This window comes from Microbispora corallina (assembly GCF_016863035.1).
Taxonomy (GTDB): Bacteria; Actinomycetota; Actinomycetes; order Streptosporangiales; family Streptosporangiaceae; genus Microbispora; species Microbispora corallina.
The window spans coordinates 109588-335903 of sequence record NZ_BOOC01000005.1 but is presented as its reverse complement, the minus strand read 5'-3'; the positions used below and the strand labels follow the sequence as shown (position 1 = coordinate 335903).

223 protein-coding genes, 3 tRNA genes, 3 pseudogenes and 1 riboswitch (1 of these 230 running past the window's edge) are annotated in these 226316 nt (G+C 71.8%); of the genes and pseudogenes, 131 read left to right on the top strand and 98 right to left on the bottom strand.

Going from position 1 to position 226316, the window contains the following annotated elements:
- The 10 genes from Mco01_RS09495 to Mco01_RS09450 form a co-directional block, all read left to right on the top strand.
- A protein-coding gene (locus tag Mco01_RS09495; RefSeq protein ID WP_204056508.1) for an NADH-quinone oxidoreductase subunit G crosses the window boundary here: on the top strand, nt 1-1313 show its 3' portion. It extends 1084 nt beyond the left edge of the window; the window shows 1313 of its 2397 coding nt (coding positions 1085-2397); its start codon lies off the left edge, out of view; its stop codon occupies nt 1311-1313.
- Nucleotides 1310-2668 (top strand): NADH-quinone oxidoreductase subunit NuoH, encoded by a 1359-nt coding sequence (gene nuoH / locus Mco01_RS09490; protein WP_204056507.1) that lies wholly within the window; start codon nt 1310-1312, stop codon nt 2666-2668. The genes Mco01_RS09495 and nuoH (Mco01_RS09490) overlap by 4 nt, the downstream gene beginning before the upstream one ends.
- Nucleotides 2655-3170 (top strand): NADH-quinone oxidoreductase subunit NuoI, encoded by a 516-nt coding sequence (gene nuoI / locus Mco01_RS09485; RefSeq protein ID WP_204056506.1) that lies wholly within the window; start codon nt 2655-2657, stop codon nt 3168-3170. The genes nuoH (Mco01_RS09490) and nuoI overlap by 14 nt, the downstream gene beginning before the upstream one ends.
- On the top strand, nt 3163-4092 hold the full coding sequence (locus Mco01_RS09480) for an NADH-quinone oxidoreductase subunit J (RefSeq protein ID WP_239103458.1): 930 nt from the start codon (nt 3163-3165) through the stop codon (nt 4090-4092). Before nuoI ends, Mco01_RS09480 begins: the two co-directional genes overlap by 8 nt.
- Nucleotides 4089-4385, top strand: coding sequence for an NADH-quinone oxidoreductase subunit NuoK (nuoK, locus tag Mco01_RS09475; RefSeq protein ID WP_036325326.1), 297 nt, complete (start codon nt 4089-4091; stop codon nt 4383-4385). Before Mco01_RS09480 ends, nuoK (Mco01_RS09475) begins: the two co-directional genes overlap by 4 nt.
- A 66-nt stretch (nt 4386-4451) precedes the next feature.
- Nucleotides 4452-6293, top strand: a complete 1842-nt coding sequence (gene nuoL, locus Mco01_RS09470; RefSeq protein WP_204056618.1) for an NADH-quinone oxidoreductase subunit L — start codon at nt 4452-4454, stop codon at nt 6291-6293.
- Nucleotides 6293-7798, top strand: a complete 1506-nt coding sequence (locus Mco01_RS09465; RefSeq protein ID WP_204056505.1) for an NADH-quinone oxidoreductase subunit M — start codon at nt 6293-6295, stop codon at nt 7796-7798. Before nuoL ends, Mco01_RS09465 begins: the two co-directional genes overlap by 1 nt.
- Nucleotides 7795-9348: an NADH-quinone oxidoreductase subunit NuoN gene (gene nuoN / locus Mco01_RS09460; RefSeq protein ID WP_204056504.1), complete on the top strand. Its 1554-nt coding sequence runs from the start codon at nt 7795-7797 to the stop codon at nt 9346-9348. Before Mco01_RS09465 ends, nuoN begins: the two co-directional genes overlap by 4 nt.
- A gap of 11 nt (nt 9349-9359) precedes the next feature.
- Nucleotides 9360-10355: a polyprenyl synthetase family protein gene (locus Mco01_RS09455; protein ID WP_204056503.1), complete on the top strand. Its 996-nt coding sequence runs from the start codon at nt 9360-9362 to the stop codon at nt 10353-10355.
- 130 nt (nt 10356-10485) lie between these two features.
- Nucleotides 10486-11913 (top strand): NAD-dependent succinate-semialdehyde dehydrogenase, encoded by a 1428-nt coding sequence (locus Mco01_RS09450; protein ID WP_204056502.1) that lies wholly within the window; start codon nt 10486-10488, stop codon nt 11911-11913.
- A gap of 4 nt (nt 11914-11917) precedes the next feature.
- Here Mco01_RS09450 and Mco01_RS09445 read toward each other — a convergent pair whose 3' ends face one another.
- The 3 genes from Mco01_RS09445 to rarD form a co-directional block, all read right to left on the bottom strand.
- Nucleotides 11918-12421, bottom strand: a complete 504-nt coding sequence (locus tag Mco01_RS09445; RefSeq protein ID WP_204056501.1) for an LLM class flavin-dependent oxidoreductase — start codon at nt 12419-12421, stop codon at nt 11918-11920.
- On the bottom strand, nt 12373-12753 hold the full coding sequence (locus Mco01_RS09440; protein ID WP_204056500.1) for an LLM class flavin-dependent oxidoreductase: 381 nt from the start codon (nt 12751-12753) through the stop codon (nt 12373-12375). Before Mco01_RS09440 ends, Mco01_RS09445 begins: the two co-directional genes overlap by 49 nt.
- A gap of 93 nt (nt 12754-12846) precedes the next feature.
- Entirely contained in the window at nt 12847-13761 is a 915-nt protein-coding gene (rarD, locus tag Mco01_RS09435; RefSeq protein WP_204056499.1) for an EamA family transporter RarD, read from the bottom strand.
- 133 nt (nt 13762-13894) lie between these two features.
- Here rarD and msrA point away from each other — a divergent pair, with 133 nt between their 5' ends.
- On the top strand, nt 13895-14557 hold the full coding sequence (msrA, locus tag Mco01_RS09430; RefSeq protein ID WP_204056498.1) for a peptide-methionine (S)-S-oxide reductase MsrA: 663 nt from the start codon (nt 13895-13897) through the stop codon (nt 14555-14557).
- 198 nt (nt 14558-14755) lie between these two features.
- Here the strand turns inward: msrA and Mco01_RS09425 are convergent, their stop codons facing one another.
- A complete protein-coding gene (locus Mco01_RS09425) occupies nt 14756-15421 on the bottom strand; it encodes a response regulator (RefSeq protein WP_204056497.1) in 666 nt (221 codons plus the stop codon).
- A complete protein-coding gene (locus tag Mco01_RS09420; RefSeq protein ID WP_204056496.1) occupies nt 15418-16692 on the bottom strand; it encodes a sensor histidine kinase in 1275 nt (424 codons plus the stop codon). The genes Mco01_RS09425 and Mco01_RS09420 overlap by 4 nt, the downstream gene beginning before the upstream one ends.
- 237 nt (nt 16693-16929) lie before the next feature.
- Here Mco01_RS09420 and Mco01_RS09415 point away from each other — a divergent pair, with 237 nt between their 5' ends.
- Nucleotides 16930-18003 (top strand): hypothetical protein, encoded by a 1074-nt coding sequence (locus Mco01_RS09415; protein ID WP_204056495.1) that lies wholly within the window; start codon nt 16930-16932, stop codon nt 18001-18003.
- Between the two features lie 177 nt (nt 18004-18180).
- On the opposite strand, the gene Mco01_RS09410 is transcribed toward Mco01_RS09415, so the two are convergent.
- Nucleotides 18181-18846 carry a TetR/AcrR family transcriptional regulator gene (locus Mco01_RS09410; protein WP_204056494.1) on the bottom strand — a complete coding sequence of 222 codons (666 nt, stop codon included), beginning with the start codon at nt 18844-18846 and terminating at the stop codon, nt 18181-18183.
- A gap of 105 nt (nt 18847-18951) precedes the next feature.
- Here Mco01_RS09410 and Mco01_RS09405 point away from each other — a divergent pair, with 105 nt between their 5' ends.
- Complete coding sequence (locus tag Mco01_RS09405) at nt 18952-19899, top strand: SDR family NAD(P)-dependent oxidoreductase (RefSeq protein WP_204056493.1); 948 nt, start codon at nt 18952-18954, stop codon at nt 19897-19899.
- A gap of 46 nt (nt 19900-19945) precedes the next feature.
- Nucleotides 19946-20019, top strand: a pseudogene (locus Mco01_RS40505) (peptide-methionine (S)-S-oxide reductase MsrA); the annotation flags it as partial.
- Between the two features lie 122 nt (nt 20020-20141).
- On the opposite strand, the gene Mco01_RS09400 reads toward Mco01_RS40505, so the two are convergent.
- The 4 genes from Mco01_RS09400 to Mco01_RS09385 all read right to left on the bottom strand — a co-directional run bounded on the left by Mco01_RS09400 (nt 20142) and on the right by Mco01_RS09385 (nt 23647).
- Complete coding sequence (locus tag Mco01_RS09400; protein WP_204056492.1) at nt 20142-20351, bottom strand: hypothetical protein; 210 nt, start codon at nt 20349-20351, stop codon at nt 20142-20144.
- Nucleotides 20352-20504: 153 nt separating this feature from the next.
- Nucleotides 20505-21512, bottom strand: coding sequence for an alcohol dehydrogenase catalytic domain-containing protein (locus Mco01_RS09395; RefSeq protein WP_204056491.1), 1008 nt, complete (start codon nt 21510-21512; stop codon nt 20505-20507).
- A 24-nt stretch (nt 21513-21536) separates the two neighbouring features.
- A complete protein-coding gene (locus Mco01_RS09390) occupies nt 21537-22427 on the bottom strand; it encodes an SDR family oxidoreductase (protein ID WP_204056490.1) in 891 nt (296 codons plus the stop codon).
- Nucleotides 22428-22768: 341 nt separating this feature from the next.
- The gene (locus tag Mco01_RS09385) at nt 22769-23647 is read right to left on the bottom strand and encodes a helix-turn-helix domain-containing protein (protein ID WP_204056489.1); all 879 of its coding nucleotides are present in this window, start codon (nt 23645-23647) and stop codon (nt 22769-22771) included.
- Between the two features lie 409 nt (nt 23648-24056).
- Here Mco01_RS09385 and Mco01_RS09380 point away from each other — a divergent pair, with 409 nt between their 5' ends.
- From Mco01_RS09380 to Mco01_RS09355, 6 genes are all read left to right on the top strand, one after another.
- Nucleotides 24057-25226: a sensor histidine kinase gene (locus Mco01_RS09380; RefSeq protein ID WP_204056488.1), complete on the top strand. Its 1170-nt coding sequence runs from the start codon at nt 24057-24059 to the stop codon at nt 25224-25226.
- Between the two features lie 5 nt (nt 25227-25231).
- On the top strand, nt 25232-25918 hold the full coding sequence (locus Mco01_RS09375) for a response regulator (protein WP_204056487.1): 687 nt from the start codon (nt 25232-25234) through the stop codon (nt 25916-25918).
- Between the two features lie 35 nt (nt 25919-25953).
- A complete protein-coding gene (locus Mco01_RS09370) occupies nt 25954-27354 on the top strand; it encodes a nitrilase-related carbon-nitrogen hydrolase (RefSeq protein ID WP_204056486.1) in 1401 nt (466 codons plus the stop codon).
- Between the two features lie 168 nt (nt 27355-27522).
- On the top strand, nt 27523-28596 hold the full coding sequence (locus tag Mco01_RS09365; protein WP_204056485.1) for a sensor histidine kinase: 1074 nt from the start codon (nt 27523-27525) through the stop codon (nt 28594-28596).
- 40 nt (nt 28597-28636) lie between these two features.
- A complete protein-coding gene (locus tag Mco01_RS09360) occupies nt 28637-29299 on the top strand; it encodes a response regulator (protein ID WP_239103476.1) in 663 nt (220 codons plus the stop codon).
- Nucleotides 29300-29432: 133 nt separating this feature from the next.
- On the top strand, nt 29433-30101 hold the full coding sequence (locus tag Mco01_RS09355) for a hypothetical protein (protein WP_204056483.1): 669 nt from the start codon (nt 29433-29435) through the stop codon (nt 30099-30101).
- A gap of 22 nt (nt 30102-30123) precedes the next feature.
- On the opposite strand, the gene Mco01_RS09350 is transcribed toward Mco01_RS09355, so the two are convergent.
- Both Mco01_RS09350 and Mco01_RS39010 read right to left on the bottom strand, forming a co-directional pair.
- Nucleotides 30124-30933, bottom strand: coding sequence for a helix-turn-helix transcriptional regulator (locus Mco01_RS09350; RefSeq protein ID WP_239103457.1), 810 nt, complete (start codon nt 30931-30933; stop codon nt 30124-30126).
- Nucleotides 30934-31060: 127 nt separating this feature from the next.
- The gene (locus Mco01_RS39010) at nt 31061-31921 is read right to left on the bottom strand and encodes an SDR family oxidoreductase (protein ID WP_239103456.1); all 861 of its coding nucleotides are present in this window, start codon (nt 31919-31921) and stop codon (nt 31061-31063) included.
- 92 nt (nt 31922-32013) lie between these two features.
- Here Mco01_RS39010 and Mco01_RS09345 point away from each other — a divergent pair, with 92 nt between their 5' ends.
- On the top strand, nt 32014-32433 hold the full coding sequence (locus Mco01_RS09345) for a MarR family winged helix-turn-helix transcriptional regulator (RefSeq protein WP_204056481.1): 420 nt from the start codon (nt 32014-32016) through the stop codon (nt 32431-32433).
- Nucleotides 32434-32456: 23 nt separating this feature from the next.
- Here Mco01_RS09345 and lgt read toward each other — a convergent pair whose 3' ends face one another.
- Nucleotides 32457-33353 (bottom strand): prolipoprotein diacylglyceryl transferase, encoded by an 897-nt coding sequence (gene lgt, locus Mco01_RS09340; protein ID WP_204056480.1) that lies wholly within the window; start codon nt 33351-33353, stop codon nt 32457-32459.
- A gap of 251 nt (nt 33354-33604) precedes the next feature.
- A complete protein-coding gene (locus Mco01_RS09335) occupies nt 33605-33955 on the bottom strand; it encodes a hypothetical protein (RefSeq protein ID WP_204056479.1) in 351 nt (116 codons plus the stop codon).
- Nucleotides 33956-33974: 19 nt separating this feature from the next.
- Between Mco01_RS09335 and Mco01_RS09330 the strand changes: the two genes are divergently transcribed.
- Complete coding sequence (locus Mco01_RS09330) at nt 33975-34205, top strand: hypothetical protein (RefSeq protein ID WP_204056478.1); 231 nt, start codon at nt 33975-33977, stop codon at nt 34203-34205.
- Nucleotides 34206-34911: 706 nt separating this feature from the next.
- Nucleotides 34912-35877 (top strand): Fic family protein, encoded by a 966-nt coding sequence (locus Mco01_RS09325; protein WP_204056477.1) that lies wholly within the window; start codon nt 34912-34914, stop codon nt 35875-35877.
- Nucleotides 35878-35980: 103 nt separating this feature from the next.
- On the opposite strand, the gene Mco01_RS09320 is transcribed toward Mco01_RS09325, so the two are convergent.
- On the bottom strand, nt 35981-36376 hold the full coding sequence (locus tag Mco01_RS09320) for a MerR family transcriptional regulator (protein WP_239103455.1): 396 nt from the start codon (nt 36374-36376) through the stop codon (nt 35981-35983).
- A 56-nt stretch (nt 36377-36432) separates the two neighbouring features.
- On the opposite strand from Mco01_RS09320, the gene Mco01_RS09315 reads away from it, so the two are divergent.
- Nucleotides 36433-37362: an oxidoreductase gene (locus Mco01_RS09315; protein ID WP_204056475.1), complete on the top strand. Its 930-nt coding sequence runs from the start codon at nt 36433-36435 to the stop codon at nt 37360-37362.
- A gap of 9 nt (nt 37363-37371) precedes the next feature.
- Here the strand turns inward: Mco01_RS09315 and Mco01_RS09310 are convergent, their stop codons facing one another.
- Entirely contained in the window at nt 37372-38103 is a 732-nt protein-coding gene (locus Mco01_RS09310) for an SDR family NAD(P)-dependent oxidoreductase (RefSeq protein WP_204056474.1), read from the bottom strand.
- A gap of 90 nt (nt 38104-38193) precedes the next feature.
- On the opposite strand from Mco01_RS09310, the gene Mco01_RS09305 reads away from it, so the two are divergent.
- Nucleotides 38194-38619, top strand: coding sequence for a MarR family winged helix-turn-helix transcriptional regulator (locus tag Mco01_RS09305; RefSeq protein ID WP_204056473.1), 426 nt, complete (start codon nt 38194-38196; stop codon nt 38617-38619).
- 22 nt (nt 38620-38641) lie between these two features.
- On the opposite strand, the gene Mco01_RS09300 is transcribed toward Mco01_RS09305, so the two are convergent.
- Nucleotides 38642-39040: a VOC family protein gene (locus Mco01_RS09300; RefSeq protein ID WP_204056472.1), complete on the bottom strand. Its 399-nt coding sequence runs from the start codon at nt 39038-39040 to the stop codon at nt 38642-38644.
- A 113-nt stretch (nt 39041-39153) separates the two neighbouring features.
- Here Mco01_RS09300 and Mco01_RS09295 point away from each other — a divergent pair, with 113 nt between their 5' ends.
- Nucleotides 39154-40134, top strand: coding sequence for a helix-turn-helix transcriptional regulator (locus Mco01_RS09295; RefSeq protein WP_239103454.1), 981 nt, complete (start codon nt 39154-39156; stop codon nt 40132-40134).
- A 96-nt stretch (nt 40135-40230) separates the two neighbouring features.
- Here Mco01_RS09295 and Mco01_RS09290 read toward each other — a convergent pair whose 3' ends face one another.
- Nucleotides 40231-40770: a C40 family peptidase gene (locus Mco01_RS09290; RefSeq protein ID WP_204056470.1), complete on the bottom strand. Its 540-nt coding sequence runs from the start codon at nt 40768-40770 to the stop codon at nt 40231-40233.
- Nucleotides 40771-40862: 92 nt separating this feature from the next.
- Nucleotides 40863-41022, bottom strand: a riboswitch (cyclic di-AMP (ydaO/yuaA leader).
- Nucleotides 41023-41388: 366 nt separating this feature from the next.
- Here Mco01_RS09290 and Mco01_RS09285 point away from each other — a divergent pair.
- The gene (locus tag Mco01_RS09285; RefSeq protein ID WP_204056469.1) at nt 41389-41967 is read left to right on the top strand and encodes a helix-turn-helix domain-containing protein; all 579 of its coding nucleotides are present in this window, start codon (nt 41389-41391) and stop codon (nt 41965-41967) included.
- A 128-nt stretch (nt 41968-42095) separates the two neighbouring features.
- Here Mco01_RS09285 and Mco01_RS09280 read toward each other — a convergent pair whose 3' ends face one another.
- Nucleotides 42096-43175, bottom strand: coding sequence for a hypothetical protein (locus Mco01_RS09280; RefSeq protein WP_204056468.1), 1080 nt, complete (start codon nt 43173-43175; stop codon nt 42096-42098).
- 82 nt (nt 43176-43257) lie between these two features.
- Nucleotides 43258-44091, bottom strand: a complete 834-nt coding sequence (locus tag Mco01_RS09275; protein WP_204056467.1) for an NAD-dependent epimerase/dehydratase family protein — start codon at nt 44089-44091, stop codon at nt 43258-43260.
- Between the two features lie 175 nt (nt 44092-44266).
- Here Mco01_RS09275 and Mco01_RS09270 point away from each other — a divergent pair, with 175 nt between their 5' ends.
- On the top strand, nt 44267-45355 hold the full coding sequence (locus Mco01_RS09270; protein WP_204056466.1) for an MsnO8 family LLM class oxidoreductase: 1089 nt from the start codon (nt 44267-44269) through the stop codon (nt 45353-45355).
- 132 nt (nt 45356-45487) lie between these two features.
- Here Mco01_RS09270 and Mco01_RS09265 read toward each other — a convergent pair whose 3' ends face one another.
- Entirely contained in the window at nt 45488-47857 is a 2370-nt protein-coding gene (locus tag Mco01_RS09265) for an RICIN domain-containing protein (protein ID WP_204056465.1), read from the bottom strand.
- Nucleotides 47858-48401: 544 nt separating this feature from the next.
- Here Mco01_RS09265 and Mco01_RS09260 point away from each other — a divergent pair.
- Nucleotides 48402-48713, top strand: coding sequence for a hypothetical protein (locus Mco01_RS09260; protein ID WP_204056464.1), 312 nt, complete (start codon nt 48402-48404; stop codon nt 48711-48713).
- A complete protein-coding gene (locus Mco01_RS09255) occupies nt 48689-49105 on the top strand; it encodes a PIN domain-containing protein (protein WP_204056463.1) in 417 nt (138 codons plus the stop codon). The genes Mco01_RS09260 and Mco01_RS09255 overlap by 25 nt, the downstream gene beginning before the upstream one ends.
- A 30-nt stretch (nt 49106-49135) precedes the next feature.
- Here the strand turns inward: Mco01_RS09255 and Mco01_RS09250 are convergent, their stop codons facing one another.
- Both Mco01_RS09250 and Mco01_RS09245 read right to left on the bottom strand, forming a co-directional pair.
- Complete coding sequence (locus tag Mco01_RS09250; protein WP_204056462.1) at nt 49136-49741, bottom strand: TetR/AcrR family transcriptional regulator; 606 nt, start codon at nt 49739-49741, stop codon at nt 49136-49138.
- A 103-nt stretch (nt 49742-49844) separates the two neighbouring features.
- Nucleotides 49845-50744 carry a dihydrodipicolinate synthase family protein gene (locus tag Mco01_RS09245; RefSeq protein WP_204056461.1) on the bottom strand — a complete coding sequence of 300 codons (900 nt, stop codon included), beginning with the start codon at nt 50742-50744 and terminating at the stop codon, nt 49845-49847.
- 71 nt (nt 50745-50815) lie between these two features.
- Between Mco01_RS09245 and Mco01_RS09240 the strand changes: the two genes are divergently transcribed.
- The 7 genes from Mco01_RS09240 to Mco01_RS09210 all read left to right on the top strand — a co-directional run bounded on the left by Mco01_RS09240 (nt 50816) and on the right by Mco01_RS09210 (nt 55845).
- Complete coding sequence (locus tag Mco01_RS09240; protein ID WP_204056460.1) at nt 50816-51832, top strand: LysR family transcriptional regulator; 1017 nt, start codon at nt 50816-50818, stop codon at nt 51830-51832.
- 23 nt (nt 51833-51855) lie between these two features.
- Nucleotides 51856-52347 carry a hypothetical protein gene (locus Mco01_RS09235; protein ID WP_204056459.1) on the top strand — a complete coding sequence of 164 codons (492 nt, stop codon included), beginning with the start codon at nt 51856-51858 and terminating at the stop codon, nt 52345-52347.
- A gap of 41 nt (nt 52348-52388) precedes the next feature.
- Nucleotides 52389-53324: a lytic transglycosylase domain-containing protein gene (locus Mco01_RS09230; protein WP_204056458.1), complete on the top strand. Its 936-nt coding sequence runs from the start codon at nt 52389-52391 to the stop codon at nt 53322-53324.
- A gap of 98 nt (nt 53325-53422) precedes the next feature.
- The gene (locus Mco01_RS09225) at nt 53423-53908 is read left to right on the top strand and encodes a hypothetical protein (protein WP_204056457.1); all 486 of its coding nucleotides are present in this window, start codon (nt 53423-53425) and stop codon (nt 53906-53908) included.
- Complete coding sequence (locus Mco01_RS09220; protein ID WP_204056456.1) at nt 53905-54819, top strand: aldo/keto reductase; 915 nt, start codon at nt 53905-53907, stop codon at nt 54817-54819. Before Mco01_RS09225 ends, Mco01_RS09220 begins: the two co-directional genes overlap by 4 nt.
- An 88-nt stretch (nt 54820-54907) precedes the next feature.
- Nucleotides 54908-55339, top strand: a complete 432-nt coding sequence (locus Mco01_RS09215; RefSeq protein WP_239103453.1) for a GNAT family N-acetyltransferase — start codon at nt 54908-54910, stop codon at nt 55337-55339.
- 32 nt (nt 55340-55371) lie between these two features.
- Nucleotides 55372-55845 (top strand): MarR family winged helix-turn-helix transcriptional regulator, encoded by a 474-nt coding sequence (locus Mco01_RS09210; protein WP_204056455.1) that lies wholly within the window; start codon nt 55372-55374, stop codon nt 55843-55845.
- Between the two features lie 21 nt (nt 55846-55866).
- On the opposite strand, the gene Mco01_RS09205 is transcribed toward Mco01_RS09210, so the two are convergent.
- Together Mco01_RS09205 and Mco01_RS09200 are read right to left on the bottom strand one after the other, a co-directional pair.
- Nucleotides 55867-56427 (bottom strand): NADPH-dependent FMN reductase, encoded by a 561-nt coding sequence (locus tag Mco01_RS09205; RefSeq protein WP_204056454.1) that lies wholly within the window; start codon nt 56425-56427, stop codon nt 55867-55869.
- Nucleotides 56428-56515: 88 nt separating this feature from the next.
- On the bottom strand, nt 56516-57340 hold the full coding sequence (locus Mco01_RS09200; protein ID WP_204056453.1) for an aminoglycoside adenylyltransferase domain-containing protein: 825 nt from the start codon (nt 57338-57340) through the stop codon (nt 56516-56518).
- A 294-nt stretch (nt 57341-57634) separates the two neighbouring features.
- Between Mco01_RS09200 and Mco01_RS09195 the strand changes: the two genes are divergently transcribed.
- Nucleotides 57635-58402, top strand: coding sequence for a VOC family protein (locus tag Mco01_RS09195; RefSeq protein ID WP_204056452.1), 768 nt, complete (start codon nt 57635-57637; stop codon nt 58400-58402).
- 67 nt (nt 58403-58469) lie between these two features.
- Here Mco01_RS09195 and Mco01_RS09190 read toward each other — a convergent pair whose 3' ends face one another.
- Nucleotides 58470-59297 carry an alpha/beta hydrolase family protein gene (locus tag Mco01_RS09190; protein WP_204056451.1) on the bottom strand — a complete coding sequence of 276 codons (828 nt, stop codon included), beginning with the start codon at nt 59295-59297 and terminating at the stop codon, nt 58470-58472.
- Nucleotides 59298-59459: 162 nt separating this feature from the next.
- Here Mco01_RS09190 and nhaA point away from each other — a divergent pair, with 162 nt between their 5' ends.
- Nucleotides 59460-61334 (top strand): Na+/H+ antiporter NhaA, encoded by a 1875-nt coding sequence (gene nhaA, locus Mco01_RS09185; RefSeq protein WP_204056450.1) that lies wholly within the window; start codon nt 59460-59462, stop codon nt 61332-61334.
- Between the two features lie 41 nt (nt 61335-61375).
- On the opposite strand, the gene Mco01_RS09180 is transcribed toward nhaA, so the two are convergent.
- Together Mco01_RS09180 and Mco01_RS09175 are read right to left on the bottom strand one after the other, a co-directional pair.
- Entirely contained in the window at nt 61376-62356 is a 981-nt protein-coding gene (locus tag Mco01_RS09180; RefSeq protein WP_204056449.1) for a Swt1 family HEPN domain-containing protein, read from the bottom strand.
- An 87-nt stretch (nt 62357-62443) separates the two neighbouring features.
- On the bottom strand, nt 62444-65254 hold the full coding sequence (locus Mco01_RS09175) for a YfhO family protein (RefSeq protein WP_204056448.1): 2811 nt from the start codon (nt 65252-65254) through the stop codon (nt 62444-62446).
- Nucleotides 65255-65522: 268 nt separating this feature from the next.
- Between Mco01_RS09175 and Mco01_RS09170 the strand changes: the two genes are divergently transcribed.
- A complete protein-coding gene (locus Mco01_RS09170; protein WP_239103452.1) occupies nt 65523-66851 on the top strand; it encodes an aminoglycoside phosphotransferase family protein in 1329 nt (442 codons plus the stop codon).
- A 329-nt stretch (nt 66852-67180) separates the two neighbouring features.
- Nucleotides 67181-68014: a cellulose binding domain-containing protein gene (locus Mco01_RS09165; protein WP_204056447.1), complete on the top strand. Its 834-nt coding sequence runs from the start codon at nt 67181-67183 to the stop codon at nt 68012-68014.
- A 71-nt stretch (nt 68015-68085) separates the two neighbouring features.
- Here Mco01_RS09165 and Mco01_RS09160 read toward each other — a convergent pair whose 3' ends face one another.
- From Mco01_RS09160 to Mco01_RS09150, 3 genes are all read right to left on the bottom strand, one after another.
- Complete coding sequence (locus Mco01_RS09160) at nt 68086-69351, bottom strand: RNA polymerase sigma factor (protein WP_239103451.1); 1266 nt, start codon at nt 69349-69351, stop codon at nt 68086-68088.
- A 114-nt stretch (nt 69352-69465) separates the two neighbouring features.
- Nucleotides 69466-69849: a YciI family protein gene (locus Mco01_RS09155; RefSeq protein ID WP_204056445.1), complete on the bottom strand. Its 384-nt coding sequence runs from the start codon at nt 69847-69849 to the stop codon at nt 69466-69468.
- 258 nt (nt 69850-70107) lie between these two features.
- Entirely contained in the window at nt 70108-70566 is a 459-nt protein-coding gene (locus Mco01_RS09150; RefSeq protein WP_204056444.1) for a nuclear transport factor 2 family protein, read from the bottom strand.
- Nucleotides 70567-70651: 85 nt separating this feature from the next.
- Between Mco01_RS09150 and Mco01_RS09145 the strand changes: the two genes are divergently transcribed.
- The gene (locus Mco01_RS09145; RefSeq protein ID WP_204056443.1) at nt 70652-71230 is read left to right on the top strand and encodes a TetR/AcrR family transcriptional regulator; all 579 of its coding nucleotides are present in this window, start codon (nt 70652-70654) and stop codon (nt 71228-71230) included.
- Between the two features lie 72 nt (nt 71231-71302).
- Here Mco01_RS09145 and Mco01_RS09140 read toward each other — a convergent pair whose 3' ends face one another.
- Nucleotides 71303-71776 (bottom strand): MarR family winged helix-turn-helix transcriptional regulator, encoded by a 474-nt coding sequence (locus Mco01_RS09140; protein WP_239103450.1) that lies wholly within the window; start codon nt 71774-71776, stop codon nt 71303-71305.
- A gap of 87 nt (nt 71777-71863) precedes the next feature.
- Here Mco01_RS09140 and Mco01_RS09135 point away from each other — a divergent pair, with 87 nt between their 5' ends.
- Nucleotides 71864-73459 carry an FAD-dependent monooxygenase gene (locus Mco01_RS09135; RefSeq protein ID WP_204056442.1) on the top strand — a complete coding sequence of 532 codons (1596 nt, stop codon included), beginning with the start codon at nt 71864-71866 and terminating at the stop codon, nt 73457-73459.
- Nucleotides 73460-73507: 48 nt separating this feature from the next.
- On the opposite strand, the gene Mco01_RS09130 is transcribed toward Mco01_RS09135, so the two are convergent.
- Nucleotides 73508-73876 carry a winged helix-turn-helix transcriptional regulator gene (locus Mco01_RS09130; RefSeq protein ID WP_239103449.1) on the bottom strand — a complete coding sequence of 123 codons (369 nt, stop codon included), beginning with the start codon at nt 73874-73876 and terminating at the stop codon, nt 73508-73510.
- Nucleotides 73877-73975: 99 nt separating this feature from the next.
- On the opposite strand from Mco01_RS09130, the gene Mco01_RS09125 reads away from it, so the two are divergent.
- From Mco01_RS09125 to Mco01_RS09105, 5 genes are all read left to right on the top strand, one after another.
- Nucleotides 73976-74656, top strand: coding sequence for an NAD(P)-dependent oxidoreductase (locus Mco01_RS09125; RefSeq protein WP_204056441.1), 681 nt, complete (start codon nt 73976-73978; stop codon nt 74654-74656).
- 75 nt (nt 74657-74731) lie between these two features.
- Nucleotides 74732-75598, top strand: a complete 867-nt coding sequence (locus tag Mco01_RS09120; protein WP_204056440.1) for a Sua5/YciO/YrdC/YwlC family protein — start codon at nt 74732-74734, stop codon at nt 75596-75598.
- A gap of 146 nt (nt 75599-75744) precedes the next feature.
- Entirely contained in the window at nt 75745-77277 is a 1533-nt protein-coding gene (locus tag Mco01_RS09115) for a hypothetical protein (protein WP_204056439.1), read from the top strand.
- Nucleotides 77278-77352: 75 nt separating this feature from the next.
- On the top strand, nt 77353-77865 hold the full coding sequence (locus tag Mco01_RS39005; protein ID WP_239103448.1) for a hypothetical protein: 513 nt from the start codon (nt 77353-77355) through the stop codon (nt 77863-77865).
- 82 nt (nt 77866-77947) lie between these two features.
- Complete coding sequence (locus Mco01_RS09105) at nt 77948-78352, top strand: hypothetical protein (protein ID WP_204056438.1); 405 nt, start codon at nt 77948-77950, stop codon at nt 78350-78352.
- A 6-nt stretch (nt 78353-78358) separates the two neighbouring features.
- On the opposite strand, the gene Mco01_RS09100 is transcribed toward Mco01_RS09105, so the two are convergent.
- Nucleotides 78359-78712, bottom strand: a complete 354-nt coding sequence (locus tag Mco01_RS09100; protein WP_204056437.1) for a DUF742 domain-containing protein — start codon at nt 78710-78712, stop codon at nt 78359-78361.
- Entirely contained in the window at nt 78709-80901 is a 2193-nt protein-coding gene (locus Mco01_RS09095) for a sensor histidine kinase (RefSeq protein ID WP_204056436.1), read from the bottom strand. The genes Mco01_RS09100 and Mco01_RS09095 overlap by 4 nt, the downstream gene beginning before the upstream one ends.
- Nucleotides 80902-81094: 193 nt before the next feature.
- Between Mco01_RS09095 and Mco01_RS09090 the strand changes: the two genes are divergently transcribed.
- The 3 genes from Mco01_RS09090 (at nt 81095) to Mco01_RS09080 (ending at nt 83109) form a co-directional block, all read left to right on the top strand.
- Entirely contained in the window at nt 81095-82024 is a 930-nt protein-coding gene (locus Mco01_RS09090) for a DMT family transporter (RefSeq protein ID WP_204056435.1), read from the top strand.
- A 40-nt stretch (nt 82025-82064) separates the two neighbouring features.
- Nucleotides 82065-82679, top strand: coding sequence for a GntR family transcriptional regulator (locus Mco01_RS09085; RefSeq protein WP_204056434.1), 615 nt, complete (start codon nt 82065-82067; stop codon nt 82677-82679).
- 64 nt (nt 82680-82743) lie between these two features.
- Nucleotides 82744-83109, top strand: a complete 366-nt coding sequence (locus Mco01_RS09080; RefSeq protein WP_036325401.1) for a hypothetical protein — start codon at nt 82744-82746, stop codon at nt 83107-83109.
- A gap of 13 nt (nt 83110-83122) precedes the next feature.
- Here Mco01_RS09080 and Mco01_RS09075 read toward each other — a convergent pair whose 3' ends face one another.
- Nucleotides 83123-83878 (bottom strand): crotonase/enoyl-CoA hydratase family protein, encoded by a 756-nt coding sequence (locus Mco01_RS09075; protein ID WP_204056433.1) that lies wholly within the window; start codon nt 83876-83878, stop codon nt 83123-83125.
- Nucleotides 83879-84448: 570 nt separating this feature from the next.
- Here Mco01_RS09075 and Mco01_RS09070 point away from each other — a divergent pair.
- Nucleotides 84449-85918 carry a sugar transferase gene (locus Mco01_RS09070; RefSeq protein ID WP_204056432.1) on the top strand — a complete coding sequence of 490 codons (1470 nt, stop codon included), beginning with the start codon at nt 84449-84451 and terminating at the stop codon, nt 85916-85918.
- Nucleotide 85919: 1 nt separating this feature from the next.
- Nucleotides 85920-86984, top strand: coding sequence for a glucose-1-phosphate thymidylyltransferase (locus Mco01_RS09065; RefSeq protein ID WP_204056431.1), 1065 nt, complete (start codon nt 85920-85922; stop codon nt 86982-86984).
- On the opposite strand, the gene Mco01_RS09060 is transcribed toward Mco01_RS09065, so the two are convergent.
- Nucleotides 86974-87894 carry a phytanoyl-CoA dioxygenase family protein gene (locus Mco01_RS09060; RefSeq protein ID WP_204056430.1) on the bottom strand — a complete coding sequence of 307 codons (921 nt, stop codon included), beginning with the start codon at nt 87892-87894 and terminating at the stop codon, nt 86974-86976. The two genes, Mco01_RS09065 and Mco01_RS09060, sit on opposite strands and share 11 nt — an antisense overlap.
- 222 nt (nt 87895-88116) lie before the next feature.
- Between Mco01_RS09060 and rfbB the strand changes: the two genes are divergently transcribed.
- From rfbB to Mco01_RS09035, 5 genes are all read left to right on the top strand, one after another.
- Nucleotides 88117-89088, top strand: coding sequence for a dTDP-glucose 4,6-dehydratase (gene rfbB, locus Mco01_RS09055; RefSeq protein ID WP_204056429.1), 972 nt, complete (start codon nt 88117-88119; stop codon nt 89086-89088).
- 4 nt (nt 89089-89092) lie between these two features.
- Nucleotides 89093-90115, top strand: a complete 1023-nt coding sequence (locus tag Mco01_RS09050) for an endonuclease/exonuclease/phosphatase family protein (protein WP_204056428.1) — start codon at nt 89093-89095, stop codon at nt 90113-90115.
- Nucleotides 90112-90966 carry a dTDP-4-dehydrorhamnose reductase gene (gene rfbD / locus Mco01_RS09045; RefSeq protein WP_239103447.1) on the top strand — a complete coding sequence of 285 codons (855 nt, stop codon included), beginning with the start codon at nt 90112-90114 and terminating at the stop codon, nt 90964-90966. Before Mco01_RS09050 ends, rfbD begins: the two co-directional genes overlap by 4 nt.
- A 70-nt stretch (nt 90967-91036) precedes the next feature.
- A complete protein-coding gene (locus tag Mco01_RS09040) occupies nt 91037-91798 on the top strand; it encodes a WecB/TagA/CpsF family glycosyltransferase (RefSeq protein WP_204056427.1) in 762 nt (253 codons plus the stop codon).
- Between the two features lie 49 nt (nt 91799-91847).
- Nucleotides 91848-93020: a hypothetical protein gene (locus Mco01_RS09035; protein WP_204056426.1), complete on the top strand. Its 1173-nt coding sequence runs from the start codon at nt 91848-91850 to the stop codon at nt 93018-93020.
- Here Mco01_RS09035 and Mco01_RS09030 read toward each other — a convergent pair.
- The gene (locus tag Mco01_RS09030) at nt 93015-93860 is read right to left on the bottom strand and encodes a glycosyltransferase (protein WP_204056425.1); all 846 of its coding nucleotides are present in this window, start codon (nt 93858-93860) and stop codon (nt 93015-93017) included. The two genes, Mco01_RS09035 and Mco01_RS09030, sit on opposite strands and share 6 nt — an antisense overlap.
- 29 nt (nt 93861-93889) lie before the next feature.
- The gene (gene rfbC, locus Mco01_RS09025) at nt 93890-94456 is read right to left on the bottom strand and encodes a dTDP-4-dehydrorhamnose 3,5-epimerase (RefSeq protein ID WP_204056424.1); all 567 of its coding nucleotides are present in this window, start codon (nt 94454-94456) and stop codon (nt 93890-93892) included.
- A 176-nt stretch (nt 94457-94632) separates the two neighbouring features.
- Here rfbC and Mco01_RS09020 point away from each other — a divergent pair, with 176 nt between their 5' ends.
- The 10 genes from Mco01_RS09020 to Mco01_RS08975 are packed head-to-tail and all read left to right on the top strand — an operon-like array spanning nt 94633 to nt 104897.
- Nucleotides 94633-95847, top strand: a complete 1215-nt coding sequence (locus Mco01_RS09020; RefSeq protein WP_204056423.1) for a class I SAM-dependent methyltransferase — start codon at nt 94633-94635, stop codon at nt 95845-95847.
- On the top strand, nt 95844-96623 hold the full coding sequence (locus Mco01_RS09015) for a glycosyltransferase family protein (RefSeq protein WP_036325421.1): 780 nt from the start codon (nt 95844-95846) through the stop codon (nt 96621-96623). The genes Mco01_RS09020 and Mco01_RS09015 overlap by 4 nt, the downstream gene beginning before the upstream one ends.
- The gene (locus Mco01_RS09010; protein WP_239103446.1) at nt 96620-97276 is read left to right on the top strand and encodes a PIG-L deacetylase family protein; all 657 of its coding nucleotides are present in this window, start codon (nt 96620-96622) and stop codon (nt 97274-97276) included. The genes Mco01_RS09015 and Mco01_RS09010 overlap by 4 nt, the downstream gene beginning before the upstream one ends.
- Nucleotides 97267-98286 carry an NAD-dependent epimerase/dehydratase family protein gene (locus Mco01_RS09005; protein ID WP_204056422.1) on the top strand — a complete coding sequence of 340 codons (1020 nt, stop codon included), beginning with the start codon at nt 97267-97269 and terminating at the stop codon, nt 98284-98286. Before Mco01_RS09010 ends, Mco01_RS09005 begins: the two co-directional genes overlap by 10 nt.
- Nucleotides 98283-99548, top strand: coding sequence for a DUF4910 domain-containing protein (locus Mco01_RS09000; RefSeq protein WP_204056421.1), 1266 nt, complete (start codon nt 98283-98285; stop codon nt 99546-99548). The genes Mco01_RS09005 and Mco01_RS09000 overlap by 4 nt, the downstream gene beginning before the upstream one ends.
- Nucleotides 99545-100570: a hypothetical protein gene (locus Mco01_RS08995; RefSeq protein WP_204056420.1), complete on the top strand. Its 1026-nt coding sequence runs from the start codon at nt 99545-99547 to the stop codon at nt 100568-100570. Before Mco01_RS09000 ends, Mco01_RS08995 begins: the two co-directional genes overlap by 4 nt.
- A gap of 18 nt (nt 100571-100588) precedes the next feature.
- Nucleotides 100589-102145: an oligosaccharide flippase family protein gene (locus tag Mco01_RS08990; protein WP_204056419.1), complete on the top strand. Its 1557-nt coding sequence runs from the start codon at nt 100589-100591 to the stop codon at nt 102143-102145.
- Nucleotides 102146-103033 (top strand): glycosyltransferase family 2 protein, encoded by an 888-nt coding sequence (locus Mco01_RS39745; RefSeq protein WP_204056418.1) that lies wholly within the window; start codon nt 102146-102148, stop codon nt 103031-103033. It abuts the gene before it with no gap.
- A gap of 49 nt (nt 103034-103082) precedes the next feature.
- Nucleotides 103083-103940, top strand: a complete 858-nt coding sequence (locus tag Mco01_RS08980) for a hypothetical protein (protein ID WP_204056417.1) — start codon at nt 103083-103085, stop codon at nt 103938-103940.
- 60 nt (nt 103941-104000) lie between these two features.
- Nucleotides 104001-104897 (top strand): 2OG-Fe(II) oxygenase family protein, encoded by an 897-nt coding sequence (locus Mco01_RS08975; RefSeq protein WP_204056416.1) that lies wholly within the window; start codon nt 104001-104003, stop codon nt 104895-104897.
- A gap of 39 nt (nt 104898-104936) precedes the next feature.
- Here Mco01_RS08975 and Mco01_RS08970 read toward each other — a convergent pair whose 3' ends face one another.
- Complete coding sequence (locus tag Mco01_RS08970; protein ID WP_204056415.1) at nt 104937-106091, bottom strand: acyltransferase family protein; 1155 nt, start codon at nt 106089-106091, stop codon at nt 104937-104939.
- Between the two features lie 203 nt (nt 106092-106294).
- Between Mco01_RS08970 and Mco01_RS08965 the strand changes: the two genes are divergently transcribed.
- Genes Mco01_RS08965 through Mco01_RS08955 form a run of 3 tightly spaced genes read left to right on the top strand, consistent with a single transcriptional unit; the run spans nt 106295 to nt 109358 of the window.
- A complete protein-coding gene (locus Mco01_RS08965) occupies nt 106295-107218 on the top strand; it encodes a hypothetical protein (protein WP_204056414.1) in 924 nt (307 codons plus the stop codon).
- 3 nt (nt 107219-107221) lie between these two features.
- Nucleotides 107222-107956: a hypothetical protein gene (locus tag Mco01_RS08960; protein WP_204056413.1), complete on the top strand. Its 735-nt coding sequence runs from the start codon at nt 107222-107224 to the stop codon at nt 107954-107956.
- A 10-nt stretch (nt 107957-107966) separates the two neighbouring features.
- A complete protein-coding gene (locus tag Mco01_RS08955; RefSeq protein WP_204056412.1) occupies nt 107967-109358 on the top strand; it encodes an O-antigen ligase family protein in 1392 nt (463 codons plus the stop codon).
- Here the strand turns inward: Mco01_RS08955 and Mco01_RS08950 are convergent.
- Together Mco01_RS08950 and Mco01_RS08945 are read right to left on the bottom strand one after the other, a co-directional pair.
- The gene (locus tag Mco01_RS08950) at nt 109314-109853 is read right to left on the bottom strand and encodes a dTDP-4-dehydrorhamnose 3,5-epimerase family protein (protein ID WP_239103445.1); all 540 of its coding nucleotides are present in this window, start codon (nt 109851-109853) and stop codon (nt 109314-109316) included. The two genes, Mco01_RS08955 and Mco01_RS08950, sit on opposite strands and share 45 nt — an antisense overlap.
- A 69-nt stretch (nt 109854-109922) precedes the next feature.
- Nucleotides 109923-110843: a glycosyltransferase family 2 protein gene (locus tag Mco01_RS08945; protein ID WP_204056410.1), complete on the bottom strand. Its 921-nt coding sequence runs from the start codon at nt 110841-110843 to the stop codon at nt 109923-109925.
- A gap of 178 nt (nt 110844-111021) precedes the next feature.
- Here Mco01_RS08945 and Mco01_RS08940 point away from each other — a divergent pair, with 178 nt between their 5' ends.
- The 4 genes from Mco01_RS08940 (at nt 111022) to Mco01_RS08925 (ending at nt 115222) form a co-directional block, all read left to right on the top strand.
- Nucleotides 111022-111822 carry a 2OG-Fe(II) oxygenase gene (locus tag Mco01_RS08940; RefSeq protein ID WP_204056409.1) on the top strand — a complete coding sequence of 267 codons (801 nt, stop codon included), beginning with the start codon at nt 111022-111024 and terminating at the stop codon, nt 111820-111822.
- Nucleotides 111819-112721 carry a Gfo/Idh/MocA family protein gene (locus Mco01_RS08935; RefSeq protein ID WP_204056408.1) on the top strand — a complete coding sequence of 301 codons (903 nt, stop codon included), beginning with the start codon at nt 111819-111821 and terminating at the stop codon, nt 112719-112721. The genes Mco01_RS08940 and Mco01_RS08935 overlap by 4 nt, the downstream gene beginning before the upstream one ends.
- Complete coding sequence (locus Mco01_RS08930; RefSeq protein ID WP_204056407.1) at nt 112718-113635, top strand: right-handed parallel beta-helix repeat-containing protein; 918 nt, start codon at nt 112718-112720, stop codon at nt 113633-113635. Before Mco01_RS08935 ends, Mco01_RS08930 begins: the two co-directional genes overlap by 4 nt.
- 180 nt (nt 113636-113815) lie before the next feature.
- On the top strand, nt 113816-115222 hold the full coding sequence (locus tag Mco01_RS08925) for a right-handed parallel beta-helix repeat-containing protein (protein ID WP_204056406.1): 1407 nt from the start codon (nt 113816-113818) through the stop codon (nt 115220-115222).
- Nucleotides 115223-115231: 9 nt separating this feature from the next.
- Here the strand turns inward: Mco01_RS08925 and Mco01_RS08920 are convergent, their stop codons facing one another.
- The 4 genes from Mco01_RS08920 to Mco01_RS08905 form a co-directional block, all read right to left on the bottom strand.
- The gene (locus tag Mco01_RS08920) at nt 115232-115894 is read right to left on the bottom strand and encodes a class I SAM-dependent methyltransferase (protein WP_204056405.1); all 663 of its coding nucleotides are present in this window, start codon (nt 115892-115894) and stop codon (nt 115232-115234) included.
- Between the two features lie 92 nt (nt 115895-115986).
- Nucleotides 115987-116943 (bottom strand): NAD-dependent epimerase/dehydratase family protein, encoded by a 957-nt coding sequence (locus Mco01_RS08915; RefSeq protein ID WP_204056404.1) that lies wholly within the window; start codon nt 116941-116943, stop codon nt 115987-115989.
- A 187-nt stretch (nt 116944-117130) separates the two neighbouring features.
- Nucleotides 117131-118201 carry a 2-oxoacid:ferredoxin oxidoreductase subunit beta gene (locus tag Mco01_RS08910; protein WP_204056403.1) on the bottom strand — a complete coding sequence of 357 codons (1071 nt, stop codon included), beginning with the start codon at nt 118199-118201 and terminating at the stop codon, nt 117131-117133.
- Entirely contained in the window at nt 118194-120038 is a 1845-nt protein-coding gene (locus tag Mco01_RS08905) for a 2-oxoacid:acceptor oxidoreductase subunit alpha (RefSeq protein ID WP_204056402.1), read from the bottom strand. Before Mco01_RS08905 ends, Mco01_RS08910 begins: the two co-directional genes overlap by 8 nt.
- A gap of 431 nt (nt 120039-120469) precedes the next feature.
- Here Mco01_RS08905 and Mco01_RS08900 point away from each other — a divergent pair, with 431 nt between their 5' ends.
- From Mco01_RS08900 to nuoH (Mco01_RS08885), 4 genes are read left to right on the top strand one after another with little or no spacing between them, the layout of a single operon-like run.
- Nucleotides 120470-120841, top strand: coding sequence for an NADH-quinone oxidoreductase subunit A (locus Mco01_RS08900; RefSeq protein ID WP_204056401.1), 372 nt, complete (start codon nt 120470-120472; stop codon nt 120839-120841).
- Between the two features lie 21 nt (nt 120842-120862).
- A complete protein-coding gene (locus Mco01_RS08895) occupies nt 120863-121453 on the top strand; it encodes an NADH-quinone oxidoreductase subunit B (RefSeq protein ID WP_307825565.1) in 591 nt (196 codons plus the stop codon).
- Entirely contained in the window at nt 121450-121998 is a 549-nt protein-coding gene (locus tag Mco01_RS08890; RefSeq protein ID WP_204056400.1) for an NADH-quinone oxidoreductase subunit C, read from the top strand. Before Mco01_RS08895 ends, Mco01_RS08890 begins: the two co-directional genes overlap by 4 nt.
- Complete coding sequence (nuoH, locus tag Mco01_RS08885; RefSeq protein ID WP_204056399.1) at nt 121991-122944, top strand: NADH-quinone oxidoreductase subunit NuoH; 954 nt, start codon at nt 121991-121993, stop codon at nt 122942-122944. Before Mco01_RS08890 ends, nuoH (Mco01_RS08885) begins: the two co-directional genes overlap by 8 nt.
- A gap of 660 nt (nt 122945-123604) precedes the next feature.
- Here nuoH (Mco01_RS08885) and Mco01_RS08880 read toward each other — a convergent pair.
- The 4 genes from Mco01_RS08880 to Mco01_RS08865 all read right to left on the bottom strand — a co-directional run bounded on the left by Mco01_RS08880 (nt 123605) and on the right by Mco01_RS08865 (nt 127037).
- Nucleotides 123605-123931, bottom strand: coding sequence for a hypothetical protein (locus tag Mco01_RS08880; protein WP_204056398.1), 327 nt, complete (start codon nt 123929-123931; stop codon nt 123605-123607).
- Nucleotides 123928-125916 carry a hypothetical protein gene (locus Mco01_RS08875; protein ID WP_204056397.1) on the bottom strand — a complete coding sequence of 663 codons (1989 nt, stop codon included), beginning with the start codon at nt 125914-125916 and terminating at the stop codon, nt 123928-123930. Before Mco01_RS08875 ends, Mco01_RS08880 begins: the two co-directional genes overlap by 4 nt.
- Before the next feature lie 24 nt (nt 125917-125940).
- Nucleotides 125941-126201, bottom strand: coding sequence for a hypothetical protein (locus tag Mco01_RS08870; protein WP_204056396.1), 261 nt, complete (start codon nt 126199-126201; stop codon nt 125941-125943).
- A gap of 101 nt (nt 126202-126302) precedes the next feature.
- Nucleotides 126303-127037 carry a ComEA family DNA-binding protein gene (locus Mco01_RS08865; protein ID WP_204056395.1) on the bottom strand — a complete coding sequence of 245 codons (735 nt, stop codon included), beginning with the start codon at nt 127035-127037 and terminating at the stop codon, nt 126303-126305.
- 163 nt (nt 127038-127200) lie between these two features.
- Here Mco01_RS08865 and Mco01_RS08860 point away from each other — a divergent pair, with 163 nt between their 5' ends.
- The 7 genes from Mco01_RS08860 (at nt 127201) to htpX (ending at nt 135347) form a co-directional block, all read left to right on the top strand.
- Nucleotides 127201-128157 (top strand): NuoI/complex I 23 kDa subunit family protein, encoded by a 957-nt coding sequence (locus Mco01_RS08860; RefSeq protein ID WP_239103444.1) that lies wholly within the window; start codon nt 127201-127203, stop codon nt 128155-128157.
- Nucleotides 128154-128693 carry an NADH-quinone oxidoreductase subunit J family protein gene (locus Mco01_RS08855; RefSeq protein ID WP_204056394.1) on the top strand — a complete coding sequence of 180 codons (540 nt, stop codon included), beginning with the start codon at nt 128154-128156 and terminating at the stop codon, nt 128691-128693. Before Mco01_RS08860 ends, Mco01_RS08855 begins: the two co-directional genes overlap by 4 nt.
- A 39-nt stretch (nt 128694-128732) precedes the next feature.
- Nucleotides 128733-129074 (top strand): NADH-quinone oxidoreductase subunit NuoK, encoded by a 342-nt coding sequence (gene nuoK / locus Mco01_RS08850; RefSeq protein WP_036325478.1) that lies wholly within the window; start codon nt 128733-128735, stop codon nt 129072-129074.
- Nucleotides 129071-130966, top strand: coding sequence for an NADH-quinone oxidoreductase subunit 5 family protein (locus tag Mco01_RS08845; protein ID WP_204056393.1), 1896 nt, complete (start codon nt 129071-129073; stop codon nt 130964-130966). The genes nuoK (Mco01_RS08850) and Mco01_RS08845 overlap by 4 nt, the downstream gene beginning before the upstream one ends.
- 55 nt (nt 130967-131021) lie before the next feature.
- A complete protein-coding gene (locus Mco01_RS08840; RefSeq protein WP_204056392.1) occupies nt 131022-132638 on the top strand; it encodes a complex I subunit 4 family protein in 1617 nt (538 codons plus the stop codon).
- Between the two features lie 225 nt (nt 132639-132863).
- Nucleotides 132864-134390 (top strand): NADH-quinone oxidoreductase subunit N, encoded by a 1527-nt coding sequence (locus Mco01_RS08835; RefSeq protein ID WP_239103443.1) that lies wholly within the window; start codon nt 132864-132866, stop codon nt 134388-134390.
- A 108-nt stretch (nt 134391-134498) separates the two neighbouring features.
- Complete coding sequence (htpX, locus tag Mco01_RS08830; RefSeq protein WP_036325484.1) at nt 134499-135347, top strand: zinc metalloprotease HtpX; 849 nt, start codon at nt 134499-134501, stop codon at nt 135345-135347.
- Between the two features lie 40 nt (nt 135348-135387).
- Here htpX and Mco01_RS08825 read toward each other — a convergent pair whose 3' ends face one another.
- The 11 genes from Mco01_RS08825 to Mco01_RS08775 all read right to left on the bottom strand — a co-directional run bounded on the left by Mco01_RS08825 (nt 135388) and on the right by Mco01_RS08775 (nt 146953).
- On the bottom strand, nt 135388-135963 hold the full coding sequence (locus Mco01_RS08825) for a pyridoxamine 5'-phosphate oxidase family protein (protein ID WP_204056391.1): 576 nt from the start codon (nt 135961-135963) through the stop codon (nt 135388-135390).
- Between the two features lie 19 nt (nt 135964-135982).
- Entirely contained in the window at nt 135983-137047 is a 1065-nt protein-coding gene (locus tag Mco01_RS08820) for a hypothetical protein (RefSeq protein ID WP_204056390.1), read from the bottom strand.
- A 292-nt stretch (nt 137048-137339) separates the two neighbouring features.
- On the bottom strand, nt 137340-138080 hold the full coding sequence (locus Mco01_RS08815) for an amino acid ABC transporter ATP-binding protein (RefSeq protein WP_036325490.1): 741 nt from the start codon (nt 138078-138080) through the stop codon (nt 137340-137342).
- Nucleotides 138077-138901: an amino acid ABC transporter permease gene (locus tag Mco01_RS08810; RefSeq protein ID WP_204056389.1), complete on the bottom strand. Its 825-nt coding sequence runs from the start codon at nt 138899-138901 to the stop codon at nt 138077-138079. Before Mco01_RS08810 ends, Mco01_RS08815 begins: the two co-directional genes overlap by 4 nt.
- A gap of 5 nt (nt 138902-138906) precedes the next feature.
- The gene (locus Mco01_RS08805; RefSeq protein WP_204056388.1) at nt 138907-139746 is read right to left on the bottom strand and encodes an ABC transporter substrate-binding protein; all 840 of its coding nucleotides are present in this window, start codon (nt 139744-139746) and stop codon (nt 138907-138909) included.
- 114 nt (nt 139747-139860) lie between these two features.
- Nucleotides 139861-140364: a MarR family winged helix-turn-helix transcriptional regulator gene (locus Mco01_RS08800; RefSeq protein WP_204056387.1), complete on the bottom strand. Its 504-nt coding sequence runs from the start codon at nt 140362-140364 to the stop codon at nt 139861-139863.
- A 29-nt stretch (nt 140365-140393) separates the two neighbouring features.
- A complete protein-coding gene (locus Mco01_RS08795; protein WP_204056386.1) occupies nt 140394-141248 on the bottom strand; it encodes a YceI family protein in 855 nt (284 codons plus the stop codon).
- Nucleotides 141249-141389: 141 nt separating this feature from the next.
- On the bottom strand, nt 141390-143930 hold the full coding sequence (locus Mco01_RS08790) for an MFS transporter (RefSeq protein ID WP_204056385.1): 2541 nt from the start codon (nt 143928-143930) through the stop codon (nt 141390-141392).
- Nucleotides 143930-144454, bottom strand: coding sequence for a MarR family winged helix-turn-helix transcriptional regulator (locus Mco01_RS08785; protein ID WP_204056384.1), 525 nt, complete (start codon nt 144452-144454; stop codon nt 143930-143932). The genes Mco01_RS08790 and Mco01_RS08785 overlap by 1 nt, the downstream gene beginning before the upstream one ends.
- Before the next feature lie 104 nt (nt 144455-144558).
- Nucleotides 144559-146715, bottom strand: coding sequence for a sialidase family protein (locus tag Mco01_RS08780; protein ID WP_204056383.1), 2157 nt, complete (start codon nt 146713-146715; stop codon nt 144559-144561).
- A gap of 82 nt (nt 146716-146797) precedes the next feature.
- Nucleotides 146798-146953 (bottom strand): hypothetical protein, encoded by a 156-nt coding sequence (locus Mco01_RS08775; protein ID WP_204056382.1) that lies wholly within the window; start codon nt 146951-146953, stop codon nt 146798-146800.
- Between the two features lie 208 nt (nt 146954-147161).
- On the opposite strand from Mco01_RS08775, the gene Mco01_RS08770 reads away from it, so the two are divergent.
- Nucleotides 147162-148013 (top strand): glycerophosphodiester phosphodiesterase, encoded by an 852-nt coding sequence (locus tag Mco01_RS08770; RefSeq protein ID WP_204056381.1) that lies wholly within the window; start codon nt 147162-147164, stop codon nt 148011-148013.
- A gap of 30 nt (nt 148014-148043) precedes the next feature.
- On the opposite strand, the gene Mco01_RS08765 is transcribed toward Mco01_RS08770, so the two are convergent.
- Nucleotides 148044-148589 carry a DinB family protein gene (locus Mco01_RS08765; RefSeq protein WP_204056380.1) on the bottom strand — a complete coding sequence of 182 codons (546 nt, stop codon included), beginning with the start codon at nt 148587-148589 and terminating at the stop codon, nt 148044-148046.
- Nucleotides 148590-148685: 96 nt separating this feature from the next.
- Between Mco01_RS08765 and Mco01_RS08760 the strand changes: the two genes are divergently transcribed.
- Nucleotides 148686-149639, top strand: coding sequence for a helix-turn-helix transcriptional regulator (locus Mco01_RS08760; protein ID WP_204056379.1), 954 nt, complete (start codon nt 148686-148688; stop codon nt 149637-149639).
- Nucleotides 149640-149665: 26 nt separating this feature from the next.
- On the opposite strand, the gene Mco01_RS08755 is transcribed toward Mco01_RS08760, so the two are convergent.
- The gene (locus Mco01_RS08755; RefSeq protein WP_204056378.1) at nt 149666-150157 is read right to left on the bottom strand and encodes a YajQ family cyclic di-GMP-binding protein; all 492 of its coding nucleotides are present in this window, start codon (nt 150155-150157) and stop codon (nt 149666-149668) included.
- A gap of 53 nt (nt 150158-150210) precedes the next feature.
- Nucleotides 150211-150726 (bottom strand): GNAT family N-acetyltransferase, encoded by a 516-nt coding sequence (locus Mco01_RS08750; protein ID WP_239103442.1) that lies wholly within the window; start codon nt 150724-150726, stop codon nt 150211-150213.
- A gap of 120 nt (nt 150727-150846) precedes the next feature.
- On the opposite strand from Mco01_RS08750, the gene Mco01_RS08745 reads away from it, so the two are divergent.
- Nucleotides 150847-150931: transfer RNA gene (locus Mco01_RS08745), tRNA-Tyr, on the top strand.
- Between the two features lie 1098 nt (nt 150932-152029).
- Here Mco01_RS08745 and Mco01_RS08740 read toward each other — a convergent pair.
- Nucleotides 152030-152470: pseudogene (locus Mco01_RS08740) on the bottom strand (helix-turn-helix domain-containing protein); the annotation flags it as partial.
- Between the two features lie 580 nt (nt 152471-153050).
- On the opposite strand from Mco01_RS08740, the gene Mco01_RS08735 reads away from it, so the two are divergent.
- Nucleotides 153051-155189 carry a prolyl oligopeptidase family serine peptidase gene (locus Mco01_RS08735; protein WP_204056375.1) on the top strand — a complete coding sequence of 713 codons (2139 nt, stop codon included), beginning with the start codon at nt 153051-153053 and terminating at the stop codon, nt 155187-155189.
- Between the two features lie 18 nt (nt 155190-155207).
- Here the strand turns inward: Mco01_RS08735 and Mco01_RS08730 are convergent, their stop codons facing one another.
- Nucleotides 155208-156113, bottom strand: a complete 906-nt coding sequence (locus tag Mco01_RS08730; protein WP_204056374.1) for a TIGR03619 family F420-dependent LLM class oxidoreductase — start codon at nt 156111-156113, stop codon at nt 155208-155210.
- A gap of 54 nt (nt 156114-156167) precedes the next feature.
- Here Mco01_RS08730 and Mco01_RS08725 point away from each other — a divergent pair, with 54 nt between their 5' ends.
- The 3 genes from Mco01_RS08725 to Mco01_RS08715 all read left to right on the top strand — a co-directional run bounded on the left by Mco01_RS08725 (nt 156168) and on the right by Mco01_RS08715 (nt 159154).
- Nucleotides 156168-156872 carry a TetR/AcrR family transcriptional regulator gene (locus Mco01_RS08725; protein WP_204056373.1) on the top strand — a complete coding sequence of 235 codons (705 nt, stop codon included), beginning with the start codon at nt 156168-156170 and terminating at the stop codon, nt 156870-156872.
- A gap of 22 nt (nt 156873-156894) precedes the next feature.
- Entirely contained in the window at nt 156895-157419 is a 525-nt protein-coding gene (locus Mco01_RS08720) for a hypothetical protein (RefSeq protein ID WP_204056372.1), read from the top strand.
- A gap of 559 nt (nt 157420-157978) precedes the next feature.
- A complete protein-coding gene (locus Mco01_RS08715) occupies nt 157979-159154 on the top strand; it encodes a serine hydrolase domain-containing protein (RefSeq protein ID WP_204056371.1) in 1176 nt (391 codons plus the stop codon).
- Nucleotides 159155-159158: 4 nt separating this feature from the next.
- Here Mco01_RS08715 and Mco01_RS08710 read toward each other — a convergent pair whose 3' ends face one another.
- Nucleotides 159159-160373 (bottom strand): erythromycin esterase family protein, encoded by a 1215-nt coding sequence (locus Mco01_RS08710; protein ID WP_204056370.1) that lies wholly within the window; start codon nt 160371-160373, stop codon nt 159159-159161.
- A gap of 1 nt (nt 160374) precedes the next feature.
- Nucleotides 160375-160764: an ArsR/SmtB family transcription factor gene (locus Mco01_RS08705; protein WP_239103441.1), complete on the bottom strand. Its 390-nt coding sequence runs from the start codon at nt 160762-160764 to the stop codon at nt 160375-160377.
- 92 nt (nt 160765-160856) lie between these two features.
- Here Mco01_RS08705 and Mco01_RS08700 point away from each other — a divergent pair, with 92 nt between their 5' ends.
- Both Mco01_RS08700 and Mco01_RS08695 read left to right on the top strand, forming a co-directional pair.
- Nucleotides 160857-161315 carry an ArsI/CadI family heavy metal resistance metalloenzyme gene (locus tag Mco01_RS08700; RefSeq protein WP_204056369.1) on the top strand — a complete coding sequence of 153 codons (459 nt, stop codon included), beginning with the start codon at nt 160857-160859 and terminating at the stop codon, nt 161313-161315.
- Between the two features lie 318 nt (nt 161316-161633).
- On the top strand, nt 161634-161861 hold the full coding sequence (locus Mco01_RS08695; protein WP_204056368.1) for a hypothetical protein: 228 nt from the start codon (nt 161634-161636) through the stop codon (nt 161859-161861).
- 94 nt (nt 161862-161955) lie between these two features.
- Here the strand turns inward: Mco01_RS08695 and Mco01_RS08690 are convergent, their stop codons facing one another.
- From Mco01_RS08690 to Mco01_RS08660, 7 genes are all read right to left on the bottom strand, one after another.
- A complete protein-coding gene (locus Mco01_RS08690) occupies nt 161956-162741 on the bottom strand; it encodes an ABC transporter permease (RefSeq protein WP_036325571.1) in 786 nt (261 codons plus the stop codon).
- A gap of 15 nt (nt 162742-162756) precedes the next feature.
- Nucleotides 162757-163551 (bottom strand): ABC transporter permease, encoded by a 795-nt coding sequence (locus tag Mco01_RS08685; protein WP_036325575.1) that lies wholly within the window; start codon nt 163549-163551, stop codon nt 162757-162759.
- Between the two features lie 60 nt (nt 163552-163611).
- Nucleotides 163612-164565 (bottom strand): ABC transporter ATP-binding protein, encoded by a 954-nt coding sequence (locus tag Mco01_RS08680; protein WP_204056367.1) that lies wholly within the window; start codon nt 164563-164565, stop codon nt 163612-163614.
- 131 nt (nt 164566-164696) lie between these two features.
- Nucleotides 164697-164969: a hypothetical protein gene (locus Mco01_RS08675; RefSeq protein ID WP_204056366.1), complete on the bottom strand. Its 273-nt coding sequence runs from the start codon at nt 164967-164969 to the stop codon at nt 164697-164699.
- A gap of 156 nt (nt 164970-165125) precedes the next feature.
- The gene (locus Mco01_RS08670) at nt 165126-166622 is read right to left on the bottom strand and encodes a class II fumarate hydratase (protein WP_204056365.1); all 1497 of its coding nucleotides are present in this window, start codon (nt 166620-166622) and stop codon (nt 165126-165128) included.
- Nucleotides 166619-168280: an NAD-dependent malic enzyme gene (locus tag Mco01_RS08665; protein ID WP_204056364.1), complete on the bottom strand. Its 1662-nt coding sequence runs from the start codon at nt 168278-168280 to the stop codon at nt 166619-166621. The genes Mco01_RS08670 and Mco01_RS08665 overlap by 4 nt, the downstream gene beginning before the upstream one ends.
- Before the next feature lie 165 nt (nt 168281-168445).
- Nucleotides 168446-168796: an STAS domain-containing protein gene (locus tag Mco01_RS08660; RefSeq protein ID WP_204056363.1), complete on the bottom strand. Its 351-nt coding sequence runs from the start codon at nt 168794-168796 to the stop codon at nt 168446-168448.
- Nucleotides 168797-169047: 251 nt separating this feature from the next.
- Between Mco01_RS08660 and Mco01_RS08655 the strand changes: the two genes are divergently transcribed.
- Both Mco01_RS08655 and Mco01_RS08650 read left to right on the top strand, forming a co-directional pair.
- The gene (locus Mco01_RS08655; RefSeq protein ID WP_204056362.1) at nt 169048-169563 is read left to right on the top strand and encodes a C40 family peptidase; all 516 of its coding nucleotides are present in this window, start codon (nt 169048-169050) and stop codon (nt 169561-169563) included.
- A 52-nt stretch (nt 169564-169615) separates the two neighbouring features.
- Nucleotides 169616-172906 carry an ATP-binding protein gene (locus Mco01_RS08650; RefSeq protein WP_239103440.1) on the top strand — a complete coding sequence of 1097 codons (3291 nt, stop codon included), beginning with the start codon at nt 169616-169618 and terminating at the stop codon, nt 172904-172906.
- A gap of 121 nt (nt 172907-173027) precedes the next feature.
- On the opposite strand, the gene Mco01_RS08645 is transcribed toward Mco01_RS08650, so the two are convergent.
- Entirely contained in the window at nt 173028-173651 is a 624-nt protein-coding gene (locus Mco01_RS08645) for a hemerythrin domain-containing protein (protein ID WP_204056361.1), read from the bottom strand.
- A 147-nt stretch (nt 173652-173798) separates the two neighbouring features.
- Here Mco01_RS08645 and Mco01_RS08640 point away from each other — a divergent pair, with 147 nt between their 5' ends.
- The 10 genes from Mco01_RS08640 to Mco01_RS08595 all read left to right on the top strand — a co-directional run bounded on the left by Mco01_RS08640 (nt 173799) and on the right by Mco01_RS08595 (nt 179064).
- Nucleotides 173799-174008 (top strand): transposase, encoded by a 210-nt coding sequence (locus Mco01_RS08640; protein WP_204056360.1) that lies wholly within the window; start codon nt 173799-173801, stop codon nt 174006-174008.
- Nucleotides 174009-174096: 88 nt separating this feature from the next.
- Nucleotides 174097-174543, top strand: coding sequence for a hypothetical protein (locus Mco01_RS08635; RefSeq protein ID WP_204056359.1), 447 nt, complete (start codon nt 174097-174099; stop codon nt 174541-174543).
- 114 nt (nt 174544-174657) lie between these two features.
- A tRNA-Thr gene (locus Mco01_RS08630) sits at nt 174658-174730 on the top strand.
- 158 nt (nt 174731-174888) lie between these two features.
- A tRNA-Met gene (locus Mco01_RS08625) sits at nt 174889-174962 on the top strand.
- A 79-nt stretch (nt 174963-175041) separates the two neighbouring features.
- The gene (gene rpmG, locus Mco01_RS08620) at nt 175042-175206 is read left to right on the top strand and encodes a 50S ribosomal protein L33 (protein WP_036325591.1); all 165 of its coding nucleotides are present in this window, start codon (nt 175042-175044) and stop codon (nt 175204-175206) included.
- Between the two features lie 366 nt (nt 175207-175572).
- Nucleotides 175573-176022, top strand: coding sequence for a MaoC family dehydratase N-terminal domain-containing protein (locus Mco01_RS08615; RefSeq protein ID WP_204056358.1), 450 nt, complete (start codon nt 175573-175575; stop codon nt 176020-176022).
- Between the two features lie 2 nt (nt 176023-176024).
- Nucleotides 176025-176453, top strand: a complete 429-nt coding sequence (locus Mco01_RS08610; RefSeq protein ID WP_036325594.1) for a MaoC family dehydratase — start codon at nt 176025-176027, stop codon at nt 176451-176453.
- Nucleotides 176454-176514: 61 nt separating this feature from the next.
- Nucleotides 176515-176952 carry a hypothetical protein gene (locus Mco01_RS08605; protein WP_204056357.1) on the top strand — a complete coding sequence of 146 codons (438 nt, stop codon included), beginning with the start codon at nt 176515-176517 and terminating at the stop codon, nt 176950-176952.
- A gap of 218 nt (nt 176953-177170) precedes the next feature.
- Nucleotides 177171-178220, top strand: a complete 1050-nt coding sequence (locus Mco01_RS08600; protein ID WP_204056356.1) for a UDP-N-acetylmuramate dehydrogenase — start codon at nt 177171-177173, stop codon at nt 178218-178220.
- Between the two features lie 274 nt (nt 178221-178494).
- Nucleotides 178495-179064: a TMEM165/GDT1 family protein gene (locus Mco01_RS08595; protein ID WP_204056355.1), complete on the top strand. Its 570-nt coding sequence runs from the start codon at nt 178495-178497 to the stop codon at nt 179062-179064.
- A gap of 10 nt (nt 179065-179074) precedes the next feature.
- Here the strand turns inward: Mco01_RS08595 and Mco01_RS39740 are convergent, their stop codons facing one another.
- Nucleotides 179075-181939, bottom strand: a complete 2865-nt coding sequence (locus Mco01_RS39740) for a helix-turn-helix transcriptional regulator (RefSeq protein WP_275410477.1) — start codon at nt 181937-181939, stop codon at nt 179075-179077.
- A gap of 178 nt (nt 181940-182117) precedes the next feature.
- Nucleotides 182118-182285 (bottom strand): hypothetical protein, encoded by a 168-nt coding sequence (locus Mco01_RS08585; protein WP_157099568.1) that lies wholly within the window; start codon nt 182283-182285, stop codon nt 182118-182120.
- Between the two features lie 272 nt (nt 182286-182557).
- Between Mco01_RS08585 and deoC the strand changes: the two genes are divergently transcribed.
- The 4 genes from deoC (at nt 182558) to Mco01_RS08565 (ending at nt 186753) form a co-directional block, all read left to right on the top strand.
- Nucleotides 182558-183523 carry a deoxyribose-phosphate aldolase gene (gene deoC, locus Mco01_RS08580; RefSeq protein ID WP_204056606.1) on the top strand — a complete coding sequence of 322 codons (966 nt, stop codon included), beginning with the start codon at nt 182558-182560 and terminating at the stop codon, nt 183521-183523.
- Between the two features lie 4 nt (nt 183524-183527).
- Nucleotides 183528-184955 carry an aldehyde dehydrogenase family protein gene (locus tag Mco01_RS08575; RefSeq protein WP_204056353.1) on the top strand — a complete coding sequence of 476 codons (1428 nt, stop codon included), beginning with the start codon at nt 183528-183530 and terminating at the stop codon, nt 184953-184955.
- Nucleotides 184956-185170: 215 nt separating this feature from the next.
- On the top strand, nt 185171-186037 hold the full coding sequence (locus Mco01_RS08570) for an aldehyde dehydrogenase family protein (RefSeq protein ID WP_204056352.1): 867 nt from the start codon (nt 185171-185173) through the stop codon (nt 186035-186037).
- A gap of 200 nt (nt 186038-186237) precedes the next feature.
- On the top strand, nt 186238-186753 hold the full coding sequence (locus Mco01_RS08565; RefSeq protein ID WP_204056351.1) for a type II toxin-antitoxin system VapC family toxin: 516 nt from the start codon (nt 186238-186240) through the stop codon (nt 186751-186753).
- Here the strand turns inward: Mco01_RS08565 and Mco01_RS08560 are convergent.
- The 4 genes and pseudogenes from Mco01_RS08560 to Mco01_RS08545 all read right to left on the bottom strand — a co-directional run bounded on the left by Mco01_RS08560 (nt 186722) and on the right by Mco01_RS08545 (nt 189686).
- Complete coding sequence (locus Mco01_RS08560) at nt 186722-186997, bottom strand: hypothetical protein (protein ID WP_204056350.1); 276 nt, start codon at nt 186995-186997, stop codon at nt 186722-186724. The two genes, Mco01_RS08565 and Mco01_RS08560, sit on opposite strands and share 32 nt — an antisense overlap.
- Before the next feature lie 29 nt (nt 186998-187026).
- Nucleotides 187027-188082 (bottom strand): annotated as a pseudogene (gene rho, locus Mco01_RS08555) (transcription termination factor Rho); the annotation flags it as partial.
- A 389-nt stretch (nt 188083-188471) separates the two neighbouring features.
- Entirely contained in the window at nt 188472-189050 is a 579-nt protein-coding gene (locus Mco01_RS08550; protein ID WP_204056348.1) for an LURP-one-related family protein, read from the bottom strand.
- Nucleotides 189051-189080: 30 nt separating this feature from the next.
- The gene (locus Mco01_RS08545) at nt 189081-189686 is read right to left on the bottom strand and encodes a TetR/AcrR family transcriptional regulator (protein WP_204056347.1); all 606 of its coding nucleotides are present in this window, start codon (nt 189684-189686) and stop codon (nt 189081-189083) included.
- 74 nt (nt 189687-189760) lie between these two features.
- Here Mco01_RS08545 and Mco01_RS08540 point away from each other — a divergent pair, with 74 nt between their 5' ends.
- The 4 genes from Mco01_RS08540 (at nt 189761) to lipB (ending at nt 192932) form a co-directional block, all read left to right on the top strand.
- Nucleotides 189761-190720 carry a hypothetical protein gene (locus tag Mco01_RS08540; RefSeq protein ID WP_204056346.1) on the top strand — a complete coding sequence of 320 codons (960 nt, stop codon included), beginning with the start codon at nt 189761-189763 and terminating at the stop codon, nt 190718-190720.
- Nucleotides 190721-190881: 161 nt separating this feature from the next.
- Nucleotides 190882-191907, top strand: a complete 1026-nt coding sequence (locus Mco01_RS08535; RefSeq protein ID WP_204056345.1) for a lysylphosphatidylglycerol synthase transmembrane domain-containing protein — start codon at nt 190882-190884, stop codon at nt 191905-191907.
- Between the two features lie 105 nt (nt 191908-192012).
- A complete protein-coding gene (locus Mco01_RS08530) occupies nt 192013-192210 on the top strand; it encodes a PspC domain-containing protein (protein ID WP_036325623.1) in 198 nt (65 codons plus the stop codon).
- An 86-nt stretch (nt 192211-192296) separates the two neighbouring features.
- The gene (gene lipB / locus Mco01_RS08525) at nt 192297-192932 is read left to right on the top strand and encodes a lipoyl(octanoyl) transferase LipB (protein WP_204056344.1); all 636 of its coding nucleotides are present in this window, start codon (nt 192297-192299) and stop codon (nt 192930-192932) included.
- A 172-nt stretch (nt 192933-193104) separates the two neighbouring features.
- On the opposite strand, the gene Mco01_RS08520 is transcribed toward lipB, so the two are convergent.
- Both Mco01_RS08520 and Mco01_RS08515 read right to left on the bottom strand, forming a co-directional pair.
- Complete coding sequence (locus tag Mco01_RS08520; RefSeq protein WP_204056343.1) at nt 193105-194652, bottom strand: amino acid permease; 1548 nt, start codon at nt 194650-194652, stop codon at nt 193105-193107.
- 10 nt (nt 194653-194662) lie between these two features.
- Nucleotides 194663-195586 (bottom strand): phosphotransferase, encoded by a 924-nt coding sequence (locus Mco01_RS08515; protein ID WP_204056342.1) that lies wholly within the window; start codon nt 195584-195586, stop codon nt 194663-194665.
- Nucleotides 195587-195658: 72 nt separating this feature from the next.
- On the opposite strand from Mco01_RS08515, the gene Mco01_RS08510 reads away from it, so the two are divergent.
- Nucleotides 195659-198097 (top strand): GcvT family protein, encoded by a 2439-nt coding sequence (locus tag Mco01_RS08510; protein ID WP_204056341.1) that lies wholly within the window; start codon nt 195659-195661, stop codon nt 198095-198097.
- 146 nt (nt 198098-198243) lie between these two features.
- Here Mco01_RS08510 and Mco01_RS08505 read toward each other — a convergent pair whose 3' ends face one another.
- Both Mco01_RS08505 and Mco01_RS08500 read right to left on the bottom strand, forming a co-directional pair.
- Complete coding sequence (locus Mco01_RS08505) at nt 198244-199122, bottom strand: sugar kinase (protein WP_204056340.1); 879 nt, start codon at nt 199120-199122, stop codon at nt 198244-198246.
- Nucleotides 199123-199221: 99 nt separating this feature from the next.
- Nucleotides 199222-199767: a type 1 glutamine amidotransferase domain-containing protein gene (locus Mco01_RS08500; RefSeq protein ID WP_204056339.1), complete on the bottom strand. Its 546-nt coding sequence runs from the start codon at nt 199765-199767 to the stop codon at nt 199222-199224.
- Nucleotides 199768-199904: 137 nt separating this feature from the next.
- Between Mco01_RS08500 and Mco01_RS08495 the strand changes: the two genes are divergently transcribed.
- The 3 genes from Mco01_RS08495 (at nt 199905) to Mco01_RS08485 (ending at nt 202863) form a co-directional block, all read left to right on the top strand.
- On the top strand, nt 199905-200699 hold the full coding sequence (locus Mco01_RS08495; protein WP_204056338.1) for a DUF72 domain-containing protein: 795 nt from the start codon (nt 199905-199907) through the stop codon (nt 200697-200699).
- Between the two features lie 199 nt (nt 200700-200898).
- The gene (locus Mco01_RS08490) at nt 200899-201369 is read left to right on the top strand and encodes a hypothetical protein (protein WP_204056337.1); all 471 of its coding nucleotides are present in this window, start codon (nt 200899-200901) and stop codon (nt 201367-201369) included.
- A 12-nt stretch (nt 201370-201381) separates the two neighbouring features.
- Nucleotides 201382-202863: a multicopper oxidase family protein gene (locus Mco01_RS08485; protein ID WP_204056336.1), complete on the top strand. Its 1482-nt coding sequence runs from the start codon at nt 201382-201384 to the stop codon at nt 202861-202863.
- A 109-nt stretch (nt 202864-202972) separates the two neighbouring features.
- Here the strand turns inward: Mco01_RS08485 and Mco01_RS08480 are convergent, their stop codons facing one another.
- On the bottom strand, nt 202973-203566 hold the full coding sequence (locus tag Mco01_RS08480) for a hypothetical protein (protein ID WP_204056335.1): 594 nt from the start codon (nt 203564-203566) through the stop codon (nt 202973-202975).
- 230 nt (nt 203567-203796) lie between these two features.
- Here Mco01_RS08480 and glnII point away from each other — a divergent pair, with 230 nt between their 5' ends.
- From glnII to Mco01_RS08450, 6 genes are all read left to right on the top strand, one after another.
- Entirely contained in the window at nt 203797-204810 is a 1014-nt protein-coding gene (gene glnII / locus Mco01_RS08475; RefSeq protein WP_204056334.1) for a glutamine synthetase, read from the top strand.
- Between the two features lie 107 nt (nt 204811-204917).
- Nucleotides 204918-205961 (top strand): glycerophosphodiester phosphodiesterase, encoded by a 1044-nt coding sequence (locus tag Mco01_RS08470; RefSeq protein ID WP_239103439.1) that lies wholly within the window; start codon nt 204918-204920, stop codon nt 205959-205961.
- 173 nt (nt 205962-206134) lie between these two features.
- Nucleotides 206135-207082, top strand: coding sequence for a metal ABC transporter substrate-binding protein (locus Mco01_RS08465; RefSeq protein WP_204056333.1), 948 nt, complete (start codon nt 206135-206137; stop codon nt 207080-207082).
- On the top strand, nt 207079-207912 hold the full coding sequence (locus Mco01_RS08460) for a metal ABC transporter ATP-binding protein (RefSeq protein WP_204056332.1): 834 nt from the start codon (nt 207079-207081) through the stop codon (nt 207910-207912). The genes Mco01_RS08465 and Mco01_RS08460 overlap by 4 nt, the downstream gene beginning before the upstream one ends.
- On the top strand, nt 207909-208787 hold the full coding sequence (locus Mco01_RS08455) for a metal ABC transporter permease (protein ID WP_204056331.1): 879 nt from the start codon (nt 207909-207911) through the stop codon (nt 208785-208787). Before Mco01_RS08460 ends, Mco01_RS08455 begins: the two co-directional genes overlap by 4 nt.
- Nucleotides 208784-209638: a metal ABC transporter permease gene (locus tag Mco01_RS08450; protein ID WP_204056330.1), complete on the top strand. Its 855-nt coding sequence runs from the start codon at nt 208784-208786 to the stop codon at nt 209636-209638. The genes Mco01_RS08455 and Mco01_RS08450 overlap by 4 nt, the downstream gene beginning before the upstream one ends.
- 15 nt (nt 209639-209653) lie before the next feature.
- Here the strand turns inward: Mco01_RS08450 and Mco01_RS08445 are convergent, their stop codons facing one another.
- The 3 genes from Mco01_RS08445 to Mco01_RS08435 form a co-directional block, all read right to left on the bottom strand.
- The gene (locus Mco01_RS08445; RefSeq protein WP_204056329.1) at nt 209654-210835 is read right to left on the bottom strand and encodes a zinc-dependent alcohol dehydrogenase; all 1182 of its coding nucleotides are present in this window, start codon (nt 210833-210835) and stop codon (nt 209654-209656) included.
- Nucleotides 210836-211027: 192 nt separating this feature from the next.
- Nucleotides 211028-211303, bottom strand: coding sequence for an isoamylase early set domain-containing protein (locus tag Mco01_RS08440; protein ID WP_204056328.1), 276 nt, complete (start codon nt 211301-211303; stop codon nt 211028-211030).
- 118 nt (nt 211304-211421) lie between these two features.
- Nucleotides 211422-212114: an SDR family NAD(P)-dependent oxidoreductase gene (locus Mco01_RS08435; protein WP_204056327.1), complete on the bottom strand. Its 693-nt coding sequence runs from the start codon at nt 212112-212114 to the stop codon at nt 211422-211424.
- Nucleotides 212115-212209: 95 nt separating this feature from the next.
- Here Mco01_RS08435 and Mco01_RS08430 point away from each other — a divergent pair, with 95 nt between their 5' ends.
- Nucleotides 212210-212845: a TetR/AcrR family transcriptional regulator gene (locus Mco01_RS08430; RefSeq protein WP_204056326.1), complete on the top strand. Its 636-nt coding sequence runs from the start codon at nt 212210-212212 to the stop codon at nt 212843-212845.
- Nucleotides 212846-212852: 7 nt separating this feature from the next.
- Here the strand turns inward: Mco01_RS08430 and Mco01_RS08425 are convergent, their stop codons facing one another.
- The 3 genes from Mco01_RS08425 to Mco01_RS08415 all read right to left on the bottom strand — a co-directional run bounded on the left by Mco01_RS08425 (nt 212853) and on the right by Mco01_RS08415 (nt 215239).
- Complete coding sequence (locus tag Mco01_RS08425; protein ID WP_239103438.1) at nt 212853-213671, bottom strand: SAM-dependent methyltransferase; 819 nt, start codon at nt 213669-213671, stop codon at nt 212853-212855.
- Nucleotides 213672-213821: 150 nt separating this feature from the next.
- A complete protein-coding gene (locus Mco01_RS08420) occupies nt 213822-214895 on the bottom strand; it encodes a sulfite oxidase (protein ID WP_204056324.1) in 1074 nt (357 codons plus the stop codon).
- 182 nt (nt 214896-215077) lie between these two features.
- Nucleotides 215078-215239 (bottom strand): hypothetical protein, encoded by a 162-nt coding sequence (locus Mco01_RS08415; RefSeq protein ID WP_204056323.1) that lies wholly within the window; start codon nt 215237-215239, stop codon nt 215078-215080.
- Nucleotides 215240-215413: 174 nt separating this feature from the next.
- Between Mco01_RS08415 and Mco01_RS08410 the strand changes: the two genes are divergently transcribed.
- Complete coding sequence (locus Mco01_RS08410) at nt 215414-217372, top strand: ABC1 kinase family protein (protein WP_204056322.1); 1959 nt, start codon at nt 215414-215416, stop codon at nt 217370-217372.
- Between the two features lie 36 nt (nt 217373-217408).
- Here Mco01_RS08410 and Mco01_RS08405 read toward each other — a convergent pair whose 3' ends face one another.
- Nucleotides 217409-218188: an SDR family NAD(P)-dependent oxidoreductase gene (locus Mco01_RS08405; RefSeq protein WP_239103437.1), complete on the bottom strand. Its 780-nt coding sequence runs from the start codon at nt 218186-218188 to the stop codon at nt 217409-217411.
- A gap of 114 nt (nt 218189-218302) precedes the next feature.
- On the opposite strand from Mco01_RS08405, the gene Mco01_RS08400 reads away from it, so the two are divergent.
- The 3 genes from Mco01_RS08400 (at nt 218303) to Mco01_RS08390 (ending at nt 220792) form a co-directional block, all read left to right on the top strand.
- Nucleotides 218303-219172 (top strand): sigma-70 family RNA polymerase sigma factor, encoded by an 870-nt coding sequence (locus Mco01_RS08400; RefSeq protein ID WP_204056321.1) that lies wholly within the window; start codon nt 218303-218305, stop codon nt 219170-219172.
- A gap of 26 nt (nt 219173-219198) precedes the next feature.
- On the top strand, nt 219199-219660 hold the full coding sequence (locus Mco01_RS08395; protein ID WP_239103436.1) for a carboxymuconolactone decarboxylase family protein: 462 nt from the start codon (nt 219199-219201) through the stop codon (nt 219658-219660).
- A gap of 166 nt (nt 219661-219826) precedes the next feature.
- Nucleotides 219827-220792, top strand: coding sequence for an LLM class F420-dependent oxidoreductase (locus tag Mco01_RS08390; protein WP_204056319.1), 966 nt, complete (start codon nt 219827-219829; stop codon nt 220790-220792).
- A gap of 4 nt (nt 220793-220796) precedes the next feature.
- Here the strand turns inward: Mco01_RS08390 and Mco01_RS08385 are convergent, their stop codons facing one another.
- Genes Mco01_RS08385 through Mco01_RS08375 form a run of 3 tightly spaced genes read right to left on the bottom strand, consistent with a single transcriptional unit; the run spans nt 220797 to nt 222835 of the window.
- The gene (locus tag Mco01_RS08385) at nt 220797-221573 is read right to left on the bottom strand and encodes an aminotransferase class IV family protein (protein ID WP_204056318.1); all 777 of its coding nucleotides are present in this window, start codon (nt 221571-221573) and stop codon (nt 220797-220799) included.
- Between the two features lie 51 nt (nt 221574-221624).
- Nucleotides 221625-221786, bottom strand: a complete 162-nt coding sequence (locus tag Mco01_RS08380; RefSeq protein WP_204056317.1) for a hypothetical protein — start codon at nt 221784-221786, stop codon at nt 221625-221627.
- A gap of 29 nt (nt 221787-221815) precedes the next feature.
- Nucleotides 221816-222835 (bottom strand): sulfite exporter TauE/SafE family protein, encoded by a 1020-nt coding sequence (locus tag Mco01_RS08375; protein WP_204056316.1) that lies wholly within the window; start codon nt 222833-222835, stop codon nt 221816-221818.
- A gap of 204 nt (nt 222836-223039) precedes the next feature.
- Between Mco01_RS08375 and Mco01_RS08370 the strand changes: the two genes are divergently transcribed.
- Nucleotides 223040-223948: an ROK family protein gene (locus Mco01_RS08370; RefSeq protein WP_204056315.1), complete on the top strand. Its 909-nt coding sequence runs from the start codon at nt 223040-223042 to the stop codon at nt 223946-223948.
- A gap of 117 nt (nt 223949-224065) precedes the next feature.
- Here Mco01_RS08370 and metE read toward each other — a convergent pair whose 3' ends face one another.
- Complete coding sequence (metE, locus tag Mco01_RS08365) at nt 224066-226297, bottom strand: 5-methyltetrahydropteroyltriglutamate--homocysteine S-methyltransferase (RefSeq protein ID WP_204056314.1); 2232 nt, start codon at nt 226295-226297, stop codon at nt 224066-224068.
- Between the last annotated feature and the right edge of the window lie 19 nt (nt 226298-226316).

Genomic DNA, 226316 nt, shown 5'->3' with positions numbered 1-226316 from the left:
TCCGGGCCCGCGCCCACTCCGAGGAGGAGGCCCGCTTCCTCGCCCATGCGATCGCGGGCAAGGGCATCGAGGTCTCCTACACCGACCTGGAGACGGCCCCGGCCGTCCTGCTCGCCGGCTTCGAGCCCGAGGAGGAGTCGCCGATCGTCTTCCTGCGGCTGCGCAAGGCCGCGCGGAAGAGGGGCCTGAAGGTCTACTCGATCGCGCCGTTCGCGACGCCGGGCCTGGTCAAGATGAACGGCACGCTCATCCGCACCCTCCCCGGCGCCGAGGCCGAGGCGCTCGGCGACCTGGTCACCGGCGACCTGCTGCCCGCCGGGGCGGTCATCCTCGCCGGTGAGCGGCTCGCCACCGCCCCCGGCGCCCTGTCGGCGCTGGTACGGCTCTCGCAGGCCACCGGGGCGCGGCTCGCCTGGGTGCCGCGGCGTGCGGGCGAGCGCGGCGCGTTGGAGGCCGGCGCCCTGCCAGGCCTGCTGCCGATCGGCCGCCCGGTCGAGGACGAGACCGCGCGGGCCGAGGTGGCCAGGGTGTGGGGCGTCGCCTCGCTGCCCGCCGCCCCCGGCCGCGACACCGCGGGCATCATCGAGGCCGCGCTGAACGAGGAGCTCGACGCGCTGGTCGTCGCGGGCGTCGACCCGTACGACCTGCCGGATCCGGCCCGCGCGCTGGCGGCGCTGGAGAACACCCCGTTCATCGTCAGCCTGGAGACGCGGGCGAGCGCGGTGACCGACCGTGCCGACGTGGTTCTGCCGGTCGCCGTCGTGGCCGAGAAGTCCGGGACGTTCGTCGACTGGGAGGGCCGGGGCCGCTCGTTCGACGCGGCCACCCCGGTCTCCGGCGTCATGAGCGACCTGCGGGCCGTCGACTCGATCGCCGACCACATGGACGTCCACCTGGGCCTGCCGGACTCCGCCGCCGCCCGCCGCGAGCTGGCCGCCATCGGCGCCTGGCGGGGCGGGCGGACACTGGCCCCGGTCGCCGCGGCCCCGGTCACCCGGGAGCCGCGCGCGGGCGAGGCCGTGCTGGCCACCTGGCACCTGCTCATCGACGACGGCCGGATGCTGGACGGCGAGCCGTACCTGGCGGGCACGGCCCGGCCGGCCGAGGCGCTGATCTCCCCGGCCACGGCCGCCGAGATCGGCGCGGCCGACGGCGGGAAGATCACCATCGGTGACGGCACGGTCGTGCCGGTGCGTGTCGCCGACCTGCCCGACCGCGTCGTGTGGCTGCCGTCGAACTCCGCCGGCCTGTCCGTCACCCGCGACCTTCGCGCCGCGGCGGGCGACGTCGTAACCATCGGGAGCGTCTCGTGAACAACCCCGGACCCACGCTGAGCGACTTCGGCCACGATCCCCTGTGGATCTCCATCATCAAGGCCGTCGCGATCTTCGTGTTCCTCATGCTGGGCGTGCTGTTCGGCGTGTGGACCGAGCGCAAGCTCATCTCGCGCATGCAGCACCGGTACGGCCCCAACCGGGCCGGCAAGTTCGGCCTGCTGCAGTCGGTGGCCGACGGCCTGAAGATGGGCCTCAAGGAAGACCTCATGCCCCGCACGGTGGACAAGGTCATCTACTTCCTGGCCCCGGTGATCATCGCCGTCCCGGCCTTCCTGGCCTTCTCGGTCGTGCCGTTCGGGCCGATGGTCTGGATGTTCGGCCACCGGACGCCGCTGCAGCTCACCGACCTGCCGGTCGCGGTCCTGCTGGTGCTCGCCACCGCCTCGATCGGCGTGTACGGCGTCGTGCTCGCCGGGTGGGGCTCCCGCTCGCCGTACGCGATCCTGGGCGGTCTGCGGTCCAGCGCCCAGGTCGTGTCGTACGAGATCGCGATGGGCCTGTCGTTCGTGGCGGTCTTCCTGCAGGCGGGCACGCTGTCCACCTCGGAGATCGTGGCCAAGCAGGCGGGCGGCGGCACCTGGGACGTGCTCGGGCTGCACATCCCGACCCCGTCCTGGTACGTGTTCTCGCTGATCCCGTCGTTCCTGATCTACGCGATCACGATGCTGGGCGAGACGAACCGCGTGCCGTTCGACCTCCCCGAGGGTGAGGGCGAGCTGGTCGGCGGCTTCCACACCGAGTACTCCTCCTCGCTCAAGTTCGCGATGTTCATGCTCGCCGAGTACGTGAACGTGTTCACGGTCTCGGCGATGGCGATCACGCTGTTCTTCGGCGGGTGGCGGGCGCCGTGGCCGATCTCCCTGTGGGCCGGGGCGAACTCCGGCTGGTGGCCGCTGCTGTGGTTCTTCGCCAAGATGGTGATCGCATTCGGGTTCTTCGTCTGGGTGCGGGCCTCGCTGCCGCGCGTCCGGTACGACCAGCTGATGGCCTTCGGCTGGAAGGTGCTGATCCCGCTCAACCTGGGCTGGATCCTCCTGGCGGCCACCTTCAAGGCCATGCGCATGCCGGAGGTCGACCGGGCCGTCATCCTGACGATCGGCGCGGTGGTCATCATCGGCGGTTTCGCGATCTGGCTGCGGTTCGACACGGTCAACCAGCGTCGCAGGGAGGCCAAGGCCGCCCAGATCGAGGAAGAGTTCGAGCAGCTGCGCGAGGAGCCGGCGGCGGGCGGGTTCCCTGTCCCGCCGCTCGACCTCCCGCACTACCACGGGGTCGTGCCGGCGGCGCGCCTTCACCCCGACGCCAAGGAGGTGACCAGTGGGAGCAACTGATTGGCTGAACCCGATCAAGGGATTCGGCGTCACCTTCCACCACATGTTCAAGAAGCCGGTGACGGTGAACTACCCGGAGGAGAAGCGGCCCACGGCGCCGCGGTTCCACGGGCGGCACCAGCTGAACCGGTGGCCCGACGGGCTGGAGAAGTGCGTCGGGTGCGAGCTGTGCGCCTGGGCCTGCCCGGCGGACGCGATCTACGTCGAGGGCGGGGACAACAGCGAGACCGAGCGGTACTCCCCGGGCGAGCGGTACGGCAGGGTCTACCAGATCAACTACCTGCGCTGCATCATGTGCGGGCTGTGCATCGAGGCGTGCCCCACCCGGGCGCTCACGATGACCAACGAGTACGAACTGGCGGACTCCAGTCGCGAGGCGCTGATCTACACCAAGGAGATGCTCCTCGCGCCGCTCGGCCCCGGCATGGAGCAGCCGCCCCACCCGATGCGTCTCGGCGAGACCGAAGAGGACTACTACCGGTTGGGTCGAAGCAATGGGTGAGTCCATCACGTTCTGGGTGCTCGCGGTCGTCTCCGTGGTCGCGGCACTCGGACTCGTCTTCAGCCGGAGGGCCGTCTACTCGGCCCTCATGCTCGGCGTGGTCATGCTCTCGCTGGCGGTGCTGTACGCGGTGCAGGACGCGCCGTTCCTCGCCGCCGTGCAGATCATCGTCTACACCGGCGCCGTGATGATGCTGTTCCTGTTCGTGCTCATGCTCGTGGGCGTCGACTCCTCCGACTCCCTCGTGGAGACGATCAAGGGTCAGCGCTTCTGGGCCATCGTGGCCGGGCTCGCCTTCGCCGCGCTGCTCGCGTTCGGGATCGGCAACGCCTTCGTCGCCGCGCCCAAGGGCCTGACGGCCGCCACCCAGGGCGGCAACGTGCCGTCGCTGGCGCAGCTGATCTTCACGCGGCACGTGTTCGCCTTCGAGGTGACCTCGGCGCTGCTGATCACGGCGGCGCTGGGCGCGATGGTGCTGGCGCACCGGGAGCGCACGGCTCCCAAGGCCACCCAACGGGACCTGTCCCGCCAGCGCTTCGTCACCTTCGGCCGTACCGGCAAGAACCCGGCGCCGCTGCCCGGCCCCGGCACCTACGCCCGGCACAACGCCATCGACATGCCGGCGCTGCTGCCCGACGGCGGCGTCTCGCCGCTGTCGGTCAACCGGTACATCGCCCGGCACGAGGCCGAGGAGGGCACGCTGCCCCCGGAGATCGCCCGCGTCCTGGAGCAGGACGACCTCGAACGGCGGTCCAACGGGCACTCCACGCCCACCCTGGCCGAGGACGCCAGGAGCGGCCCGGACACCGAGCCCCTGATCGAGGACGAGGACGACGAGGCCGCCCCGCACGACCAGCCCGACGAGGCGGTCACGGCCGGCCGGATCGCCCCCCGCCCGCGCAGCGAGGAGGACGGCAAGTGACCACTCACTATCTGGTGCTCTCCGCGCTGCTCTTCGCGATAGGCGGCGTCGGCGTGCTCGTACGGCGCAACGCCATCGTGGTGTTCATGTGCGTGGAGCTCATGCTCAACGCCTGCAACCTGGCGTTCGTCACCTTCGCCCGGCAGAACGGCAACCTCGACGGCCAGGTCATCGCGTTCTTCGTGATGATCGTGGCCGCCGCCGAGGTGGTCATCGGCCTGGCCATCATCGTGACGATCTTCCGAACCCGCAGGTCCGCGTCGGTCGACGACGCCAGCCTGCTGAAGTACTAAGAGGTGGCCGTGGAACCCGCTGAGTTCATCCAGCACTCCGGTGGCGCGATCGGGGTCGCCTGGCTGATGATCGCCTTCCCCCTGGTGGGGGCGGCGATCCTCCTGCTGGGCGGGAGGAGGACCGACAGGTTCGGCCACCTGGTGGGCGTCGTCATGGCGGTCGCGTCCTTCGTCGTGGCCGCCCTCGCCTTCGTCCAGCTCCTGGGCTTCCAGCCGGGCGAGCGGCGCCGGCTCATCCCGCTGTACGACTTCATCCCGGGCATGGCCAAGGTGGGGCTGCTGGTCGACCCGCTGTCGATCTCGTTCTGCCTGCTGATCACCTTCGTCGGGTCGCTGATCCACGTCTACTCGATCGGCTACATGGCGCACGACCCGAACAGGCGGCGGTTCTTCGCCTACCTGAACCTGTTCGTCGCGGCGATGCTCCTGCTGGTGCTCGCCGACAACTACGTCGCCCTGTTCGTCGGCTGGGAGGGCGTGGGCCTCGCCTCCTACCTCCTGATCGGGTTCTGGCAGCACAAGCCCTCGGCGGCGACCGCGGCCAAGAAGGCGTTCATCGTCAACCGCGTCGGCGACTTCGGTCTGCTGATCGGCATCTTCACGATCTTCGCGACGTTCCACTCGCTGGCCTTCGCCCAGGTGTTCCCCGCGGCGCACGGCGCCTCGCAGGGCACGCTGACCGCGATCGGCCTGCTGCTGCTCGTCGGCGCCTGCGGCAAGTCCGCCCAGCTGCCGCTTCAGTCCTGGCTCCTGGACGCGATGGAGGGCCCGACCCCGGTCTCGGCCCTCATCCACGCCGCGACCATGGTCACCGCGGGCGTCTACCTCATCGTCCGGTCCGGCGCCGTCTTCCAGGGCGCCGAGACCGCGCAGCTGGTCGTGACGATCGTCGGCGTCGCCACGCTGCTCGCCGGTGCGATCATCGGTACCGCGAAGGACGACATCAAGAAGGCCCTCGCCGGCTCGACGATGTCGCAGATCGGCTACATGGTGCTGGCGGCCGGCATCGGCCCGGCCGGGTACGCCTTCGCGATCGCGCACCTGATCACGCACGGCTTCTTCAAGGCCGACCTCTTCCTCGGCGCCGGATCGGTCATGCACGGCATGAACGACGAGGTGGACATGCGGAAGTACGGAGGCCTGCGGAAGGTCATGCCGATCACCTTCGTGACCTTCCTGATCGGCTACCTGGCGATCATCGGGTTCCCGCTGCTGTCCGGCTACTTCACCAAGGACGGCATCATCGAGACCGCGATGGAGCACAACGCCGTCCTCGGCTGGCTGGCCGTGATCGGCGCGGGCGTCACCGGCTTCTACATGTCCCGCCTGGTGTTCATGACGTTCTTCGGCGCCAAGCGCTGGGAGGCCACGGCCCACCCGCACGAGTCGCCGGCCGTCATGACGTGGCCGCTGATCATCCTGTCGCTCGGCGCGATCGGCCTCGGCGCGTTCCTGATCGTGGGCAACAGGTTCATGACCTTCCTCGCCCCCGCCGTCGGGGCGCCGGAGGAACTGCCCACCTTCAACCCGTTCTCGCTCACCGGTCTCGTCACGCTCGCCCTGGTGGCGGCCGGCGCGGCCTTCGCCTGGTTCCGGTACGGCGCGGCCGAGGTGCCCGCGGTCGCCCCGCGCGGCTCGTTCCTCACCACGTTCGCCCGGCGCGACCTGTACGGCGACGCCCTGAACGAGGCACTGTTCATGCGGCCCGGCCAGTGGCTGACCCGGCTGGCGGTGTTCTTCGACAACCGCGGCGTCGACGGCCTCGTCAACGGCCTGGCCGCCGGCATCGGCGGCTCGTCCGGACGCCTGCGCAGGATCCAGACCGGGTTCGTCCGCTCGTACGCGCTGTCGATATTCGTCGGTGCCGCCCTCCTGGCCGGCGCCTGGCTCGTCGTAGGGAACCTGTGATGCCCTGGCTTTCGACCCTGATGGGCGTGTCCGTGCTCGGCGCGCTGGGCGTGACCCTCGTCCGCAACGACAAGCTCGCCAAGCAGTTCACGCTCGTGGTGTCGCTCATCGTGCTGGCCCTGACCGTCGCCATGGCGGTCCAGTTCAGCCCGAACGGCGACAAGTTCCAGTTCGCCGAGACCTACGACTGGATTCCCGCGTTCGGCGTGCACTACGGGGTGGCCGTGGACGGCATCGCGCTGGTGCTGATCCTGCTGTCGGTGATCCTCGTGCCGATCGTGGTGCTGGCCTCCTGGCACGACGCCGAGAAGGGCAAGCGGTCGGTCCGCACGTACTTCTCGCTGCTGCTCGTGCTCGAGGCCATGATGATCGGCGTCTTCGCGGCGACCGACGTCTTCCTCTTCTACGTCTTCTTCGAAGCCATGCTGATCCCGATGTACTTCATGATCGGGTCGTACGGCGGGGCCCAGCGGTCGTACGCGGCCGTGAAGTTCCTGCTGTACTCGCTGTTCGGCGGGCTCCTGATGCTGGTCGCGGTGATCGCGCTGTACTCGATCGCCGGCAAGGGCACGTTCATGTTCTCCGACCTCGTCGGGACCGTGCAGGACGTGACGACGCAGAAGTGGCTGTTCCTCGGCTTCTTCATCGCCTTCGCGATCAAGGCGCCGCTCTGGCCGTTCCACACCTGGCTGCCCGACGCCGCCGCCCAGGCCCCGGCCGGCGCGGCCGTGCTGCTGGTCGGCGTGCTCGACAAGGTCGGCACGTACGGCATGCTGCGGTTCTGCCTGGAGCTGTTCCCCGACGCGGCGAAGTTCTTCACGCCTCTCGTGATCACGCTGTCGGTGATCGGGATCGTGTACGGGGCGATCGTGGCCATCGGGCAGACCGACATGAAGCGGCTCATCGCCTACACCTCGGTGTCGCACTTCGGCTTCATCGCGATGGGTGTGTTCGCGATGACGACGGACGCCGGCGCCGGCGCGACGCTCTACATGGTCAACCACGGCTTCTCGACCGGCGCGCTGTTCCTCATCGCGGGCTTCCTGATCCACCGCCGCGGCTCGCAGTTCATCTCGGACTACGGCGGCGTGCAGAAGGTCGCCCCGATCCTCGCCGGGACGTTCCTGGTCGCGGGCCTGTCGAGCCTCTCGCTGCCCGGCCTCAGCACGTTCGTCAGCGAGTTCATGGTGCTGACCGGGACCTACCAGCGGTACGTGGTGCCGTCGGTGATCGCGGCCACCGGTGTCATCCTCGCCGCGATCTACATCCTGTGGATGTACCAGCGGACGATGAACGGGCCCACCGCCGAGTCGGTCAAGAGCCTGCCCGACCTCAACGCGCGGGAGAAGTGGGTGGTCGCCCCCCTCATCGCGCTGCTGCTCGTCTTCGGCTTCTATCCCAAGCCGCTCCTCGACGTCATCCATCCCGCCGTGAAGGACACTCTGTCCAGCGTGTCCGTGACGGACCCGGGGGCTGCCGTACCCGTTGCCAAGGAGGGCCAGTGAACGGCACCATCCAAGCGCCCACCATCGAGTACGCCCTGCTCGCGCCGATGCTCGTGGTCTTCGGCGCGGCCATCGCCGGCGTGCTCGTGGAGGCGTTCGCCCCGCGCTACCTGCGCTCGGCGATCCACCTGCCGCTCACGCTGCTCTCGCTGGCCGGCGCGTTCGCGCTGACCGTGTGGCAGGCGGTCAAGGGCGTGCCCACCAAGCCGGCCGCCATGGGCGCCGTCGCGGTGGACGGTCCGGCGCTGTTCATCTGGGGCGCGATCCTCGTGCTCGCGTTCGTCAGCGTCATGCTGATCAACGATGAGGACCACTTCGTCGCCGCCGCGGCGGCCGTCCCCGGCTCCGCCGAGGAGGAGCAGGCCCTCTACGAGGGCGCCGCGCACACCGAGATCTACCCGCTCGTGCTGTTCGCGGTCGGCGGCATGCTGCTGTTCCCGGCGTCCAACGACCTGCTGGTGGCGTTCGTGGCCCTGGAGGTCATGTCGCTGCCGCTGTACCTGCTGTGCGGTCTCGCCCGGCGCCGCCGCCTCCTGTCGCAGGAGGCCGCGGTCAAGTACTTCCTGCTCGGCGCGTTCTCGTCCGCCTTCTTCCTGTACGGCACGGCCCTGCTGTACGGCTACGCCGGGTCGATCGACCTCGCCCAGATCAACAAGGCCCTGGGCGCCGTCGGCGGCCAGGACACGCTGCTGTACATCGGCGCGGCCATGCTCGGCGTCGGCCTGCTGTTCAAGATCGGCGCCGCGCCGTTCCAGGCCTGGAAGCCGGACGTCTACCAGGGCTCGCCCACCCCGATCACCGCGCTCATGGCGTCCGGCACGCTGGTCGCCGCCTTCGGCGCGCTGCTGCGGGTGTTCTGGGTCGGCCTCGGCGGCCTCGACTGGAACTGGCGGCCGGTCCTGTACGCCGTGGCCATCCTCACGATGGTCGTCGGCGCGGTCCTCGCGATCACCCAGACCGACATCAAGCGCATGCTCGCGTACTCGTCGATCGCGCACGGCGGCTTCCTGCTCGTCGGCGTGATCGCCACCGGCACCTCCGCGGCACAGAACACGTCCGCCCTGTCGGGCATCCTGTTCTACCTCGTGGCGTACGGCGTCACGACGGTCGGCGCGTTCGCGGTGGTGACGATGGTCCGCGACGCGGGCGGCGAGGCGTGGCACCTGTCCCGCTGGGCCGGGCTCGGCAAGCGGTCGCCGCTGCTGGCCGGCGTGTTCGCCTTCTTCCTGCTGGCGTTCGCCGGGATCCCGCTCACGAGCGGCTTCTTCGGGAAGTACGCGGTGTTCCAGGCCGCGGTCACCGGCGGCGCGCTGCCGCTGGTCATCGTCGGTGTGGTGGCCTCGGCCGTCGCCGCGTTCTTCTACGTCCGGGTCATCGTGCTGATGTTCTTCAGCGACCCGGCCGCGGACGGGCCCACCGTGGTGCTTCCCTCCCGGGGCACCGCGGCTGTCGTCGCTTTTGCGGCATTGGCTACGGTAGTCCTCGGGGTCTACCCGCAGCCCATGCTCGACCTGGCCCACTCGGCTGCCCACTCGTTGTTCGTCCGATAGGAGTCTTCCGTATGGCCGCGCCGCCCGTTGTGGACATTCCCCTCGTCGACGAGCGGCTGGCCGAGGACCTGGCGAACGGCCTGGCGTCGGTCGAGAAGCTGCTCCGCTCGTCGGTGGAGAGCGAGGACGCCTTCGTCACCCAGACGTCCCGGCACCTCATCGAGGCGGGCGGCAAGCGCTTCCGCGCGATGCTGGTCCTGCTGGCCGCGCAGTTCGGCAACCCCGACGCCCCGGGCATCGTGCCCGGGGCCGTCGTGATCGAGCTCACCCACCTGGCGACGCTCTACCACGACGACGTGATGGACGAGGCCCCGGTCCGCCGGGGCTCCCAGTCCGCCAACGCCCGGTGGGACAACACCGTGGCCATCCTCACGGGCGACTACCTGTTCGCGCAGGCGTCGGAGATCCTGGCGGACCTCGGCAGCGAGATGATCCGCGTGCAGGCCCGGACGTTCTCCCGCCTGGTGCGCGGCCAGATCCGCGAGACCGTCGGCCCCGAGGCGGGCGCCGACGCCATCGCCCACTACATCGACGTGCTGGCCGACAAGACGGGCTCCCTGATCGCCACGTCCGGCCGGTTCGGCGCCATGCTGGCGGGCGCCCCTCCCACCGTCACCGAGCGGCTGACCGACGCGTACGAGGCCATCGGCGTCGCGTGGCAGCTCGGCGACGACCTCATCGACGTGGCCGCCCAGCCGGTGGAGTCCGGCAAGACCCCCGGGACCGACCTGCGGGAGGGCGTGCGGACCCTGCCCGTCCTGTACGCCCTGGCCTCCGACGACCCCGCGGACGCCCGGCTGCGCGAGCTGCTCGCCGGCCCGGTGGCCGAGGAGGACGTGGAGGAGACGCTGACCCTGCTGCGGGCCAACCCCGCCATGGTCCTCGCCCGCCAGGAGCTCACCCGCTGGACCGACCGGGCCAAGGCCGCCCTCGCCGGCCTTCCCGACATCCCCGCCCGCACCGCCCTCATCGCCCTCTGCGACTACGTGGTCGAGCGCTCCGGCTGACCCTCCCGTCGCGTAGATCACGGGCCGGGGGCGGTGCCGGTGGGGCGCTGACGCGGGCGGAGTAGCGTGATAGGTGGTCCGGTGCCGCTCCGCGGTCCGATGCCGTGCGGCGCCTGACGCAGGAGGCGTCATGACAACCGCTACTCCTTCGGTCACGCGCACGTCGATCACCAGCGTGAATCCGTACGACAACGAGGTCCTCGCCGAATTTCCCGCCATGAGCGACGAGGAGGTCGACCGCGCCGTGGCGGCGGCGCACGACGCGTTCCAGGGCTGGAGGTGGTTCAGTCCGGCCGAGAGGGCGTCCGTCGTCGGCCGGGCCGGCGAGCTGATGCGCGAACGCCGCGAGGAGCTCGCCCGGACGGTGACGCTGGAGATGGGCAAGCTCATCGGCGAGAGCCGGGGGGAGGTGGACCTGGCCGCCGACATCCTCGGCTACTACGCCGAGCAGGGCCCGGCCCTCCTCGCCGACCGTCCGCTGCTCGTCGAAGAGGGGAAGGCCGTGGTGGCCAGCCGGCCGCTCGGCGTGCTCCTCGGGATCATGCCGTGGAACTACCCGCTCTACCAGGTGGCCCGCTTCGCCGCGCCGAATCTGGTCGCGGGCAACACGATCCTGCTCAAGCACGCGAGCAACTGCCCCCAGTCGGCGCTGGCGTTCGAGCGGCTGTTCCGCGACGCCGGCGCCCCGCCTGGCGTCTACACCAACCTTTTACTGCCGTCCTCGAGAGTCGGCAGAGTCCTCGACAATCGCCGGGTGCGGGGCGTCTCCCTGACCGGTAGCGACCGCGCGGGAGCGAGCACGGCCGAACGGGCCGGTCGCAACATCGACAAGAGCGTGCTCGAACTCGGCGGCAGCGATCCGTTCATCGTGCTCGACGCCGAGGACTTCGACCGGACGGTGGAGGCCGCGGCCGTCGGCCGGCTGTCCAACATGGGGCAGAGCTGCGTGAGCGCCAAGCGGATGATCCTCCTGCCCGACGTCTACGACCGTTTCGTCGAGGAGTTGCGCCGCAGGTTCGCGTCGCTCGTGCCCGGAGACCCGCTGGACCCGCGGACCACGCTGGCCCCGCTGTCCTCCGAGCAGGCCGCCAAGACGCTCGTGAGCCAGGTGCGCGACACGGTGGACCAGGGAGCCACGCTCGTCACCGGAGGCGGCCGGATCGACCGGCCCGGCGCCTTCGTCCAGGCGACGATCCTGACGGACGTCAGGCCGGGCATGCGCGCGTATGAGGAGGAGCTGTTCGGGCCGGTGGCCGTGCTGTACCGGGTCGCCGGTGAGGACGAGGCCGTGGCCCTTGCGAACGACAACCCGTACGGCCTCGGCGGCGCCATATTCTCGCGGGATCTGAGGCGGGCGGAACGGCTGGCCGAGCGGCTGGACGTCGGGATGGTCTGGATCAACCATCCCACCTCCTCCCACCCCGCCCTGCCGTTCGGCGGCGTCAAGTGTTCGGGGTACGGCAGGGAGCTGTCCGATCTCGGCATCAACGAGTTCGTCAACAAGAAGCTGATCAGGACCTTCCCGACGACCGTCCCGATCGGCTTCGCCACGGGGTGAGCTGTCAGCCTCCGGTCAGCAGCTCGACCACGGGTGCGAGGGCCTCGGCGTAGAAACCGTTGACGGTGATGTAGGAGACGCCGAGCTCGTCGCGGCGGCGCAGCAGGACGTCGGCCATCTCTCGCGGCGAGCCGTCGAGCACGGCCGCCGCCTCCGGGCCGGGGGCCTCGAACCCCGTCGGAACCCAGGGCGGGGGCTGGGAGCCGACCCGCAGGAGGTTCATCGACAGCTCGATGTCGTCGAACCGCGCGCCCGCCCTGTCGCGCAGGGTGGAGACGGGCCGCCGCAGGTCGTCGTCCGTGCTCGCCGGCAGGACCGCCAGGGCCACGATGTCGGCCTCCTTCGCGGCCAGCGCCATCATCCGCTCGCCGGCGCCCGCCAGCATGATCTTCGGGCCCGACCGCTGGACGGCCCCGCCGAACCCGCTCGATCCGGCGAACGCCGCCCTGGTCTCGGCGATCACGGCCTCGACCTGCGCGACGCGCTCGCCCGCCGTGCCGTACGGCACGCCCAGCGCGGCGGCGTCCTCCGGGCGGCCGGACGGCCCGCGCCGACGCCCACCTCGAGTCGCCCGCCGGACAGGAAGTCGAGCCCGGCGAGCTCCCAGGCGAGCTGGCGGGGGTTGCGGTACGGCGCGGCCAGCACGAACGTGCCGACCCCGAGCGTGGTCGTCGCCGTGGCGGCGGCCGTGAGCGCGAGCAGCGGCGGAAGCGTGCCGAGCGTGTCGGGGGTCAGCAGGGTGGAGTAGCCGAGGTCCTCGGCGCGGCGGGCCGTCCCGGCCCAGGCGCGGGCATCCGGGGCGAAGCCGGCCACGATCCCGAAGCGGAAGTCCTTCGTCATACCGGCATCGTCGCGCGGCGGGCCACGCGGAGTCGTCCGTCCGGCGGCGGCCGAAGCCGTACACCTGTGGGAGTAGACGTCCCCGGAGCTGCCTCAGACGGTCTCGAGCGCCTCACTCGGGGCGGTGACGGCGCGGCGGGAGGCGTGGGCGGCGCGGAGGCTGTCCCAGGTGAAGAGGCTGAGGGCCGCCCAGACGACCACGAACCCGGCCCACCTGCTCGCGGGCATCGTCTCGTGGACGACCAGGATGCCGCAGAGGAACTGCAGGGTCGGCGCGATGTACTGGAGCAGGCCGATGATCGTCAGCGGGACGCGCAGGGCCGACGCCGTGAAGAACAGCAGCGGCACGGCCGTGATCAGGCCCGACGCCACCAGCAGCAGCGAATGGCCGACTCCGTGATGGGCGAACGTGCCGGTGCCGTTCGCCTCGATCACCAGGAGGTACGCGAGCGCCGGCACCAGCAGGACCAGCGTCTCGATCGTGAGGCTCTCCGCGCTGCCGACCTGCGCCGTCTTCTTCAGCAGGCCGTACGTGCCGAAGCTGACCGCGAGGACCAGGGCGATCCACGGCAGCCGGCCGTAGTCGAGGGTGAGGATGAGCACGGCCACGGCGCCGAGGCCGACGGCCGCCCACTGCCACGGCCGCAGCCGCTCCCGGAAGATCACCACGCCGAACAGAACGCTGACCAGGGGGTTGATGAAGTAGCCGAGCGCGCTCTCCACCACGTGGCCGGTGTTCACGGCGTAGATGTAGGTGCCCCAGTTGACCGAGACCGTCACGGCCGCGAGCGTGAGGAGCAGCACCTGCCGGCGGGTCAGCGTCCGGAACCAGGACCAGTGCCGCCGTACGGCCAGGACGGCGACGACCACCGCGAGCGACCAGACCATGCGGTGGGCGAGGATCTCGACGGCGCCGGAGGGCTTCAGCAGTGGCCAGTAGAGAGGGAACAGGCCCCACATGGTGTAGGCGGCGATCCCGTACAGGACACCTCGACGCGTTTCCGGCATGCTCCCCATCCTGGCCGCTTGGCGGTTTTAATACAAATAAGCTTTGCTAGTCCTGTTATTAAGGACCGCTTACGTGAGGAACAAGGCGGGCGGCCGGATGGTTGCTGATGGCAGACGAAGCGGGAGGTTCGAGATGGGCTGGCTGTTCGGCAGGGACAAGACGACGATGGTGGACCCCTCGGAGGCGCTGCCGGGCCGGTCGGAGGTCATGCCGGTCGCCACGCGGCACCTCGTCCTCGGCGGGCCGCTCGCCCCGCCGTACCCGGAGGGCACCGAGATCGCCGACTTCGGGCTCGGCTGCTTCTGGGGCGCGGAGCGCAAGTTCTGGCAGACGCCGGGCGTCGTGACCACGGCCGTCGGTTATGCCGGCGGGTACACCGCCAACCCGACGTACGAGGAGGTGTGCAGCGGCATGACCGGGCACGCCGAGGTCGTCCGGGTGGTGTTCGACCCGGCGCAGGTGTCGTACGAGGAGCTCCTCAAGGTCTTCTGGGAGGCCCACGACCCCACGCAGGGCATGCGCCAGGGCAACGACGTCGGCACCCAGTACCGTTCGTCGATCTACACCCACGGTCCCCAGCAGGAGAAGGCCGCCATCGCCTCCAAGGAGGCGTACCAGGACGTCCTGGCCAAGGCCGGGTACGGCGAGATCACGACCGAGATCGCCCCGGCCGGCGAGTTCTACTTCGCCGAGGACTACCACCAGCAGTATCTGTTCCGTAACCCCAACGGCTACTGCGGTATCGGCGGCACCGGCGTCTCCTGCCCGGTCGGCCTGACCGCCGGCGAAGCCTGATTCACGTAGGGCTATGCCGCGCCGCGGCATGGCCCTCGGTCAGGCCGAAACGGGCCTCGCTGCGCTCCGGCCGACGCGGTGCCGGCACCACCCCGCCACACTCCACCGGTCTCATTGACGACCGCCGCCAGCAGTTGAGGCGCTTCGGCTATCACCGATAACCGTCCGACTTGCGCGTCCGGTAGCGGGCGAGCTCGATCACGGGGTGGCGTTGCCGGTGTCCCAGGCCCAGGCGGCGATGCCGACGCGGTTCCGAGCCCCGAGCTTGCGTTGGATGCCGGCGATGTGGTTCTTGACCGTGCCGGGCGAGATGAACAGGGCGGCCGCGATCTCGGCGTTGGTATGGCCCTGGGCGACCAGGCGGGCGATCTGAAGTTCGCGATCGGTGAGTCGCGCGGAGTCGACGCGGCCGGACCTGGGCGGCGACGGCGCGGTGAGATTGCGCAGGAGCCGTACGGTGATCTGCGGGCTGATAAGGGTGTCGCCGGACATGGCGGCGCGGACGGCTTCGACCAGGATGGTGGGGCTGGAGCGTTTCAGCAGGAAGCCGCAGGCGCCGTTGCGCAGTGCGGTGTAAACGTAGTCGTCGAGGTCGAAGGTGGTGACGACCACGACACGGATGGGGTCGGTCACCTGTGGCCCGGCGAGCAGGCGCGCGACCTCTAGCCCGTCGATGCGGGGCATTCGGATGTCGGCGAGCACCACGTCCGGGCGCAGATGGCGGGCCTGTTCGACAGCGGTGGCCCCGCAGGCGGCCTCGGCGACGACGGTCATGTCCGGCTGGGCGTCAAGGATGATGCGGAACGCGTTGCGGATGTTCTCCTGATCGTCGGCCACCAAGACGCGGGCCGGCCTGCCGGTCATGCTGTCACCGGCCGGATGTCCCCGCCGTGAGGCGCGGCAGCCAGCGGCATGGTGGCGGCGACACGCCATCCGTGCGGAGCATACGGGCCGGCGGCCAGCGTGCCGCCGAGCGCTTCGACGCGTTCGGTCAGACCGGCCAAGCCGAAACCGCCGCCGCGGCTCGCACCGCCGAGCACGTGACCGGCGGGTGCGGGTCCGGTTCGAGCGTCGTCTGTCACGGTGACCTCCAGGCCGTGCCCGGTGAGATCACCCACGCTACGGGTGCGGCGGACCGTCACCTCCACTCGGCTCGCCGTCACCGCGTGGCGGCGCACGTTGGTCAGTGCCTCCACGACGACCCGGTACGCCGTGGCGGCCACTTCCCGAGGCACGACGTCATTCGGGTCTTCGAGTCGCGCGTCGACGTCAAGATGGACCACTGCCGTGCCAGAGCAGGAGAACCGATCGGCCAGCTCCGGAAGGTCCGTCAGTGCTGGGAGCGGTGTCCGGCCCGCCCAATCCCCGGCCGCGAGATCGTCAGCGTCATGCAGCATCCGCACCGTCCGGTCCATCGATGCCAGCGCCTGGAGCGCGGCCTGCTCGATGCGCTGGAAGGCGGCCACCGCCTGCTGCGGGTCCTGTTCGGCGAGGATCCGGCCGACCTGGGCTTGGGCGAGCATCCCGCTGACGTCGTGGGCGACGAAGTCGTGCAGGTCGCGGGCCAGTTGCGTGCGTTGCGCCTGCCGCGCCGCGCGTACGGAGCGGGCGCGATGGTCGTCCAGGGAGCGCAGGTAGAGCCCGACTGCGGCCGCGAGTGCCGCCGACAACCCCCAGACGGCGAATCCGGCCAGGGCTGCGAGGGTCGGAGGCCCCAGCCCGAACCGCAGCAGCAAGACCGGCGTGGCCACCCCCGCCAGTCCGGCGGCGATCAGCGCGTGGCGGACAGGCGCGGCACGTACCACCAGGACGACCAGGATGAGTAGGCTCGCGGACTCGCCGATCATCCAGGTCGCAGAGGTGTGCGCCCTCTGTTCCTCGCCGAGCAGCAGGACGCCGGTGGTCGCGGCCAGCGACACGATGCCCGCCCCGCCGGTGACCGCCGCGATCCTGCGGCCGTCGTACGGCCAGGCGGCGAGCACCCCGAGCGCGGCCGCCATCGTCGAAGACATCGGCAGCGTGGCCAGCGGGCCGTACGCGGGCGCGGCGGCGATCCCGGTCAGCGCCACGAGGACGGCGGCGGCGGCGCCGGCCCGCTCGCGCCACCGCAGGGCTCCGCTGAGTCGTGCTCGCATACCCCGAGCCTAGATATCCGGCCGTTCCACCGCCCTGTGCCGAACGGCACATTCACCCGCCCGAATCCGCCTTCGGCCATGCCGTTCGGCACATGGGCCGTCGGCCCGGCCTCCTCGACGCTGGGTCCAGACCCTTTACAGCGCCGGACACGGGCTCGCCGCGCCGCCCGGAAGGCCTGCGGCCGCGTGCGCGTCCGGACGTGATTCCCGAACGAGATCGTTGGGATGTGATGACAGATGCTCCGCTGGTGGAGGTACTGGCCGGCCTGGTCCGGATACGCCGCGGCCGTGTGGTCGCTGTTATACGGGGCGCTCGGGCTCTTCTGGGCGCTGGGCGGCGGTGGTTTTCCGTTCGCGTCCGTCGACGATGACCATGCGTCGGGTTCGATCCTGGAGGGCGGCCAGGTCGGGATCGTCGCGCCGGCCATGGCCGTCGTCGGGCTGGCCGGCGCGATCGCCGCACTGGCGATGGCCAGGGAATGGGGACGGGACGGCACCCGTACGGCACTGCTCGTCTTCGGCTGGGCCCTGGCCGGAACGCTCGCCCTGGTGATCCCCGACTACACCCTGCTCGCGCTGCTGGCTTTCGCCCCGCTACTGCTGGTGTTCGCCTTCACCGGGGTGCCCGGACCGCAGGACGGCCTCGGGGACATCCTGTACTGGCATCGGGTGAACCTGATCGTGGTCTTCGCCGGTGGCCTGCTGTGGGCCCTGGCGACCCTCTCCTATCAGCGGCGTACCAGGCAGGCGTGCGCGCATTGCGGCCGGCGCGGCGCGGTGGCCGGCCGGTGGACCACGCCGGACGCGGTGCGACGCTGGGGCCGGTGGGCCGTCTACGTCGCGTGCGCCGCACCCGTGCCGTACGAGGTCACCAGAATCGCCTGGTATCTCGGAATCCCGCTCGGCGTCCCCGAGGCCTTCGTGCGAATGATGCGGGAGACGCCCGGCATGCTGGAAGTGGGACTCGGCGGCGCCATCGCGTCGATCTGCGGATGCGTCCTCACCCACGGCCTCGTCCACCGGTGGGGCGAGGTCTACCCACGCTGGGTCTGGTTCAAGGCGGGCGAACGAGTCCCGCCGGCGCTCGCCGTGATCCCTGCGTCCCTCGTGGCGGTCGTCCTGATACCCGCCGGGCTGATGAATGTCCGGATGGGCGTCGATCTCGCCGTATGGGGCACCAACGTGCCGAGCATGCTGTGGATCGTGTGGGGAGCCGCCCTTTGCGCCGCCGCCTGCGCCTACGGCCTGCGTCGGCGCGGAACCTGTCCCCACTGCCAGATGGCCGAGGACACGACCGGCCTGCCCACTTAATGCATGAGCTGTACCTCTACCACCAGCAATGCCTTTTCAAGGTGCCCAACGGCTACTGCGGCATCGGCGGTACCAACGTCAAGCTAGGTGACCCATCTAGGTGGGGCGCCTGCCTGCCCGACGGGCCTGGTTCCGACCGAGGACCGAGGCTCGAGGACCTGTCCAGTGCAAGGCAGGTCAGCGGCGGGGCAGCACGCCCAGGAGGGTTCCGGTCAGGGCCAGCTTCAAGGAGTCCTTCAGCTCCAAGTGGAAGCGGGCGAGGTCGGGCTCGGCCTGGTAGGCCGCCCGCAGGCTGGGTGGGGGTGTGCTGTACGCCGACAGCGCGCCGGCCATGACCATGGTTTGCAGGCTGAACAGTGTCGCGTTCTCGCCCAGCTCCGGCAGGTAGTTCTGGATCAGGGCGGACATGGTTGTCAGGCGGTCCAGGGAGGCGCGCTTGTAGCGTGCTACGACCTCGACGGAGACGTTGTGTTCCAGCACGCTGCCCTGGGCGCCGAAGAGGTCGCACAGCACCGCTCGGCTGGAGAGTGAGCGGCTGAGGATCTCGGCCACCGCTGCCGCTCGCTCGGCCATGGGCAGTTTTTCGTCGACGCCGGCCGCCAGCTCGTCCGCCAGTTCCGTCAGCCACTCCTGCAGGAATCGGTCCAGCAGTTCCAGCAGCACCGCCTCGCGAGACTCGAAGTAGCGGAGCACGTTCGGCTTCGCCAGGCCGACCCGGCGGCTGAGCTCGTTGAGGGTGACCGCGGCCACGGGCATCTCGTCGAGCATCGCCGACGCCATGTCGAGGATCGCCCGTCGGCGGATCTCCCGCTGTTCTTCGGTTCGCGCCCGCTGGAAAGCCACGGCCGCCAGTCTAATTTAAGTACCTCCGGTACGTTGACAACGTACCTCGAGTACCTTAGCGTCGTCGGCACAAGATACCTTCGGTACGTTACCTAGGAGCCTCGCATGAGCGAGAAGTGGACGACGGCGAACATTCCGGACCAGCGCGGGCGGGTGGCCGTGGTGACCGGGGCCAACACCGGACTGGGGTACGAGACCGCCAAGGCGCTCGCCGAGCGCGGGGCGTCCGTGGTGCTCGCCGTACGCAACGTCGAGAAGGGCCAGCAGGCCGCGGCCCGCATGACCGGCGACGTGACCGTGCAGGCGCTGGACCTGACCTCGCTCGACTCCGTCCGGGCCGCCGCGGCGGCGCTGCGGTCCCGGCTCGACCGGATCGACCTGCTGATCAACAACGCCGGCGTGATGTACACCCCGAAGCAGACCACCCGGGACGGCTTCGAGATGCAGTTCGGCACCAACCACCTCGGCCACTTCGCGCTCACCGGGCTGCTGCTCGACCGGATGCTGCCGGTGCCCGGCTCGCGTGTGGTCACGGTCAGCAGCATCGGCCACCGCGTCCGGGCCGCGATCCACTTCGACGACCTGCAGTGGGAGCGGTCGTACAGCCGGGTCGCCGCCTACGGCCAGTCCAAGCTGGCCAACCTGATGTTCACGTACGAGCTGCAGCGCCGGCTCGCTGCGCACGGCACCACCGTCGCCTTGGCCGCCCACCCCGGCGTGTCCAACACCGAGCTCGCCCGCAACAGCCCCGCGGCCCTCCGGCTTCCGCTCACCTGGCTCGCGCCGCTGATCGCCCAGACGTCGGCGATGGGCGCGTTGGCGACCCTACGCGCCGCCACCGACCTCTCGGTGCTCGGCGGCCAGTACTACGGTCCCGGCGGACGCTACGAGATCATGGGCCACCCCCGGCTGGTCACCTCCAGCCCGGAGTCGTACGAGGTAGCCGTCCAGCAGCGGCTGTGGGCCGTCTCCGAAGACCTCACCGGAGTGAGGTTCCCCGTCGTTCAGTCCAAGCAGAACTCGTATCCCTCCGGATCGGCCATCACGATGTAGCCCGCGCCGGGAGGAGGCGCCAGCTTCTCCTCGGGAGAACCGCTAGCACCAGCAATACCTTTTAAGGTGCCGAATGGCTACTGCGGTATCTGCGGCACCGGTGTGAGCTGCTCCGTCGGCCAGAGCCGTTTTCGGCGAGAACCTTCATTACAGGGTCAAGCCGGGAGGCGGCCCGCTGTTGACAGGAATCGCAGCGTTTCTCCCCTGCGCGGGAAACATCACAGAGGATGCCGCTGCTCGGCCTAGGCGCGCGTGATCAGATGGTGCACGATCAACGGGTCACGGATGTCGCTCAACTCCACCACCCTGCCAGGCTCGCGGAGCCATTCCATCCGGATGTTCCCGTGGACGACCTGAGGCGGCCCCAGCTGCTGGTACTCGTAGCTCACCGACCGCGGCCCGCCGTTACGGAAGGTCACAAGTACCCTGCGGTCGGTTGCCGTGTACCGCACTGTCCAGTTCGTACGCCACTCTCGCAGCCACCGTACCGGGCCCATGTTGAGCGCGAGGCCCTCGGAGTTGCGATGTCGTGTTCCGGCTGCGCTGAGAAGGCTCCAGACGCTGAGCGGCCTGTCCGGTGGGCCTTCTCGCCGGTCACCTGCGCCTTAGAAGACGATCACCCGGCGGCCGTGGACACCACCTGCGGCCATCGCCTCCAGCGTCTTCGGCGTCTCGTCCAGCGAGATCTGGGTGATCTCGGGCAGGATGTTGTGGAATGCGGAAAAGCGCAGCGTGTCGCGCAGGTCGTGCGGGGAGCCCGACGGGTTGGCCATGACGTGCAGCCGGTTGAGGACCATCGGCATGGTCGGCAACGAGAGGTTGTCCGCGTCGTACCCGCACAGCACGAGCGTGCCGTCGGGGGCCAGCCCGCCAAGCGTCGACGCGGCGGCCGCGGTGGTGGGGGCCGCGTTCAGTACGACGTTCGCGCCACCTTCCCAGGCCTTCAGCGCGACCGCCGGATCCTCCTCCCCGCCGGCGATGAACCGCTCGGCGCCCAGTCCCAGCGCCTCCTGCTCCGACCGGCGCGAATGCCCGATGACCGCGACGCGAGCGCCCATGGCGACGGCGTACCGGATGGCAAGTGCCCCGATGCCGCCGGCACCGATGACCGCCACCCTGGACTCAGGCGTGATCCCGGCCCGGCGCAAGCCGTTGTAGGCGGTGATGCCCGCGCACATCAGCGGCGCGGCCGCGATCGGGTCCAGCCCGTCCGGAAGCGGGGTGACGAACCCGGCCTTGAAGATGCCGTACTCGGCGTATCCGCCATCGGTCATGATGCCGGTGATCCGCTTGGACGGGCACAGAATCTGCTCGCCCCGTACGCAGTAGTCGCAGTGCCCGCACGAGTCGTACAGGAACTGCGCCCCGACATGGGTGCCCACCGCCGGGAAGGTGACGCCCTCCCCGACAGACTCCACCACTCCGGTGACCTCATGCCCAGGGACCACCGGGAACCGGGCGAACGGGTAGTGCCCGCGGACCAGGTTCAGGTCGGTGAAACACACCCCACACGCGATGAGCCGGACCAGCACCTCACCCGGCCCTGGCGTGGGCACATCCCGTTCCACGATCGACAGAGGCTCATTCACCCCGGTCGCGACAGCTGCACGCATCGCTACTCCTCTTCTCTGTCAGTTCTACTTGTGAACGGTGAGCAGGTCATCGAGGCCGATGCGGGCGTAGAACTCGCGCCGGACGCGGTCGGCGACATTCGAGACCTCTTCGGATCCGTCGTTCGCCGGGTCGATGTGAACCCGGTACGGCCGCTGCCCGGGCGGCAGGGCGACGATCCGGGCGATCTCATCGGAGACCAGCGAGACGTCGGCTTCCGCGGGGAACAAGGCGGCGAGCTTCTGCGAGACCTGATCCATCAAACCCGTATACCTGGCCTCGTACTCCGTCTCGACGTCGGTGTCGGCCGGGCGGCCCGAATGGGCGAAGTGGTTGGTTCCGCTGGTGAACGATCCCGGGACCACGATCGAGGTCTCCACGCCCCACCGGGCCAGCTCGGCGGAGTAGCTCACGGCGAGCGAGTCCATGCCGGCCTTCGCGGCGAAGTACGGCGCCAGGTACGGCGGGGTGCCGCCCTTGACGCTGGAGCTGGACACCCAGATCACCAGGCCCTGCCCACGGTGCCGCATGCCCGGCAGCACCGCACGGTTCACGCGTTGGGTCGACAGGACGTTCACGTCGTACAGCTCGGCGAGTTGCTCAGGGGTGAACGCCTCGACCGGGCCGACCACCATGTGGCCGGCGTTGTGGATCAGAACGTCGATCCGGCCGCAGTCGGCCTCGATCTGCGCGATCGCCGCGTCGACGGACTCCTGTGAGCTCACGTCCAGTTCGATCGAGCGCAGGTCCACGCCGTACTCCTTGGCATAGTCGGCGGCAGCCCGGACCTGCGGTGCGTTGCGGCCGGTGGTGGCACGCATCCCGGCGTAGACGATGTTGCCGGCATCGGCCAGAGCGCGCGCGGACAGCGCGCCGAAACCGCTGGACGCCCCAGTGATGACGATGACGTTGGTCATATGGATTCCTCTCCTGTCGGTCGTGCGACGTGCGCAGGACGAACATCCCGGCTCGGCTTGCCCGGCGAACGCCGAAGCCGGCGACGATGGTGGAAAGAGGTCCCGACACTGATCGGGATCTCGGTGACGTCCTCGCCGCGCCCTGTCGGGAGACCGCGCCGGGACGGCGCTGCGACCCCACGTGACCTGCGCTATCGCAGTCGATGTCGCAATAGGACCGCGGCACTCCATCAACGCCCGCCCAGATTGCCAGATGCGGCCCGCCCGATATGTCGGTAAATTGCGCAATGTTCGCCCGGGGTTGCGCAGACCGTGCGCCGGCCCTGGTGCCGGCTCAACGATCACCCCGCTCGGAACTGGCGGCGGAACTCTGTGGGGGACAGGCCGAAGCGCCGGCGGAAGGCGGCGGTGAACTGCGCGGGGCTGCGGTACCCACAGGCCACAGCGATGTGCAGCACCGGCTGAACGGTGTCGCGGAGCAGATCGGCGGCCCGGCTCATGCGCAGGTCCACCAGGTAGCGGTGCGGGGTGGTACCGGTCACCTTGGAAAACGTGCGCAGGAAGTGGTACTTACTGATGTTCGCCTGGGCGGCGAGATCGTCGAGACTCACGTCCTCGTGCAGATGCTCGTGCATGTACGCCGTGACGCGCCGCAGCGCGGACTCGCCGAGCGCGGCAGGCCGCACCTTGGTCGCGATCTCCGACTCCAGGCCGTACAGCAGGTGCGTGGCGAGCATCTGCGCGATCGAGTCGGCGTACAGGGCCGGCGCGCGACTCTGCAGCGCCCGCCCGACCGCCCGTCCCGCCGACACGACGAAGGGATCGTCGAGCAGCAGAGCGTCCGGCAGCCTCCGCTGCCATGGACCCTTCTCGCCGAGTGCCTCAGAGATCTGCTTGAGCAGGTCCGCGCTCAGGTGCAGGTGCAGCGACTCCAGCCGCTGCGCCGACGTGCTCTGCCAGCGCAACACGCTCACGTTGTCCGGCGACGTCACTCCCACTGAGCCGGGATAGTAGTTCGCCTGCCGCCAGCGGCGGCCCTTGCGGCTCTCGATGGCGTATGTGCCGCTGGTCACCAGCACGATCAGTAGGTCACTCGACTGCGCGGTGGAGAACTGCTCCACCCGCGGCGGATCGACGTACGTGCGGGCGAGCATCGTCTGCCAGCCCAGCTCTCCGCTGCACAGAACCCGCTCCCCCGGAAGCGAGAACTCAGCCAGCATGCTGCGCGCGAAGACCTCCTCCGGCTGCCGGCCCCCCCTTGATTCACGATCAGTTCCCCTGAGCATCATCGCTGACCAAATTACGGCATAGGACGAAACGCCAGGTCATCCGGGCTAGACGTCTCGTCAAGGCGGGTGCGAGGCGACCGGGAGGACCGAGCGTTTCCTCTTCCGTGACCCCAACGGCTACTGCGGCATCGGCGGCACCGGTGCCAACGAAGGTGACCCTTCGGCCTGGTGCCCGACCGGGCTGACGACCTCCGGAGGAACGCGCCTTCGACGCCGCCGACCTCCACCTCGGGCGCCGAAGGACACGGCCCACCCCTGACTTTCGTCAGGCCATGCTCCGGTGCTCCTGGTCTGTAGCGGTCAGCCCTGTCGAGCACCCCGTTCGCGACGGAGGCCGGGGATGATCACTTCAGAGAGTGAAGGCAGCGGGCGGATAAATCCTGATAATGGGCGGATGTTCGCAGCGGGCCGGATCGGTAGGGCGGTTGACGGGGCGCTTGCGTTGGGCGTGGTCCTGGCTACGGTTGGGCCGCTTCTACTGCCCGATCCCAAACCGTGGTGGATCATCGGGCTGGGGCTGTTGGCGTCGGTGCCGGTGTGGTGGCGTAGGCAGGCACCGATGGTGGTCGCGGCGGTGGTCGGGGCGGCGATGTCGGTGATGGTTACGTGGGAGAAGCCCTTTTTGCCCTTTGGGCCGCTGCTGGCCGTCTACACGATCGCCGACGTGAGCCACACGTGGAAGAGGCTGGCGGCGATTCCGTTGATCGTCGCGACTGTGGGTGTCTCGCTGGTGCTGCCGGGAGAGAACGACGAGACCTTCCGGCTGATGGGGACTGCCTTCGTGGCCGCCTACGCGCTGGGCACCAGTGCCAGGGCGAGTCGTTCGCGAACTGCCGAACTGGCCGAGCGGGCGCGGCGGCGGGAGCAGGAGCACATCGCGGCGGCGGCCGAGGAGCGCACCCGGATCGCGCGCGACATGCACGACATCGTCACCCATTCCGTTGGGCTGATGGTGGTTCAGGCCGAGGCCGGGCCGGTGGTGGTGCGCAGCGACCCAGACAGGGCCGAGGCGGTTTTCGACGCGATCGCCGACACGGGAAGGGGTGCGCTGGCCGAGCTTCGGGGGGTGCTCGCCGCGCTGCGGTCCCCGGGCGAAGGTGGCGGACCGTCGTGGGGTCGTGCCGGCGAGCGCCTGGGCGAGTCGCTGTTTCAGCCCCGTCTGGCCAACCTCCCTGCGCTGGTCGAGCACAGTGGCCTCGATGTGGTGAGCACGACCGTCGGTATCCCGCGCCCGGTCCCCGAAAGCGTTGAGGCCGCCGTCTACCGCATCGTTCAGGAGGCGCTGACCAACGTGCGCAAGCACGCCGGTACGCGTGCCGTACGCCTCACTCTGACCTGGCTGGAGAGCCTGACGGTGGAGATCGCCGACGACGGGCGGGGGCCGGGCCAGGGCGGCGGTTACGGGCTGGCTGGGATGCGGGAACGGGCGGCGGCATGTGGCGGAACGCTCAGGGCCGAGTCGGGGCAAAACGGGGGATTCTTGGTGAAAGCTGAATTTCCGCTTGAATAGCCCGCATGTTGCGGGTGCTCATCGCCGACGACCAGGACCTGTTCCGCGCGGGGTTCGGGCTGATCCTGGACGCGCAGCCGGACATGGAGGTGGTCGGCGAGGCCGCCGACGGCGAGGAGGCGATAGCTGAGGCCAGACGGCTCGAGCCGGACGTGGTCCTGATGGACGTGCGCATGCCGGGCACGAACGGCATCGAGGCGACCAGGGAGATCTGCGCCACCACCGCCGCCAAGGTGCTGGTGCTGACCATGTTCGACCTCGACGAGTACGTCTACGACGCGGTCCGGGCGGGAGCGAGCGGTTTCCTGCTGAAAGACATCCGGCGCGACGAGCTCGCCCACGCCGTACGCACCGTCGCCTCGGGCGATGCCCTGCTTGCCCCGGCGGCGACCAGGAGACTGCTCGAGGACCTGGTGCGCAGGCCCGCCCACGGCGTCGCCCCCCGGCTGGCGGCCAGGCTGGACGCACTGACCGAACGCGAGCGCGAGACGCTGAAGCTGGTCGCGCGCGGCCTGTCGAACGCGGAGATCGCCGCCTCGCTCACGGTCACCGAGCACACGGTCAAGACGCACGTCAGCCGCATGCTCACCAAGCTGGACCTGCGGGACCGGGTCCAGGCCGTGGTGCTGGCCTATGAGTCCGGGCTGGTGGTCGCCGGTGAGAGTGACAGCGGAGATCGCACTCGAGACTGACGCGCCGGCAGGGTGAGGAAAGCACGATCGTCGGCATGGAACGCATCCTCCTCACCCTCGCCTCCGCCGTCCTGATGCACTTCGGCACCGGTCTCCACCCCGTCTGGTGGCTCACCTGGCTCGCGCCGCTGCCCGTCCTCTTCCTGGCTCGCCGGGCGGGCAGGGGTACGGCTTTCACCGCCGGGACGCTCATCTGGATCGCCGGCCAGGTGCAGATGTGGCCGTACTTCACCAGGACCCTCGAGATGCCGCCCGCGCTGGTCGCCGCCCTCATCGCCGGCCCCGCGCTCTGCTACGGCCTGGGCGTGCTGCTCTTCCGCACCCTGCTCATGCGCGGCAGGCCGCTCCTGGCGGCGGCAGCCGTCCCGGCCGTCTGGGTCACCACCGAGTACGTCATGAACCTCGCCGGACCGCACGGGGCCTGGTGGAGTCTGGCGTACACGCAGGCCGACTTCCTGCCCGTGCTGCAGACCGCCTCTGTCACCGGGGTCTGGGGCATCACCTTCCTCCTGCTGTTCGTGCCTGCCTCGATCGCGGTCCTGCGGCCACGGGCGGCGGTGGTCTCGGGCGTGCTGGTGGCGCTCACGCTCGGCCACGGGTTCGTACGGCTCTCGACGCCCGCCGACACCGGAGGACGGAAGGTCGCGCTGGTCGCGACGGACAACTCCGAGGATCTTGTCCGCCGGTACGGCGAGGCCATTGACGCCGCGATGGCCCGCGGTGCGCAGATCGTGGTGCTGCCCGAGAAGGTTTTCACGACCGCCGACCTGCCGTTCGCCCGCCCGGGTGTGGAGGTGGTCGCGGGGATCGCCACGGAGACCAACAGCGCGGTGAGCTACCCCTCCGGCGTGCGCTACGACAAGCACCACATGATCCCCGGGGTGGAGCGCGGGTTCCGGCCCGGCACCGGCTTGGCCTTCCTCGACGGCAATCGGCTCGGCCTCATCATCTGCAAGGACCTCGACTTCCCCGGCCTGGTCAGGGAGTACGGCAAGGCCGGCGTCGCCGCCCTGCTCGCGCCCTCCTGGGACTTCGACGAGGACGCGTGGCTGCACAGCCGCATGGCGGTGGTGCGCGGCGTGGAGAACGGCCTGGCAGTGGCCCGTGCCGCACGCCAGGGATGGCTGACGGTCAGCGACAACCGCGGCCGGATCGTGACCGAGCGCTACAGCGACAGAACGGGCCTGACCACGGTCACGGCCACCCTGCCTCGGGAGGGCTCGGCCACCCTCTACACCGCCCTGGGCGACTGGGCCGCGTGGGCCTCGGCCGGGTTGCTGCTGCTCGCGCTCGGCGTGCTGGCCCGTACGAAATCTTCCAGCTCGGTGAGCGAGGGCCCGACCGACGGGACCCAGCACGGCTCCTCGGGCGGGGGTGTGGGCAAGCAGGTACCGTTCGGGGACGACGTGGTCGACTCATACCGACCAGGGGCTTGACTCGTTTGAGGTCTCTCACGCATGACCGACGCGGGCACGAAGCGAAGCATGCGTTCGTCTTTCTCGGCAAACGCAGTGCCCTCCTACGCGGTACCGAAGCCGGCCTAACCGCACCAGGCAGCACTTCGAGTAGCCCGGAATCTCTGCTTTCATATCATCGTGCGTACCGTGCCTGCATGGGACGCGGTCGCGGCGCTGCTGCTGGGCGCGTTCATGGCCGCGGGGTCGCTCGTGGTGCGGGTCACCCAGCCGGACGCCCGCCCGGTGACCACGCTGGGGGTGGCGCTGCTGGTGGGGTGCGGGCTGCCGCTGGCCGTACGGCGGGCGCTGCCCGTCTTGGCCTTCGCGCTCGCCGTGGGCGCCGCGACGGCCTACCTGGCGCTGCGGTTCGGGGGCTGGCCGGTCTACATCGGCGCCTTCGCCGGGCTTGTGGCGCTGGTCTCCGGGGTCGTCAGGACTCGGCGGTGGGTGCCGCCGGCCGCAGTCGGCGGCGTGGCGGTGGCGGTCGCCACCGGCCCGACGGAGGGCTGGGACCCGATCAAGATGGTCGCAGTTGCGGTGATCTGGGCGGCGGTGGCCGTGGTGACCGCGCTGTCTGCGCAGGTCCGGCGGCGGCTCGCCGAGCAGGAGGCCGCCGCCCAGGTGGCGCAGGAACGGCTACGGATCGCCCGGGAGCTGCACGACGTCCTGTCCCACAGCCTGGCCTCGATCAGCCTGCAGGCCGGTGTCGCGCTGCACCTGGTGGACCGCCGGCCCGAGCAGGCCGGGCAGGCGCTGCACGCGATCCGGGAAATCAGCAACGAGGCCCTCGCGCAGGCCAGGGTGGCGCTTTCGGCGGTCCGCGGGGCGGGCGAAGCCGGGCCCGGGCTGGCCGACCTGGACGCGCTGGTGACGTCGGTACGGGCGAGCGGCCTGCGGGTGGACCTGGACACCCGGCTCGGCGGTCGGCCGGTTCCCGAGGTGATCGGCGCCACCGCCTACCGGGTGGTGCAGGAGGCCCTGACCAACGTGATGCGCCACGCCGGGCCCGGGGTCCACGCGCGGACCCGCGTCGCGCGGGCCGGAGACTGGCTGGAGATCGACGTGACGGACGACGGCGCCGGTGCCGAGGCACCGGCTCTGGGCCATGGACTGCGCGGGATGGCCGAACGGGTGGACGCCGCCGGGGGCGAGCTGCGGGCCGGACCGGCGCCCGGCGGCGGATTCGCTCTGCACGCCCGGCTGCCGCTCGGGGCGGCGTGATGGGCGTGCCGCGGGCCGTACCGGGAGTGGTGCGGTGAGCGTGCTGCGGGTCGTGCTCGCCGACGATCAGGTCATGATCCGCTCCGGGCTGCGGGCGCTGCTGGCAGCCGAGCCCGGCCTGGAGGTGGTCGCCGAGGCCGGTGACGGGCGGCAGGCGCTCGCCGCCGTACGCGCTCACCACCCCGACGTGATCGTGATGGACATCCGGATGCCGGTGCTGGACGGGCTGGCCGCCACCAGGGTGATCGCGGCTGATCCGGAGCTGTCCGGCGTGCGGGTGCTGGTGCTGACCACCTTCGACGAGGACGAGCTGGTCTTCGAGGCCATCCGAGCCGGCGCGGCCGGGTTCCTGCTCAAGGACGCCGACCCGGCCGAGCTGCTGCGCGGCATCCGGGTGGCTGCCGCCGGCGATTCGCTCCTCGCCCCGCAGGCCGCGCGCCGGCTGGTGGCGGCCTTCGCCGTCGGGCCTGCCCCAGCCGGCCCCTCCGCGCGGGCGCTGGACCGGCTCACCGATCGGGAGCGGGAGATCGTCGCGCTCGTCGGCAGAGGGCTGTCCAACGACGAGATCGCCAGGCATCTCGTGATCAGCCCCGCCACCGCCCGCACCCACGTCTCCCGGGCCATGGTCAAGCTCGCCGTCCGCGACCGCGCCCAGCTGGTCGTCTTCGCCTATGAATCGGGCCTGGTCCGCCCCGGGCGCTGACATACGTCCCGCTACGTACGCCCGCGCTCCGGGTACGCGGGAACGCGCAGTCCAAGTGCCGTATGCCGCCCGACGACCCGGCCGACCTCAAGCGGGAAGCTGCTCGCAGTGACTCGACCCCCCGGAGGCGACCATGACGACCTTGACCACCACTCTCCCTGGGTACCAACGCCTGACCCGGATGGTCCTGGCGGCATCCATCGTCGGCGGGCCGCTGGCCTTCCTCGTCGGCGGCGTGTTCAGCCCAGCCGTCCACCAGGGCGGCCAGGCCACCTTGGACGCCGACGACGCCATGGGCCAGACCGGCAACGCCGTACGGCTGGCCGCGTTCTTCGCCGCCTCGCTCCTGCTCCCCCTCAGCGCCATGGGACTGGCCCGCCTGGCCTACGACCGGGCGCCCTGGCTGGCCACGATCGGCGGCCTGATCGCCGTACTGGGCTGGCTGCCGTTCTCCGCCCTGACCGCCCTGGACGACCTGGGTGTGGCCATGCTTCACCCGTCCGCCCCGTCCAACGCCGAACTGCTGGACCGGTTCAGCACCGACCTGATGATGAACAGCTATCTCATCATCTACGTCATCGGCCATCTGGTGGCCTACATCCTGCTCGGCATCGCGCTCCACCGGGCCGGGGCGGTCCCCGCGTGGGCCGCCTGGGCGATGGCGCTCAGCAGCCCGTTGACGGTCGCCGCGTTCGTCCTGCCCGGGCGCCCCATCGTCCTCGGCACGGTCGCCCTGGGCATGCTCGTCCTGGCCAGCCTGCCCGCGGCCGCCTCGACCCTCCGGCGGTCACCGCGGCAGTGACCTGTCTCCGAAGGCTGGAGCCTCAGGCGGGTCTGGGTGATGCGGCCCGGACGAAGCGCTCGCCCCATTCGCGGATGTAGGTGACGAACTCCGGCGGGCCCAGCACCTCGAACTCCGAGCCCACGTTGCCCAGCGCCTGGGCCGGCCAGTCCAGTGAGGTCGAGGTCATCCTGAGCAGGCAACTGCGTTCGCCGGCTTCTTCGACCATCCCCCACTGACCGACCGTCGTGCGCACCCGTGCGGCAGGTGCGTGCACGAGTGCCTCGAGCGTGTACGGCTCGGGCACGCCGCCGACCGCTCTGACGAACGCTGCCGCATCCTGCGTGGGCAGGTCGCGCGGGCGGAAACGTGCTCCCGTCGCCTGCGCCTCCGTCAGACGGTCGAGCCGGAAGCTACGCCAGTCCTGCCGGGTCAGGTCGTAGGCGACCAGATACCAGCGGCGGCCGAGGGTCATCAGCCGGTACGGCTCGACCTCGCGCGATAAGGGCTCGCGGCCTCGCGGGGCGTAGGAGAAGCGCAGCCGCTCCTCGTCCCGGCACGCCTGGGCGACGGTGGTCAACACGTCCACCGTGACGACCGGTTCCGCCGAGGTCGCGGAGACCGTCGCCCCGCGCAGGAGGTCCACGCGGCGGCGCAGCCGAGGCAGCATGACCTGGACGACCTTGGTGAGGGCCCGGATCGCAGACGCCTCCATGCCCATGATCGCGCTCCGTGCGGCCTCACCCATGCCGACGGCGAGCGCGACCGCCTCCTCCTCGTCGAGCAGCAGCGGCGGCAGCACGGCACCGGGCGCGAGCTGATACCCGCCGTCGGTCCCGCGCGCGGCGTGCACCGGATACCCCAGCTCCCGCAGCCGGTCGACGTCACGACGCTGGCCACTGCTTCCGTCTGTTCCTCGCTCTACGCGATGGTGGGACGGCCTGCTCCAGCGAGGGACTTCTGCGTCCCGTGTCGTTGCTCTATTCAAGTTCGAGTCGCAGGGCGTCGGCGTTTCGGGTGCACCAGTCGGCGAAGGTGCGAGGGCGGCGGCCGAGCAGGCGTTGCACGGTGTCGGTGCGTACTCCGGTCGTGTCCGCCCGCATGATCGCGGCGGCTTCGAGGATCGCGTCGGCAAGGGGCTTGGGCGCGCCGTTGGGATAGCGGGAGCGGACGATCTCTTCGGGGGAGGCCGCCGCACGGACCTCGATGTCGCGGCCGATGGTGTCAGCGATGATCGCGACCTGTTCGGCGATGGTGAGCGCCTCATCGCCGGTGAGGGTATAGGTCTGGCCGTCATGGCCGTCCTGGGTCAGTACGAGGCCGGCGACGGCGGCGATGTCGGCCGGATCGATCGGCGCAGAGCGGCCCGGACCGGTCGCGTCGAGGACGAATCCCTCATTCTTAATGGACGGTACCCATTCCAGGGCGTTGGTCGTGAAGCCGCCGGGACGCAAAATCGTGGCCGGTATGCCAGACATGCGCAGGAGATGCTCGCGTTGGTGGTGCCAGCGGCCCATGGCGGGTACCGGATCGCCGGAAACCCAGATGGACGACAGCAGCACGATGCGGCGCACTCGCACGGCGCGGGCGGCGGTGATGGCGTTGCCGGCCTGGTCGGTGCCGATGCCCGGGGTGAGCAGGAACAGCCGGTCGATACCGTCGAAGGCGGGGGCGAGCGTCGCGGGATCGTCGAGGTCGCCGACCACGCGCTCGGCGCTTGCGGGGAGGCCGGCCGCGCGGGCCGGGTCGCGGACGAGGATGCGGAACGTCGCGTTTCTCGCATCGAGCTCGCTGGTCAGCTCGCGGCCGATTCTCCCAGTGGCTCCGGTCACCAGTATCATCGAGACTCCTAGTCGTTTGCCGTCTAACGATCGCTCGAAACGTTAGCCGGTTAGTGATTAGCCGTCAATCGACCTGCTGTCCGGAGGTGGCGGTGCCCGAGTTCCTCGACCTGCACAGCAAGACGACGAAGGTGCTGCGTGCGCTGGTCGAGACCGCCATGCGCCGCCATGGACTGCACCAGGGGCAGGATCATCTGCTGGCGGCATTGTGGGAGCGCGACGGCAGCACGCCCGGCGAAATCGCCGCCGCCCTGCATGTCACCACGCCCACGGTCGTCAAAATGGCCACCCGGATGAGCGCCGTCGGCCTGCTCACCCGAAGCCGAGACGAACGCGACAGCAGGCTGGTCAGACTCTGGCTGACCGATGCGGGCCGGGCGCTCCGGGAGCCGGTCGAGGCGGAACGCCGCAGCCTGGAAGAGAAGATCACCGCAGATCTGACCGAGGACGAGCGTCACCAACTGATGATCGCGCTTACCAAGGTCTACAAGTCGGGCAGCGGCCTGCTGTGACCATGGCCGCCGCCTTTGTCACGTCAGGTGGTCTCGATCGGATCGGCGGCCCGCCCGCCGTTCTCCTCGTGCGAGGCCTTGTGTTGTGAGGCCGGCTCCACGATCTCTTCGACGTCCTTGTTGCGAGTCACCCACATATAGACCAGCGCGCCGATGAACAGCACGATCGAGGTCCACTGGTTGATCCGCAGCCCCAGGAGCGTCACCGCGTGGTCCACTCCGCCCACCGGGTCGACCCGCAGCCCCTCGATCCAGAACCGCCCGAACGTGTAGCCGGCGACATACAGGGCGAACAGTCGGCCGTGGCGCAGCGTGAACCGCCTGCCGGCCAGAATCAGCGCGAAACCGAGCGCCGCGTCCCACAGCGACTCGTAGAGGAACGTCGGGTGGTAGAGCACGCCTGGCGTGCCGCCGTGCGCCTGGTCGATCTCCAGGCCCCACGGCAAGGTGGTCGGACCGCCGTACAGCTCCTGGTTGAACCAGTTGCCCCAGCGGGCGATCGCCTGCCCGAACGCGATGGTGGGCGCGACCGTGTCGGCCGCGGCGCCCAGAGACAGTCCCCGGCGGCGGCAGGCCAGCCAGACGCCCACGCCTCCCAGGGCGACCGCGCCCCAGATGCTGAGCCCGCCCTCCCATATGAACAGCGCCTGGTAAGGCTCCTTGATCGCGCGCGGGCCGAAGTAGGTCTGCCAGTCGGTGATGACGTGGTAGAGGCGAGCGCCGATCAGGCCGAAGATCACGCCGGGGACCGCGATGTCGCTGATCGTGCCCTTCTTCCCGCCACGGGCGCGCCAGCGGCGCTCGCTCAGCCAGGTGGCGAAGACGATCGCGACGAGGAAGCACAGTGCGTAGGCCCGGATCGGGATGAATCCGAGATGCCAGACCCCTTGGGAGGGGCTGGGAATCGAGGCGAAGGGCATGCCGGTGAGGCTAGTCAACGGGAGGCCGCTTGGCCGCCCATGCGACCTGATCGCAAACATTTGCGGGCGTAGACGAACCCGTACGGCATTCGACGACGGCCGGTACCCGTGATGCGGTGAAGGGCTTCGGCTGCTCGGGGGCCTGTTTCAGGTCCGATGATCGTTCGCCACGCGCGGCGAGGGGTCGTCGGCCGCGACGAACGCCGCCGCGACACCTCCGGCACGCCGACCAATCCGGACGGCTCGGTCGATCAGTAGGCGCACTGCACCACGACGTCGTCGAGGTCGACCTCCGCGGCGTGCCAGTACGGGTTCCGCTGCACGACGGCGAACCGCAGCACGACGTCGGAGCGTTGCGCGGTCCAGCTCACCGTCTGGAGCTCCCAGCCGTGGACCCAGTCCTGGGTGATCGACTTCAGTGCGATGTACGTCCACGTGTCGGGGTCGATCACCTCAAGGTTGAACTGGGCCATCTCGCCCCACAGGTCCGTCCAGACGCCGGCGGTGCATCGTGCCCCCGGGTGAATGCTCACCGGCGTGAGGGTGATGGTCCGCCCGAGCGCACACCAGTCGCCCTTCGTGTAGGCCGACATGCTGGCCATGCCGCTCCCCGTGCGTGGCGTGTTCGACGCGCTGCCGAACACCGGCCCGCCGCACCCCCCGTTCGCGGTGAACGTCCATCTGGACGCCGGATTCGTCGACGGCTCGAACCCGTCGGTGAGCTGCCAGATCCCCGCGGACGCGGGCCCCGCCGGCACGAGAACCGCTGCGACGGCGATGACCGCCGCCATCAACGCACGCGACAATGCTGAGCGCATGTGTGAACTCCCACGTCTCGACCGAAACCAATGAATATGGTCCACGTCGAGAGGGCGCCCACTCGCGACGACACCGTCATTGTGGTGGCTGCCACGGAAGTGTCAAGAAATATGGTTTCAGATTCGCCCGGCGGACAGCCATCCGTCTGTGACGCTTGCCCGGAGCGGGACTCCAGCGTGTCCGACGAGTCCTCGCAACTCGGAGGAACATTCTTTTGGACGCCTCAAAAAGATTCTCTTACTGTTGAAGAATCCAGAAGGCCGGCTACCCACTGGACGGGAGCTGACCGGCTTTAGCAAGCTCCTGGTCGGATGTACACCTGGGGGGTCGTCTGTCGAATCACGACGACAAGTCGATCGAGATCTGCGAAGTACGAACTGTCGGCGAAAGGGCCGACGCTGAGATCTACGCCGACGCCGGAGCCAGGGTACGTGCCGCCGGTAAGGGGCGTCCCGAGGAAGCGGAGTAGCCGGGATCGGCTGAGACCTCCGGGCGCTGGTCAGGCCTGCACGGAGGGCTCATTGCGGCCGAGGAACATGGCGGGAGGGCGACTTCAATCAGGCGCATGGCCGCTCCGACGTTTGACTCCTTGGGCCTGGCGCGGAGAGTTGTTCGGTTCGATTAATTGAGCCGAGGCGAACAATCGGAGAGATTTTGTTCGGTACAGTTACATGGGCTTAGCCGAACAGAATCACGGGAGGCACTGGTGTCGGGACCGGGGAGGCCGTCCAGGGCGACCGTGTATCAGCGCCTCGACGAGGCCGTTCGAGAGCTTCGTGACCGCTTGGGCGGCCTGCCTTCGCCCGCCGAGGCGGAGGACATCTGGTCCGACATCTGGCACCAGGAGGCCCACAACAGTACTGCGATCGAGGGCAACACGCTTGTCTTGCAGGAGGTGGAGAAGCTCCTTGAGGAGGGTCGGGCGGTAGGTGCGAAGCCGCTCAGGGACTACATGGAGGTGAGGGGGTACGGCGACGCCGCGAAGTGGGTCTATGGGCAGGCATTGGAGCCGGGAGACTGGCAGAACGGAGATCTCATCGCGCTCCAGGAGGTTCGTCAGATTCACCACACCGCCATGTCCCTCGTGTGGGCCGTAGAACCCCACCCGCATGCCACCCCCGCCGAGGGGCCTGGGAACTTCCGACAGCACGAGATCGCCAGGTTCCCTGGGGGTATGAAGCCGCCTTCATGGCCGGAAGTCGATCCACAGATGCGGGACTGGGTGAAGACGGTCGATGGCCTTCGAGACGAGTCCGACGAGGCCCTCTCCGAACGCTTGGCCCGGATTCATAACCGATTCGAGCAGATACACCCGTTTCTGGACGGCAACGGGCGGACGGGCCGCCTGGTGCTGAACTTGATACTTTGCAGAATCGGATATCCGCCCGCGATCATCTACAAGCGCGACCGCGACAAGTACCTTCAGGCGATGCGCCGAGCCGACAATGACGAGTTCGGACCGTTGGGCGAACTCATCGCACGCAGCGTGACGACAAATCTGTACCGCTTCGTCATGCCGGCGGTGGCCGGTCCGGTCAAGCTTGTCCCACTACCCGCCCTCGCCACGCGAGACGTCACAGAAAACGCGCTTCGCATGGCCGCCGCACGGGGACGACTCCGTGCCGTCAAGGGTGACGACGGCATGTGGCGTAGCAGCAAGAAGTGGGTGAACGACTACCTCAAGTCGAGGCATCGCAGGTCGTGACGCGTCTGCCGATCAGCCGAGGCGAACGATAGTGCCTCCATCAAGGGCCCTGTCGGCCTTACTGCCGCGTCTGGTACGTCCATTTCAGCGCGGCGCGTTTCTGCTACCAGGGATCTCCGGACGCGCCGATGGCGAGGTGTCGCTGGTAGGCGGCCACCTTGGTGTTGATGAGGTCGAGACAGGCGTGCAGCTGCGCGAGCTGGTCCGCGATGCGGCGCTGGTGTTCACGCAGCAGTTCGAGCCGTTCCGCCTCGTTCCCGGTGCCCTCGCGGACCAGCTGGGCCAGTCGGCTGATCGTCGCCAACGGCATGCCGGAGGAGCGGAACTTCACGCAGTTGGCCAGCCACTCGACATCCCACTCGCTGTACAGTCGCCGGCCTTTCTCGTCACGCCGCACTTCACCGGCCAGAAGCCCCTCACGCTCGTACAGCCGTAGGGCGTGCACGCTCAACCCGGTACGGCGTGCCACCTCGCCGATGCTCAGATCCGCGGTCTCCACCTTCCGGATCATAGGTCGTTGACCTAGACCTCGGTCTAGCATCTAGCCTTCCCGGCATGGAAGATCACGCGACCACGGGCGCGAACGACGACGGGTTCGGTGCCACGAGCACCGCCGACGATGTCCTGGCCGGCATCGATCTCAGCGGCAGGACCGTGGTCGTCACGGGTGGGTACTCCGGTCTGGGGCTGGCGGCGACCCGTTCGCTCGCCCGGGCGGGGGCTCTGGTGATCGTGCCGGCTCGGCGGCCCGACGCGGCGCGGCGGAAACTCGCCGGCGTGAAAGGGGCCGAGGTCGACGAGCTCGACCTCGCCGACCTCGACTCCGTCCGGATGTTCGCCGAGCGGTTCCGCCGCGGCCACGACACCCTCGACATCCTGATCGCCAACGCCGGCGTCATGGCCTGCCCGGAGACGCGGATGGGGCCGGGCTGGGAGGCCCAGTTCGCCACCAACCACCTGGGCCACTACGCGCTGACGAACCTGCTGTGGCCCGCTCTCACGGCCGCCGGCAGGGCCCGGGTGGTCGCGGTCGCCTCCGGGTACAACCCCGACTGGAGCATTCGCTGGGACGACGTCCGGTTCGAGCGTGGCTATGACAAGTGGGCCGCTTATGCCCAGTCCAAGCTCGCGAACATCTTGTTCGCCCGCCACCTCGACAGGGTCGGACGAGCGCACGGGGTACATGCCTTCTCGGTCAACCCCGGCTGGATCCTTACATCTCTGCAGCGACACCTCACGATCGGCGAGATGGTCGCCGCCGGCTGGGTCGACTCCGACGGAAACCCGGCGCCGGGTCTGTTCAGAACACCTGAGCAGGGGGCGGCCTCCGTGGTTTGGGCCGCGACCTCACCCCTGCTCGACGACCATGGCGGTGACTACTGCGCCGACTGCCGCATCTCGCGGGACGGCCCGGAAGACGGCGACGAGGCGGCCCGCCTGTGGGCGCTCTCGGCCCGTCTCACCGGTTTGGATGTCGCCGCCTGACGTGGATCCTCAGATCATGCCTCCTGCGGCGTGAATGGTTTGGCCCGTGATCCAGCGGCCGGCGTCGGAGGCGAGGAAGGCGACGACGTCGGCGATGTCGGACGGTTCGCCCAAACGGCCCAACGGCGTACGTGCCTGGGCGTCGTCGATGACGTGCTGAGGGACGGTGTCGATGACGCCGGTACGGGTGAGGCCGGGCAGGACGCTGTTGACCGTGACGGATCTGGAGCCCACTTCCCAGGCGAGAGTACGGGCGAGCTGATCTCCCGCGGCCTTGACCGCCGCGAGCAGCGCCATGCCGGGCAACGGTGAGACGGTCAGGGCGGAGGAGATCACGATGATCCGGCCGTGGTCGCGGATGCGCTTCGCGGCCTCACGGAGGGCCACGAACGTGGCCCGGACGTTCGCGTGCACGTACTGGTCGAAGTCGTCGTCGGTCGCGTGAGACAGCGGCCCCGCGGTCGCCGTGGCCGCGTTGTTCACCCACACATCCACGCGGCCGTAGTGCTTCTCGGCCGTGTCGAACAGCTCCTTGACCGCTGCCGGCTCAGTGATGTCGGTGCGGACCGCGCTGGCCCGCCCGCCCGCGTCCTTGATCCGGGTGACGACTCCCGCCGCGGTCTCCTGATCGCGAGAGCCGATGACGACGCGCATTCCCGCTACGGCGAGCCGCTCGCTGATCGCGCGTCCGATGCCGCGCGATCCCCCCGTGACGACCGCGACCCGTTCTTCGGCACGCATGGCCCCTCCATTTAGACGACCCTATGGACAGTCGAGATCATCAACTATTTAGGTTGATGGTGTCAATGGTCGAGGGAGTAGACTTTCTCCATGGCCGACGCACCCGAGGGCGAACTCGTCGAGACGCTGATCGGCCTCTTCCAGGAGATCGACGGCCTGTTCGGCGCGGCCAGCCGCCGGCTGGGGCTCACTCCTCAGCAGGCGCAGCTGTTGTGCTTCGCCCGGCATCGGCAGCCGTCATCCGGCGAGCTGGCGGCTCTGCTGCACTGTGACAAGACCAACGTCACGGGCCTGGTCGACCGGCTTGAGCGGCGCGGCCTGCTCACCCGCCGGCCCGACCCCGACGACCGCCGCGTGACGCGCGTCCACCTCACCGCTGAAGGCGAAGCGCTCAGCGGTGAGTTCCAGCAGGTCATCGAGACGACCCTGACCACGGGCTTCAGCTCCTGGCCCGGCGCCGAACGCGACGATCTCATCCGTCTGCTGCGATCCGCCACGTCAGTGCTCCGTCCCTGACCGCAGCACGCGCCCTACGGTTTCAGCGAGCGAACTTCGCGATCGCGGCCGGGGTGACAGGGGTGAAGAAGTTGACGAGGTTGCCGTCGGGGTCACGGAGCAGCAGCGACCGGTTGCCCCAGGGCATCGTGGTGGGCTCGTTGACGAACTCCTCGACGAAGCCGGTCAGGTTCTTGTGCACGCCGTCCACGTCGTCCACGAGGAACTCGATGATCACGGAGCGGTTGTCCGCCGGGCGGGCGGCGCCGGGCGCGAACAGCGCGACGGTGCGGGTGCTGCCGATCGCGAGGGTCGCCGAGGTGGTCCTGAGCTCCGCGAAGTCCTCGCCGAACCAACTGGCGCGCACTCCTGTGGCTCGTTCGTAGAAGCCGACGAGGCGCGCGACGTCGGCCGTGATGATGCGGATCGAGATGAATTCCATGGTGATCTCCCTGGCTTGCGGGTCGTTCCCACCGCAGGCTAGGAGCAATACTGGACAGAAACGGCCCAGTATGTGCAGCGAGATGGCGAGACATGGCTCGACCTACTCAGCGTGTGCTCACGCTGTTGGAACTCCTCCAGTCGGGCGGCATCCGGACGATCGCCGAACTCTCCGACCGGCTCGGCGTCGACGGGCGCACGGTGCGGCGATACGTGGACCACCTGATCGACCTCGACGTGCCCGTCGAGTCGGTGCGCGGTCGTCATGGCGGCTACCGGCTCGCTCCCGGATACCGTCTGCCCCCGCTCATGCTGAGCGACGATGAGGCGCTGGCCGTGCTGCTCGGCCTGGTCGCCGGTCGCCGGGCAGGGTTGATGACGGCCGCCGGCGCGGCGAGCGAGACGGCGGCGGCCAAGATCCGGCGGGTACTGCCCCAGCGGCTCGCCCGCAGGCTCGACGTCGTGCTCGAGTCCGTCGCCTTCACGGCTCCGCCCGGCGACTTCGCCGTCCCGGAGACCGCGGTCCTGCTCACGATCGCGGACGCGGTGCGCCATCGCCGGCCGATCTCGATCAGGTACGTCGCCGCCGACGGCCGGCGCAGCGAACGCACGCTGCATGCGTACGGGCTCGTCGCTCATTCGGGCCGGTGGTACGTCACGGGGGCGGATCCTGGCATCGGCGAAGATCGGACCTTCCGGCTGGATCGCATCGCGGACGCGAGGACACTGCCCGGCTCGTTCGAGACGCCCGCCGGACTCGACCCGGCGCAGCGCGTCCTGTCGGGACTCGCCACGGCTCCGTACCGGCATGAGGTGGTTCTGCGGATCCAGGGGACGGTCGACCAGATCCGCACCCGGCTCCCCGCCGGTGTCGCGACTGTGGAGGAACGCCCGCCCGCGGACGGCGCGGGTCACGAGACCGACGGCTGGCTCCGCGTCGAGGTGCGGGCAGAGCGTCTCGACTGGCTGCCCTCGGTGCTCGCGTCGCTCGACCGGCCGTTCGTCATCGAGCGACCAGAGGAACTGCGCGGCCTCGTCATGGCGCTCGCCGAGCGGCTCGCGGCCTCCGCCCGCAGGGGTGCGCCGCGCGGGTGACCACGGCCCCCGGGGACGTACGTCGTGCCCCCCGGCGGAGACGCCCTGACCGCGGCAGGCGTCAGGACGTCTCCGCCGGGGGATGTGACCTCAGGGTCAGACCCCGGGGCGTACGGCGGTGAGGAAGTTGCTCCTCCAGTAGCCCTTGAGGCGGTCGATGCTGACCACCGCGCCGCTGTGGGGGGCGTTGATCACCTTCTTGTGGCCGATGTACATGCCCACGTGGCCGCCGCCGCTGGTGAAGATGAGGTCGCCGGGCTTGAGATGCGCCAGGGACACCTTCTTCTTGACGGCGCTGAGCATCTCCCAGGTCGTACGCGGGAGCTTGACGCCGGCCTTGCGCCAGGCGAACTGGACCAGGCCCGAGCAGTCGAACGCCCGGGGGCCCGTGGCGCCCCATACATAGGGGTCGCCGAGCTGCTTTCTGGCCACCTCGATGGCGCGTTCGGCCTTCTGCTGCTGAAGAGCCGACTTGCTGAGGGTGGTGTTCGCGGACGCCTCCTTCGCGGACGCCTCACCGGCGTACGGGGTGACCCCGGTGAGGATCGGGGCGGCGGGCTCGGGCGGGATGGGCGACAGGACCGGGGGCGGGGCTGTCACCGTCGCCGTGGCGGCCGACGCGGGCAGTGCGCTCAATGCTCCTGCGGAGGCGGTGAGCGCGGCGCTACTCACCGTGACGATGGCGATGCGGAGCAGAGTGGTGGGGTTGGTAGACAGGGATCTCTCCTTGCGTCTTCCGCTTGCGCCTACCGGGTTAGCTGACGGATTCGGGCAGGGAAGACGCCCTACGGCGCATGGCGCGCCGATTCACCCCAGACCTTCGGGCGAAGGTCGACTGGTTCCCCGGTTCCGTGCCTCCTTGCGGCACGGATTCGGCGATCACCGACGCCCAGGGGGGCGGAGAGGACGTGGCGGCGGTGACGGTGGATGGTCGGTTTCCAACCCGGCAGGGCCGGGTTCCGCGATGGCCGCGCCACGGGGACGCCGCCGTCGTAGGGCAAGGAAACTACCAAGTAGCGCCATATTGCCGCAAAGGGCCGCAAACCGGTAAGGACACCGTAAAAAGGATCAAAAGGATGAATCAGCAGGTCAGAGCACATGGCGTGATGGAAAAAGTGATGCTCGTCACATCGATATCCCCAACTGTGCGGCACGGGCGAGCCTGAGTCTTCAAACGGGAGATGGCGAGCGGTGGCCTCGGCCGACGCGCACGACGCGTCCCGATCTGCCGATTCGACAAGTAGCATTGCCGATATGGCAAACGACGACGCCGTGGTCCTGGCCTCCGTGGGTCCGCGGCTGCGTGCGCTGCGCAAGAAGCGCGGCAGCACCCTGAGCCAGCTCGCGGAGTCCACCAGCATCTCGGTCAGCACGCTGTCGCGTCTCGAGTCCGGTGAGCGCAAACCCACCCTGGAGCTGCTGCTGCCGCTCGCGCGGGCCTACCAGGTGCCGCTCGACGAGCTCGTCGGCGCGCCGCCGGTCGGTGACCCGCGGGTGCGGATGAAGCCGATCCACCGCGACAACTCGACGATCCTGCCGCTGACCCAGCATCCCGGTGGGCTGCAGGCGTTCAAGATGATCATCGCGGTCGACCGCTGCGATCCCGAGCCGCGTACGCACGAGGGCTACGAGTGGTTGTACGTGCTCAGCGGGAGGCTGCGGCTGGTGCTCGCCGAGCACGACGTCGTGCTCAAGGTGGGAGAGGCGGCGGAGTTCGACACGCGGCTGCCGCACTGGTTCGGCAGCACGGGAGAGGGGCCGGTGGAGGTGCTCAGCCTGTTCGGGGCGCAGGGGGAGCGGATGCACGTCCGGGCGAAGCCCCGCGGCGCGTAGTCCGGCGGGCCGTCACAGCATGGCCGGCGCCCGCGACGGCGACCGGGGGCGCACCCGTGCCACGGGCGCGAGGGCGAGCAGGCCGGCGTCTCCGACGCCCCAAGCCCGGGCAGGCGGTGACCGGACCGTCAGCGGGTGCGCCAGAACGTCCCGTTGGCCGTCGGGTCGTCGGGGTCGCCCTGTGGCACCGTGAAGCCCGCGCCCCAGACCGTGGCCGTACCCGGCCTGCGCGCGATGGAGAACAGGACGGCGTCGGTGCCCGCCTTGCGGGGAACCGGGGTGCGCGTCCAGGCCGACCCCGTGACGTGCCACAAGGTGGGGTTCCAGTTGCCCTGCACGACCCACACGCCGCCGCTGCCGTCCGGTTCCACCTCCGTGTACGGCTGCGCCTGGGTCGCGCCGACCGAGGCGGCCCATGCCCTGCCGTTCCAGCGCATCACCAGGGTGCGGCTGTAGTCCACGTCGTCACCCTCGTCGTTCGCCCCCTCCCAGGAGACGCCGCCGACGGCCCACACGTTCCCCGGGCCCAGCACCGCGATGTCCTGGATGGCCGCGACCGCGTCGGATTGGGGGAGCGTGAGCGCGGGTGTGGGCATCAGCGCCCAGGACCTCCCGTTCCACCGCATGATCGCGGGCTGCGCGCCCCTGCCGCCCGCCGCCCAGACGTCGCCGGCCCGGTACGCGTCGACGGCGGCGGCCTGGCCCGGGAGCTTCACGCTCCTCCAGGAGGACCCGTTCCAGTGCCTCGCCGAGGCGGTGCCCCCGACCGCCCAGATGTCCTTCGCACTCGTCCCGTCGGCGTCGGCGGACGCGAACGCGCCGCCCAGCGAGAAGGAGGCCCATGTGCGCCCGTTCCAGCGGGCGGCCTTGCCCGGGCCGAAGACCCACACGTTCCTGCTCGACGTGGCCGTCACGGCCCGCAGCTCGTACGGCGGGCTGTTCGGGACCGTCCGCCACGTCCTGCCGTCGTACCACTGGACCAGGCCCCGCTGCTGTCCGTTCACGATCCGGTGACCGGCCGCCCACACCGACCCGTTGCCCAGGACGGTCACGTCGTTGAGGACGTCGTCGCCGGGCAGGGTGTTCACCCTGGCCAGCTTCCACCCCGGCGCGGCCCTCTCGGCGCGGTGTGCGGTTCCGGACGCCGCCGCGGCCGGCACGAACGCCAGCCCGAGCGCCGTCACTCCTGCGATGAAAACGGTACGCATGACGCCTTCCCTCCGTTCACATGTAGGACGCCCGGAGGAGAGCCGTAGTTCACGGAAAAGCCGGGAGCGGCAGGACGCCTCGTCAGACGTGGTCGCGCCAGGAGTGCCGGGGGACGAAGCCGAGGACCTCCCGGGCGCGGTCGACGGCGAGCAGGGTCTCGAACTCCCCCAGCTCACGCGTGATCTCGACCTCGGGGAAGACCTCCTTCATGAGGTCGGCCGACGGCCGGTTCATCACGGTGTCGGCGGCCGCGATGACGAAGCTCTGCGCCCCCTGTACCGGCGCGTCGAGGGCGAGGCGGCAGGCCGCGGCCGCGTCCCGGATGTCGATGTAGCCCCAGAGGTTCCACCGGCGAAGCCGCGGATCGTCCCAGTAGCCGGGGAACGACCGGTAGTCGTCGGGCCCGAGGACGTTGGAGAAGCGCAACGCCACGAACGGGATGCCCGACCACTGCGCGACGTGCTCGGCGAGGGTCTCCGTCACGACCTTGGACAGCGCGTACGTCGAGGTCGGGTGCGGGTAGTGGGCCTCGTCCACCGGGGCGTACCGCGGCGGGACGTCGAAGGGCAGCCCGAGCGTCGTCTCGCTGGACGCCCACACCACCCGCCCCACCTTCCGCTGGGCGGCGGCCAGGAAGACGTTGGAGTTCATCGTCGTGTTGGCGTTGAAGGTCTCGGACGGCGTGCGGATCCCCGGCGCCGGGATGTTGGCCAGGTGCACCACGACGTCGACGTCGTCGAGCACCTCGGTCGCCTGGCCGTAGTGGGTGAGGTCGGCGACCAGCACCTGCGCACCGAGGTCGGAGGGGCCGGGCCTGACGTCCGTCGCGACGACCTCGTGGCCGTGTTCGAGCAGGTCGCGTACGACGGCGCGGCCGAGCTTGCCGCTCGCCCCGGTCACACAGATCTTCGACATCGTTCCTCCTACGTGCTCCGCCGCTTCCGAGACCGTTATACGGCCACGCGTAGAACGGCACGGACACGGGTGCACGTCGCCGGATCGGCGGCCTTGCCCGACTAGTAGGTGCTTCGGAATGTTTGCGTAGAGTCGCGGCATTCGTCACGTACATAACCTGAAGGGGCGGCACACCATGGGGCACGACCAGCGTGGACGGCGGGACGACACCGGCACCTCGGTGCCGGAGAGTCCGCGGTCTCCGGCCCGGGTGCCGCTGCCGCCTCTGTCCGTGCTCGAGCTGGCGATGGTGGAGGACGGGACCAGCGCAGCGGATGGCATGGCGGCGGTGGCCGCGACGGTGCGGCGGGCCGGTGAGCTCGGGTTCCGCCGGGCGTGGGTCGCCGAGCACCACGGGTACCAGCCCGTCGGCAGCGTCGCGCCGCCCGTCCTGGCGGCCCATCTCGCGGCGACGACGCCCGGGATCCGGATCGGCTCCGGCGGAGTGCTGCTGCCGAACCACGCCCCGCTCGTCGTCGCCGAGCAGTTCGCCACGCTGGCCGCGCTGCATCCCGGGCGGATCGACCTGGGCGTCGGCCGCGGGCCGGGGACGACGGACCCCGCCACGATCCGCGCGCTGCGCCGCGGCGGCGAGCAGGCGACGGACGCCGAATACCGCGCCGACCTCGTCGCGCTCCTGGACTACCTGGCCGGCGCGTACGGCGCGCCCGTGCTGCCGGGCGGCGACGGGACGCCCGAGCCCTGGCTGCTCTCGTCGAGCGTGGCGGGCGCCGAGCTCGCCGCCGAGCTGGGCCTGCCGCTCGCCTTCGGGCGTCACATCCGCCCGGGCAACACGGTCGAGGCCCTTACCCGCTACCGGGAGCTGTTCCGGCCCTCGCGCTGGCGGGAGGAGCCGTACGTGATCGTCAGTGTGGAGACCGTCTGCGCGCCGACCGACGCCGAGGCCGCCTACCTGGGCCGTCCGGCGAAGCTGGCCATGGCGGCGGCCGTGCAGGGGCGCGGCGCCGAGGCGGTGCTCCTGCCGCCGGAGAAGGCGGCGGCCGAGACGCTCCCCGCGGCGCTGGAGGAGCGGCTCGACCAGATGTGGGCCACCCAGGCGCACGGGTCGCCGCGGACGGCGTGCGGCAGGCTGGCCGCCGTGGCCGCCGAGACGGGTGCGGACGAGCTCATGCTGTCGACACCCGTCTACGAGCCGGCCTGCCGGGTGCGCTCGCTGGAGTCGGTGGCCGAGGCGAGCGTCTTTCCGCCGGCCGAGCACGGGTAGCCCCGCCCTCGCGCTGCGCGGATCGCCGGAAGCCGCTCCGGCGGAAGACGGGAGCGGCCGGAGGCGGGAGCGGCCGGCCGGGTCGCGCCGCGGGCTGCGGTGCGGACCCGGCCGGCCGGTGTCACCGCCGGCTCAGCTGCGCGACCACTTCTGGTTCGCGCCGCCGTTGCACGTCCAGATCACCAGCTGCGTGCCGTTGGCGGTGCCGCCGCCGTAGGCGTCCAGGCACTTGTTCGAGCCGACCCCGACGATCGTGCCGTCGGAGTTGAGCGTCCACTGCTGGTTGGTGCCGCCGTTGCAGTCGTAGATGTCGACCCGGGTCCCGTCAGCCGTGCCCTGTCCGTAGGCGTCGAGGCACTTGGTGCCGTAGACCATCAGCTGCTTGGACGACGTGGCGGTCCAGGTCTGGTTGGCGCCGCTGTTGCAGTCCCAGAGCGCGACCTGGGTGCCGTTGGTCTGGGACGAGTTGGGGACGTCGACGCAGCGGCCGGAGGCCTGGCCCCTGATGGGGCCGACGCTGGTGCCGCCGTTTCCGCCGCTGGTCGCGGTGACGGAGAGGTTGTCGAACATGTCGGTCTGGTAGCCGACCACCCCGAGCCCGACCTGCCCGGTGAAGTAGGAGCCGTCCGTCACCGAGCCGAGCGCGGTGCCGTCGAGGGTGGCGCTGATCTGGTTGCCCGAGAAGCTGAGCGAGATCGTGTGCCACGTGTTGGTCCCGAGCGAGCTCCGGGTGCCCGACGTGAGGGTGCTCACCGTGCCGGACGTGGTGCTCTTGGCGATCGACCAGGCTCCGGAGCTGTTCAGCCGCAACTGGTAGGCGGCCTGGTGACTCTGCGGGCGCTGCTGCGTGTTCGCCCGCCCGAGCAGCGTGATGGTGCCGGACTGCTGGAAGTCGACGTCCACGCTGACCTTGTAGTTGCTCCACGACGGGTCGCCGACCAGCCCGAAGGCGTCGCTGTCGTCCTGCCATTCGATCGGACGCGCGGGAGTCACCTGCTGCAGGCACTGACCGGCCCGGCCGGCGGCGCAGGGCCGGACCTCGAAGGATCCCTGCATGTCGGAGAAGTACTTGGCCTCGGTACGGGAGGCGTAGGCGTCGAAGTCGTCGGTGTACGGCAGAGCCAGCGGCGCGCTCGCCGGGCCGGCCTCCGTGCCCTTGCCCTGGCCGGTGGTCGTGGTCACCGAGTAGATCCGGTTCGGCTGCATGGTGAGCGAGTAGGAGCCGTTGCTGGGGGTGATGTCCGGCTGCCTGACGAACCAGTCGGCGGGGTTGTTCGAGCCGAGGTTGGTGGACCACACGTGCACGGTCCCGGTGCTCAGCCCGCCTGTCACGCTGACGTTCACGGTCTGCGTGGTCGTCGACGTGGTGGTCTCGTAGATGGTCGAGTAGTCGGTGTTGTTCGTGGACTTCAGGGAGATGTAGCTGCCGTTGCTCCGGTTACCGCCGAGGTATCCGCTCGCGGAGCCGGTGAGGAATCGCCAGCCCGGCTGGGTGAACTGGGCGACCTGGGCGTTCGCCCACAGGCTGCGGCCCAGCTGGTAGGCGCCCGACCACGGCGAGTTGGCGACCGCCAGGGCGGTGGTGTTGAAGGGCAGGTTCGGGTAGAGCGCGGCCACCAGCGGCCAGTTGACGAAGCCCGTCAGCTGGCCGTCGAGGTATCCGCGGGTGATGCTGCGGATGTAGGGGGCCGAGCCGCTGATGTAGTCCTGCGACCCGAACTCGCTGTTCCAGATCGGCTTGCCGGTGGCCACCGCGTTCGCACTGGACGGACACGAGGTGGCGTCGCCCAGGTAGCCGCACAGGTAGTGCGCCCCGACCACGCCGACCGCGGCCTTGAACGCCGGGTCGCTCTGCATGTCGTCCGCGGTGGACAGGCCGAAGCTGTCGTCACTGATGATCTGGACGCTGCCGTAGCCGTTGGAGTTGAGGGCCGACCGGAGGCTCTCGTACCAGCTCTTGTTGTGCCCGCGCTCGTTCCAGCCGCCGATGTAGCTGATCGTCAGGCCGTGCTGCTTGGCGCAGTTGAGCCAGGAGATGTCGTAGTTGATCATGTCCTGGGACCAGAAGTTCCCACCGCCGATCCAGCCCGGCGCGGTCCACGGCAGCGCGATCAGCTTGATGTTCGGGTTGCGCGCCACCGCCTGCTCGCCCAGCCAGAACTCGTAGCCCACGTTGCAGTTGATGTCGCCGCGGGCGTGCTCGATGCTGGGCTCGGAGCCGTCGGTGGAGTTGGCGTCACCGCCGATCTCCAGTTTCAGCAACTGCACCGCCGCGCCGTACCCGGGCTTGAACAGGTAGTCCAGGATCTGTGAGCGCTGCGTCTCCGGGTAGTCGATGAGCAGCCGGGAGTTGCCGCCGCCGCCGCTGATCGCCCCCACCCCGTCGAACGTGCGTCCCGTTGAGCCACCGTTCACCGAGATGGTCGTCGTGGCCGCCTGGGCCGCCGGCGCGGTCATCACCACGGCGCCGGCGCCGGTCACGGCCGCCGCGACCGTCGCCATTATGATGCGGACCCATTTTCTGTCGCCGACTGGTCGACGTTTGCGCATGCCGGACCTCCGGGGGTGTCCGTGTGGGGGGATGAGTGACGGGCGGTTCACCGGCCCTGCTGGATTCGGGGCAGTTGGCCCCGGCATGCTCGGCTCGATACCGTTCGTCACGCTTTCTGTTGGAAGCCGTTTGAAAATGTCAGAGCACTTGGGGACTGTCAAGACATGGTCAGGCGGGAAAGGTGATGTGTGAACATTCCTGAACTGGCGTGCAGCGGAAACGCGCATGTCGGCCGTCGTCGGCCATGAATGTTTCAGACCTGCGCGTACGTTCGGTTGCGCTTGGTTATGGCAGAGATTGTTGGAACGCGGGCCGTCGAGGTTTCGCCTACGAGCGTCGGACGGCTCCGCGGGACGGCCTGTACGCGTGCGGCGGCGCGGTGTGAACCGCACCCACAGGCGGTCGGCGGAGGCGAAGACCGGACCCGCCTGGCGTTAGGCACACCGAGACGAGGATTCGACGGCGGTTTGCCACTAGGAGTAGTAAACTGGCTGCATGAGTGTCCCTGAAGGACCCTTCCCCCCGGGGGAGGGCCCTGCGGCCAAGGTCAGTGTCTCCTTGCGGGCCGGCAACATCCGCGCCATCAAGGAGCGCGTCGGCGCGCGCGGGTTCTCCGCCTACGTCGACGCCGCTGTGGAGCGCCAGATCGAGCGGGACCTGCTGGAGGAGGCCCTGCAGGCGAACGAGAACGAGAGCGGCCCCATCCCGCAGTCTCTCAAGGAAGAGGCCCAGGAACTGTTCCGTAGCGTGAAGTCCGCCCCGGAACTGCAGGAGGACCGAGGATGGCGCGCGCACGAAGCAAGCTGAGCGCGGGGACGGTGATCCTGGACTCCCAGGGACTGTCGAAGTGGTGTGCGGCCGACCAGCGGGTGACGGCGATCCTCAGAGAGGCGCAGAACAACGACTTCCGGGTCGCCATCAGCGCATTGACCCCCATAGAGGCGTTCGACGGCCGGATCGCGAACGATCGGCTGCGTTGGCACCTCTCCCGCCTGCGTGTCGAGCCCGTGACCGAGGAGCTCTCCATCCACGCGCTGGACCTGCTCCGGGCCAGCGGTCTTCATGGCCATAAATACGCGATCGACGCCGTCGTGGCCGCCACTGCTCTCCGCTCCACCCACCCTGTCGTCGTCCTCACCTCCGACGAGGACGACATGAACCGGCTGTGCGGCAAGGCGGTCCGCCTCGTATCCGTGTAACCGGTCGCCGTCGGTCCGGCTCGGGGGCGCCTATGGGCGGGCGCGGCCGCGGATGAGGGGGAGGTACACCTCGTCGACGATCTCGACGATGACGCCGTCGGGCGCGGTCGGGACCCCGCGGGTGAGGTACTCGTTGCGCAGCAGCGCGATGGCCGCGGTGGCGACGCGCGGATGCAGGGCGTCCGGCGACGCCTCGCCCCGGGCCACGGCCCGCCCCAGCAGCTTCAGCCACATGCCGCTGCCGCCGTCCCGGGAGCTCTCCTGCACCTGGGCCAGCAGTTCGGGGTCGTCGGCGGCCCCGGCCAGCAGGGCGCGCAGGATCTCGCCGTACGGCGAGGACCAGGTGCGGTTGGCGCGGCGCAGCAGCTCCAGCACGTCGCCACGCAGGTCGCCGGTGTCGGGCGGCTCCGACTCCGCCTCGACCAGCTGCCGGTAGGCGGCGACGCCGAGGGCCGCGCGGTTGGGCCAGCGCCGGTAGATGGCGTTCTTGTTGGTCCCTGCCCGCCTGGCCACCCGGTCCATCGTCAGCCCCGCGTAGCCGGACTCGGCGAGCTCGTCGGCCGCCGCGCGGAGGATCGCCTGTTCCAGCGCGGCCCCCCGGCGCCTGGCCGGCCCGGGCCTCGCCGCGTCGGCCATGTCGCCCTCCCCAGGTACGTACCAGCCGTACCCTATCGCCCGGGAACGCCCATGTCGGGGCCGGCCGCGCAGGGCACCGTCAGTACCCTGATGAGGCGTGGCCTCACGCCCTCCCTCGCCCGGCCGCCACCGGCGGCTCGACGTCGTGGCCGGCATGCCGCAGCGCCGACCGCACCGCGCCGGGACCGGCGGGCAGGAGCGGCAGCCGTACGGCGGGGGTCGGGATGCGCCCCTGCGCGTGCAGGACGGCCTTGACGACGGCGGGGTTGGGCTCGGCGAACAGCGCCGCCGACAGGGCGGCGAGGCGGTGGCCGAGCGGCCGGGCGCGTACGGCGTCGCCCGCGCGCCACGCGTCGATCAGTTCGGCGAACTCCGCGGTGCGCAGGTGTGCCGAGGCGAGGACGCCGCCGTGCGCGCCGAGTGCCAGCAAGGGTGAGACGACCACGTCGTCGCCGCCCAGCAGCGCGAAGCCGGGCGGCAGGTCGGCGAGGAGCCCGACGGTGTCCGCGTCGATGCCCCCGACGGCGTACTTCATCCCCGCGACGCCGGGGACGGCGGCCAGCCGCAGGACGGCGCCGGGCGACAGGCGCTGCCCGGTCCGGTACGGGACGTGGTAGACCACGAGGGGCACCGGGCTGACCGCGGCGAGCGACGTGAGATACGCCACCACGCCGTCCTCGCCGGGCCGCACGAACGGCGGCACGAGCGTGAGGGCGGCGGTCACCTCGGGATGGCCGCGCAGGGCGGTCAGCGCCTCCGCCGTCCCGGCGCCGACCAGCAGCCGGGCCGAGCGCGCACGGCAGACTCCGGCGACCACGTCGACGACGGCCCGCCGTTCCCCGGAGCTGAGCGACGAGGGTTCCGCCGTGGTGCCGAGGGCGACGACGCCCGCCGCGCCGCCGTCGAGCGCGTCGTGCGCCAGCGCCTCCAGCGCGGTGAGGGCGACCTCTCCCTCGTCGTCGAACGGGGTGACCAGGGGCACGTACAGACCGGTGAGCATCATGGGGCCAGCGTCGGGCAGCGCGACCGGTTAGGTCCATTTCACGTTCCTGAACAGAACCGTAAGCTGTTCTGATGCTCGACGTGCGCCGTCTCCGGCTGCTGTGCGACCTGTCGCATCTCGGCACGATCGCCGCGGTCGCGAAGGCGCACACCTACACGCCGTCGGCGGTCTCCCAGCAGCTGTCCCTGCTCGAACGGGAGGCGGGCGTCGCGCTGCTCGAACGCACCGGGCGGCGGGTGGCCTTCACCCCGGCAGGCCGGCTCCTCGTCGAGCACGCCGAGACGGTGCTCGCCGCCCTGGAACGGACGTCGGCCGCGCTCGCCGCGATGGCCACAGGGCTGACCGGGCCGCTGCGCATCGGCGCCTTCCCGACCGCGGTGCGCACGCTCCTGCCCGCGGCGCTGGTTGAGCTGGGACGGCGGCATCCCGGGCTGGAACTGATGGTGACCGAGCTTGACCCGGTGGCGGTGCCGGCCGCCCTGCGTGAGCGGCGGCTCGACGTCGGGCTGCTCCACGACTACGACGTGGTGCCCGTCGACCCGGACCCGGCGCTCGACACTGCACCGCTGCTGGACGAGACCGTCTTCCTCGCCCTGCCGGCGGCCATGCCGCCCGCCGAACCGCGGCCGCCTGCCGAGCCACAGCCGGCCGCCGCCGGGTCCGCGGCCCCGGGCGCTTCGGCGGCTGCGTCGGCGGGTGCGTCGGCGGCTGCTTCCGCCGGTGCCGCGACGGGCTGGGACGGCGACCCGCTGGTTCGCGTGCGGGACGCCGGCTGGATCATGGCCAGCCCCGGCACCCTGTGTCACGACGTCATGCTCCAGGTCTGCCGGGCCGCCGGTTACACGCCCAGGGCGCGTCACCACGCCGACGACTTCGCCACCGTGCTCGCCCTGGTCGCCGCCGGTCAGGGCGTGTCGCTCGTCCCCCAGTTGGCCGCCGCGGAGCCGCCGGCCGGCGTCCGCCTCGTCCCGCTGCCCACCCGCCGGCGGACCCGCGTCGCCTACCGGCGGGGCGCCGCCGCCCATCCCGCCGTCGCCGCGTTCGTGTCCGCGCTCCGCGCCTCCACCGTCGAGTTCCTGGCCCGGTAGATCGCCCGGTACGGTGTCGGCTCGTGTCGTGGAGATCACGTTGGTGGTGGGCCGCCGCCCTGATCGTGTCGTCGGCCGGGGCCGCGCGCCTGCTCTTCCTGGACCACTCCTTCTTCGGTCCCATGGACATCCCGGCCGTCTGCCCCGGCTGGGACGCCTACATGACGGCGGGACCGGTGCTGGGAGAGGTCCTCGTCCGGGTGCCGCCGCTCTGGTTCGCCGGCCTGCCCGGGCTGGTCCTCGCGTTCCTCACCCATCTGGTCTCCCTCCGGCTCGGACGTCCGCGGATCGGCGTGGTCGTGCCGCGGGCGGTGGCCGCGCTGCTGCTGGCCGCGTACGGCACGGGGCCCGTCGCCTTCGCGGTCGACATGGCCGTCGACCGGACCTGTCTCGACACCTGGGGCGGGTCCCTCGGCGTGGCCTTCTTCCTGACGGCGAACGTCGCCGCCACGCTCGCCGCCCTGTGCGTCCTGGCCGCCGTACGCCGCTCCTCCCGGCGCGCGGTCCTTGGGTGAACGGGGCGTGGGCGTACGGCGGGGGGCATACGTTGGGGTCGATGAAGGATCTCCACGCCGGGCCGACCGCCCGGGCGACTCCCGGGAGGCGGGGCGCCGCGCTGGTGGCCGCGCTCGCCCTGTCGGTCACCGGCTGCGCGGGCCCGCCGGACACCGCCGCGGCCCGTTCGCCGGCGGCAGTGCCGAGCACGCAGCCGCCGTCCCCCGGTCAGAAGGCGCCGGCGCCGGACGCGGCGATCCCCGCGGACCCGGCACGGCTCGCGGACGACCTCGAGGACACCGACGCCCGGCTCCGGCGGGCGATCGACGACTGGAGGAATGACGGGAACCCCGCCAAGGGAGAGGCCCCCGAGCCGGTGGTCCTGCTGGCCCTGCACGAGCAGCGCGCCTACCGCTACCTCGCCCGCAACCCCACGATCGCGTCGCGGACGTACGCCAGGCTGCCGAAGGACCTGGCCGGGAAGGCGCGGGACGACGTCACGGCGATCCGCGGGCTGATCTCCCTCGCCCGGCCCGTCAGCGGGCCGGTCACGATGCGGGTCGAGGCGCCGGAATCGGCCGACGTCCTGCTCGCCGACTTCCGGCGCGCCGAGCGCCGGTTCGGCGTCGAGTGGGAGGTGCTGGCGGCGGTGATGTTCGTCGAGACGAAGTTCGGCCGGGTCCGGTCGCCGAGCTACACGGGGGCCAAGGGGCCGATGCAGTTCATGCCGGGCACCTGGCGCGCCTACGGCATGGGCGGCGACATCGAGGACACCCGCGACGCCCTGCTCGCCGCGGCCAACTACCTCCACGCGTCGGGCGCGCCGCGCGACTACCGGCGCGCGCTGTACGCCTACAACCACTCCCAGGCGTACGTCGACGCGGTGCTGCGGCACGCCGGCCAGATGAAGCGGGACATCAGGAACTACTACGCCTACTACAACTGGCAGGTCTACGTCATTACGACGAAGGGGGAGCGCCGCCTGACGGGCCCCTGAGACCCGGCCGGTACACCCGCGAGCACCCGTCGCCGCCGAGGATGCTTGACGCACAGCGACAAGTACTTGATAGTGGACGTCAAGTAGAGGAGATTCGTGTGACGGACGACCGGCGTGCTCTGGCCGAGGACCTGCGGCGGCTCGTCGGCGGCAGGGTCCTCGACCCCCTGGACATCCTCTTCGAGGGGAACGAGGGCGAGCGGCTGCGCGAACGCCTGGCGGACAAGAGTCATGAGTGGGCGGACGTGCTGCTCGGCGAGGACGACCGGGCGGCCGCGTACCTGGCGATCCGCCTGGTGAGCGTGCTCTACCCCGGCGACGGGCCGTTCGACCCGCCCGCCGAGTGGTGGGGGACGCCCCTGGGCAGGGCCGTCGCCCGGCGCGCCGGTCACCCGGCCGGACCGGCGGTGCCGGTGTCGGTCGCCGCGGCGATGCTCGGCATCACGCGTCAGGGCGTCCACGACCTGCTCCGGCGGCGCAAGCTCGACCGGGACGCGGAGGGCCGTGTGCTCACCGCGTCCATCCAGGCGCGTCTCTCCTCACGCCCGGACCAGCCGTCACCGGCACGAGGAGGCCATGAATGACCCATCCCATCGGCGAGAGCCTGCGACTCGCGGACGACCTGGTGGTCCGGCGGCTCGGGTACGGTGCGATGCACCTGCCCGGTCCCGGTGTCTGGGGGCCGCCGCCGGACCGTGACGCGGCGCTCGCCGTCCTGCGCGGAGCGGTCGAGCTGGGCGTGACGCACATCGACACCGCGGACTTCTACGGTCCCCATGTGGCCAACGATCTGATCCGCGAAGCCCTGCATCCGTACCCGGACGATCTTGTCGTCGCCACGAAGGTGGGGGTCGTCCGCGACGGGAGCAGGGCCTGGACGCCCGCCGCCGACCCGGCGAGCCTGCGCGCGCAGGTCGAGGAGAACCTCGCGCGGCTCGGCGCCGACGCCCTCGACCTCGTGTACCTGCGCGTCGGCGGGGACGGTCTGCTCCCACCCGACACGACTCCGTTCGCGGAGTCGTTCGGCGCGCTCGCCGAGCTGAGGGAGCGCGGGCTGGTGCGGCATCTCGGGCTCAGCGGAGTCACGACCGGCCAACTGGCCGAGGCACGCCGGATCGCGCCCGTGGTGGCCGTGCAGAACCGGTTCCACGTCGCCGACCGGTCCGGCGCGGACGTCCTGTCGGCGTGCGAGGCGGCGGGCATCGCGTTCGTCCCCTACTTCCCGCTCGCCGCCGGGATGCTCCGCCCCGGCCTGGACCTCTCCCAGGCCCCGCCCGGCATGGCTCCCGACGCCGGGCACCTGGGGACGCTCGACGAGATCGCCGGACGGTACGGCGCGACCCGCATCCAGGTGGCGCTCGCCTGGGTGCTCGCCCACTCGCCGGTGACGCTCGCGATCCCCGGCACCTCCTCCCTCGCCCACCTCCGGGAGAACGTGGCCGCGGCCGCCATGGCCCTCGGCCCGGACGACGTGGCTGTGCTCGACAAGCTGTGAGCGGCACGCCGTCGCACAGGGCGGTCCACCACCGCGCACCGGCAAACCGGTCGCGGATCATCGGGGGCCGTTGGTAGCGTCGCCGGCTGTGAGCGACACCGGGGTGCGGATCCGGGCGGGGCGCCTGGACGAGATCGAGGCGGTGCTGGAGTTCTGGCTCCTGGCGGCCGAGAACACGGACCGGCACGATTCGGCCGAGGGCGTGCGCAGGCTGATGGAGCGCGACCCCGAGGCGCTGATGGTGGCGGAGATCGACGGGCGGCTGGTCGGCACCCTCATCGCGGGCTGGGACGGCTGGCGGGCCCACCTGTATCGTCTCGCCGTGCATCCCGGCCACCGGCGCAGGGGTGTGGCCCGGGCTCTGATCGACGCCGCCGAGGCCCGCTTCGCGCGGTTCGGCGCCGTCCGCTCCGACGCGATGGTCCTCGACGCGAACGTGCTCGCCCATCAGGCGTGGACGGCGGCAGGGTACGGCCGGCAGACCGACTGCAGCCGCTGGGTCAGGTCGCTGCGGTCCTAGCTGTTGCTTGCCGCAACAACTAGAATGTCGTCATGGCCGACGAGACGGAACGCCCCCTGCGCCCGTTGAACGCGGACGAGGAGGCGCTCGTCCGCTCCCTGGCCCGGGTGATCTTCGTGCTGCCCCGCAACCTGGACGCCGACCTGGTGCGCGAGCAGCGCATCACGCTGTCCGAGTACCTCACGCTGATGCACCTGTCGGAGGCGCCCGGGCGTCACATGCGGATGAGCGAGCTCGCGGCCGCCTGCGAGCTGTCGCTGAGCGGGATGACCCGTGTCGTCACCCGCCTGGAGGCGTCCGGACTGGTCGAGCGGGTCCGATGCGGTGAGGACGCCCGCGGGTGGAACGCCGTCCTGACCGACGCCGGCCTCGACCGCCTGAAGGGGGCGTGGCCGACGCATCTGGACGGGATGCGGCGATACCTGCTGGACCACCTGGAGGGGATGGACCTGGCCCGCCTCGCGCAGGCGCTTCAGCAGGTGGGAGGCGGCGGCTGCCGCCACTGAAGCGCCTGCGCGCGAGACGGATCAGACCGCGCGCAGCGGGGCCAGCGCCTTGCTCCAGGCGACGACCTGGTCGAACACGGCCGTGAGCGCGTCGCGCTGGAAGTCGCCGGGCTTGAAGACGCTGAAGTTCTCGAAGTCGTAGAACATCGACAGCGCCACCTGGGCCCGCACGTCGGCCAGCTGCAGCTCGCCCGCGATGAGGCGCAGGTGCTCGACGGCCCGGGCGCCGCCGACCGCGCCGTAGCTGACGAATCCGACGGCCTTGTTGTTCCACTCGGCGTACAGGAAGTCGATGGCGTTCTTCAGGGCGCCGGACGTGGAGTGGTTGTACTCGGGGGTCACCATGATGAAGCCGTCGAACGACGCGATCTTCTGCGCCCACTGGTGGGTGTGCGGCTGGGAGTACTGGCCGAGGGACGGCGGGATCGCCTCGTCGAGGTGGGGGAGCTTGTAGTCGAGCAGGTCGACCAGCTCGAACTCGGCGTCGGTGCGCCGTGAGGCGTGCTCGTAGACCCAGCGTGCGACGGCCTCGCCGTTGCGGCCGGGACGGGTGCTGCCGAGGATGATGCCGATTCTGGTCATGGGTCACCGCTTTCCGTAGAAGTAGTTGCTGCGTCAAGCAACATAGCGGGCGGTGTTCCGCGCTGCAACTATCTGGTCAACATCACGATCAGAGACGGGTGGCGTCGGCGACGACAGCGAGGGCGAATTCGGCGGTGCGCCTTCGCCGCAGGTCAGGGTCGGAGAAGGCGGGATCGGCCGACTCGCCGCGCCGGTAGGCCAGGGCCTCGCGGATGAGTGGATGCCACTCGGGCCCGAACACGTCGAGGGCGTACGCGCCGGCCTCCTCCTTGGACACGACGCCGCCCGTGGCGATGGTGTGGTGGAGCCGCGGCGGGCCGAGGACGCCCCAGGCCGTCGACGCCCGGGCCCGGAGACCGCACCGGTCCGGCCTCCGCAGGGTCCGTTCTGCCCAGGGAAGCCAGTAGCGGCGCAGGTTGTCCCGGTTCCAGTCGCGCAGACGTCCCGGCTCGGGGTCGAGGGCCAGGTCGCCGGGGGAGGGCCCGCGGACGGGGATCCCGCGCTCGCGCAGGACCTTCCAGTTCACCGGGTTGACGTCGAAGCCCGCACCCCGCTGGAACGACGGGCCGACGTGGGAGGCCAGCGGGCGAATCATTGTCACCGGCGTCGCGAGGTCGGCGTCCGAGACGAACACGCCGTTGAGCGTCCCCGGAAGCGTCAGCCGCAGACGCGCGACGGAGGAGACGGCCGAGGGAAGGTTGGCGGCCGCCTGCACCAGGCGCAGGCGGCGCAGCTCCCGGCCGTCGAGCCGGCCGTCCACGACGGCCACGAAGTCGATGTCGCTGCGGCCGGGCCGGTAGGCGCCGAGCGCCGTGGACCCCACGACGTAGTAGCAGCGGATCCGCCCGGGGAGCAGCCGATCGGCCACGGCCAGGTACCGCCGGGCGGCTCCGGCGACATCGGGATGCAGCATGGCCGCACACCGTAGCAGCGACATCGCGCCCGACAGGTGGGATCGGCCCCGGCGCCGCGGCGGGAAATCCCGCTGGAAGGCCGGATCGCACCGAGCCCGGGAAGTCGGGATCGGTGGCGCGTCGCGGGCGCACGTCCCACCGGAAGGCCGGGCTCGGCCCGGGCGCCGCGGATAGGCTGGACATGTCCCCCCGTCGCCGTCGGGCACTCCGCGGCGTGCCGACACCGCCCTCGCCGATGCCCACGCGACCGGTCATCCCGCCGGCCGCGCTGCTCGGCTGCCGAAGGAGGCGCGATGCCCGACCGGACGTCCTACCACCCGGGCACGCCCAACTGGGTGGACCTGCGGACCCCCGACCCCGAGCAGGCGCGGTCGTTCTACGGCCCGCTGTTCGGCTGGACCTTCGACGACCGCCCCGGCCCCGACGGTGGTCTGTACTCCCTGTGCCGCATGAACGGCGGGATCGTCGCGGCGATCGGGTCCGCGCCGCCGGACAGCGCCCCGAGATGGACCACCTACCTCGCGGTGGACGACGTCGACGCCGCGGTCACCGAGGTGGAGGCCGCGGGCGGCCGCCTGCTCACGCCGCCGTACGGGGTCGGCGCGATGGGCCGCGCGGCCCTCGTCGCCGATCCGGGCGGGGTCGCGTTCGGGCTGTGGGAGGCCGGGGAGCACGTCGGCGCGACGGTCGTGAACGAGCCGGGCGCGTTCGTCTGGAGCGAGCTCATGACGGAGGGCCGCGAGGCCGCGCCGCCCTTCTACGAGCGCGTCGCCGGCCTCACCACGACCACGGTCGACCTGGGCGGGGCGCCCTTCACCGGGTTCGTGGCGGGCGGGACCATGGTGGGCGGCGTCATCGCGCCTCCGCGCGAGGGTGTCGAGCAGCGCTGGATCGTCTACTTCTCGGCCGCCGACGTCGAGGATCTCGCACGGCGGGCCGAGGGGCTCGGCGGCACGGTCGTCCACGGCCCGATCGACAGCCCGGTCGGCCCGCTGGCGGCGCTGCGCGACCCTCAGGGCGCTCCGTTCAGCGTCTGGGCCGTCCGCCTGCCCGCCGGCTGAGACCGCCCGCAGGTTCAAGCGGTCCGCCTGCCGGTTGAGTCCGGCCGCTTGTCGCGGCTTGGCCCGGTCAGCGGAGGTGGGCGAGGAACCACGCGCCGATCGCCCGGTCCACCGCGGCGGCCGTCGGCAGCTGGGGTGCGGGCTCGACGCCGGGCCGCTCGGCGAGCGGGTGGTCGAGGCCGGGGATCTCCTCCCGCCGGACGTGGTCCGGGTCGCCGTATCGTCCCCGCAGTGCCTCAACCAGGTCGGCCGCGTCGGCGCGGAAGACCGGGAAGTCCAGCTCGCCGCTCACGACGAGCACGGGCGGCTGCGGCACGCGGGCCGCGATCCGGCCGGCGAGGGCCACGAAGTCGAGCCGGTCGGCCGCAGCCAGGGACCGCTCGTCCCACGCGTACGGCTCGCGGCCGGAGCCCTCGATGACCGCGACGACCGAGCGCGCGCGGACGGCCGCGTTCACCAGGGCCGCCGCGGCCACCGGCACCTCGCCTCCGGCCAGCACGGACAGGGCGACCGCCCCGCCCAGCGAGCCCCCGACGACGCCGATGGGGCCGTCGTCGAGCGGCAGCCGTTCCCTCAGCTCGGCCAGGGCCGCCGGGAACTCCTCCACGGCCTGCCGGATCACCGGGTCCGCGTACCGCATCATCGGGTCCAGTAAGGCCTCCTCGCGCCCGCCGTCCCACGCGCGGTCGCCGCACCACGGCATGCCGAGATGCACCCGCCACGCCGGGACCTGGGCCAGCGGCAGCGCGGCGGCGAACGCGGCGTCGGTGCACGGCGCGTCCATCATGTGCCACGTCACGACCAGCGGCGCGGGCTCCGCGACCGGGACCGCCGGAGGCAGCGCCGTGAACGGCACCCCCGCGGCCGTGCCTCTGATCGCCTCGTTCTGCCGCATGCTCCTCAGCCCCTTCGTCGGGATCGTCGCGGCCCCACGCTAGGGGCGCGCGCCGTCCGGCGGAACGGTCCGGCCCTCCGCCCGTGGCGAACTCCGGCGGACGATCCGGGGACGCGCCGGGCGGACGGGAATGCGAGAGGGCGGACGGATGTCAGGTGTGAGGTGACGCAACCCACTCTCTCCGGCCGGACCGCCTGGGCACGGCGGCTCGACACGCCGCTGCGCGAGTTCCTGCGCACCGAGACCGGCAGCGCCGCGATCCTGCTCGCCGCGACCGTGGCCGCGCTGATCTGGGCGAACGTCGACGCCCGGTCGTACGAGGCCCTGTGGGGCACGTCGCTGTCGGTCCGCCTGGGCGGCGCGGGCATCTCCCAGGACCTGCGCCACTGGGTGAACACGGGCCTGATGACGTTCTTCTTCCTCGTCGTGGGGATGGAGGCCAGGCGCGAGTTCGACATGGGTGAGCTGCGCGAACGCCGGCGCCTCCTGCTGCCCGTCCTGGCCGGCGTCGGCGGGATGGTCGTGCCCGTCGCCGTCTACCTGCTGGTCAACGCGGGCAGGCCGTCCCTCCACGGGTGGGGCGCCGCGATGTCGACCGACACGGCGTTCGCGCTCGGCATGCTAACCCTGGTGGCGTCCCGGTTCCCGTCCCGGGCGCACACGTACATGCTGACCGTCACGGTCGTGGACGACCTGGTCGCGCTCGCCGTCATCGCGGTCTTCTACAGCGAGCACGTCGAGGCGGGTCCCCTGATCACCGCGGTCGCGATCTTCGCGCTGATGCTGGGCGTCAAGGCCGCCGGCGTACGGCGGGGGCTCGTGTACGCGGCGTTCGGGATCGCGACGTGGGTCGCGCTGCTGGCCTCGGGCGTCGAGCCGGTGGTCGTCGGGCTGGCCGTGGGCCTGGTGACGTACGCCAGGCCCGCGAGCCGCGGGGACCTGGAACGGGCGTCGGACCTGTTCCGGCTCTTCCGCGAGCAGCCGACGGCGGAGCTCGCGCGCACGGTCAACGCCGGGCTCGCCCAGGCGATCTCGCCGAACCACCGTCTGCTGCAGCTCTACCACCCGTGGACGAGCTACCTGATCGTCCCGCTGTTCGCGCTGGCCAACGCGGGGATCGCGATCAGCGGCGACTTCCTCGGCCGGGCGTTCACCTCGCCGATCACCCTGGGCATCATGATCGCCTACGTCGTGGGCAAGCCCGTCGGGATCGTCGGGTTCACCTGGCTCGTCACGCGGCTCAGCCGGGGGCGGGTGCGGCCGCCGGTCGGCTGGGCGGCCGTCGCGGGCGGCGGCACCATCGCGGGCATCGGGTTCACGGTGTCGCTGCTGATCGCCACCCTCGCCTTCAGGGGGCCGCAGCTCGAGGAGGCCAAGTTCGGCATCCTCGCCGCCGCGCTGTGCGCGTCGCTGCTCACCTGGGCGCTCTCGCGGGCCACCTTCAGGCTCCCGCCGAAGGTGAAGGCGCGGGCGCTGCTCGGCACCGCGGAGAGCATCGTCGATCTCGCCGCCCCCGTCGACCCCGACCGGGACCATCTGCGCGGACCGCAGGACGCGCCGGTGACCGTGGTCGAGTACGGCGACTTCGAGTGCCCCTACTGCGGGCAGGCCGAGCCCATCGTCCGGGAGCTTCTCGCCGGCTTCGCCGACGTCCGTTACGTCTGGCGGCACCTGCCGCTGCACGACGTGCACCCGTCGGCCCAGCTCGCCGCAGAGGCGGCGGAGGCCGCGGCGGAGCAGGGGGCGTTCTGGGAGATGCACGACATCCTGCTCCAGCACCAGGGTGAGCTGCTCGTCCCCCACCTGATCACGTACGCGGAGGAGATCGGCATCGACGTCGAGCGCTTCCAGCGTGACCTGGAGGGCCACATCGGCGCCGACCGGATCGCCGAGGACATCGACTCCGCCGACCTGAGCGGCGTGTCCGGCACGCCGACGTTCTTCATCAACGGCAGGCGCCACAACGGCGCCTACGACATCGCGACGCTCTCTGCCGCCGTCCGCGCGGCCGGCGCCCGCGCGACCCTCATCTCCTGACGCCCCCGTCCCGTCTGACGCGGCCGAGGCGACGGGAGGCGTCAGGCCGCGGGCTGGGGGCCCTTCCACACCTTCAGGGCGAGGACCACGTTCCTGCCACGGTGGCCGCCGGTCACCCTGACCAGGCCGACCGCCCCCCGAGAGGTGGTCACGCAGAACCGGGTGCCCGGCACGACGTACTTCGCGGTGATCCTGGTGTGGGCCGGGCGCGCCGCGGCCCGGCAGGTCGCGTAGGTGGCGGGCCGGCGCGGGCCGATCAGCACGATGCGGGTGTCCCGCCCGCTGAGGACGCCGCCGCTGTAGGCGAGGTCGCCCCCGCTCGGCCCGCGGCGCGGCGTGGCCGGCTCGTCGAGCAGCGACAGGTGGTAGCCGTCCCTGAGCGTGACGGCCGGGTAGTCGCCGAGCTGCGCGCCCACCTTCACGTCGGCGAACGAGTCGGCCCCCGGACGGTTGGCGGCGACCAGCCCGACCGTGATCGCCACGGCGCCCGCGGCCGCCAGCGCCAGGACGCCGGGGAAGCGCCGCCGCCTCTCGGGGGGCTTCGGAGCCTGCCTCCTTCTCGCCTTGGCCTTGCGGCGCGGCGCGGGAGTGGGGCGGCCGGGCACCTGGTCCAGCACGAGCTGGGCCTTGTCGGCCGCCCCCGCCGCCCTGAGCAGCTCGGCCATCTTCTCCAGCGCCCGCGCCGCCTCGCCCGGGGCGTACGTGGTCTGCAGGTAGTCGTGGTTGATCAGATTGCGCAGGTCGAGCAGCTCCTGGGCGAGGTCCGACGGGTTGCGCAGGCCGGACAGGGCCGAGCCGAAGACGTCGCGCCTGTTGCGGATCATCTTGAGGAGGAACTGGGGGTCCGCCAGCGTGGACGTCTTCGCGTAGCCCGCCTTCTCGCTGTCGCGGCGGTTCCACTCCGCGAGCCAGTCGGGCCCGTGACGGGCGGTCATGTGCCGGTCGACGAAGGGGGCGAGTCCCTCGGTCAGATAGCGCAGACCCGTGTCGATCCGCTCCCGCTCGTTTCTCTTCCGCCCCATCCCGCTCCCCGGTCACTGCCGAACCGGGGGAAGCATAATTGGCGCTGAGCGATAATCGCCGCGGAATGCATAAAGCTCACAACGCCCTCACTGCCTGTCGACGTAGTGAATCTCCGATAATTCGTGCATTCGTTTTTGAGCGTATTTCTTTCGCCGTTTGTGTCGTCCGGAAAACCGCCAGGCGCAGGAGAGCGCCGCGAGGAGCGCCGCCGCCGCGACGGCCAGGCCGGTCCGCAGCCCCGGCGGCGTGAACGAGCAGCTCACCGACGTCGACCTGCCGTCCAGCGGGACGGCGAGCAGCCCGAGGAACGCCTGGGCCGGCCGCGGCGCGGCGTTCCCCGCGGCGCACGTCCAGCCGCGGATGGCGGGGGCGGCGACCACCGCGAGGCCCGTGCCGCCCGCCGGCAGCGTGGCCCGCAGCGAGTGCCCGGAGACCTGGACGGCGGTCGCCCCGGCCGAACGCAACGCCCCGACGGCCCGGTCGAGCCGGCCCGGGTCGAGGCAGCCGACCGCGCCGGGTGGGATGGGCCCGCCCAGGCGGGGCCGCAGCTTGATCTTCAGGCGGCCCGTCGCGGGCACCGTCCCGAGCCGTTGCATCGGCGCCCGGCTGTGTCCCGGCACCCCGGTGAAGGCGACGCGCGTGTTCCCGGCGAGGACGGCGCCTCCTGAGTAGTCGGGGGCGTACAGGTACACCTCGTCCCCGGGACGGCACTCCGCCCGCAGGACGTACGGGTACGACGGGCCGGGGACGGGGTCCGGCGACGTGGCCAGGGAGTTGTCGCGGCCGGGGCGGAGCTCGGCGCCGTACTGGTCCAGGTAGCGGAGACGGGGGACGTCGTAGACGCGCGCGCCGATCAGCGCCTCCTGGTTGCGGTACGGCGACGGCCCATATCCGGCCGAGGGCGGACGCCGGACGGTCACGAGCGGCGCGGCCGCCGTCCGGGTGAGCGTGACGGCGGCCGTGTTCCCGCCCCGCGACTGCGACCTGCCGGCCACAACGGAACGGGCCCGGGCGCCGATCGCGAAGACGGCGTCGGTGACGGGGTTGTCGAGGCTTTTCGGCGCCCGCCCGCGCGAGATCCAGCCGAACCCCAGATGGGAGAGCGTGCCGATCAGCGCGGTCGACGTCATGCTGCTGTAGTAGCCGGCGCCCTCCCCGCCGACCAGCTGTGGGTCGTTGGCGGTGATCCGGGCCTCGCCGGGGTCGGTGCGGTACGCCGGCCAGCCGTCGGCGGCGGCGACCGCCGCCCGGAGGCGGTCGTGCCAGGGACCCCAGGCGGCGTAGGAACCGAGGTGGGCTCCCCGCTTCGCGTCGACGTCCGCCACGTTCACGGCGGCCTCGGCCGTCTGGACGCCCGCCAGCAGCGTGAGCAGGGCGGCCGACGCCACCCGCCGCACCCGTCCCGGCCGCCGGAGGAGCCGGCCGGTGAGGCGGGCGGTGAGGCGGGCGAGGAGCAGCAGGCCGTACAGGGCCGCGCCCGCCGCGACCGCCACGCCGGCCCGCCCGAGCATCGCGGGGGTCGTCAGGGTCCAGCGGGAGGCGCCCCCGACCACCGCGGCGAGCGTGACCCCGCCCGCGGCGAGCGCGAGCGGGCGGGGGACGCCCCGCGAGAACGAGGTGAAGCCCGCGATGACCAGCAGGCCGCACAGCACGAACGCCTCACGGTAGGCGCTGCCGTTCGGGCTGGTGAAGGCGTACCAGACCCGCACGCTCGGCTGCCACAGCATCGAGGCGAGCACCAGGCCGATCCCCGCCGTCCAGGCCGCCCTCGCCCGCGCCGGCAGCGCCCGGTTGAACGGCAGCGTGAGGGCCGCGAACAGCGCGAACGTGCCGACGAACAGGGCCGGCGAGTTGTACTGATAGCTCCCGGGCAGCAGCCGTCCCAGCAGCGGAGCCGGCCCGACCGCGGTGAACGGCCTCGGCGTGACCGGCCACGCGTCGCGGGCCGCGAGGTAGCCGACCAGCACCGCAGGGGCCGCCAGGCCCAGCCCGATCGCGCCGTACAGCGCCGCCCGGGCACCGCCGGCGACGCGCGCCCGGACGGACGCGGGCTCGGCGGACAGGCGCACGAGCAGCACGACGGCGGCTCCGACGGTGGCGAAGCAGGCGGTGTAGAAGTCGCATCCCCAGGCGTACGCCACGAAGAGCGGGGCGAGCAGCGGCCTGCGCCCGGCCAGCGCCCACTCCACGGCCAGGCACAGCAGGGGGAAGGCGATCAGGCCGTCGAGCCACATCGGGTTGTACGCGCCGTCGGTGACGGCCCAGCCGCACAGCCCGTACGCGGCGCCGAAGACGGCGGCGAGGCCGGTGTGCCTGCTGCCCCGGAAGGGCAGCCGGCGCAGGTGGACGGCCATCGCCCCGGCGCCGGCGGCGATCTTGGCGACCGTGATGACGTAGACGGCCAGATCCACCCGCGCCCGGGGGAACAGCGCCACCAGCAGCGAGAACGGGCTCGTCAGGTAGTAGAAGACGTCGGGCAGGTAGCTGGAGCCGAAGCCGGAGGCCCAGTCGACGAACAGGTCGCCGCGGGCGTGGCCGTGCAGGACGTCACAGAGGTAGGCGTAGAAGGGGACGTACTGGTTGCCCAGGTCGCTGACGCCGCGCGTGACCGCGCCGAACGGGAAGAACCCGGCCGCCGCGTCTCCCGCGCACAGGCCCGCGGCCGCCATCGACGCGGCCAGGAGCGCCGCCGCCGTCGCGCCCAGGACGACCCCACGGCCGCGCGACGCCGCGGTCCCCGTCGCGGCGCCCTCGACGGCGGGTTTCCGGGCCGGGCCGGGACGCGTGGCGGGAGGCTCGGGGACGCCGGGCGGCACCGCCGGATCCGGAGCAGGGTCAGGAGCGGAGGCGGGCGGCCGGGTCAGGCCGGGGACGCCCGTCGTGTCCTGTGCGGTCAATGGGGGTTCACGCTCCGAGGCGGCGTCCGCTGATGGGCAGAGCGCACCCTAACCGACCCGGGTGACGCGGATGGGCTCTCCAGGGTGAACGGTGGACGGCGAACCGCTCCGGGCCCCGAACCGCCGTGTTTCTCGGCCGCGCGTGGGCTCTCAGGGGGACGGCGAAGGCCCGGGATCGTCGCGCGTCCCCGGCCCGCGGCGCCTTGAGCTCACCAGGGGTCCGATAATCGGTCGCCCGGGTGCCGTCCGGCGTCCCACACTTGTCGCCATGGGCAGGACCGTGAGCGCGTGGGTGACGTACGGGGACGAGGTCCTCGGCGTCGCCGGGCCGTTCGCGGTCGACGTGCCGTGGTGGTCGGAGGTCGAGCCGGTGGTGGCGCACCTGCGGCAGGCCCTGCGGGTGCCGGTCGTCGTGCTGCGCCTGCTGCGGGTCGAGGGCGGCGGCGGCGCGCGTGACGGCCACGTGACCTACCACGTGGAGGCGCTGGCCAGGCCGGACGCGCCGCTCCCCGGCGGACCCGCCGAGGCCGGCCTGTCGGACGAGCCTCATCCGCTCCGGTCTGCGTGGGCGCGCCGGGAGGGCCTGATGGAGGCGCTCACCTGGGCCTCCGAGGCGCTCGCCGCCGCCGGGAGACGTGTCGTCGGCCCGGTCGAGCAGCGCAAGACGTGGAACCTCGCCGGTCTGTTCCGCCTGCCGACCGCGGACGGGCCGGTCTGGCTGAAGACGACGCCGGCGTTCGGCGCGGACGAGGCGGCGGTCATCGGCGCGTTCGCCCGGGTGGACCCCGGTCTGGTCCCGGTCGTCCTGGCCGCCGCCGAGGGCCGGATGCTGATGGAGCACCTCCCGGGCGTGGACTGCTGGCAGGCCGGGCCCGACGTGGTCACCGCCGCCGTCACCCGCTTCGTCGCCGCCCAGGCCGCCCTGGGCGTCGCCCCCGCCGCTGCGAGCCCCGCGCCCGCCGCTGCGAGCCCCGCCACCCAGACCGTAAGCACCCCCGTGAGGACCGCCCACGCGGCGTCGGGCGGCGCCCCGGTCGCGGCCACGCTGAAAGACCGGGTGCCCGGGCTCGCGGACCGCCGTACGGAGGGGATGGGACAGCGGGTGCGCACTCTGCTCGCGGGCGAGGGCGGCCGCGAGTTGACGGCGCGCGAGGTGGACGAGGCGCACGGCCTGCTCGAACGGCTGCCGCAGTTGGAGGCGTGCGGCCTCCCGGACACGCTCGTGCACGGCGACTTCCATCCGGGCAACTGGCGCTCGGACGGCGGCCCGCCGGTCGTGGTGGACTTCGCCGACGCCCACCTCGGCAACCCCGTGCTGGACGGACTGCGGGCCTGGGACTTCCTGCCGGAGGACCGGCGCCCCCACGCCGCCGCCGCGTGGATCGACGCCTGGAAGGCGGCCGTCCCCGGCAGCGACCCGGCCCGCGCGCTGGCCGTCGCCGAGCCGCTCGCGCATCTGGCGTACGCCGTGCGCTACCAGGAGTTTCTCGACGGCATCGAGCCGAGCGAGCGCCTCTACCACCAGGGGGATCCGGCCGCGTCCGTCCGGGCCGCCCTCCGCGCCGCGAACGAGCCCGGCCTCACGGCGGCATGGTGAGCCGGAGCGTGACGAGGTGTGGAGTCGCCCCGCACGCCCCCGTGATCGCCTCCGCCGTCCACGATGACGCGCTGACGGCCGGACGCTGAATCTTTCAGATCGTCGTGCCCGCGGCGGCGTCCCGGCACGCCCGCCCCGGGGCGCGTTGCGGGAGGTCGTCCGCCCGGTGCGGCCTTGTCTCCGAACGCTCGCCGGATGCGGGCCTTTACACCGGCCGATGCCGTACCGAGCCTGGGAGACGCGCGAACCGCCGACCCCGGGAACGGCGTCGGCGCCGGACGACCGTCACGACACGGGCGCAGGCGCCCCATCCGCGGAGATGATCGCTCATGGGACACGGCACGAACCTGCTACGGCGCGGACCTCGCACCGCGGTCGCCGCCGTCGCCGTCGGCGCGCTCGCCACGGCGGGGCTGACACTGGGCCCGGCGACGGCGGCCCGCGCCGCCATCAGCTGCGAGGTGACCTACACCGGCTACCAGTGGGGATCGGGCTCGGGCGGCTTCACCGCGAGCATCGCGGTGAAGAACACCGGCGACCCCGTCACGGGGTGGACGCTCACGTTCACCTTCCCGGGCTCGCAGCGGCTCACCCAGGGCTGGTCGGCGCAGTGGACCCAGACGGGGGCGAGGGTCACCGCGACCAGCCCGGCCTGGGGCGGCCCGGTCGGCGCCGGCTCGTCCTTCTTCCTGGGGTTCAACGGCACCTGGACGGGCAGCAACCCGCCGCCGACCGACTTCGCGATCAACGGCGTACCCTGCACGGTGAACCAGGTCCCGAACCCGTCTCCCTCGGCGACTCCCGTGACGACCCCCTCGGCCACTCCCTCGCCGCCCCCGCTGCGGATCGTGATCTCGCCCAAGTCGATCGTCGTTCCTGAGGGCGGCACGGCGGGCGTCCAGGTCACGCTCAGCCAGCGGCCGCCGGGCAACGTGATCGTCGGCACGGGACGCGTGGCGGGCGACACCGACCTGACCGCCAGTGCGCCGGTGACGTTCACGCCGGAGAACTGGGACGTCCCTCAGACGATCACCGTCACCGCGGCTCAGGACGGCGACGCGACGGACGGCTCCGCGACGTTCGACTCCCGCAGCAGCCAGATCACCGGCAGCAGCGCCGTCCTGTGGACGGCGGTCGAGCGGGACGACGACATCGTGCCATAGTGCGCCCCGCCCACCCGTCCAGGCTCGGCGCGGCATCGCGCGCGAACGTCATGCCCGGCCGGGGATGTGGATCAGGCGGCGCCGCAGGCGGCGGCGCGGCCGAGGAGCAGGGCCCGCTCCCGGCCGTTGCGCGTCAGCGCCGCCGCCCGCTCGAACTCCGTCCGCGCCTCGTCCGTGCGGCCCAGCTTCACCAGCAGGTCGCCGCGCACGCTCGGCAGCAGGTGGTAGTCCTTGAGCGCGGGCTCGCCGGCCAGCGCGTCGGCGAGGGCGAGCCCGGCCTCCGGCCCGTACGCCATGCCGACCGCCACGGCGCGGTTGAGCTCGACGATGGGCGACGAGGTCAGGGCGGCGAGCGAGCCGTACAGGGCCGCCATCCGGGCCCAGTCGGTCTCCCCGGCCGTGCGGGCGCGGGCGTGACAGGCCGCGATGGCCGCCTGCAGCGCGTACGGCCCGAGGGAGCCGCCGAGCGCCTCCGCGCGGGCGAGGGCCGCCAGACCCCGCCGGATGTGCAGCTGGTTCCACCGGCCGCGGTCCTGGTCGAGCAGCCGGATCGGCTCTCCCGAGGGCCCCACGCGGGCGGCCGACCGGGACTCCTGGATCTCCATGAGCGCGACGAGACCGTGCACCTCCGGCTCGGACGGCACGAGCCGCGCCAGCATGCGGCCGAGCCGCAGCGCCTCCGCGCACATCTCCGGACGCATCCAGTCGTCGCCCGCGGTCGCCGAGTAGCCCTCGTTGAAGACGAGGTAGACGACCTCGAGGACCGACGACAGCCGGGCCTCCCGCTCGGCGCCCTCGGGCACCTCGAACGGCACCTTCGCGTCGGTCAGCGTCCGCTTGGCCCGGACGATGCGCTTGGCGACGGTCGGCTCCGGCACGAGGAACGCGCGGGCGATCTCGTCGGTCGTGAGGCCGCCGAGCAGCCGCAGGGTGAGCGCCACCCGCGCCTCGGTCGACAGCACCGGGTGGCAGGCGACGAACATCAGCCGGAGGACGTCGTCCTCGATGTGGTCCTCCAGGGCGGCCTCGATCTCGGCCGCCGTGGCGTCGTCGCTCGTCTGGAGCTCGCGGCCCAGCTGCGCGACCTTCTCCTCCAGCCGTTCGCGGCGTCGCAGCATGTCGACGACCCTGCGCTTGGCGACCGTCATGAGCCACGCGCCGGGGTTGCGGGGCACGCCCGACTCGGGCCACTGCTCCAGCGCCGCGACGAGCGCGTCCTGCGCCAGCTCCTCGGCCAGGCCGACGTCGTGGACCATGCGGGTCAGACCCGCGATCACCCGGGCCGACTCGATGCGCCAGACCGCCTCCACCGCGCGCCGCGTCTCGGTAGCCGTCACAGGGCCCATTCAACCGCAGGCCACCGGCGACCGGCAGCGCGCGGCGGGCGGGGGTCCCCGACCGGCAGGGTGCGGCGGGCGGGGGTCCCGGCGCCCCCGCCCGCCGTACGAAGGTCAGCGGCCCAGCTCGGGGAACGCCTCCTCGGCCGTCTGGGCCGACTGGCGGACCTCGACGACCGCCTCCTGGTCCCCCTGCACCGCGTACTCCACGGGGCAGCGGGAGGCCCACTCGATCGCCTCCTCCCTCGACTTCACGTCGATGAGGAAGAAACCGGCGACCAGCTCCTTGGCCTCGGCGAACGGGCCGTCCACCACGGTCTTCCTCCCGTTGGCGGTCACGACGCGGGCGCCGTGCGCACTGGGGAACAGTCCCTCGCTGGCGAGCAGCACACCGGCCTCGGCGAGCTCGCGGCCGTACGCGCGCATGGCGTCGACCAGCTCCGGGGACGGGGGCGTGTCGGGGGACGGGTCGCCCTTGAGCAGCAGCATGAAGTGCATGGCGGTCTCCTTCGTTCTCGGTGTCCGTCTATCACCGCGTCGAACGGGAGGACACCCGGAGGACACGGACCGCCGCAGATTCTTCCGGATCACCGGCGCGGACGGCCGTGTTCACTCCGTCGTCATCCGCAACTGGAGGGCGGGGTGCCGCGGAGGGGCGAAGCCGAGCGCCCGGTACAGCCCGGTGCCGTGCCGGGTGGCGTTCAGGTCGACGACCTGTACCCATTGTGCTGCTGCGGCGTCCCCGGGCCGGCCTGGTCAGGCGGTCGCCGCGGGGGCGTCCAGGGCGGCCACGACGTCCTTCAGGCGTCCCATCGCGTGGTAGGTGCCGAAGACGTCCATGTAGTCGCGCATCTCGGCGATCTCGCCGTCGCGCACGCGGAACATCAGCAGCCCGGACGCCGCGAACGGCCGGCCCTCGGCGCCCACCGTCCCGGTGCCGTGCCACTCGCCGACGATCACCTCGGAGTCGGCGGCCTCGTGCACGACCACGTCGTGGATCTCCGCGAGCCGGACCGGGCTCGCGCCCCACGCGGCGCGGTAGCAGGCGCGCACCTCCTCACGTCCGGCCAGACGAGGCGGGAACCCCGGCGCCCGGAACGGGAACTCGTGGGTCCCGTCCATGGCGTACAGGTCGGCGAGGTCGTCGGCCGACTTCGCGACCATCGCCCGGTGGAAGAGGGAGAGCACCTCACGCGGGGTGCGAGGGGACGCCATCGTTCGCTCCGTTCACTCAACGGTTGTTGACTCAACGACTGTAGAGCGAAACGGCGGCCTTGGTCAACGTCGGTAGAGTCATGGCGTGGAGGAGACGCCGACCAGCCGCGCGGAGCGCCGGCGCCGGACCGAGGAGCGGATCCTGTCCGCCGCGCGGACGGTCTTCGCCGAGCGCGGCTTCGAGCGCGCGACCATCCGGGCCATCGCCTCCATGGCGGAGGTGGACCCGGCGCTCGTGATGCAGTACTTCGGCTCGAAGCAGGAGCTGTTCGACCAGGCCGTGCGCATCCCCGCGATCCCGCCGCTGAACGGCGCCCTGGACGAGCTGGTCGAGGAGCTGCTGGCGAGGGTCGTCATCAAGATCGGGCCGATCCCGCAGGCCTCGCTGGCGATGATGCGTTCGATGCTCACGCACCCCGAGGCGGCCGAAGGGGTGCGCGCCCGCCTGGACGAGCAGGTGGGGCAGCTCGGCGCCGCCATCCCGGCCCGGGACGCCGAGCTCAGGGCGGCGTTGATGATCAGCACGATGCTGGGCGTGACGATCGCGCACCAGCTGCTCGACCTCACGGCCCTGCGGGACGTCCCCGCCGACCGGCTCGCCAAGATCGTACGGCCCGCCCTGGTCGCCCTGACCGGGCCGGACGCCGCCGCCGAAGAGTCCTGACCGGGCCCGACCTCACCGCCGAAGGGTCCTGACCGGGCCGGTCGGGGGGCGTCTCCGGGGGAGAGACCTCGGTCAGTCCGACAGGTCGTGGACGAGGGTCGCGACGAAGTCCTGGGCCGTCTCGTTGAGCTTCAGGATGAACCCGGTGATCAGTTCGAGCTGTTCGTCGTCGTAGTCGTCGGCCACCGCCCCGAACGCGTTCGCGACCCGGCCGAAGATCTCGTTGAGCGCCGCCTCGTGCCGTCCCGTCGAGCGCACCAGGACCTTGCGGCGGTCGGCCGCGTCGCGGTGCCGCTCGACGAAGCCGCCACGCTCCAGCCGGTCGAGGAGCGCGGTCACGGCCGACGTGCTGAGGCCGGTCAGCTCGGCCAGCCGTCCCGCCGTCAGCTCGTGCTCGTGCCGGGCCAGGTCGAGGCACTTCAGGTCGGTCGGACCGAGGCCGAAGTGGGCGGCGATGGCCTGGTGCATGATCACCCCTCGCCCCGCGTTGTCCTGCATCGCCTCGTTCAGAGCCCGCAGAACCTCGGCGCGCCGGCCTGTTGACACTCGCCCTCCAACGCGTAATATCTCGAATTGTCTCGACGCATCGAAATTTCCTGTCCTTCGAACCAACCTAGCACGGAGGAGACGAGCATGAGAGACGAGACGATCCCGGTGCTGGTCGTGGGGGCCGGCCTCGCAGGGCTGTCCACGGCCGTGTTCCTCGGCGTCCACGGCGTGCCGTCGGTGGTCGTGGAACGGCATCCCACGCTGTCCGTCCAGCCCAAGGCCCGGGGGCAGATGCCGGCGACCATGGAGGCCCTCGCCACGGCCGGGGTCGCCGAACGCTTCGTCGAGGCCGCCCCGCTGGGCGGCGAGACCAGCGTGATCGTCATCGCGGAGACCGTCACCGGCCCGGTCATGAAGGACTTCGTCATGGAGATGCCCGACTTCTCCAGCCTGTCCCCGGCGCCGTTCGCGGCCGCGAGCCAGGAACGGGCCGAGCGCATCCTGGCGGCCCGCGCCGCCGACCTGGGTGCGGAGATCAGGTTCTCGACGGAGCTGGAATCGTTCCGGCAGGACGACGAGAAGGTCACCGCCGTGCTCCACGAGGTGTCGACGGGAGACCGGCGGACGGTCACCGCGAGATACCTCGTCGGCGCCGACGGCCACAAGGGGGCGGTCCGCGACATGGCGGGCGTCGCCGTGCACGGACGCCTCGCGCCCCAGTCGAGACGGACGATGTTCCTGCAGTTCGAGGCCGACATCGCGGTGGCGCTGCAGGGTTCCGCCTTCGGGCTGTTCTACTTGCAGAACCCCGCGCTGCCCGCCCGCGCCGCCACGGTCGTCACCACCGATTACCCCGGTCGCTACGTCCTCGCCCTGCCGTTCGGGCCGGACGAGGAGCCGGACGAGGAACGGCTGGTGGAGATCGTCCGGGTCGCCTGCGGCGTCCCCGGGCTCGACGTGAAGATCACCGACGCCGCCTGGTCGTCGTCCGGGGACCACATCACCCGGGTCGCGGACACCTTCCAGGCCGGGCGCGTCCTGCTGGCCGGGGACGCCGCCCACCTCATGCCGCCCACCGGCGGCCAGGGCGGGAACGCGGCCGTGATGGACGGCTACCACCTGGCCTGGAAGCTGGCCGCCGTCCTGTCCGGGACGGCCGGGCCGCGCCTGCTGGAGAGCCACGACGCCGAGCGCCGTCCGTACGCCGAGGCGCTGGCCGAGCAGCAGTACGCCAACATGATCGATAGGCAGTCGCCGCACCTGCGCGACGGGACGGAGGCCGAGATCCTCGACCCCATGGTGGGGCTGTTCGGCTACGTCTGCCCGGCAGGTGCCTTCGTCCCCGAGGAGGGCGGCGCTCCGCTGTTCGAGGACCCGTCCAGGCCGTCGGGCCGCCCGGGATCGCGCGCCCCCCACGTACGGCTGGCCCGCGGAGACGAGACCATCTCGGCCCGCGACCTGGTCGGTACGGGGTTCGTCCTGCTCACGGCCGGCGGGCGGGACTGGCCTGACGAGGCCGGCCGGGCCGAACGGGCGCTCGGCGTGGCGGTGGCGGTCCACGCCGTCGGCGGGGCGGACGGGCCGCGCGACGTCGACGGCCGGTTCCCCGCTGCCTACGGCATCACCGAGGCGGGAGCCGTCCTCGTGCGCCCGGACGGCATCGTCGCGTGGCGGTGCCCAGGCGCGGCCGGCCCCGGCGACCTCGAACGCGCCCTCCGGCACGTCCTGGCCCTCGGCTGAATCCGGTCCGCCTCCGCCGCCGAGGCGGCCGGGATCGGGCCGCCGCGGTCAGGACGGCCGGGCGCCGGACTCGCGGGCGTCGAGAAGCTCGTCCCAGTGCTCCTCGGCCCACGCGCAGATCGCGTCGATCGGCTCGATCATGCTGCGCCCGAGCGCGGTCAGCCCGTACTCGACGTGCTGCGCGGGCCCGGCGACGACCGTGCGGCTGACCAGGCCGTCGCGCTCGAGCGCGCGCAGCGAGGCGGTGAGGACCTTGGCCGAGATGCCGCGCAGCGGCACCCGCAGCTCCGAAAACCGCCGCGGCCCCTGTTCCAGGCAGCGGATGATCAGGGCGGCCCACTTGTCGCCGATGCGCATCGGCATCAGGCCGGACGGGCACAGGGGGTCGAACATCTCGGGATCCAGCGGTGGGAGCACGCGTCCACGCTAGCCGGTATCCCGGAGGTAACCGGGTGCCCGGCTACGGTCGGCGGCATCGGCCGGCGACCGGCGTCCGGCCCGGTGAAAGGGGTGCCCATGGGTGACGTCATCGTCTTCGGCGCGGGTGGCAGGGCGGGGCGGGCCGCCGTCCGCGAGGCCCTGCGGCGCGGTCACCGTGTGACCGCCGTCGTCCGCGACCCCGCCCGGCATCCCGGCCTCGGCGCGTACGGACCCACGGCAGGGCGCGGTGCGGCGTCCGAGGGCGGTGGGGGCGAGGTGCGGGTGGTGGCGGGGGACGTCACCGACGCCGGCCGGGTCGCGGAGTTCGCGGCCGGGCACGACGCGGCGATCGGGGCGGCCGCCGACCTCGCAGCGCCGCCCGGGGAGTTCTTCCCGGCCGCGGCCCGCGCCCTGCTCGACGGGCTGGGCCGGGCCGGGGTCCGGCGGCTCGTCGTGGTGGGTCTCGCGTCCGTGCTGGAGACGGCCTCGGGGACGCTCCTCATGGACACGCCCGGCTACCCCGGCGAGTACCGCGCGTTCTCCCTCGGGCACGCGGCGGGCGACGAGGCGCTGCGGTCCGCGGACACCCCGATCGACTGGGTCGTCCTCAGCCCGGCCGGCGACTTCGACCACGGCGGCGACCGCACGGGCCGGTACCGCACCGCTTCCGCCGCCGCGGACAGCCGGATCTCCTACGCCGACTTCGCGATCGCCCTGCTCGACGAGATCGACGCGCCGCGGCACCACCGCGTCCACGTCGGCGTCGAGACCGGCTGATCCGCCCGGAGGAGCCACTGTGAGGAAAGTGAAAGAGGTGATTAGGCGACCGCGGTCCGGGCAGGGGCGGATGCCATGCTCACCTCGACTTTCCCTGTGCCCGGCCACGCCGTGCAGGGGGCACGGGCGGTGCCCGCGGCCGGGGGCCGGGGGCCGGGGACCGCCGCACGGCCGCGAGAGCACCGGACCTGTCCCTCGTGCGTACGCGAGCTGTTCGACCCGGCCGGCAGGCGTCACGGCTACGCCCTCGTCTCCTGTCGCGACTGCGTCCCGACGCCCGGGCCGGGGCTCGACGCGCCCCGCGTCCGGCTGGCCGACCTGTGCGCCGACTGCGTGGAGGAGTGCCGCCGTCCCGGCGGCCGCCGCTCGGCCGCCGACTCGACCGGCTGCGCGGCCTGCGGCCCCCGGCCGCGGTACGGCTGCCTGACCGGGGAGGACGCGCTGTCGGCGGCCGTGGCGGCCATCCAGGCCGGCTCCGTCGTGGCGGTCCGCGACATGTTCGCCGACCAGATCGTGTGCGACGCCCGGGCCGAGTACGCGCTCGCCCGGATGGACGGGACGCCGGCCCGGCCGCGCGTCCTGGTCCGGAACGTCTCCGCGGCCCGCCAGATCGCGAGCCTTTCGCCGCCGGACATCGCCGCCCTGGTCGAGCGCGCCGAGCCCTCGGTGCTGCTACGGGTGCGCGACCACGAGGTCTCCCGCAAGCTTTGGCGGGGGACGCCCGACGTGGAGGTCTTCCTGCCGCGCACCCCGCTGCACCACCTCGTCACCGCCCGCCTGGACGCGCCGCTCGCCGTGTGGGACCGCCGCGACCAGGCCGGTCCCTGGCCGTACGACGGGGTGCTGGGCGTGGGCGGCGGGCTCGACGACATGGAGCAGGGGCTGCCCGCGGCGCCGGGGGAGGGGCTGCCCGAGTGGTGGCTCCCCGCCGCCGGAGCCTGACCGGCCGTCTCGGCGGGCGGGTTCCCACACTCGCGATCCGGGCCTCGTGATCGAGCCGTCGTCGAATCGGTACACCTCGGTACCCTTCGCCCTCCGTCTCCCGCCGTCCAAGGGGAGAGGCCGTCGGAGACGGGGCGAGGTGCGGCGTGGCGGGACACAGGGACGGGAGCGCGGCGGCGTGGCTGGGCCATCCGGTGACGCTGGCCGCGGTGGCGGTGCTGCTGGTGAACGACCACGTGCTCAAGGCCGCCTGGCCGGGAGCGCTGACGGGGAAGCTGAGCGACGTCGCGGGGCTGCTGGTCGCGCCTCCGCTGCTGGCGTTCCTCGTGTCGGCGGTTCCACGCGCGGCCGTCGTCCGGAGGGTCCTGCGGCTTCCGGACGGCACGGCGGACCCGTCCGCGGCGGCCGGACGGCGGGCGGCGGTGGCGGCGACGGTGCTGGTCGGCGTGGGCTTCGCGCTCGTCAAGGCGTGCCCGGCCGGCGCCCTGCTGGCGGAGCGGATGTGGGAGGCGGTGACGCGGTCGGCGCGGGTGGTCCCCGACCCGACCGACCTGGCCGCGCTGCCCGCCCTGGGGCTCGCGTGGCTGGTGCGCGCCCGCGCCCTGCGCCCGTCCGCGGCGGCTCGCGGAGCGCGGCGGGCCCGGCTCCTGCTCGGGCTGCCCTCGGCCGTGGTCGCGGTCGCCGCGACCTCCGCCCTGCCGATCCCGCCGTCCGCCACGCATGTGGAGGCGCACGACGCGGTGATCGTCGTATTCGGCGGGCCCGATGCGACCCTGGCGTCGAGCGACGAGGGCCGCACCTGGCATACCTGGAACGGCATGGCGACCGGGCCGTCGCGCACGAGCGCCTGCGTCCCCGGCGAACCCCGCCGCTGCTACCGCGTCGTGCCGCGGCGGCTGAAGGTCGAGCAGTCGGACGACGCGGGAGCGACCTGGTCGACGGCATGGGAGATCTCCCCCGGACGGCAGCGCTGGCTGGAGCGCGGACACCAGCACGTCTTCGGCGGAACGACCCTGGAGGAGTACGCCGACGACGAGATGGCCTCGGTGGCCCTGGCCGTGTTGCCGGTCCCCGAGGGACATGTGGTCGCGGTGGCGAACGGGCCCGACGGGGTCGTCCTGCGCGATCCGGCCGGGCGGTGGCACCGGCTGGGGTTCACGGAGTACGGCGACGGCCTGTCGGAGCAGGCCGCCCTCCCGCTCACGGGACCGGGCGACCTCATCGGCGACGAGACGGGGGTCGCCTTCCTGGCCGGGTTGCTCGTGCTGCTCGTCCTGCTGGGCTTCGCGGGCTGGCCCGAGGCGTCCTTCGCGGGTTTCGCCGTGTCGTCCGCGTTCCTCTGGTGCGGCATGCTGATGGTGCTCGAGCTGGAGCGCTTCGAGCAGCTCCCGCTGCGCGCCCTGGGCCTGCTGATGGCGCTGGGCGGGCTGGTCGCCCTCATCGCCGTCTGGGGATCCTCGGGTACGTCGCGTCCGCCGGTGATCGTCCCGGCCCCGCTCACCGCCGTCGCCGTGTACTGGCCGTTCTACGCGTGGAGCGCGGGGTGGATCGACGACCACGGCCGGGCCGTGGCGGCCGCCGTCCTGTCCTGTGTCCTCGTCCTGGTCCTCGCCGTCGTGCTGCTGCGGCGGTCGTTCCGCCGGGCCGCGGACCGCGAGGCGCTCCGCGCGACGTCCTGACGGCGGAAGGACGGTTCCACCTGCGCGAACATCGCTTCTTCCCCTGATGGGTACGTACACCTGGGGGGGATCGCCATGAGGAAGATCGTCGCTGTCGCCGTGTTCGCCGCGATGACCATGCTCGGTACGGTCGCCGCCGGGGCGGGCCACCCGCCCCGCACCCAGCCGCAGGCCGAGCGCCAGCGCCAGCAGGATCAGCCCTGCGAAGCCGCGACGGAGGCGGCCGGGCAGGCGGAGCAGACCGGGCAGGCGGAGGAGGCCCGGCCCGGTGAGCAGAGCTCTCTGTCCAAGGGAGAGGAGGGCGGACGGCCCGAGCGCGTGGAGGTCAGCAGGAGCCAGTTCGACATCCTCCTCGACCAGTGCCGCTTCGCCGACACCCACGAGGCGCGGTGCGCCTGCCGGGCCGCGGTGAAGGAGAAGTACCGCGTCGGCGCGGCCAACCCGTCCCTCGACTGCCGCACGTACTCCGGCGTCTCGGTGTGCGGGGAGCTCACCCTCAACCCGCGCCAGAAGGCCTGCGTCGAGGAGTCGGTGCAGGGCGGCATCACCTACCGCCGCGCCGAGGTCGAGTGCTACGCGTTCCGCTGATCCCGGAGGTCCGCCGAAGGAAATTCGGTGAAACCTGAATATTCTGGCCAACCCTGATTCGTGCGTGATCTACCCTGCGGGAGTGGACGCCAACAGCCAGGGCGCCGCCGAACTCCTGACAGTCCTGATGCGTACGGCGGCACGGTTCACCGAGATGGGCCGATCCCTCTCCCAGGACCACTTCCCGCACGTCCGATCCAGGGCCGTCTCGGACCTCGCCGGCTCCGTCGCGCGGCTCGGCGCGGAGCTGGAGCTCCCCGGGCACGAGCTGGTCTTCGAGGTGAACGTCGGGCTGGCCGACGGCGCGTTCACGGTCAGGGGCGACCTGGTCCTCGACGGGGAGGAGACCTACCTCGATCTCCCGCTCGTGGAGACGCCCGACGTCCGGCGGCTGGCCGAGCTGCTCGACCGGTACGTCGACGAGCTCACCGTCCCCGCCCGGCGGCACGTCGGCGACCTCCTGGAGGACTGCGGACCGGAGCTGTGACGCCGGTCAGAGCGCCTGGAGCCCCTGAATCACCTCGCGCAGGATGCGCTCCTCGGGCAGCTGGGCGACCGTCGCCTGCGGGCGGGCCGTCACGAGGCCCTGCTCGCGCAGGTCACTCAGCAGGATCCGGACGACGTTGAGCGACAGGCCCAGGTCCGAGGCGAGGTCGGCCACCGACGCGGGGGACCGGCACAGGTGGAGGATCCGCAGGTGCTCGGGGTTCAACCCGTCCGTCCGCCCGTACGCCGAAGGGGCCGTCCTGATGATGGTCATCAGGTCGAAGTCGGGCCCGCTGGGACGCGTCCGGCCGCGCGTGAGCGTGTAGGGCCGCAGCAGCGGCCCGAACTCCTGCTCTGTCACGACTCCTCCTGTGCGCGCCGCCAGCCGGACTGGAACGAGGAGAACAGGTCGCGCGACTCCTCGTCGGAGCGCCGCTCGCCACCGGCTCCCGGCTCCTCGCGCGACCACACGTCCGGTCCCGGCCGGGGCTCCTCCCGCAGCTGGGGCGCGAGGCTCGCCTGCCGCACCCGCCGGGGCAGCGCGTCCTCCCCGCCGTCGTGCGCCTGCTCGTCCGCGCCGTCGCCGAGCGGGGTGAGGGCCAGCGCGGGCGCCGGGGCGGGCGCCGGCGGCACGAGCCGCTCGACCGAGAAGTCCGTCACCCGGTTCTGCACCACGAGCTCCTTCGGCAGCAGCACCACCGCGCTCGTCCCGCCGTACGGCGAGGGCCGCAGCGAGACGCGGATGCCGTGCCGCCGGGCCAGCAGGCCGACGACGAACAGCCCGAGCCGGTCGCTGTCGGCCAGGTCGAACTCGGGCGGGTTCGACAGCCGCTCGTTCAGGTGGTGCATCTCCTCGGGGGCGACGCCGAGGCCGCGGTCCTCCACCTCGATGGCGAAGCCCCGGGCCACCATCTCGCCCCGGATCTGCACCCGGGTGTGCGGCGGAGAGAAGATCGTGGCGTTCTCCGCCAGCTCGGCCAGCAGGTGCACGACGTCGGTGACGGCGGCGCCGGCCAGGGCGTGCCCGTGGGGGACCTGGACGTCCACCCGCAGGTAGTCCTCCACCTCCTCCACGGCGGCGCGGGCCACGTCGTACAGGCTCACCGGGTCGCGCCAGCCGCGTCCGGGGGCGGCGCCGGACAGGATGATCAGACCCTCGGCGTGGCGGCGCATGCGGGTCGTGAGGTGGTCCACGCCGAACAGCCGCTCCAGCATGTCGGGGTCGGTGATCTCCTGCTCCAGGCCGTCCAGCATGGACAGCTGGCGCTGCAGCAGCGACTGGCTCCGGCGGGCGAGGTTGAGGAAGACCTTGTTGACGCCCCTGCGCAGGTCGGCCTGGCCGACCGCGGCCTCGACCGCCGTGCGCTGGACCGAGCCGAACGCCTGGCCGAGGTTCTCCACCTCGCGGGTGTCGCTTCCCTCGACGAGGGTGGGCGTCTCGGCCGCCACGTCGACGTCGTCGCCGCGCCGCAGCCGCTCCACGACGGAGGGCAGCCGCTGGTCGGCGAGCGTCCGGGCGGCCGTGTGAAGGCCGATGAGCTCGCGCGTCAGCCGGTGCGCGAACCGGACGGAGACGAAACCGGTGGCGAGCACCGCGGCGAGGCCGAGCACGCCCGCGATGCCGATGTTCCACAGGACGCCGCGCGCGAGGGGGACGGCCCGGTCGGCCAGCGTCTTGCTCGCCGACCCGCTGAGGTCGGTGAGCGAGTGGATCAGCGCCTCGGCGGACGTGGGCCAGGCGATCGCGTCGGGCGGCAGCGGCTGGCCGGCCCGCACCCTCGTCATCACCTCGTTCTCCATCCCGAGGAACGTGGTGTAGACGGGGGAGGCGTTCAGGCTCAGGAACGGCCGGCCCAGCTCCGAGTCGAGCTGGCCGACGCCGAGCTGGTAGAGCAGCCGGCGCTTGCCGACGAGTCCGGAGAACGCGTCCCGCTCGTCCGTGCTCATCCGGCCCGTGACCTGCGCCCCGGTCACGAGGGCCGACTGCTGGCTCGCGATCTCGCGGCTGCGCCCGATGAGGATGACGGCCTTCGTCTGCTCCACCAGGTCGAGGTCGGGGGAGATCATCAGCCGGTCGTACGCCTGGAAGCCGATCTCCGCGACGTCGCTGTACTGCTCGATGGCGTCCAGCCGCGACAGCGACCGGTCGTCCACCTTGTCGCGTACGTCGTCGAGCCTGCCGACCTGCCGGACCAGCTGCTCCACCCGGTCGCGCATCGCGGGCGGCGTCTCGTCGGCGGCATTGCGCGAGACCCGTCCCAGCTGCTCCGCCGCGGCGTCGGTTCGCCGGCGCTGGTCGTCGAGCTCACTGTGGCTGGTGCCGGACGTGGCGAGGTAGTGGACCGACAGGAACCGCTCGCGCTGCAACTCGGAGATGAGCGTCTGGGTGGGGACGACCACGTTGTCGTAGACGGTCTGGATCCGCAGCAGCTCAAGGCCTCGCTGGACCGTCAGAGTGGCGGTGAACCCCCAGATGACCACCAGAGCGGTGACCGGCACGAGCAGGATCGCGAAGATCTTGAAGCGTATGGACCGTTTCCGACCAGCCATGAGACCCGCCCGTCGGTGATACCTGTGTTAATAGTGCCGAAACACTAGCAATCGGTGAGCTGCGCCACCAGGGATCATTCTTAACAAGTTAGACCGTAATTCCGGGTAACGGTCTTCCTGGAACGTTCTCTGACATTTCGGGCCGCGGGCCATAACTTGCCAGCGGTTGTCTGGTTGTCAGACAATCTCTGGCATGACGAAGGGATCCGGTCCGCTCGCGGTGGTGGCCGCCGCGGTCCTCTGGGGAACGGCGGGCACGGCCGGGGCGCTGGCGGACGCTCCGCCCGTCTCGCTGGCCGCCGCACGCCTGGTGCTCGGCGGGACCGTGCTCGCCGCCGCGGCCGCCGCGGCACGTACGGGGTCGTCCGCGCCGGGCAGGGGGAGCGTCGCCGTTCTCGCCCTGGGAGCCGTGGCCGTCGCCGCCTACCAGCTGTGCTTCTTCGCTGCCGTCGCCAGGACGGGGGTCGCGATCGGGACGGTCGTGGCCGTCGGCAGCGGGCCCGTCTTCACGGGACTGCTCTCCTGGCTGGTGGAGCGGTCCGTGCCCACACGCCGGTGGGCGGCGGGCACGGCGATGGCCATCGCCGGGTGCGCCGTGCTCGTCACCGGGGGCGCCGCCGGCGGCGCGGACGCCGGAGGGGTCGCCCTCGCCCTGCTCGGCGGCCTCCTCTACGCCTTCTACGCCGTGACGGCCGCGCGGGCCATCGGCAGGGGCGCCCGGTCGTCGGCCGTCATGGGCGCGCTGTTCGGCGGCGCCGCGGTGATCACGGTCCCGGTCCTCGTGGCGACCGGCCCCGGCTGGGTGGCACACCCGCGCGGCCTGCTCACCGCGCTCTACCTCGGCTGCGCGACCACCGCCCTGGCCTACTTCCTGTACGGCAGGGGCCTGCGGACCACCCCGGTGGCCACGGCGGCCACGCTCGCGCTCGCCGAGCCGGCGGTGGCGGCGCTGCTCGGCCTGGTGCTGCTGCGCGAGCACCTGTCGGCCGTCTCGTGGGCGGGTCTTGTGCTGCTCGCGCTGAGCCTCGTCGCGGTCGCCGTACCGGAGAAGGGGAAGGCCGTCACGGGGCAGGAGGGGGACCGTGTGGAACAGGCTCCCGCGCCTCTAAGCTCGTCGTCGTGACCGTCGCCCGTTCGCCCGCAGGAGCCGGAGGTCGGCCGTCGTGACCGCGTTGCGTCCCGTGTCGGCCGTGGAGGCGCTCGCGGCGGCCCTGCGGGAGCGTGTGCTGTCCGGCGACATCGAGCCCGGCGCGGCGCTGCCCGAGCAGGAGCTGTCCGCGCGGTACGGCGTGGCCCGCCCGACCGTGCGGGAGGCGCTGGCCGTGCTCGTCCACGAGGGGCTGCTGCGCCGGGAGCGCAACCGCAGCGCGTACGTCCCCGTCGTGACGGCCGCCGACCTCGCCGACCTGATGTACGTCAGGAGGCCGCTGGAGGAGCTGATGGCCGAGGCCGTCGCCGGCCGCCGGGTCGCGGCCGCCGAGGCCGCGCTGGACCGGCTGGCCGGGCTGCCGCCGGACGCGCCGTGGGCCGACGTGGTCGCCGAGCACATGGCGCTGCACGAGGCGCTGGTCGCCGCCGCCGGCAGCCCACGGCTGGACCGCCTGTACGGCTCGCTGGCCGCGGAGACCCGCCTCGGCATCGTCGGGCTGCGGCACGTCTACGAGGACCGCCACGAGCTGACCGCCGAGCACGCCGGGCTGCTGCGGGTGATCGCCGAGGGGACGCCGGAGGAGGCCAGGCGGGCGGTCGGCGAGCACCTGCGGTGGCGCGAATCGTGACATCTGCCCGCCTGCCCCGCCGTTCTCTTGCGGGCGGCACGTTCAAGTCGTCACAATCGCGGCCATGCACGGCAACCCAGTGCCGGATTCCTATGTGTACGTGACGGAAGAGGGCGTGACCCGCCACTACGCCGACGGCAGCGTCGAGGCCCTCGCGTGGGAGGACGTCGTCGAGGTCAGGGTCGGCGGTCACGGACGCGCGGACGAGGCAGGCGACGTTCTCATCGTGCTGCTCGACCGCGAGGGCGAGGGGTGCGTCGTCCCCCGGTCGGCCACCGACGCGACCTTCCTGGCCCGGCTGCGGTACCTGCCCGACTTCGACCTCGACCGGCTCAGCACGGCCGTCGAGAGCGCCGCCGCCGACGGATACGTGGTGGTGTGGCGCAGCCCCGACCCGCCCTCACCGTTACCCGACCTCGAGTACGACTGACCCGGGGCGCCGTTCAGGCGCCGTGCCGTCCGGCGCCCGCGCGGAAGCGCTCGACGCCGGCGAGGTTCTCGGCGCGCAACGTGGCCAGGCCGTGCCGGAACTCTGCGGCCAGCGCCTCCTCCTCCGCCAGCCCCTCCTGTTCCAGCACCGACATCCGGTCGCCGCGCAGGCACGTCTGCGGCAGCGCCGCGAGCCGGGCGGCCAGCTCCTCCGCGGCCTCGCGCGCCGTCCCCGGCGGGACCACCGTGGTGACCAGGCCCATCCGCAGCGCCTCCGCGGCGGAGACGGCCCGTCCGGTCAGGATGAGGTCGAGCGCCCGTCCCGTGCCGATGATCCGGGGCAGCCGCACGGTCCCGCCGTCGATGAGCGGCACCCCCCAGCGGCGGCAGAACACCCCGAACGTCGCGTCCTCGGCGGCGACCCGAAGGTCGCACCAGAGGGCCAGCTCCAGCCCGCCCGCGACCGCGTAGCCCTCGACGGCCGCGACGACCGGCTTGGACAGCCGCATCCGGGTGGGCCCCATCGGCCCGTCGCCGCCGGGCTCGATCCGGTTGCCGCGCTCGCCGCCCACCGCGTGCAGGTCGGCCCCGGAGCAGAACGTGCCGCCGTCTCCCCACAGGACGGCGACCGACGCCGTCTCGTCGGCCTCGAACGCACGGAAGGCGTCGGCGAGGGCGGCGGCCGTCTGCCCGTCGACGGCGTTGCGGACCTCGGGGCGATGCAGGATCACTGTGGTGACCGGGCCGTCCCGGTCGATGCGCACGGACATGCCGCCGAATGTAGTTCGGCCAGAGGGCTCCGGCACCGCCGCGCTTCCGGTCACGGCCGAAAGGACACACGGCTCTTTACAATTCCGTCACTGATATTCGTCGAGTTCCGCGGGCCGCCGATCATCACCGCTGATTTCGATCAACGAAGAGTCCGGGCCGCTCGTGGCGTTCCAGGTCCGTATTCCTCTGATTTGTGGCATAGTCGGCGTCCGTTTGACGGCCTGCCAGACGCGAGGCGGCCCGTGTGGGCTGCGCCGTTGTTGGCCCGGCGGCACGGGGCCGCTCCCGACCTGGGCGGATGCCCGGATTTTCGGCTGGGCACGAGTCGGCATACATCTGGTGTCATTTCGCGGAAGCCGTCAAAACTGGCATCGTTGGACCGTTCCGTCAAGTCATTCCGGAAGCTTCACTGCGACCGCTTGTGGACAGTGATCGTTATTCCCCACTCGAGGCTCCCTCTTTACTATCGAGACCGAGTGCCTGATCGTGAAATTCTTGTGTTTCCCGTCAACCCGCGTGGCTCAACGGGTGTCATCGTCTGCGGAGTCCGACGACGAGGGGCGTGATAGATGGAGACGCGGTTGGGGCTGCCCCAGACGCGAGATGTCCCACGGAACGACGGCACGCGGAGATACAGCGGCACGGCGACGGCGTCGTACTTCCGGGTGCTCGTGATCGGCGACCTGATCTGCTCGATCCTCGCGTTCGGCGCGGTCGAGGGGACGCGACTCGCCCTGGGGGCGTTCATCCCGGTGGTCGACCTGATCTTCGGCGTCACTCTGACCGTTCTGTGGCCCGGTGTCATGGGCCTGGTCGGCAGCTACCGCAGGACCGCGCACGGCGAGGGCACCGACGAGTTCCGCGCCGTCACGCAGGGGGGCTTCGGCCTGGTGGCGACCGTCGCGATCGGGGCGTACGTCACGCAGACCACGGTGGCCAGGAGCTACGTCATGGCCATGATCCCGCTGGCGACGTTCGTCACGCTCGTGTTCCGCCATCGGATGCGCAAGCGCCTGCACCGGTCGCGCTCCCGGGGAGAGTACCTGCGGCGGGTCGTCGCGGTCGGGCACTGCGCGTCGGTGCTCGACCTGGTGATGCAGTTCCGCAGGCAGCCGTACCACGGGATGCGGGTCGTCGCGGCGTGCCTGCCGGATCCGCAGGACCGGGGGCGGACGCTCGACGTCGACGAGGTGCCGGTGCTCGGCGACTTCGGCGACGTCCCCTCGGTCGTCGACAAGGTGTCCGCCGACGCCGTGGCCGTCCTCGCCTGCCCCGAGCTGGACGGCGCGGCGCTGCGCCGCCTCGCGTGGGGCATCGAGTCGCGGGGGGCCGACCTGTTCGTCGCCCCGGCGCTCATGGACGTCGCGGGCCCCCGGGTGAGCGTGCGGCCGGTCGCCGGCATGCCGCTGCTCCACGTGCAGCATCCGGATCTGGACGGCGCCCGCCAGTTCGTGAAGAGCGCGTTCGACCGGGTGGTCGCGGCGGTCGCGCTGACCGTCCTCGTCGTGCCGCTGCTGACGATCGCGGTCGTGATCCGCGCCACGAGCTCGGGCCCGGCGCTCTTCCGCCAGGTCAGGGTCGGGCGGCACGGGCGCGAGTTCAAGGTGCTCAAGTTCCGCACCATGGTCGTCGACGCCGAGCGGCTCAAGCGGGTCCTTCTTGACGGGAACGAGTCGGACGGAGTGCTCTTCAAGATTAGGAACGATCCAAGGATCACCCGCGTCGGCGGGGTCCTGCGCCGTTACTCGATCGACGAGCTGCCCCAGTTGATCAACGTGCTGCGCGGTGAGATGTCCCTCGTCGGCCCGCGGCCGCCGCTGCCGTCCGAGGTCGAGCAGTACGGCGTGGACGTGCGCCGCCGCCTCGTCGTCAAGCCGGGCATGACGGGGCTCTGGCAGGTGAGCGGCAGATCCGACCTGTCGTGGGACGAGTCGGTCCGCCTCGACCTGCGCTACGTGGAGAACTGGTCGCTCATGCTGGACCTGCAGGTGCTGTGGAAGACCTGGTCGGCGGTCACCCGCGGAGACGGGGCGTACTGAGGTGAAGGCTCTCGTCCTGGCGGGCGGCTCGGGGACCCGCCTGCGTCCCATCACGCACACGCGGGCCAAGCAGCTCGTCCCGGTGGCCAACAAGCCGGTCCTGTACTACGGGCTGGAATCGATCGCCGCGGCCGGGATCCGTGAGGTCGGCATCGTGGTGGGCGACACCCACGCCGAGATCGAGGCCGCCGTGGGCGACGGGTCCCGGTTCTCGCTGCAGGCCACCTATCTCCGGCAGAAGGAGCCCCTCGGGCTGGCGCACGCGGTCCTCATCGCCCGTGACTACCTGGGCGACGACGACTTCGTCATGTACCTCGGCGACAACTTCGTCGTCGGGGGCATCGAGAGCCTGGTGGGGCGGTTCCGGGGGTCGCGGCCGAGCGCGCAGATCATGCTGACCCGGGTGTCCGACCCGCGCCACTTCGGCGTCGCCGAGCTCGACGCGGACGGCCGCGTCGTGCGTCTGGAGGAGAAGCCGCGCGAGCCGAAGAGCGACCTCGCCCTTGTCGGCGTCTACCTGTTCACCCCGGCCGTGCACGAGGCGGTGGCGGAGCTCAAGCCGTCCTGGCGGGGGGAGCTGGAGATAACCGACGCCATCCAGTGGCTCATCGACAACGGGCACGTGGTCGAGCCCTCCGTGATCTCGGGCTACTGGAAGGACACCGGCAACGTCGCCGACATGCTGGAGGTCAACCGGCTGGTGCTGGAGTCGGTGGAGCGCCGGATCGACGGCGAGGTGGAGGACTGCGAGCTCATCGGGCGCGTCGTCGTCGAGGCCGGCGCCGTCGTGCGCGGCTCGCGCATCGTCGGACCGGCCGTCGTGGGCGCGGGGACCGTCATCACCGGCTCGTACGTCGGCCCGTTCACCTCGATCGGCGCCGACTGCGTGCTGAGCGGGAGCGAGATCGAGTACTCCATCGTGCTGCCGCGCGCCTCCATCAGAGGGGTGCGCCGGATCGAGGCCTCGTTGATCGGCCACGACGTCGAGGTCACCCCAGCACCCGACACGCCGAAGGCGCATCGCCTGGTGCTGGGGGACCACAGCAAGGTCCAGATCAGCTCGTGACGGCGTCCGGATCGCGGCCCTCCCGGGCTAGGGCCTCGGCCTCGTACGCGCGGGCCAGCTCCTCGGGCATCGGGGTGAGGTCGGCGCAGCGCGCGAAGTCCCGCAGGGTCGTGCCGGTGCACGCGGCGTCCACGTTCGCGGCGCCCCGGCGCGCCTGCACGTCGTCGATGTTCACCGTGCGGAAGTCGATGCTGAACCGCGTGCGGCCCGAGGTGTTCGGGACGGTCGAGTGCAACTGGGCGCCGGAGAACAGCATGAAGCCGCCCGCCTCCGGCACCACGCGGAGCTGCGGATCGAGCTCGATCTCCTCCTCCGGCTTCGGCTGCTCGCGGGTGTCCCCGTGAACGTGCCGGGCGGCCGTGTGCCTGCTGGTGCGGTTCCACTCCGCGTAGTCGTACCGGGCGCTGCCGTTGGCGACGGGACGGTCGAAATAACGGGTGTGGAACGTCATCACGTTCTCCGGGACGACCGGGTAGATCGGCATCCACCAGTTGATCTGGTTGAAGGGCGCGGAGTACCAGCAGTCGCGGTGCGGATGGAAGGCGTAGGAAATTCCGGAGGTGAGGTAGTCGTGGGAGGTGGACGTGCGGAGCCGGGGCACGTCGAAGTAGGTGTGCTCGAGCGAACAGCCGATCTCCTCGATCACCATCGGCAGGAGCTTCTTGCATTGCGGGTGGTGGATGAAACGGGGTTTGAGATCGGCGAGGAGCGCCGCGAACCCCTCCACCGGCATCTCGAACTGGGCCGTCTCCGGATCCAGGCCGCCGAACGCGTCCTCGATGAGCTCCCGGGCGAAGCCGATCAGCTCCGTCGAGGACGGAGTGGCCGGGTAGACGAACACGTCGCCGGCGTAGAGATGGGCTCGCCGTTCCTCGTCGTCCATTTCACTGTTGGAAAAGAGCGTGGTCATCGGTGGAGTTTCTCCCTCGTCGAGGATGGCCGATGTCATTCTTACGCGCCATGAATCAGATGCGCATCACCTTGCCGATATTTTCTCGTATGTTTCGCTGGTGTACGGATTTCGTGACGGCCAAATCCTCGCCCCCGCGGCGCTTATCCTGTGAAGCGTCACTCCCGCACCGTGCGGCACAATCTCCAAACGTTCCAGCTGAAGGACGGGTGTGGATCTCCTGTGAAAGTTCTCGTCACCGGCGGGGCCGGATTCATCGGCTCCCACTACGTCCGCACGCTGCTGTCCGGCGGCTACCCGGCCTTCGCCGGGGCGTCCGTGACGGTGCTCGACCGGCTCACCTACGCCGGTAGCCGTGCCAACCTGGCCCCGGTCGAGGGCCGGTACGCGTTCGTGCACGGCGACGTGTGCGACGCGGCGCTGCTGGCCGAGGTCGTCCCTGGGCACGACGTCGTCGTCCACTTCGCGGCCGAGTCCCACGTCGACCGGTCGATCGACGGCGCGGCGGACTTCGTCCGGACCAACGTGCTCGGCACGCAGACGCTGATGGAGGCGTGTCTGACGGCTGGGGTGGGCCGCGTCGTCCAGGTGTCCACCGACGAGGTCTACGGGTCGATCGAGACCGGGTCCTGGGACGAGAGCGCTCCTCTGGCGCCCCGCTCGCCGTACTCGGCCTCGAAGGCGGGCGGCGACATGATCGCCCGCGCGTACGCGGTCACACACGGGCTGCCGGTGTCCGTGACGCGGTGCGGGAACAACTACGGGCCCTACCAGTACCCGGAGAAGGTGATCCCGCTGTTCGTCACCAACCTCATCGAGGGACGGCCCGTTCCGCTGTACGGCGACGGCGGCAACGTCCGCGACTGGATCCACGTGGACGACCACTGCCGCGGCATCCAGCTCGTCGCCGAGGTGGGCGAGCCCGGCGAGGTCTACCACATCGCGGGCACGGCCGAGCTGACCAATCTCGAGCTCACGCGGCGCCTGATCGACCTCCTCGGCGCCGCGCCGGAGCTGGTGGAGCGGGTCCCCGACCGCAAGGGACACGACCGCCGTTACTCCCTCGACGACCGCAGGCTCCGCGCCCTGGGATACGCGCCCCGGGTGCCGTTCGACGAGGGACTGGCGGACACCGTGCAGTGGTATCTGGACCATCCGGCGTGGTGGAAGCCGCTGCGCGCGGGCCGCCGGTGACGACGTGGACTCCGTGCGACCGTCCCGGCCACCGGCGGCGCCTCCCCGGACGGCGCCCGTCGCGGCGGCGGACGCGCGCCGGCTGGCCGGCATCGGGCTCTGGCTGGTGCTGCTGCCCCTCGCCGGGTGGGCGGGGCTAAGGCTGGTCGGCGCCGAGCCGAAGTTCCGGTGGTCCCAGGCGGTGTCGTTCACGCCGTACGCCGCGGCGGCCTCGCTCGTGCCGCTCCTCGCCGCGGTCGGGCTGCGCCGGCGGGCGACGGCCGTGGCGGCCTTCGCCGTGACCGCGTCCCTCGCGGCGGCGGTCCTGCCGCGGGCCCTGCCCGACGGCAACCCGCCCGCGGACGGCCCGTCGCTGCGTGTGCTGTCCGCGAACCTCTACCACGGCTCCGTGCCCGCCGGAGCCCTGATGGACGCGCTGCGGCGGCACCGCCCGGACGTGCTCGTCATGGTGGAGTTCACCCCGGAGACGTCGGCCGCGCTCGACCGCGCCGGCGTCGCGCGGCTGCTGCCGTACCGGGTGTCGGCGCCCGAGCCGGACGGTCAGGGGTCGGCCGTCTACTCGCGCCTGCCCCTCCGCGCGGACGGCCCGCCGCTGCCGGGTGAGGGGCCGCGCCAGATCCCCGCGCTGCTCACTCTGCCGGACGGGCGGGAGGTGAGCGTCGTCGCGGTGCACGCGTGCGCGCCGTCCGGCGGCTGGCGCTCGGGCTGCTGGGCGTCGAGCATCCGGGCGCTTCCCCCGGCGGGCGGGCGGCTGCGCGTCCTGGCGGGCGACTTCAACTCCACGCTCGACCACGCGGTGCTCCGCGAACTGATCGCGACGGGCTACCGGGACGCGGCGGACGTCACCGGAAAGGGGCTGGCCATGACCTGGCCGTATCTGGATCAGCCGTGGTTCTTCCCCAAGGTCGCCATCGACCACCTGCTCGCGGACTCCCGCATCGCGATCCGGAGCTTCGCGACGTCCGCGCTGCCGGGAACCGACCATCGTGCGGTGGTCACCGACATCACGCTCCCGGCGGCGTCGTGACCAGGTGGATGGTGACCGGCGCCGGAGGCATGCTCGGCGCCGACCTCGTGACCCTGCTCCGGCACGAGGGCGAGGACGTCGTCCCCCTGGCCCGGCGCGACCTCGACCTGCGTGACCCGCGCGCGGCCGGGGCCGCCGTCGAGGACGTGAAACCGGACGTCGTGGTCAACTGCGCGGCGTGGACGGCGGTCGACGAGGCGGAGGCCCACGAGGAGGAGGCGCTGGCGGTGAACGGCCACGGGGTCCGCCGGCTCGCCGCCGCCTCCGCGGGCCACGGCGCGAAGCTCATCCACATCTCCACCGACTACGTCTTCGACGGCACGGCCCGTCTGCCGTACGCCGAGGACGAGCCGGTCGACCCCGTCAACGCGTACGGCCGGACCAAGCTGGCGGGGGAACGGGCGGCCCTGAGCCACGGCGGCCATATCGTCAGGACCGCCTGGCTCTACGGCGAGCACGGCGCGAACTTCGCGACCACCATGATCCGCCTCGCCGGCGAGCGGGACACCGTCTCCGTGGTGGACGACCAGCACGGCCAGCCGACCTGGACGGCCGATCTGGCCGGGCGGATCGTCCTGCTGGGCCGCTCGGGCGCGCCCCCCGGCGTCTACCACGGCACCAACGCCGGCCGCACGACCTGGTACGGCTACGCGCGGGAGATCTTCCGCCTGCTCGGCGCGGATCCCGACCGGGTCAGGCCCACGACCAGCCGCGACTTCCCGCGTCCCGCCCCGCGCCCCGCCTACAGCGTTCTGGGGCACGCGGCGTGGGGGCGGGCGGGGATGGCCCCGATGCGGGACTGGCGCGAGGCGCTGCACGACGCGTGGCCACGCCTGACCCGAATCGTGTGACGTTTGGGGGCGTGCGGCCGATATTCCACGGACGGCAATCGCGAAGACGGGTGGAACGGGCCATGGCCGGATGACGGCGCCGGGGCGGGCGCGCAGGCGGTCGGTCCTGGGCACGGACCTGGACGCGATGACGATGCGGGAGGCCGTCGCGGCCTGCGTGGACGCGGTCGACGGCGGCGGACGCCTGACGATCGGCGTGGTCAACGCGGCGAAGATCGTCAACATGCGGACGGACGCGGCGCTGCGCCGGTCGGTGCTCGACTGCGACCTGATCCTCGCCGACGGCCAGGCCGTCGTGTGGGCCGCCCGCGTGCTCGGGCACCCGCTGCCGGAACGGGTGGCGGGGATCGACCTGTTCGTGGAGCTGCTGGCCGAGGGGGAGCGGCGCGGATACCGGCCGTACTTCTTGGGGGCGACGCCCGAGGTGCTGGCCCTGCTGGTCGAGGAGGTGCGGCGCGGCTTCCCCGCGCTGCGCGTCGCCGGGGCCCGCGACGGCTACTTCCCGGCGGAGGACTCGGCGCTGGTCGCCGGGGAGATCGCCGACTCCGGGGCGGACATGCTGTTCCTCGGCATCACCTCGCCGAAGAAGGAGATCTTCGTCCGCGACTGGGGCGAGGCCACCGGAGCCAAGGTCATCCATGGTGTCGGCGGGTCCTTCGACGTCCTGTCCGGACGGACCCGGCGGGCGCCGCGAACGTGGCAGCGCCTGGGGCTCGAATGGCTGTACCGTCTCCTGCAGGAGCCGGTCCGCCTGGGCCCCCGCTATCTCAAGACCAACGGGAGGTTCCTCCTCCTGGTGGCCGTCGGCCTGATGCGCCGCGGCCGTGACTAGTACACGACCCGGTCAAGCGAGTACCGCCGACGGCCTCTGGAGTGAAAACGTGACGCAGCACCGCCGAATCGCCATGCTGGGCCCGGGAGCGCCGGCCGACCTGGTGTCGGACATGGTCGACCTCGCGGTACGCGGCCTGCCCCCGGGATACGTGGACGGCGAGTTCGTGTTCACCCGGCGCGGCGTCCGCCGGCCCGACGGGTCGTGGGACGCCGTCCCCGAAGGGCGGAGCGTCCGCTACACGGCGATCGCGGCGCTCGGCGTGGCCGCCCTTCCGGAGGAGCGGCGCCGGGCGGCACTCGCGGGGGACACGGTCCTCGACCTCGCCGGCCGTCTCGTCGAGCGCCTCCCCGCCGTGGAGGGGCTGGGCGACGCCGCGCTCATCTGTTGGGCGGCCGCGGAGACGGGGCACCCCGGCCTCGGCGTCGCGCTGCGGCGGCTGGCCGAGCTGGACGCGTCCTCGTCGCAGGGCCAGGTGTTCACGGTGGAGGCCGCCTGGGCGCTGGCGGCGCTCGTCGCCGCGCGGTCGGTGCTCGGCGCCGACCCGGGGCTGGACGGACAGCTGGAGCGCTCCCGCGACCGCCTGCTCGCGGGCCTGGCGTCCGACCGCCTGTACCGCCACGTCCTCGGCCCGTCGTCCGGGCCGCTGGTGCCGTGGTACCGGGCGCACGTGGGCTGCTTCGCCGACCAGGTCTACCCTCTGCAGGCGCTGGCGCGGCTGCACGCCGCGCTCGGCGACCCCGCCGCGCTCGCGGCCGCCGAGCAGGTGGCCGAGGGCATCTGCGAGGCCCAGGGCGAGCAGGGGCAGTGGTGGTGGCACTACGACGCCCGCTCGGGCGCCGTCGTCGAGGGCTACCCCGTCTACAGCGTCCACCAGCTCGCCATGGCGCCCATGGCCCTGCTGGACCTGGCCGACGCCGGGGGCGCCGCCCACCTGCGGGAGATCGCCGCGGGCGTGCTCTGGATGACCGAACGGCCGGAGACGGACGAGCCCCTCATCGACACGGGCCTCGGCCTGACGTGGCGCAAGGCGGCCAGGGACGACCCCGGCAAGCTGGTGCGGGGGCTGCGCGCGGTCGCCACCCGCGCCCACCCCGCGGCCCGGCTCGCGACGCTCGACCGGCTCTACCCCCCGGTCGCCATCGACCGCGAGTGCCGCCCGTACGAGCTGGGCTGGCTTCTGTACGCCTGGCTGTCCGACCTCAGCGCCTACGGGTCATGACCCTGTCGCCCGGCTGCTGTCGTCCCGCAGCCAGGTGGTGTAGTCGCCGGCGCGGATGGCGGGACGCGCCCTCCCCCGCGCGAGGACGGTGACGCCGACGAAGACGGTCGCGGCGGGCAGCAGCCACGGCTCCCGCAGGACGATCCCGACGAGGTCTCCCACGGTGGTGCGCGCGGACGGGCCGCCCGAGCCGCTGACCTGCTCCCACTCGTGGATGCCCGTCGCCGCGCGGACGCGGCGCCGCAGCAGGTCGGCGAACGTGCGGGGGGTCTGGATGCCGGCCCGCGCCCCCGCCACCACCGCGCGCTCGTCGTCGGCGAACGCCAGGGACACGGCCAGGTCGTCGGCCATGACCGCGGGGAGCGACCGGATCCGGTCGTTGCCCTCCTCGGTCACCGCGATGACGCCCCGCCCGAACAGGCCCGCTCGCACGTGCGGCAGGCGCGTCCAGACGGCGTAGTAGAGGCGGACGGCCCACGGCCGGTCGGCGAGCGCCAGGTCCCGCTCGGGAGCCGTGGCGAGCAGCGTGCCGGAGCCGTCCAGGGGAGCGGTCAGCGCGCGGACGCCTGCCGTGCTCAACGTGACGTCCGCGTCCACGTAGAGCCGGGGGAAGCCGCGGGCGGCCCGGTCGCCGAGGCGCAGCGCCTCCCGCTTCGAGGGCACCGGGGTGGTCACCACGCGCACGCCGTGCGCCCGCGCGACGGACTCCGTCTCGTCGGTGCAGCCGTTCGCGACGACCACGATGTCGAGCTCATCCGGCCGGGCGTCGTCGAGCAGCCCGGAGAGGAGGCGGCCAAGGACCCGCGCCTCGTTGTGCGCGGGGATCACGACGCTCGTCACAGGGAGCAGTATGGACGGTTCCATCCGTCTCAGGAAGCGGCGTGGCGGGGGAGGATTCCCGATTCCAGCGCCTCCTTCAAGGTCGGCGCCGCCGCGTCCTTCGGGGAAAGTATCGGCTCCTCGCCGAGCGGCCACTCGATGCCTATTCCCGGGTCGAGCGGGTGGACGCCGTGCTCACGTTCCGGCGCGTACGGCTGGGAGCACAAATAGACGACCGTGGCCTGCTCGCTGAGCGCGAGGAACGCGTGGCCGAGCCCTTCGGCGAGGTACACCGCCCTCCGGGAGACGTCGTCGAGCACGACCCCCTCCCACGCGCCGAAGGTGGGCGAGCCCGCCCGGACGTCCACCACGACGTCCAGCACGCGTCCCGCGACGCAGGTGACGTACTTCGCCTGACCGGGCGGCACGTCCGCGAAGTGGATGCCGCGCAGCACCCCGCGCCGGGAGATCGAGCAGTTGACCTGCGCCAGCTCCATGGTGTGCCCGATCGCGTCGCGCAGGTCCCCGGCGCGGAAGCACTCGAGGAAGTCGCCCCGGACGTCGCTGTGGATACGCGGGGTATGGCTCCACGCCCCGTCGATGCTCAGCCGCTCCATGGCCGCAAAGCATGACACAAGACGTGTAACGCTCCACGCCCGTCACCCGAATTACCGCTGTCGAACTCCGATGCTGGGGGGGAAATGCCAGCACGTTTTCTGCCAGCCCATTCCGCCCTGAACACGTCCCCGAAAAGGCCCGTATTAATTCCGTCGTACGGCCTGGGGGCCTTTTGATGACGACGTGTCGTCTGTGCGGTTCGGCGAGCCTCATCGGCGTGGTCGACCTCGGCGCGACGCCCCCGTGTGAGCGGTTCCTCACGGCGGAGCAGCTCGACGAGCCGGAGATGACCTATCCGCTGCACCTGCGGTTGTGCGCGGACTGCCGGCTCGCCCAGATCCCGGCGCTGATCACGCCGGAGGACACCTTCACCGAATACGCCTACTTCTCGTCGTACTCGACCTCCTGGGTGGAGCACGCGCGCAGGTTCGTGGCGGACGCCGTCGAGAGGCTGCGCCCCGGCTTCGTGGTCGAGGTGGCCAGCAACGACGGCTACCTGCTGCGGCACGTCGTGGAGCGGGGGATCCGGTGCCTCGGCGTCGAGCCCTCGGCCAACGTGGGCCGGGCGGCCAGGGACGCGGGCGTGCCGACCGTCACGGAGTTCCTCACCCCCGAGTCCGGCTCGGCCATACGAGCCGAGCACGGGCCGGCCGACCTCGTCGTGGCCAACAACGTCTACGCGCACATCCCCGACGTGGCCGGGTTCACGCGGGGTCTGCGCGCCCTCGTGGCCGACGACGGGTGGGTCTCCGTCGAGGTCCAGCACCTGCTCACGCTGATGGAGCTCAACCAGTACGACACCATCTACCACGAGCACTTCCAGTACTACACGGTCGACTCGGCCCAGCGGGCGCTGGCGAGCGGCGACCTGACCCTGGTGGACGTCGAGCTGCTGCCCACGCACGGCGGGTCGATCCGGCTGTGGGCCCGCCCGTCCGGCACGGGAGCCGAGCCGGGCCCGCGCGTGGCCGAGGTCCTCGCGCGGGAGAAGGCCGCCGGACTGCATGAGCTGTCCGGATACGCGCAGTTCGCGGACCGGGTGGCGCGGGTCCGGCGCGAGCTGCTGGCCTTCCTCGTCGACGCCGCCGCCCAGGGCAGGACCGTCGTAGGGTACGGCGCCCCCGGCAAGGGGAACACCCTGCTCAACCACTGCGGGATCCGTCCCGATCTGCTGCGGTACACGGTGGATCGGAACCCGTACAAGCACGGGCGCTTCACCCCCGGCGCCCGCATCCCCGTCCTGCCGCCCGACCAGATCGCCGTCGACCGGCCGGACTACGTGCTGGTGCTGCCGTGGAACCTTCGCGAGGAGCTCACCGCCCAGCTCTCGTACGTCCGCGACTGGGGCGGCCGCCTCGTGTTCCCCATCCCCCGCCTGGAGATCGTGTGAAGGTCGTTCTCTTCTGCGGCGGGCGCGGCACGCGGATGCGCAGCGACCTGCCCGGCGGCGGCATGCCCAAGCCGATGCAGCTCGTCGGTCCCCGCCCGCTGCTCTGGCACGTCATGCGGTACTACGCCCACTTCGGGCACCGGGAGTTCATCCTCTGCCTCGGGTACGGCGCGCAGCACATCAAGGAGTTCTTCCTCAACTACCAGGAGACCGTCTCCAACGACTTCGTCCTGCGCGGCGGCAAGGTGAGGCTCCTGTCCACCGACATCTCCGACTGGTCGGTGTCGCTGGTCGACACCGGCGTCGACTCGCCCATCGGGGAGCGGCTGCGCCGGGTGCGCCCGCACCTCGGCGACGAGCCGATCTTCCTGGCGAACTACGCCGACGTGCTCACCGACGCGCCGCTGCCGGAGATCATCCGGCGGTTCGAGGCCACGGACGCCGGGGCCTCCATGATGGTCGTCCCCCCGTCGAACACCTTCCACTGCGTGGACGTGGGGGAGGACGGCAGGGTCGGCGGGATCACCCCGGTCAGCGACATGCCGCTGTGGGTCAACGGCGGCTTCTTCGTGCTCCGCCAGGAGATCTTCGACCACATCCCGGAGAACGGCGACCTCGTCGCCGACGGGTGCGCCGAGCTGGCCAAGCGCGGCCGGCTGCTCGCCTACCCCCACCGCGGGTACTGGCGGCCGAGCGACACCGTCAACCAGCGGCTGGAGCTCGACCAGGCGTGGGCGCGCGGCCACCGGCCCTGGGCGCTGTGGGAGAGCGAGTGATCGCGCTCGGCGCGGGCGGCATGCGCGCGGTCGCCGCGCTCGGCGCCCACTGCGACGACCTCGCGATCGGGGCGGGCGGGACGCTGCTGTCGCTGTGCGCGGCGCACCCGGGCGTCCGCGTGGACGCGCTGGTGCTGTCGGGCGGCGGCACGGAACGGGAGGACGAGGAGCGCGCCGCCCTCGCCGCCTTCTGCGCGGGCGCCGACCTGCGGCTGACCGTTCTGAAGCTGCCCGACGGACGGCTGCCTGCCCACTGGGACGAGGCCAAGAGCGCCGTCGAGGAACTGCGCGCGAGGACCGACCCGGACCTGCTGCTCGCCCCCCACCGCGGCGACGCGCACCAGGACCACCGCGGCCTGGCCGAGCTGGTGCCCACGGCCTTCAGGAACCATCTCGTCCTCGGCTACGAGATCGTCAAGTGGGACGGCGACCTCGGTCGTCCCTCGGCCTACCAGCCGCTCTCCCCCGAGGTGGCCCGGGCGAAGGCCGACCTGCTCCAGCGGCACTACCCCTCGCAGCGGCACCGCCCCTGGTACGACCCGGAGGCGTTCCTCGGCCTCGCCCGCATTCGGGGGATCGAGTGCGGCGCCCGGTACGCGGAGGCCTTCCACGTGAACAAGCTCATCCTCGACCTGGAGAACAGATGCGGGTAATGCTGACCGGACACCAGGGCTACCTGGGCACGGTGATGGCCCCGGTGCTCGCCGAGGCCGGCCACGAGGTGGTCGGGCTCGACTCGGGGCTGTTCGCCGACTGCGTGCTCGGCCCTCCGCCCGCCGACCCCGAGACGTACACGGTGGACCTGCGCGACGTCGAGCCCCGTCACCTCGCCGGGGTCGACGCCGTGGTCCACCTGGCCGCGCTGTCCAACGACCCCCTCGGGTCGCTGGCTCCCGAGCTGACGTACGACATCAACCACCACGCCTCCACCCGGCTGGCCCGGCTCGCGCGGGACGCCGGGGTGCGCCGGTTCCTGTACGCCTCCACCTGCTCGGTGTACGGCGCCTCGGGCGGCGACGACCTCCTCGACGAGGACGCGCCGCTGCGGCCCGTGACGCCGTACGCGGAGTCCAAGGTCCGGGTGGAGGACGACCTCGTCGCGCTGGCGGACGACGACTTCACGCCCGTCTTCCTGCGCAACGCCACGGCGTTCGGCTTCTCCCCGCGGCTGCGCGCCGACATCGTGCTCAACAACCTGGTCGGCCACGCGCACCTGTCCGGGGAGGTGCGGGTGCTGTCCGACGGCACCCCGTGGCGTCCGCTGGTCCACGCGCGCGACATCGCCGAGGCCTTCGCCGCGGCGCTGGCCGCGCCGCGCGAGAACGTGCACGCGAAGCCGTTCAACGTGGGGACGGAGCTGAACAACCTTACGGTCGCCGAGATCGCGGCCGAGGTCGTCGAGGCCGTGCCCGGGTCGGCGCTCGTGATCACCGGGGAGTCGGGCGCCGACCCGCGCTCGTACCGTGTGGACTTCTCCCGGGTCCGTGCCGCGCTGCCCGGGTACGAGGCGCGCTGGACGGTCAAGGCCGGCGCCCTCGAACTGGTCGAGGCCTACCGCCGGCATGGGCTGACCGCGGACGACTTCCACCGGCGGTTCACCCGTCTCGCCCGGCTCTCCGACCGGCGGACGGCGGGCGACGTCGACACGTCGCTTCGCCCATGAGCGACATGCACGCCCTGGTGCGGCGGCTGTACCCGCTGTGCCGCAGCATCACGGGCGACGGGGTGCGGCGCACGCTGGAGATCGTCTCCGAGTCGATCCCCCTGGAGATCAGCGAGGTGCCGACGGGCACGCAGGTCCTCGACTGGACGATCCCCAAGGAGTGGAACATCCGGGACGCCTACATCAAGGACGCCTCCGGCGCCCGCGTCGTCGACTTCGCGGTGTCGAACCTCCACGTCGTCGGCTACAGCGTGCCCGTCTCGGCCACCATGACCCTGGACGAACTGCGCCCGCGCCTGCACACGCTGCCGGACCAGCCCGACCTGGTGCCCTACCGGACCAGCTACTACGCCGAGACGTGGGGCTTCTGCCTGAGCGAGAACACACTGGCCGGGATGGGACCCGGGCCGTACGAGGTGCGCGTGGACTCGACGCTCGCCGACGGGCACCTGACGTACGGCGAGCACGTGATCCCCGGCGGCGAGGAGGAGGTGCTCGTCTCCTGCCACGTGTGCCACCCCTCGCTGGCCAACGACAACCTCGCGGGCGTCGCCGTGGCGGTACGGCTGGCCCAGTGGCTCGCCGGCCGGAAGGAGCGCCGGTACACCTACCGCTTCGTGTTCGCGCCCGGCACGATCGGCGCGATCACGTGGCTGGCGCGCAACCGGGACCGGGTGGACCGCGTCAGGCACGGCGTCGTGCTCGCCTGCGCCGGGGACCGCGGCGCGCTCACCTACAAGCGCAGCAGGCGGGGGGACACCGAGATCGACCGGGTGTTCGCGCACGTCCTGCGCGACCGCGAGCACACGCTGCTCGACTTCTCCCCCTACGGATACGACGAGCGGCAGTACTGCTCGCCCGGCTTCGACCTGGCGGTGGGCAGCCTGACCAGGACCCCCTACGGGGGCTACCCCGAGTACCACACGTCGGCCGACGACCCCGACTTCGTCTCCCCGGAGGCCATGGAGGACACCCTGGACGTCTGCCGCCAGGCCGTGGAGATCCTGGAGCGGAACCGCGCCTACGTGAACCTGAGCCCGTACGGCGAGCCGCAGTTGGGCAGGCGCGGCCTGTACGGATCACTCGGGGGACGGAGTGATACGAAACAGGCGCAGATGGCGATGTTGTGGGTGTTGAATCTCAGCGACGGGCTGCACACCCTCCTGGACATCTCGGAACGATCCACCCTTCCGTTCGCCGCCGTGGCAGAGGCGGCCCGGGCTCTGCATGACGCGGGACTGGTGAAGGAGTCAGCCGGATGACGCAGTTCGAGACGTCCACGCGACCGGGGGCCCTCGGCCTGCGGGTCGGCGAGGTCGTGGAGGTCCGCGACGCCGAGGAGATCCTGGCGACGCTCGACGAGAAGGGCGAGCTGGACAGCCTGCCCTTCATGCCGGAGATGCTGCGCTTCTGCGGCCGGCGGCTCACCGTCCACAAGGTCGCGCACAAGCTCTGCGACACGATGACCGGCAGCGGAATGCGGAGGATGCGGGACGCGGTGCACCTGGTCGACGCGCGGTGCGACGGCTCGGCGCACGGCGGCTGCCAGACCTCGTGCTCCCTGTACTGGAAGGAGGCCTGGCTCCGGCGCGTCGACCCGGACGAGCCGGCGCCCGACGCGGCACCCGACGCGGCGCCCGTCCCCGCGCCCGGACGCAGCCTGCCGATCCTTGAGGTCAACACGCGGCGGGAGCCCGGCGAGGACGGTGAGACGCGCTACCGCTGCCAGGCGACCGAGCTCCTGCGCGCCGCCCCCGAGCCCCTGCCGTTCCGGGACCTGAGCCAGTACGTCACGGACGTCCGGGTCGGCAACGCGGGGGTCCTCGCCACCCTGCGGACCGTCTTCTTCGGGCTGTTCAACCGGTTCCAGCGGATCAGCCGCAGGCTCCCCTCGTGGATGCGGTTCAGGGACGGCATGGAATGGGGATTCGTCGCGCCCGGACCGAACACCGCGACCCCGACGGCCGAGACCGGCCTCCAGCCCGGCGACCTCGTCCGGGTCAAGCCGCGCGACGCCATCGTCGCCACTCTCAACAACGGACGGCTCAACCGGGGGATGGGCTTTGAGGAGGAGATGGCGCGGTACTGCGGCCGGGAGGCACGGGTGCGGGCCCGGGTCGAGCGCTGCATCGACGAGAAGACGGGCCGGATGCTGCAGATGAAGAGTCCCTGCATCATCTTGGACGGCGTCGTGTGCGCGGGTGTGTACAAGGCCAACTGTCCTCGCGAGTTCGTCCCGTTCTGGCGGGAGATCTGGCTGGAGCGCGTCGGCGAGCGCGGCTAGGGACCGGGGAGATCTGCCATGCACGAGCACCAGGGCGCGGAGACCGGCGAGCGGTCCTCCGCCGAGGCCGACGCCGAGCACCTCGAGGCGATCGGCCGCAAGGCCGGCCGCGGGTTCGGCTGGAGCCTCCTGGGCGCCCTGGCGACGCGCGCGGGCTCCTTCCTGATGGGGTTGGTGCTGGCGCGTCTGCTGTCCCCCGCCGACTTCGGCATCTTCGCGGTGGCCCTGGCCGCGACCCAGTTCGTCATGGTCGTCAAGGACATCGGGATCATGGCCGCGGTCGTCCAGTGGCGGGGCAGGCTGGAGGACGTCGCGCCCACCGCCACCACCCTCTCCATGATCTCCGCCGTCACCCTGTACGCGGTCTTCTGGGTGGGCGCGCCGTACTTCTCGGCGCTCGCGGGCAGCGCGGAGGCCACGCCGGTCGTCCGGATCCTCACCTCGGTCATCCTCATCGAGGCGATCACCGCGGTGCGCAGCGCGACGCTGCTGCGCCGGTTCCACGTGGGCAAGAGCTCCAAGGCCGTCCTGGCCGGGTTCCTGGTGAACGCCCCCGTGGCGATCGCCCTGGCCGCGAACGGCGCGGGGCCGTACAGCTTCGCCTGGGGGCAGGTCGCGGGCGCGGTGGTGACCGGCGTGCTCATGCTCGTCTACGCCCGGCTGCCGTGGCGGATGGGATTCGACCGGCCGACCGCGGCGAAGCTGCTCTGGTTCGGGATCCCCTCCGCGGCGGGCATCGCGCTGGAGGTCGTGCTCCTCAACGTCGGCTACATCATCGTCGGCGCGATCATGGGGCCGGTGTGGCTCGGCTTCTACCTGATGGCGTTCAACATGTCGAGCTGGGTGCCGGGGCTGATCGGCACCGCGATCCGCTCGGTCTCCATCGCCGGGTTCTCGCGGCTGGCGGAGCGCGACGAGGCGTCGCTGTCGATCGGCGTCCAGAAGACCGTGCCGCTCCTGGTCGCCGCCGTCCTGCCGCTGGCCGTCCTCATGGGGGTGCTCGCGCACCCGCTCATCCACTACCTGTACGGCGACAAGTGGGGGCAGTCCGCGGGCGTCCTGCGGTTCCTGGCGGTGCTGATGGTGCTGCGCATGCTCACCTCCCTCGCCCTGGACATCCTCAACGGCCGGGGCGCGACGCGCTCGACCGTCTGGATGAACCTGGGGTACGGCGCCGCCACGATCCCCGCTGTGATCGTCGGCACCCACCTGGACGGCATCCGGGGCGCGGCGATCGGCCAGACCGCCGCCGCCCTGCTCGTCGCGCTCCCGCTCGCGATGACAGCGGTGCGCCTCGCTGGCGTGCGGCTGACCCCCATCCTGCCCTCCCTGGTACGGCCGCTGGCTGGAGCCGCGGTCTCCTGCGCGGTCACCGCGGCCCTCGCCGCGCTGACGCGGGGCAGCGACTTCCTCCAGCTCGCCGTGGCGGGCGGCGCAGGCTTCCTGGTCTACGTCCTGATCGTGGTGCCGATGGAGCAGATCAGGATGGTGCGGGATCAGGCCGTCCGGCGGCTTCGCGCGGCGCTCGTGCGCCCCCACCCCGTGCCGGCCGAGGCGACGTCCAAGGAGAGCTGAATGCCAGGGTCCGACAAGCTCGTCTCCATCGGCATGCCGGTCCGCAACGGCGCGGACCGGATGGAGCCGGCCGTGCGGTCGGTGCTGGCCCAGGATCACGAGCGGCTGGAGCTCGTGATCTCCGACAACGCGTCGACCGACGGCACCGAGGAGTTCTGCCGCGCGCTGGCGAGGGAGGACGGCCGGGTCGTCTACCACCGCCAGCCGCGCAACGTCGGCGTGGTGGGGAACTTCGTGGAGGTGCTGCGCCGGTCGCGGGGCGAGTTCTTCCGGTGGATGGGCGACGACGACCTCCTCGAACCACAGTGCGTGTCCCGGTCGCTGGAGCCGTTCCTCACGGACGGTCGGCTCATCCTGGTGACCACCGACATGACCTACACGGAGCCTGACGGCTCGGTGCACAAGCCGTCCTACGAGGGCGCCGGGATGCTCTCCGACGACCCGGTCGACCGGCTGACCGAGCTGTGGGAGGCGGTCACGACCGAGCACATGCGCCTCGACCCGCTGTACGGCATGATGCGGCGCGAGGCGGTGGCGGCCATCCCGCGCCCCGTGATGATCCGTGAGGACGAGGTCTACGCGACCATGCTGGCCCTGGCCGGGCCGTGGGGCCACGTGCCCGAGGCGCTCGCGCATCGCAGCCTGCGCTTGCGGCGGCTCTCGCAGATCGCCCGGGGGATCGGCGCGCCCGCCTGGACCGCGCACTTCGCCACGACGCTCCAGTTCCGCGCGATGTACCGCAGCCTCAGCACGGTCGACCTCACCCCCGACCAGCGCCGCCGCGCCCGGGCCCTGCTCGCCCGCATCTACGGACGCCGGCAGCGCCAGATGGTGGCCCACCGCGGCCGCAAGCTCACCGGCCTCGCCGTCCGCCTCATCCGGGGATGACCCCCGGGCCGACCGAACCGATCTGCACCAGACGAAAGGCGGATCCCTGATGACGTCCTCGCCGCGAAGCGGGTTCGACCGGTTCCTGGTACGCGTCACGCGGCTGCTCATGCAGCCCGGCCGGGTGCCTCTCGCCGTCATGCGGCGGCTGCCGTTCGGCTCGTACGAGTTGCGCTGCGCGCTCGACCTCTTCCCCCGGCCCCACTACGCGTACGGCGTGCAGCAGGCGGCCGAGCTGGCCCGGCGGCTGGGCGTCGGCCGCATCAGCGTGATCGAGTTCGGCGTGGCGGGCGGCGCCGGCCTTGTCGAGATGAGCCGGCAGGCGCGGCTGGCGTCGGCCGCGACCGGCGTGCACATCGAGGTGTACGGCTTCGACACCGGCGCGGGCCTGCCGAAGCCGACCGACCACCGCGATCTGCCGTACATCTGGCGGGAGGGCGACTTCAGCATGGACGTCGACGCCCTGCAGGCGCGCCTGCCCGACGCGGTGCTGATCCTGGGGAACATCGCCGACACCGCGAGGGAGTTCCTCGACGACAGGCGGCCGGCGCCCATCGGCTTCGTCTCCATCGACGTGGACTTCTACTCGTCCACGGCGGCGGCCCTGGGCGTGTTCGCCGGCGACCACAAATACTTCCTGCCCCGGGTCTTCTGCTATCTGGACGACACCGTGGGCGACGACGACCAGATCCTGCACAACGAGTTCGTCGGCGAGCTCTGCGCGATCCGGGAGTTCAACGAGGCGAACACGGCGCTGAAGCTGGCCCCGATCAACGGCCTGCGCCACAAGCGCGCGGTGGCGGCTCCCTGGAACGACAACATCTACGCGCTGCACCGCTTCGACCACCCCGACTACGGCCGGTACGTCGGGCGGCCCGACAGCGAGACGGAGCTCCCGCTGGTGTAACGAACGGGAGGATGCGGACGAGATAGGGAGTGAACAATATGCAGATGAGGGGCACTCCCTATGACCGCGCTCTTTTCCAACAGCGGAGCCGATGACGACGCCCGCCGGCGCACGATCTACGAGGGAGGAATCTTCGTCTACTCGGCGACCCCCGCGTCCGTCGAGCTGATCGGGTTCGCCCGCGCCCTGATCGAGGAGGCGTTCCAGGGCCTCGACCCGGAGACGGCTCAGTTCGAGCTGCCCGTCGAGGACTACGTGGCGCTCCTGGCCGACCTCAAGCCGCGCTTCATCCACCATCCCGAGTGCGCGCGGCTGCTGCCGCTCGTGCTCGCCGAGGCCGGCTGCGCTCTCGACCGCACCTACTTCGACGTGCCGCGGCTGCGCACGTCCACGTCGGACGAGTACCTCACCTCCGGCATCTCGTACGCCTACCACGCGCACCGCGACTGCTGGTACTCGGCGCCCTTCAACCAGGTCAACTGGTGGATGCCGATCTATCCGGTGTCGGCCGACAACGTGATGGCCTTCCACACGCAGTACTTCGCCCGGCCCGTGGCGAACGGCAGCGAGCGGTACGACTACGCCGACTGGACGGCCGTCGGCCGGCCGACCGCGGCGGCGCACGTCCACAGCGACACCCGCGAGCAGCCCAGGCCCGAGGAGGTCATCGAGCTGGAGCCACAGCTGCGGGTGGTGCCGGAGCCCGGAGGCTTCCTCATGTTCTCCGGAGCGCACCTGCACTCCACCGTGCCGAACACCTCGGGGCGGACGCGCTTCAGCATCGACTTCCGCACCGTGAACATCGACGACGTGCGGGCCCGCCTCGGCGCGCCGAACGTCGACGCCCGGTGCGCGGGCACCACGCTGCGCGACTTCAGGCGGGCCGCGGACCTCACGCCCATGCCGTCCGAGCTCGCCGAGGAGTACGAGGCCGAGGCGCTCGCCCGGGTGAGGTGACCGCCGGGGTGAGGTGACCGCTGGGGTGCGGTGACCGCCCTACCCGCGGCGCAGCGCGGTCCACAGCGCCCGCCACCCGCGGTGGCGCTGGAACGGGAGCTCGAAGGCCGACGCGAACAGCCATGCCGCGAGCAGGCTGAGCGGCACGCCGATCGCCAGCGTGGTCAGGAACACCGGCAGGCCCGGCGCGAGCCGCGGCGCGAGGACCAGCCGGTTCAGCACCACGAGGATCGGCGCGTGGATCAGGTAGAGGCTGTAGGAGAACGAGCCCAGCCGGCGCAGGGCCCGCGTGTCGAGCAGCCGCACGAAGGGCCGCGGGCGGCCGCTCGCGACGGCCGCGAGCAGCAGCGCCACCGCCGGGCCGACGACCAGGTCGACCCAGAAGTAGTGGCCGACGACCCACACCGGGCCGCCGGCCACGATCATGAGGAGGACCGGGACCGCGGCGAGGAGGGCCAGCCAGGGCAGCCGGGGGACCCACCGCGACCCGTGCGCCCGCTCCACGCCCGCCGCGACCGCGCCCAGCGCGAACAGCACGGCGAACTGCGGGGTCAGCCGCATGAATAGGTCCACGGCCGGGACGGCGGGCGCGAGCAGCCCGACGGCCGCGACGATCACGGTGACCCCGCCGACCAGGGCGGCCGCCCCGGCCCGTCGCAGGACCAGCAGCATCAGCGGGAACGCCACGTACAGCTGGGCCTCCACCGCGATGGACCAGAAGACGCCGTTGGGGCTCGGCGACCCGAACAGGTCCTGCACGAGCAGGCCGTACACGAGGACCGACTTGAGCGTGGGACTGCCCTGTCCCGGCTGCGGGATCAGCGTCCAGGCCACCACGAGGCTGAACAGCAGGGCCGTCCAGTACGGCGGGAGGATCCGCCAGGCCCGCCGGTAGGCGAACCGGCGCAGGCCGTCCAGCCGCCATCCCGACCGCGCGGGGGACACCGCCAGGGAGAAGCCCGACAGGACGATGAAGACCACCACGGCCAGGTGTCCGTAGACGAGCCACCCGGCCCACGCGGGCCCCCCGTTGACCGGGAAGCCGGGATAGGAGAGCAGCCAGCAGTGGTGCAGGACCACGAACAGGGCGGCGAGGCCGCGGATGCCGTCCAGGCCGGCGAGCCGGGAGGGACGGGCCCTCGCGGGCGCGGCCGAGGTGGACGGGACCGTCGCCTGGTCCGCGTGGAGCTCCATCCGCCGTACTCCCGTCGCCGTCCGGACCGACCGCCGCAACGTATATCGGAGCGACGGCGGCGGACGTAACGATCGGCGGCGCGATCGGATACGGGCCCCTGCCGGAACGGTGTAACGGGAAAGCGGACCCCGACGATTTCCCCCCGTAAGGTTCCGGACGTCTGGTGGCAGGCCGAAGGCTATTGACGAGGCCGGGGGGACACGTGGATTTCTGGAAGACGATCGCCGGTCTCGCCCTGAGAAAGACGATCGCGCTCCCCCTGCTGGCCCTTGCGATCGCCGCCGGCGCGGCGGCCTTCTTCCTCGTCCCGACCACCTACGAGGCCGACACCTCGCTGGTGCTGGCCACCCCGGTCAACGGCGGCGTCTCCTCGAAGGACCCCAACCGGCCGCTCGAGCGCGCCAACCCCCTGCTGCAGTTCAACGACGCGCTGAAGACCGCGGCGAGCATCGTCATCCAGTCCATGAACACGCAGGACGTGTGGACGCAGCTCGGCGCTCCGAAGGACGGGCCGACCGTCATCACGATCGACGACGGCCGCAGCAACCCCAAGGTCCTCGACATCACCGGCCCGTACATCTACATCCGGGTGCAGGCGCGCGACCCCGGGACCGCCTCGGCCGTGCTGGCGAACGCGCAGCGCCGGGTGCGCGAGGAGCTGATCGGCTGGCAGAAGACGCTCGGCGCCCCGCCGACGACCTTCCTCACGGTCGCCAACATCGTGCCGGCGTCCCGTCCGGAGGCGTCGGAGTCGGCGCGGTGGCAGGGCGCGGTCGGAGCGGGCCTCCTGGTCGCCTGCGCCGGTCTGGCCGGCGCGTACGCGCTGCGGCGCAGGGCCGCCCGCCCCCGTTCCGAAGACGCGGTGACACCCGACGAGGAGGCGCGGCCGGTGGACGTCGCCGCCGCCGAGTCGCCGGAGCAGCCGCGTCCCGCGGTCCTCCAGACCGCCGGCCACGACGACGCGCTCCCGGACGACGCCGACCCGATCCTGTGGGACACCCAGGAGATCGCCGTCGTGAAGGACGGGCCGGAAGGGCCGGAGGCGGACGAGACGCCGCCCAACGGCATCGACCGCCGGTTCGTGAGCGTGGTCAGGGACACGCGCGCGGACGACGACAAGGACTGAGGCATGGACTTCTGGGCCACCGTCCTCGTCCTCTTCCGGAGGTGGTACGTCACCTTCCCGGTCTTCGCGCTGGTGCTCGCCGGCGCGGCCGGCGTCTACGTCAAGTTCCCCAAGACCTACGTCTCCTCCTCGGCCCTCGCGCTCACGGTCCCACGGGACGGGGGGAGCGTGCCGGCGGATCCGAAGTTCCCCAATCCCGTGGTCAACCCCATCGTCAACATCGACAGCGGGCTGGGCTTGTCCGCGTCGATCCTCATCCAGGGGCTCAACACGGCGGAGATCGCGGAGAAGGCGGGGGTGCGGCCCGGCGGACGGACGACGTTCAAGGTCAGCAACGGCACGACCAACCCCGAGCTGATGATCACGGTGCCGTTCGTGGTCATCTCCTCCGAGGCCCCCACGCCCCAGGAGGCGTACGACGTGGTCGTGCGGCTCAACCGGCTCGCGCAGGAGAAGCTGGTCGAGCAGCAGCGGGCGCTCGGCGCGCCCCCCGCCACCTACCTCAAGGCGCTCGAGGTCGTGCCCCCGACCACCCCCGAGGAGAAGACGGGAAGCAGGCTGCGGGCGGCGTTCGTGGCGCTGGCGATGGGCCTGTTCCTCGCCATGGCCGCCGCGTTCGCGGTGGAGAGCATGGCCCAGGCCCGCCGTGCCCGCCGCGAGGAGCCCCCGCTCGCCGTCAACGGCGTCCCCGTCCCCCACGGCCTGCGGGCGGCCGCCCGGCCGCTGCTGCGGCGCTGATCGGCGCGCCGTGGCCATCGAGACGCTGGAGACGGCGACGCCCCGCCGGGCCGACGGCGCGACGCTCGTCTGCCTGTTCGTGCTGGCGTTGTTCCTCATCCCGGCCCGCCTGGTGCTGCGCGGGCTGCCGATGTCGCTGTCGCTCGCCGACATCCTCGCCCTCGTCCTCCTCCTGGTCTGGCTGTTCGCGCAGTTCACCTCCACGCTTGGCGCGGCCAAGGGGACGAACCCCGTCCGCACGGGGATCTTCGCGTTCGGCATGGCGCTGCTGACCTGCTACGGCTTCGGCGCGCTCGGATACCTCAGCTCCGACGAGCTCAACCTCGCCGACCACTCCCTGGTCCTGTTCGTGGGCTACGTCGGCCTGGTGCTCGTCGTCTGCGACGGCGTTCGGGGACGGGACCGGCTCGACTTCGTGATGAAGACGATCGTGGTGGCGGGCGTCGTGGTGTCGGTGGTCGCCACCTTCCAGTACCTGCTGAACTTCGACCCCACCGCCTACATGACGCTCCCCGGCTTCCGCCACACCTCGGTGGAGGGCACGGAGACCGTGATGTCGAGGGCGGACCTGCGGCGGGTGGCCGGGACGCTGGGCCACCCGATCGAGCTCGGGGTCGTCTGCGCGATGATCCTGCCCTTCGGCGCCCACTACGCCTTCCGGGCGGGCAGCCGGGGCGAACCGGCTCTGCGCTGGTGGCTGGCCACGGCCGTGATCGCGGCCGGGCTGATGTTCTCGGTGTCCAGGTCGGCGGTGATCGGGCTGGTCGTCATCGCGCTGACGCTGTTCCCCGGGTGGCCGGTCAGGCGGTGGCTGGCGACGCTGGGGGCGCTCGCCGTGTTCCTGGTCGTGATGAAGGCGGCGGCCCCGGGCCTGCTCGGCACCTTCTACAACCTGTTCGCCAACGCCACCTCGGACGACAGCATCCTCTACCGCACGCACGACTACCCGTTCGCGCTGCTGGAGGTCGCGAAATACCCGATCTTCGGCCGCGGGCTCGGCACCTGGTACCCGTACAAGCACCAGGTGTTCGACAACGAGTACCTGCTCTCGCTGGTGGAGACGGGCATCGTGGGCGTGGTCGCGTTCGTCGGCATCCTCGCCTGCGGGGTGGCGACGGCGCTGCGCGCGCGCCGGCTGAGCGGCGACCCGAACGTCCGCAACCTCGCCCTCACCGTCGCCGCGTGCCTGCTGGTCCCGCTCGTCACCGCGGCCACGTTCGACCTGCTCTCCTACCCGGGCGTGACCAGCCTGATGTTTTTGCTGATCGGGGCGGCGGGCGCCCTGCTGCGCACCGTCAAGGACGAGAACCGCGCCCAGGCGGCCGCGCGCACCGGTGACGGGGCCGCGGCGTCCGGGCTACGCCGTGAGGCGGGCGCGCAGGTCGGCCCAGGATCCGGCTGACAGGTCGCGACGACTGATCGCGCCTGGTGGCAGCGGCCAGGGGAGCGCGAGATCGGGGTCGTCGTACCGTACGGCGAGGTCCTCGGCCGGGTCGTGCTCCCGGTCGATGCGGTAGCAGACGTCGGCCTCGGTCAGCGCCTGGTAGCCGTGCAGGATGCCGGGAGGCACGTAGAGGTGGGCGAAGGTCTCGTCGTCCAGCAGCACCGACACCTGCTCCCCGAAGGTGGGGGAGCCGGGGCGGGCGTCCACGAGCATGTCGAGGACGGCCCCGCGGGCGCAGCGGACGAGCTTCGCCTCGCCTCTGCCCGAGCGGCCGTGCATGCCGCGGATCGTCCCCTGGCGGGAGCGCGACTGGCTGTCCTGGATGAAGGCGGCCGGGTCGAGTCCCTGCTCGGCCGCCACGGCGGCGTCGAAGGTCCGGGTGAAGAAGCCGCGCTCGTCGTGGTGGGGCACGGGGACGAACAGCAGCACGCCCTCGATGGCGAGTCGCGTCACTTTCACACCGGTGTAGTCGCGGCCCGCCGCCTCTCCGTTACGGCGGTCTCCCGGACCGTCCGGGCGTCGTCAGGGGAGCGCCCGGAGGCGTCTCGACGGCCGCAGGAGGGCCACCAGGGACGCCCGTGCGGTCCGGCGCCCCACGAGGGTCCGGACCGCCTCGCCGAGGACCACGGCCATGAAGAACGCGGACGAGGCGAGGGGACCGCGCCGCCTTCTGAACAACCGCACGCGGTTCGTGGTGAGCAGCGCGGCGAGGACCGGGTTCACGTTCGCCTCGCCGCCGATGTGCTCGATCACCGCCTCGGGCTCGTACCAGAGGATCCAGCCGCGGTCGCCGGCGCGCAGCGCGAACTCGGTCTCCTCGCTGTACAGCAGGAAGGACTCGTCCCACGGCCCGAGCTCCCGGATGGCCGGCACGGAGACGAGCATGGCCGCGCCGGTCGCCCACTCGGCGCGGCCCGCCGTCTCGTAGCGGCGCGGGTCGGCGATCACCTCGCCGAGCCGCCACATCCGGCCCGCCAGCCGCCCGCCGACCAGCGCCTCGGCCAGCGCGCCGAGTACGGTGGGCGCGCGGCGCAACGACGGGTACGTGTGCCCCTCAGGGGTGACCAGCCGGGGGACGGCGATGCCGCGGCGGGGCGCGCGCAGCGCGTCCGCGAGGCGGGCCAGCGCACCCTCCCGCACCCGGCAGTCGGGGTTGAGCACGGCGACCGCGTCGAGCCGGTCGAGATCCCCCGATCGGTCGAGGAAGGCGATCCCGGCGTTGATGGCCGCCGCGTAGCCCGCGTTGCGCCCGACCTGGACGACCGTCGCTCCCGCCCGCTCGGCGATCGCCACGGACTCGTCCCGCGAGGCGTTGTCGGCGACGACCACCCTGACGAGGCCGGTCGAGCGCGCGCCGGCCGGCAGCGACTCCAGGCAGCCGGCCAGGACCGGCGCGCTGTTGTACGTGACGATGACGACCGCGATCCGCGGGGTCTCGGGCATGCGGTCCTCCGGCAGTCGGACAGTCTCCGCCAGGCGCATGCTAGGGCGGCGGGGACGGCCCCGCAATCCACCCTTCGAGCGTTCCAATCGGGCTGTAACGGATGTCGATTCCCCGCGCGATATTCAGACCGGAGCCTGGCGGGCCCTTCGAATCGAGCGGGCCGGGATGGAGAAGCGGATGCAGGAGACCGAGACGTTCACCTTCCGCCGGGAGGAGCTGTTCCCGCTCGCCGACCGCTGGCGTGTCTCCTTCCTCGAGGCGAAGCCCTTCCGGCACGTGGTGATCGACGACTTCCTCCCGCCCGGCGCGCTGGAGCCCGTGCTCGACGAGTTCCCGGAGCCCCGGGACGCGAGCTGGCAGCAGTTCGACAGCTCGCGCGAGATCAAGCTGGCGCTGTCGGACACCGAGCGGATGGGCCCGGCCACCCGGAACCTGCTCGCCGAGTTCAACGGCCAGGTCTTCGTCGAGTTCCTGGAGCGGCTGACCGGCATCGAGCAGCTCGTCTCCGACCCCCACTTCGAGGGCGGCGGGCTGCACCAGATCCGGCCCGGAGGATTCCTCAAGGTGCACGCGGACTTCAACCGGCACCGCAGGCTCAACCTCGACCGGCGCCTCAACGGCCTGCTCTACCTCAACAAGGACTGGGAGGAGAGCTACGGCGGGCACCTGCAGCTCTGGGACGTGGACATGACCCGCTGCGAGCACAAGATCCTGCCCGTCTTCAACCGGTTCGTGGTCTTCGCCACCACCGACGACGCGAACCACGGGCACCCCGATCCTCTCACCTGCCCCGACGACCGGGCGCGCCGTTCCATGGCGCTCTACTACTACACGAACGGCCGTCCCGACGAGGAGACCGGCGACGACCACACCACCGTGTTCAAGCGCCGGCCCGGCGAGGAGTGGAAGAGCAGCTTCCGGCAGACGGTCAAGCGGTGGACGCCCCCCGCCCTGGTGGACCTGCTCGCCCGCAAGTGAGACCGGTAGCGGTCGGACTCGTCGGCGCCGGTCCCTGGGGCTCGGGGTTCCACGCGCCGATGCTCGCCGCCGGCCCGCAGACGCGTCTGGCCGGCGTGTGGTCGCGCCGGCCCGAGCGGGCGCGCGAGGTGGCCGCGCGCTTCGCCGTTCCGGCGTTCGCGGACTACGACCTGCTGCTGGACGCGTGTGAGGCCGTGGCCTTCGCCGTGCCCCCCGAGGTGCAGGTGTCCATGGCCGTCCGGGCGGCCCGGGCCGGGCGGGCCCTGCTCCTGGAGAAGCCGCTCGCCCCCGACCTCGCCGGCGCGACGGCGCTCGCGGAGGCCGTCGACGCGGCGGGCGTGCCGACCCAGCTGATGCTCACCCGGCGGTACCGGCCCCAGGTGCGCGAGTTCCTGGACCGGGCCCGGCGGTTCCGGGCGCGCGGCGCCCAGGCGCGTCACCTCACCGACGAGCTCTTCTCCGCCGCCTACGCCACCCCCTGGCGCAGGCGGCAGGGCGTCCTCGACGACTTCGGGTTCCACGCCCTCGACCTCCTCGACGCGGCGCTGGGGACGGTGAAGGATGTGATGGCGGTCGGAGATCCGCACGGGTACATGGCGCTGACGTGTGTGCACGAGGGGGAGGGCGCGGTGAGCCAGCTCGCACTGTGCGGCTCGATCGGCTCGCCGCACGGGCACCACAAGACGATGGAGCTGTACGGGCGGGAGGGTGCCCTCGTCCTCGACTTCCGTGAGCTGGCCGACGACTCGGCGCCGACCCGGGAGAACGTCCGGTCGGAGTTCGCGGCCACCGTCAGGTCAGGAGTGCCGCACACCGTCGACGTCCATCACGGCCTCCATCTGCAACGACTTCTGGAGCAGGCGCGATCGCAGCTCCGCGGCGTCGGCGACGGCTCGTGAGGCGGCTCTCGGCGGTGGTGGGGGCCGTCGCGCTGACGCTGGTGTCGGGATGCCAGGCGGCGACGTCCGACACGGGTGGCCGCCCTCCGGGGAAGGCCGTTGGCCCGGCCGCGTCCCCGAGCGCGCGGGTGCCCGCGAGCCCCGAGGCCCGGGAGTGGCCGGGACCGGACACCACCGGCGTCCCCCCCGGCACGGCCCTTCGCCCGTCCGGGTCGATCAGGGTGACCAGGGACGGGACCGTCATCGACGGCCTCGACGTGCACGGCGAGATCTCGGTCGAGGCCGACGACGTGACCATCCGCAACACCCGCGTCCGCGGGATCCCCGGCTGGTGGGGGATCCTGCAGCGGCAGGGTTTCTCGGGCCTGACCGTCCAGGACGTGGAGATCTTCGGGAACGGCAGGGAGCGCACGCAGTTCGGGATCCTCAACCAGGGCGAGATGATCACGGTCCGGCGCGCGGACATCCACACGATCTCGAACGGCATCAGCACGGAGCAGGGGCTGATCGAGGACTGCTACGTCCACGACCCGAAGCTCTACAAGGGCGACCACATCGACATGATCATGTCGTCCGGGCCGCCCGCTCCGGGCACCCAGCTGATCATCCGCCACAACACGGCCGTCAACACGCTCGACCAGACGGGCGCGATCTCGCTGTTCCAGGACTTCGGCGTCGTCCACGACGTGACCGTGCAGGACAACCTGCTGGCCGGCGGTGGCTGGTCGCTGTACGCCGGGGCGGGCGTCAAGGGCACCTCGTCGAACGTCAAGGTGATCGGCAACGTGTTCAGCCGCAAGGTGTGGCCGAAGGGCGGCCAGGCGGGCCCGGTGGCGTACTGGGACGCGCACGGGCAGGGGAACGTCTGGCAGGGCAATAAATGGGATGACGGCCGGCCCGTTAAACCCGATTAATACCCTTAACCTGCGGCTGCTGGGGCATTTGGGTAATTTGAGGCTCTCGCACAATGAGATGAAATTGAGATCGTTTGAGAGAATCGTCCACCTGTCGTTCTCGATATGGCTAACCTCCCCAACGAGCCTTCATAAGGAGGCGGGCAGTCGGCACAACTGCCGATCCGGAAGGAGTCGACTGTGGGGCGGAGCCATGGGAACGGGGGAACGGCTGGTCTGCTGGCCGCGGCAGGGCTGGTGGTCGCCTTCGCCGGCGTCGGATGCGGCGTGAGCGCGGGGGACGTCTCGGACAAGCTGGCGGCGCTGACGGACGTCAACACGTGGGGGGGAGACGACGAGCCGGAGTCCGGCGCGCGGCCCTCGCCCGCGGGCGAGGCGCATCCGCTGTCGTCCGGAGCCGCCGCCGGCCGGGGCGGCAACGCGAGCACGGCGAGCGCCGGCGGCGGACACGCGGTCGTCGCCCGGCCGGCGCCCACCTGGTGGTTCCCCTGGCCCCCGCGCGGGCACCGGCACCGGCCGCACCGGCCCGTCCCGTCGCCGACCCCGACGGCGTCGCCGAGCCCCACCGTGACGGCGAGCCCGTCGCACAGCCCCACCCCGTCCCCCAGCCCGTCGTCGCACAGCCCCAGCCCGTCTCCCAGCCCGTCGCGTACGCCGACTGCGTCGAGCACCCCGACGCCGTCGCGCACGCCGAGCCCGTCGCACAGCCCCACGCCGTCGCCGAGCCCGTCGCGCACCGCCGTCCCCTCGCACAGCCCGACTCCCACGCCGAGCCGGCCGACCCCCACGCCGACGCCCTCGGGTGAGCCGACGCCGCCGCGGACGGGCGAGTGGCCGAGCGCCGACACCACCGGCGTCCCAGGCGGGGTGACCCTCAAACGCTCCGACGCGCTCGTCATCACCAAGGACGGCACCGTCGTCGACGGGCTGGACGTCTACGGCGACATCACCGTGGACGCCGACAACGTGACCATCCGCAACACCCGGGTCCACGGGCAGCAAGACTACTGGGGGATCATCCAGCGGGAGGGCCGCTCGGGTCTTACGGTCGAGGACTCCGAGGTCTTCGGGAACGGCAAGGTCCGCACCCAGTTCGGCATCCTGAACCAGGGCAAGATGATCACCATTCGCCGGGTCGACATCCACACGATCTCGAACGGCATCTGCACCGAGCAGGGCCTCATCGAGGACTCCTACGTCCACGACCCCAAGTACTACTCCGGCGACCACACCGACATGATCATGAGTACGAGCACGCCCGCGAAGGGCACCCAGCTCGTCATCCGGCACAACACCGTCGTCAACACGCTCGACCAGACCGGCGCGATCGCCCTGTTCCAGGACTTCGGCGTCATCCGTGACGTGACGGTGGAGGGCAACCTCCTGGCGGGCGGCGGCTGGTCACTGTACGCCGGGGCGGGCACCAAGGGCACCTCGGCGAACGTCAAGGTGATCGACAACGTCTTCAGCCGCAGCGTCTGGCCGAAGGGCGGGCAGGCCGGGCCGGTCGCCTACTGGGACGAGGACGGCTCCGGCAACGTATGGAAGGGCAACACCTGGGAGGACGGCGGCGCCGTCACCCCCTGAGGAACCCGCTCACGGCTTCCGCTTGAGCGCGATCACCGACTTCACCAGCCCCGCGAGGCGTTCGAAGCGGATCAGCGAGGACGGGAAGTAGTGCCGCATCTCGGTCACGCTGAGGAGCTCCACCTCCATCGCGATCTGCCGCGCCGCCTCCCGCTCGGAGGTCGGCGTGTGGACGAGCGGCCAGCGGCGGAGGATCTCGGTGCGGGCCGTCAGCGGCAGGAACTGGAACCCGGGGAACAGGAAGTGCGGCTCGACCGGGAAGTACCGGTACGGGGTCTGCACCCAGTGGCGCTCCGCCAGGCCGTGCACCGCGTCGGCGAACATCTGCCGGCGTACGTGCCCGCCCACGTGCTCGATCACGGCGTTCGAGTAGACCAGGTCGTAGGTCGTGCCCCGGATCGGCGCCGGCAGGTCGCAGGCGTCGGCGACGTCGGCCCGGATCCAGGACGGCAGGTCGGCCGGCGGCGCGTCCAGGTTGACGATGTGCACGCGCGCCGGCCGGATCGGCGCCCGCAACCACGCGCTGGCCGTCCCCCCGAGGTCGATGACGCTCATCTGGCCGAGATCGGGGAAGCACTCGGCGAACCAGGCCCAGCGCCGGGCGCGGGCCCTGGCCCCGAGCGAGTCGGGAGCGTCGACGAAACGGCTGCGGAGGGCGTTCAGGCGGCTCATCTGGTGGGCTCCTCGGGCGCCGGGACGATCACCTCAACCATCCCAGATCGCCGCCTCCGCCGCTGCGGATCCCGGCCTTCGTGACGTACTCGCTACTCCCCCCGGTGGTGCCGCTCGGCGTACCACCGTACGGTACGGCGCAGCCCCTCCTCCAGACCGGTCGCCGGTCGCCAGCCCAGCACCTCCGCCGCGGGGCCGATGTCGGCGGTCTGCGCGATGTCCAGCGGACGGTCGGCGACCGCGCCGAACGGCGGCGGCGACGGCGCGTCCATGATCCGGTACAGCAGCGCGACCGCGTCCCGGACGGGCACCTGGGTGCCGGTGCCGATGTCGAGGATCCGCCCGACCGCTCCATCGCTCAGACCCGCCGTCGCGAACGCCTCGACCACGTCGTCGACGTACACCCAGTCGACCGGCTTCGTCCCGCTGGTGAGCCGCGGCTCCTCGCCGCGCAGCAGCGCGAGCGTCACGTACGGCACGAGCTTCCCGGTGTCCCGTTGACCGGGCCCGTAGACCATCGTCGGCCGCAGGATCGCGACCGGCACGTCCCACAGCCGCTGGAACAGCTGCGCGTACCCCGTGGCGGCCCACTTGGCCACCGCGTACGGCGAGGGCGGCGGGGCCTGGCCGTTCGCCGGCCGCGGCTCCTCGCTCGACCCGCACAGCAGCACCCGCGTGCCAGGCCGGACGGCGGCCGCGCCGAGGACGTTGACCGTGCTGACGAGTGTGTTCTCCAGAGTGGGCAGCACGACCGAGGGGTCCCTCGCCCCGTTCACCTCGGCGGCCAGATGGAAGACCACGTCGGGCCGGGCGGCGTCCACGACCGCCTGGACGGAGGCGGCGGACCGGAGATCGGCCGCGTGCCAGATCTCCCCCTGCCCTATCCGCTCCGGCGGGCGGCGGCTCACCGCGTGCACCTCGGCGCCGAGCTCGCGGAGGCGGCGGGCCAGGCCGGACCCGATGAACCCGCTCGCCCCGGTCACCAGCGCGCGCCTTCCGGCCCACGAGGGACGCTCCGCGTCGGCGGGCTCGGACGGCTGCGGGGGCATACGCTCTCCTCGGCGAGGGGATCTGGGGAGGTCGCCGAACCCGGCCCTCAGGACGGCGGCGGCCGGACTGGAGGACGCGCCGCTCGCCCCCCGGGTTCACCCGGGCGGGAACGGAAAGGACCCCACCGGAGGGTGGGGTCCCTGTCGCGTCCGTGCCGTCCGACGGGCGCGCCCGCCGGGCCGGCGGTCAGCCGATGCGCCAGGTGTCCCCGCCGAGCAGCAGGTCGCCCAGGCTGCCCCGGCCCTTGTCGGCCGTGGCCGTCTGCAGCTGCTCGTTCATCAGCTGGTCGTACGACGGGCGGTCGATCGAGCGGAAGACGCCGATCGGCACGTGCTCGAACGCCGGGTCGTCGAGGCGCGACAGCGCGAACGCCGCCGACGGGTCGGGGTTGTGGGCGTCGTGCACGAGGATCTCGTCGTCGGAGACCTCGGAGCGGCGCACCACCTCGACGCCGCCGGTGCGCGACAGCCGTACGGCCTTCTCGTTGTCGCCGGTGCCGAAGACGATCGGACGGCCGTGCTCCAGCTTCACCGTGATCTCGTCGCGGGTGGCCGGGTCCTTCAGCGCGTCGAAGGCGCCGTCGTTGAAGATGTTGCAGTTCTGGTAGATCTCGACGAGCGACGCGCCCCGGTGGGCGGCGGCCTCGCGCAGCACGCCCTGCAGGTGCTTGCGGTCGGAGTCGATGGTTCGGGCGACGAACCCGGCCTCCGCCCCGATCGCCAGCGAGATCGGGTTGAACGGCTTGTCCAGCGAGCCCATCGGGGTCGACTTGGTGATCTTGCCGATCTCCGACGTCGGGGAGTACTGCCCCTTGGTCAGGCCGTAGATCCTGTTGTTGAACAGCAGGATGTTCAGGTTGACGTTGCGGCGCAGCGCGTGGATGAGGTGGTTGCCGCCGATCGACAGGGCGTCGCCGTCACCGGTGATCACCCACACCGACAGGTCGGGCCGTGACGCGGCCAGGCCGGTCGCGATGGCCGGAGCCCGCCCGTGGATCGAGTGGAACCCGTACGTGTTGAGGTAGTAGGGGAACCGGGACGAGCAGCCGATGCCGGAGACGAACACGATGTTCTCCCGGCGCAGGCCCAGCTCCGGCAGGAAGCTCTGGACGGCGGCGAGGATCGCGTAGTCGCCGCAGCCCGGGCACCAGCGCACCTCCTGGTCGGACTTGAAGTCCTTCAGGGTCTGCGCGGTCTCCGTCCTCGGCACCAGGGCCAGGCCCTTGCCGTTGAGGCCCCCGTTGGAGATGTCAGTCACTTTCGATCACGTCCTGAATGACGGCGGCGAGCTCCTCGGCCTTGAACGGAAGCCCGCGGACCCGGTTGTAGCTGATGACGTCCACCAGGAAGCGCGCGCGCAGCAGCATGGCGAGCTGCCCGAGGTTGATCTCCGGCAGCAGCACCTTGTCGTAGGAGCGCAGCACGTCGCCGGTGTTGCCCGGCAGCGGGTTGAGGTGGCGGAGGTGCGCCTGGGCGACCTTGCCGCCGGACCTGCGGGCGCGGCGCACGGCCGCCGCGATCGGCCCGTACGTCGAGCCCCAGCCCAGCACGAGCACCCGGGCGTCGCCGTCGGGGTCGTCCACGACCAGATCGGGGACGTCGATCCCGTCGATCTTGGCCTGGCGCAGCCGCACCATCCTGTCGTGGTTGTCCGGGTCGTAGGAGATGTTGCCGGTGCCGTCGGCCTTCTCGATGCCGCCGATGCGGTGCTCCAGCCCCGCCGTGCCCGGGACCGCCCAGGGGCGGGCCAGCGTCTCAGGATCGCGCTTGAACGGCAGGTAGGCGCCATCGGCGCCGTTCGGCTCGGTGGTGAAGGCGATCGAGATGTCGGGCAGCTCCGCCGGGTCGGGGACCCGCCACGGCTCGGAGCCGTTGGCCAGATAGCCGTCCGACAGCAGCATGACCGGAGTCCGGTACTTCAGCGCGATCCGCGCGGCCTCGACGGCCATGTGGAAGCAGTCGGACGGCGTGGCCGCGGCCAGGACCGGGACCGGCGACTCGCCGTTGCGGCCGAACATCGCCATCAGCAGGTCGGTCTGCTCGGTCTTGGTCGGCATGCCGGTCGAGGGGCCGGCGCGCTGCACGTCCACGACGATCAGCGGAAGCTCGGTGGTCACCGCCAGGCCGACCGTCTCGGCCTTGAGCGCGACGCCCGGGCCGGAGGTCGTGGTCACCCCCAGCGATCCGCCGAAGGCCGCCCCGAGGGCGGCGCCCACGCCCGCGATCTCGTCCTCGGCCTGGAACGTCCGCACGCCGAACCGCTTGTGCTTCGACAGCTCGTGCAGGATGTCGGAGGCCGGGGTGATCGGGTACGAGCCGAGGAACAGCGGCAGCCCCGACTGCACCGACGCCGCGATCAGCCCGTACGCCAGGGCCTGGTTGCCGGAGATGTTCCGGTACACGCCCGGCGGCAGGCTCGCCGGCTTGACCTCGTAGGAGACCGAGAACGACTCGGTGGTCTCGCCGTAGTTCCACCCGGCCTGGAAGGCCGCGATGTTCGCCTTGGCGATCTCGGGCTTCTTGGCGAACTTCGCCTCGAGGAACTTGATCGTGCCCTCGGTCGGCCGGTGGTAGAGCCACGACAGCAGCCCGAGCGCGAACATGTTCTTGGCCCGCTCGGCGTCCTTCTTGGACACGTCGAAGCCCTCGAGCGCGCGCACGGTCAGCGACGTCAGCGGCACCGCGTGGACGCGCCACTCGGCGAGCGACTCGTCCTCCAGCGGGTTGCCGGCGTAGCCCACCTTGGCCAGGTTGCGCTTGGTGAACTCGTCGGTGTTGGCGATGATGTCGGCGCCCCGCGGCAGGTCGGCCACGTTCGCCTTGAGCGCCGCCGGGTTCATGGCGACCAGGACGTTGGGGGCGTCGCCGGGAGTCAGAATGTCATGGTCGGCGAAGTGCAGCTGGAAGCTCGACACACCGGGGAGAGTGCCCGCGGGGGCGCGGATCTCCGCCGGGAAGTTGGGCAGCGTCGACAGGTCGTTGCCGAACTGCGCGGTCTCCGACGTGAACCGGTCGCCGGTGAGCTGCATCCCGTCGCCGGAGTCACCCGCGAACCGGATGATCACGCGGTCGAGTTGCTGAACCTGCTTGGTCACAGCTCCTCAGTCCTCCTTGGCGCGCCCGGGCTCGTCCGCTCGAGGCACGTTGTCATATCCATGCTAGATCCATCGGGGTCACGCTTGTTTTCCCGTCGTGCGCACGTCTTCTCCGGTCGTGGGCGCGACGCCGCACCGGCTTCGGGGATCGCCACGGGGCTGTGCGGGCGTCCCACCGGTCGTCGGCCGCCGCGCCGGGCGGCGCCGGTGCCGACCGTCAGCCGTGTGACAGCGGTGATCCGTCAGGCCGACACAGGGCCCCGGCCAGCAGGCACAGGTCCACGTGCAAGCGGGCGTAGAGCATGCATCGGGTCACGATCCTCAACTATATGCGCGACCATGGGCTGCGGCCGTCAGGTGGTCACCACGTGAGATCGCGCCCGCCGGAGTTATGCTCGGCGGGCGGGGCCGTGTGGGAGGAGATGGTCGGCGTGGACGGGTATTTCGGCTCCTACGCGGTCGTCGTCGTGCTGCTCCTCGTCGGCGTGGGGATCTTCGCCGGCGGCCTGTTCGCGAACCGCATGCTCCGCCCCGACCGGCCGACCCCCGCGAAGCTCACGACGTACGAGTGCGGCGTCGACCCCGTCGGCGAGGGGTGGGCGCAGTCGCAGATCCGCTACTACGTCTACACCTATCTCTATGTGGTGTTCGCCGTGGACGCCGTGTTCCTCTTCCCCTGGGCGACCGTCTTCGCCGCCCCCGGGTACGGCATGACGACCCTGGTGGAGATGTTCGTGTTCCTCGCCTTCATCGCCCTCGGGATCCTCTACGCCTGGCGCAAGCGGGTGCTCGCCTGGACCTGAGGACGGGGGGACAATGGCGGTATGGCGGTGAGCGATCTCCCGATGCCCTCGGTGGGGCCGGCGTCCCGGCTGGCGCCCAAGCCGATGAAGTTCGTGCTGAACTGGGGCAGGCGCTACTCGCTCTGGGTGTTCAACTTCGGCCTCGCCTGCTGCGCGATCGAGTTCATCGCCACCTCGATGAGCAGGCACGACTTCATCCGCTTCGGGGTGATCCCGTTCGCCAACGGCCCCCGCCAGGCCGACCTCATGATCGTGTCCGGCACGGTGACCGACAAGATGGCCCCCGCCGTCCTGCGGCTCTACGAGCAGATGCCCGACCCGAAGTACGTGATCTCGTTCGGCGCGTGCTCCAACTCCGGCGGGCCGTACTGGGACTCCTACTGCGTGACCAAGGGCGTCGACCAGATCATCCCGGTGGACGTCTACGTCCCGGGCTGCCCGCCCCGGCCCGAGGCCCTGCTGCACGGGATCATGAAGCTCCAGGAACGGATCGCGGGCGAGACGCTGAGCGACCGCTACCTCCCGGACGCAGGCTCACTGCCGGGCGGCGGGTCGCCTCCCGGCCCGGGTCCACTGCCCGGCGGCGGCTCGCTTCCAGGCGGCGGCTCATGAGCGTCGACGCCGTCCGCGAGCGGTACGGCCCCCGCCTGTCCGACTCCTTCGGGCAGCCGGTGCTGGATGTCGAGCCGGGCGAATGGGCCGAGACGCTCGCCTTCGCCCGTTCCGAGGGCTACGAGTTCTTCGACTGGCTGAGCGGCGTCGACGAGCCGCCGGACGCCTTCGGGGTCGTGGCCCACGTCTTCGACCCGGTCGCCGTGGCCCACCTGCTGGTGCGCACCCGGGTGCCGCGCGCCGACCCCCGCCTGCCCACGGCCACCGGCGTCTTCCGCGGGGCGAACTGGCACGAGCGGGAGACGTACGAGATGTTCGGCGTCGTCTTCGAGGGCCACCCCGACCTGCGGCCGCTGCTGCTGCCGGACGGCTTCGAGGGCCACCCCCTGCGCAAGGACTTCGTGCTGGCCGCCCGGGTCGCCAAGTCCTGGCCGGGAGCCAAGGAACCCGGCGAGTCGGACCACGGCTCGCCGTCCCGCCGCAAGATGCTGCCCCCCGGCGTCCCGCCCGACTGGGCCGGCCGGGAACGGAGGGACGATGGCTGAGCTGCTCGACGTCGCGGTGCGCCTGGTCGTCGTCGTGGCGGCCTTCCTGCTGCTGCCGCTGATCGTCGGGCAGATGGAGCACAAGGCCATGGCGCACATGCAGTCGCGTCTCGGGCCGATGTACGCGGGCGGCTTCCACGGGTGGGCCCAGCTCATCGCCGACGGCGTCAAGTTCGTCCAGAAGGAGGACGTGATCCCGGCCGCGGCCGACCGGCGGGTCTTCGCGATCGCGCCCGCCGTCGCCCTCGTGCCGTACCTCGTCGTGATGGTCGTCATCCCGGTCGGGCCCGGGCTCGTGGCCGCCGACCTCGACGCCGGGCTGTTCTTCGTGCTGGCCGTCATGGGCGTCGGCGTGCTCGGCTCGATCATGGCCGGGTGGGCGTCGGCCAACAAGTACAGCGTGCTCGGCGGCATCCGGGCGGCGGCCCAGCTCATGTCGTACGAGCTGCCCCTGGTGCTGGCGGCCTCCAGCGTGGCGATGGCGGCGGGCACCCTGTCGCTGACGGGCATCGCCGAGCAGTGGCGGTGGTGGTGGCTGCCCTGGCAGGCGATCGGGGCCGTCGTGTTCTTCACCGCCGGCCTGGCCGAGCTGCGCCGGCCGCCGTTCGACATGCCGATCGCGGACTCCGAGATCATCATGGGCCCGATGACGGAGTACGCGGGCATCCGCTTCGCGCTGTTCATGCTGGCGGAGTACGCGGGCATCGTGGTGCTGTCGGCGCTGACGACCGTTCTGTTCCTCGGCGGCTGGCAGGGCCCGCTCCTGCCCGGCCCGGTGTGGACGCTCGTCAAGGTCTTCGCCCTGGCGTTCGTGGTGATCTGGGTGCGCGTCAGCTACCCCCGGCTGCGCGAGGACCAGCTTCAGAAGCTCGCCTGGGTCGGCCTGGTGCCGCTCGCCCTGCTCCAGCTCGCGCTCACGGGGGTCGTCAAGGTCCTCCTGGCGTGACATCTGAGGTCGAGCCTCAGGGCCCCGCGACCGGTAGGCGCGGCCCACGCCCCGCCACCCGCCTGTCCTGGGACGACGGCTGTCTCGTGGCCGCCGACCTCCTGTCCGGCCGTTCCGTACGGCTCCCGCGCGGCCGGCCGGCGGCACTGGCCTGCTACCGGATCACACCGCCGAAATTAGGCAAACCGCCGCCCCGCCTCGTCGCCCCACCGCCCATTCCGATGCCGCAGCCACCCGCCGTCCCGGGTCCAGGGCCTGACCAGCGGGTTCCGCCCGAGGGCGGGCGGCCGACGGTTCCAGCGGCGGCGCAGCCCGGACCGGCCCCGCGGCCCGCGAGCCCGGGAACACGCGCGCCGGGCCCGTGGCCCACGGATTCGTGAGCGGGGCAGCCGGCGGTGCCGGGCCCGTCGCGAGGCGGGGGCGGGGACCGGCGGGCGTTCCACGGGCTGGCCGCGTCGCTGCGTCTGCTGCTGTACCAGTGAGAGGACCTGACCGGCCTGTTCGTCCTCGTCCCTCCCGGCCGCCCGATCCTTCACCTCCCGGGACGCTGGTCTCCCGAGGACGTCCACCGCTTCGCCGTACGGCACGGCGTGAGCGTCGAGATCCGCACCCTCCCGCCGCCCGAGTACGTCGCCCTCGCCACCTCCACCCTGTGACGACTCACAACGGGCACGTCCACCGCGGCCACACGGCCGTCGCCTCGTTCTCCCACGTCTGAAGCGTCCTGCCCCCGTAGACCGTGTCCCTGTGGACGCTGAGCCACTCGACCAGTTCGGCTCCCGCCCGGACCCTGCCGTCGACCAGCCAGGGCTGGCCGCGAAGATCGCCCTCCGGGATCGCCCGGTTGTCGACGAAGCACTGGATTACCGCGACGAGCGCCTGATCGCGACGTCTCGCCTCGTCGTCGACCGGTCGGTGCGTATCCGTCCGCGTGCATCCGGCGAGCAGGAGTGCCGCACCGAGCGCGAACACCACGTGTGTCCTCACTGCTGCATCCTCATGGCCTCCTGGGCCGCTCTGATCCACTGCTGCAGGGACTTGCCGCCATATCGGGTCTCGGCGTGCTCGCTGATCCACTCCACAAGGTGGGCGTCCGGCACGACCATTCCGCTCCTGAACCAGGGAGCGTCATTCGGCGGACGCAGGACACCCGCCACAACCAGTCCCTGAACCACCGGGACCTCGATGTGCAGGACCCGGTCCCGGAAGGCGTCCGCGTTCTCCTTCACGGCCTCCAGCGCGTGTCCGGTGTCGAGCGAGGCGTCGACCGCGGGGGCCGCGGTGCCGGTGAGGAACTGCGCGATAGCGCCCGGACCCCACGGATTCGAGAAGCTCAGCGCCCCGAAGCTCCCCGTGAACAATGCGAGGGCGGTCTGATCGCGTGCGGCCTCCTCGTCCTTCAGCTGAGCGTTCACGAAGTGCTGGTCGTTGTGCAGCCGCTGGACAAGTCCGTAGAGACCCGCCATCTCGCTCACGTAGTCGGCATCCGACGGGTCCTTGATCGTGGCGGCCACGGCGAGTGTGACGCGCGCGTTCATCATTCCCGTGAACGTCCCGAACTCCTCCGGTTCCTGCAGAGCCTGATCGAGCAGTGCTTCGAGGTGGCTGCTCCGCACGACGACGACCCACGGATTCCCGGCCTCGTTCCCTCGCGGCAGCGCCATGGACGAGAAGTCGTGACCGACCGACTTCGCGAAGTCGGGGAGGTAGCGGTCGGCGGTGTAGAGGAGGGCCTGGCGGATCTCGTGGGGGAGGAGCGCGCCCGGGTTGGCCTTGGCGAAGTCGGAGGTGGCCGTGACGATGTGGACGACCGACCAGGCGGAGCGCTGGGCGTCGAGGCCGGTGCCGCGAGGGGCCGAGACGGCGGCGCGGAGGAAGGCGGCGGCGGGGGCGGCGTCGAAGATCTGGCCCTGGGGTGGAATGGGCCCGTCGGCTTTCAGGTAGTCGCCGACGAACGGCGTGCGGTCGTACCCGGGGGTGTGCCAGGAGTCGCTCACCAGCATCCGGGCGTAGGCGAGGCCGCTGTGCGGGTCGCCGAGCACCTGCCGGGCGGCCTCGCCGTTCTCGGCGGCCCGGGTGAGGACGGCGGCGACGGGGTCGAAGCCGGCCATCTCCCGCTGGTAGCGGGCGGCGTCGGCCTCGGACCCGATGCCCTGCCGGGGGCTCGGCCAGCTGATCTTCCCGGCGTGCCGGGCGTCCAGGAGGGCACGGGTGAGGCCGGCCAGGACCGCCGGGTCCCAGGAGGAGCCCGGGGGGCCGTACTTCAGCAGCATGCCGACGGACCAGGGGTCCCCGGATTCCAGCGCGTCGAGGGCGGCGCGGGACAGGGCCGGATCGCCGGGCCTCTCCGGACGCCGCAGCCGTGAGGCGGCCGCGAGGGCGGCGCCGAAAGCGGCCAGAAGGGTCGCGGCGGACGCGTCGAGCAGCGGCCCGGCGGCGGGACCCCGGTCGTGCAGGCGCCGCGCGAGCCCGGCGGCGAGCGGCGCGATCGAGTCCCAGAAGGCGGCGAGGTAGTCCGCGTCGTCCAGGTGGCCGCGCAGACTCTCGGCGACCGAGCGGAGGGCCTCGGCGGGACTCGTCCCGGACGCCGTGGCGTCCCCGAGAATCCTTGCCAGCTCCGCGGCGTCGTGCCGGGCCTGGCCTGCGCTCTGCCCGAGGGCGGTCCAGTCGAGCTGGACGAGCGGAGGCGGGTCCTGGTTGAAGGCGAGTACGCCGCCGGCCGGGGCGAGAGGGCTCCACCCCTTCTCACGGGCCAGTTCGTACGCCCGGCCGGTCCTGGCCGTCATGTCACGGGCGTCGTCGAGCGCCTCGGCGACCAGGCTCGGAAGTGCGGCGAACCCGATCTCGCTGCCCCATTTCTGCATCTTCTGCTGGACCACCGGTGTCTGGCGGGCCAGCACGTCGTGCAGCCGCTGGAGCCGGGCCGTCAGCTCCCGCAGGTTGGCGGGATCGACTCCGACGAATTCCCCCACGTCGTCCTCTCCTGGTACGGCCGGTCACGAGGCGGTCGCGCGTCGCTCGGCCTCCTCCTGACGCGCGATGAGGTGGGGCTGCTCGGCCAGCACGGCGTGGAGCAGCGCGGTGAGCCGGTTGCGTCGAACGTTCCATCCGGCGGCCCACCGGTCGGCCGGCGGGCCCTGCCAGGTCCGGTCGCCCATTAGCGGCGGCACCGCTCCGAGGGCGTCGAGGATCTCGCGTACGGCGGCGGCCGCCGCGGCCAGGTCTGCCCGGCATTCGGCGAGCTCGGATGGCGCCACGGATCCCCTCCCCGCGGTACGGCTGACGCTCCGTAAGCCTAGGCAGCGGTCCGTCGATCAGCCAGGGAAAGCCGCGGCGACATTGGGCATTACCACATCGGCTACGAGAGGTAGATGGTGTATTCGGCCAATTCGGGGGTCAGGTGGGGCGGGAGGGAGGCAGCGGCCGCCACGTCCTCGGCGGAGACGAAGCCGCCCACGGAGTCCCGGGCGGCGACCACCTGACGGGCCAGCGGGAGCGTCATGCCGGGCAGGCCCGCGATCACCTCGGCGGGCGCGTGGTTGAGGTCGACGAGGCCACCGTCGTCGTACTGCCGGGGCAGGTCGGGCCGCCCGATTCGCAGGTCGTGGGCGAGGAGGGCGTCGCGCTCGGCCAGCTCCCGCGCCTGCTGCCGCAGCGTCCGCCGGTGTTGTGCCATCGCGATGGCCTGCTCGTTGCCCGACGTCATACGGGGCTGTGGAGGGCCGAAGACCCGCTCGCGGATGATCAGGGAGTGCACGGTGGCTCCCAGCCACGGCCCGAGCATCCCGGCGACCATGAGAATGCCCGGGCCGACGGGGATTGTGTTCTGGTCGTCGTACGCGTCCACGATGGACATCCACGCGACGATGCCCGAGGTGTACAGGGCGGCCGTGGCCCCGAGCAAGGCGCTGCACCGCCGGACCGCGGCGTACCCGATCGTGAAGGGCGCGGCGAACCCGCAGGTGAACAGGGGTGCGAGGGCCCATAGAACACTGCCCGGCCCGGCCTTCCGAGGGGGCGGCGGCGGGTAGGCGCCGTATGGGTTCGGCGGCCAGTTCTGCCCCTGCGGTCCCGGTCCCCCGTAGCCGTGCATGCGCCGACAATACGAACTTCGCGGCAATCGTGCTCTCCACTTTTCCAACGTTCCGGTGAACATCTTGTGGAGAAGCTGGGGACAGCCCTGTGGACAATGTGGAAAACCGGTGAAGGCCTCCCGCACGTTCACCTGTGGGCCTTTGTGCGTCATGATGTTGCCTGTGGCGCGCATACCAGGAGAAGGGCTGGCCAAGGGCCTTGCCGTGACCCTGCGGCACATGCTGCGCAAATCGGAGACGCAGCAGTATCCCGAGGTCAAGCCCGACCTGCCTCCTCGCAGCCGGGGCGTGATCGCCCTGGTCGAGGAGAACTGCACTGTGTGCATGCTCTGCGCCCGAGAATGCCCCGACTGGTGCATCTACATCGATTCCCACAAGGAGACGCTGCCAGCGCCCGAGGGGGGCCGCCCGCGCGCCCGCAACGTGCTCGACCGGTTCGCCATCGACTTCTCGCTGTGCATGTACTGCGGGATCTGCATCGAGGTCTGCCCGTTCGACGCGCTGTTCTGGTCTCCGGAGTTCGAGTACTCCGAGTACGACATCCGCGACCTCATCCACGAGAAGGACACGCTGGGGGAATGGACGGCCACCGTCCCGCCGCCCCCGCCGCACGAGGTGGGGGCCGAGCCGCCCAAGGAGGTCGCCGCCGCCTCACGTCCCGCTCGTCCCGCCGCCGCGCGCCCCGGCCCCACCCGTACGGCGAGCCGGCCGGAGGCAGGGCCCGGCGCCGAAGCCGGAGCTGGAACAGCAGGAGCAGCAGCCGGGACGGGCGATGCGGCCGTGACGGCGTCGGGCGCGGCCGAAACCGGGACGAGTGAGGCCGGTGCGAGGCCGGACGGCCCGCCCGGAGCCGAGGCGGGCGGCGGACCCTCGCCGCAACAGGCAGAGGGCGGCGCCTCTTCGCCCGAAGGGGCGGAGGGTGGCGCGGCCTCGCCCGAGCGGGCGACGGGCGGCGGGCCTTCGCCGGAACAGGCGCCGGGCGGAGCCGCCCCTCGACGTCCGGCGAGGCCGATGCGGGACATCCGCTCCATCCGGCCGCCCGGGTCCCTTCCAAAGAGGTCCGGCGACGGCACCGACAGACCACGCGACGCGAAGGACGGGCCAGAGGAGGACGCGTGACAGCGCAGGCGCCGGGCTTCTGGCCGCCGTCGGGGCCGGAGATCATTTTTCTGCTGCTCGGCGCCGTCACGCTCGGCTCGGCCGTCCTGGTGGTGACGACGCGGCAGCTCGTCCACGCGGCCCTGTGGCTGGTCGTCTGCTTCGGCGCGCTCGCCGGCGGCTACCTCGTGCTGACCGCCGAGTTCGTGGCCTGGGTCCAGGTGCTGATCTACGTCGGCGCGGTCGTCGTGCTGCTGCTGTTCGGCATCATGCTGACCCGGGCGCCGATCGGCCGGTCGGCCGACCTCGACTCGGGCAACACGTGGGCCGCCGCGCTCGTCGCCGTCGCCATGGCCGCCGTCCTGGTGACCGTGCTGGTGTCCGGGTTCCGGATGGCGTACGCGCCGCTCGACCCCGGCCAGGGCGCGGCCAAGCCGCTCGGGTCGAGCGTCTTCCGCACCTGGGTCCTGCCGTTCGAGGCCCTGTCCGTGCTCCTGCTCGCGGCCCTGATCGGGGCGATCGTCCTGTCCCGCACCGACATCAAGGGCCGGCAGTGACCGGCCGCGCGGCGGACGCCCCCGGGACGGTGAGGTGACGTGCACGTCGTCTACCCCGTGGTCGTGTCCGCGCTGCTGTTCTCCATCGGCGTGTACGGCGTGCTGGCCCGGCGCAACGCGATCCTCGTGCTGATGTCGGTCGAGCTCATGCTCAACGCGGTCAACCTCAACCTGGTGGCCTTCGACGTCTGGCTGCGCGACCGGCTGCACGGCGGCCAGGTGCTCACGCTGTTCGTCATCGTGATCGCCGCCGCCGAGGTCGGGCTGGGGCTGGCGATCGTGCTCGCCGTGTTCCGCACGCGCCAGACGATCGACGTGGACCGCCTCCGGGCGCTTTCCGAACGGGCGCCCGGTGAGGCGGACGGGGAGGTCCGGTCGTGATCTTCGTCGTCGCCCTCGTCGTCCTGCTGCCCTTCCTGGCCGCGGCCGCCGGCCTGCTCGCCTCCAGGCTGCGGACGGGCCGCGAGGCGCCCGGGGATCGGGCGGCGTACCGGAGGGCGGCGTGGTTCGCGATCGCGGCCGCCACGGCGTCGCTCGCGCTCACGGTCTGGCTGGTGCTCGTCCTCACGCGCGGCGCCGTACCCGCCGGGGAGGGCCGTCCCTTCTGGACGGACCTCCTGCCGGGACGGCTGGAGGGGACGCTCTCCGTCGTCGAGACGGGATCGGTCCCGGTCGCGGTGTCGCTGCGGGCCGACGGATTGTCGGTGCTGGCGGGCATGCTCGTGGTCGTGGTCGCGCTGGCGGTGCAGGTCTACTCGGTGGGGTACATGCGGGACGAGCCGCGCTACCCCTCCTACAGCGCGTTCGTCAGCCTGTTCACCAGCGCCATGCTGCTGGTGGTCTACGCGGGCGACCTCATCGTGCTCTACGTCGGCTGGGAGATCATGGGCCTGTGCTCCTACCTCCTGATCGGGCACTGGTGGGAGGACCGGGCCAACTCGCGCGCGGCCGTCAAGGCGTTCCTCGTCACCCGGCTCGGCGACGTCGGGTTCCTGTTCGGCGTCTTCACGCTGGGGATCGCGGCCGGGAGCTTCCGCATCGACGACATCCTGCGCGCCGACATCCCCACGGGCACCGCGGTCGCGGGGACGCTGCTGCTCCTCGCGGGCGTCGCGGGAAAGAGCGCCCAGGTGCCGCTGCAGACGTGGCTGCCCGACGCGATGGCCGGCCCGACGCCCATCAGCGCGCTCATCCACGCCGCCACGATGGTCGCGGCGGGGATCTTCATCGTGGCCCGGCTCTACCCGGTGTTCCTCGGCGCCCAGCCCACGCTCGACGTTCTCGGCGTGGTCGCGGCCGTCGGCATGCTCGGCGCGGCCCTCGCGGCGCTGGCGCAGGACGACCTGAAACGCGTCCTCGCCTACTCCACGATCAGCCAGCTCGCGTACATGGCGGCGGCGCTCGCCGCGGGCTCGGACCGGGCGGCGATGTTCCACCTGGTCTCGCACGGCGCGTTCAAGGCGCTGCTGTTCCTGTGCGCGGGCCTGGTCATCCACCACGCCGGGTCCAACCTCATGAGCCACATGGGCGGCCTGCGCACCGCCATGCCCGTCACCTTCTGGACCACGACGATCGGCCTCGCCGCGCTCATGGGCCTGCCCCCGGCCAGCGGGTTCTTCAGCAAGGACGCCGTGATCGCCGCCGTCGAGCACTCGCGGGGCGCCGCCCAGCCGTTCCTCTACGCCTCCGCCCTGCTCACGGTCGGGGTGACCGGCGCGTACGCGACGCGGGCCTGGCTGCGCACGTTCTTCGGGCCGGCCAGGATCGAGCCGCTGCCCGAACCGCCTCCCGGCACGGCCCACGTGTTCGACGGCCGCGAGGCGCCCCGGTCGATGCTCTGGCCGGTCGGCGTGCTGGCCGTCCCGGCGTTGCTGCTCGGGTTCGCGGGGGTGCGGGAGGTCGACTGGGGGTCGGCCGCGGTCAGCCTCGTCGTCGCGCTGCTGGGCGCCGGGATCGTCTACGCCCTGTGGCGCGGCGCGCCCGACCAGGATCCGGCGCGGATGCTCGGCCCGTTCCAGGCGCCGTGCGAGCGGGCCTTCTACGTCGACGCGCTGTACGCGGCCCTGATCGTCCGTCCCGTCCTGCGCCTCGCCCGCGGGGTCGTCCGGACCGACGCGAAGGTGGTCGACGGCGCCGTCCGCGGCTCCGGCCGGGCCACCCTCGGCCTGTCCACCCTCGTACGGCTGGCCCAGACAGGCAACGCCCAGCTCTACGTCACCGGCCTGCTCGCCGGGCTCCTGCTGATCGCGGTCGCGGCGGTGGTGCTCACATGAACCGACCATCGGGCGCCGCGTCGCGAACGGCCCGCACGCCGACGGGGGTGGCGGCATGAGCGCGTTGCCGGCGGTCCTCCTGGCCGTCCCGCTGCTGGGGGCGGCGGCGCTCGCCTTGCCCGTGTTCCGCGGCCGGTCGACCTCGGCGTACGGGATCGCCGTCTCGGGCGCGGCCCTCGTCCTCGCCCTGGTGGTCGCGGCGGTCTTCGACTACCGGGACGCCGGACGCATTCAGCTGGGGCTCGACGTGCCCTGGAGCCCGGGGCTCGGCCTGCGGTTCCACCTGGGCGTCGACGGGATCTCGCTGCCGCTGGTCGTGCTGACGGCGCTGCTCGTGTTCCTGTGCTTCGTCCACCTTGCCCGGCACCGTCCCGAGGGCGGGCGACCGCGCGCCCTGGCGTTCACGCTGCTCGTGCTCGAGGTCGGGATGATCGGCACGTTCCTCGCCCTCGACCTGCTGCTGTTCTTCGTGTTCTTCGAGGTCGTGCTGGTCCCGATGTACTTCGTGATCGCGATCTGGGGCGGGCCGGCCCGCCGCGCGGCGGCCGTGAAGTTCATCCTCTACACGCTCCTCGGCTCGGCGCTGCTGCTGATCGGCCTGCTCGTTGTGTGGGCCCAGACGGGCACGCTCGACATCGCCGATCTGGCCGCGCGGCACGGCTCGGGCATCCCCCGGACGGCCCAGGTCCTCGCCTTCCTCGCGATCGGGGTCGGCCTGGCGGTCAAGACGCCGATGTGGCCGCTGCACACCTGGCTGCCCGACGCGCACACCGAGGCCCCGACGGTCGGCTCGGTCCTGCTCGCGGGCGTCCTGCTCAAGATGGGCACGTACGGCTTCGCCCGGATCGCGATCCCGGTCCTTCCTGAGGGCGCCGCGACGCTCGCGCCCTGGCTGGGGGCGTTCGCGGTGGTCGGCATCGTGTACGGCTCGCTGGCCTGCCTCGCCCAGCGCGACCTCAAGCGCATGATCGCCTACTCGTCGGTCGGCCATATGGGCTTCGTGCTGCTCGGCTTCGCGACGCTCACGCCGGTCGGCATGAACGCGGCGCTGTTCGGCAACGTCGCCCACGGGCTGATCACCGGCCTGCTGTTCTTCCTCGCCGGTGCAGTCAAGGAGCGGTACGGCACGGCCGACATGGTCCGGATGGGCGGCGGGATGCTGCGCCGCCTGCCGTACATCGGCTCGCTGCTGACCTTCGCCTGCGTCGCCTCGCTCGGGCTGCCGGGGCTCGCCGGGTTCTGGGGGGAGATGCTCGCGCTGCTGGGCGCGTTCCGTCCCGCCGCCGCGTTGTCCCGGCCGCTGTTCCTCGTCTTCATGGCCGTGGGCGGCCTCGGGACCGTGCTGACCGCCGCGTACTTCCTCGTCATGCTGTCGCGGGTGACCCACGGCCGCCCGACGGAGACCGTCCCTGCGGGCCCGCCGCTGACCTCGGCCGAGGAGATCCGCGAGGTGCTCGGCCCCGGCGAGCCGGTCGAGCCCGTCGCCACCGGGACGGCCGTCGCCGAGGTCGAGGAGCCCGCCCGGCCCACGTGGGACGTGACGGGGCACGAGCTGGCCGCCTGGCTGCCGCTGGTCGCGCTCACCCTGGCCTTCGGCCTGTGGCCCAAGGCCCTCCTGGCCGTGACCACCCCGGCCGTCCAGGCCGTCCTCGGCCAGGGGGTGACCCCATGAGCCCGTCGCCGCCGCGCCCGGCCCTCCCAGACCGCCGCGAGAGAGCGTGGCACGTCGGCCGCCGAGGTGCCCGGGCCGCCGCCGAGCAGCCGCCGCCCGCCGAGGCGAGCGCGGGTGTCCGGCAACTCACCGCGAGGATCCGGGCCGGGGTGAGCGCAGGCGTCCGGCGGCTCGCGCGGCCCGGGTGGCTGGTTCCGCCGACGGGCGAGCGGCGGGGGTGAGGGCGTGAGCGGACAGGTGATCCAGGGCATCGACTACGCCGCCGTGGCGGCGCCGCTGGTCGTGGCGCTGACGGCCGGGCTGGTGCTGGTGCTGGACGCGACGCTTCCCGCGCGGCCCGGCGGGCGGCGGCTGCTCGGCGGCGTCACGCTGGCCGGCGTGGCGGCGGCGCTGGCCGTGGTCGCCGTCCAGGCCGTCCAGGGCGTCCGGAGGGAGACCTTCTGCGTCCCGGCGTCCCTCGGCGGCGGGGAGTCCGCGGGCTCGCAGGCGTCGTGCTCGTTCGTGGCCGACCGGTTCACGCTGGTCATCGCGGCCGTCGTGCTCGCGGCCGGGCTGGTCGTGGTGCTGCTGTCGATGTCCGAGGTGGCGATCGCGCGGACCCCGGCGGGGGAGTGGTACTTCCTGCTGCTGGCCACGCTGACCGGCGCCGTCCTGCTCCCGGCCTCGCGCGACCTGATCATGCTGGTCGTGTCGCTGGAGCTCGTCTCGCTCCCGGTGTTCGCGCTGACCGCACTGCGGCGGTACGACGGCCGGGCGTCGGAGGCCGCGCTCAAGCTCCTGCTCGTGTCCGTGGTGTCCACGGCGGTCATGCTGTTCGGCGTCTCGCTGCTGTACGGCGTCACCGGGTCGGTCCATCTCGACCGGATCGCCACGTTCTACGCGACCGCCCATCCCCAGATGCCGTACGGCGGCGCGGGGGTGACGACGGTCGCCGTCGTGCTCGTGCTGGCGGGGTTCGCCTTCAAGATCGCGGCTGTGCCGTTCCACTTCTGGGCCGGGGACGTGTACCGGGGCGCGCCGGTCCCGGTGGCGGCCCTGCTGTCGGTGATCTCCAAGGCGGCCGGGTTCGCCGGGCTCATTCTGATCCTCACGGTCGCGCTGAGCCGGCAGGCCGCGATCTGGTCGCCGGTGATCGCGATCGTGGCCGCCCTGACCATGACAGCGGGCAACGTGCTGGCCCTCCGGCAGCGCCACGCCGTCCGCCTGCTGGCCTGGTCGTCGGTGGCCCAGTCCGGCTACATCCTCGCGCCGCTGGCCGCCTTCACCGCGACGGGCCGGGCCGGGCACACGGGCGGCGCCGTCTCCGCCTCGGTCGCCTATCTCGTGTTCTACGCCGCGATGAACCTCGTGGCCTTCGCCGTCGTGATGCGCGTGTCGAGCGAGCGAGAGCGGAACACGCTCGACGACTACCGGGGGATGGCCCTGCGGTCGCCGGCGTCCGGGCTGGCGCTCGCCTTCTCCCTCGTCTGCCTGGCCGGGCTGCCGCCCGGGCTGGCGGGCCTGTTCGCCAAGGTCGTGGTCTTCCGCGAGATCGTCGCGGGCGGGCTCGGCTGGCTGGCTGTCGTCATGGCCGTCAACACGGTCGTCGGCCTCTACTACTACATCGCCTGGACGGCCCGGCTGTTCACCCCGGCCGAGGCGGGCGGCCGCCAGGAGGCGAACGCGCCCGTCGCCGTCGCGGCCGGGATCGCGCTCACCGTCACGGTGGTCTTCTCCGTCGTCCCGCAGGTGGTGCTGTCCGCCCTCGGCTGACGCCGCACTCCGCCGAGGCCCGCCGCGTTCCGGGGTGCCCGGATGGGAACGTTCGCCCAGGCCATATGCGTTGGTACGGCTGGACGCACCAAACCGTGAGGAGGAGGCGTGCACCACAACAGCCTGCGCACCGCGGTCCTTCTGGGGGCTCTGTCCGCGTTGATCCTGCTCGCGGGGGCCTGGCTCGGAGGCGGCGCGGGCGTACGGCTCGCCTTCCTGGTGGCGCTCGCGGCCAACGGCGTCGCGTACTTCTTCTCCGACACGATCGCCCTGTCCGCGATGCGGGCCCGGCCCGTCTCCGAGGTCGAGCAGCCCGTGCTCTACCGGATCGTGCGGGAGCTGTCCTACGACGCCCGGCAGCCGATGCCGCGCCTGTACGTGTCGCCCACCATGCAGCCCAACGCGTTCGCGACCGGGCGCAACCCGCGCAAGGCCGCCGTCTGCGTCACCCACGGCGTGCTCGGCCTGCTCGACGAGCGCGAACTGAGGGGCGTGATCGGCCACGAGTTGTCGCACGTCTACAACCGCGACATCCTGATCTCCTCGGTCGCCGGGGCGCTCGCCACGATGATCACCTACTTCGGGTACGTCGGCCTGTTCTTCGGCTCGGACGACGACGAGGGCCCGGGCTTCCTCGGGGCCCTGCTCGTGATGATCCTCGGCCCGGTCGCGGCGTCGATGATCCAGATGGCCATCTCCCGCTCGCGCGAGTTCGCGGCGGACGAGGCGGGCGCCCGCCTGACGGGCGATCCGCTCGCCCTCGCCTCGGCGCTGCGGAAGATCGAGATGGAGGTGCGGCGGCTGCCGCTGCCGGAGAACGGCCGGCTCGCCTCCGCCAGCCACATGATGATCGCCAACCCGTTCCGCGGGGCCGGCATCGGGCGGCTGTTCTCCAGCCACCCGCCCATCGCGCAGCGCATCGCCCGGCTGGAGCGGATGGCCGGCTACCGCCGGTGACCCGTTCCTGGAGGCCGGTCGGTCACCGGCGGGCGCGCGGTCAGGAGTGGTGGCGCACCGGGTCGGTCTCCTCCGGGGCCAGCGCCGCCAGGCCGTCGATGCTCTCGCGGTTGTGCCGGGCCCGATAGGCGCGTTTCTGCTGGACGTCCTTGCGGCCCGCCCACTCGTCGAGCAGTGTCCGCTCCTTCTCGTACGACATGAACGGGACCGAGAAGCCGCACGAGTCGGAGATGCGGTCGCAGGACACCACGATGATCGAGCGGACGCCGGAGTGCGGCCCGAACCGGGGGATCAGGACGGCGAAGTCCGGGTCGGCCGGGGTGACGACCCGGCCCGTGCCGTACAGGCGGACGATGTTCGGCGGCCCGTCGAAGGCGCAGAACATGACCGTGACCCGGCCGTTGTCGCGGATGTGCGCGATCGTCTCGACGCCGCTGCCGTCGAGGTCGAGGTAGGCCACCGTCGTGTCATCGATGACCGTGAACGTGTCGGGGTAGCCCTTGGGGGAGACGTTGACATGGCCGCCCTGGTCGGGGGCCGTGGCGACGAAGTAGACCGGCTGCGCCGAGATGAACTCCCGCAGCCGGTCGGTGAGCCTGTCATAGATCTTGCCCATGTCTGGACGATAACTCCGGTCACTCGCCGGGCAACCACCAGGTCCACGCCTTGGACGTGATCACGAACGAGTCGAGTTTGGGGGCGGCGCCCGTGGCGGGGTCGAGGCCGCGCCGGATCGCGCCGGTGGTGTTGCCGTTCTTGTCGCTGCGCGTCTCCCACAGGTCGAGGGAGTCGCCGGACGTCCACTGCATGCCGTACGCGGACTCGCCCTTGGGGACCTTCACGTCGACCGGGTCGCCTACGGTGTCGCCGGCCAGGTCGTACACGCGCAGGCGCTGCTTGCCGGACGGCGCGGTGATGATCAGTGCGAGCGAGGCGCCGTCGTCGGCCAGGGCGATCGGGGTGTTGTTGGCCACGACCTGCGGCACCACCCGGCTCTCGGTGCGGTGCCCGTCCCGGTCGTACACGAGGAACTCGGTGGTGTTCTCGCCCGTGGACCGGGTGGCGAGCAGGTGGCCGCCGTCGGGGCTGAAGCTCTGGACGTTGACGTCGGACCGCAATGTGTGGACCGTTCCCGAGGTCAGGTCGGCCACGAGAGAAGGCTTCGGCTTGTCGGCCTGGTAGCTCACCGCGACGGAACGGCCGGTGCGGTCGATCTGCAGGTCGGCCGAGGACATGCCGACACCCTTGGGGAGCCTGGCGGCGGCCCCGGGCAGGACCCGCACGCGGTTCGTCCGGATGTCGCGGACCACGATCCTGTTGTCGGAGGCGCGGAAGTAGGCGACGCTGCCGCCGTCGCCGCTCACCCCCAGCGGCGCCGTCGACTCCTTGTCCACCTTGTGGCCGTCGAGCGGGAAGACGCGGGCGTCCTTGAGGGGGACCCTGCTGCCGTCGCGCAGCGTCAGCGTCCAGGGCCCGCAGGGGACGGTGTAGTCCTTCTTCTTGCACGACTTCACCCAGGCGTACCGGATGGTCTTCTTCGTGGACGTGGCGGAGGCGGACGCCCTGAGGGAGCTGGCGGAGGCGGACGTTCTGAGGGAGGTGGCGGAGGCGGCTCCCGTACGCGCCTCCGCCTGCGCCACGCCGGGCAGCGCGGTCACGGTGACCGCGGCGGCGAGCGCGAGGACGGCGGTTCTGTTCATCTCTGTTCCTTTCGTTCATCTCGGTAGATGCGTCCCGGGAACGAAAGGTTGGGTCACGAATCGGCCACACGCCCGGCGGCCGGCCGCCGGCAGGGCACCGCGGACGTCGTCGTGCACGTCACGGCCCGGCACGGGCCCGTCACACGGAAACGGCCCGCCCGCCGGAGCGTCGCGCGTCTGGGCGCGCGACGTCCGGCGAGCGGGCCACCGGGATCAAACCCGGGACCGGGCCGGACCAGGGTCGGCTCGGCCGGACCAGGCCGGGGCCGGACCAGGCCGGCCCGGATGGGGGTCAGACGCCGGGGTGGAGCACCCGGCGGAGGAACTCGCGGGTCCGCTCGTGCTGGGGGTCCGCGATGACCTGCTCGGGCGGGCCGTCCTCGACGATCACGCCCTGGTCCATGAACACCACCCGGTCGGCCACTTCCCGGGCGAAGCCCATCTCGTGGGTGACGACCAGCATGGTCATGCCGTCCTCCGCGAGCGTGCGCATCACCGCCAGCACGTCGCCGACGAGCTCGGGGTCGAGCGCGGAGGTCGGCTCGTCGAACAGCATGAGCGAGGGGTTCATCGCCAGCGCCCGGGCGATGGCGACCCGCTGCTGCTGGCCGCCGGACAGCTGACCCGGGTAGGCGTCGAGCTTCTCCAGCAGGCCGACCTTCTCCAGGTTCTCCTGGGCGACGCGGTCGCACTCGCCGCGGCCCCGCTTGAGGACCCGCTCCTGCGCGATCGTGACGTTCCGCCGGACCGTCAGGTGGGGGAACAGGTTGAACTGCTGGAACACCATGCCGATCCGCCGGCGGGCGGCGTCGATGTCCACGTCCGGGTCGGTGAGGTCGACCCCGTCCACGACCACCTGCCCGGAGGTCGGCTGCTCCAGCAGGTTGACGCAGCGCAGCAGCGTCGACTTGCCCGAGCCAGACGGCCCGATGACGCAGACCACCTGGCCGCTCTCGACCGTGAAGTCGATGCCCTTGAGGACCTCGAGGCTGCCGAACGACTTGTGCAGGTTCTTGATCTCGACTGTGCTCATCGGGCCGCTCCCTGCCGGGCTTCCAGCCGCCGCGCCACGTAGCCGAGGGGGATCGTGATCAGCAGGTAGGTCAGGCCGGAGATGAGGATCGGCGTCGGGTTCGCGAACGTGGACGCCTGGTCGTTGCCGAACTTGGCCAGCTCGACCTGCCCGGCCGTGACCCCCAGGAACAGCACCAGCGAGGAGTCCTTGAACAGCAGGACCAGCTCGTTGGTGAGCGGCGGAATGACGATCCGGATGGCCTGGGGGATGATGATGGACACCATCGCCCGCAGGTACGGCATGCCGAGCGAGCGGGCGGCCTCCATCTGCCCCTTCGGCACGGCCTGCAGGCCCGCGCGGAAGGTCTCGGCCATGTACGCCGCGGAGACCAGGCCGAGGCCCAGCGCCGCCTGGCCGTACACGTCGCCGGGCACCTGGAAGCCGGGGAAGGCCAGCGGCAGGCTGCCGATCATCAGGAAGATGACGAGCGCGGGCAGCCCCCGGAAGATCTCGACGTACCCGGCGGCGATCCACCGGTACGGCGCGACCGAGGACTGCCGCATCAGCGCCAGCAGCAGGCCGACCGCGAAGCCCATGACGTACCCGGTCAGCGTGTAGATCACCGTGTTGCGCAGGGCGACGGTGAACAGCGTGGGCATGCCCTGGCCCGCGACCTCACCGTTGAAGAACGACTGCTTGATCGCTCCCCAGTCGGCCAGGGCGGCAAGGACGACCACGACCACGATCAGGACGCCGTACTGGACGCCCCGGCCGATCCGCTGTCTCCTGCGCGGGCTCAGCCGTCCCCCGGAGGGGACGGCCGTCTGGTTGCCTGCCACCGGTGTCACGAGGTCTTCGGTTCGGTGCCGAACCACTTCTTGTAGATCGCGGCGTAGGTGCCGTCGGACTTCGCGGCGGTGATGGCGTCGTTGATGACCTTCGCCAGCGCCGTGTTGCCCTTCTTCATGCCGATGCCGTACTGCTCGCCCGTGTCGAGGTTGGCGACCTGCTCGAACTTGGCGCCGATGTCGGGCTTCTTCAGCCAGGTCAGCACGACCGGGAGGTCCTGCACGATCACGTCGACCTGGCCGGTCTGCAGGCCGAGCAGCTCCTTGGGCGAGTCGGCGAATTCGACCGGGTCGAAGCCCTTGCCCTTCACGTAGTCGAGGCCGGTCGTGGACGCCTGGGCGCCGAGCTTGAGGCCCTTGGCCTTGACGTCGTCGAGCGAGGTGACCCCGCTGCCCTTCTTGGCCATCAGCGCCTGGGTGGCGTCGAAGTAGGGGATCGAGAAGTCGATGTTCTTCTTGCGCTCGTCGGTGATCGTCATGCCGGCGGCGGCCACGTCGCACTTGCGGGCGTTGAGCGCCGCGCCGCTCTTGATGGCGGCGAAGTCGATGTCGACGATGTCCTGCGTCACGCCCAGCTTCTTGGCGGCCAGGTCCACCATGTCCACGTCGAAGCCGACGACCTTGCCGCCCTGGTTGAACTGGAACGGCTCGTAGGGGATGTTCGTGCAGGTGGTCAGCTTGCCCGGGTGGACGAGGGAGACGCCGCCCGCGGCGCCGCCGGACGACGGGGTCGCCGTGGTGGTCGATCCTCCCCCGCAGGCGGAGATCAAGAGCGCCGTCGCCAGCGCCGTCGCGCCGATGCCCGCCGCGTTCCGGGTTGTGGACCAGGGAGCCACACCGGCCTCCTTGCTTTGCTCAGAAAGGTACTGCTTGGTACGCGCAGTTTAGAGGCTGGTTACGGCAGGTTGGCCACGGCCTGGAGGCGGCTGTGTAAATCCTGGTCCGAGGGGTCAGACCTCGGTCATCTCCCTGGTGAGGTTGTTGAACCGGGCGAGCATCCGGGCCAGCGACCGCACCTCGTCCTCCGGCCAGGAGTCGAGCAGCGCCCGGAAGCGCCGCTGCCGTGCCGTCCGGGCGTTCTCCAGCCGCTGCCGTCCCTCGTCGGTGAGCGCGAGCAGGTGGGCCCGGCCGTCGTCCGGGTCGGGCTCCCGGGTGACCAGGCCGAGCTCGCCGAGCACCTTGAGCTGGCGGCTGATCGTCGCCTTCCCCACGCCCAGGTGGGCCGCGAGGTCGCTCGGCCGCACCGGGTCGCCCTGACCGATGAAGATCAGCAGGCCGTACGCGCCGGGGTCCAGCTCGGGATGGATGCGGCGGCTCATCTCCGCCGACAGCGCGTGGGCGCGCCGGAACAGCACGGCCAGCTGGTGCTCGACCTCGTGGTACGCGTCGTCGGACGCCTCCACGCCAGGTCTGCCCCCGGCGCCGATGACGGCGTCCGTTGTGGCGTTCGTCATGACGCCGCCTCCTCCCATCACCGGCTCCACTATGGCAGGGACGCGCCCTGAACGGCCTGGATGTCCAGCTCCACTTTCAGGGTCGCACCGATGAGGGCGACACCCGCCCGCACCACCTGGTTGTACGTCATCGCGAAGTCGTCGCGGCGCAGCTCGGTCTCCGCCCGGAACGCCGCCCGCAGGCCACCCCAGGGGTCAGGCCCGGTCCCCAGGTACGTCATGTCGAGGTCGACCGGCCGCATGATCCCGGCCAGCGTGAGCATCCCGTGCACGGTCCACCGGTCGGGACCGGACGTGGTGAGCCCGGCGCTGCGGTAGGTGATCGTGGGGTGCGCCGCCACGTCGAGGAAGTCGGCCGACCGGAGGTGGTCGTCGCGGGTGCCGTTCCCGGTGTCGATCGAGGCGGCGGCGATCTCGGCGACGACCGAGGAGGTCTCGGGCGTCGGCCCGATCTCGATCTGCCCGGCGAACTCGGTGAACCGCCCCTGCACGCTGCTCAGCCCGAGATGCTGGGCCGTCGCGGCGATCCTGCAGTGGGCGGGGTCGAGCGTCCACACGCCGGGCGGGGGCAGGTCGGCGCCGCCCTGGCGGGACAGCACGACCGTCCCCAGCTCGGCGACCCCGGCGCCGGTCGCGATCGCCGTCTGGGCGGCCGGGGCGTACCCGACGGCCGTGACGACCACCGTGTAGACGCCGGGCTCCAGCGGGCCGGTCGCCACGGCTCCCTCGGCGTCGGCCTGGACGCGCGCGACCTGCAGGCCGCTCATGTCGGTGACCGTGACCACGGCGTGCTGGACGGCCCATCCGTCCTTGGTGCGGATCAGGGCGTGCAGTCCCCGGCGGCCGGTCGGGGCGCTCTGCGCGGCCTGCTGACTGGTGTGCATACGACTCGTGCTCTCCCTGCTCGTCCTGCGAACCGCTTGTCCGTCCTGCGACCCGCTCGTCCCGCGACCCGCCTGTAAGCGCTCGTCCCGCTAACGGCCTGCCGGCCGGCCCGGCCGCGCGCGGCCGGGCCGGGGGCGGGGTCACTCGGGGTGGCCCAGCCAGATGTCGCGGCCGTCGTCGTCCCGGCCGTCGACGGTCATGGTGTCGGCCACGGGCGGGTACCCGGTGGCGATGACCGTGTACTGGCCGCCGGTCAGGTCCGCGAACGCGTACTCGCCGTCCTCGCCGGTCGTCGTGGTGCCGACCACGTTCCCCGCGGCGTCCAGCAGCGTCACCCGCGCGTCGTTCAGGGGGCCGCCGCCGCGCACCCGTACGGTGCCGCGGACCCGGGCGCCGGGCCGGAGCTCGACGTCCTGCCGGGTGAGGCCGGTGCCGATGACCTCGACGGGAACGGCGACCGGGCGGTGGGAGGGCGCGCTGACCGCCATCGTGTACGTGCCGGCCACGACCCCGGAGAAGGTGTAGACGCCCTCGCCGTCGGTGCTTCCCGAGGTGACGACCTCGCCACGGACGTCGGTCACGACGACCATCGCCTCGGCCACCGGCTTCCCGTCGAGGTCGCGCACCACGCCGGTCAGCTTGCCGGAGCCCGCGAGGATCAGGTCGAAGTCCACCGGCTGGTCCCCGACCACGAGCGTGGCCACCTGCGGGTCGCGCTCGGCGGCCGACGCGATGAGGACGTACGTGCCTCCTCCGGGCGCCTGGACGCTGTAGCCGCCGTCGGCCCGGGTCATGGCCCTCCCGAGCTGGTGGCCGCGCACGTCGATCAGCGTCAGCGTGGCGTGGCCGACGGCGAAGCCGTCCTCGCCGCTGACGAAGCCGCGGATCTCCACGCCGCCGTCCGGTCCCGCGGCCCACTCGCCCGCCGCCGCGTACGCGGGCTCCCAGCGGTCCCGTACGGCGGGCGAGGCGGCCAGCCCGTCGGCGAGCGTGTCGGCGCCGCGCGCCCCCACGGGCGCGGGCCGCTGCCGGTCGCGCTGGGCGTGGCGGCCGGCGGCCGCACCGTTCCTGGCCCGCGTCCCCTCGGCGACCGGCTCGGGGGCCGGCTCCGGCGCGGCGGCCGGCGCGGTGGCCGGGGCGGAGGCGGTCCGCAGCGGGACCTCCTTGATGAACAGGATCGCGAGCAGCGCGAGCAGCGCGAGCGGCGCCGCGTACAGGAACACGTCGCCGACCCCGTGGCCGTACGCGCTCTCGACGACGGCCCTGACGGGGGCGGGCAGCGAGGAGAGGCGGGGGATCGAGCCGTCGCCGCCGGCCTCGCCCTTCACGCCGATCGCGGCCAGGCCCTCACGCAGGTACGTGCCGACCCGGTTGACCACCAGGGCGCCGAGCGCGGACACGCCGATCGCGCCGCCGAGGGAGCGGAAGAACGCGACGACGGAGCTGCCGGCGCCGAGCTCCTCGGGCCGCACCTGGTTCTGCACGGCGAGGACGAGGTTCTGCTGGGTCAGGCCGAGGCCGACGCCGATCGCGAACATGTAGACGGCGACGAGCCAGTAGTCCGTGTCGTACCGCAGGGTGGCCATGAGGGCCAGGCCGACGGTGAGGAGGAAGGAGCCCGTGGTGAGGATGGCCTTCCACCGGCCGGTACGGGTGATGATCTGGCCGCCGACCGTCGAGGCGAGCGCGAGACCGAGGATCATCGGCAGCGTCATCAGGCCGGCCTTGGTGGGCGACTCGCCCCGGGCGAGCTGGAAGTACTGGCTGAGGAACGTGGTGGCGCCGAACAGCGCGACGCCGACGAGGACGCTCGCGACGACCGCGAGCGAGATGGTCCGGTTGCGGAACAGCCGCAGGGGGACGATGGGCTCCTTGGCCTTGACCTCCACGAGCAGGAACAGCAGCGCCAGCACGACCGCGCCGCCGACCATGGCGGCGGTCTGCCACGACAGCCAGTCGTACTTGTTGCCGGCGAACGAGATCCACACGAGCAGCAGCGACACCGAGGCGGCGATCAGCACGGCGCCTCCCCAGTCGATGCTGACCTGGCGCCTGCGGACCGGCAGGTGGAGGGTCTTCTGCAGCACGAACAGGGCGATGACCGCGAACGGCACGCCGACGTAGAAGCACCACCGCCAGCCGAGCCAGGAGGTGTCGACGATGACGCCGCCGACGAGCGGGCCGCCGATGGTCGCGACCGCGAAGACCGCGCCCAGGTAGCCCGAGTAGCGGCCGCGCTCACGTGGCGCGATCATCGCCGCCATGATCACTTGGGAGAGGGCCATGAGGCCGCCGGCCCCGAGGCCCTGCACCACCCGGGCCCCGATCAGCATCTCGGAGTTCTGCGACAGGCCGGCGATCGCCGACCCGATCACGTAGACGATCAGACCGAGCTGGACCAGGACCTTCTTGCTGAACAGGTCCGCGAGCTTGCCCCAGATGGGGGTGGAGACCGTGACCGCCAGCAGCGAGGCGGTGATCACCCAGGTGTACGTCGTCTCGTCGGCGTGCAGGGTGGCCGTGATCGTCGGCAGGGCGTTCGCCACCACGGTCGACGAGAGGATCGCCACGAACATGCCGAGGAGCAGCCCCGACAGCGCCTCCAGGATCTGGCGGTGCGTCATGGGGACGTCCTGGTCGGGTGCCGGCTGGCGCACCTCGGCCGGTATCGCGTTCGCCATCAGTGTCCTTCCACTGTCTCTGCCAAGCCTTCGTTCACGTGCCGCGGGGGAGCGGCGGCGGGGGCGCGCACGCGTGCGGTGCGCCCGGGTCCGTGCGCCGGCGTCTCGACGCTCGCCCTGAGCCGGGCCAGCAGGCCGGACAGCTCGGTGATCTCGTCGTCGGACCAGGTCGTCAGCGCGTCGGCCAGGAGGCGGCGCAGCTTGCCGCACGACTCGCGCGCGAGGCGCTCGCCCTCGGGTGTCGCCCGGATGAACCAGGAGCGCCTGTCGTGGGGATTCGGCACGCGCTCGGTCCAGCCGCCGTCCTCGAGGTCGGCGACGCGCCGGCTGATGACCGACTGGTCGACGTCGAACATCTCCGACAGCTCCCCGACGCGGGCGGGGCCGACCCGCTCCAGCACGACGAGGATCGCGAGGCCCGTACGGCCCGCGGGCCAGGGCAGGTCGCGGCCCAGTCCTTTGATCACCGTCTTCACGTCGAGCAGCCGCAGGAGCAGCTCGTCGCAGCTCGCCTCCGACGCCATGATGCTCGCCTCCAGTTAGTTTCCCTAAGCAAGCATATCTGATCGTTGCTTAAGGCAACCTTCAGGACGGCCCTATGGGACGAATGAGGCGAAAGAGGCGGAGGTCAGACAGAGGGAAGACTGAGCGTGGCCGTGACGATCGTCCGGTCGATGTGGGCCTCGGCCGTGTTGCCGCCGGGGGTTCCGGCGACCCAGTGGGCGACCTGCGGGGTCTGCCTGCTGTCCTGGACGACCCAGGTGGCGCCGGTGCCGGCGCCGTCGCGCAGGAGCCGGGCCACGCCCGCGCTGTCCACGACCACCGTCCACGTCGCGAGGTCGCCCGCGCCGCCGAGCGACAGGACCCTGGTCCAGACGGTGGAGCCCTTCGTCATCGTCCAGACGCCGCCCTTCTGGACCGTGAGCATGAGCCGCCGGGCGCCGTTGGCGACCTTCGTGCCGAAGCTGACCCCCAGGCCCGTACGCGGGTCGAGCGCGCTGTCGTCGATCACCCGGCCGCGGACCTCGACGGTGAAGTCGCAGCCCCTGGTCACGTCGAGCGGGAGCACGGCCTGGACCACGCGGCCGCCCGCGCTGCGCAGGCGCAGCCCGCCGTCGAGGAGCCGGGCGCCGGGGGCGTCGAGCGCCCAGCCGTCCCAGGAGCCCCCGGCGACGTGGTCGGCGACCTCGATCAGGTCGAGGACGGCCTCGCCGTCGCTCCAGGCCGAGACCCCGGCGGCGGAACCGGTGACCGGGACGCTCCACCGGGCCCCGCCCTCGGCCGTGGCGGTCCCCGCCGCGTCGACGATCACCCGCCAGGCTTCGGACGGCGCGTGGACGCGGGTCCACCCGGCCGTGCCCAGGGCGTACAGGCCGTCGGGGCGCACGGCGACCGTGAGCGCGCGGGCGCCGGTGCTCACCGTGACCCCGAGCCCCTCGCCCGACTCGGGGAAGCGGGTCACCCCGCCGCGGACCGTCAGCACGAACCCGCCCGCCGGTCCGTACGGCCGGCTGATCGACGCCCCGGCGAGGCGGAACCCGCCGGACGGCGTGGGCTGCGCCGCGCCGCCCGCCGTCCAGCCGGCCGTGCCCCGGGTGACGCCGGTGAACGCGTTCGAGACGTCGAGCCGGGCGACCCTGATGTCGGTCTGGTTGTGCTCCCAGACGACGGCGAACCTCCCCGGCGCGTACTCGTCGGCGCTCGCGTAGACGTCCCAGCCGCGGCCCGCCCCCGTGGTGCTCCTCCTGCCGTCGGCGAACAGCCGGCCCGGCCCCCAGGGCGTGCCGGGCCGCTTGACCTTGTAGTAGAGGACCTCGCGGTACTGGTCGGGCTTGCTCTCCGAGGTGCCGGTGAACGGCCCGGCCAGCGTGTTGTAGATCGCGAGGTGGAGGCCGTTCGCGTCCGTGGCGAAGAAGGTCTTGACGTAGTAGTTCGGCAGATCGGGGTCGAGCGTCATCCGCGACCAGGTGAGGCCCCCGTCGGTGCTGGTGGCGGTGGCGGCGTACGCGGCGTGGGTGCGGTAGTGCGCGTCCCGCGCCTCGGCGGTCGGGCCGCCGGTGAGCGTGCGGGCGACCATGACCAGCGTCTTCGGGTCGTCCTGGGAGACCGCGACCTGCGGCTCCTCGACCGACACGCCCGGCGGGTTCTCCGCGAGGGCGCCCGGCGTCCAGGTGACCAGGTCGGACGAGCGGAGCACGCCGGCCTTCGTCGTCCCCTGGGCCGAGCGCCAGTACGGCACCAGCCACACGCCGTCGTGCCGGATGGGCTTGCCCGCCACGACGACGCCACGGGGGTTCGGCGGGACGGCGACGGTGACCGGGACGTCGGCCCACGTTCGGCCGCCGTCCGTGCTCCGCTTGACCGTCATCTCGACCGGGAAGCCGTCGAGGTCACCCTCGGCGTCGCGGTCCGCGGCGATCGTGATGCGCCCGAGCAGCGCGTGGAGCGTGCCGGAGTCGTTGAGGAAGACGACGTAGTGGTACCGGTGGACCGCGTCGTCCGCGGCCAGCGTCCCGACGGTCCAGGTCCGGCCGCCGTCCTCGGATCTGGCGATCTTTATGGCGCCCTGGTCCTTCGGCGCCGGATCCCCGGGGTCGGCCACCCCGGCCCGCCAGCCGACCACCAGCCGGGCGGCGTCGAGGGCGACGATGTCCGGCACCCGGTTGCCCTCGTGGACGAGCTCGCCGGAGGGGTCCTTCCGCACGGCGCTGTAGACGGTGACGGGGGCGGAGACCGCCGCTCCCACGACGTCGGTGTCCGGCCATGATCGGGCAGGGGTCGTCACCCGACCCAGGGAACACGGGAGATAGGCCCGACTTCAACCAAATCTCACGGCGTTCAGACCATGTACACGCCATCGTCACATTTCAGAAGGCATATCTGATTCGGCAGAACGGCAGCCTCTCCGCGACCAGGTCCGTGAGCGCGGCGTCGTACCGGCCCTTGTGGCCGGTCCGGTACCGCGCGTTCCAGCCGCCCGTCTGCGACCGCTTCGGCTGCTGCAGGTCGGGCCGCCACAGCACCTCCTCGGCCTTGGGGCCCGCACGACCTCGCCGGCGATCGCCGCGTTCTGCCGCCGGGCGTGGCGGTGGATCAGGTGCCCTTCGGGCATACCGGCGTCGTACCCGGTTTGGGTTGCCGGCCATCTGCCGGTTACTCGGGCATCAACTGATCGCCACAACCGCTTGTCAGGTTCGGGTCGTAGGCGCCTCCCACGAATAAGGAGACCCCATGACCTGGCGAACCGGCCCAGCCGTCCTCACCGCCTCGGCGACTCTCGGGGCGCTCGTCGCCCCGCCGGCCGCCGCGGCCACCCCGTCCCACCGCCGTACGGCGGAGGTCGTGACCGTGGCCCACCGCGGGGCGTCCGCGTACGCGCCCGAGAACACGATCACGGCCTTCCGCATGGCCCGCGACCAGCACGCCCACATGTTCGAGCTGGACGTACAGGAGACGAAGGACCACAAACTGGTCCTGATGCACGACACGACCCTCACCCGCACCACGAACGTCGAGCGGGTCTTCCCCGGCCACGCGCCCTGGCGGGTCCGCGACCTCACCCTCGCCCAGGTCAAGAAGCTGGACGCCGGCTCCTGGTTCGGCCGGGCCTACCGGGGTGAGCGCGTCCCGACGCTCGGCGAGACGCTGCGGGCCATGGGCGGCAGCCGCCTCGGCCTGCTCCTGGAGATCAAGGAACCCCGGCTCTACCCCGGCATCGAGGCCCGCGTCGCGCTGGAGCTGCGGCGGCATCCGGAGTGGCTGCGTCCCGGCCGCCTCGTCGTCCAGTCGTTCGACTGGACCTCGATGCGCCGCTTCCACCGGCTCCTGCCCGCCGTCCCCGTCGGCCTGCTCGGCACGCCCGCCTCCTCCCAACTCCCCGGCGTCGCGACATACGCCTCCTACGTCAACGTCCCGTACGGCCGGCTCAGCGCGGCGTACGTGCGGCGCGTCCACGGCCGTCACCTGAGGCTGTTCGCCTGGACGGTGGACAGCCCGTCGGCCATGCGACGCCTGATCTCGTACAAGGTGGACGGCATCATCACCGACAAGCCGGACGTCCTGCACGGCGTGACGTCGGGATAGGGCGGGTTGCGGCGTCCGGTCCGGGCGGTGTCAGCCCATGCTCTTGGCGCCGTCCAGGGACTCGCGGATGATGTCGGCGTGGCCGGCGTGCTGAGCGGTCTCGGCGATGACGTGCATCAGCACCCGGCGGGCCGACCACCGCGCGCCGGGCTCGAACCACGGGGCCTTCGGCAGCGGCTGGGTGGCGTCCAGGTCGGGCAGGGTCGCGACCAGCTCGTCGGTCCGGCGGGCCACCTCGGCGTAGGCGTCCAGCACACCGGCGAGCGTCTCACCGGGCAGCAGCCGGAAATTGTCGGTCCACCGGGCCATGTCGGCCTCGGTCATGTCGGTGGAGTCGCCCGACGGGCCGTTCAGGATGAAGTCCGCCCAGTTCCGCTCGACCTCGGTGACGTGTTTGATCAGGCCGCCCAGGCACAGCTCGCTGGCGGTGGTCCGCTGCCCGGCCTGCTCGTCGGTGAGGTCACGGGTGGTGAAACGGAGGAAATGCCTGGTCTTGGCCAGCATCGCCAGCAGGTCGGCACGCTCGCCGGTGACGTCGTGGGTGGCCGGCTCGTCGACGGTCGTGGTCTCGCTCATGGTCTCCGCTCTCCGTTGTCCTGTTCCGTCGGTCAGGACCGACGCTAAGCCACATAGCGGTCAGTTTCTGGCCTGAATTGCGGAAGACTTACGAACATGGCGAACACCAGCACCCGAACGCTACGGCTGCTGTCCCTGCTGCAGACCCACCGGTACTGGCCGGGCACCCAACTCGCCGAGCGGCTGGGGGTCTCGGTCCGCACCCTGCGCCGGGACGTCGACCGGCTGCGCCAGTTGGGCTATCCGGTCGAGGCGCAGCGCGGCGTTGACGGCGGCTACCAGCTCGCCGCGGGCGCGGCACTGCCGCCGCTGGTGATCGACGACGAGGAGGCGGTCGCCCTGGCCGTCGGGCTGCAGGCCGCCGCGCAGGGCGCGGTGGAGGGCATCGCCGAGTCATCGGTGCGGGTCCTGGCCAAGGTGGTGCAGGTGATGCCGGCCCGGCTACGGCGCCAGGTCGAGGCGCTCCGCGCGATGACCGTGCCCGCCGGCTGGAACGGCCCGGCCGGCGCGGGCGCCGACCCGGGCGTGCTCACCGCCGTCGCGCTGGCCTGCCGGGACAGCGAACATCTCCGCTTCTCCTACACCGCCGCCGACGGCCGGCGCACCGACCGGCACGTCGAACCGCATCGGCTGGTCTGTCTCGGCCGCCGCTGGTACCTGGTCGCCTACGACCTCACCCGGCACGACTGGCGCAGCTTCCGCGTCGACCGGCTCACCGCGCCGAACGGCGCCGGTTCCCGTTTCCGGCCGCGCGAGCTGCCCGCTGCCGACGCCGCCGAGTTCGTCCGCTCCGGCCTGGACAACCTGCCCCGCCCGTACCGGGTGGAGGTCCTGGTCGACGCCCCGGCCGCGACCGTACGCGAACGGATCGGCAGATGGAGCACGGTCGAGGAGGTCGACGCCGAGCACTGCCGCGTGCGCATCACCGCCGACTCCCTCGACTGGCCGACCATGGCACTGGGCGTGCTCGACGCCGATTTCCACGTCCTCGACCCGCCCGAACTGCTTGAGCAGATCCACAACTGGGGCGCCCGGTTCACCCGGGCGTAGGCGTGAAGGCCCGGCGTCGAGATGTGCTAGCGGTAGTTCGTGAACTGCAGGGCGATGTCCAGGTCCTTGCCCTTCAGGAGGGCGATGACCTCCTGCAGGTCGTCCTTCTTCTTCGAGCTGACCCGGAGCTCCTCGCCCTGGATCTGCGCCTTGACGCCCTTCGGGCCCTCGTCCCGGATGAGCTTGGAGATCTTCTTCGCGTTCTCCTGGTCGATGCCCTCCTTGAGGGCGACCATCAGCCGGTACTCCTTGCCGGACAGCTTCGGCTCGCCCGCGTCGAGGACCTTGAGCGACAGACCGCGCTTGACGAGCTTCTCCTTGAACACGTCGAGGACGGCGTTCGCCCGCTCCTCGCTGTTCGCCTTGATCTCGATGTCCTGCTGCCCGGACCAGGAGATGCCCGCCCCGGTGCCCTTGAAATCGAACCGGTGCCCGACCTCCTTGACCGTCTGATTCAGAGCGTTGTCGACCTCCTGCCGGTCGATCTTGCTGACCACGTCGAAACTGCTGTCGGCCATCGGTGTCCGTGTCCTCTCCTCGTTGCCCTTCGAGATTAGTGGCCCGCGTGTGATCAGAGGCCGGTACGCGCGTCTTCCGTCGCCGGATCAGCCCGTACGTCCCGGCGCATGACGACGCGGGGCGCCAGTTCGATGCCCATCGCCCGTTCCCGCTCGACCAGTGCCGCCAGCTCAGGTCCCCACAGTTCGGGAGGAAGTACGGCAAAGCCTCGCCGGGCGTACCAAGGGGCGTTCCACGCCACGTCCCGGAACGTCGTCAGCGTCACCGCCGTGGTGACGGCCGCCGCCGCGTCGCACACCGCGTGGAGGAGCAGCGTGCCGACGCCCCGGCCCTGACATTCCGGCCGTACGGCAAGCTGATCGAGGTGCGTCAGCCCGTCCACCTCACCGATCAGCGCGAACCCCACCGGCGGATCCCCGGCCACGATCACCCGCCCCGGGTCGTCGCACTCCTCGATCATCGTGGTGCCCGGCGGGAACACGATCCCGAGCGGCTCGAACAGCCCGTCCGCCGCCCGCTCGACCTCGGCCAGCCGGGGCAGGTCCTCGCTCCGCGCCCATCTGATCACCGTTCCACTATGGCTGTTACCTGTGGGACTGGTGATGCCTTCGACCTCGGAACCACCCATGTCACGTGCACCCGGGAAGTCCGCTATTCTTCTACCTGTCACCGCGCGAGCGGCGGACACGGCAGGTTGCCCGAGTGGCCAAAGGGAGCGGTCTGTAAAACCGTCGGCTCAGCCTACCCAGGTTCGAACCCTGGACCTGCCACCAGCAGAAAAGAGCCCCTGACTAGCAGGAACGCCGGTCTGGGGCTCTTTCCGTGTGTCCGGTGGTGTCCGGCCGTCAACGGCCCCCGCTGCGGGTGATCGTGCCGAATACGTGCCGAAGCCGGCCGTGCTCATCCCCCGTGGGGGACAGGAGAACATCCACCAGTGCGCCGAGATCCTCTGCGACGACGGCGAGACCCGCTTCGCGACGCTGCTGGCCCGGGCGCCCGCCCGGACCTCGGCCGGGGAGTCCGGGTGGGCTTACCTGGTCCGCTACAACGCCGGCGATGTTCTAACGGGAAGATGGCGATCGAGTTCCGTTCTTCCTACGCCGGACGACCACCATCACGGCGAAGTCGTCGGGGCTGTCCTGCGCCACCATCACGATCACGACCACCGACGCGGTCGGAGCAGCGGGCGAGATCGAGCCCGCCAACTTCGGCAATCAGCCCTCTACTTAACTAGACGCACACGCCCGCCCTCCTTCCGGAGGGCGGGCGCTTCGCACGTTACTTAACGTACCGTTTTGTCAGGATCAGGCCCGCTACAGCCAGATGATCCACTTCCTGCGACGGTTCATGATCACTCCTTTCGTGTCGGCTCCCTCAACGCGGCGTTTTCACCGGCGCGAGGTGAACATGACGCCGGAAACCGGCTGGGACGAAGTGCAAGCATCGGAGACGTCGGTATAGGCGGGGTATATGTGCTGGTGTCGGCGGGTCCTGAAAAGTGGGCGCACGCACTTTCCGTGAAGTGGACTACTTGATGAAAGTCCTTCAGCCTTGGTACGGCAGTCCCCCTTCTGGGCCGATCCAGTCGGCGCCGTCGAGGGTGTAGGAGTCCATGTCGAAGGAAATCTGCCAGGCCGCGCTGTTGTAATTGCGGCCGCGATGAAGGCCTGCGCCGTGGAGCTGCTGGAGGTGGTGAACGAGGCGGAGCTGGTCTTCGCCTCGGTCGGGGCGCCGGCGAGAGGGTCGGCGTAGTACCGCAGCTCACACGACGCGGTCGAGCTGGAGTGGGTGGCCTTGACCTCGATCCGCACCCACGTGCCGGTGGGGACGGCGTTGGTGGCGGTGGTCATCGTCGAGCCGTTGGAGTCTCACCCTTGCGGGCGGCGGTCATGTTTCTTGATGTGGATGTGGACTAGTTGACCGGGACGCTGGCGTTCGTAGCGGCGGATACGGGTGGCGGTAGACCGGTCCAGGTGGGCCAGGGGTGGCATCCGGTAGCGGACAAGGACGCGGTGGATGGTGGAGGGAGCAAGGCCGAGGCGGGCGGCGATCCTTGCCGGGCCGAGCCGGCGGGTCACGCGGATCTTGCAGATGCGTCGTTCGGTGCGCTGGTCGGCACGGGTCGGGCAGCGGTGCGGGCGGCTGGAACGGTCGGCCATGGCGGCCGGGCCGTGCTGCCGGTAGCGCGAGGCCCAGCGGGCGGCGGTGGTGTGGGTGACCTGGAAGCGTTCAGCCGCCCGGCGCAGGCTCCAGCCGTCATCGACGATGCAACGCGCCAGGCGAAGTCGCCCCTCGCTCTCGGCCCTGTCCACCGAGTCGACACTGCCCAGCCCGTGAACATCGGCGAGCTGGCACTACAGATACGCCAAACCCTGTGACCAATGCCTCCGGCGGAGGCGCTCCGGCTCCACGCGCCGCGCAATGATCTTGATGGCGCTTCCGCAGGTCGTGCCGCGGCTTTGGGATCTATCTCGAAAGGTGCAGAATTACTGTCCCGCGAGTTTGATCTGCACGGGGCATACCAGGACGCCTTCTTTTCTTGCGTGAAATTTAGCACGAGAATAGCCAATATGGTCGGCCGGTTGTCCGTCCGGCACGTGCCGAGGGTCCAGGAGGACCGGCGCTTACAGGCGAAAGCGACGCCTCTGTTTAGCGATCGAGGCCGAGGGGACACCACTGTCGTAATCGCCCATGCCGGGGCGAATCGGCTCATTCGGGAGGCCGAAATGAATGGACACCTACCGTATCGCGATTCCAGTCCGGCTCCTCGCGTCGGGGGCCCGCGCGGCTGGCAGGCCGACATTCTGCGTGGCCAGTCGTAACTGAGTGAGCCGAGGTACTGCGGTGCGTATAGGCCGCAGTACCTCGACCTATGTCAGGCGGGGCGATGAATTGGGGGCGTTCGTGGCGCAATTTCCTTACCCTGCCGCTCGGCGCAGCGATGTGGTGGAGGATCTGTTCGGGTTCCCGGTCTCCGATCCCTACCGGTGGTTGGAAGACGGCGATGACGCGTGCGTACAGGACTGGGCCGCAGCCCAAGATCGTCTCTTCCACACCTGTCGCACCGGATGGCATGACAAGCAATCCTGGGCGTCCTTGATGGATCAGGTGTCATCGTTCGGCGTCGTGGAGCCTCCGATGGCGCGCGGCTCGGTCATGTTCCTCGCCGAGCAGCTCCGCGGGGATGAGCAACGGCGCCTGCTCGTCGTCGACGCCGAGGGGAACAGGCGGGTGCTGGTCGATCCGGTGGAGATCGATCCGTCCGGCCATACCGGGTTGTACACCTGGTGGCCATCTCGCGAAGGCGAACGCGTGGCCGTCCAAATGGAGGTCGCCGAGCAGCCCGGCAGCGACATCATGGTGCTGGACGTGCGTACCGGCGAGACGGTGGACGGGCCGTTGCCGCGCGCCCGTAACACCTCGCTCGCCTGGCTGCCGGGAGGGGATGCGTTCTACTACGTCAGCCGTGTTCCTGATGAGGAACTGACCCCTGACGACATGCGTCTGCACCGGCGGGTGAGGTTGCACCGGATCGGTTCGCCCTGGCAGGCCGACATGGTGGTGTTCGGCGGCGACGATGCCCCAGACCGCTATTACGGGCTCACGGTCAGCGCCGACGGCAGTTATCTGGCGATCACTGCGACGGTTGGGCCCGCCTCACACAACGATGTGTACGTGGCGGAACTCGTCGATCCGGAAGCCCCGCATTTCGTCAAGATCGTGGACGGATCGACCACACACGCCCGTGTTCTCCCACGTTTCCTCGCGGACGGCGATCTGCTGCTGGTCACCGACTACGAGGCCCCGTGCGGCCGAATCTGCATGGCGCACCGGTGCGATACCGACCCGGCTTCATGGCACACGCTGGTAGCTGAAGATCCCCAGGCCCCCTTGGACGAGTGCGTGGTCCTGGACGACCCGGCACTTCCGCAGCCCCTCCTTCTGGTGGCACGCACCCGCCACGGCACCTCCGTCCTGACACTCCACACCCTGGCCAACGGGCGGCTGGTCACCGAGCTGCCCCTCCCCGGCGCCGGCGTCGTGTCATCCGTGCGCGCGGACATCCCGCACGGACGTCGCGCATGGTTCAGCTACTGCGACGCGACCACGCCCCCCACCATCTATCGCTACGACCCCGCCGGCGGGAAGACGGAGCGGGAAACCGGCGCCACAACAGCCGGACATACTCCAGAGATCCGCAGCCGCAGTGTTCGCTATCAGGCCGGCGACGGTACCGAGATCACGCTGTTCCTGTTCACCCCGGCTGAAGAAGATCAGGGCCCCCGCCCCACCCTCCTTTACGGCTACGGCAGCTTCGGCATGCCGATGCGCCCATGGTTCTTCCCCATGGCGGCCGCATGGGTCGGCGCCGGCGGCACCTACGCCGTCGCCTGTGTACGCGGAGGCGGCGAGGAGGGCCAGCATTGGCACGACGCCGGTCGCGGACCACACAAACACCGCGCGGTCAGCGACTTCAACGACGCCGCGACCTGGCTCATCAAGACCGGTCGAACCACCCGCGACCAACTGGCGATCTACGGCCAATCCGCCGGTGGACTGCTGGTCACCGCCGCCGCCACACAGCGACCAGACCTGTACGCCGCGGTCATCGCCGAAGCCCCGCTTTGTGACATGGTGCGTTACGAACACTTCGGCTTGGGATGCACCTGGACCGACGAATTCGGTACCGCCTCCCAACCCGAACAACTCCAATGGCTGCTCTCGTACTCCCCCTACCACAACGTCGCGCCCGGAACCCCCTATCCCGCATTCCTCTTCACCGGCGCGGTAACCGATCTGCAGACCGGAGAGGCCCACGTCACCAAAATGTGCGCGGCCCTCCAGAGCGCCACCACCAGTGACCGGCCGGTTCTCATGCGCCGAGAACCGGACACCGCCCACGCCGGCTTTCCCGCAAGTAAAGAACGCGCCCTGGCGGCGGACATCCTGGCCTTCGCCGGAAATTACACGGGTCTATCACCGGAAAAGACAACCGGGCGTATTCGCGAGACCGCTGCAGAAGCACACTGAGAACGGCTACGACATCGGTTATGAGGCTGTGGCCCGTTCGCGGATCTCCACCGCCGTCTCCAGCATCTGCCGGGTGCTGGTGAACCAGTCCTGCAGGTTCAGGTCCACGATGAGTTCGTCCGCGCCCGCCTCCGCGGCCGTGTGGATGTCGTCCATGATCTGATCGAGAGTGCCGATGAACGGCGATCGGTTAGGTCCTGCCGGACGGTCGGTGAAGGTGACGTTTCCCACCACGATCATCTCCATCCGGCTCGTGTCCCGGCCATACACAGAAGCCATCTCCCGGATACGGTCCCAGCTCGCGCGCAGTTCTGCGGCTCCTTCCGGCCCCGGCGTGGTCAGGAACGGCAGCCAGCCGTCCGCGCGCTTGGCGATGCGCTGCAGGGCCTTGGCGCCGCCACCGCCGCCGAGCAGTACGGGGATTCTCGAAACGGGCTTGGGCAGGACGGAGGCGTTGTCGATGACCACGCGAGGGCCTCGATAGGACACCGGGTCCGGGCCCCACACGGCGTCGAAGACGTCCAGTGTCTCGTCGAGGAAGCGGCCGCGATCCGCTCGAGCGGCGCCAGTGGCGCGGAACTCGTCGCTGGACCAGCCGGCGCCCATGCCCGCGACCAGGCGGCCGCCGCTGATCTGATCGATCGTGGCCGGCGCCTTCGCCAGCTGGACGGGTGTGTGGAGTGCGGCGATCAGAACAGAGGTACCGAGGCGCACCTGCTCGGTCGCCACCGCCGCTGCCGTGAGGACCGCCAAGGGGTCGGCGGCCTGCCGCTGGGGTTCCGGCCAGGGTACGTCCGGTGGGGCATATGGTTCGGCGGGTGTTTCCGGGAAGAGCAGCCGTTCGTACGTCCACAAACTGGCGTACCCGGCCGCTTCGGCCGTCCTGGCCGCGTCGACCAGGTCGTGCTGCAGGTCGACGCCCAACCTCTGGGGCAGACGAAGTCCGAGTCTCATCTGGAACCTCCAATGTGATCATGGTTGGCGATCGACCAGATCCATGCCGTGCTCACACAGCCCGGCAGCGGTCGCCTTGACCGGATCGAACAGACCTGTTCGTTCGATACTGCTGGTATGGGCAAGAAGCCAGGCACGGTGCGCGAACGCCTGCTGGAGACCGCGGACCGGCTGTTCTACGCCGAGGGAATCCACGCGGTGGGCATCGACAGGGTGATCGTCGAAAGCAGCGTCGCCAAGTCGACCATGTACGTACACTTCCGCACCAAGGAAGACCTGGTGGCGCAGTATCTGCGTCGCCGCAGCGACATCATGCGCGTGCGTGTGACGCGGGAGGTGGAGGCGCGGGCCCAGGAGTCGGCCGAGGAGCGGATTCTGTCCGTTTTCGACGTTCTCCACCAGGTGATCTCAGAGCCTGGCTTCCGTGGTTGCGCGTTCGCCAACGCCGCAGCCGAGTACCCCCACCATGCGGGCGTCCAAGAGGCCATCGCGTACGACCGCATCTGGCTGCCGGCCCTGTTCTCCCGTCTCCTCGGTCCCCTTCACGCCGGCAACGACGACGAACTGGTGGCTGCGCTGGTGCAGGTGTACGACGGCGCCAACGCGGCCGCACACCTCGACCACTCGACGACGAGCGCGCGGACCGCCCGGAAGACCGCCGAGCTCCTCCTGGCCACCCGAAAGCCGGCCCCGGACAGCAACCGGACCGCCGCCGATCATGGCCGGTGACACTCAGGGGACTGGCTCTGCCATGGCGGACAAACCCACGAGGTCAGCGTCCTATGCACCGCTGGCGGTGCGTGCACGTCTCGCCGCCGCACTGCGGACTCTCGGGGAGTGGCTGGCGCGGACAGGCATCCAGGACAGAAGCATTGACGAGCTGATTCACCATCTATGGCGACTACCCACTGTCACGGCTGACGACTTCCGCGCATGGGAGGAGTCGGGGCCAGATCTCGTTGCCATGGCTCTCGGCGGCCCGATGCCCGCCGCCTTGGTGGAGAAGTGCAACCGTGCTGCCGCGGCTCCCGAGGACCTCTACGAGCTGGTCCGGCACACGGCAGAAATTGTCTACGTCAACCTCTACGGCGCCGTCGACGACCACGAAACTCTCGGGCACCTGGCCGCGGTTGAGCAGATCGCCGGTCGGTACAGCGTGATTCTTCCGCCTGCGCAGTTCTTCGCCAGGTCCCCCTACGGGAGTCACGGTTGGGGACCCCAACTCACATCCGGCGATGTGGATCATTGGCGGACCGCCGACACGACGACTGCATGAGGTGAAACATCTAGGGCCTCCGCCCCGCCCCCCAGGCTCTCCGCTCGTAGACGGGACCCGCGGGCCCTCGACCGTCCGGCTGGCGCTCCGGAGATAGCGCGCGATTTCCCGCTATGACACCGTCCCTGACGTAATTCCCGGCGGCCGGTGTCGAGTATCGCTAACAAAGGGATATGCCCAGGGAAAGCCGGGGCGTCCGCTGTTTGTGGCGTCGGCGAACGGAAAGCACACCCCCAGAAGAATGGTCTTCCGGGCGTTCTCGACCGAGATTAGGTCGATTCCTGGAAATGTCGGAATTTCGGGGACAGTGGTACGTTTCATGGGGGAGAAAATGGCCAAGCGTCCTATTTATGTCGGGTTGCTTGCGCTCAGTGCCGCATTGACCGGCGGGGCCGTACCTGTGGACACTCCTGCCATCGCCGCGTCCGCCGGAGGCGCCGTCGTAACCGGCGTCGGCGGCGACGGGCCGGGCCAGAATCGAGCGCATGAGCGCCATCGCGCCGGGCACCGCGGCAAGCAGCGGCAGTCGGATCACGAGCGGGAGGGCCAAAATCAGAAAATGCTCCGCGACGTCAGCCTCGTCCTCACACCGGCTCAGAAGGGCGAGACGGATTCGCGGGCCCTGCCGTACGACTGGCAGAAGACGGACGCGAGCGCGAGCGACTACAACGATCAGAACGTCACGACCCACTTCACGTCCGACCCGCAGGGCGGCCAGACCTCGGAGGCCATGCGCACCTATCTGCAGGATCTCGCCGCGAACAACAAGTTCACCGGTTCGGTGCTGGTGATGCGGCGTGGGAAGGTGCTGGCACGCTTCGCCTCCGGCGAGGCCGACGAGAAGAACGGCATCCCCAACCGGCCGGACACGGTCTACCGGGTCATGTCGGTCACCAAGCAGTTCACCTCGATGATCGTGCTGAAACTGCGCGACCGCGGGCTGCTCAACCTGGACGACCCCATCTGCCCGTATCTCGTCCCGGCATACATCAGTGCCTGCCCGGCAGCGTGGCTTCCCATCACGGTCCGCGAGACGCTCATACACACCTCGGGCATCCCCAACATCGAGACACTGCCGAGCTACCTCGCCAATATCACGCGACCGACCACGCCCCAGAAACTCATCCAGCAGTTCGTGAACCTGCCACTGGACTTCCCGCCCGGCACCACTTGGAAGTACACCAACTCCGGCTACGTCCTGGCTGGTGCGATCATCCAGGCGGTGACGCACAAGCCGTACGGGACCGTCCTGCGCGAGGAGATCACCGGACCGCTGCACCTCAAGCACACCGGCTACAGCAGGAGCTACCCCCCGGACGGGTTCGCGAAGGGCTACTACACGGTCGGGTCACCGGCCCCGCTCCTCAACGGCTCCGAGTTGTTCTCCGCGACCGGCATCTACTCCACCGTCGATGACATCGCTCGCTGGGATCGGGCGTTCGGCTCATACCAGGTCGCACCACCTGCGACCGTCAAGCTGGCGTTCACGCCGCAGGCGGCCTGCCCCTCCGACGGCTGCCTCCACCTGCCGTCGAGCGCGTACGCCTTCGGCTGGCTCGTCGACCAGATCCAGGGACACCCGCTCCGGTACCATCCGGGTCTTTTCCAGGGATACGCGGCGAGCAACATGTACCTGCCCAACGACGACATCCAGGTGGTCGTGCTCAGCAACGTGCAGGTCACCGACACCAACGGCATCGCCCGCCACCTCGCCACGCTGGCTCTCGACCTCTGAGCATCTACAGAGGGGTGGAGGCGGTGGTCTCGAACACGAAGGCGATGCCGTCGAAATGCTCGGCGAGCACCGTGGGCATGTAGCTGCGTTTGTAGACGAGCCGCCTCACCAGCCCCCCATAGCTGCGCATCCGGAGGGGTTCGCCGAGCCACCGCTTCACGGTCTGCGGCCGTGGACCGCTCCGCAGGTCGATCACATGATCACCTGGACGAGCGGTGGCCAGGCGAGCCTCCACGATCTTCGATCTCCGGACGAGCGGGACTCGGAAGGTGATCGGGGGCGTGGCCGGGTCCACCTTTCCGAATCGTCGCCGGCGGGCCCGGAACCGGCCCGCTCCGAAGAGCACGCCGAGTGCGTAGTACGCCTCGCCGTGGCGCTGTCTGAGGTGCGACCCCATCGTGGGCATCGACCCGCCGCTGTGGTCGCCCTTCATGATGTGACCGTTGTGCGCCCAGAGGGCGACCCTGGCGTCCGGGTCGGTCAGGAGCAGGTCCACGTTGTCGGCGAGATAGCGGTCGCGGGCGACGCTCACGGTCTGTGCGGGGTCGGGGTGCCGGAGCGGCCGGCTCGCGAGGTCGGCGCTCTGGTGCACGATCCGCGCATGCGCAAGCGCCTCATCCGGAAGGGAGGCGCCGGCCAGGAAGTCCTCCACGCGGCGGGCGTCGGCTTCGATCCGCCGGTCGAGCGGTGGGCCGACGCCCAGGCGCTTGCCGGCGAGGGGAGCGAGGGGGTCGAGCAGGGCCGGCGCGTCATCGCCGAGGTGAGCACGCAGGGCGTCCAGCGATGCCGCCGGATGCTGCGGGTCGATTCCCGCGAACCGTACCTTCCGCGAGGCCGTGCGGTTGTGCTCGCGCAGCCACTGGACGACTGCCAGCATCTCCGCCGTGTGCAACGTCCAGAAGCCCAGCCCGGCGAGCGCCTCGACCGGATCGCCTGAGCCGCCCTGCACGTAGTCGTCCACGGCGCGGGACGCCGAAGCGCTGGCCTCCACCGCGAGCGTCGTGAAGCCCAGCTCCTCGACCAGGAACTCCAGCATTCCGTGCCTGATCAGGAAGAACTCCCGGCTGCCGTGCGTGGCCTCGCCGAGCCCCGCCACTCGCACGCCGTCCAGCGCGACGCGGAACGGCGCCAGGTCATCGGTTCCGGTGCCAGGTGTCAGGCCGTTCAGCGGTATCGCTCGCGACCTGAGCCACTCCGTCACCTCGTCCTCGGTCGTCATGTCACACCGTCTCGGCGAAGGCCGGTGAGACCGGGCCGATCAGGGAGGACATGCGGGCCAGCACACCCGGGTTGATCCAGTAGTAGACCCAGGTGCCGCGGCGTTCGGAGTCGATGAGGCCCGCCTGCCTGAGCACCTTGAGGTGGTGGCTGATTGTCGGCGCGGTCAGGTCGAAGGCGCCGGTCAGGTCGCACACGCACGCCTCGCCGCCCTCGTGGCAGGCGATCAGGGACAGCAGGCGCAGCCGTACGGGGTCGGCGATCGCCTTGAACAGCGGGGCCAGTTCGACGGCCTCGCTCTCCGACAGCGGCTCGCAGACCAGGGGCGCGCAACAGGCCGGGCCGGAGGCGTCCACACCTGCGTCGATGATCGGTAACTCTTGCTTCGACACTCTTCTAATTTGACATACATCTAGGCAAGACCGCAAACTGCTGCTGATTAGACAGTCATCGAAACAGAACGGCCCGACCCGAGGAGGAACCCATGTCCCGTGTCCAGCTCGCCCTGCGCGTCGCCGACCTGGAAGGCTCCGTCGCGTTCTACTCCAAGCTGTTCGGCGTGGAGCCGGCCAAGCGGCGGCCCGGCTACGCCAACTTCGCGATCGCCGAGCCCCCGCTCAAGCTCGTCCTCCTGGAGGGCGCGGAGGGCGAGGAGACCCGGATGGACCACCTCGGCGTCGAGGTCGAGGACGCCGCCCAGGTCACCGCCGCCACCGAGCGACTGAAGAAGGCCGGCCTGGCGACCTTCGAGGAGAACGACACCACCTGCTGCTACGCCCTCCAGGACAAGGTCTGGGTGCACGGCCCCGGCCGCGAGCCGTGGGAGGTGTACGTGGTCAAGGCCGACGCCGACGTCCTCATCAAGGAGCCCGACTCCGTGTGCTGCGCGAGCGACGAGACGGCGGACGAGGCGGTGACCGCGGCCAGGTCCACCTGTTGCTGAGGTTCGGAGCGAACTCTTTTCCCCTTACTTTCCCTCCCTGTGGCGCCTGGCGCGAATATTCGGGGAAGCGCGCGGACGCTCTGAACCCGTGGTTCGACTCCGGGAGGATGGGGAACCGGAGCGCGATGCCGCGTTTCTTTGGGGCTGCGGATAACGACATAAATGTAGTTAAGCGGCAAATGTAATGTTTTGCCGCCGGCTGGGGGAATTCCTCGGCCGCCGCGATTAGTGTGAGTAATGTTCGGCGCCGCATAGGCGTATCGCGAGCCCCGGAACCGACGCTGGTCGTCCGGTCCTCACCTCAGGGAGTGATCTCTGATGCTCAAGCGTTTACTCCTCACCGTCGCGCTGGCGGCGTCGTCGCTCCTCGTGGGCGGAACCATGGCCGCCACGGCACACGCCTCCGGCCCGGGAGGCTCCGCGCCCCGGCACGCCCTCACCCCGGCCGCCGACTGTGTGCAGAGGGGTGACTGCACCTACTGCTACAGCTACCGCACCGCGCGCTGGGACCTGCAGTCGTGCGGAGGCGACTCCTCCGGCGACTAGCGGCGCCGACCGGCCCCTGCGCGTCACGACGGCCCCGCGGAGCACCGCCTCGCGGGGCTGCCGCATGGTCGGGGCACACCCGGCGAACCCCCGATCACGGGCGCAGGGTGTTCTCCAGACGGCGGACGGCGACGGCCAGCGCCACGGTGCCGAGCACGGCGAGGTAGGCCACGGCGACGACCGGGTTGGCGCCGCCCGTGCCGAGGAAGGCGGCCCGGATCAGCTCCACGCTGTGGTAGAGCGGGAGGACCTCCACGAGCACCTGGACGGGGCGCGGGTACACGTCCAGCGGGAAGAACGTCGTGGCGAACAGGAACATCGGCAGCATCACGAGCTGGATCAGCTGGAAGTCCTGCCAGCTCCGCAGGAACGTCACGGTCAGCAGCCCGAGCGCGGCGAACGCGAAGCCGATGAGCAGCGCCCCCGGGACGACCAGCAGCGCCCCCGGCAGCTCGGCCAGGCCGAAGACGCTCACCACGACCAGGAACACGGTGGCGACGACGGACCCGCGGACGAGCGCCCAGAGCACCTCGCCGAGCGCGACCGAGCGGACCGACATGGGCGTGGTGAGGATCGACTCGTACGTCTTGTCGGTGGTGAGCTTGCCGTACATGTTGAAGGTGGTCTCGTTCATCGCCCCGTTCATGGCGGCGGTGGCGAGCAGCGCCGGGGCGACGAAGCGCGGATAGGAGATCGAGGCGTCGAGACCGGGGACGTCCCCCACGAGCAGGCCGACGCCGACGCCGAACGCCACCAGGTACAGCATGGGCTCGAAGATCTCGGCGAGCAGCACCGGCCAGGTGTGCCGGTAGATCAGCAGGTTGCGCTCGACCATCGTCCATGCACGGCCGGTGGGCGCGCCGACGGGCATCGCCGTCATGAGTGCTCCTTCTTCTCAGACGTACAGCCTGCGGCGGTAGGTGCGGCGGGCCACGTAAAGGCCGGCGGCCACCATCACGGCCAGGTAGGCGAGGTGGACCAGCACGCCGGACGTCGTCGCTGTGCCCAGGGCGACCGTGCGCCCGAGGTCGACGCCGTGCCAGAGGGGCGTGAGCCAGGCCAGCCGCCGCAGCCAGTCCGGCAGCTGCTCGATGGGGAAGAACGTGCCGGAGAACATGTAGAGCGGCAGGACCACGAACCGGAACATCGCGTTGATCTGGGAGGGCCGGGTCACGGTGACCGCCCAGGCCGCCGCGGGGGAGGCGAAGGCCACCGCGACCAGGATCGCGACCAGCACGAGCAGCGGGGCCCTGGCCGGGTCGACGGTGCCGAAGAGCATGCTCACGCACGTGAACAGGACGGCGTTCTGCGCGGCCCGCAGGGTCCAGTACATGAGGTGGCCGTAGAGGATGCCCGCCGGCTCCAGCGGGGTCGAGGCGGCGGCGCGGTAGCTGCCGCGCGGCAGGGCGCCCTGCATCACGGGGCCGGACGCCTCGAGGAACGCGGTCTGCATGACGCCGGCGATCAGGATGCCCGGCAGGATGAACGTCAGGTACGAGTGGCCCTGGAGGTACGCGCTGTTCCCGTGGTCGACCAGCTTGCCCAGGCCGAGACCGAGCGCCGTCAGGAAGAGCAGCGGGTTGCCCACGCTGATCACGATCGAGCCGCGCCAGGTGCGCCGGTAGCGGAACAGCCAGTAGCCGAGCTCGCGGAACGCCGGCGCCGAGAACGCCCTGGCCAGTGTGTCCATGTCTCCTCGCGACGGTCGCCGGGGGATTCGGTCGGAAGGAATCGGTGCGGAGGCGGGAGATCAGTCGAGGAGGGAGCGGCCGGTCAGCGTGAGGAAGACGTCCTCCAGGCTGGATCGCCGGACCAGGGCCGTCAGCGGCTGCACGCCCTGGCGGTGGACGGCGCTCAGCGTCTCCTCGCCGTTGTCGGTGGACAGCAGCAGCCGGTCCGGCAGCTCCTCGATGCGTTCGGCCAGGCCGCGGCACTTCTCGATCATCACCTGCCGCTCTCCGGGGGCGAACCGCAGCTCCAGCACCTCGCGGAGGGTGTGGCGGGCGATCAGCTCGGCGGGCGTGCCCTCGGCCACGATCTTGCCGGCGTCCATCACCACCAGCCGGTCGCACAGTTGCTCGGCCTCGTCCATGTAATGGGTGGTGAGCAGCAGGGTGACGCCGTCCTGCTTGAGCTGGAACAGCCGCTCCCAGAGCAGGTGGCGGGCCTGGGGGTCGAGCCCGGTCGTGGGCTCGTCGAGCAGCACGATCTCGGGTTCGTTGATGAGCGCGCGGGCGATCGTGAGCCGCCGCCGCATGCCGCCCGACAGCGTCGCCACCGCGTCCCCGGCCTTCTCGGTCAGGCGGGCGAACTCCAGTAACCGGGCGCTCCGCTCGCGCAGGACCTTCCACGACAGCCCGAAGTAGCGGCCGTAGATCAGCAGGTTCTCGCGGACGGTGAGTTCGCTGTCGATCGTGTCGTCCTGCGGGACGACGCCGAGCCGCGCCCGGATCCTGGCCCCGTCCCTGCCGGTGTCCCACCCGAGGATCCGCAGGCTCCCCTCGGTGACCGGGGACACGCACGCGATCATGCGCATCGTCGACGACTTGCCGGCCCCGTTCGCGCCGAGGACTCCGAACGCCTCACCGCGTCGTACCTGGAAGTCGATCCCGTCGACGGCCGTGAAGCCCGTCTTGTCCCCCGGCCTGCCGTACACCTTCTTCAGGCCGCGCGCCTCGATCAGCACCGCGGAGACGTCGCTCATCCCGGTTCCCCCTCTGACGGAGATCGACAAGCCCCGGGAATGAAGCTACTCAGGATGCGTAAGGATTTCAATCTTTTGACAAGCAGATTCGTCTGATTGTCGTCCTCTTTCAGGCGGGCGCAGCCGGCGGGTCAGCGGCCCTGGAACCAGATGTTCTGGTTGATCTTGCACAGGCGCGGATGCCTGCGGCAGAAGGACGCCTCGGTGGCGGTGTTCTTGCCGTTCACCGAGACGACCTGGATGCCCTTGTTCCAGGTCGGGCTGAAGACGCGCGGCTCGTTCTGGTTGTTGCTGCCGTTGCCGGTCGACAGGTAGATGGGCCCGTGGTCACCGTTCCCGGCCGCGGCGGCGTGGGCGGGCGTCTGCCAGAGCGACGCCAGGCCTGCCGCGAGGAGGGCGCACACGGCCAGCGCCGTCCGCCGCGTACTGCGGGCCGCCCGGCGGCCCGGCGCGGTCCCGTGGCGGTGGACCGCCTCACATTCACATCGCCGAGTCATTCTGGCCCGCTCAGATCAGGGAACACGTGACGTTCGCGTGCATACCCGGCATGCGAGCCCGGGTCACGCTCCTCTCGTCCCGCCGTACGGATCATGACCAGATCTTGAACCGGGCACGCCGGGGTGGGTGAGGCGCTCGGGCACGACCACGCTGTCGTACAGGCTCTCGCTGACGCCGGATCGCAGGGCGGCCTCGCGGAGGGTGAGGCCCTCGTCGAGGGCGCGGTGGGCGATCGCGGCGGCCCGGTCGTAGCCGATGACCGGGCTGAGCGCGGTGACCAGCATGATCGAGCGCTCGACGTCCTCGGTGAGCCGGTCCATGTCGAGCGTGACGCCCTCGACCAGGTACGTGCGGAAGTGGTCGACCATGTCGGCCAGGATCCGCACGGAGTGCAGGACGTTGGCGATGATGACCGGCCGGAACGCGTTGAGCTCGAAGTTGCCCTCGGCGCCGGCGACGGCGACCGCCGTGTCGTTGCCGACGACCTGGACGGCCACCATCAGCATGGCCTCAGCCTGGGTCGGGTTGACCTTCCCCGGCATGATCGACGACCCGGGCTCGTTCGACGGCAGGACCAGCTCGTGCAGGCCGGCGCGCGGTCCCGACCCCAGCCATCGCATGTCGTTGGCGAACTTGAACAGCGGCGCCGTCAGGGCCCGGACGGCCGCGGACACCCGTACGAGCGCGTCGCAGGACGCCTGGGCGGCGAACGGGTTGGGCGCGGTGGTGAAGGGCAGCCCGGTGAGGCCGGCGATCCGGGCCGTGACCTTCTCCCCGAAGCCGGCCGGCGCGTTCAGGCCGGTGCCGACGGCGGTGCCGCCGAGGGCCAGGCGGTACAGGCCTGGCAGCGTGGCCGCGAGGTGGTCGATGCCGTCGGCGAGCTGGGCGGCGTAGCCCGACCACTCCTGGCCGACCGTGAGCGGGGTCGCGTCCTCCAGGTGGGTGCGGCCGATCTTGACGACGTGCTCCCACTCGTGGCTCTTGCTCTCGGCGGCCCCGCGCAGCCGTTTCAGCGCCGGCAGCAGGCGCCCGGTGACGGCCCGTACGGCGGCGATGTGCATGGCGGCGACGAACGTGTCGTTGGACGACTGCCCCATGTTGACGTGGTCGTTCGGGTGGATCGGGTCCTTGCCGCCGAGGCGGCCGCCGAGCAGCTGGATGGCCCGGTTCGCGATCACCTCGTTGACGTTCATGTTCGTCTGGGTGCCCGAGCCGGTCTGCCAGACGTACAGCGGGAACTCCCCGTCGAGGTCGCCGCGGGCCGCCTCGTCGGCCACCCGGGCGATCAGATCCGCCTTCCACCGCGGCAGCCTGCCCGTCTCGGCGTTGACGAGGGCGGCGGCCTTCTTGATGTAGCCGTACGCGTGGTAGACGGCCTTGGGCATGCGGTCGTCCCCGATGGAGAAGTGGATCAGGGACCGCTGGGTCTGCGCGCCCCAGTAGTGGTCGGCGGGCACCTCGATCGCGCCGAGGGAGTCGGTCTCGGTGCGGGTCCCGGTGGCGTGCAGCCCGATCGGTACGTCGTGCACGCGGGGAGGGGTCTGTCCGGCCACGGTCATCCCTCCCGGAGCGGGCGGTAGACCGGCCGCCACATCGCGTCGCGCACCTGCCGCGCCGGGTCCTTGAGGTCGGCGCGGGCCAGCCCCTCCCGGGCCGCCTGCTCGGCCACCGCGGTCGCGACCGTCGCCGACACCTCCCGCAGGTCGTCGACCTGGGGGAGCAGCGAGGCGCCCGGGGCCGAGACGTCCACCATCCCGGCGACGGCCTCGGCGGCAGCGTGCAGCATCCCGTCGCTGACCCGCCGGGCCCGGGACACGATCACCCCGAGACCCAGCCCGGGATACAGCAGCGCGTTGTTGGCCTGGCCGATGGAGTGGGTGACGCGGTCGTACGTCACCGGCGGGACGGGAATGCCGGTCGCGATCAGGGCCCGGCCGTCCGTCCAGCGCAGCAGGTCCGCGGGCATCGCCTCGATGCGCTCGGTCGGATTGGAGATCGGGAAGATGACGGGCCGGTCCACCGCCGCCGCCATCGACCGCACGATCGGCTCGGTGAACGCGCCGTGCGCGGTGGAGGTGCCGAGCAGCATGGTCGGCGCGACCCGCTCCACGACGTCGGCGAGGCCCGTGCGGCGGCCCGCCGTCTCCGACACGGGCCGGGCGTAGGGCCGCTGGTAGTCCCGCAGGTCGTCCATGTCGTCGGTGAGCAGGCCCTGCTTGTCGACGGGCCAGATCCGGCGGACGGCCTCCTCGTGGCTCAGGCCGTCGCGGACCATGGCGTCGCGCAGCTGGTCGGCGATGCCGATGCCCGCGGTGCCCGCCCCGAAGACGACGACGCGCTGGTCGCGCATCCGCGTCCCCGCCGCCCGCAGCGCGCCGATCATCGCGGCCAGCACGATCGCGCCGGTGCCCTGCATGTCGTCGTTGAACGTGGCGATCTGCCCGGTGTAGCGCTCCAGGATCCGGCGGCCGTTCGAGGGGCCGAAGTCCTCCCAGTGCAGCATCGCGCCGGGGAAGAGCCGGGTGGCCGTCCGGACGTAGGCGTCGATGAAGGCGTCGTACGCCTCCCCGCGCACCCGCGGATGCCGGTTGCCCACGTACGCGGGATCGTCGAGCAGCCGCTCGTTGCCGGTGCCCACGTCGAGGGCGACGGGGATGACCCGCCCGGGGTCGACGCCGGCGGCGGCCGTGTAGACGGCCAGCTTGCCTGCCGTGATCCCGGCGCCGCCGTTCACGCCCCAGTCGCCGATGCCCAGGATCTCCTCGGCGTCGGAGGCCACGACCAGGTCGACGTCGTCGGGTCCGAGGCCGGTGTTGCGGAACGCCCGCTCGATGCCGTCCGCCTCGTCGATCGACAGGTACACCCCGCGCGGCCTGCGGTACTCGGTGCTGTACGTCTCGATCGCCCGCGCCACCGTGGGGTCGTAGACGATCGGCAGCATCTCGCGCAGGTGGTCCCCGAGCAGCCGGTAGTACAGGACCTCGTTCCGGTCCCGTACGGCCTCCAGGTAGACGTTCCGCATCAGGTCGGTGGGCTGGGCGCGGTACTGGGCGTACGCCCGCCGGGCCTGCTGGTCCAGTGTCTCCACGGCCGGCGGGACGAGCCCGTCGAGCCCGAGCTCGGCCCGCTCCTCCCGGGTGAAGGCCGTGCCCTTGTTGAGCAGCGGGTCGTGCAGCACCGACGGCCCCCTGAGGCCGTGACGTGCGGACGAGGTCATGGTCGGCCCACCTCCCGGGAGGGGCCTTTCCCGCACGGCCGCAATCCCGCGTGCTCCGGCCGGTCAAGACCGGTGAAAGTTCCTGGACCGTTCTGGGCGAGGCCGGGCCGTCCGACCCCGATCATTGACCGCGTCTGATCCCCGCTTACCCCCGCGCCGTGACCGCTAACGGCGGCCGGCGTCGGCGAGGACGTCGGACAGCGAGTCGAAGACGGGGAACAGGCAGGTCAGGTTGGTCCAGCGCAGGATCCGCAGGACCTGGCCGTGCGGCGCGACCAGCGCGAGGTCCCCGTTCCGGTCGCGCAGATGGTGCACCAGCCGGACGAGCAGGCCGACCGCGGTCGTGTCGATGAACCCGACCTCGCTCAGGTCGAGGACGAGCCACGGGCCGTGGCCCTCGATCAGCCCGATCAGAGGCTCGCGAAGGCGCCGTACGGCGTGGATGTCGAGTTCGCCGCGCGGCGCGAGCACCGCCCACCTGCTGTGCGCGGGGGTCCTTATCGTCCACGTCTCCACGGTGGTTCCCTTTCGCCTTCCGTGGACGCGCCGAATTCGCCGCGGCCGCCGGATGGCGGACTGACGTGGCGCTTCGCCGTGCGCGTCGTGCAAACGCCGAGACAAAATGCGGGACAAGCCCTCTCTTACTCAGAGTAACAACGTTCCACCGGAGCGTCGATCGGCCGTCGAGAGGGGAAGGTAAAGGCCGCCGCGTGGTAATGCGCCTCCTCGGCGTCATCTCGTACGCAAGGGAGCTATTGTCACGTTTTATGGGGGTAAATCGGCGCCATCTCGTCCTCGGCGGCGTGCTGCTCGCATTCGCCGCGGGGTCGGCGCCCCTGAACTGGGAGCTGACCCGGGTCGTCCAGATCGCGTACGCCAGCCAGGGGAGCGTCGCGTACTCCTGGGGCGGCGGCCACGCCGCGCGTCCGGGTCCGTCGAAGGGGACCTGCCGCGGCTACCACGGCGCGATCCGCCCGTGCCCCGCGGCCCGCACACGGGGGCTCGACTGCTCGGGGTTCACCCGGTGGGTCTACGACGAGGCGTTCGGGGACGACGTGCTGGGCCGCGGCAACACCGACGACCATCTGAGGAGACTGCGCAAGGTGGACGTCGCCCAGCCGGGGGACCTCGTCTTCTACGGCACGTCCCGCAGAACGCATCACGTGGGCGTCTACATCGGCGACGGCAAGATGATCAACGCGTTCGCCACCGGGACCAGGATCAGGATGGACGACGTGTCCCGGCTGGACGATCTGCTCGGCTACTACCATTACCCGGCCTGACGGCCGCGTTTGATTCGGGCGGAAATCCGGCTTTCCGCCCTATGCTTCTCCCGTGCGAGTCCGGGTTTTAGGGCATATCGGAGCGGAGATATCCGGCCGTCCCACCGACCTCGGCACGGCCCTCCAACGCGCCGTGATGGCCCGGCTGGTGTGCGCGCAGGGGCACGTGGTGTCCACCGACCGGTTCATCGACGACCTGTGGAACGGCCAGCCCCCGCCCCGGGCGCTCGCGGCCTTGCAGGTGTACGTCTCCAACCTGCGCCGGGTCCTGGAGCCCGGGCGCGCGCCCAGGACCCCGGCCCGCGTGCTGGTGAGCGTCCCGCCGGGCTACCGGCTCGCGCTCGACGCGGACGAGGTGGACGCCTGGCGGTTCCCCCGGCTGGTCGACGCCGCGGCCGCCCTTCTGGTCCAGGGCAGGCCGGCCGAGGCCCTCGACACCGTGGACGAGGCGCTGTCGCTGTGGACGGGCCGGCCGTACGCCGAGTTCGCCGACGAGGAGTGGGCCGTCCCCGAGGTGGTCCACCTGGAGGAGCTGCGGACGGTCGCCGTGGAGCACCGGGCCGAGGCGGGGCTGGCGCTCGGCCGCCACGCCGAGGTGATCCCGGAGCTGGAGCGGCACGTGTCCGCCCACCCCCTGCGCGAGAACGCCGTCCGGCTGCTCGCGCTCTCCTACTACCGGGCCGGACGGCAGGGCGACGCGCTGGCGGCCCTGCGCCGCACCCGGACGCTGCTGGCGGACCAGCTCGGCGTGGACCCCGGGCCCGCGCTCCGCGGCCTGGAGGCCGACATCCTCGCCCAGGCCCCGTCGCTCGACCTGACCCCGTCCGCCCCGGCTCCGGCGCCGCCGGCGGTCGCGCCGCCCGTGCGCGCCCGTCCGCCCGCTCCCTCGCGCATGGTCGGCCGTACGGGGGAGCTGGGCCGGCTCACCGCGGCCGCGGCCCAGGCGGCGGACGGGTTCCGCATCGCGTGGCTCGGCGGCGACGCCGGGGCGGGCAAGAGCACGCTCGCGGACGCCCTGGTGCGCCACCTGACGGATCGGGGCTGGCGGGCCGTCGTCGGCCGCTGCCCCGAGACGACGGGCGGCGTGCCGCCGGCGTGGGCGTGGAGCGAGGTGCTGCGCGACCTGGCGGCGACCACGCCGCCTCCGCCGGAGACGGCCGCGCGGCTGGCGCCCCTGCTGACCGACGACGCCGTGCCGGCCGGCCAGTTCTGGCTGGCCAGGGCGGTGGGCGACTACCTGGAGGGCGTCCCAGGACCGCTGCTGATCGTGCTGGAGGACGTCCACCGGGCCGACGAGGAGACCCTCCAGCTGCTGCGCCACCTCGCCGTCCGGCTGGCCGGAACGCCCGTCCTCGTCCTGCTCACGCACCGCCCGGCCGAGGCCGGCGCCGACCTCGTGACGACGCGGGCCGCGCTCGCCGTGCAGGCCGCGGAGGACGTGACGCTGGGCGGCCTCGCCGAGGACGAGGTGGCCCGCCTGCTCGTGGAACGCTCCGGAGTCGAGGTCGGCCCGGCCACGGCCCGCACGATCACCGAGAGGACCGGGGGCAACCCGCTGTTCGTCTCCGAGACGGCGCGGCTGCTCGCCGTGGACGGCCCGTCGGCCGCGCACGCGCTGCCGCCCGGCGTGCGCGACCTGATCAGGCGGCGCGTCGCCCGCCTCCCCGGGACGGCGCAGACGACGCTGCGCACCGCGGCCGTGCTCGGCAGGGAGGCGGACGCCGACGTGCTCGTCGCGATGCCGGGCGCCGACGAGGAGACCGTGCTCGACGGACTGGAGGCCGGCGTGCTGTCGGGCCTGCTGGAGGAGCCCCGGCCGGGACGCGTCCGGTTCGCCCACGTGCTGGTCCGCGAGACCCTGTACGAGGACATCCCGCGGCTGCGCCGTACCCGGATGCACGGGAGGGTCCTCGCCGCGCTGGAGGCCGTACGGCCCGGCGACGTGGGGGCGCTCGGGCACCACGCGCTCGCCTCGGCCACCGCCGCCACCGCGCTGAGCGCGGCGGCCCACGCGACGCGGGCGGCCGCGCAGGCGTCCGCGCTGTACGCGCACCGTGAGGCGGCGGCGCTGCTCCAGGGCGCGCTGGACGCGGTCGGCCTGCTCGCCGAGCCGCCCGCGGACACCCGGATCGACCTGCTGTGCCGCCTGGTGTCCGCGCTGGCGCACGCCGGCGAGGTGGAGAAGGCGGTCGCGACCCGGGACGCGGCACTGGCCGCCGCGCGCGGGACGGGCGACCGGCGGGCGATCGCCCGGGCCGCCGCCGCGTTCGACGCGCCGATCATCTGGACGATCCAGCCCGAACGGCGGTTCGAGCGCGAACTGGTGCGGGTCATCGAGGACGCGATCCGCGAGGAGACCGGGGAGCTGCGCTGCCGCCTCCTGTCCGCCCTGTGCCACGAGGTCGAGGGACACGATCCCGACCGGCTCGAGTCGGCGAGCGCGGAGGCCCTGGCCATCGCCCGCGACCTCGGCGATCCCCGCCTGCTGTGCACGGCGCTCAACGCCCGCTACTGGGCCTGCCTCGGTCCCGGCCGGCGCGACGAGCTGGAGGAGCTCGGCCGCGAGCTGCTGGAGGTGTCGACCGCGGCCGGGCTGCTGGGCCACCGGATGCTGGGGCACGTGGCGCTGTGCATGGTCGCGCTCGGCCGCAACGACTGGGCCGAGGCCCGGCGGCACGCCGACCAGGCCGCCGAGCACTCGACGAGCGGTCAGCTCGGCCTCGCGCTCGGGATCCTCGCGTTCCTCGACGCCGTCCACCTGCTGATCCGCGGGGAGTTCGAGCGGGCGGAGCACGCCTACACCCTGCTGGGGGAGCGGATAGCCGAGACGGGCGGCGGCGCCAGCGGCCACCTCATGGGCGTGTGGTGCCGGTTCGCGGTCCGTCTCGTCGTCGGGCGCGGTCACGAGTCCGTGGACGAGATCGCGCCGGTGTGGCGGCGGATACCGACGGTGACCGACGAGATCTACACCCGCGCGCTCGTCGCCGCCGGACGCCTGGAGGACGCGGCGGCCGTCTGGTCCCCCGTGCGCCTGCCGAGCGCCGACTACAGCTGGCTGATGATGATGGTCCTGCGGGCCGAGAACGCGATGGCGCTCGGGGCGCGGGCGGCGGCCGAGGAGTGCTACCGGCTCCTCCTGCCCGCGGAGGGGGAGATGGGCGGGCTGAGCATGGCGTCGGTCACGCTCGGGCCGGTGGCCCACACGCTCGGCGATCTCTCGGTGTACCTCGGCAGGCCCGACGCCGCCGGCGGCCACTACGCCCGGGCGGCGGAGGTCGCCCGGCGGATCGGCTCACCCCACTGGGAGGAGGCGGCCCTCCGGGCGCTCGCCGCGACCTCCTGACCCGGGCGCCCTTGTGGCCGCCGCCCGCCCTCCGCTCTCGTGCCGCCGGTCGTTCGGCGCCGGTCGTCCACGCGGCGCCGGTCGTCCACGCGGTGCCGGGTGGCCACGGGGCGCCGGGTGGTCACGGGGCGCCGAAGACGAGGCGCTCGCGGCGGCGGTGGCCGGGACGCAGCAGGGCCAGCAGGAGCATCAGCACGGGGCCGGCCAGCTTCCGCAGCTCCGCCATCTCCGACGGCTGCACGTACCGCTCGATCCGCGGCAGATCGAAGCGGATGTCGCCGCCCTTCTGGGCCGCCTTCTCCACCTGCTCCCAGTCCCCGGCCGAGACGTGCCGCAGGATGACGGGGAACAGCAGCCGCTCCTCCTCCTCGATGTGCTCGTCGAGCAGGTCGGCGAGGCGGGCGAGCGGCTTCGCCAGGGCGGCGGGGTCTCCGGCGGCCGAGGTGATCTCGTTCAGCAGCGGGTCGAGGGCCGAGTGGTCGTCGGTCAGGTCGCTCAGGTCCACCTCGGCGCCGGCGGAGCGGACGATGACGGGCCAGAGCACGTCGTCCTCCGTCTTGTGGTGGTGGTGGATCCCCGCGCAGAGCTTGACGACGTAGTCGCGGATCGCGGCCGCGCGCCGGGCGTCGCAGGACTGCCGGCCCTCGGCGATCGCGCGGGTGGTCTCCGCCAGCCTGCGGGTGTCGCCCCGCATGGTCCGGTGGCCGAGGCGGAAGCCCAGCAGGTTGGGAGTGGTGGCGGACATCGGGTGGCCTCTCGTTGCGTTTCGATGGTGTACGGCCACCGTGCGGGAGGACACTTGGCGTTCGTTAGGTCCGCACTTAAACCCGGTCCCTATGGGACGGGTGTCATTTCAAGATATGCCTGGGAAAATCCGATAGCTTGTTCCCCTATGGACAGGCGATGGGTGGGCCCCGACGGGCTCGAGATCGTGCCGGCGCACCACGCCGGCCGCCAGGTCCTCCGCCTCCGGCGGCACGGCCTCGTCGTGGCCGACTGCCTGTCCGTCGAGGAGGTCGCCCGTTACGTCGATCTCGCCGACCTGTGCGAGGTCATCGCGCTGCCCGGGGCTCGCGGGGACGTCCGCGCCGCCGTACGCTGACCGTCATGGGATGACCTAGAGTCACAGATCGACGCCGAAGCGTAACTGTGATCGTGGATGGGCACCACACCCCCTGAGAGGGGATCCGATGCGTCTGCCCAGCCCGACCGTGCGCCCGGCCGCGACCGCGGCGTGCGCGCTCACCGTGGCCGCGCTCGGCCTCGCGGCGGCCGGCTGCGGCGCGCCGGAGACGGCCGCGGCCGGTGAGCCGCCGATCTACGTGCTCAACTTCCACCACACGGAGCGGGGCCGCGCCGACCGGCGGCCGGCCGATCTCGTGCTGTCGGAGTTCAGCACGCTCACGAAGGTGACCTGGCGGACCTGGGGGCCGTCCGGCGCCACCGGGGCCGGCAAGCTCAGCGGCACCTGGTGCCTGCCCCGCTGCGCCACGGCGCCGTACGACGCGACGGTGACGCTCAGCGCGGTGGTCCCGGTCCGCGGGAACGGCTATTTCACGAGGTACCGGGTACGGGCGAGGCTGCCTGCGGACGAGCGCGCCCAGGCCGATCTGGACGGGGTCCTGCCGACGCCCTGAGCCCGTACGGGCGGGTCCTGCGCCGCCCGGAGGCGCCGCTGTTTGATTTCGCATCGGCCGTCGGGGACGTGTATGGTTACACCTGTCCGCGACGCGCGAGCGCACACCGGGCACGCCCCTATAGCTCAGTCGGCAGAGCGTCTCCATGGTAAGGAGAAGGTCAACGGTTCGATTCCGTTTGGGGGCTCTGGCTGGAAAGTCCTGTCCGAGGTCATCGGATGGGGCTTTTGGCTTGGTGGGGGTCTCTCCCCACCGGAAGACCGATCTCGATCACGGCATATCCCGTTGAGGGAAAGCCGTCCAGGTCGGGTATCCTTGCGTGGCCGGTTCCCGTTTTCCGGCCAAGGCGGAGTAGCTCAGTCAGGCAGAGCAAGCGGCTCATAATCGCTGTGTCGCCGGTTCAAGTCCGGCCTCCGCTACTACCCGCGCCGGCCGCCCCCGAAGGGTGGCTCCGGCCCGGGTTGTCCAGTAGTCCCAAACGCAGAAAGGCACTCCCACGTGGCTGCCACAGACGTTAGGCCGAAGATCACGCTGGCCTGCCAGGAGTGCAAGCACCGCAACTACATCACGCGGAAGAACCGGCGCAACGACCCGGACAGGCTTGAGCTGAAGAAGTACTGCCCCAACTGCAAGACGCACCGGGCGCACCGCGAGACCCGCTGACCCGGATCCGTCCGCGGCCCCTCGCGTGAACGGGGCCGCCGGGCCCGTGTGGCGCATCCGCGCACGCGCGTCCTCGGGACGCCGTGGCGCGAGTCCGGCGCCGCCCCTCATCAGGGTCGCGGTCATCGCGATCTTCACATAGATGCGTACGCGGACGGCCGGCGTTCCCGCCTGGGGGCGCCGGTTTGTCGTGTCCGGACAGGGAACGGCCCGCGATCGTTGGCGCCGTCCCACAGCCCCGTCTGATCGCCCCGGCCGCTAGCGTGGACAGTCGCCGGCGGGGGCGCTGCCGCCTCACGACAGCGGAACCTTGTTCTGTTACCGTCGGCCGCAGAGGTCTGGCGCAGCAGCGAAGGAGCCCCGCCGATGGCGTTGAACCGTGATTTCGTCGGGCGGACGTACGAGTCGTCCGCTCCCTACGAGGTCAGCCGCGTGAAGATCAGGGAGTTCGCCGCCGCGATCGGTGAGAGGAACCCGGTGTGCCACGACCGGGACGCCGCGGTGGCGGCCGGGCACCCCGACCTGGTGGCCCCGCCGACCTTCCCCATCGTGTTCAGCCTGTCGAGCACCGGCGGCGCGCTCGCCGACCCCGGTCTCGGGCTCGACTTCTCCATGGTCGTCCACGGCGAGCAGCGGTTCGAGTACGACCGGCCGATCTACGCCGGGGACGAGCTCGTGTGCACCTCCACGATCACTGAGATCCGCAGCGTCGGCCGCAACGAGTTCCTGACCCTGCGCAGCGACGTCAGCACCACGTCCGGCGAGTCGGTCTGCCGGACCTACAACACCATCGTCGAGCGCGGAGGGGCGGCGTGACCATGGCTGCGACGGTCAAGTACGACGAGGTGGAGGCGGGCCAGGAGATCCCGGCCGTCGAGTACCCCGTCCACCGGGTCGACCTCGTGCGGTACGCCGGAGCCTCGGGCGACTTCAACCCGATCCACTGGAACGAGCGCTACGCCAAGGCGGTCGGCCTGCCCGACGTCATCGCGCACGGCATGTACACGATGGCCCAGGGCGGGCGTTTCGTCACCGAGTGGGCGGGCGATCCGTCGGCCGTCGTCGACTTCGGGGTGCGGTTCTCCTCGATGGTGGTCGTCCCCGACGACGACGCCGGCGCGACGATCAGGATCAGCGGCGTCGTGGAGGAGAAGCTCGAGGACAAGCGCGTGGTGGTCGTGCTGACCGCCAAGTCGGGCGACGCCCGGGTGCTGTCCAAGGCCCGCGCCGTCGTCCAGCTGTCCTGAGCGGCCCGTACGGCCCGGGCGGGGCCGATTGGGTGCGGCGCCGCTGGGTAGCGGTGGGGACGTGAGCGAGCGAACCAGACAGACCGACCGGGCCGGCGAGACCGAGGGCGTGGTGGACGAGCCGGTCACGACCCAGAAGGAGTGGCCCCACGACGCCGAGACGGCGGAGCAGAGCCAGCCGGGCGGCCACGCCGCGACCGCGCCAGGGATGCCGCCGCCCCGGGCCGAGAACGCCCGGCAGGCCGCGGGCGCCGCGGGCGAGGAGGCCGTCACCGAGGTCAAGCGGGACGTCGCGCCCGGCGGGACGATCGAGACGGCCCTGACGGAGTCGGGCACGGCCTCGATGGTCGCCTCCCAGCTGCTGTGGGACGGCAGCTCCGCCACCTCGCGAATCGACGCGGTCATCGCCGGCGCCCAGAACGACGCCCGGGACGACGCGGCGGACGACGCCGGGGAGGACGGCCGGGGCGAGACCGGCGGGGCTTCCGAGGGACGGTGAACCCGTCGCGGGGGCGAGAGGGCGGCGGGAAACCGGATCACCGACCTGGACGGCCGGTCCTGACTATTCTGTTCGTCGGGACGTTCCGGATACTCCCGGGCCGCATTCCGGCTTCCGGGCATGCCGTTGGGAACGGGCGAGGCCCGGCGTCCCCGGCCGGCGCGGTCCACCGCCGCCTGGCGGGTTCCCGTCGTGCTGAGGAGACGCTGAGGGTGCGCATGGCTGAACGGCTGGCAGGGGTACGGCTCGCGCCGTACACGACGATCCGGGTGGGCGGCCCGGCCAGGGCGTTCGCCGAGGCCCGCTCCCAGGACGAGCTCGTCGGGATCGTGGCGGAGGCCGACCGCGAGGGCGAGCCGGTCCTGATCCTGGGCGGCGGCAGCAACCTCGTCGTCGCCGACGAGGGCTTCGACGGGCTCGTGGTCCGGGTCGCCGGAACGGGTGTCGAGGTGGCCGCCGACGGCGACCGGGTGACGGTCACCGCCGAGGCGGGCGAGGACTGGGACTCCCTGGTCGCCCGCTGCGTCGAGGAGGGCTGGTCGGGTGTGGAGTGCCTGTCCGGCGTCCCCGGGCTGGTGGGGTCCACCCCCATCCAGAACGTGGGCGCGTACGGGCAGGACGTCTCGCAGACCGTCACCGGCGTGCGCGTCTACGACCGGATGACGGGGGAGACGGCCGACCTGACGGCGGCCGCCTGCGGCTTCGCCTACCGCGACAGCGCGTTCAAGGCCGACCCGGGCCGCCACGTGGTGCTGTCGGTGACCTACGCGCTGGAGCGCGGGGAGCTGTCCGGCCCGGTGGCCTACAAGGAGCTGGCCCAGCGGCTGGGGGTGGAGATCGGCGAGCGGGTGCCGCTGGCCGAGGCCCGGGAGGCGGTGCTGGCCCTGCGGCGCGGCAAGGGCATGGTGCTCGACCCGGACGACCCCGACACCCGCAGCGCGGGCTCGTTCTTCACCAACCCCGTCCTGGACGCCGCGGAGGCGGCCGACCTGGACAGACGCGCCCCCGGCCATCCCCGCTGGGACATGCCGGACGGGACGGTGAAGGTGCCGGCCGCGTGGCTGATCGAGAACGCCGGGTTCCCGAAGGGCTACGAGAAGGGCGCGGTGCGGATCTCGACCAAGCACACGCTGGCCCTGACCAACCCCACGGGCGAGGCCGGCGCGGCCGACCTGCTCGCGCTGGCCCGGGAGGTCCGCGAGGGCGTGATGGAGAAGTTCGGCGTGCTGCTCGTGAACGAGCCCGTCCTGGTCGGTGTCACGCTCTGACCGGTTTTTACCCTCGATGTCCGGTGCGCGGGACTGTCCGGCCGCCGGAGCCCGTTAGACTCTGACGGAACACCGAAGGGGAGTAGTCCCGAATCCACTGATCGACATACTGGCCCGAGCCGTCTCCGGTTCGTACGGCCCGGTCGTGGAGCCCCCGTGGCGGACGAGACCTTCGGCCCGACAGCGACGCGTACGCCGCCGGGCCGAAGTCGCGTGCCCGAAACTCCCCGGGTGTGAGACGGCGGCCCGGTCGCGCCCACCGGAAAGGCCGTCCGTGCAAGCCCTCTGGATCTCCCTCGTGGTCGTCTTCGTCGCCGAGCTCGGCGACAAGAGCCAGCTCATGGCCCTCACCTTCGCGACCAGGTTCAAGCCGTTGCCCGTGCTGGCCGGCATCACCGCGGCCACCGCGCTCGTGCACCTCGTGAGCGTCGCCCTCGGCCGACTGGTCGGCGACGCCCTCCCCACCACCGCCATCTCGATCGTCGCCGGCCTGGCGTTCCTCGGCTTCGCGGCCTGGACGCTGCGGGGCGACGAGCTCACCGAGGAGGAGTCGGGCAAGGCGGCCAGGACGACGCGCAACGCGTTCATCGCGGTCGCCGTCGCGTTCTTCCTCAGCGAACTGGGCGACAAGACCATGCTCGCGACGATCACGCTCGCCACCCAGCACGGCTGGTTCGGCACGTGGGTCGGCTCCACGGTCGGCATGGTCGCCGCGGACGCGCTCGCCATCCTCGTCGGCCGCTTCGTCGGCGCGCGGCTGCCCGAGAAGTGGATCCGGTACGGCGCGGCCGCGGCCTTCGCCGTCTTCGGGGTGGTCCTCCTCCTGGAGCCGCTGCTGGCGTAGCCGGCCGGGCTCAGCCGAGCAGCTGCAGCCGGTGGGCCGCGGCGGCCGCCTCGCCCCGGGTGGAGACCCCGAGCTTGGGCAGGATGTTCGACACGTGGACGCTGACGGTCTTGGCGGAGATGAACAGCTCGGCGGCGATGTCCCGGTTGCTCCGCCCGGCCGCCACGAGCCGGAGGACCTCCAGCTCGCGGGGGGTCAGCGCGGCGGGGTCGTCGGCGGGCCTGGCCGTCTCGGACAGGGGCGCGCCGACGCGGCGGGCCAGCGTCTCGATCTGCGTCCTCAGCGGGACGGCCCGCAGGGCCTCGGCCAGCGGGCACGCCTCACGCAGGCGGGCCGTCGCCCCGTCGCGGTCGCCCGCGGCGGCCGCGACCCCGGCGGCGTGCAGCAGCGACTTGGCCCGCACGTAGGGGCGGCCGAGCCGCTTCCACTCCTCGGCGGCCGCGTCGAAGTCGCCCTGGTAGACCAGGCGGAACGCCCGGCCCACCGGGCCGTCCTCGGTCATGTCCGCGGCGAGCTCCTCGGTCCGGGCGCGCACCGCCGCCACCCGGGCGCCGTCGACGGGCTCGGCCGCGTCGCACACGCTCCTGATGGCGGCCAGCAGCCGCCAGCCGAGCATGGCCTTGCGCGACAGCGGCGGGTCGTCCAGCGCCACCTCGGCCACCTCGACGGCCTTCAGCGGCTTGCCCTTGAGCATGAAGTACGCGAGCAGCAGCCGGGTGTTGTTCGTCCACTCCTGGGTCTGCTCCTCGGGCTGCGGGGAGAACGCGCCGACCTCGGCGAGGATGCCGTGCGCGACCTCCTCCTCGCCGCGGGCGATCGCGATGTCCGCCCTGACACGGAGCATGTGCCAGCGGTTGCGCGGGGACGGACCCATCGTGAAGGCCCGCTCGATGATCTCGATGGCCTCGTCCCACCGGCCCAGCGACTCCAGCGCCTCGGCCCGGTTGTTGGCGATGAACACGCCCTGGTGCCGGTACCGGCCGTACCGCCGGGCCAGCTTCTCGCCCTCCAGTGCGAGCTCGACGGCCTCGTTCGAGCGGCCGAGGTTGTCGAGGGCGTCGACGTTGTTGGCGAGCGCGCGCAGCACGATGCGGGGCGCGTTGAGCCGGGTGCCGATCGCCAGCGCCCGCTCGTTCGTGGCGAAGGTGAGCTCCAGGTCGCCCGAGACGGAGTGGCCCAGCGCGAGGTTCATGAGCAGGTCGGCCTCCTGGCACTCGTCGCCGGTCTCCCGCGCGTAGCGCAGCGCCTCCTCCGTGACGGCCGTGCCCTCCACCACCCGGTCGGTGCACATGAGTATGGTGCCGAGCCGGGTGAGCACGAGTGTGCGGGTGTCGCTCGGCCGCGGGACCAGGCGCTCGGCGCGCCGCAGGTCCTCCACCGCCCCCGGCCGGCCCTTGTGCTGCTTGATGTCCGCCATCCGGACCATCAGCTCGGCCACCCGCTCGGGCGTGGTCCGCTCGTCCAGCTCGTGGAGCGCCCCGCGGACGAACTTCATGCTGCGTTCCATGTCGCCGCTGACGTAGGCCGCCTCCGAGGCCCGCTCCAGCACCGTGCAGTGGTCGACGCCGATGCGCTCGGCGGCGTCGGGGACCTTGTCCCACAGCGTCAGCACGCGTTCGAGGAGCTGGATCTGCTCGGTGTACGCGAACGACTTGGCCGCCTTCTGGGCCGCCTCCCAGGCGGAGATGAGCGCCCACAGGTCGTCGCGGGCCGAGTACCAGTGGTGGGCGATCTCTATCGGCGCCCGGCCGTGCGGCACGAGCGTGCGGTCCCTGTCGATCTCCTCGGCGTACCGCGCGTGCAGGCGGGCGTGCTCGCCGGGCAGCAGTTCGTCGTGGACGGCCTCGCGGATCAGCGCGTGCCGGAAGGTGTACGCCCGTCCGTCGGCCACCTGCAGCACGTTGGCGGCGATGGCCGGCCGCAGGGCGTCCTCCAGGTCCACGTCGGACAGGCCGCCGACGGCCGCGAGCAGGTCGTGCCCCACCCGCACGCCTCCGGCGGCGGCGATGCGCAGCACCCGCTGGGTCTCCTCCGGCAGCCGCTCGACCGAGCCGATGATCAGGTCGTGCAGGGAGTCGGGGAACGAGCACTCGCTGCCGGAGTCGAGCAGCGCCTCCACGAACAGCGGGATGCCGCCGCTGCGCTCGAAGACCTGGTCGACCCGGGCGAAGTCGGGCGCCACGCCGAGGATGCCGGCCATCTGCTCGGCGACCTCGTCCTGCGTGAAGCGCGGCAGGTCGACCCGGATGACCCCGTTCACCCGGGCCAGCTCGGCCAGCACCGGCCGCAGGGGATGCGTGCGGTGCAGTTCGTCCGACCGGTATGTCATCACCATCAGGACGGGCGCGGTCCTCAGGTTGCGGCTGAGGAACGCGATGAGGTCGCGGCTCGACCGGTCCGCCCAGTGGAGGTCCTCGATGATGAGGACCACGGGCCGCCGCTCGGCCAGCCGTTCCAGCAGCGTGAGGATGAGCTCGAACAGCCGCGCGCGGGCCGACTCGCTCTCGCCGTCGCCGCTCGGCTCGCCGAACTCGGGCAGCAGCCGGGCGAGGTCCCGCCCCGCGCCGTCCGGCAGCAGGGCCGCAACCTCGGCCGCGCTCGTCTCGCGGACGAGCTGCCGCAGCGCGGCGGTGAACGGCGCGTACGCGAGGCCCTCGGCGGACAGTTCCACGCAGCCCCCGACGAGCACGTGGGCGCCGTCCTGCTCGGCCTGCTCGGCGAAGCGGCTGACGAGGCGGGTCTTCCCCACGCCCGCCTCACCGCCGATCAGCACCGCGGCGGTGGCCTGCTTTCGAGCCTGGTCGTAGGCCTCTCCCAACGTCTCGAGTTCGGCGTCCCGCCCGACGAAGACGGGGCTGACAGCCCGGCGCGTCATGTCGTTAAGCATGTCATGCCCTCTGTATGGCTTCGCCTGATTTATTGGGGAGGTTCGCGTTGCCCGCTCGCCCTCCCGCCGCCTCCGCCAGGCCGCTCAGGGTGGCGGCCCGAAACGGCTCAGGGCGGCTGGAAAGCCCGGCCGGGAGGGAGGTTCCGGCCGGGCTTCCTGATGCGGCTCACGACGTGCGAAGCTTGCCGAAGGCGGCGCGCAGGCGGCGGTTGCCCGACTGCTGCTGCGCCTTCCTGGCGGCCTGCGCCTCGCGGACGCGCCGGTGGCTGGCCGCCTCCTGCTGAAGCTCGGCGGCGCGGTTGATGACGAACTGGTAGTGGAGTTCGGGACCCATCACGGTGTCTCCTTGTGTGTTCTTTTCCCTTACACACTCAAGGTTCGGTCTAAGGCCCCCACCGGCACATCGGGCGGATGCCTTATCTCCGGGAGGTTCTGAGGCGTAGGACCCCTAAGGCGTCCCCTCGGACGCCTTAGACGGGAGTAGGGCGGTCTGAGCACCTGCTCGGGGCCACTCCGGCCAGAGCTGCCAAAAATCGCGGGGCCGTCTCGGCTGCGGTCGGTTTGGAATCATTCACACTGGTCGGCGATGCTGGACCCGTGCCAACTTTGACTACTCCGCTCGCGGAGGTCGCCTCTTCCACCTCGACGTTGCGGGCGTTCCTGCACGGCCTTCCCGGGGTCGACCGGGTGGGCGCGGACGCCAGGGCCGCGATGCTGGGCACCCGATCCATCAAGACCACGGCCAAGAAGCAGGCCATCGACCTCGCCATCCGCATGGTGGACCTCACGACCCTCGAGGGCGCGGACACCCCCGGCAAGGTCAGGGCCATGTGCGCCAAGGCGGTGCGGCCCGACCCCACCGACGCCACCGTTCCCCCGGTGGCGGCGGTGTGCGTGTACCCCGACCTCGTCCCGACCGCCGTCCAGGCGCTCGCCGGGTCCGGCGTGAAGGTGGCCTCGGTCGCGACCGCGTTCCCCAGCGGCCGTTCGTCCCTCGAGGTGAAGGTGGCGGAGACCGGGCTCGCGGTGGCGGCCGGGGCGTCCGAGATCGACATGGTGATCGACCGGGGCGCGTTCCTGGCGGGCGACTACCTGAAGGTGTACGAGGAGATCGCCGCGGTGAAGGCCGCCTGCGGTCCCGCCGGGGGCGCGCACGACGAGCCGGGCGCGCATCTGAAGGTGATCCTGGAGACCGGCGAGCTCGCGACGTACGACAACGTGCGCCGGGCCTCGTGGCTCGCGATGATCGCGGGCGCCGACTTCATCAAGACCTCCACCGGCAAGGTGTCGCCGGCGGCGACGCTGCCCGTGACGCTGGTCATGCTGGAGGCGGTACGCGACTTCCTGCGGACCACCGGCCGCAAGGTGGGCGTGAAGCCCGCCGGCGGCATCCGGACGACCAAGGACGCCATCAAGTACCTCGTGCTGGTGAACGAGACGGCCGGGCCCGACTGGCTCGACCCCGACTGGTTCAGGCTGGGCGCGTCGTCGCTGCTCAACGACCTGCTCATGCAGCGCCAGAAGATGGCAACCGGCCGCTACGCCGGCCCCGACTACTTCACCCTGGACTGAGGGCATGTTCGAATACGCACCCGCGCCCGAGTCGCGGGACATCGTCGACATCAAGCCGTCGTACGGCCTGTTCATCAACGGCGAGTGGGTCGAGCCGCAGAGCGAGGAGCGGCACAAGACCGTCAACCCGGCGACCGAGGAGGTCCTCTCCGAGATCGTGTGGGCCGGCGAGGCCGACGTCGACCGGGCCGTCGAGGCCGCCAGGAAGGCGTTCGCCACCTGGTCGGCCGTGCCGGGGTCCGAGCGCGCCAAGTACATCTTCCGGATCGCCCGGATCATCCAGGAGCGGTCGCGCGAGCTGGCCGTCCTGGAGTCGCTCGACAACGGCAAGCCGATCCGCGAGTCGCGCGACGTCGACCTGCCGCTGGTGGCCGCCCACTTCTTCTACTACGCGGGCTGGGCCGACAAGCTGTCGTACGCCGGGTTCGGCCCCGACCCCCGGCCGCTCGGGGTGGCCGGCCAGGTCATCCCGTGGAACTTCCCGCTGCTGATGCTGGCCTGGAAGATCGCCCCGGCGCTCGCCTGCGGCAACACGGTCGTGCTGAAGCCCGCCGAGACGACGCCGCTGACCGCCCTCGCCTTCGCGGAGATCTGCCGCCAGGCCGACCTGCCGCCCGGAGTGGTCAACATCGTGACCGGAGCCGGTGAGACCGGCTCGGCGCTCGTCCGCCACCCCGGCGTCGACAAGGTGGCCTTCACCGGCTCGACCGAGGTCGGCCGGCTCATCGCCAGGAGCGTCGCCGGGAGCCGCAAGAAGCTCACGCTCGAACTCGGCGGCAAGGCCGCCAACATCGTGTTCGAGGACGCGGCCGTCGACCAGGCGGTCGAGGGCATCGTGAACGGCATCTTCTTCAACCAGGGCCACGTGTGCTGCGCCGGCTCCCGCCTGCTCGTGCAGGAGTCGGTCGCCGAGGAGGTGCTCGACGCGCTCAAGCGCCGGCTGGCCACGCTGCGGATGGGCGACCCGCTCGACAAGAACACCGACATCGGCGCGATCAACTCGGCGGCCCAGCTCGCCAAGATCCGCGAGCTGTCCGAGGCCGGCGAGTCGGAGGGCGCCGAGCGCTGGTCGCCGCCGTGCCCGATCCCCGACAGGGGGTTCTGGTTCCCGCCGACCGTGTTCACCGGCGTCGCCCAGTCGCACCGCATCGCCCGCGAGGAGATCTTCGGGCCGGTGCTGTCGGTGCTGACGTTCCGCACCCCCGCGGAGGCGATCGAGAAGGCCAACAACACGCCGTACGGGCTGTCGGCCGGCGTCTGGACGGAGAAGGGCTCGCTCATGCTGTGGGCCGCGTCCCGGCTGCGCGCGGGAGTCGTCTGGTCCAACACGTTCAACCGGTTCGACCCGGCCTCGCCGTTCGGCGGCTTCAAGGAGTCGGGGTACGGCCGCGAGGGCGGGCGCCACGGGCTGGAGGCCTACCTTGCCGTGTGAAGACAGGCATCACGAGGGCCCTTCGTGCCGGTGCGACCACCGGCGGCGCCGCAGGCTCGCCCGCCGGGCCGAGGCCGGGGCGGGCAGCGGCTACTCCCGCGGCCGCCGGTCCCGGCGCTTCGCCGTCCGCCACGGCTGGTTCGCCCACCGCGGCGGCGTCTGCCGGTGCGGCCAGACCTACCAGCCGGCCCGTCCACTCCAGATTGGATCCTTCGATGAGTGAGCGTCTCGCCGTGCGCAAGACGTACAAGCTGTTCATCGGCGGCGCGTTCCCGCGATCCGAGAGCGGAAGGTCGTATGTCGTGACCTCCTCCAAGGGCGACTTCCTCGCGAACGCGTCCCGGGCCTCGCGCAAGGACGCCAGGGACGCCGTCTCGGCCGCCCGCAAGGCGTTCCCCGGCTGGTCGGGCGCCACGGCCTACAACCGGGGCCAGGTGCTCTACCGCGTGGCCGAGATGCTGGAGGGCCGCCGGGCGCAGTTCGCGGCCGAGATCGCCGACGCCGAGGGCGTGGGCGCGCGCAAGGCCGGCGAGCTGGTGGACGCCGCCGTCGACCGGCTCGTCTGGTACGCGGGCTGGTCCGACAAGATCGGCGCCGTCCTCGGCTCGGCCAACCCGGTCGCCGGGCCGTACTTCAACCTGTCCAGCCCCGAGCCCACCGGCGTGGTGGCCGTGGTCGCCCCGCCGCTGGGGTCGCTGGCGGGCCTGGTCGGCGTGATCGCGCCGGTCATCGTGACGGGCAACACGTGCGTCGTGATCGCGCCGGAGCGGGCGCCGCTGCCGTCGATCACGCTGGCGGAGGTGCTGGCCACCTCCGACGTGCCGGGCGGCGTGGTGAACATCCTGACCGGCTCGGCGGCGGAGATCGCCCCCTGGCTGGCCGGACACATGGACGTCAACGCCGTCGACCTCGCAGGCGCCGACCCCGACCTGGCCGTGACCTGCGAGGAGCTGGCCGCCGAGAACCTCAAGCGGGTCGTGCGCCCGCCGGCGGCTCCCGTCGACTGGCTGGCCGACCCCGGCACCGACCGCATGACGGCCTTCCTGGAGACGAAGACGGTCTGGCACCCCATCGGCACCTGACCCTCCACGGCGTCCCCGGCCCCCGGCCCTCACAGCCAGGGGCCGGGTGCGCGGTAGGCGTCCTTCACGGCGACGACCGTCATAGTCGGGCTGGGAGAGAGCGGCGAACACGATCTGTCCACCCGCTATCGCGAGATCATGGCAGAGGCCGGTAAGAATCGGGAGGTCGTGGAGGCGATCGACGCTGTCCGCCTCAGCGCATGAAGGGTTTGCTGTGCGACTCGGGCCCCTTGATCGCCACTTTCGATCCTGGTGACAGGTTTCACGCCCGATGCACACGGCTGCTCATGACGTGGCCTGGCCATCTCGTCATCCCCGAGCCGGTTCTCGGCGAGACCTGCAATTTCCTGCGCAACAACGTCCGGAAGGGCGCGGAGTTGGACGCCACCCTGCTTGAGGCGGTCACCGCGCACGAGGGCGATTTCGTGGTCGTCGGCCCTACTGCGGAGGATCGCCAGCGTGCCTCGGAGCTCGTCCGCCGCCTGGTCACCGCTCCCATGGGCTACGTCGACGCAACGGTCCTTGCCATGGCAGAACGGCTTTCCATCACCGATGTCGCCACGACCGATGCCAAGTTCGTCGGATTGGCGCACGGCGTATCACGGATCACTTTCCCTCGCATGGCCGTTCCAGGAGTACGCCGGCTGGCCTGCTCAAGGGGCCAGAACCACCTGACCAGGCGACTCAGCCGCGGTGGACGAGCTCGGCGACGGTGACGCGGTAGTGGTAGCGGGCGGTCAGGCCGATCACCATGGTGATCCAGCTGTCCTCGCCGACCTTGTAGACGGCCCGTTCCTGGGTGAAGGACGGATGCCGGGGTGAGTGCCGCATGGCCAGCTCGGCGGCGATGGCCCGGGCCTCCTCCCGGCCGCCCTCGACCTCGTAGATGTCGGAGATCCGCCACTCCTTGCGCTCGCCGGCGCCCATGTTCTCCTCGATGAGGACCCGCCACTGGCTCATACCGCGATCATGCCGAATCCGCCCGGCGTTCACGCGCCGTTGAGGCTGAGAAGCAGCTCCGCGTTCGACCGGGTCTCCCTCAGGCGGGCCAGGAAGGGCTCGAACGCCTCCGGGTCGTGCAGGGCCCGCCGCAGCTTCCGTACGAGGACCAGCTCGGAGGGGTCGAGGAGGAGCTCCTCGCGGCGGGTGCCCGAGCCGGTGACGTCGACGGCAGGGAAGACCCGCCGCTCGGCGAGGCTCCGGCTGAGCCGCAGGTCCATGTTGCCGGTGCTCTTGAACTCCTCGAAGAGGTTGTCGTCCATCCGCGACCCGGTCTCGACGAGCGCGGTCGCGAGGACGGTGAGCGACCCGCCGTCCTCGACGTTGCGGGCCGCGCCCAGCACGCGCTTGGGCGGGTGGACGGCGCGCACGTCGATGCCGCCGGTGAGGATGCGGCCGCCGCTCGGGGCGGCCATGTTGTACGCCCGGCCGAGGCGGGTGATCGAGTCGATGAGGACGACGACGTCGCGGCCGTTCTCGACGAGCCGCTTGGCCCGCTCGACGGCGAGCTCGGTCATGGCGATGTGGTCCTGCGGGACGCGGTCGAAGGTGGAGGCGAGCACCTCGCCCTTCACCGACTCCCGCATGTCGGTGACCTCCTCGGGCCGCTCGTCGACGAGGACGACCATGAGGTGGCACTCCGGGTGGTTGGCGCTGATGGCGTTGGCGACGGCCTTGAGCACCAGCGTCTTGCCGGCCTTGGGCGGGGCCACGATCAGGCCGCGCTGGCCCTTGCCGATGGGCGCGACCAGGTCGATGACCCGGGTGGCCAGCAGGCCGGGAGCGGTCTCCAGGCGGAGCCGCTCGTCGGGATGGACGGGGACGAGGTCGGCGAAGTCCGGCCGGAGACGGCCGGGCTGCTCGCCGTTCACGGTGCCGACGGCGGCGAGCCTGCCGCCGACGGCCGTCCCGTGGACGACGTCCCCGCGCCGCAGCCCCTGGGACGCGACCAGGGCGGGCGGCACGGCGACGTCCTTCGGCCCGGGCAGGTAGCCCTGGGTCCGGATGACGGCGTTCCTGCCGGTGATGTCGAGGAGCCCGGTGACGGTGACGGGGCTCTGCGGGGGCCGCGCCGTACGGGCGGGCTCACCGGCGCTCCGGGCGGCGCGCTGCCGGGGAGCGGTTGTGACGGTGGTCATGGCGACTCCTGGAAGAAGAAGGGTGAACGGAGCCCGCGGACGTGTGAACGGGGACGGGCGCCGGGCATGCCGGGAAGGGCGCCGGGACATGCCAGGGCCGGTCGCGGCGGGCGAGGCGTCGCGGGACGGCGGACGGTCGACGAATCGTGGTGATCGATGCGACGACGCCGGGAGTCGCGCGATGGTGCGGAGAATCAGGGGGAGCCATCGCATGTGCCCGGAAACCGGGCCAGAACCATGCGGCTCACCGACGACTATAACAGCCGCGGCTTCGCGATGATTCCCCCGAGAGGCGATCAGCGGGCCTGGAGTGCGTCCAGGGCCACGGCCATGGCGATGACCAGGCGCCGGTCGACGCGGGGGTCGTGGATGTCGATGAGGTAGCGGTCGCGCAGCCCCCACCGGCGGTCCACGGAGAACGCGATGGACGCGCCGATGCTGAAGTCGAAGTGGTACGGCAGCCAGGACAGGGAGTCGGCGAACCGGCGCAGCAGGGCGACCGCGAGGTTGCGCTCGTGGCCGGTGAGGGTGGGCAGGCCGGGCTGCTGGAGCTGCCAGGTGGAGCGCAGGAGCGACCGGCCGAAGTCCTTGCGGAACATGCCGATCGGGGTGCCCGAGTCGTCCACGACGTCGTACTCGCCGGCGAGGTCGATGACCTTGCGGGCTTTGAACCCGGCGAGCGGCCGCTCCCGGGACTCGTCCGTGTAGATCGTCACCTGTTCCTTGAACGCCATCCGCTTCTGCTCGGCGAAGGCGACGACCGGGCCCTCCGACCCGTCGGGCTGTGGCACATGGACGACGTACCGGTTCACCATCATGGTGATCTTCTGACGCAGGAACAGCCTGGTCTGCGCCTGGAGCGCCGCAATATCCATGTGTATCTCCATAGAGCCTCTGTTGGAAGGCTATATGCCCCCATCTAGCGGAAGATCACCAGTGAGATAGCGCTGGATCGCCGGCGCCACGCACCGGACGAGTTCGTCCCTGCCGAGCTTCGCCAGCGGCTCGATCTCCAGCACGTACCGGGCGAAGGCGACGCCGATCAGCTGCGCCCCGGCGAGGATGCCGCGGGTGTCGGCGCGCTCGACGCCGAGCCGCCGGGTCATCGGGAGCAGCACCTTCTGGGTGACGAACTCCTTGAGCATCGCGGCGGCCGCGGGCGAGGACGCCGCCGCGCTCATGACGGCGCGCAGGCGGGGGCCGTGCACCTGGTCCTCCCAGAGCGCCACATACCGGCTGACCAGGCGCTCGCCCAGGCCGCCCGGGTCGCCCTCGAACGCCTCGACGAGCAGGCCCAGCGGGATCTCGCCCGCCCGGATCGCGGCCTCGAACAGGCCGTCCTTGCTGCCGAAGAAGTGCATGACGAGCGCCGGATCGACGCCGGCCACCCGGGCCACACCCCTGATCGTGGTCCCGGCGTACCCGTCCTCGGCGAACGCCCGCATCGCCGCGTCGAGGATCGCCTCCCGTGTCTGCGGGGTGCCGGGCCGCCGTCCGCTCCTGGTCTCCATGGGGACTATTCAACCACGATGAATTCATCTATGTTGAACTCAACAGCGTTGAAGTCAACAGATGGAGAATTCCAGTGATACGGAAGACAGTGGCGGTGATCGTGCTGGTCACCGCCCTCGCAGCGGTCTTCGTGGCCTCGTTCCTCGGGGCGTTCCACGCGCCCCGCCCCCACGACGTGCCGGTGGCCGTGGTCGGCCCCGCCCCCGTCGTGGCCACGCTGCGGGCCGCGCTCGACGCCCGCGTCCCCGGCGCGTTCGCCCTCACGCCGTACGCGGACGAGCGGGCGGCCCGCGACGCGCTGGCCGCCCGTGAGGTCGACGCCGTGCTGGCGCCCCAGGCGGGCCGCCTCGTGGTCGCGAGCGCGGCCGGACGGACCGGCGCGACCGTCGTGACCGAGGCGTTCCAGGCGGCGGCCCGGGCGCAGGGCCGCCCGCTGGCGGTGGAGGACGCGATCCCGCTGCCGGCCGGGGACGCCGGCGGCATCTCGGGCATGTTCTACGTGCTCGCCCTGGTCGTGCCGGGCATCGCGGTCGCGCTGCTGTTGTCGAGGGCCGCGCCCGGGCTCGGCGCCGGCGGCCGGCTCGCGGCGCTCGTGTCCGCGGCCGTCGTCGCGGGCGCGGTCAACGCCTGGCTGGCCGACGTCGCGTTCGGCGCGCTCCCCGGTCACCTGCCCGCGCTGGCGGCGGTGTCGGCGGCCGTCGTCCTCGCCATCGCGCTGGCCGCGGCCGGGCTGAACCGGGCCGCGGGGCCGGCGGGAGTGGCCGTGGCCGCGATGCTGTTCATCCCGGTGGGGCTGCCCGCGAGCGGCGGCCCGCTCGGCGCCCGCTTCATCCCCCAGTGGTACGCCGCCGTGGGCCAGGTCCTCCCGGTGCGCCAGGCGGCCGACGCGGTCAGGAACGTCGTGTCGTTCGACGGCGCGGCGCTGGGCGTGCCGCTGCTCGTGCTCGGCGGCTGGGCACTGCTCGGGGTGGTCCTGCTCACCCTGCCCGAACGGCGGAAGGCACCCGCCCCCGAACCGGTTCTGGTCGGGTGAGATCCTCGGATGGTCTTGCCGGAATCCGGAAGCGCCGGGCGGGCCAGATGCCCTGGTTCGGGCATCGTCCGCGCCACGGCGCCGGGGGGACGATTCCGGTGACGGGCACGGCTCTCGGCCGACACGAGGGACGGGAGTCGTGCAGAGTAGAAGGAGTGGCGATGTCTCCGCGGTGGCGATACGCACTGGCGCTCGGGGTGGCGGCGCCGGCGCTGTACCTCCTGAAGGACCGCCTGCCCGGCGAGGACGCGGTGGTGGGCGCGCTGACGGGTCTCGACCCGATCTGGCTCGGGGCCGCCGTGCTCGCCGAGGTCATGTCGATGAGCACGTTCGCCCGGCTGGTCCGCCGTCTCCTCGCGGTGGGCGGTACGCGGCTCACGATGCCCCGGGCGGTGGCCCTCACCTACGCCCGTACGGCGGTGTCCAACTCGCTGCCCGCCGGGCCGGTACTGTCGCTCGCCTACGTCACCCGGGAGCTGTCCCGCCTCGGGGCGGCCAAGCCGCTCATCGCCGCCACGCTGGTGCTGAGCGGCGTCTACTCGACGGCGACCTTCACCCTGCTCGGGGTGGTGGCCCTGCTCGCCGAGCCCGCGACCCGGCCGTACGCGCTGGCCGTCGCCTGCCTCCTGCTCGCCGTCGCGTCCGCCATGGTCCGGCTGCACCTCCACCCCGTACGCGACTGGATGCGGCGGCACTCCCCGGCGGTGCTGGAGCAGCTGCGGGCGGCGCGCGAGGCGATCCGGCCGGGCCGCCGCGACCGGGTGGTCCTGGCCGGGCTCGCCCTGGCGAACTGGATGCTCGACATCGCCTGTCTGGGCTTCGTCTGCGCCGCGGCCGGGGTCAGCATCAGCCCGCCCACCGTGCTGTTCGGGTACGTGGCCGCCAAGGCCGCCGCGATCCTCGCGCTGATCCCGGGCGGGCTGGGCGTCGCCGAGTTCGGCCTCGGCGCGACGTTCGTCGCCGCCGGGGTGACGGGCGGGGCGGCCGCCGCCGTGGTGCTCCTCTACCGGCTCATCTCCTACTGGGCCGTGCTCGTGACCGGGTGGCTGGCCTGGGCGCTGCTGCTCGACCGGGTCCGCGCCGCCCTCGTCCAGGCAGGTCACTGGGGGTGGACGGCGCTGCTGCGCATGGGCGCCGCCATGGGCCCCTGCGCCGCCCTGTACGGCTACCGCGACCTGCCCCGGTAGCCAGGATGTCCCATCCCTGAGGGAGTCGGGGTTTTCTCAGGGTCTCTGGTGGAACCGGGATCTCACGGCGGCTCGTTGACCGTGATGACGAAGGGGGCTACCACCATGTACCGATCGAGGCAGCACAAGATCATCGCCGGTGTCTGCGGCGGCATCGCGGAGCGCTTCGGCATGACGCCGACGGCCGTGCGGCTGCTGTTCCTGCTCTCCTGCCTGCTGCCGGGCCCGCAGTTCGTGATTTATCTCATCATGTGGCTGTTCGTGCCCAAGGCGCCCGAGCGCGTGGGCTACGGCTACCGCTGACGGCTCCCGCGGGGGCGGTGAGCTCGGCCTGGGCGCGTCCGCGTCCGGGCCGCGCTCTATGCTCGCAGGGGAAGAGGTGACGTGAAATGCGGCAACGGCCCCTGACGCTGGTCCAGGACGAACTGGTCGACTACGAGAAGGCCATGGAGCGCATGGCCGCCCTGGTCGAGGAACGGCAGGACGACGCGCGGCCCGACACACTCTGGCTGCTCAGCCATCCGTCGGTCTTCACGATCGGCAAGCGGACGCTCCAGTCCCACCTCCCCGACCCCTCGCACGGCATCCCCGTCGTGCCGACCGGGCGGGGCGGCCAGCTCACCTACCACGGCCCCGGCCAGCTCGTCGGCTACCTGATCGTGAAGCTCCGCCCGGACGAGGGCGTCGTGGACTACATCCGCGAGGTCGAGCTGCGGCTGGTGGAGGCGCTCGCGGCGTTGGGCGTCCCGGCCGAACGACGGGACACCCCGCCTGGCTCGGAGCTGCTGACCGGGGTGTGGACGAGGGAGACCGGCCGCAAGATCGTGTCCATCGGCATGCGGGCCAGCCGCTCGGTCACCAGCCACGGCTTCGCGCTCAACGTCGACGGCGACCTCACGCCCTGGCGCCTCGCCGTCGCCTGCGGCATGCCCGACGTGGAGATGACCTCGGTCGTCCACGAGGCCGGCGGCGGCTCGATGGACGAGGCCCGCCGCGTGATCGCCGAGGCGTTCGAGGCCTCCTGACGCCGGCGGTCACCGGGCCGGGCCGCGTTCTCCAGGCCGCGGGTCACCCGGTCCCGCCAGTCGTCGCGGAACCCGCACGGCTCAGTGCCTCGAAGGGTGTGCGCCCAGCGTTGCCGATCACCTGGCGAGCGTACGGCCCGCCCGGGGGGCGGGCCGTACGCGAACGCGTGTGTCAGGCGACCGGCTCGGGCTGGTCGATCTCGTCGATCGTCCGGCGCGGGCCGGTGAACCAGTTCTTGGCCGACAGGTTCCACCACAGCGCGATGCCGATGAGGACGGCCCCGACGGCGATGGGCGCGTAGTTCACCGACGTCCAGGCGAAGTCCTTGTTCCCCGGAACCCCGGAGGGCGCGATCGGCAGGATGAAGTAGATCGAGATGATCGCGATCTCAATCACCGCGATCCAGCCGAGCACCTTGTACTTGCGGCCCAGCGTCCAGGGGCCGGCCTGGAAGGAGTCGCCCGCCCGCAGCCGGAGCCAGATCGGGATGAGGAAGGCCAGGTAGAGCCCGATCACGGCGATCGACACGACGGCCAGGAAGGCGACCGGGGTGGCGCTTCCGGGAGGGGCGTAGAGCGCGGGCAGCGTGATCAGCAGGGCCACCAGGCAGCCGCCGATGATCGCGTTGACCGGGGTGCGGTTGCGGTCGACCTTCGACCAGAGCCGCCACCCGGGGACGGCGCCGTCACGGGAGAAGGCGTAGGTCATCCGGGACATCGAGGTCACGCAGCTCATCCCGCAGAAGAACTGCCCGATGGTGGAGATGCCGAAGACCACGGTCGCGAGGGTGGACGACAGCGAGGAGGTGAAGATCGCCCCCACGAAGCCGAACTCCTTGTTGACCGCGTCCACGTCGGTCGCCGCGAACAGGAACGCCAGCAGCAGGATCCAGCCGCCGATCGCCGAGTAGAAGATCGACTGCCACAGGCCCTTCGCCGCCGACGTCGAGGCGCCGTGGGTCTCCTCCGAGACGTGGGCGCACGCGTCGAAGCCGGTGATCGTGTACTGCGTGAGCAGGAAGCCCAGCGGCAGGACGTACAGCCAGAACGTGGGGCCCGAGCTGCCGTTGCCGAAGCCCGAGTTGTTGAACTGCTCGAACAGGAAGCCCACGCTCTGGTGCTTGGAAGGACCGAAGATCAGGATGAGCACGACGGCGGCCGCGCCGAACACGTGCCACCAGACCGAGACGTTCTGCAGCACCGAGATCAGCCGGTGGCTGTAGATGTTGATCAGAGCGTGCAGCACCAGGATCACGGCGAACAGCAGGAACGTCTGATGCAGCGCGTTGCCGGCCGCCCAGCTGTCGCTGAACCGCCCGATCACGATGTTGAGGAACGTGGCGCAGCCGTAGTCGACCGAGGCCGTCACCGCGATCAGGCCGATCAGGTTGAGCCAGCCGGTGAACCAGCCGTGCACCGGCCTGCCCAGCTTGGCGGCCCACCAGTAGATGCCGCCCGCCGTCGGGTACGCCGACACCAGCTCCGACATGCAGAAACCGATGATCAGGATGAAGGCGGAGATGAGCGGCCAGCCAACGGAGATGGCCAGCGGCCCGCCGTTGTTCCACGCCTGCCCGAAGGTCGTGAAGCATCCGGCCAGGATCGAGATGATCGAGAACGAGATGGCGAAGTTGGAGAACCCGCTCCACGTGCGGGCGAGTTCCTGCCGGTAACCGAGTTCTGCGAGTCGCCGGGCGTCGTCGTCGAGGGCTTGCGCCATGAGGCCTCCTCTAACTGGTGCGGGGTGTCCGGCCGCCGGCCAGATCGATCAGGCGGCCGAAGGCGGGATCCTCGACGTCGCGTACGGCCTGCGCGAACTTGTCGGCGGCCTCAGCGGTGTAGTCGAAGTCTGGGTGGGCCCGGTCGCGGACCAGGCCCTGGTGCACGACGAACCAGAGCGTCCAGGTGAGGTTGGACATGATCAGGTTCAGTCGCACACGGGGGAGTAGCTCGTCGTCCCCGAAGTACGCCCGGGTGAGCCGGGCGACCTGACCGGGGTCGAAGTCGGCCTCGGCGGCGATGTCGCCGAGCTCGAAGCAGGGGTCGTTGTTGCCGGACAGCTGGTAGTCGACGATGCGGACGCCCTCGCGGGTCGCGATGAGGTTCTCGGCCAGCAGGTCGTTGTGGCACGGCACGGACGGCAGGGGCCGCCGGGCCAGCGCCGCCTCGATGTCGGCGGCCACCGGTGTCACGTCGTCGTAGCCGGGCGGGGGAGCCAGGCCGCGGGAGCGGCACAGCTCCCGCAGCTCCCCGAGCTTGCGGAAGATCGAGAAGTCGTTGACGAAACGGGGGCCCGCGTGCAGGCGGCGGCACGCGGCGGCGATCTCGCCGATCATCGAGCCGACCGCCGGGCCGTCGAGCGTCGTCCCTTCGATGTACTCCAGCAGGACGGCGCCCGGGAGCACGCGGACGACCCGGGCGCCCACTCCCGTGGAGGCGGCGCGGACGGTGTTGTCGATCTCCTGCTCCAGCGGGATGCCGAGACCGGTCGCGGCGATCCGCGGGTCGAGCACCCGGAGGATCCAGCGCTCACCGTCCGCGCTGTCCAGGCGGGCGATGTGGTGGCTGAGCCCGCCCTTGATGACGGTGGCGGTGACCGGGCGACCGGCCCAGGCCGTGACGAGCTCCAGCGCGTCGCCGACGGGATCTGGCATGCCCGGCTCCTTTTGGTCTACCTTCAGACCATTGATCCGATTGTCTGGGCCGGGTGTTACAGGACGGTACCAATGTCGCAACTTCCAGCTGACGCCCGCGTCGTCGTGATCGGCGGCGGTGTGGCCGGCTGCAGCGTCGCCTACCACCTCGCCCGGCTCGGCTGGACCGACGTCCTGCTGGTCGAGCGGCACGACCTCACCGAGGGCACGACCTGGCACTCCGCGGGGTTCGTCGGGCAGCTCAGGTCGACCGTGACGCAGACGCGCATGATCATGTACTCGGCCGGGCTCTACCCCGAGCTGCGCGAGCTCACCGGTCTCGACCCGGGCTGGCACGGCGTCGGCGGCCTCCGCCTCGCGACCACCCCCGAACGCCTCGAGGAGCTCGTACGGCAGGCCGGCGCGGCCGAGACGTACGGGCTCGACCTGGACGTGCTCGACGCGCGGGGGGCCCTCGACCGGCTCCCGCTGCTGGAGGTGGCCGACGTGCTGGGCGCGCTCTGGCTGCCCGGGGACGGCTGGCTCGACCCGGCCCGCCTCGGCCGCGCGCTCGCGGAGGGCGCCCGCAGGCTCGGCGTCCGGATCGTCACCGGCGTCGAGGTGACCGGGATCGACGCCGGCGGCGGCCGGGTACGGGCCGTACGGCTGCGCGAGCGGCCGGACGCGCGCGGCGCCGATCAGGGCGAGCACGTGGTGCGCACGGAGATCGTGGTCGACGCGGCGGGGGCGGCGGCCGGGGTCGTCGGCCGGATGGCCGGCGCGCACATCCCGATCGTGCCGATCAGGCACCAGTACGTCGTGACCCCGCCGGCGGGCGTCCCGGCGGACACGCCGACCGTGCGGGACCCGGACAACATCGTGTACTTCCGTGAGGAGGACGGCGGCATCCTCGTCGGCGGCTACATCCGCAGCCCGCAGGTTTGGGACACCGACCGGCCGCTGGCCGAACCCCGCACGCTCTTCCCCCCCGATATGCCGAAATTTCGTGAATCGTGGGAGTCGGCGGTCCGGAGGGTCCCGTCGCTCAAGGCGGTGGGCCCGGGGGACGACCCCTCGGCGTTCCGGAAGGTCGTCCACGGGCCGGAGGCGTTCACGCCGGACGGCGAGTTCCTGCTCGGCGAGACGGCGGTGCGGGGCCTGTGGGTGGCCGCCGGCTTCTGCGTGCACGGCCTGGCCGCCGCGGGCGGCGTCGGCAAGGTGATGGCCGAGTGGATCGTGGACGGCGCGCCGGAGTACGACGTCTTCGGCATGGACGTGCGCCGCTTCGGCGGCCATGCCCGCTCGGCCCGCTGGGCAAGGGACAGGGCGATCGACTCCTACAGCGCCTACTACGACATCGTGTATCCCGGCGAGGAGCGCACGGCGGCCCGGCCGCTGCGCCGGTCGCCCGCATGGGTGCGGCACGCCGCCCTGGGCGCGTCGTTCGGGGAGAAGGCCGGCTGGGAGCGGGTCAACTGGTTCCCGCCGTCAGACGAGCCGCCGGGTGAGCCGTCCGAGGGGCCGCGGGGGTGGGCCGGCCGGGTGTGGTCGCCGGCGATCGCCGAGGAGTGCCGGGCCACGGCGGAGGCGGCGGGGCTGTTCGACCAGACGTCCTTCGCGAAGCTGGAGATCTCGGGCCCGGACGTCGCCGCGGCGCTCGAGTCGGTCTGCGGCAACACCCTGGACCGGCCGGTGGGCTCGGTCGTCTACACCCAGATACTCGGCGAGCGCGGCGGCGTCGAGGCCGACGTGACCGTCACACGGCTGGCCGAGGACCGGTTCCGCCTGGTGACCGGCACCGCGTTCGGCGTCCACGACGCGGCCCTGCTGCGCGCCCGGGGGCTGCGGGTGGACGACGTCACCTCTGCGTACGCCTGCTTCTGTCTGTGGGGGCCGCGCGCGTACGACATCCTCGCCCCGCTGACCGGCGACGACCTGACGTTCGGGTACATGCGGGCCGCCGAGATCGGCGTCGGGTACGTCCCGGTGCTCGCGCAGCGGGTCACGTTCGTGGGCGAGTTCGGCTGGGAGCTGTACTGCCCGTCCGAGTACGGCCTCACCCTGTGGGACACGCTCGTGGAGGCCGGTCTGCCGCACGGCATGCGGCCGGCAGGGTACCGGGCGCTCGACTCGATGCGCCTGGAGAAGGGCTACCGGATCTGGGGACTCGACGTCACGCCGGAGACGACGCCGCTGGAGGCCGGGCTCGGCTTCGCGGTGCGGCCAGGACGCCGGGCGGAGATGCCCCGTCCTCGCTCGACCCTGCGCTGCCTCGTGCTGGACGACCCGCGGGAGGTGTGCCTCGGCGGCGAGCCCGTGCGCCTCGGCGGGCGTCCCGTCTCCCGCGTCACCAGCGGCGGGTACGGCTGCCGCGTCGGCCGCTCGATCGCGTACGCGTACCTGCCGGTGGCCGTGGAGACGGGCGAGCGGGTGGAGATCGGGGTCAACGGCGCCTGGGCCGGAGCCCAGGTCGTCGCGGAGCCGCTGTACGACCCCGAGGGCGCCCGCGTCCGGGCCGAGCCCTGGCGGTGACGCGGCCGCGCCGCGCTGGAAGGCCGCGCCGGGAGCGGGCCGGGAGCGGGCCGGGAGCGGGCCGGGAGCGGGCCGGGAGCGGGCCGGGAGCGGGCGGGCGGCTCAGACGGAAGCTCGCCGCACGGCGCCGGGAGCGGGCGGGCGGCTCAGGGCGGGAGCTCGCCGTGCGTGGGCAGGCCCTGCCAGGAGCTCGGGCTGGCCACGGCGAACGCGGCGAGCGCGATGCCGCGCTTGAGCCGGTCGGCGGGGTGCAGCCCGTCGAGCAGCGCGCTGAGGTAGCCGGCCGTGAAGGCGCCGCCGACCCCGGTCGGGTCGAGCGCGGTCACGGGGGCCGCCTGGGTGTCGTAGCGCAGCCCGTCGACGGTCGCGCTGGCGCCCTTGGCCCCCCGGGTGACGACGAGCTCGGGAACCCGCGCCAGCACCGGATCGACGAGCGTGAGCTCGTCCTGGTTCGCGAACAGCACGTCGGCCGACGTGGCCAGCTCGGTGAGGCCCTGCCGGGCCTCGTCCACGCTCTCCCACAGGTGGGGGCGGTGGTTGACGTCGACGGAGACGAGCACGCCGGCGTCCCGCGCGAGCTTGACGGCGTGGTGGACGGCGCTCCAGGCGAAGCCGCTGAGCCCGATCGTGATGCCCGTGACGTGCAGGATCCGGGCCGACTGGACGGCCTCGGCGGGGACGTCGCCGGTGGACAGGCGCGAACCGGCCGAGCCCTCGCGGTAGTGGACCTCGTGGGAGGAGCGGCCGATGCGGCGCTGGCGGACGACCAGCCCGGTCGGAGCGGTCTCGTCCACCCGGACGTGGGAGACGTCGACGCCCTCGCCGCGCAGTGCGGTGAGCGTGCGGACGCCGATCTCGTCGACGCTGACCCGGCCCAGCCAAGTCACTTCGTGACCCAGCCGGGCCAGGCCGATCGCCGTCGTCAGCTCCGGGCCCTCGATGTCGAGGCGTACGGTCGCGTCGTGCCGCAACCGGTCCGCCGTGACGACACCCAGCGCCTCTCCGAGCGTGAACACCTCGGTCATGCGTTCCGTCTCTCCCGCGGCCGTCCGCCGTCACCGTGATGATCGGCGGATGCCGGACAGCATGGCAGACGCGGATCGGCCCGGGGAAGGCGGTCCGGGTCAGCCGCCGAACGCGTCGACGGCCGCCTGGCAGAACGCCTTGAGGTCGTCCGGCTTGCGGCTGGTGACCAGCGTGTTCGGGCCGGCCGTGCACACCTTGACCTCCTGGTCGACCCAGGTGGCCCCGGCGTTGCGCAGATCGGTCTGCAGGCTCGGCCAGGAGGTGAGGGTGCGGCCGCGGACCACGTCCGCCTCCACCAGCGTCCACGGGGCGTGGCAGATCGCCGCGACCGGCTTGCCGGCCTCGAAGAACTCCTGCGCGAACCGGACGGCGGCGGGCTGGGTGCGCAGGAAGTCGGGGTTGGCCACCCCGCCCGGCAGCACCAGCCCGTCGAAGTCGGCGGCGGACACCTCGTCCACGGTCGCGTCGACCGGGAAGGTGTCGGCCTTGTCCAGGTGGTTGAACGCCTGCACCCGGCCTGACCCGGTCGAGATCAGCCTGGGGGTGGCGCCCGCCTGCTGGACGGCCTTCCACGGCTCGGTGAGCTCGACCTGCTCGATGCCCTCGGGGGCGACGAGGAATGCGATCGTCTTGCCCTGAATCATCGTGCTCCCCTTCTCGGGCGCGCCGACCGGCCCCGATCGGAGCCGGCGCGACACGCCCTGGCTGCGGCTTTGTCCGTTCTTGACCTGGCCTGCCCCGCGACCCGCGATCTATTCCGGATGGTGGGTAGGGGAACGGCATGCCGGTCTTCGTCGGGACCTCCGGGTGGCAGTACGCCGACTGGCGGGACGTGGTCTACCACGGCGCGCCGCAACGCCTCTGGCTGGAGAGGTACGGCGAGCTGTTCGCCACCGTCGAGAACAACAACGCCTTCTACCGGCTGCCGAAGCGGGAGACGTTCGAGGCGTGGCGGGAGCGCACGCCCGGGGACTTCGTCATGGCCGTCAAGGCGAGCCGGTTCCTGACGCACATCAAACGGCTGAAGGACCCCGAGGAGCCGGTACGGCGGCTGATGGGCGTGGCGGAGGGGCTCGGCCCGAAGCTCGGCCCGATACTGCTGCAGCTCCCGCCGACGCTGCAGGCCGACGCCGGGCGGCTGCGCGACTGCCTGGGCCGGTTCCCTCGCACGGTGAGGGTGGCGGTCGAGCCGCGCCACGCCTCCTGGTGGACCGAGGAGATCCGCGACCTGCTCGCCGAGTTCGGGGCGGCGCTGTGCTGGGCCGACCGGTGCGGGCGCCCCACGTCGCCCCTGTGGCGCACGGCCGACTGGGCGTACCTGCGCTTCCACGAGGGCAGCGCGCACCCCTGGCCGACGTACGGGAGGCAGGCGCTCGGGAGCTGGGTCGACCGGCTGGGCGACGCCGGCGACGCGTACGTCTACTTCAACAACGACCCGGGTGCGGCGGCCGTCCGCAACGCGGTCACGTTCGCGGAGCTGGCCGAGGCGGCGGGGCGGGAGGTCAGCCGGGTCAGGTCCCCCGAACGGGCGGAGGCGGCGGGCCGGGAGGCCGGGTGCGGACGGCCGAACGAATAGGGAAAGCCCTCGGCCCGGCATAGGGATTTCCCGGATTCCTCCCAGATCCCCCGGACGTACGTTCGGCCCATGCCGCATCGGCCCGGCCTGACCGGCGAGCGCAGATCCCCTTCCACCGGAAGAACGAGCCTGTCGAAAAGGGCGTGGCGCCGGACGGCGGCATGGCGAATCCGCTCGACCTCGTGGAGGAAGGAGAACCATGAGAACCGTCTACAGGATCGTGGCAGGCCTCGTCGCCGTGGAGGTCGTCGTCCAGGCGATGGCGATAGTCCTCGCCGTCGCCGGGGAGGGCAAGTGGATCGAGGACGGCGGCGTCCTCGACAAGGCGGTCGTGGAGAGCCAGGAGACCGTCTTCCCCGAGGTCATCGGCTACGCGGTGCACGGGATCAACGGCACGACGGTCATCCCGCTGACGGCACTGATCCTGCTGGTCGTGTCGTTCTTCGCGAAGACCGCGGGAGCGGTCAAATGGGCGGGCCTGGTCCTGCTGCTCGTCGTGGTGCAGGCCCTCCTCGGGATCTTCAGCCACATCGTTCCCCTGCTGGGCGCCCTGCACGGCCTCAACGCGCTGCTGCTCTTCCTGGCGGCGATCCGCGCCGCGCGACTGGGCCGGGACCAGGTCGTGAGCCCGGTCGCCGACCCGGGAGCCCGCCTCACCGCGCAACCGTGACGGGTGCGCCCGATGCGGTGGAACCGCCAGGTCGACGGCCGGCTCACCCTCGCCTTCGCGATCATGGCGACCGCCGTGGTCCTCGGACCGCTCGTCTGGTTCTGGCACGCCAGCCTGCTTCCCTCCGCGTACTCCGTGATGGGGACGGGGTACGCGGAGACGACGGGGGCGCACGGCGGTCACGGGGGGAGCGCGACGGGCGGGCGCGCCGTCACCTCCCTGATCGCCGACCCCGGCCGCCGGGCCGACGTGGCGGTGACGCTGACCGCGCGCAGGCAGCGGTTCCGGCTGCCTTCCGGGCGCCTCGTGGACGGCTACACCCTCAACGGCCGGTCGCCGGGCCCGGCCATCCACGCGACGGCGGGGCAGCTGGTGCAGGTGCGGCTCGTCAACGCGTCGGTGCCGGAGGGCATCACGCTGCACTGGCACGGCGTCGACGTGCCCAACGCGGAGGACGGGGTCGCGGGGGTCACCCAGGACGCCGTCGGGGTGGGCGAGGAGTTCACCTACCGGTTCGTCGCCGACCGTCCCGGCACCTTCTGGTACCACTCCCACCAGATGTCCGACGAGCAGGTCCGTGACGGGCTGCTCGGCGCCCTGGTGGTGACTCCGGCCACCCGGGCCGCCGGCGAGGTCGACGTGACGGCCCTGGTTCACCTGTACGACGGGGTCCGCACGATCGACGGGCGTGAGGGCGACGTGCGTGTCGAGGCACAGCCGGGGGAGCGCGCCCGGGTGCGGATCGTCAACACCGAGAACGGCCCGATGCCGGCGTGGGTCACGGGGGCGCCGTTCCGGCTCGTCGCCGTCGACGGCACCGATCTCAACGGGCCGACCGACGTCCGGGACGCGGCCGTGCTCGTGACGGCGGGCGGCCGCGCCGACATCGAGGTCACCATGCCCGAGGACGGCTCGCCGGTCCGGGTGCAGCTCGGCGGCTCGTCGGCCGTGGTGCTCGGTTCGCGGTCGTACGACGCCCCCGCGGCCGGGCGGCCCGCCGCGACGCTGGATCTGCTCTCGTACGGGGTGAGGGCGCCCGTGGGGTTCGACCCCGACCGGCCCGATCGGCGGTTCGACTACGCGATCGGCCGCCGGCCCGGATTCCTCGACGGGCGGCCCGGGCTCTGGTGGACCGTCAACGGACACATGTACCCCGACACGCCGATGTTCGTCGTCTCCGAGGGCGACGTCGTGCGCATGCGCATCTCGAACCACAGCGGCGAGGTCCACCCCATGCACCTGCACGGCCACCACGCGCTGGTGCTGAGCCGCGACGGAGTGCCCGCGCGCGGGAGCCCCTGGTGGGTCGACTCTCTCAACGTCGGCGACGGCGAGTCATACGAGATCGCCTTCGTCGCCGACAACCCCGGCATCTGGATGGACCACTGCCACAACCTGCCGCACGCGGCCGAAGGGCTGGTCGCCCACCTGGTCTACGAGGGGGTGACCACGCCGTTCTCCATGGGAGGGCCGGCGCGGAACACGCCGGAGTGACCGGCGGTTTCCCGCAGGAACGCGGAGCGCGGCGGTGCGGCTCGGGGGAGCGCACCGCCGCGCCGGCGGTTCCGCGGGTCCGGCGTGGGGCGGCCGGTCCTGGCGGGGGTCAGATACGGCGGCCGGGGTCATCGGCCGAGGGGCTGCCCGCCACCAGCCGGTCGCCCGACTGCTGGGCGGGGACGGAGACGTGGTGCCGGCCGGTCGCGGGGGCCGTCTCGTCGCGGTCGTCCACGCCGTCGCCGTCCCGGTCCACGACGACGCCGTCGGGGCGGCGCAGGGGCCGGGTGGCCGGCGCGGGGGCGGTCTCGTCGCGGTCGTCGACGCCGTCGCGGTCGCGGTCGACCGTGGCGGTCGTGGCGGTCGTGGCGGTCGTGGCCGGCGTGGCCGGGGTGGTCTCCAGGCGGCGCTCCAGGTCGCGCTTCTCGGCCTCGAGGCGCGACACGCGGTCGCGCTCGGCGAGCCGGGCCTCGCGCCGGCGGCGGCGCTTCACGGCGGCGCGGCGCAGGCCGCCGGTGACCATCAGCAGGCCGATGAAGAACACCGCGGTCGTCGCGACCCCGGCGATGAACAGCTCGAACGGGCTGAGGTGGAACGTGCGGTCCAGCACGGTGACGGGCATCGTGTTCGCCGTATCGTTCACGGACACCTCGATCAGGGCCGCTGCCGCGACCAGGATGAGAAGAAGTCCCAGTAAGACCATTTGACCCTCACTCCCAGCGGATTGCGTTTCGTGGGCACAGGTCCGACTTCCCTGTACGGCACGGATCATGTCTGTTCGGGGTCGATCCGTTGAGAGCCACGTCACAGCGGGGTAATGGCAAAATCTGCGACTTAACAAGCCGTTCACATTCGGGCAAAAGGCTCGAAATGCGTATTCAGCATTCTCGACCGTGGCGGACGAATGCGCCTGCGTCTTTTGAAGGGAACGACGTGTCCTACAAGGCTGAGTACATCTGGATCGACGGCACCGAGCCCACCGCGAAGCTCCGGTCCAAGACCAAGGTCCTTGCCGACGGCGCCGAGCCGCCGATCTGGGGGTTCGACGGGTCCAGCACCAACCAGGCCACGGGCGACGCGTCGGACTGCGTGCTCAAGCCGGTCTTCACGTGTCCCGACCCCATCCGCGGCGGCGACAGCGTCCTGGTCCTGTGCGAGGTCCTCCTCCCGGACATGACGCCCCACCCGAGCAACAGCCGCGCGCTGCTCACGCCCGTCGCCGAGCGGTTCGCCGAGCAGGACTCCTGGTTCGGCATCGAGCAGGAGTACACGTTCTTCAAGGACGGCCGCCCGTACGGCTTCCCGGTCGGCGGCTTCCCCGGCCCCCAGGGCCCGTACTACTGCGGCATCGGCGCCGACGAGGTCGTGGGCCGCGACATCGTCGAGGCGCACCTCGACGCGTGCATCGAGGCCGGCCTGAAGATCTCCGGCATCAACGCCGAGGTCATGCCCGGTCAGTGGGAGTTCCAGATCGGCCCGGCCGGGCCCCTCGAGGTCTCCGACCACCTGTGGATGGCCCGCTACCTGCTCTACCGGATCGCCGAGGACTACGGCGTGGCCGCGACCCTCGACCCCAAGCCGGCCAAGGGCGACTGGAACGGCGCCGGCGCGCACACGAACTTCTCCACGGCCGCCATGCGCGAGGGCTACGACCCGATCGTCACCGCCTGCGAGGCGCTGGCCGAGCGCGCCGCCGAGCACATCAAGGGCTACGGCTCCGGCATCGAGCAGCGGCTCACCGGCCACCACGAGACCGCGCCGTGGAGCGAGTTCAGCTACGGCGTGTCCAACCGCGGCGCCTCCGTCCGCATCCCGTGGCAGGTCGCCATCGACAAGAAGGGCTACATCGAGGACCGGCGTCCCAACGCCAACATCGACCCGTACGTCGTGACCCGCCTCATGGTCGACACCTGCTGCTCCGCCCTGGAGAAGGCCGGACAGGTCTGACCCCCGCCTCCCCGGCTCCGCGCGGCTCCCGCCTCCCCGGCGGGAGCCGTTCCCGTACGTGCCCCGCCGCCGCGCCGGCGGTCCTCGCGGGCGGTACGGTGGCCGCTGTGCTGCTGCAGCCCGGACCGGCGGGTGCCGACAGGCGCGACCGGGAACCCATCGTCATCGGCCACCGCGGCTCGGCCGCGCTCCGCCCCGAGCACACCCTGCCGTCCTACGAGACGGCCGTCGCCCTGGGCGCCGACTTCATCGAGCCCGACCTCGTCTCCACCAAGGACCACGTCCTGGTGGCCCGGCACGAGAACGAGATCTCGGGCACGACCGACGTCGGGGACCACCCCGAGTTCGCCTCCCGCAGGACCACCAAGACCGTCGACGGCGTCCCGGTCACGGGATGGTTCACCGAGGACTTCACGCTGGCCGAGCTCAGGACGCTGCGCGCCAAGGAGCGGATCCCCGGCCTGCGCCCGGACAACACCGCGTTCGACGGCCTGGCCCCCATCCCGACGTTCGACGAGGTCGTGGAGCTGGCCCAGCGGTACGGGGTGGGCGTCTACCCCGAGACCAAGCACCCCACGTACTTCGACTCCCTCGGCCTGTCGCTGGAGGAGCCGCTGCTCGACGTGCTGGCCCGGCACGGCTGGCAGGACCGGCGCGACCGCGTGTTCATCCAGTCGTTCGAGACCGCCAACCTGCGGGATCTGCGCACCAGGACGACGCTCCCGCTGATCCAGCTGATCAACGCCTCGGGCGCGCCGTACGACCGGGTGGCCGCGGGCGACCCGCTGACCTACGACGGGATGGTCACGCCGCAGGGGCTCAGGGACGTGGCGGAGTACGCCGACGGCGTGGGCGTCGCCACCTCGCGGATCGTGCCGGCGGGCCCGGACGGGCGCCTGCTCGCGCCGACCACGCTGATCCGGGACGCCCACCGGGCCCACCTCGACGTCCACGCGTGGACGATCCGCGACGAGAACTCCCAGCTCCCGGTGGACTACCGGCTCGGCGACCCGGCGAGCCCGGCCCACCCGCGGGCGACCGGGAACGTCATGGGCTGGCTCGGCACGCTGTACGACCTCGGCGTCGACGGCGTCTTCGCCGACAACCCGGGCACGGCCAGGGCCGTGCTGGCGGCCCGCTCGCGCCGCTGACCCCCTCGTCCGTCTCGTTCGTGCCCGGTCCCCTTGTGGGGGGCCGGGCACGACTCGTACACGGAGGGCCTCATGGGCGAAGTTGACAATGATTTTCATTTACGGGACGATTCTGGAAGGATCCGCTTCAAGAGGTCCTGTATCCACTTCGACCCAGCGTCCCGAGGACCCTCGTGATTCCGCCTCTCGCCAGATCGTTGCCGGTCGCGGCACTTCTCGTCCTGTTCGCCGGCGCCTGCGGCTCCGGTTCCGGCACCTCGGCCTCTGGGGGCTCCGGCCGGCTCCAGGTGGTCGCGACCACCACCCAGATCGCCGACTTCGCCCGCGCCGTCGGCGGCGACGAGGTCGAGGTCCACCAGATCCTCAAGCCGAACGTCGACCCTCACGACTACGAGCCCTCGCCCCTCGACATCAAGGCCATCGCCGAGGCGGACGTCGTCGTGAAGAACGGCGTCGGCCTGGAGAGGTGGCTCGACTCCGTCATCTCGTCGGCCGGCTTCGACGGCCCGGTCGTCGACGCGAGCCACGGCGTGACGATCCGTCAGGGCGACGGGTCCGCGGAGGAGGCCGCCGGCGACCCCCACATCTGGCACGACCCGCGGAACGCCAAGATCATGGCGGCGAACATCGAGAAGGCCTACGAGGCGAAGGACCCGGCGGACGCGACGGCGTACCGGGCGAGCCTCGCGGCGTACGACGCGAAGCTCGACGCGCTCGACGCCGACATCGCCAAGAAGATCGACTCGATTCCCGCCGACCGGCGCAAGCTGGTGACGAACCACGACGCCTTCGGCTACTACCTCGGCCGCTACAAGCTGACCTTCGTCGGCTCGATCATTCCGAGCTTCGACACCTCCGCCGAGCTGTCCGGCAGGCAGATCTCGGACCTGGTCGCCAGGATCAGGGCGACCGGGGTGACCGCGATCTTCTCGGAGTCGTCCCTGCCGCCGAAGACGGCCGAGGCGATCGGGCGCGAGGCGGGAGTGAAGGTCGTCGCGGGCGAGGACTCCCTCTACGGGGACACGCTCGGGCCCGCCGGTTCGGCCGGTGCCACCTACCTGCAGATGGAGGAGCACAATACCGACATGATTGTCAACGCCCTCAAGGACCCGGCGGCATGACCCCCACCCCCGAGACGCGGAGCCCGCTGACCGCCGCCGAGAGCGGCGACGGCCGTAGCGGCGAGCCGGAGACGGCCCGGCCGGCCGCCCTGGTGCTCGACCGGGCCAGCGTGGCGTACGGCGAGGTTCCGGTGCTGGAGGAGCTGCACGGCACCGTCTACGAGGGCGAGGCCGTCGCCCTGATCGGGCCGAACGGCGCGGGCAAGTCCACGCTGATCAAGGCCCTCCTGGGGCTGGTCCCCGTCGTGCGCGGCCGGATCGAGGTGCTGGGCGCCGCCCCGGCCCAGGCCCGGCGCGACGTGGCGTACGTCCCCCAGGCCGACACGCTCGACCCCGACTTCCCGGTCTCCGTCGAGCAGGTCGTGATGATGGGCCGCTACCGCAGGATCGGCTGGCTGCGCCGTCCCTCCGCCGCCGACCGGGCCGAGGTCGCCGCGGCGCTGGAGCGCGTGGGCCTCGCGGGGCGGGCGCGCGACCGGTTCGGCACGCTGTCGGGCGGCCAGCGGCAGCGGGTGCTGCTCGCCCGGGCCATCGCCGCCCGGCCCCGGCTGCTGCTGCTGGACGAGCCGTTCAACGGCGTGGACGCGGTCAGCCAGCACGCCATCCTGGAGGCCATGAACGGGCTCAAGGCGCAGGGCGCCTCGGTGGTCGTCAGCACGCACGACCTCGCGGTGGCCCACCTCGCCTGCGACGAGGTGTGCCTGCTCAACCGGCACCAGTTCGGGTTCGGGCCGACCGAGGCGACGCTCACGCCCGAACGGCTGCGCGCGACGTACGGCGGGCACGCGCTGGAGCTGCGCGGCGACCGGGTGATCGTGACCCAGACATGAGCCTGTTCGAGCCCTTCCAGCTGCCGTTCATGGCCAGGGCGCTGGTCGAGCTGGTGATCCTCGGCGCGCTCGCCGGGACGGTCGGCGTGCTGGTCCTGCTCCGCCGGCTGGCGTTCGCGAGCGACACGCTGACCCACACCGTGTTCCCCGGGGTGGTGATCGGCTACCTCATGGCCGGCGACGGGGGCATCTTCTGGGGCGCGCTCGCCGCGGGCGTGGTCACCGCCGTGCTGCTCACGCTGCTCACCCACCGGCGCCGGGTGAGCGAGGACGCCGCGCTGGCGATGCTGCTGACCACGCTGTTCGCCATCGGCGTGGTGCTGGTCTCCCGGCAGACGGGCTACACGTCGGACCTGACCGCGTTCCTGTTCGGCCGCGTGCTGACCGTCACCGGGGAGCAGCTCGGCGAGACGGCCGTCGTGACCGTCCTCGTCGTGAGCCTGCTGGCCGCGCTGCGCCGGCCGCTCCTGATGCGCGCGTTCGACCCCGAGGGCGCCCGCGCGGCCGGGGTGCCGGTCGGCCTGCTCGACCTGGTGTCGAACGTCGTGATCGCGCTGGTCGTCGTGGCCGCCGTCCGGGCCGTCGGCACGATCCTCGTGATCGCGCTGCTGATCGTCCCGGCCGCCGCCGCGCGGGCGCTGTCCGACCGGCTCGCGGTCATCGTGCCGCTCGCCTGCCTCATCGGGGCCGCGGGCGGGTGGCTCGGGCTCGCGGCCAGCTACGAGGCGTCCGTCGAGCACGGCCTGCGCCTCGCGTCCGGCGGCACGGTCGTGCTCGTCCTCGTCGCGCTGTACGGCCTGGCGGCGGCCGCGGGGGCCGCCCGCCGGCGGATCCGGCTCGGCCACGCCGGGGCGGGACTGGAGGCGCTGCGGTGAGCTGGCTCGACTCCACCGTCCACCGGGCCCTCGTCGAGGCCGCCATGGTGGGCGCGCTCGGCGGCGTGGTCGGGGTGTTCGTGATCGTCCGGCGGCTGCCGTTCTTCACGATGGCCCTCACGCACGCCACGTTCCCCGGCATCGTCGTCGCGGCGCTGCTCGGGCTGAACCTCTACCTCGGCGGCGGCCTGTTCGGCGTGCTGGTGGTGCTCGCGGTCGTCGCGTTCAGCCGGGTGCGCGGCCAGGACTTCACGTCCGCCACCGGGATCGCGCTGTCCGGGGGCTTCGCGCTCGGCGTCGTCCTGGTGTCGTCGCAGGACGGCTTCTCCAAGGACCTGACGGCGTACACGGTCGGCGACGTGCTGGCCGTGAGCACGGGCGACCTGGCGATCACGGCCGGTGTGGCGCTGGCGGTCGTGCTCGTGCTGGCCCTCGTCGGCAAGGAACTGCTGCTGGCCGCCTTCGACCCCACCGGGGCCTCGGCCCTCGGCCTGCCGACCGCCCTGCTGGACTTCGCCCTGCTGGTGCTCATCGAGGTGACCGTGGTGGCGGTCGTCCCCGCGCTCGGGGCCATCCTGGCCGTGGCGCTGCTCGTCGGCCCGGCCGCCACCGCGCGGCTGCTCAGCGACCGGCTCGCGGTGCTCTTCCCCGTCGCGGCGGCGATCGGCGTCCTGTGCGCCCTCGCCGGCGTGTGGGTCTCCAGCCAGTGGAACATCGCGGCCGGGGCGTCGATCGCGCTGCTCGTCGGCCTCGTGTTCGGGCTGGCGTTCCTCGGCTCGGCCGTCCGCGGTCGGGCCGCGCGTGCGAGGGCGGCCGGGCCGGCGGCCCTCCCGGAGGAGGCGCGCGCCTGACCCGGCCCGCCCGGCTCAGGGCTGGAGCAGGACCTTGATCGCGCCGTCCTCCTTCTTCTGGAAGATCTCGTACCCGTGCGGCGCCTCGTCGAGGGGCAGCACGTGGGTGGCGAGGTCCTCCACGCCCAGGGGGTCGGCGTCGTCGGTCACCAGCGGCATGAGGTCGTCGATCCACCGCTTGACGTGCGCCTGGCCCATCCGCAGCGCCACGCCCTTGTCGAACATCTGCAGCATCGGCAGCGGGTCGGTCATCCCGCCGTACACGCCGCTGACCGAGATCGTGCCGCCGCGCCGCACGGTCTCGATGGCCTGCTGCAGGGCGGCGAGCCGGTCGACGCCGGCGCGGGTCATCAGCGCGGCCGCGGCCCGGTCCGGGAGCAGCGAGGTCATCGTCTGGGCGAGCTTGCCGCCCGCCGAGCCGTGGGCCTCCATGCCCACGGCGTCGATGACCGAGTCGGTGCCCCGCCCGCCGGTCATCGACCGTACGGCCCCGGGCACGTCGTCGACCTGCGATCCGTCGATCACCTCGATGCCGTGCCGGCGCGCCATCTCCAGCCGCTCGGGGACGACGTCCACCCCGATCACGCGGTAGCCGCGGTACCGGGCGACGCGGGCCGACATCTGCCCGATGGGCCCGAGGCCGAAGACGGTCACGCTGCCGCCGTCGGGCACCTCCGCCCACTCCACGGCCTGCCACGAGGTGGGCAGCACGTCGGACAGGTAGACGAAGCGCTCGTCCGGCGGGCCCTCCGGCACCTTGATCGGGCCGAAGTGGGCCTGCGGAACCCGGAGATACTCGGCCTGGCCGCCCGGGACCTCGCCGTACAGCTTGGTGTAGCCGAACAGGGCGGCGCCCGTGTCGTACTCCCGGACCTGGGTGGTCTCGCACTGCGCGAAGAGCTCGCGGTCGCACATGTAGCAGTGGCCGCAGGAGATGTTGAACGGGATCACCACCCGGTCGCCGGGGGCGATGTGGGTGACCTGCGCCCCCACCTCCTCGACGATCCCCATCGGCTCGTGGCCGAGGACGTCCCCCTCGCCGATGAACGGGCCGAGGATCTCGTACAGGTGGAGATCGGAACCGCAGATGGCCGTGGTGGTCACCCGGACGATCGCGTCGGTCTGTTCCTTGATGGCGGGGTCGGGGACCTCCTCGACGCGGACGTCCCGCTTCCCGTGCCAGGTGACTGCCTTCATCGTGCCCTCCCGCGTCGTCGATCGGCCCGTACGGGCCCTCACTGCGCGACGGCGGGCCCCGGGCGGGGGCCGGGCGGTGCCGGAGGGAGCGGCTGCCGCCGGTCCGCCGCGCGCCAGGTCCACGTATGCCCCCGGTCGGGAGGGGGAAACGGCCCGGTCCCCGGGAGGGCGTCCCGGGGCGGTGCGGGTGCGTCAGAGGTGGACGACGCTGCCGTGGTCGTCGATGAGGTCGGCGCTCTCGTCGTCGAACCACAGCCCGCCGGTGGCGAGGTAGCGGAAGCGGTGCGCGCCGGGCGGCAGGATGATCGAGACGCTGCGGATGCCGCTCCGCCGGCGCAGCAGCTCGTGGTGGCCGGGCCGCCAGTCGTTGAAGTCGCCGACGACGCTGACAACTCCGTCGGGCTGGTCGGCGGGCAGGGCGAATGTGACGCGGGTCTTCTGTCCGAAAAGCCGGGACCGCTTGAGCATGGGATCCTCCCCAGGAGCCGGGATGCCCACAGGGTGGCGTGCCGCGTCTAGTGGGAGAAATGGGACACGCGGTACGTAACACAATTTTCACCAACCTTTTCGCGTGTCTCTCCCGGCGTCAGCCGAGCCGCGCGACGGCCGCCCGGACCAGCGCGACGTCGCCCAGGACCACCTCGGTCCCCTGCGTTCCCTCGTGCATGCTCCAGTGGGTCTCGGCCACGGTCTCCGGCGACGCGGGGGAGCCGGGCGCGACCACGGCCGCGATGGGCAGGTGGCCGACCCGCACCCCCGTCCCGTCGAGCGCCTCGGCGAGGGCCAGCGCGTAGTTGCGCAGGCCGGCGACCGCGATCCCCACGTTGCCCAGGTACGGGATGGGGTGGATCGCCGACACGCCCGAGGTGAACAGCAGCGTGCCCGACCCGCGCTCGACCATCGCCGGAAGGACGGCCCGCACGGCCGTGACCGCGGCCAGCACGGTGACCCCGAACGCGTCCCGCGCGCTGTCCACGGTGACGTCCAGGGCCGGGGCCAGGCCCTTCGGCGCGCCGGCCGCGTTGTGGAGCAGCACCTGTGCGGGCCCGATCTCGCGCTGGATCTCCGCCAGCGCCTCCTCCAGGGCCGCCGGGTCGGCGGCGTCGGCGGGGAAGGCCCGGGCCTCGATCCCCTCGGCGCCGAGCTCGCGGACGTGCCGGTCCAGGCGTCCGGCGTCCCGGGCGACGAGGGCGGCCCTGAACCCCTCCGCCCCGAAGCGGCGGGCGGTCGCCATGCCGATCCGCGGGCCGGCCCCGATGATCACGATGGTCGGTCTCATGCCAGGTCCTCCAGAAGTCGAGGGTATGCCTCACGTTTTCTGCGTACGGTAGCACGAACCTGAGGATGTGCCTCGACTTCGGTAGGATGGCGACCGTGACCGCCGAGACCCGCCCACTCCGCCGCGACGCCGTCCGCAACCGGGAGGCCCTGCTCGCGGCGGCCCGCGAGGTGCTGGCGGAGCGCGGCGCCGACGCCCCGCTGGAGGCCGTGGCCCGGCGGGCCGGGGTGGCGATCGGCACGCTGTACCGGCACTTCCCCGCCCGGGCCGACCTGGTCGACGCGATCCTGCTGGAGAAGCTGCGGGCCTGGGCCGACATCGGACGGGAGGCCGCGGCCGTCGCGGATCCCTGGGAGGCGTTCGTCCACTACCTGCGCCGGGTCTGCGAGACGCAGGCCGGCGACCGGGCCTTCGAGGACCTCGCCTGCCGGCGGGTGCTGGAGGGGAAGGAGGCGGGCGACGTCAGGGCCGACGTCTACCGGCTCACGACGGGCGTGATCGACCGGGCCAGGGCCGCGGGCCGGCTGCGGGCCGACTTCACGCTGTCCGACCTGTCGTTCGTCGTCTGGGGCGCGTCGCGAGTACACGAGATGACCGCGTCCGTACGGCCCGGGCTGTGGCGGCGCCACCTGGAGCTCATGCTGGACGCCCTGCGGGCGGAGAACGCCCACGACCTGTCCGAGCCCCCGCTGGGCGCCGAGGAGCTGACGGCGCTGCTGTCCGAGCGGTGAGATCCGGTCAGAGCGCGCGGCCGACGCCGCAGAGGAACCAGGTCGGCAGCTCCTTGCCGCCGAAGTCGCCGGAGGAGGCGTCCGGCTCCGGATGCCACTCGTCGAGCCGGACGAGTCCGGGCTCGACCAGCTCGAATCCGTCGAACAGCTCGCTGATCCGCGCCCGGCTCCGCAGGGTCACGGCGGCGCTGGCGCGGCTGTAGACCGACGCCCCCAGATGCGCGGCCCCGGCCCGCTCCTCGGCCGTGACATGGGACATGACGAGGTAGCTGCCCTCCGGCAGGCCGTCCCGCAGCCTGCGGATCAGGTCGCCGGGCTTGTCGGAGTCGGGCAGGAAGTGCAGGACGGCGACGAGCAGGACGGCGACCGGCTCGGAGAAGTCGAGCAGCGCCTCAAGCTCCGGGTTGGTGAGGATGTCCTCCGGGTCGCGCAGGTCGCCGCGGACGGTGACCGTGTTGGTGGCGTTGGACAGCAGCGCCCTGGAGTGGGTGAGCACGACCGGGTCGTTGTCCACATAGACCACACGGGTGCCCGGGTCCACCTCGGCGGCCACCTCGTGCACGTTGCCCTTGGTCGGCAGGCCGGTGCCGATGTCCACGAACTGCCGGATCCCGGCCTCCGACACCAGGTGGCGCACGGCCCGCCGCATGAAGGCCCGGTTCCGGCGGGCCAGTTCGCGGGCCTCCGGGGCGACCTTCAGGACGCGCTCGGCGGCCTCACGGTCGATCGGGAAGTTGTCCTTGCCGCCCAGGAAGTAGTCGTACATGCGCGCCGCGTTCGGGATGTGCGCGTCGATGCCCTGGGGCGCCGCGCCGTCGTCGGTCACGCGTCCGCTCCTTCCCGGATACTCGGGGCTGAACGTGCACCTTCCGCGAGCATAGGAGTCGCTACCGGAAAATGAAATGAATTTCCGCATTCGGTGGCCTGATGGGCGAATCTCCGGCGTATAGCGCTTTCGACCGATCCGTTTCCGATCTCAGCGCGCCGTCACCGTGACGGGGTGGGCGAGGACCGAGTTGTGACAGTAGCCGAGGGCGTTCCAGGGTGTCCGGTCGGGCTGCCGGCGGCCCCGTTCGTCGGTGGCCCGGACCCGGACGACATGGTCGCCGGGGGCGGGATCCCAGGGGAACTCCCAGCGCGCCCACACGCCGCGGCCGCCCTGAGCCTCCAGGTCGGCGGTTCGCCAGGGGCCGTCGTCCAGGCGGTACTCGACCGTGGCGACGCGGCTCTCCCCGGCGTACGCCCGGCCCCTGACCAGACGGGGGCCGGCGGGCAGCCGGGCCGGCCAGGGCAGCTCCACCAGGCTCGCCACCGGCGTCTCGGTGATGGGCACGGGGGCGGGGCGGTCCGGGGTGACGATGACGTAGTCCTCCGTGGTCCACGGGACGCGCAGGGGGCGGTCGGAGACCTCGATCCTGCCCACCCATTTGATGCTCGCCGCCCCGAGCCAGCCCGGGACCACGACGCGGGCGGGGAACCCGTGGTCGGGCGGCAGCGGCTCGCCGTTCATCGCGAGCGCGAGCAGGGTGTCGCCGGCGAGCGCCTTGGCGAGGGGGAGCGGCCGGCGGGCGCGTGCCTCGTCCAGCGACTCGGGCATCACCTCGCGGGCGTCCGGGGTGATCCCGGCCGGTTCGAGCAGGTCGCGCAGGCAGACGCCGGTCCACTCGGCCGTGCCGATCGCGCCACGTCCCCACGAGACTCCCGCGAAGGGCGCGCCCTGCTCCTCGCCGAACAGCCGGCGCCGGTTGCCCGCGCACTCCAGCGTCCGGACGACGGACAGCAGCGGGAACCGGCGCCACAGCTCGTCGTACGTGTAGGTGATCGGGCGGCGGACGCCGGCGCCGTCGACGCGCAGCGTCCAGGCGGCGGGGTCGATCACCGGGGTGGGCGCGTGGTTGCGGACGAAGAAGCGGTCCACCGGGGTGAGGAAGCCCGGCATGCGGTCGGGCCGGGTCCCGTAGTCGAGGCCGCTGCCGGCGTCCTCCATCAGGCCGGCCGGGGTGGGCTTCACCACCGGCCGCGTCGTCCGCGTGAGCGTCCGTCCCGCCATCGCGCACCTCCGCTCGTGAGGCGCCTCACGCGGTGAGGACCCCGTGAGGCGTACGGCGCGGGGCCGGGGGCGCCCCTTCTCCACGGTAGACGGGACGAGCGGGGAGGCGGGGTGCGGGTCGCCGAGGCGGGGGCCGGCCGGGTGGGCGGCTCGCTTACGGGAGCGTGGTCCGGGGGCGAGGGTCAGCCCAGGTGGCGGCTCGCGCGTGCCGCGTGGTCCTGTGCCCAGGAGGCGAGGCGGGACCAGCGGCGGGCGGAGGCGAGGCGGTGGACGAGCCGGGCCTCTCCGGCCTCCCGGCGCAGCTCGGAGGCGCGTTCCGTGGCGAGCGCGTAGTCGTTGTACATGATCGGCTCCAGACGTCGTGACTGGCTTTGTTGATTTCGGCAGTTACAACGCTAGTCGTCAACCAGTAACTGGTCAACTTTATTTCATCGGTTACTTGCCTTCTTCAGATCGTCGGGACCGGGCTAGAGTGGCCGCGATCATCCGCGGACGACCGCGACCGGACGGGGGCGACTGTGGACGCGTTGGTGTGGGTCGTCGTCGCGGCGACGGTCGTCCTGCTGGTCATCGGCTTCGCCCTGGCCGCCCGGCGGCTCCTCGGCCTGCGCTTCGGCGTCGTGCGGACGCTGCTCGGCGGCGGCCTGGCCGTCCTGCTGGCCGGCCCGGTCGGCCGGATCCTCGCCGGCTCGGTGTCATCGGACGAGCCGGGCATCGCGCCGCTGTGGTTCCTCATCCTGGCGGTGGCGTGCGCGCTGCTGGCCTCGATGGTGTTCCTGGTGATCGCCGAGGCCCTGGTGCCCACGGGTTCGGTGCCCGGCCCGGTCGAGCTGGTGAGGGCGGCCAGGCGCGCACTGCTGCGCTCGCGGCGCTACCTCCGCATCACGCGCATCCTCGTCCGCCACGGCCTCGGCCCCTATCTGCGGGGCCGTGACCCGGACCTCGACGCGCCCTCCAGCCGGGCCCGGCTGGCCCGCTCGCTCCGCAGGGCCCTGGACGAGGGCGGGGTCACGTTCGTGAAGCTGGGACAGGTCCTGTCGACGCGCGGCGACCTGCTGCCCCCGGAGTTCGTGGACGAGCTGCGCCTGCTGCAGGACAGGGTCGAGCCGGCGCCTTGGGAGGAGATCGAGCGTGTGCTCGCCGACGAGCTGGGCGGGCCGGTGGACGAGACGTTCGCCTTCTTCGAGCGCGAGCCGCTCGCGGCGGCCTCGATCGCGCAGGTCCACCTCGCCCGCCTCCCGTCCGGTGAGGAGGTCGTGGTCAAGGTGCAGCGGCCGGGCATCGCGCCCGTCGTCGAGCGGGATCTCGACATCGTCGCCCGCCTCGCCCGTACGGCGGAGCGGCGCACCCGCTGGGCCCGGGGCGTCGGCCTCGGGGACCTCGCCCGGGGGTTCGCCCAGGCGCTGCGCGAGGAACTGGACTTCCGCGTGGAGGCGACGAACATGGCGGCCGTCGCCGCCACCTCGGCGCGGCCGGACGTACGGACGCCCACGCCGTATCCGCAGCTGAGCGGTCGCCGCCTGCTGGTGATGGAGCGGCTGGACGGCACCCCGCTCGGCGCCGCCCAGGACGGGCTGGGCGACCGCGAACGGCGGGAGGCGGCCACCACCCTCCTGCACACGCTGCTGGAGCAGATCCTGCTGCACGGCGTCTTCCACGCCGACCCGCATCCCGGGAACATCATGCTGCTGGCGGACGGGCGTCTCGCGCTGCTCGACTTCGGGTCGGTCGGGCGGCTCGACGCGTCGGTCCGGGCCTCGCTGCAACGCCTGCTCGCCGCGCTGGACCGGGCCGACCCGATGGGCGTCGGCGACGCGCTGCTGGAGCTGGTGCCCCGCCCCGACGAGATCGACGAGCGCGAGCTGGAACGGGCGATCGGGCGTTTCATGGCGAGGCACCTCGTGCCGGGCGTGACCCCTGACGTCCAGATGTTCGGCGACCTCTTCCGGATCGTCTTCGCCCACGGGCTGTCGGTGCCTCCAGAGGTGGCCGCCGTGTTCCGGGCCCTCGGGACGGTCGAGGGGACGCTCGCCCGCCTGGCTCCCGGGTTCGACATCGTGGAGGAGGCGCGCCGCTTCGCCGGCCGGCACCTGCCCGTGCCCGGCGACCGTGACCAGGTCCGCACGCTCGTCACCCAGGAGGTCGTGCGCCTGCTGCCCCTGCTGCGGCGGCTGCCGCGCAGCGTGGACCGGATCGTCGGCGCGGCCGAGAACGGCCGGTTCAGCGTCAACGTCCGCCTGCTCGCCGACGCCCGGGACCGCAGGCACCTGACCGGCCTGCTGCACCAGGTGCTCCTCACGGTGCTCGCCGCCACCGCGGGGATCATGGCCGTGCTCCTGCTCGGCGCCGGCGGCGGGCCGCGGGTGACCGACGCCGTCGGCCTCTACCAGCTCATCGGATACAACCTGCTCGTCGTGAGCGGGATCCTCGCGCTCCGCGTCCTTGTGGTCGTCTTCCGGGAACGCCGCGAGGACTGAGACCCGCCGTCGTGCGGCGGGTCCGCCGTGCCCAGGTCAGTGCGCCTCGGGGTCGCGGGCCAGGACCGACCGTCCGCCGTCCACGGGCACGGTGGCGCCGTTGACGAACGAGGCGCCGTCCGACAGCAGATAGGCGATCACGGCCGCCACCTCGTCGGCCCGGGCGACCCGGCCGAGGGGGTGCAGCCGCCCCATCTCCTCCTCCACCCGGGCCGCCGCGGCCGGGTCGAGCGAGGCGAGGAACCCCTCATACCGCTCGGTGGTCACCGAGCCGGGCGCCACGGCGTTGACGCGGACGCCCCGGGGGCCGTACTCCACGGCCAGCGCCCTCGTCAGCCCCTCGATCGCCGCCTTGGCCGTGACGTACGGCGTGCAGCCGGGGACGGCCTGCCGGGCCTGGTGGGAGGACACGTTCACGATCGCCCCCGGCGTCCCCGCGGCCAGGAACCGCCGGACGGCCGTGGCGCAGCCGGCGAGCGGGGCGGCGAGGTTGACCTCGACGAGCTCCAGGATCTCGGCGGCGGACGAGGTGTGCACCGAGGCGTCCCGGAAGACGGCCGCGTTGTTGACCCAGCCCGCGAGCGGCGCGGCCGCCTCCGCCAGGTCGGCCGCCTTCCCGGCCACCGCCTCGTCGCCCGCGTCGCCGGTCACGGCCGCCACGCGGGAGCCCGCCGGGTGGTCCGCCGTCCACTCCAGGGCGGCCGGGTCCCGCTCGATCGCCACGACCACGGCGGCGGGATCGGCCAGGAGCCGCTCCACCGCCGCCCTCCCGATGCCGCGTCCCCCGCCGGTCACCACGTACGAACGACTCGCCATGATCCGACCCTAACCGCTACCGGCCGGGAGCCTCCGAGGCGCCGGCGTGGGCCCTTCTGTCACATTCGCCGTGTCCGTGGGTTCATCTCCGTGGATGAGAGGAAGGTGTGTCCGATGGACGAGACCGAGTGGCTGGCGGAACGGTTCGAACGGCACCGGCCCCGGCTGCGGGAGGTGGCCTACCGGATGCTCGGCTCGCCGGCCGAGGCCGACGACGCCGTCCAGGACGCGTGGCTGCGGCTGAGCCGATCCGACGTGGACCGGATCGACGACCTCGGCGCCTGGCTGACCACCGTCGTCGCCCGGGAGTGCCTGCACATGCTGCGCTCGCGACGGCGCCGGCGGGAGGATCCCGGCCTGCCGGAACCGGTCGCCGTCCCGGACGCCGGCCTCGGCCCCGAGCAGGAGGCCCTGCTGGCCGACTCGGTCGGCCTGGCCATGCTGGTGGTGCTCGACCGGCTCAGCCCGGCCGAGCGGCTGGCGTTCGTGCTGCACGACATGTTCGAGCTGCCGTTCGAGGAGATCGCCGGCATCCTGGGCCGCACCCCGGCCGCCACGCGGCAACTGGCCAGCCGGGCACGGCGCCGCGTGAACGGCGCCGAGGCCCCGGATCCCGACCTGGCGCGGCAGCGGCAGGTGGTGGACGCCTTCCTCGCGGCAGCGCGAGCCGGCGACTTCGACGCCCTCGTCCGGATCCTCGACCCCGACGTCGTCCTGCGCACCGACTTCGGCCCCGACGGGGTGCCGGCCGTCATCCGCGGCGCCGCGGCGGTGGCCAGGCAGACCGGCGGCGGCCGCGGCGGCCGGCTGCACCCCGTGCTGGTCGACGGCGCGGTCGGCGCGGTGGTCAGCCGCGACGGGCAGCCGTTCGCCCTGCTGGTCTTCACGGTCGTGGAGGACAGGATCGTGGCCATCGACGGCATCGGCGACCCGGATCGCGTCCGCTCTGTCACATCGGCCCCCGGCGCGGGCTCTGACAGATGACCACTTCGACGAACAGGGAGGACTCCGTGGCGATACGGATACCCGAGATCAACACCTTGGTGCCCGAGATCCAGGAGGTGGCGCGCGCGCTGCTCAAGGCGACCGGGAACGGATCGGTGCCGTCGGGCACGATCAGCCTGGTCTACCTGCGTGCCGGCCAGCTCGTCGGCAACACCTACCAGGTCCTGCGGCACACCTCGGACCTGCGGAGGGCCGGCGAGTCCGAGGAGCGGATCGCGTGCGTGGCGTCCTGGGGGGACGCGACGTGCTTTACCGACGCGGAGCGGGCCGCGCTGGCGCTGACCGACGCCGTGTTCCAGCCGAATCCGCGGGGGGAGGAGCGGGTGCCGGACGACCTGTTCGCGGAGGTCGCCGAGCACTACGACGAGAAGGCCCAGGCCACCCTGGCGGCCGTGATCGCCTCGGCCGGGTTCTGGATGAACGTCGCCCTCGTCCTCAAGCCGCCGCCCGCCGGCCAGGCGGCCTGACATCCGGGATCGCGGGGCCGTCGCCCCGACGTGCTCCCCGGCCTGACCAGGCTCGGCGGCGTCCCGGAGCTCCGGGACGCCGCCGAGCCGCCCGCCGTACGACCGGCGGGTAAAGACAGGGGCGGGCGGCAGGGAGACCCGGGAATCCATGGGTAGGGGTCGCGGTATGGCTGAGATCGGATACACCCTCATGTGCGAGCAGACGCCCGCAAGGCAGCTGGTGGACGACGCCGTGACGGCGGAGCGGGTGGGCTTCGACTACGCCGTCATCTCCGACCACTACTTCCCGTGGCTGGAGGAGATGGGCCACTCGCCCTACGCCTGGTCGATCCTCGGAGCGGTGGCCCAGGCGACCGAGCGCCTGCCGATGATGACGTACGTGACCTGCCCCATCATGCGCTACCACCCGGCCGTCGTGGCGCAGAAGGCCGCCACGATGGGCGTGCTGAGCGAGGGCCGGTTCACCCTCGGCCTGGGCGCGGGGGAGAACCTCAACGAGCACGTCGTGGGCCACGGCTGGCCTCCCGTGAACACGCGGCACGAGATGTTCCGGGAGGCCATCGAGATCATCAAGGAGCTGTTCCAGGGCGGCTACCGGAACTACCGGGGCGAGTACTTCGACATCGACTCCGCCCGGCTGTTCGACCTGCCGGAACGGCCGGTGCCGATCGCCGTCGCGGCCTCCGGCGACCAGTCGGCCGACGTCGCGGCCGAGCTGGGCGACGGGCTGGTGTCGGTCGACCCGAACGCCTCGCTGGTGCAGAAGTTCGGGGCCTCCGGCGGCGAGGGCAAACCGGTGTACGGCCAGCTCGCGATCTCCTACGACCAGGACAGGGACGCTGCCGTCGAGCGGGCGCACCGCCTGTGGCGCTGGTCGGTGGCCGGCTGGAAGGTGATGGCGGAGCTGCCCGCCCCGGTCAACTTCGCGGCGGGCGCCGAGACCGTGCGGCCCGAGGACGTGGCCGAGAAGGTGCCGTGCGGGGCGGACGTGGACGCCGTCGTCGAGGCGGTCGGAAAGTACACCGACGCCGGGTTCACCCACGTCGCCCTCGTGCAGATCGGGCACGAGCACCAGCGCGAGTTCTTCGAGTGGTCCGAGAAGGAGCTCCTGCCCGCCCTGCGGCGGCTCTAGGCGGTCAGATCACGTCCCAGGGGACGGACTCGTACGTCTCGACGGCCGTCTTCACGAACGCCTCGTCCACCGGCAGCCGCATGTCGTCGATGCGCTCCACCGGCGCGACCCCGTGGGAGTTGGTCACGATGACGGACCGGTACGCGGGCACGTCCGCCAGCCGTACCGGTCCGCGTCGCGATCCGATCCCCGCGGCGGGGAGCCGGGGCTCCAGCAGCTGCATGGTGATGCCGTGCAGGCAGGGGGCGTCGGGCCAGACGACCGAGGCGCCGTCGAAGAAGCCGATGTTGGTGATGCCGCCCTCCGCGACGGTCCCGTCCGGCGCGGTGAGCAGCGCGTCGTCGAACCCCTCCCGCGCGGCGAGGAGGCCGTAGTAGGTCTGCCCGAACCCGCCGAGGTGCTTGATGTGGGCCGCCGGCCGCTGGTACGGCACGGACTTCAGGCTCTGCGCCCGGGACGGCGGGGGCGCGGGCGGCCGCACGGTCACGAGGAGTGTCGCCGCTTCGGCGCCCTCGGGCCAGTGGACGACCACCCGGACCGACGCGTCGCGCACGTCGTCGCCGAGGGCGTGCCGGATGCGCGCGCGGACCAGGTCGCCGTCGAGGCCGGCGCCGAACAGCTCGCGGGTGGACGCGTCCAGCCGGGCCACGTGGAGGTCGAGGCCGCGGGTGCGGCCGTCCCTGACCTGCATGGCCGTGAAGTGCCCGTAGTTCGACAGCGCGGGATGGACGAGCGTGTCGACCGTGGGGGGACGACCGTCGATCTCAATTCGGAAGACCACGATCTCCACCGTAAAACCAGGCGGCGCGGACCGCGGCACCGGGTCAGAGGATCACGATCGGCACGACCCGGCGACCCGGCGACCCGGCGACCCGGCCCCAGGCTCCCGTACGGCACGCAGCCCGTGACCGTGCAGGACGGCGAGTTCGACCTGCACCTGTGGATCCCCGCCCGCGTACAGGGCCCCGGGCTGCTGCTCCTGCAGGAGATCCACGGCGTGGGGGACTACAGCGGAGCGGCGGGCTACTCGGCGCGCTGGAGTGCCGACCGGTCGCCGCCGTCCGCCGGGCGGCCGTCGTCATTTCCCGGGCTCGCGGTTCGTCTCGCCTCCCGCCAGGGCAGCGCCGGCAGTCCGCAGCGCACCCGCAGGACCGTCCAGACGGCGGGGGCGGCCAGCAGGACGGCGCCGAGGACCCAGACGGTCGCCGTGGTGCCGACGCTGAACATCTTCAGCGCCGAGGCCAGCAGCACGAACGCGAGCGCGCGGCGGATCAGGCCGCCCGGCGCCCGGGACGAGATGCGCGAGCCCAGGTAGACGCCGGGGATCGAGCCGGCCAGCAGGGCCGCGGTGACCGACAGCTCGAAATCGCCGAACAGCAGGTGGCCGAGGGCGGCCGACATCACGAGCGGCACGGCCTGGACCAGGTCGGTCCCGACGAGCTGGTTGGCCTTGAGCGCGGGATAGAGGGCCAGCAGGGCGACGATGATCAGTGAGCCCGAGCCGACCGAGGTCATGCCGACGACGAGGCCGCCCGCGGCGCCGACGGCGGCCGTCGCCAGCGGCCGTACGGTCACGGCGGGCAGGTCCGTGGCGGCGGGCTCGCCCGGCGCGGCCGTCCGGCGGCCGGTCTCCGGGGTGCGGCCCTCCGCCCTGTCGCGCATCGCCAGGTAGCCGCGCACGGCGAGCCCCCCGGCCGCGATCAGCAGGGCGATCCCCATGCCGATCTGCACGACGGTCTGGACGCCGTCGCCGTCTCCGAGGGCACGCGCGAGGAGCACTCCGCAGAACGCCGAGGGGATCGAGCCGGCGCACAGCCACTTCACGAGCCGGAGGTCGACCGTCCCCCTGCGCAGGTGGACGAGGCTCCCGACCGGCTTCATCACGGCGGCGGCCACCAGGTCGCTGGAGACCGCCGTCAGCGGGGGGACGCCGAAGAACGTGACGAGCATCGGCGTCATCAGGGCGCCGCCGCCCATGCCGGTCAGCCCGACGACGACGGCGACCAGGAAGGAACCGATCGCCATGGTGAAGTCGAAGTGCATCCCTTTACCCTACCTAACCCATCGGAATTACGGATACCCCTCGGTGGCGGTCGGCAGGGTGGAGGAGGACACTGGTGACATCGTTGTCATCGACGATGTACCGTGCCCGCGCCCATCCCGGTGCGCGGACGGTGGCCGCACCCCGGCGAGAGGAGCACGTGTGAGGACCTGCCGTGACCCGGAGGCCGCGGACGGGGTGGGCGTGTGACCGTCCTCGCCGTGGACATCGGCGGCACGAAGTTCGCCGCCGCGGCCGTCACCCCCGACGGGGAGATCCTCGTCCGCGCCGAGGTGCCGCTGCGCGGCCCGGACTCCGCGGACGCCGTCCTGGCCGAGGTCGTCGCCCGGGTCACCGCCGAGGTGCCCGAGGCCCGGATCGGCGGCGTCGGAATCGGCTCGGCCGGGCCGCTCGACCCGGTGAAGGGCACGGTGAGCCCGGTCAACATCCCGTCCTGGCGGGGCTTCCCGCTCGTGGACGCGCTCGCGCGGATGCTGCCCGGACGGCCCGTACGGCTGGCCGGGGACGCCCAGTGCATGGCGCTCGGGGAGTGGTGGCGGGGTCTCCCGGAGCGGGAGCGTCCCCGGACGCTGCTCGGCATGGTCGTCTCCACCGGCGTGGGCGGCGGCTTCGTGATCGACGGCGTGCCGTACGTTGGGCCGACCGGCAACGCCGGACACATCGGGCACATCACCGTCGACCCCGGCGGCGACGCCTGCCCCTGCGGAGGGGTCGGCTGCGTCGAACTCCTCGCCAGCGGCCCCAGCATGGTGCGGTGGGCCGCCGCGAACGGCTGGACCGGCCCGGACGCCCGGGCGCTCGCCGCGGACGCCGCCGCCGGGCATCCCGTGGCGCTGGCCGCCTTCCGGCGCGCCGCCGACGCCCTCGCGACGGCCATCCTCACCGCGTCCGCCCTCGTGGACCTGGACCACGTCGTCATCGGCGGGGGCGTGGCCGCCGCGGGCCCGACCCTCTTCGACCCGCTCCGCGAGGCGGTCGCCCGCGACGCCGGCATGGGCTTCCTGCGCCGCCTGCGGGTGGACCGCACCTCCCTGGACCGCGACGCCGGCCTGTTCGGCGCCGCGGCCCTCGTGCTGCTCGCCCCCCAGGCGTAGCCGGGCCCCGGCCACCCGGCGCCCGGGATTCGACCCCGCCGCCGGGTTCGTCCTCTCCGGCCGGCGCCCGGTTTTCTGCGGAGGGCCGGGCGCGGCGAGCGTGCGGGCACGGGCTCGTCAGCCGGCGCCCAGTTCCTCGCGGAGGCGGCGCGCGGCGCGCACCACGTTGGCGAGCGCCGCCTCCACCTGGTCGTACGTCCGGGTCTTCAGGCCGCAGTCGGGGTTGACCCAGACCCGGCCCGCGGGCAGTGCCCGCGTCGCGGCCCGCAGTGACTCCTCGACCTCCTCCGCGGCGGGCACGCGCGGCGAATGGATGTCGTAGACCCCGGCCCCGAGCCCCCGGCCGAAGCGGCGGACGGCGGGCTCGCCGAGGATCCGGCCGCCCGACCGGGCCGACTCGATGCTGGTGACGTCGGCGTCCAGTGCGTCGATCGCGGCGAGGATCTCGTCGGCGTCCGAGTAGCACAGGTGGGTGTGGATCTGCGTGCGGTCGCCGGCGCCCGAGGTGGCCCTGCGGTAGGCGTCCACGGCCCAGCGCAGGTACGCGTCCTGGTCCCGCCGCCGCAACGGCATGAGCTCGCGCAGCGCCGGCTCGTCCACCTGGATGACGGACACGCCCGCCGCCTCCAGGTCGCGCACCTCGTCGCGTACGGCGTCCGCCACCTGGACCACGACGTCGCGCAGCGGCAGGTCGTCGCGGGCGAACGACCACGCGACGATGGTCACCGGGCCGGTCAGCATGCCCTTGACCGGTTTGCTCGTGAGCGACTGCGCGTACCGGGTCCACCTGACCGTGATCGGCTCCTGCCGCCGCACGTCGCCGTACAGGATCGGCGGGCGGGTGCAGCGGGAGCCGTACGACTGGACCCAGCCGTGACGGGTGACGGCGAACCCGTCGAGCTGCTCGGCGAAGTACTGCACCATGTCGTTGCGCTCGGGCTCCCCGTGGACGAGCACGTCGAGACCGAGCCGTTCCTGGAGGGCGACGACCCGTTCGATCTCGGCGCGTACGAGGGTCTCGTACGCGGCCTCGTCCAGCTCGCCCGCCGCCACCGCCGCCCGGGCCCGCCGCAGCTCGCCCGTCTGGGGGAACGAGCCGATCGTGGTGACCGGGAGGACCGGCAGCCGAAGGTGCGCCGCCTGCGCCGCCGCCCGCACCTCGTACGGGCTACGAACCGGCGCCGGCGCCGGCCCGGGGCCGGCGGTCGCGGGATCTGCGGCGGCAGGGCCGTCGTCCGGAGTTGGTGCGGCCGGGGTCGCGGCGAGCAGGCCGGCCAGCTCCACCACCTCGGCGACCTTCTGCTCGGCGAACGCCAGGCGCCGCCGCAGCGCCGGATCGAGGTCCGTCTCCCGTTCCACGTCGTATGGCACGTGCAGCAGCGAGCACGACGTGCCGACGACCACGTGATCCGCGTGCTCCCGGACGGCGAGCAGCGTGGCGAGGGCGCGCTCCCGGTCGGTGCGCCAGACGTCCCGCCCGGACACGACCCCCGCGACGACCGTCTTGCCCGCCAGCGTCTCCAGGCCCCGCGTGCCGCCGCGTACCAGGTCCACCCCGACGGCCTCGACCGGTGTGGCCGCCAGCACGGGGAGCGCCTCGCCCAGGGGGCCGAAGTAGGACGCCACGAACAGCGCGGGCCGCTCCGTCAGCGAACCGAGCCGTCCGTACGTGGAGGTCACGGCGGCGAGCTCGGCCTCCGTACGGTCGGCCACGAGGGCGGGCTCGTCCAGCTGGACCCAGCCGACGCCCTCGGCCGCGAGGACGCCCAGCAGCGACGCGTAGACCTCCACCACCTCGTCCAGCCGGTCGAGCGGCGCGAACCCGGGCGGGGCGTCCGCCGCGGCCTCGGCCAGCAGCAGGAACGTCACCGGCCCGACCAGCACGGGGCGCGTCTCCAGGCCCAGCTCGCGCGCCTGACGGATCTCGCCGAGGATCTTGTCCGGCGCGAGCCCGAACCGGACGTCCGGCCCGATTTCAGGCACGATGTAGTGATAGTTCGTGTCGAACCACTTGGTCATGCGCAGCGGCGGGGTCGTGTCTGTGCCGCGGGCCATGGCGAAGTAGGCGTGCTGCTCGGTGATGGCGTGGTAGCGGTCGGGGACGGCGCCGAGCAGCACGGCGGTGTCGAGCACGTGGTCGTAGAAGGAGAACGTGCCGGACGGCACCGCCCCCAGACCCAGCTCGGCGAGCCGCCGCCAGGTGTCCGCACGCAGCCGCCGTCCCGCGTCCTCCAGCTCCTCCCAGGAGGAACGCCCCTCCCAGTACGCCTCCAGCGCCCGCTTCAACTCCCGGTGCGGCCCGATCCTCGGATACCCGAGCACGGTCGATGCGGGAAAGGACGATGTCATGCCGGCTCCTCGTTCGCCA

Coding starts and splice junctions, on each gene's coding strand:
- Mco01_RS09480 (WP_239103458.1), top strand. CDS start 3,163: ATGGGTGAGTCCATCACGTTCTGGGTGCTCGCGGTCGTCTCCGTGGTC.
- nuoL (WP_204056618.1), top strand. CDS start 4,452: ATGATCGCCTTCCCCCTGGTGGGGGCGGCGATCCTCCTGCTGGGCGGG.
- Mco01_RS09465 (WP_204056505.1), top strand. CDS start 6,293: ATGCCCTGGCTTTCGACCCTGATGGGCGTGTCCGTGCTCGGCGCGCTG.
- Mco01_RS09455 (WP_204056503.1), top strand. CDS start 9,360: ATGGCCGCGCCGCCCGTTGTGGACATTCCCCTCGTCGACGAGCGGCTG.
- Mco01_RS09450 (WP_204056502.1), top strand. CDS start 10,486: ATGACAACCGCTACTCCTTCGGTCACGCGCACGTCGATCACCAGCGTG.
- Mco01_RS09440 (WP_204056500.1), bottom strand. CDS start 12,753: ATGACGAAGGACTTCCGCTTCGGGATCGTGGCCGGCTTCGCCCCGGAT.
- rarD (WP_204056499.1), bottom strand. CDS start 13,761: ATGCCGGAAACGCGTCGAGGTGTCCTGTACGGGATCGCCGCCTACACC.
- msrA (WP_204056498.1), top strand. CDS start 13,895: ATGGGCTGGCTGTTCGGCAGGGACAAGACGACGATGGTGGACCCCTCG.
- Mco01_RS09425 (WP_204056497.1), bottom strand. CDS start 15,421: ATGACCGGCAGGCCGGCCCGCGTCTTGGTGGCCGACGATCAGGAGAAC.
- Mco01_RS09420 (WP_204056496.1), bottom strand. CDS start 16,692: ATGCGAGCACGACTCAGCGGAGCCCTGCGGTGGCGCGAGCGGGCCGGC.
- Mco01_RS09415 (WP_204056495.1), top strand. CDS start 16,930: ATGCTCCGCTGGTGGAGGTACTGGCCGGCCTGGTCCGGATACGCCGCG.
- Mco01_RS09405 (WP_204056493.1), top strand. CDS start 18,952: ATGAGCGAGAAGTGGACGACGGCGAACATTCCGGACCAGCGCGGGCGG.
- Mco01_RS09395 (WP_204056491.1), bottom strand. CDS start 21,512: ATGCGTGCAGCTGTCGCGACCGGGGTGAATGAGCCTCTGTCGATCGTG.
- Mco01_RS09390 (WP_204056490.1), bottom strand. CDS start 22,427: ATGACCAACGTCATCGTCATCACTGGGGCGTCCAGCGGTTTCGGCGCG.
- Mco01_RS09385 (WP_204056489.1), bottom strand. CDS start 23,647: ATGCTGGCTGAGTTCTCGCTTCCGGGGGAGCGGGTTCTGTGCAGCGGA.
- Mco01_RS09380 (WP_204056488.1), top strand. CDS start 24,057: ATGATCACTTCAGAGAGTGAAGGCAGCGGGCGGATAAATCCTGATAAT.
- Mco01_RS09375 (WP_204056487.1), top strand. CDS start 25,232: ATGTTGCGGGTGCTCATCGCCGACGACCAGGACCTGTTCCGCGCGGGG.
- Mco01_RS09370 (WP_204056486.1), top strand. CDS start 25,954: ATGGAACGCATCCTCCTCACCCTCGCCTCCGCCGTCCTGATGCACTTC.
- Mco01_RS09355 (WP_204056483.1), top strand. CDS start 29,433: ATGACGACCTTGACCACCACTCTCCCTGGGTACCAACGCCTGACCCGG.
- Mco01_RS39010 (WP_239103456.1), bottom strand. CDS start 31,921: ATGATACTGGTGACCGGAGCCACTGGGAGAATCGGCCGCGAGCTGACC.
- lgt (WP_204056480.1), bottom strand. CDS start 33,353: ATGCCCTTCGCCTCGATTCCCAGCCCCTCCCAAGGGGTCTGGCATCTC.
- Mco01_RS09335 (WP_204056479.1), bottom strand. CDS start 33,955: ATGGCCAGCATGTCGGCCTACACGAAGGGCGACTGGTGTGCGCTCGGG.
- Mco01_RS09315 (WP_204056475.1), top strand. CDS start 36,433: ATGGAAGATCACGCGACCACGGGCGCGAACGACGACGGGTTCGGTGCC.
- Mco01_RS09310 (WP_204056474.1), bottom strand. CDS start 38,103: ATGCGTGCCGAAGAACGGGTCGCGGTCGTCACGGGGGGATCGCGCGGC.
- Mco01_RS09305 (WP_204056473.1), top strand. CDS start 38,194: ATGGCCGACGCACCCGAGGGCGAACTCGTCGAGACGCTGATCGGCCTC.
- Mco01_RS09300 (WP_204056472.1), bottom strand. CDS start 39,040: ATGGAATTCATCTCGATCCGCATCATCACGGCCGACGTCGCGCGCCTC.
- Mco01_RS09285 (WP_204056469.1), top strand. CDS start 41,389: ATGGCAAACGACGACGCCGTGGTCCTGGCCTCCGTGGGTCCGCGGCTG.
- Mco01_RS09280 (WP_204056468.1), bottom strand. CDS start 43,175: ATGCGTACCGTTTTCATCGCAGGAGTGACGGCGCTCGGGCTGGCGTTC.
- Mco01_RS09275 (WP_204056467.1), bottom strand. CDS start 44,091: ATGTCGAAGATCTGTGTGACCGGGGCGAGCGGCAAGCTCGGCCGCGCC.
- Mco01_RS09270 (WP_204056466.1), top strand. CDS start 44,267: ATGGGGCACGACCAGCGTGGACGGCGGGACGACACCGGCACCTCGGTG.
- Mco01_RS09265 (WP_204056465.1), bottom strand. CDS start 47,857: ATGGCGACGGTCGCGGCGGCCGTGACCGGCGCCGGCGCCGTGGTGATG.
- Mco01_RS09260 (WP_204056464.1), top strand. CDS start 48,402: ATGAGTGTCCCTGAAGGACCCTTCCCCCCGGGGGAGGGCCCTGCGGCC.
- Mco01_RS09255 (WP_204056463.1), top strand. CDS start 48,689: ATGGCGCGCGCACGAAGCAAGCTGAGCGCGGGGACGGTGATCCTGGAC.
- Mco01_RS09250 (WP_204056462.1), bottom strand. CDS start 49,741: ATGGCCGACGCGGCGAGGCCCGGGCCGGCCAGGCGCCGGGGGGCCGCG.
- Mco01_RS09245 (WP_204056461.1), bottom strand. CDS start 50,744: ATGATGCTCACCGGTCTGTACGTGCCCCTGGTCACCCCGTTCGACGAC.
- Mco01_RS09240 (WP_204056460.1), top strand. CDS start 50,816: ATGCTCGACGTGCGCCGTCTCCGGCTGCTGTGCGACCTGTCGCATCTC.
- Mco01_RS09230 (WP_204056458.1), top strand. CDS start 52,389: ATGAAGGATCTCCACGCCGGGCCGACCGCCCGGGCGACTCCCGGGAGG.
- Mco01_RS09220 (WP_204056456.1), top strand. CDS start 53,905: ATGACCCATCCCATCGGCGAGAGCCTGCGACTCGCGGACGACCTGGTG.
- Mco01_RS09210 (WP_204056455.1), top strand. CDS start 55,372: ATGGCCGACGAGACGGAACGCCCCCTGCGCCCGTTGAACGCGGACGAG.
- Mco01_RS09205 (WP_204056454.1), bottom strand. CDS start 56,427: ATGACCAGAATCGGCATCATCCTCGGCAGCACCCGTCCCGGCCGCAAC.
- Mco01_RS09200 (WP_204056453.1), bottom strand. CDS start 57,340: ATGCTGCATCCCGATGTCGCCGGAGCCGCCCGGCGGTACCTGGCCGTG.
- Mco01_RS09195 (WP_204056452.1), top strand. CDS start 57,635: ATGCCCGACCGGACGTCCTACCACCCGGGCACGCCCAACTGGGTGGAC.
- Mco01_RS09190 (WP_204056451.1), bottom strand. CDS start 59,297: ATGCGGCAGAACGAGGCGATCAGAGGCACGGCCGCGGGGGTGCCGTTC.
- Mco01_RS09180 (WP_204056449.1), bottom strand. CDS start 62,356: ATGGGGCGGAAGAGAAACGAGCGGGAGCGGATCGACACGGGTCTGCGC.
- Mco01_RS09170 (WP_239103452.1), top strand. CDS start 65,523: ATGGGCAGGACCGTGAGCGCGTGGGTGACGTACGGGGACGAGGTCCTC.
- Mco01_RS09165 (WP_204056447.1), top strand. CDS start 67,181: ATGGGACACGGCACGAACCTGCTACGGCGCGGACCTCGCACCGCGGTC.
- Mco01_RS09155 (WP_204056445.1), bottom strand. CDS start 69,849: ATGCACTTCATGCTGCTGCTCAAGGGCGACCCGTCCCCCGACACGCCC.
- Mco01_RS09150 (WP_204056444.1), bottom strand. CDS start 70,566: ATGGCGTCCCCTCGCACCCCGCGTGAGGTGCTCTCCCTCTTCCACCGG.
- Mco01_RS09135 (WP_204056442.1), top strand. CDS start 71,864: ATGAGAGACGAGACGATCCCGGTGCTGGTCGTGGGGGCCGGCCTCGCA.
- Mco01_RS09125 (WP_204056441.1), top strand. CDS start 73,976: ATGGGTGACGTCATCGTCTTCGGCGCGGGTGGCAGGGCGGGGCGGGCC.
- Mco01_RS09120 (WP_204056440.1), top strand. CDS start 74,732: ATGCTCACCTCGACTTTCCCTGTGCCCGGCCACGCCGTGCAGGGGGCA.
- Mco01_RS39005 (WP_239103448.1), top strand. CDS start 77,353: ATGAGGAAGATCGTCGCTGTCGCCGTGTTCGCCGCGATGACCATGCTC.
- Mco01_RS09095 (WP_204056436.1), bottom strand. CDS start 80,901: ATGGCTGGTCGGAAACGGTCCATACGCTTCAAGATCTTCGCGATCCTG.
- Mco01_RS09090 (WP_204056435.1), top strand. CDS start 81,095: ATGACGAAGGGATCCGGTCCGCTCGCGGTGGTGGCCGCCGCGGTCCTC.
- Mco01_RS09080 (WP_036325401.1), top strand. CDS start 82,744: ATGCACGGCAACCCAGTGCCGGATTCCTATGTGTACGTGACGGAAGAG.
- Mco01_RS09075 (WP_204056433.1), bottom strand. CDS start 83,878: ATGTCCGTGCGCATCGACCGGGACGGCCCGGTCACCACAGTGATCCTG.
- Mco01_RS09070 (WP_204056432.1), top strand. CDS start 84,449: ATGGAGACGCGGTTGGGGCTGCCCCAGACGCGAGATGTCCCACGGAAC.
- Mco01_RS09060 (WP_204056430.1), bottom strand. CDS start 87,894: ATGACCACGCTCTTTTCCAACAGTGAAATGGACGACGAGGAACGGCGA.
- Mco01_RS09040 (WP_204056427.1), top strand. CDS start 91,037: ATGACGGCGCCGGGGCGGGCGCGCAGGCGGTCGGTCCTGGGCACGGAC.
- rfbC (WP_204056424.1), bottom strand. CDS start 94,456: ATGGAGCGGCTGAGCATCGACGGGGCGTGGAGCCATACCCCGCGTATC.
- Mco01_RS09020 (WP_204056423.1), top strand. CDS start 94,633: ATGACGACGTGTCGTCTGTGCGGTTCGGCGAGCCTCATCGGCGTGGTC.
- Mco01_RS09005 (WP_204056422.1), top strand. CDS start 97,267: ATGCGGGTAATGCTGACCGGACACCAGGGCTACCTGGGCACGGTGATG.
- Mco01_RS09000 (WP_204056421.1), top strand. CDS start 98,283: ATGAGCGACATGCACGCCCTGGTGCGGCGGCTGTACCCGCTGTGCCGC.
- Mco01_RS08995 (WP_204056420.1), top strand. CDS start 99,545: ATGACGCAGTTCGAGACGTCCACGCGACCGGGGGCCCTCGGCCTGCGG.
- Mco01_RS08990 (WP_204056419.1), top strand. CDS start 100,589: ATGCACGAGCACCAGGGCGCGGAGACCGGCGAGCGGTCCTCCGCCGAG.
- Mco01_RS39745 (WP_204056418.1), top strand. CDS start 102,146: ATGCCAGGGTCCGACAAGCTCGTCTCCATCGGCATGCCGGTCCGCAAC.
- Mco01_RS08980 (WP_204056417.1), top strand. CDS start 103,083: ATGACGTCCTCGCCGCGAAGCGGGTTCGACCGGTTCCTGGTACGCGTC.
- Mco01_RS08975 (WP_204056416.1), top strand. CDS start 104,001: ATGACCGCGCTCTTTTCCAACAGCGGAGCCGATGACGACGCCCGCCGG.
- Mco01_RS08970 (WP_204056415.1), bottom strand. CDS start 106,091: ATGGAGCTCCACGCGGACCAGGCGACGGTCCCGTCCACCTCGGCCGCG.
- Mco01_RS08960 (WP_204056413.1), top strand. CDS start 107,222: ATGGACTTCTGGGCCACCGTCCTCGTCCTCTTCCGGAGGTGGTACGTC.
- Mco01_RS08945 (WP_204056410.1), bottom strand. CDS start 110,843: ATGCCCGAGACCCCGCGGATCGCGGTCGTCATCGTCACGTACAACAGC.
- Mco01_RS08940 (WP_204056409.1), top strand. CDS start 111,022: ATGCAGGAGACCGAGACGTTCACCTTCCGCCGGGAGGAGCTGTTCCCG.
- Mco01_RS08920 (WP_204056405.1), bottom strand. CDS start 115,894: ATGAGCCGCCTGAACGCCCTCCGCAGCCGTTTCGTCGACGCTCCCGAC.
- Mco01_RS08915 (WP_204056404.1), bottom strand. CDS start 116,943: ATGCCCCCGCAGCCGTCCGAGCCCGCCGACGCGGAGCGTCCCTCGTGG.
- Mco01_RS08895 (WP_307825565.1), top strand. CDS start 120,863: ATGGCGGTGAGCGATCTCCCGATGCCCTCGGTGGGGCCGGCGTCCCGG.
- Mco01_RS08890 (WP_204056400.1), top strand. CDS start 121,450: ATGAGCGTCGACGCCGTCCGCGAGCGGTACGGCCCCCGCCTGTCCGAC.
- nuoH (WP_204056399.1), top strand. CDS start 121,991: ATGGCTGAGCTGCTCGACGTCGCGGTGCGCCTGGTCGTCGTCGTGGCG.
- Mco01_RS08865 (WP_204056395.1), bottom strand. CDS start 127,037: ATGCACGGCTACGGGGGACCGGGACCGCAGGGGCAGAACTGGCCGCCG.
- Mco01_RS08840 (WP_204056392.1), top strand. CDS start 131,022: ATGAGCGCGTTGCCGGCGGTCCTCCTGGCCGTCCCGCTGCTGGGGGCG.
- Mco01_RS08825 (WP_204056391.1), bottom strand. CDS start 135,963: ATGGGCAAGATCTATGACAGGCTCACCGACCGGCTGCGGGAGTTCATC.
- Mco01_RS08820 (WP_204056390.1), bottom strand. CDS start 137,047: ATGAACAGAACCGCCGTCCTCGCGCTCGCCGCCGCGGTCACCGTGACC.
- Mco01_RS08815 (WP_036325490.1), bottom strand. CDS start 138,080: ATGAGCACAGTCGAGATCAAGAACCTGCACAAGTCGTTCGGCAGCCTC.
- Mco01_RS08800 (WP_204056387.1), bottom strand. CDS start 140,364: ATGACGAACGCCACAACGGACGCCGTCATCGGCGCCGGGGGCAGACCT.
- Mco01_RS08795 (WP_204056386.1), bottom strand. CDS start 141,248: ATGCACACCAGTCAGCAGGCCGCGCAGAGCGCCCCGACCGGCCGCCGG.
- Mco01_RS08790 (WP_204056385.1), bottom strand. CDS start 143,930: ATGGCGAACGCGATACCGGCCGAGGTGCGCCAGCCGGCACCCGACCAG.
- Mco01_RS08785 (WP_204056384.1), bottom strand. CDS start 144,454: ATGGCGTCGGAGGCGAGCTGCGACGAGCTGCTCCTGCGGCTGCTCGAC.
- Mco01_RS08770 (WP_204056381.1), top strand. CDS start 147,162: ATGACCTGGCGAACCGGCCCAGCCGTCCTCACCGCCTCGGCGACTCTC.
- Mco01_RS08765 (WP_204056380.1), bottom strand. CDS start 148,589: ATGAGCGAGACCACGACCGTCGACGAGCCGGCCACCCACGACGTCACC.
- Mco01_RS08760 (WP_204056379.1), top strand. CDS start 148,686: ATGGCGAACACCAGCACCCGAACGCTACGGCTGCTGTCCCTGCTGCAG.
- Mco01_RS08755 (WP_204056378.1), bottom strand. CDS start 150,157: ATGGCCGACAGCAGTTTCGACGTGGTCAGCAAGATCGACCGGCAGGAG.
- Mco01_RS08720 (WP_204056372.1), top strand. CDS start 156,895: ATGGCGGACAAACCCACGAGGTCAGCGTCCTATGCACCGCTGGCGGTG.
- Mco01_RS08715 (WP_204056371.1), top strand. CDS start 157,979: ATGCTCCGCGACGTCAGCCTCGTCCTCACACCGGCTCAGAAGGGCGAG.
- Mco01_RS08710 (WP_204056370.1), bottom strand. CDS start 160,373: ATGACGACCGAGGACGAGGTGACGGAGTGGCTCAGGTCGCGAGCGATA.
- Mco01_RS08700 (WP_204056369.1), top strand. CDS start 160,857: ATGTCCCGTGTCCAGCTCGCCCTGCGCGTCGCCGACCTGGAAGGCTCC.
- Mco01_RS08695 (WP_204056368.1), top strand. CDS start 161,634: ATGCTCAAGCGTTTACTCCTCACCGTCGCGCTGGCGGCGTCGTCGCTC.
- Mco01_RS08690 (WP_036325571.1), bottom strand. CDS start 162,741: ATGACGGCGATGCCCGTCGGCGCGCCCACCGGCCGTGCATGGACGATG.
- Mco01_RS08685 (WP_036325575.1), bottom strand. CDS start 163,551: ATGGACACACTGGCCAGGGCGTTCTCGGCGCCGGCGTTCCGCGAGCTC.
- Mco01_RS08680 (WP_204056367.1), bottom strand. CDS start 164,565: ATGAGCGACGTCTCCGCGGTGCTGATCGAGGCGCGCGGCCTGAAGAAG.
- Mco01_RS08670 (WP_204056365.1), bottom strand. CDS start 166,622: ATGACCGTGGCCGGACAGACCCCTCCCCGCGTGCACGACGTACCGATC.
- Mco01_RS08665 (WP_204056364.1), bottom strand. CDS start 168,280: ATGACCTCGTCCGCACGTCACGGCCTCAGGGGGCCGTCGGTGCTGCAC.
- Mco01_RS08655 (WP_204056362.1), top strand. CDS start 169,048: ATGGGGGTAAATCGGCGCCATCTCGTCCTCGGCGGCGTGCTGCTCGCA.
- Mco01_RS08645 (WP_204056361.1), bottom strand. CDS start 173,651: ATGTCCGCCACCACTCCCAACCTGCTGGGCTTCCGCCTCGGCCACCGG.
- Mco01_RS08640 (WP_204056360.1), top strand. CDS start 173,799: ATGGACAGGCGATGGGTGGGCCCCGACGGGCTCGAGATCGTGCCGGCG.
- Mco01_RS08635 (WP_204056359.1), top strand. CDS start 174,097: ATGCGTCTGCCCAGCCCGACCGTGCGCCCGGCCGCGACCGCGGCGTGC.
- Mco01_RS08615 (WP_204056358.1), top strand. CDS start 175,573: ATGGCGTTGAACCGTGATTTCGTCGGGCGGACGTACGAGTCGTCCGCT.
- Mco01_RS08610 (WP_036325594.1), top strand. CDS start 176,025: ATGGCTGCGACGGTCAAGTACGACGAGGTGGAGGCGGGCCAGGAGATC.
- Mco01_RS08600 (WP_204056356.1), top strand. CDS start 177,171: ATGGCTGAACGGCTGGCAGGGGTACGGCTCGCGCCGTACACGACGATC.
- Mco01_RS39740 (WP_275410477.1), bottom strand. CDS start 181,939: ATGACGCGCCGGGCTGTCAGCCCCGTCTTCGTCGGGCGGGACGCCGAA.
- Mco01_RS08585 (WP_157099568.1), bottom strand. CDS start 182,285: ATGGGTCCCGAACTCCACTACCAGTTCGTCATCAACCGCGCCGCCGAG.
- Mco01_RS08575 (WP_204056353.1), top strand. CDS start 183,528: ATGTTCGAATACGCACCCGCGCCCGAGTCGCGGGACATCGTCGACATC.
- Mco01_RS08570 (WP_204056352.1), top strand. CDS start 185,171: ATGAGTGAGCGTCTCGCCGTGCGCAAGACGTACAAGCTGTTCATCGGC.
- Mco01_RS08565 (WP_204056351.1), top strand. CDS start 186,238: ATGAAGGGTTTGCTGTGCGACTCGGGCCCCTTGATCGCCACTTTCGAT.
- Mco01_RS08560 (WP_204056350.1), bottom strand. CDS start 186,997: ATGAGCCAGTGGCGGGTCCTCATCGAGGAGAACATGGGCGCCGGCGAG.
- Mco01_RS08550 (WP_204056348.1), bottom strand. CDS start 189,050: ATGGATATTGCGGCGCTCCAGGCGCAGACCAGGCTGTTCCTGCGTCAG.
- Mco01_RS08545 (WP_204056347.1), bottom strand. CDS start 189,686: ATGGAGACCAGGAGCGGACGGCGGCCCGGCACCCCGCAGACACGGGAG.
- Mco01_RS08535 (WP_204056345.1), top strand. CDS start 190,882: ATGTCTCCGCGGTGGCGATACGCACTGGCGCTCGGGGTGGCGGCGCCG.
- Mco01_RS08530 (WP_036325623.1), top strand. CDS start 192,013: ATGTACCGATCGAGGCAGCACAAGATCATCGCCGGTGTCTGCGGCGGC.
- lipB (WP_204056344.1), top strand. CDS start 192,297: ATGCGGCAACGGCCCCTGACGCTGGTCCAGGACGAACTGGTCGACTAC.
- Mco01_RS08520 (WP_204056343.1), bottom strand. CDS start 194,652: ATGGCGCAAGCCCTCGACGACGACGCCCGGCGACTCGCAGAACTCGGT.
- Mco01_RS08515 (WP_204056342.1), bottom strand. CDS start 195,586: ATGCCAGATCCCGTCGGCGACGCGCTGGAGCTCGTCACGGCCTGGGCC.
- Mco01_RS08510 (WP_204056341.1), top strand. CDS start 195,659: ATGTCGCAACTTCCAGCTGACGCCCGCGTCGTCGTGATCGGCGGCGGT.
- Mco01_RS08505 (WP_204056340.1), bottom strand. CDS start 199,122: ATGACCGAGGTGTTCACGCTCGGAGAGGCGCTGGGTGTCGTCACGGCG.
- Mco01_RS08500 (WP_204056339.1), bottom strand. CDS start 199,767: ATGATTCAGGGCAAGACGATCGCATTCCTCGTCGCCCCCGAGGGCATC.
- Mco01_RS08495 (WP_204056338.1), top strand. CDS start 199,905: ATGCCGGTCTTCGTCGGGACCTCCGGGTGGCAGTACGCCGACTGGCGG.
- Mco01_RS08490 (WP_204056337.1), top strand. CDS start 200,899: ATGAGAACCGTCTACAGGATCGTGGCAGGCCTCGTCGCCGTGGAGGTC.
- Mco01_RS08485 (WP_204056336.1), top strand. CDS start 201,382: ATGCGGTGGAACCGCCAGGTCGACGGCCGGCTCACCCTCGCCTTCGCG.
- Mco01_RS08480 (WP_204056335.1), bottom strand. CDS start 203,566: ATGGTCTTACTGGGACTTCTTCTCATCCTGGTCGCGGCAGCGGCCCTG.
- Mco01_RS08460 (WP_204056332.1), top strand. CDS start 207,079: ATGACCCCCACCCCCGAGACGCGGAGCCCGCTGACCGCCGCCGAGAGC.
- Mco01_RS08455 (WP_204056331.1), top strand. CDS start 207,909: ATGAGCCTGTTCGAGCCCTTCCAGCTGCCGTTCATGGCCAGGGCGCTG.
- Mco01_RS08445 (WP_204056329.1), bottom strand. CDS start 210,835: ATGAAGGCAGTCACCTGGCACGGGAAGCGGGACGTCCGCGTCGAGGAG.
- Mco01_RS08440 (WP_204056328.1), bottom strand. CDS start 211,303: ATGCTCAAGCGGTCCCGGCTTTTCGGACAGAAGACCCGCGTCACATTC.
- Mco01_RS08435 (WP_204056327.1), bottom strand. CDS start 212,114: ATGAGACCGACCATCGTGATCATCGGGGCCGGCCCGCGGATCGGCATG.
- Mco01_RS08420 (WP_204056324.1), bottom strand. CDS start 214,895: ATGGCGGGACGGACGCTCACGCGGACGACGCGGCCGGTGGTGAAGCCC.
- Mco01_RS08415 (WP_204056323.1), bottom strand. CDS start 215,239: ATGTACAACGACTACGCGCTCGCCACGGAACGCGCCTCCGAGCTGCGC.
- Mco01_RS08405 (WP_239103437.1), bottom strand. CDS start 218,188: ATGGCGAGTCGTTCGTACGTGGTGACCGGCGGGGGACGCGGCATCGGG.
- Mco01_RS08400 (WP_204056321.1), top strand. CDS start 218,303: ATGGACGAGACCGAGTGGCTGGCGGAACGGTTCGAACGGCACCGGCCC.
- Mco01_RS08390 (WP_204056319.1), top strand. CDS start 219,827: ATGGCTGAGATCGGATACACCCTCATGTGCGAGCAGACGCCCGCAAGG.
- Mco01_RS08375 (WP_204056316.1), bottom strand. CDS start 222,835: ATGCACTTCGACTTCACCATGGCGATCGGTTCCTTCCTGGTCGCCGTC.
- metE (WP_204056314.1), bottom strand. CDS start 226,297: ATGACATCGTCCTTTCCCGCATCGACCGTGCTCGGGTATCCGAGGATC.